160 protein-coding genes, 1 tRNA gene and 6 pseudogenes are annotated in these 176,933 nt (G+C 61.5%); 83 read left to right on the top strand and 84 right to left on the bottom strand.

The genetic code is table 11. The features are described from left to right. Positions 1–60: 60 nt before the first annotated feature. Together EOB80_RS13085 and EOB80_RS13080 are read right to left on the bottom strand one after the other, a co-directional pair. Positions 61–429, bottom strand: a complete 369-nt coding sequence (locus EOB80_RS13085; protein WP_127327958.1) for a four helix bundle protein — start codon at positions 427–429, stop codon at positions 61–63. Positions 430–475: 46 nt separating this feature from the next. Then, positions 476–1,912 carry a glutamine synthetase family protein gene (locus EOB80_RS13080; protein WP_027035719.1) on the bottom strand — a complete coding sequence of 479 codons (1,437 nt, stop codon included), beginning with the start codon at positions 1,910–1,912 and terminating at the stop codon, positions 476–478. Positions 1,913–2,075: 163 nt separating this feature from the next. Here EOB80_RS13080 and EOB80_RS13075 point away from each other — a divergent pair, with 163 nt between their 5' ends. Beyond that, the gene (locus EOB80_RS13075; protein WP_127321902.1) at positions 2,076–2,789 is read left to right on the top strand and encodes an HAD family hydrolase; all 714 of its coding nucleotides are present in this window, start codon (positions 2,076–2,078) and stop codon (positions 2,787–2,789) included. 68 nt (positions 2,790–2,857) lie between these two features. On the opposite strand, the gene EOB80_RS13070 is transcribed toward EOB80_RS13075, so the two are convergent. From EOB80_RS13070 to aceA, 3 genes are all read right to left on the bottom strand, one after another. After that, positions 2,858–3,262: a response regulator gene (locus tag EOB80_RS13070; protein WP_245463682.1), complete on the bottom strand. Its 405-nt coding sequence runs from the start codon at positions 3,260–3,262 to the stop codon at positions 2,858–2,860. Between the two features lie 278 nt (positions 3,263–3,540). Then, complete coding sequence (locus EOB80_RS13065) at positions 3,541–3,783, bottom strand: hypothetical protein (protein WP_112625246.1); 243 nt, start codon at positions 3,781–3,783, stop codon at positions 3,541–3,543. Between the two features lie 56 nt (positions 3,784–3,839). Beyond that, complete coding sequence (aceA, locus tag EOB80_RS13060) at positions 3,840–5,129, bottom strand: isocitrate lyase (protein ID WP_127327956.1); 1,290 nt, start codon at positions 5,127–5,129, stop codon at positions 3,840–3,842. 225 nt (positions 5,130–5,354) lie between these two features. Between aceA and EOB80_RS13055 the strand changes: the two genes are divergently transcribed. From EOB80_RS13055 to EOB80_RS13030, 6 genes are all read left to right on the top strand, one after another. Next, positions 5,355–6,797, top strand: a complete 1,443-nt coding sequence (locus EOB80_RS13055) for an XRE family transcriptional regulator (protein ID WP_127327954.1) — start codon at positions 5,355–5,357, stop codon at positions 6,795–6,797. 151 nt (positions 6,798–6,948) lie between these two features. Continuing rightward, positions 6,949–7,899, top strand: coding sequence for a DMT family transporter (locus EOB80_RS13050; protein WP_127268368.1), 951 nt, complete (start codon positions 6,949–6,951; stop codon positions 7,897–7,899). A gap of 340 nt (positions 7,900–8,239) precedes the next feature. Next, positions 8,240–9,337 (top strand): polyamine ABC transporter substrate-binding protein, encoded by a 1,098-nt coding sequence (locus EOB80_RS13045; protein ID WP_127268369.1) that lies wholly within the window; start codon positions 8,240–8,242, stop codon positions 9,335–9,337. A gap of 84 nt (positions 9,338–9,421) precedes the next feature. Continuing rightward, positions 9,422–10,561: an ABC transporter ATP-binding protein gene (locus tag EOB80_RS13040; protein ID WP_127272201.1), complete on the top strand. Its 1,140-nt coding sequence runs from the start codon at positions 9,422–9,424 to the stop codon at positions 10,559–10,561. A gap of 8 nt (positions 10,562–10,569) precedes the next feature. Continuing rightward, entirely contained in the window at positions 10,570–11,544 is a 975-nt protein-coding gene (locus EOB80_RS13035) for an ABC transporter permease subunit (RefSeq protein WP_127327953.1), read from the top strand. Positions 11,545–11,548: 4 nt separating this feature from the next. Next, positions 11,549–12,367 (top strand): ABC transporter permease subunit, encoded by an 819-nt coding sequence (locus tag EOB80_RS13030; RefSeq protein ID WP_013530251.1) that lies wholly within the window; start codon positions 11,549–11,551, stop codon positions 12,365–12,367. A 23-nt stretch (positions 12,368–12,390) separates the two neighbouring features. On the opposite strand, the gene EOB80_RS13025 is transcribed toward EOB80_RS13030, so the two are convergent. Continuing rightward, positions 12,391–14,241, bottom strand: coding sequence for an AsmA family protein (locus tag EOB80_RS13025; protein WP_127327951.1), 1,851 nt, complete (start codon positions 14,239–14,241; stop codon positions 12,391–12,393). Between the two features lie 271 nt (positions 14,242–14,512). Between EOB80_RS13025 and EOB80_RS13020 the strand changes: the two genes are divergently transcribed. Continuing rightward, entirely contained in the window at positions 14,513–16,471 is a 1,959-nt protein-coding gene (locus EOB80_RS13020) for an acetoacetate--CoA ligase (protein ID WP_127327950.1), read from the top strand. 327 nt (positions 16,472–16,798) lie between these two features. Here EOB80_RS13020 and EOB80_RS13015 read toward each other — a convergent pair whose 3' ends face one another. Beyond that, positions 16,799–20,560 (bottom strand): PAS domain S-box protein, encoded by a 3,762-nt coding sequence (locus tag EOB80_RS13015; protein WP_127327948.1) that lies wholly within the window; start codon positions 20,558–20,560, stop codon positions 16,799–16,801. 246 nt (positions 20,561–20,806) lie between these two features. On the opposite strand from EOB80_RS13015, the gene EOB80_RS13010 reads away from it, so the two are divergent. From EOB80_RS13010 to EOB80_RS34770, 6 genes and pseudogenes are all read left to right on the top strand, one after another. Then, entirely contained in the window at positions 20,807–21,265 is a 459-nt protein-coding gene (locus EOB80_RS13010; RefSeq protein ID WP_127327947.1) for a phasin, read from the top strand. Positions 21,266–21,635: 370 nt separating this feature from the next. Further along, positions 21,636–21,712 (top strand) — tRNA-His (locus EOB80_RS13005). Between the two features lie 242 nt (positions 21,713–21,954). Further along, a complete protein-coding gene (locus tag EOB80_RS13000) occupies positions 21,955–23,202 on the top strand; it encodes an integrase (protein ID WP_245466351.1) in 1,248 nt (415 codons plus the stop codon). Between the two features lie 501 nt (positions 23,203–23,703). After that, positions 23,704–24,042 (top strand): annotated as a pseudogene (dnaE2, locus tag EOB80_RS12995) (error-prone DNA polymerase); the annotation flags it as partial. A 266-nt stretch (positions 24,043–24,308) separates the two neighbouring features. Beyond that, entirely contained in the window at positions 24,309–25,895 is a 1,587-nt protein-coding gene (locus EOB80_RS12990; RefSeq protein WP_127327945.1) for an FAD-dependent oxidoreductase, read from the top strand. 16 nt (positions 25,896–25,911) lie between these two features. Continuing rightward, a complete protein-coding gene (locus EOB80_RS34770) occupies positions 25,912–26,400 on the top strand; it encodes a hypothetical protein (protein WP_206516807.1) in 489 nt (162 codons plus the stop codon). A 163-nt stretch (positions 26,401–26,563) separates the two neighbouring features. Here the strand turns inward: EOB80_RS34770 and EOB80_RS12980 are convergent, their stop codons facing one another. After that, positions 26,564–27,451, bottom strand: a complete 888-nt coding sequence (locus EOB80_RS12980; protein ID WP_127327944.1) for a hypothetical protein — start codon at positions 27,449–27,451, stop codon at positions 26,564–26,566. 366 nt (positions 27,452–27,817) lie between these two features. Between EOB80_RS12980 and xth the strand changes: the two genes are divergently transcribed. Next, on the top strand, positions 27,818–28,609 hold the full coding sequence (gene xth / locus EOB80_RS12975) for an exodeoxyribonuclease III (protein ID WP_127327942.1): 792 nt from the start codon (positions 27,818–27,820) through the stop codon (positions 28,607–28,609). Positions 28,610–29,068: 459 nt separating this feature from the next. Here the strand turns inward: xth and EOB80_RS12970 are convergent, their stop codons facing one another. The 7 genes from EOB80_RS12970 to EOB80_RS12935 all read right to left on the bottom strand — a co-directional run bounded on the left by EOB80_RS12970 (position 29,069) and on the right by EOB80_RS12935 (position 33,516). After that, positions 29,069–29,371, bottom strand: coding sequence for a hypothetical protein (locus EOB80_RS12970; RefSeq protein WP_127327941.1), 303 nt, complete (start codon positions 29,369–29,371; stop codon positions 29,069–29,071). A gap of 103 nt (positions 29,372–29,474) precedes the next feature. Beyond that, positions 29,475–29,789: a DUF982 domain-containing protein gene (locus EOB80_RS12965; protein ID WP_127327939.1), complete on the bottom strand. Its 315-nt coding sequence runs from the start codon at positions 29,787–29,789 to the stop codon at positions 29,475–29,477. Positions 29,790–30,304: 515 nt separating this feature from the next. Then, positions 30,305–30,673: an SPW repeat protein gene (locus tag EOB80_RS12960; RefSeq protein WP_127327938.1), complete on the bottom strand. Its 369-nt coding sequence runs from the start codon at positions 30,671–30,673 to the stop codon at positions 30,305–30,307. Between the two features lie 354 nt (positions 30,674–31,027). Then, positions 31,028–31,795: an NADH dehydrogenase ubiquinone Fe-S protein 4 gene (locus EOB80_RS12950; RefSeq protein WP_127327936.1), complete on the bottom strand. Its 768-nt coding sequence runs from the start codon at positions 31,793–31,795 to the stop codon at positions 31,028–31,030. Positions 31,796–31,866: 71 nt separating this feature from the next. Continuing rightward, entirely contained in the window at positions 31,867–32,376 is a 510-nt protein-coding gene (locus tag EOB80_RS12945) for an Hsp20/alpha crystallin family protein (protein WP_127327935.1), read from the bottom strand. Between the two features lie 73 nt (positions 32,377–32,449). Further along, a complete protein-coding gene (locus EOB80_RS12940) occupies positions 32,450–32,920 on the bottom strand; it encodes an Hsp20 family protein (RefSeq protein WP_127327933.1) in 471 nt (156 codons plus the stop codon). Positions 32,921–33,162: 242 nt separating this feature from the next. Next, complete coding sequence (locus EOB80_RS12935) at positions 33,163–33,516, bottom strand: hypothetical protein (protein ID WP_127327932.1); 354 nt, start codon at positions 33,514–33,516, stop codon at positions 33,163–33,165. Between the two features lie 286 nt (positions 33,517–33,802). Between EOB80_RS12935 and EOB80_RS12930 the strand changes: the two genes are divergently transcribed. Continuing rightward, on the top strand, positions 33,803–35,143 hold the full coding sequence (locus EOB80_RS12930; RefSeq protein WP_245466350.1) for a Do family serine endopeptidase: 1,341 nt from the start codon (positions 33,803–33,805) through the stop codon (positions 35,141–35,143). 575 nt (positions 35,144–35,718) lie between these two features. On the opposite strand, the gene EOB80_RS35275 is transcribed toward EOB80_RS12930, so the two are convergent. The 6 genes and pseudogenes from EOB80_RS35275 to EOB80_RS12895 all read right to left on the bottom strand — a co-directional run bounded on the left by EOB80_RS35275 (position 35,719) and on the right by EOB80_RS12895 (position 40,321). Next, positions 35,719–35,955, bottom strand: a complete 237-nt coding sequence (locus EOB80_RS35275) for a hypothetical protein (protein WP_127327928.1) — start codon at positions 35,953–35,955, stop codon at positions 35,719–35,721. Between the two features lie 469 nt (positions 35,956–36,424). After that, positions 36,425–37,608: pseudogene (locus EOB80_RS12920) on the bottom strand (diguanylate cyclase). A 740-nt stretch (positions 37,609–38,348) separates the two neighbouring features. Continuing rightward, entirely contained in the window at positions 38,349–38,483 is a 135-nt protein-coding gene (locus tag EOB80_RS35865) for a hypothetical protein (RefSeq protein WP_281057994.1), read from the bottom strand. An 8-nt stretch (positions 38,484–38,491) separates the two neighbouring features. Next, positions 38,492–38,809 (bottom strand): KTSC domain-containing protein, encoded by a 318-nt coding sequence (locus EOB80_RS12905; RefSeq protein WP_245466349.1) that lies wholly within the window; start codon positions 38,807–38,809, stop codon positions 38,492–38,494. A 448-nt stretch (positions 38,810–39,257) separates the two neighbouring features. Further along, positions 39,258–39,455, bottom strand: coding sequence for a hypothetical protein (locus EOB80_RS12900; protein ID WP_127266529.1), 198 nt, complete (start codon positions 39,453–39,455; stop codon positions 39,258–39,260). Positions 39,456–39,559: 104 nt separating this feature from the next. Continuing rightward, positions 39,560–40,321 carry a hypothetical protein gene (locus EOB80_RS12895; protein ID WP_127327927.1) on the bottom strand — a complete coding sequence of 254 codons (762 nt, stop codon included), beginning with the start codon at positions 40,319–40,321 and terminating at the stop codon, positions 39,560–39,562. Positions 40,322–40,878: 557 nt separating this feature from the next. Between EOB80_RS12895 and EOB80_RS12890 the strand changes: the two genes are divergently transcribed. From EOB80_RS12890 to EOB80_RS12880, 3 genes are read left to right on the top strand one after another with little or no spacing between them, the layout of a single operon-like run. Continuing rightward, on the top strand, positions 40,879–41,643 hold the full coding sequence (locus EOB80_RS12890; protein ID WP_127327925.1) for an ImuA family protein: 765 nt from the start codon (positions 40,879–40,881) through the stop codon (positions 41,641–41,643). Then, the gene (locus EOB80_RS12885; protein ID WP_127327923.1) at positions 41,555–43,078 is read left to right on the top strand and encodes a DNA polymerase Y family protein; all 1,524 of its coding nucleotides are present in this window, start codon (positions 41,555–41,557) and stop codon (positions 43,076–43,078) included. The genes EOB80_RS12890 and EOB80_RS12885 overlap by 89 nt, the downstream gene beginning before the upstream one ends. Further along, on the top strand, positions 43,075–46,341 hold the full coding sequence (locus EOB80_RS12880) for an error-prone DNA polymerase (RefSeq protein ID WP_127327921.1): 3,267 nt from the start codon (positions 43,075–43,077) through the stop codon (positions 46,339–46,341). The genes EOB80_RS12885 and EOB80_RS12880 overlap by 4 nt, the downstream gene beginning before the upstream one ends. Positions 46,342–46,426: 85 nt before the next feature. Here EOB80_RS12880 and EOB80_RS12875 read toward each other — a convergent pair whose 3' ends face one another. The 4 genes from EOB80_RS12875 to EOB80_RS12860 form a co-directional block, all read right to left on the bottom strand. After that, positions 46,427–47,281: an alpha/beta hydrolase gene (locus EOB80_RS12875; protein WP_127327920.1), complete on the bottom strand. Its 855-nt coding sequence runs from the start codon at positions 47,279–47,281 to the stop codon at positions 46,427–46,429. Between the two features lie 154 nt (positions 47,282–47,435). Continuing rightward, on the bottom strand, positions 47,436–48,146 hold the full coding sequence (locus tag EOB80_RS12870; protein ID WP_206516806.1) for a hypothetical protein: 711 nt from the start codon (positions 48,144–48,146) through the stop codon (positions 47,436–47,438). 5 nt (positions 48,147–48,151) lie between these two features. Next, a complete protein-coding gene (locus EOB80_RS12865) occupies positions 48,152–48,745 on the bottom strand; it encodes an SOS response-associated peptidase family protein (protein ID WP_127327918.1) in 594 nt (197 codons plus the stop codon). A 14-nt stretch (positions 48,746–48,759) separates the two neighbouring features. Further along, entirely contained in the window at positions 48,760–49,065 is a 306-nt protein-coding gene (locus EOB80_RS12860; protein ID WP_127327916.1) for a hypothetical protein, read from the bottom strand. A gap of 165 nt (positions 49,066–49,230) precedes the next feature. On the opposite strand from EOB80_RS12860, the gene EOB80_RS12855 reads away from it, so the two are divergent. From EOB80_RS12855 to EOB80_RS34510, 6 genes are all read left to right on the top strand, one after another. After that, positions 49,231–50,196, top strand: coding sequence for a zincin-like metallopeptidase domain-containing protein (locus EOB80_RS12855; RefSeq protein WP_127327914.1), 966 nt, complete (start codon positions 49,231–49,233; stop codon positions 50,194–50,196). A 138-nt stretch (positions 50,197–50,334) separates the two neighbouring features. Next, positions 50,335–52,449: a ParB/RepB/Spo0J family partition protein gene (locus EOB80_RS12850; RefSeq protein WP_127327912.1), complete on the top strand. Its 2,115-nt coding sequence runs from the start codon at positions 50,335–50,337 to the stop codon at positions 52,447–52,449. A 163-nt stretch (positions 52,450–52,612) separates the two neighbouring features. Next, a complete protein-coding gene (locus EOB80_RS12845; RefSeq protein WP_127327911.1) occupies positions 52,613–56,902 on the top strand; it encodes a strawberry notch family protein in 4,290 nt (1,429 codons plus the stop codon). Further along, positions 56,902–57,963 carry a toprim domain-containing protein gene (locus EOB80_RS12840; RefSeq protein WP_127327979.1) on the top strand — a complete coding sequence of 354 codons (1,062 nt, stop codon included), beginning with the start codon at positions 56,902–56,904 and terminating at the stop codon, positions 57,961–57,963. Before EOB80_RS12845 ends, EOB80_RS12840 begins: the two co-directional genes overlap by 1 nt. A gap of 357 nt (positions 57,964–58,320) precedes the next feature. After that, positions 58,321–59,250, top strand: coding sequence for a DUF2493 domain-containing protein (locus EOB80_RS12835; RefSeq protein ID WP_127327978.1), 930 nt, complete (start codon positions 58,321–58,323; stop codon positions 59,248–59,250). 329 nt (positions 59,251–59,579) lie between these two features. Further along, on the top strand, positions 59,580–59,747 hold the full coding sequence (locus EOB80_RS34510; protein WP_164762600.1) for a hypothetical protein: 168 nt from the start codon (positions 59,580–59,582) through the stop codon (positions 59,745–59,747). A 133-nt stretch (positions 59,748–59,880) separates the two neighbouring features. Here EOB80_RS34510 and EOB80_RS12830 read toward each other — a convergent pair whose 3' ends face one another. Continuing rightward, the gene (locus EOB80_RS12830; RefSeq protein ID WP_127327909.1) at positions 59,881–60,321 is read right to left on the bottom strand and encodes an Lrp/AsnC family transcriptional regulator; all 441 of its coding nucleotides are present in this window, start codon (positions 60,319–60,321) and stop codon (positions 59,881–59,883) included. Between the two features lie 129 nt (positions 60,322–60,450). Here EOB80_RS12830 and rocF point away from each other — a divergent pair, with 129 nt between their 5' ends. From rocF to EOB80_RS12750, 16 genes are all read left to right on the top strand, one after another. Beyond that, on the top strand, positions 60,451–61,386 hold the full coding sequence (gene rocF, locus EOB80_RS12825; RefSeq protein ID WP_127327908.1) for an arginase: 936 nt from the start codon (positions 60,451–60,453) through the stop codon (positions 61,384–61,386). Continuing rightward, complete coding sequence (locus EOB80_RS12820) at positions 61,383–62,441, top strand: ornithine cyclodeaminase (RefSeq protein WP_127327906.1); 1,059 nt, start codon at positions 61,383–61,385, stop codon at positions 62,439–62,441. Before rocF ends, EOB80_RS12820 begins: the two co-directional genes overlap by 4 nt. 629 nt (positions 62,442–63,070) lie before the next feature. Beyond that, positions 63,071–63,397: a DUF736 domain-containing protein gene (locus EOB80_RS12815; protein WP_127327904.1), complete on the top strand. Its 327-nt coding sequence runs from the start codon at positions 63,071–63,073 to the stop codon at positions 63,395–63,397. A 177-nt stretch (positions 63,398–63,574) separates the two neighbouring features. Then, entirely contained in the window at positions 63,575–63,835 is a 261-nt protein-coding gene (locus tag EOB80_RS12810; protein WP_127327903.1) for a DUF2285 domain-containing protein, read from the top strand. A gap of 131 nt (positions 63,836–63,966) precedes the next feature. Next, entirely contained in the window at positions 63,967–64,215 is a 249-nt protein-coding gene (locus tag EOB80_RS12805) for a DUF6499 domain-containing protein (protein WP_127327901.1), read from the top strand. Continuing rightward, on the top strand, positions 64,187–64,732 hold the full coding sequence (locus EOB80_RS12800) for a DUF2285 domain-containing protein (RefSeq protein WP_245466348.1): 546 nt from the start codon (positions 64,187–64,189) through the stop codon (positions 64,730–64,732). The genes EOB80_RS12805 and EOB80_RS12800 overlap by 29 nt, the downstream gene beginning before the upstream one ends. A 141-nt stretch (positions 64,733–64,873) precedes the next feature. Continuing rightward, on the top strand, positions 64,874–65,155 hold the full coding sequence (locus EOB80_RS12795; protein WP_127327897.1) for a helix-turn-helix domain-containing protein: 282 nt from the start codon (positions 64,874–64,876) through the stop codon (positions 65,153–65,155). A gap of 18 nt (positions 65,156–65,173) precedes the next feature. Next, on the top strand, positions 65,174–66,334 hold the full coding sequence (locus EOB80_RS12790) for a replication initiator protein A (protein ID WP_127327896.1): 1,161 nt from the start codon (positions 65,174–65,176) through the stop codon (positions 66,332–66,334). Positions 66,335–66,715: 381 nt separating this feature from the next. Then, positions 66,716–66,847, top strand: a complete 132-nt coding sequence (locus EOB80_RS35860) for a hypothetical protein (RefSeq protein WP_281057992.1) — start codon at positions 66,716–66,718, stop codon at positions 66,845–66,847. Beyond that, positions 66,844–67,365, top strand: a complete 522-nt coding sequence (locus tag EOB80_RS12780; protein ID WP_127327894.1) for a DUF2840 domain-containing protein — start codon at positions 66,844–66,846, stop codon at positions 67,363–67,365. Before EOB80_RS35860 ends, EOB80_RS12780 begins: the two co-directional genes overlap by 4 nt. Next, positions 67,362–67,907, top strand: coding sequence for a S26 family signal peptidase (locus EOB80_RS12775; protein ID WP_127327893.1), 546 nt, complete (start codon positions 67,362–67,364; stop codon positions 67,905–67,907). The genes EOB80_RS12780 and EOB80_RS12775 overlap by 4 nt, the downstream gene beginning before the upstream one ends. Before the next feature lie 67 nt (positions 67,908–67,974). Continuing rightward, a complete protein-coding gene (locus tag EOB80_RS12770) occupies positions 67,975–68,310 on the top strand; it encodes a DUF736 domain-containing protein (protein WP_127327891.1) in 336 nt (111 codons plus the stop codon). Between the two features lie 3 nt (positions 68,311–68,313). Further along, positions 68,314–69,087 carry a lytic transglycosylase domain-containing protein gene (locus EOB80_RS12765; RefSeq protein ID WP_127327890.1) on the top strand — a complete coding sequence of 258 codons (774 nt, stop codon included), beginning with the start codon at positions 68,314–68,316 and terminating at the stop codon, positions 69,085–69,087. Positions 69,088–69,331: 244 nt separating this feature from the next. Continuing rightward, positions 69,332–71,071: a VirD2 family relaxase/mobilization nuclease gene (locus tag EOB80_RS12760; RefSeq protein ID WP_127327888.1), complete on the top strand. Its 1,740-nt coding sequence runs from the start codon at positions 69,332–69,334 to the stop codon at positions 71,069–71,071. A gap of 26 nt (positions 71,072–71,097) precedes the next feature. Then, a complete protein-coding gene (locus tag EOB80_RS12755) occupies positions 71,098–73,089 on the top strand; it encodes a conjugal transfer protein TraG (RefSeq protein ID WP_127327887.1) in 1,992 nt (663 codons plus the stop codon). A gap of 7 nt (positions 73,090–73,096) precedes the next feature. Further along, positions 73,097–73,552, top strand: coding sequence for a CopG family transcriptional regulator (locus EOB80_RS12750; RefSeq protein WP_127327885.1), 456 nt, complete (start codon positions 73,097–73,099; stop codon positions 73,550–73,552). A 59-nt stretch (positions 73,553–73,611) separates the two neighbouring features. Here EOB80_RS12750 and EOB80_RS12745 read toward each other — a convergent pair whose 3' ends face one another. Further along, positions 73,612–74,844, bottom strand: coding sequence for a HipA domain-containing protein (locus EOB80_RS12745; protein WP_127327884.1), 1,233 nt, complete (start codon positions 74,842–74,844; stop codon positions 73,612–73,614). After that, on the bottom strand, positions 74,837–75,421 hold the full coding sequence (locus EOB80_RS12740) for a helix-turn-helix transcriptional regulator (RefSeq protein ID WP_127327882.1): 585 nt from the start codon (positions 75,419–75,421) through the stop codon (positions 74,837–74,839). The genes EOB80_RS12745 and EOB80_RS12740 overlap by 8 nt, the downstream gene beginning before the upstream one ends. Positions 75,422–75,819: 398 nt before the next feature. Here EOB80_RS12740 and trbB point away from each other — a divergent pair, with 398 nt between their 5' ends. From trbB to EOB80_RS12685, 11 genes are read left to right on the top strand one after another with little or no spacing between them, the layout of a single operon-like run. After that, positions 75,820–76,836, top strand: coding sequence for a P-type conjugative transfer ATPase TrbB (gene trbB, locus EOB80_RS12735; protein ID WP_127327880.1), 1,017 nt, complete (start codon positions 75,820–75,822; stop codon positions 76,834–76,836). A 35-nt stretch (positions 76,837–76,871) separates the two neighbouring features. After that, positions 76,872–77,165, top strand: coding sequence for a TrbC/VirB2 family protein (locus tag EOB80_RS12730; RefSeq protein WP_245466354.1), 294 nt, complete (start codon positions 76,872–76,874; stop codon positions 77,163–77,165). 29 nt (positions 77,166–77,194) lie between these two features. Then, on the top strand, positions 77,195–77,461 hold the full coding sequence (locus tag EOB80_RS12725) for a VirB3 family type IV secretion system protein (protein WP_164762598.1): 267 nt from the start codon (positions 77,195–77,197) through the stop codon (positions 77,459–77,461). 14 nt (positions 77,462–77,475) lie between these two features. Next, the gene (gene trbE, locus EOB80_RS12720) at positions 77,476–79,929 is read left to right on the top strand and encodes a conjugal transfer protein TrbE (RefSeq protein WP_127327875.1); all 2,454 of its coding nucleotides are present in this window, start codon (positions 77,476–77,478) and stop codon (positions 79,927–79,929) included. Then, entirely contained in the window at positions 79,926–80,684 is a 759-nt protein-coding gene (gene trbJ / locus EOB80_RS12715; RefSeq protein WP_127327873.1) for a P-type conjugative transfer protein TrbJ, read from the top strand. Before trbE ends, trbJ begins: the two co-directional genes overlap by 4 nt. Continuing rightward, positions 80,671–81,096, top strand: a complete 426-nt coding sequence (trbK-alt, locus tag EOB80_RS12710; protein WP_348629518.1) for a putative entry exclusion protein TrbK-alt — start codon at positions 80,671–80,673, stop codon at positions 81,094–81,096. The genes trbJ and trbK-alt overlap by 14 nt, the downstream gene beginning before the upstream one ends. Position 81,097: 1 nt before the next feature. Next, positions 81,098–82,459, top strand: coding sequence for a P-type conjugative transfer protein TrbL (gene trbL, locus EOB80_RS12705; RefSeq protein WP_127327871.1), 1,362 nt, complete (start codon positions 81,098–81,100; stop codon positions 82,457–82,459). A 2-nt stretch (positions 82,460–82,461) separates the two neighbouring features. Next, positions 82,462–83,145, top strand: coding sequence for a conjugal transfer protein TrbF (gene trbF, locus EOB80_RS12700; RefSeq protein ID WP_127327869.1), 684 nt, complete (start codon positions 82,462–82,464; stop codon positions 83,143–83,145). Continuing rightward, positions 83,142–84,284 (top strand): P-type conjugative transfer protein TrbG, encoded by a 1,143-nt coding sequence (trbG, locus tag EOB80_RS12695; protein ID WP_245466346.1) that lies wholly within the window; start codon positions 83,142–83,144, stop codon positions 84,282–84,284. Before trbF ends, trbG begins: the two co-directional genes overlap by 4 nt. Then, a complete protein-coding gene (locus EOB80_RS12690) occupies positions 84,281–85,525 on the top strand; it encodes a TrbI/VirB10 family protein (protein ID WP_127327867.1) in 1,245 nt (414 codons plus the stop codon). The genes trbG and EOB80_RS12690 overlap by 4 nt, the downstream gene beginning before the upstream one ends. A gap of 1 nt (position 85,526) precedes the next feature. Continuing rightward, positions 85,527–85,751 (top strand): DUF2274 domain-containing protein, encoded by a 225-nt coding sequence (locus tag EOB80_RS12685; RefSeq protein WP_127327865.1) that lies wholly within the window; start codon positions 85,527–85,529, stop codon positions 85,749–85,751. Between the two features lie 99 nt (positions 85,752–85,850). Here the strand turns inward: EOB80_RS12685 and EOB80_RS12680 are convergent, their stop codons facing one another. Both EOB80_RS12680 and EOB80_RS12675 read right to left on the bottom strand, forming a co-directional pair. After that, on the bottom strand, positions 85,851–86,765 hold the full coding sequence (locus tag EOB80_RS12680) for a LysR family transcriptional regulator (protein ID WP_127327864.1): 915 nt from the start codon (positions 86,763–86,765) through the stop codon (positions 85,851–85,853). Between the two features lie 234 nt (positions 86,766–86,999). Continuing rightward, positions 87,000–87,974, bottom strand: a complete 975-nt coding sequence (locus EOB80_RS12675; protein WP_127327862.1) for a class I SAM-dependent methyltransferase — start codon at positions 87,972–87,974, stop codon at positions 87,000–87,002. A gap of 436 nt (positions 87,975–88,410) precedes the next feature. Here EOB80_RS12675 and EOB80_RS12670 point away from each other — a divergent pair, with 436 nt between their 5' ends. The 5 genes from EOB80_RS12670 (at position 88,411) to EOB80_RS12650 (ending at position 93,733) form a co-directional block, all read left to right on the top strand. Continuing rightward, complete coding sequence (locus tag EOB80_RS12670; RefSeq protein WP_245466345.1) at positions 88,411–89,136, top strand: AraC family transcriptional regulator; 726 nt, start codon at positions 88,411–88,413, stop codon at positions 89,134–89,136. A gap of 60 nt (positions 89,137–89,196) precedes the next feature. Beyond that, complete coding sequence (locus EOB80_RS12665; protein WP_127327859.1) at positions 89,197–90,447, top strand: MFS transporter; 1,251 nt, start codon at positions 89,197–89,199, stop codon at positions 90,445–90,447. Then, positions 90,413–91,849 carry a hypothetical protein gene (locus tag EOB80_RS12660; RefSeq protein WP_127327857.1) on the top strand — a complete coding sequence of 479 codons (1,437 nt, stop codon included), beginning with the start codon at positions 90,413–90,415 and terminating at the stop codon, positions 91,847–91,849. The genes EOB80_RS12665 and EOB80_RS12660 overlap by 35 nt, the downstream gene beginning before the upstream one ends. Before the next feature lie 196 nt (positions 91,850–92,045). Next, on the top strand, positions 92,046–92,999 hold the full coding sequence (locus tag EOB80_RS12655; protein ID WP_127327975.1) for a DUF1403 family protein: 954 nt from the start codon (positions 92,046–92,048) through the stop codon (positions 92,997–92,999). Positions 93,000–93,001: 2 nt separating this feature from the next. After that, entirely contained in the window at positions 93,002–93,733 is a 732-nt protein-coding gene (locus tag EOB80_RS12650) for an SMC-Scp complex subunit ScpB (protein WP_127327856.1), read from the top strand. Between the two features lie 38 nt (positions 93,734–93,771). Here the strand turns inward: EOB80_RS12650 and EOB80_RS12645 are convergent, their stop codons facing one another. The 5 genes from EOB80_RS12645 to EOB80_RS12625 all read right to left on the bottom strand — a co-directional run bounded on the left by EOB80_RS12645 (position 93,772) and on the right by EOB80_RS12625 (position 98,133). Further along, a complete protein-coding gene (locus EOB80_RS12645) occupies positions 93,772–94,107 on the bottom strand; it encodes an RES family NAD+ phosphorylase (RefSeq protein WP_245466353.1) in 336 nt (111 codons plus the stop codon). Positions 94,108–94,129: 22 nt separating this feature from the next. Further along, entirely contained in the window at positions 94,130–94,474 is a 345-nt protein-coding gene (locus tag EOB80_RS35270; RefSeq protein ID WP_245466344.1) for a hypothetical protein, read from the bottom strand. A gap of 956 nt (positions 94,475–95,430) precedes the next feature. After that, positions 95,431–96,183, bottom strand: a complete 753-nt coding sequence (locus EOB80_RS12635) for a thermonuclease family protein (RefSeq protein ID WP_127327855.1) — start codon at positions 96,181–96,183, stop codon at positions 95,431–95,433. Positions 96,184–96,261: 78 nt separating this feature from the next. Further along, the gene (locus EOB80_RS12630; RefSeq protein ID WP_127327854.1) at positions 96,262–96,621 is read right to left on the bottom strand and encodes a calcium-binding protein; all 360 of its coding nucleotides are present in this window, start codon (positions 96,619–96,621) and stop codon (positions 96,262–96,264) included. A gap of 453 nt (positions 96,622–97,074) precedes the next feature. Further along, entirely contained in the window at positions 97,075–98,133 is a 1,059-nt protein-coding gene (locus EOB80_RS12625; protein WP_164762597.1) for an acyltransferase, read from the bottom strand. Between the two features lie 141 nt (positions 98,134–98,274). On the opposite strand from EOB80_RS12625, the gene EOB80_RS12620 reads away from it, so the two are divergent. The 3 genes and pseudogenes from EOB80_RS12620 to EOB80_RS12605 all read left to right on the top strand — a co-directional run bounded on the left by EOB80_RS12620 (position 98,275) and on the right by EOB80_RS12605 (position 100,386). Then, the gene (locus EOB80_RS12620; protein WP_127327852.1) at positions 98,275–98,679 is read left to right on the top strand and encodes a hypothetical protein; all 405 of its coding nucleotides are present in this window, start codon (positions 98,275–98,277) and stop codon (positions 98,677–98,679) included. Positions 98,680–98,759: 80 nt separating this feature from the next. Beyond that, positions 98,760–99,047, top strand: a pseudogene (locus EOB80_RS12615) (glycosyl hydrolase 108 family protein); the annotation flags it as partial. Between the two features lie 1,036 nt (positions 99,048–100,083). Then, a complete protein-coding gene (locus tag EOB80_RS12605) occupies positions 100,084–100,386 on the top strand; it encodes a hypothetical protein (protein ID WP_127327850.1) in 303 nt (100 codons plus the stop codon). A gap of 928 nt (positions 100,387–101,314) precedes the next feature. Here the strand turns inward: EOB80_RS12605 and EOB80_RS12595 are convergent. Continuing rightward, positions 101,315–101,503, bottom strand: coding sequence for a DUF3606 domain-containing protein (locus tag EOB80_RS12595; RefSeq protein WP_127327848.1), 189 nt, complete (start codon positions 101,501–101,503; stop codon positions 101,315–101,317). Between the two features lie 171 nt (positions 101,504–101,674). Here EOB80_RS12595 and EOB80_RS12590 point away from each other — a divergent pair, with 171 nt between their 5' ends. Then, the gene (locus EOB80_RS12590; protein WP_127327847.1) at positions 101,675–102,538 is read left to right on the top strand and encodes an RNA ligase family protein; all 864 of its coding nucleotides are present in this window, start codon (positions 101,675–101,677) and stop codon (positions 102,536–102,538) included. 125 nt (positions 102,539–102,663) lie between these two features. Here EOB80_RS12590 and EOB80_RS12580 read toward each other — a convergent pair whose 3' ends face one another. The 3 genes from EOB80_RS12580 to EOB80_RS12570 all read right to left on the bottom strand — a co-directional run bounded on the left by EOB80_RS12580 (position 102,664) and on the right by EOB80_RS12570 (position 104,259). Then, the gene (locus EOB80_RS12580; RefSeq protein WP_348629517.1) at positions 102,664–103,065 is read right to left on the bottom strand and encodes a hypothetical protein; all 402 of its coding nucleotides are present in this window, start codon (positions 103,063–103,065) and stop codon (positions 102,664–102,666) included. A 199-nt stretch (positions 103,066–103,264) separates the two neighbouring features. Continuing rightward, positions 103,265–103,957, bottom strand: coding sequence for an SOS response-associated peptidase (locus EOB80_RS12575; RefSeq protein ID WP_127327971.1), 693 nt, complete (start codon positions 103,955–103,957; stop codon positions 103,265–103,267). 2 nt (positions 103,958–103,959) lie between these two features. Continuing rightward, positions 103,960–104,259 carry a hypothetical protein gene (locus tag EOB80_RS12570; protein WP_127327846.1) on the bottom strand — a complete coding sequence of 100 codons (300 nt, stop codon included), beginning with the start codon at positions 104,257–104,259 and terminating at the stop codon, positions 103,960–103,962. Positions 104,260–104,378: 119 nt separating this feature from the next. Between EOB80_RS12570 and EOB80_RS12565 the strand changes: the two genes are divergently transcribed. Further along, complete coding sequence (locus tag EOB80_RS12565; RefSeq protein ID WP_127327845.1) at positions 104,379–104,588, top strand: hypothetical protein; 210 nt, start codon at positions 104,379–104,381, stop codon at positions 104,586–104,588. Between the two features lie 469 nt (positions 104,589–105,057). Here the strand turns inward: EOB80_RS12565 and EOB80_RS12555 are convergent, their stop codons facing one another. Beyond that, complete coding sequence (locus tag EOB80_RS12555; protein ID WP_127327844.1) at positions 105,058–105,876, bottom strand: plasmid partitioning protein RepB C-terminal domain-containing protein; 819 nt, start codon at positions 105,874–105,876, stop codon at positions 105,058–105,060. Positions 105,877–105,890: 14 nt separating this feature from the next. After that, the gene (locus EOB80_RS12550) at positions 105,891–107,450 is read right to left on the bottom strand and encodes a recombinase family protein (RefSeq protein ID WP_127327843.1); all 1,560 of its coding nucleotides are present in this window, start codon (positions 107,448–107,450) and stop codon (positions 105,891–105,893) included. 220 nt (positions 107,451–107,670) lie between these two features. On the opposite strand from EOB80_RS12550, the gene EOB80_RS12545 reads away from it, so the two are divergent. The 4 genes from EOB80_RS12545 to EOB80_RS35265 all read left to right on the top strand — a co-directional run bounded on the left by EOB80_RS12545 (position 107,671) and on the right by EOB80_RS35265 (position 109,404). Then, positions 107,671–107,985, top strand: coding sequence for a YMGG-like glycine zipper-containing protein (locus EOB80_RS12545; protein WP_127327842.1), 315 nt, complete (start codon positions 107,671–107,673; stop codon positions 107,983–107,985). A 131-nt stretch (positions 107,986–108,116) separates the two neighbouring features. Continuing rightward, entirely contained in the window at positions 108,117–108,728 is a 612-nt protein-coding gene (locus EOB80_RS12540; protein WP_127327841.1) for a methyltransferase domain-containing protein, read from the top strand. A gap of 104 nt (positions 108,729–108,832) precedes the next feature. Continuing rightward, positions 108,833–109,204, top strand: coding sequence for a nuclear transport factor 2 family protein (locus EOB80_RS12535; RefSeq protein ID WP_127327840.1), 372 nt, complete (start codon positions 108,833–108,835; stop codon positions 109,202–109,204). Positions 109,205–109,257: 53 nt separating this feature from the next. Beyond that, the gene (locus EOB80_RS35265; RefSeq protein WP_245466343.1) at positions 109,258–109,404 is read left to right on the top strand and encodes a hypothetical protein; all 147 of its coding nucleotides are present in this window, start codon (positions 109,258–109,260) and stop codon (positions 109,402–109,404) included. Positions 109,405–109,631: 227 nt separating this feature from the next. On the opposite strand, the gene EOB80_RS12530 is transcribed toward EOB80_RS35265, so the two are convergent. Together EOB80_RS12530 and EOB80_RS35855 are read right to left on the bottom strand one after the other, a co-directional pair. Then, a complete protein-coding gene (locus EOB80_RS12530; RefSeq protein WP_127327839.1) occupies positions 109,632–110,297 on the bottom strand; it encodes a hypothetical protein in 666 nt (221 codons plus the stop codon). Next, positions 110,188–112,158, bottom strand: coding sequence for a hypothetical protein (locus EOB80_RS35855; RefSeq protein ID WP_281057990.1), 1,971 nt, complete (start codon positions 112,156–112,158; stop codon positions 110,188–110,190). The genes EOB80_RS12530 and EOB80_RS35855 overlap by 110 nt, the downstream gene beginning before the upstream one ends. Before the next feature lie 296 nt (positions 112,159–112,454). Here EOB80_RS35855 and EOB80_RS12520 point away from each other — a divergent pair, with 296 nt between their 5' ends. Beyond that, complete coding sequence (locus EOB80_RS12520) at positions 112,455–112,952, top strand: MucR family transcriptional regulator (protein WP_127327838.1); 498 nt, start codon at positions 112,455–112,457, stop codon at positions 112,950–112,952. 315 nt (positions 112,953–113,267) lie between these two features. Here the strand turns inward: EOB80_RS12520 and EOB80_RS12515 are convergent, their stop codons facing one another. Continuing rightward, positions 113,268–114,581, bottom strand: coding sequence for a hypothetical protein (locus EOB80_RS12515; RefSeq protein ID WP_127327837.1), 1,314 nt, complete (start codon positions 114,579–114,581; stop codon positions 113,268–113,270). A 114-nt stretch (positions 114,582–114,695) separates the two neighbouring features. Then, positions 114,696–115,220, bottom strand: coding sequence for a hypothetical protein (locus tag EOB80_RS12510; RefSeq protein ID WP_127327836.1), 525 nt, complete (start codon positions 115,218–115,220; stop codon positions 114,696–114,698). A 454-nt stretch (positions 115,221–115,674) separates the two neighbouring features. On the opposite strand from EOB80_RS12510, the gene EOB80_RS12505 reads away from it, so the two are divergent. Next, positions 115,675–116,223, top strand: coding sequence for a heme-degrading domain-containing protein (locus EOB80_RS12505; RefSeq protein WP_245466342.1), 549 nt, complete (start codon positions 115,675–115,677; stop codon positions 116,221–116,223). Here the strand turns inward: EOB80_RS12505 and EOB80_RS12500 are convergent. The 3 genes from EOB80_RS12500 to EOB80_RS12490 are packed head-to-tail and all read right to left on the bottom strand — an operon-like array spanning position 116,220 to position 119,310. Next, positions 116,220–117,134: a glycosyltransferase family 2 protein gene (locus tag EOB80_RS12500; protein ID WP_164762596.1), complete on the bottom strand. Its 915-nt coding sequence runs from the start codon at positions 117,132–117,134 to the stop codon at positions 116,220–116,222. The genes EOB80_RS12505 and EOB80_RS12500 overlap by 4 nt on opposite strands. 14 nt (positions 117,135–117,148) lie before the next feature. Next, positions 117,149–118,360: a glycosyltransferase family 4 protein gene (locus EOB80_RS12495; RefSeq protein ID WP_127327834.1), complete on the bottom strand. Its 1,212-nt coding sequence runs from the start codon at positions 118,358–118,360 to the stop codon at positions 117,149–117,151. Next, complete coding sequence (locus tag EOB80_RS12490; protein WP_127327833.1) at positions 118,357–119,310, bottom strand: NAD-dependent epimerase/dehydratase family protein; 954 nt, start codon at positions 119,308–119,310, stop codon at positions 118,357–118,359. The genes EOB80_RS12495 and EOB80_RS12490 overlap by 4 nt, the downstream gene beginning before the upstream one ends. A 234-nt stretch (positions 119,311–119,544) precedes the next feature. Between EOB80_RS12490 and EOB80_RS12485 the strand changes: the two genes are divergently transcribed. Then, positions 119,545–121,101 (top strand): hypothetical protein, encoded by a 1,557-nt coding sequence (locus EOB80_RS12485; RefSeq protein WP_127327832.1) that lies wholly within the window; start codon positions 119,545–119,547, stop codon positions 121,099–121,101. 121 nt (positions 121,102–121,222) lie between these two features. Here EOB80_RS12485 and wecB read toward each other — a convergent pair whose 3' ends face one another. From wecB to EOB80_RS12455, 6 genes are all read right to left on the bottom strand, one after another. Further along, complete coding sequence (gene wecB, locus EOB80_RS12480) at positions 121,223–122,362, bottom strand: UDP-N-acetylglucosamine 2-epimerase (non-hydrolyzing) (RefSeq protein ID WP_281057989.1); 1,140 nt, start codon at positions 122,360–122,362, stop codon at positions 121,223–121,225. Further along, entirely contained in the window at positions 122,355–123,365 is a 1,011-nt protein-coding gene (locus EOB80_RS12475; protein ID WP_127327831.1) for a polysaccharide biosynthesis protein, read from the bottom strand. Before EOB80_RS12475 ends, wecB begins: the two co-directional genes overlap by 8 nt. Positions 123,366–123,387: 22 nt before the next feature. Next, the gene (locus EOB80_RS12470; protein WP_127327830.1) at positions 123,388–124,257 is read right to left on the bottom strand and encodes an SDR family oxidoreductase; all 870 of its coding nucleotides are present in this window, start codon (positions 124,255–124,257) and stop codon (positions 123,388–123,390) included. Positions 124,258–124,268: 11 nt separating this feature from the next. After that, entirely contained in the window at positions 124,269–125,564 is a 1,296-nt protein-coding gene (locus EOB80_RS12465) for a glycosyltransferase family 4 protein (protein WP_127327829.1), read from the bottom strand. Continuing rightward, positions 125,561–127,444, bottom strand: coding sequence for a nucleoside-diphosphate sugar epimerase/dehydratase (locus EOB80_RS12460; RefSeq protein ID WP_164762595.1), 1,884 nt, complete (start codon positions 127,442–127,444; stop codon positions 125,561–125,563). Before EOB80_RS12460 ends, EOB80_RS12465 begins: the two co-directional genes overlap by 4 nt. Positions 127,445–128,402: 958 nt before the next feature. After that, positions 128,403–129,065, bottom strand: coding sequence for a hypothetical protein (locus EOB80_RS12455; RefSeq protein ID WP_127327827.1), 663 nt, complete (start codon positions 129,063–129,065; stop codon positions 128,403–128,405). On the opposite strand from EOB80_RS12455, the gene EOB80_RS12450 reads away from it, so the two are divergent. Continuing rightward, positions 129,052–129,534, top strand: coding sequence for a hypothetical protein (locus tag EOB80_RS12450; protein WP_245466341.1), 483 nt, complete (start codon positions 129,052–129,054; stop codon positions 129,532–129,534). The two genes, EOB80_RS12455 and EOB80_RS12450, sit on opposite strands and share 14 nt — an antisense overlap. Before the next feature lie 627 nt (positions 129,535–130,161). Here EOB80_RS12450 and EOB80_RS12445 read toward each other — a convergent pair. Then, a complete protein-coding gene (locus tag EOB80_RS12445; protein WP_127327826.1) occupies positions 130,162–131,271 on the bottom strand; it encodes an FAD-binding oxidoreductase in 1,110 nt (369 codons plus the stop codon). Positions 131,272–131,386: 115 nt separating this feature from the next. Here EOB80_RS12445 and EOB80_RS12440 point away from each other — a divergent pair, with 115 nt between their 5' ends. The 5 genes and pseudogenes from EOB80_RS12440 (at position 131,387) to EOB80_RS12420 (ending at position 138,097) form a co-directional block, all read left to right on the top strand. Then, entirely contained in the window at positions 131,387–132,292 is a 906-nt protein-coding gene (locus EOB80_RS12440) for a LysR family transcriptional regulator (RefSeq protein WP_127327825.1), read from the top strand. 89 nt (positions 132,293–132,381) lie between these two features. After that, positions 132,382–134,460, top strand: coding sequence for a hydantoinase/oxoprolinase family protein (locus EOB80_RS12435; RefSeq protein WP_127327824.1), 2,079 nt, complete (start codon positions 132,382–132,384; stop codon positions 134,458–134,460). Between the two features lie 4 nt (positions 134,461–134,464). Then, a pseudogene (locus EOB80_RS35975) lies at positions 134,465–136,434 on the top strand (hydantoinase B/oxoprolinase family protein). Continuing rightward, positions 136,431–136,733, top strand: coding sequence for a (2Fe-2S)-binding protein (locus tag EOB80_RS12425; RefSeq protein ID WP_127327823.1), 303 nt, complete (start codon positions 136,431–136,433; stop codon positions 136,731–136,733). The pseudogene EOB80_RS35975 and the gene EOB80_RS12425 overlap by 4 nt, the downstream one beginning before the upstream one ends. Continuing rightward, the gene (locus EOB80_RS12420) at positions 136,730–138,097 is read left to right on the top strand and encodes an NAD(P)/FAD-dependent oxidoreductase (protein ID WP_127327822.1); all 1,368 of its coding nucleotides are present in this window, start codon (positions 136,730–136,732) and stop codon (positions 138,095–138,097) included. Before EOB80_RS12425 ends, EOB80_RS12420 begins: the two co-directional genes overlap by 4 nt. 36 nt (positions 138,098–138,133) lie before the next feature. Here EOB80_RS12420 and EOB80_RS12415 read toward each other — a convergent pair whose 3' ends face one another. Further along, positions 138,134–139,459 carry an FAD-binding oxidoreductase gene (locus EOB80_RS12415; protein WP_127327821.1) on the bottom strand — a complete coding sequence of 442 codons (1,326 nt, stop codon included), beginning with the start codon at positions 139,457–139,459 and terminating at the stop codon, positions 138,134–138,136. Positions 139,460–139,680: 221 nt separating this feature from the next. Here EOB80_RS12415 and EOB80_RS12410 point away from each other — a divergent pair, with 221 nt between their 5' ends. Continuing rightward, a complete protein-coding gene (locus tag EOB80_RS12410) occupies positions 139,681–140,157 on the top strand; it encodes an Lrp/AsnC family transcriptional regulator (protein WP_127327820.1) in 477 nt (158 codons plus the stop codon). Positions 140,158–140,195: 38 nt separating this feature from the next. Here the strand turns inward: EOB80_RS12410 and EOB80_RS12405 are convergent, their stop codons facing one another. Further along, a complete protein-coding gene (locus EOB80_RS12405) occupies positions 140,196–141,137 on the bottom strand; it encodes a LysR family transcriptional regulator (RefSeq protein ID WP_127327819.1) in 942 nt (313 codons plus the stop codon). A gap of 72 nt (positions 141,138–141,209) precedes the next feature. On the opposite strand from EOB80_RS12405, the pseudogene EOB80_RS12400 reads away from it, so the two are divergent. Both EOB80_RS12400 and EOB80_RS12395 read left to right on the top strand, forming a co-directional pair. Continuing rightward, positions 141,210–143,284, top strand: a pseudogene (locus EOB80_RS12400) (NADH:flavin oxidoreductase). Positions 143,285–143,341: 57 nt separating this feature from the next. Then, a pseudogene (locus EOB80_RS12395) lies at positions 143,342–143,817 on the top strand (Lrp/AsnC family transcriptional regulator). Positions 143,818–143,943: 126 nt separating this feature from the next. Here EOB80_RS12395 and EOB80_RS12390 read toward each other — a convergent pair. The 8 genes from EOB80_RS12390 to EOB80_RS34500 all read right to left on the bottom strand — a co-directional run bounded on the left by EOB80_RS12390 (position 143,944) and on the right by EOB80_RS34500 (position 152,661). Beyond that, positions 143,944–145,599, bottom strand: coding sequence for an ABC transporter ATP-binding protein (locus EOB80_RS12390; RefSeq protein ID WP_127327818.1), 1,656 nt, complete (start codon positions 145,597–145,599; stop codon positions 143,944–143,946). Next, positions 145,596–146,441 (bottom strand): ABC transporter permease, encoded by an 846-nt coding sequence (locus EOB80_RS12385; RefSeq protein WP_127327817.1) that lies wholly within the window; start codon positions 146,439–146,441, stop codon positions 145,596–145,598. Before EOB80_RS12385 ends, EOB80_RS12390 begins: the two co-directional genes overlap by 4 nt. A gap of 2 nt (positions 146,442–146,443) precedes the next feature. Further along, on the bottom strand, positions 146,444–147,394 hold the full coding sequence (locus tag EOB80_RS12380; protein WP_127327816.1) for an ABC transporter permease: 951 nt from the start codon (positions 147,392–147,394) through the stop codon (positions 146,444–146,446). A gap of 85 nt (positions 147,395–147,479) precedes the next feature. Beyond that, on the bottom strand, positions 147,480–149,090 hold the full coding sequence (locus tag EOB80_RS12375) for an ABC transporter substrate-binding protein (RefSeq protein ID WP_127327815.1): 1,611 nt from the start codon (positions 149,088–149,090) through the stop codon (positions 147,480–147,482). A 63-nt stretch (positions 149,091–149,153) separates the two neighbouring features. Further along, positions 149,154–149,876 (bottom strand): HAD-IA family hydrolase, encoded by a 723-nt coding sequence (locus tag EOB80_RS12370; RefSeq protein ID WP_127327814.1) that lies wholly within the window; start codon positions 149,874–149,876, stop codon positions 149,154–149,156. Between the two features lie 235 nt (positions 149,877–150,111). After that, the gene (locus tag EOB80_RS12365) at positions 150,112–151,485 is read right to left on the bottom strand and encodes an aspartate aminotransferase family protein (protein ID WP_127327813.1); all 1,374 of its coding nucleotides are present in this window, start codon (positions 151,483–151,485) and stop codon (positions 150,112–150,114) included. 14 nt (positions 151,486–151,499) lie between these two features. Then, complete coding sequence (locus EOB80_RS12360) at positions 151,500–152,339, bottom strand: GNAT family N-acetyltransferase (protein WP_127327812.1); 840 nt, start codon at positions 152,337–152,339, stop codon at positions 151,500–151,502. 181 nt (positions 152,340–152,520) lie between these two features. Then, complete coding sequence (locus tag EOB80_RS34500) at positions 152,521–152,661, bottom strand: hypothetical protein (RefSeq protein ID WP_164762593.1); 141 nt, start codon at positions 152,659–152,661, stop codon at positions 152,521–152,523. On the opposite strand from EOB80_RS34500, the gene EOB80_RS12355 reads away from it, so the two are divergent. Continuing rightward, complete coding sequence (locus EOB80_RS12355) at positions 152,660–153,328, top strand: haloacid dehalogenase type II (RefSeq protein ID WP_127327811.1); 669 nt, start codon at positions 152,660–152,662, stop codon at positions 153,326–153,328. The genes EOB80_RS34500 and EOB80_RS12355 overlap by 2 nt on opposite strands. A gap of 16 nt (positions 153,329–153,344) precedes the next feature. After that, on the top strand, positions 153,345–154,619 hold the full coding sequence (locus EOB80_RS12350; protein WP_127327810.1) for an FAD-binding oxidoreductase: 1,275 nt from the start codon (positions 153,345–153,347) through the stop codon (positions 154,617–154,619). Positions 154,620–154,644: 25 nt separating this feature from the next. On the opposite strand, the gene EOB80_RS12345 is transcribed toward EOB80_RS12350, so the two are convergent. The 6 genes from EOB80_RS12345 to argE form a co-directional block, all read right to left on the bottom strand. Further along, entirely contained in the window at positions 154,645–156,102 is a 1,458-nt protein-coding gene (locus EOB80_RS12345) for an NAD-dependent succinate-semialdehyde dehydrogenase (protein ID WP_127327809.1), read from the bottom strand. A gap of 17 nt (positions 156,103–156,119) precedes the next feature. Continuing rightward, positions 156,120–157,163 carry a tartrate dehydrogenase gene (locus EOB80_RS12340; protein WP_127327808.1) on the bottom strand — a complete coding sequence of 348 codons (1,044 nt, stop codon included), beginning with the start codon at positions 157,161–157,163 and terminating at the stop codon, positions 156,120–156,122. A gap of 11 nt (positions 157,164–157,174) precedes the next feature. Next, a complete protein-coding gene (locus EOB80_RS12335) occupies positions 157,175–158,638 on the bottom strand; it encodes an aldehyde dehydrogenase family protein (RefSeq protein ID WP_127327807.1) in 1,464 nt (487 codons plus the stop codon). A 148-nt stretch (positions 158,639–158,786) separates the two neighbouring features. Further along, positions 158,787–159,140, bottom strand: coding sequence for a cupin domain-containing protein (locus tag EOB80_RS12330; protein WP_127327965.1), 354 nt, complete (start codon positions 159,138–159,140; stop codon positions 158,787–158,789). 23 nt (positions 159,141–159,163) lie between these two features. Next, positions 159,164–160,087, bottom strand: a complete 924-nt coding sequence (locus EOB80_RS12325; protein WP_127327806.1) for a glyoxylate/hydroxypyruvate reductase A — start codon at positions 160,085–160,087, stop codon at positions 159,164–159,166. Between the two features lie 12 nt (positions 160,088–160,099). Continuing rightward, complete coding sequence (argE, locus tag EOB80_RS12320; RefSeq protein WP_127327805.1) at positions 160,100–161,224, bottom strand: acetylornithine deacetylase; 1,125 nt, start codon at positions 161,222–161,224, stop codon at positions 160,100–160,102. Between the two features lie 239 nt (positions 161,225–161,463). On the opposite strand from argE, the gene EOB80_RS12315 reads away from it, so the two are divergent. Next, complete coding sequence (locus EOB80_RS12315; RefSeq protein ID WP_127327804.1) at positions 161,464–162,360, top strand: GNAT family N-acetyltransferase; 897 nt, start codon at positions 161,464–161,466, stop codon at positions 162,358–162,360. 255 nt (positions 162,361–162,615) lie between these two features. On the opposite strand, the gene EOB80_RS12310 is transcribed toward EOB80_RS12315, so the two are convergent. The 7 genes from EOB80_RS12310 to EOB80_RS12280 form a co-directional block, all read right to left on the bottom strand. Then, positions 162,616–164,310, bottom strand: coding sequence for a GMC family oxidoreductase N-terminal domain-containing protein (locus tag EOB80_RS12310; RefSeq protein WP_127327803.1), 1,695 nt, complete (start codon positions 164,308–164,310; stop codon positions 162,616–162,618). Next, positions 164,307–165,104 (bottom strand): ABC transporter permease, encoded by a 798-nt coding sequence (locus EOB80_RS12305; RefSeq protein WP_127327802.1) that lies wholly within the window; start codon positions 165,102–165,104, stop codon positions 164,307–164,309. The genes EOB80_RS12310 and EOB80_RS12305 overlap by 4 nt, the downstream gene beginning before the upstream one ends. A gap of 3 nt (positions 165,105–165,107) precedes the next feature. Next, the gene (locus EOB80_RS12300; RefSeq protein ID WP_127327801.1) at positions 165,108–165,980 is read right to left on the bottom strand and encodes an ABC transporter permease; all 873 of its coding nucleotides are present in this window, start codon (positions 165,978–165,980) and stop codon (positions 165,108–165,110) included. Positions 165,981–166,061: 81 nt separating this feature from the next. Further along, positions 166,062–167,102, bottom strand: a complete 1,041-nt coding sequence (locus EOB80_RS12295) for an ABC transporter substrate-binding protein (RefSeq protein ID WP_127327800.1) — start codon at positions 167,100–167,102, stop codon at positions 166,062–166,064. Positions 167,103–167,162: 60 nt separating this feature from the next. After that, a complete protein-coding gene (locus EOB80_RS12290) occupies positions 167,163–168,467 on the bottom strand; it encodes an FAD-binding oxidoreductase (RefSeq protein WP_206516804.1) in 1,305 nt (434 codons plus the stop codon). A gap of 3 nt (positions 168,468–168,470) precedes the next feature. Then, positions 168,471–169,202: an HAD-IA family hydrolase gene (locus EOB80_RS12285; protein ID WP_127327798.1), complete on the bottom strand. Its 732-nt coding sequence runs from the start codon at positions 169,200–169,202 to the stop codon at positions 168,471–168,473. A gap of 33 nt (positions 169,203–169,235) precedes the next feature. Next, positions 169,236–170,327: an ABC transporter ATP-binding protein gene (locus EOB80_RS12280; protein ID WP_127327797.1), complete on the bottom strand. Its 1,092-nt coding sequence runs from the start codon at positions 170,325–170,327 to the stop codon at positions 169,236–169,238. A 235-nt stretch (positions 170,328–170,562) separates the two neighbouring features. Between EOB80_RS12280 and EOB80_RS12275 the strand changes: the two genes are divergently transcribed. Continuing rightward, a complete protein-coding gene (locus tag EOB80_RS12275; protein ID WP_127327963.1) occupies positions 170,563–171,528 on the top strand; it encodes a LysR family transcriptional regulator in 966 nt (321 codons plus the stop codon). 324 nt (positions 171,529–171,852) lie between these two features. On the opposite strand, the gene EOB80_RS12270 is transcribed toward EOB80_RS12275, so the two are convergent. Together EOB80_RS12270 and EOB80_RS12265 are read right to left on the bottom strand one after the other, a co-directional pair. After that, positions 171,853–172,092, bottom strand: a complete 240-nt coding sequence (locus tag EOB80_RS12270; protein ID WP_245466340.1) for a helix-turn-helix transcriptional regulator — start codon at positions 172,090–172,092, stop codon at positions 171,853–171,855. A 233-nt stretch (positions 172,093–172,325) separates the two neighbouring features. Next, entirely contained in the window at positions 172,326–172,562 is a 237-nt protein-coding gene (locus EOB80_RS12265) for a helix-turn-helix domain-containing protein (RefSeq protein WP_127327796.1), read from the bottom strand. A 148-nt stretch (positions 172,563–172,710) separates the two neighbouring features. Here EOB80_RS12265 and EOB80_RS35850 point away from each other — a divergent pair, with 148 nt between their 5' ends. Beyond that, positions 172,711–173,241, top strand: coding sequence for a helix-turn-helix transcriptional regulator (locus tag EOB80_RS35850; protein WP_281057988.1), 531 nt, complete (start codon positions 172,711–172,713; stop codon positions 173,239–173,241). A 16-nt stretch (positions 173,242–173,257) separates the two neighbouring features. On the opposite strand, the gene EOB80_RS12255 is transcribed toward EOB80_RS35850, so the two are convergent. From EOB80_RS12255 to EOB80_RS12240, 4 genes are all read right to left on the bottom strand, one after another. Next, positions 173,258–174,508: a CapA family protein gene (locus EOB80_RS12255; RefSeq protein ID WP_127327795.1), complete on the bottom strand. Its 1,251-nt coding sequence runs from the start codon at positions 174,506–174,508 to the stop codon at positions 173,258–173,260. Between the two features lie 76 nt (positions 174,509–174,584). Then, on the bottom strand, positions 174,585–175,433 hold the full coding sequence (locus EOB80_RS12250; protein ID WP_127327794.1) for a transporter substrate-binding domain-containing protein: 849 nt from the start codon (positions 175,431–175,433) through the stop codon (positions 174,585–174,587). A 51-nt stretch (positions 175,434–175,484) separates the two neighbouring features. Next, complete coding sequence (locus EOB80_RS12245; RefSeq protein WP_127327793.1) at positions 175,485–176,234, bottom strand: ABC transporter permease; 750 nt, start codon at positions 176,232–176,234, stop codon at positions 175,485–175,487. Positions 176,235–176,247: 13 nt separating this feature from the next. Continuing rightward, on the bottom strand, positions 176,248–176,907 hold the full coding sequence (locus EOB80_RS12240) for an ABC transporter permease subunit (RefSeq protein ID WP_127327792.1): 660 nt from the start codon (positions 176,905–176,907) through the stop codon (positions 176,248–176,250). Positions 176,908–176,933 lie beyond the last annotated feature (26 nt).

The raw sequence follows: 176,933 nt of genomic DNA, 5'->3' as shown, positions 1-176,933 counted from the left end.
GAGTAGGGGAGTAGGGGAGTAGGGCAGTAGGGCAGTAGGGCAGTAGGGCAGTAGGTGGGGCTATTCCGGTGACAGTTTTCGGATCAGAAGCCGCAAGAGCGTTCCTACACTCTCACTGCGGGTCATCAAGGGTTCGACCGTCTCGTGCGAGGCGATTCCGACGCGTTGCGCGATCAGCAGATGGGTCTCCAGTTCCTTGAGGGATCCCTGGGCAATCCTGAGAAATTGCTGATAGGAAGCTCGGCTTTCTCGCCCGTAACCGTCGGCAATGTTGGCGGGAACGGAGGTGGCTGCACGGCGTACCTGAGTCGTCAGTCCGTAGAGTTCATCCCTTGGCCAAGCTCTGGTTGTTTCGTAGATCGATACCGCCAGATCCATAGCTTGCTGCCAGACAATTAAATCCCTGTACGATTCAATCTTGGCCGCCATCCTTGCCCTACTGCCCTACTGCCCTACTGCCCTACTGCCCTATTCCCTACACATTCAGCAACAAATACTCCCGCTCCCACGGGCTGATCACTTCCATGAAGGTCTCGAACTCCGCCCGCTTGATCGCCGCATAGGTGGCGGCGAAGGACTTGCCCAGATGCGCGCAGAGTTCCTCGTCGCCTTCGAAAAGGTCGACGGCTTCGAGCAGGCCACGCGGCAGGTCGATTTCGTCGGCATTGGCTGTGGTCAGCACGGGAGGCTCGGCCTTGATCTTGTTGGTGATGCCGATCAGCCCGCAGGCAAGCGATGCCGCCAGCGCCAGATAGGGGTTGGCATCGGAGGACGGGATGCGGTTTTCGACGCGCCGTGCCGCCGGATCCGAGCGTGGCACGCGAAACGCCGTGGTGCGGTTGTCATAGCCCCATTTGTTGTTGACCGGCGCCGACGCCGCCTGTGTCAGCCGGCGGTAGGAATTGACGTAGGGCGCGAACATCACCAGCGCGTTCGGCACATGCTTCTGCATGCCGCCGATGAAGTGGAAAAAATCGTCGGTTTCCGAGCCGTCAGCGGCCGAAAAGATGTTCTGTCCGGTCTTCTTGTCGATGATCGACTGGTGGATGTGCATGGCGGAGCCGGGTTGCCCCTGGATCGGCTTGGCCATGAAGGTGGCGTAGATCTCGTGCTTCAGCGCCGCCTCGCGAATGGTGCGCTTGAACATGAACACCTGGTCGGCCAGTTCGATCGGGTCGCCGTGGCGCAGGTTGATCTCCAACTGGCCGGCGCCTTCCTCGTGGATCAGCGTGTCGATCTCCAGGCCCTGGCTTTCAGAGAAATGGTAGATGTCGTCGATCAGTTCGTCGAATTCGTTGACGCCGGCGATCGAATAGCCGGCGCCGCCACCGATCGCGCGTCCCGACCGGCCGACCGGCGGGGTCAGCGGATAGTCCGGATCGGGATTCTTGCGCACCAGGTAGAACTCGATCTCGGGCGCCACCACTGGCTTCAGGCCGAGCTTGTCATAGGCGGCCACCACACGTTTCAACACATTGCGCGGCGTGAACTCGACCGAGCGTCCGTCCTGGTGGACGAGGTCGCAGATGACCGCGGCCGTCGGGTCTTCTTCCCAGGGCACCACCGTCAGCGTCGACAGGTCGGGCATGAGTTTGAGGTCGCCGTCGTCTTCCGGGTAATGGAAGCCGTTGCCATCCTCGGGGTAGCCGCCGGAAATCGTCGTCATGAAGACTGCCGACGGCAGCGCCAGCGAGGTGTTGGAGGTGAATTTCTTCGATGGCATCATTTTGCCACGCGCAACGCCTGCCTGATCGGGCGTGATGCACTCGATATCCTCGATGCCGCGCCACTCCAGCCAGGCGCTGACTTCCTTCCAGTTCTTGACGCCCCGTTGGTTTTTCACGAAGGCAGGCGTGCGGGCGCGTCCTCCGCGGCTCGACGGACGGACTTCCTTTTTTGCAGGCGGCATCATTCACCAGATTGGGTTGCGGATTGTGGAGTATAGCCGTGCCCTCCTATGGAAGGGAAGGGGAGCCGCGTCGGGCATTGGCCGGCGCGGTTGAAAATCACGCCAATCGGCCTAGTTTCGGCCGTCGCAATTCCAATCGAGGCCCAAATCTTAATCGAGAAATTGAATGCGGCCCAACGGCAGACTGACAACGATCGGATTCGATGCCGACGACACGCTGTGGCAGAACGAGCAGTTCTTCCGGCTGACGGAAAAGCGCTTTGCCGCCATGCTCGTCGACCATGGCGAAGCCGAGCATATCTCGGCACGATTGCTGGAGGCCGAAAGGCGCAACCTCGCCGTCTATGGCTTCGGCATCAAGGGATTTACCCTGTCGATGATCGAGACGGCGATCGAGGTCACGCAAGGCCGCGTGCCGGCTTCGGTCATAGCGGAGATTCTCGATGCCGGCCGCGAGATGCTGAGCCATCCGATCGAGGCCTTGCCGCACGCCCGCGAGACGGTCGAAAAGCTTGCCGGTGCATTCCGCCTCGTGCTGATCACCAAGGGCGACCTCTTCGATCAGGAGCGCAAGCTGGCTGGCTCAGGCCTTGGCGATCTGTTCGACGCGGTCGAGATCGTCAGTGACAAGAATGCAGCCACCTATAGCAGGCTCTTCAACCGCCACGGTGATGGTCCGGCGAAAAGCATGATGGTCGGCAACTCGCTGAAGTCGGATGTGGTGCCGGCCATAGAGGCCGGCGGCTGGGGTGTCCATGTGCCGCATGAACTGACATGGGTGCTGGAGCATGTCGAGGCGCCGGTAACCGAATCGAGGTTCCGCCAGATATCCGATCTCGGACAACTGCCCGGACTGATCGAAAGCATCATCGATCCGTGATCGCCGGGCCTTACCTGTTTGCTCAATTCCGGACGGAAAACCGCCTGCGTACTTTTCCCGCAATTGCCTTAGCGGCCGATCAGGCGATCGATCACCGGTTGCAACCGTTCGGGCGTGATCGGCTTGGCGACCACCACGTCGATGATACCAGACAGGCCCAGACTTTCCGTCGTGCCGTTCTTGGTTGACAGCAGGATTACCGGTGGCAGCGATTTGCCCGAGGCGCGGCGCAACGCGTCGATGCTGGACATCAGATTGTCGCAGTCCTTGTTGTCGGCGCCGCCGTCAAGGACAACCACACCGGGAATGAGCGACCGCAAGATCCTTGCCGCCGTGTCGGGAGATTCCGAAATCGGCTTGAGCCCGGATCGCTCGACGATCTTTGAAATCACCACGCGATTGATTGGCGATTTCCCGACGACAAGCACCTGCGACGGATCGCGGATCGCCTCGGTGGTTGAGTCGCGGGTCACCGGATTCGGATGTCTTGGAGTCTCGCCTTCGCGATTCACCGGGCACACAAGTCGGCCAAGAAGCTCGCCCCTATTTCAATGCAGAGTTGAATCCGGAGCGCAATTGGCGTGAGATCGTAGCCTGTGTCAAGTTGAAATAAAAGTGCCCGAAATCATCGCCGGAGCAGTGAATTTCAAGCAACTCTACTGTACTCAACTGTCCACACGTGCGTTTCATAAAAAGAAAATTCACCTGCGCAGGGGCTGCGCAGGTGAAGGGCCGGTTGCATGGATTCCGGTCAGCCGTGGCGCTGCTGCGTGACGATCACCGGGATCAGCAGATCGCCCCAGTTGCCGTCGCCGCCATGATGTCGTGCCGAGCGCACGAGCTCCACCGAGACGCCCGCCTCGACCGCCTTCATCACCGACTGGTTGAGGCGGTGCAGGTCGTTGGCCAGCATGCGGATCGTCGCCTGCTGGTCGACGCTCATCGTCGTCGACTGTTCCTCGGCGCGTTCCTTGACGCGGCTTATCGATGCCATGGTCTTCTCCTGTGTTCCCAGCCCTGTTGGGCGTTTCCTCTGTACTTTGCTGCTCGCTATTCCGCGGCCGGTTTGAACTGCGCGTGCTCGGTCGATTCATGCATGGCGGTGGTCGATGACTGGCCGCCGGTGATCGCCATCGACACGGCGTCGAAATAGCCGGTGCCGACTTCGCGCTGATGTTTGGTCGCGGTGTAGCCATCGGCCTCGGCCGCGAACTCCGCTTCCTGCAACTCGGAATAGGCCGCCATCTGCCGCGCCTTGTAGCCGCGCGCCAGTTCGAACATGCCGTAGTTGAGCTGGTGGAAGCCGGCGAGCGTGATGAACTGGAACTTGTAGCCCATCGCGCCGAGCTCCTTCTGGAACCTGGCGATCGTCGCGTCGTCGAGGTTCTTCTTCCAGTTGAACGACGGCGAGCAATTGTAGGCCAGCAGCTTGTCGGGATGATGCTTGCGCACGCCCTCGGCGAATTTCCTGGCCTGTGCCAGGTCCGGCTTCGAGGTCTCGCACCAGATCAGATCGGCGTGAGGCGCATAGGCGATGGCGCGGGCAATGCAGGGCTCAATGCCGTTCCTGACATGATAGAAACCTTCAACCGTGCGCCCGGCGTCGTAGTCGACGAAAGGCTGGTCGCGCTCGTCGATGTCGGAGGTGAGCAGCTTGGCGGCTTCCGCATCGGTGCGCGCGACGACCAGGGTCGGCGTGCCCATCACGTCCGCCGCCAGGCGCGCGGCGTTGAGGTTGCGGATGTGCGCCGCGGTCGGGATCAGCACCTTGCCGCCGAGATGGCCGCATTTCTTTTCCGACGCCAACTGGTCCTCATAATGGACGCCGGCAGCGCCCGCCTCGATGAAGGCCTTCATGATTTCGAAGGCGTTGAGCGGTCCGCCGAAGCCGGCTTCCGCGTCGGCGACGATAGGCGCGAACCAGGTTTCGACCGAAAGCCCATTGCCTTCGGACGTTTCGATCTGGTCGGCGCGCTGCAGCGTCCGGTTGATGCGCTTGACCAGTTCGGGCGCTGCATTGGCCGGATAGAGCGACTGGTCCGGATACATCGCGCCAGCCGTGTTGGCGTCGGCGGCAACCTGCCAGCCCGACAGGTAGATCGCTTTCAGTCCGGCGCGCACCTGCTGCATCGCCTGATTGCCGGACATGGCACCGAGCGCGTTGACGAAGTCCTCCTCATGGATGAGCTTCCACAGCCGGTTGGCACCCATTTCGGCGAGGCTCTGACGGATCTGCACCGAACCGCGCAGACGCTTCACATCCGCCGCGGAGTAGGGCCGTTCGATACCGTCGAAACGACCTTCCGGGGCCGATGGGACGAGGTTGTAAAAATCAGTCATTGGTCACTCCGAGGAATTGCTGAACTGTCTCAAGGCGTCGAGAATTTGGGTCGTTGGGTATGACTGGATTTACATTTCTGCGCGAAATCAGCCACAAAAATCCGGGGAGCCGACGGAATATAAGAGAAAACCTGTGTTGCGTTTGACAGAGGTGCGTTGTAAATTTGTCATTATTGTAAAGGCCAGACCCAGAAAGTTCGTGTAAATTGCTGTAAAGGACAGTCCGTGGCTGACCAGAAGATCTTCGCCGGGCCGCGCATCCGCCGCATCCGCAATGCCAAGGGCCTGACCCAGACGGCGATGGCCGAGGGCCTCGGCATTTCACCGTCCTATCTCAATCTGATCGAGCGCAACCAGCGGCCGCTGACGGTGCAGCTGATCCTCAGGCTGGCCTCCGTCTACAAGGTCGATCCGCACGAGCTGCAGGGCGAGGCGAGGGGGTCGGTCGCTGCCTTGAAGGAAGTGTTCACCGATCCCCTGCTGGTCGGCGAGTTGCCGGGTGATCAGGAACTGATCGAGCTTGCCGAGGCCGCGCCCAACGCGTCCGCGGCGGTGATAAAACTGTTCCGCGCCTATCGCGAGCAGGCCGAGCGCCTGTCCGACCTCAACGAGCTTTTGGCGCGCGAAGGTCGGGCGACGGCGCTTTCCGGCGCCCGCCTGCCGATCGACGAGGTGCACGAGACTTTCGAGCGCCGGCCGAACCATTTCGCTGCCCTCGAGGGGGAGGCAGCAGCGTTCACCTCGGTGCTCGATCCCGGCGACGATCTGTTCGGCGCGCTGAAGGCCTGGCTGAAGCGCGAATACGGCATCGTGGTCAAGGTGCTGCCGGTCGCCACCATGCCGAACTGGCGCCGCCGTTATGATCGTCATTCGCAGCGCCTGTTCCTGTCCGAACGCCTGTCGCCGTTCGACCAGTTGCGCGAAGTCGCGATGGAGGCCTGCCTGATCCGCATGACGGTCGCGGTCGCCAGCGAGATCCAGGCGCTCAAGCTGAGCACCGACGAGGCGCGCCGCCTGGCCCGCTTCGAACTTGGCCGTTATGCGGCGCATGCGCTGATGATGCCCTATCAGGCCTTTCACGCGGCTGCCGTGCGCGCCCGCTATGACATCGATGTCCTGCGTTCGCGCTTCGGCGTCTCCTTCGAACAGGCAGCCAACCGGCTGACCATGCTGCAGCGGCAGGGTGCCTCGGGGGTGCCGTTCTTCATGCTGGAGGTCGACAATGCAGGCAACCGCTTCCGCAAGGCCGGCAGCCAGGGCTTTCCACAAAGCCGCTTTGGCGGCGGCTGTCCCAAGCTGCCCGTGCATGTTGCCTTCACCCAACCCGGCCAGGTCTTCGTCGAGGCAGTGGAAATGCCCGACGGCGCCGAGTTCCTGTGCATCGCCCGCACGCTGGAAGGGCCGCAAGGCGCATTCTCGGAACGCCCGCGCCGCACCGCGCTGCTGCTCGGCTGCGACATCGGCTTTCGGGACGAAATCGTCTATGGCGCGGCATTACCCGGTGCGGCAATCACCGCAAAGGCCGGCGGCATCGCGGCGACGCCGGTCGGCCCTGCCTGCCGGCTTTGCGAACGCGTCGGCTGCCTGGCGCGCGCCGAGCCGCCGGTGACGCGCCCGCTCGGCCTCGACGAGATGGTGACGGGCCTGAGTGCCTTTGATTTCCAGTAACGCCGTGTTCCTCTGAAATAGGAGCAAGGTGCCACAATTGTCGCCGGCCGCTGGCTCAGTTCCGGCCTGCGCCTTTGCGTTACGCGAACAGAGCATCTTTTTGTCGTCCCTTGCGCATCGTCCCGTCCACAAAAGCCCGACAGTCGCGCTCATGATCGATACCGCATCGCCGATCGTCGCATCGCCAGCCGTCTCGCCGCGCGAGGAGCGCGTCGGCATGCTTTTGGTCTTCCTGTCGGCGCTGATGTGGAGTTTCGGCGGCACCATCGCCCGCTTCATCACTGTCGGTGACAGCTGGACGGTCATTTTCTGGCGATCCGTCTGGGCAGCCGCCTTCCTGGTCTGCTTCATGGTCTGGCGTGACGGCTGGCGTGGCACGTTGAAGCTGTTCCACGACATGGGTCTGCCCGGCCTTGCCGTCGGGATCTGCTTTGCCACCGCATCGACCGCCTTCGTCGTGGCGCTGGCCTACACCACCGTCGCCAACATCCTTTTGATGCAGGCAGGCGTGCCGTTGCTGGCGGCGCTGTTTGCCTGGGCGTTGTTTCGCGAAAGGGTCGGTGTCGCCACCTGGGTGGCAATCGCCGCCGTCATCACCGGCGTCGCCATCATGGTGTCGGAATCGCTGGATGGCGCCGTCTCGCCCATAGGCGATGGGCTGGCGCTGTTGATCGCGGTCATGTTCTCGGTCGCCACCGTCATCACCCGGCGGTTTTCCGGCGTGCGCATGACGCCGGCGACGTGCCTCGGCACCATGCTCGCGGCCGGCTTTGCCGTCTCGCAGGCATCGACCTTCACCGTGTCAGTCAGCGACATGGGCTTTCTGTTTGCCTTCGGCGTGGTCAATCTCGGCCTCGGTCTCGCCTTCTTCGCCACCGGCGCACGGTTGATCCCGGCGGCCATCGCGGCTCTGCTCGGCACGTTCGAGCCGATCCTCGGCCCGATATGGGTCTGGCTCATCCATTCCGAGGTGCCGTCGGGGCGCACCATCATCGGTGGCGCGGTGGTGGTCACGGCGCTGCTCGTCCATATCGGGCTCGAATTCAAGCGGCAGGCACGGCCCGAACGCGCAGGGGTCACCGGGGTGCCTTCGCCTAATTGAGGCGGCCTGCAGCTTTGCCATTGACAACGTCGCTGCAGCACGGGCAGGCTGGGAATACGGCAACAACAAGACAGGCGTATCTTGCCAAGTCTCCCAGCCGGTCCGATCGGGACCGGACCATATCGTCGTATCTCTGCCCGCGCCACGGCGAAAGCCTATGACGGTATTGGCACGCCTCCCAAGCCGCCTCAGGGGCATCCAGCCATCTCATCGAACCGCCTGCATGGTCTCGGCAGTTCGCGCTTGTCGCCCCTTGGAAAGCTCAATAGTCTGAAGAAAATGCCGGTCGCGCTGATATCGCGACGAGCCGGTGAAGGAACACTCATCAAAGGAGAATAGCATGATCCGCAAAGCGCTCTGGCTTTCGGCAACTTCGGCATTCCTGACATTGTTCACCGTCGGCGGTCACGCCGCGGATCGTGTCGTCAACGTCTTCAACTGGTCGGACTACATCGACAGTTCGATCATCGACGATTTCACCAAAGAAACCGGCATCAAGGTCGTCTATGACACCTTCGATTCCAACGAAATCCTTGAGACCAAGCTGCTTGCCGGCGGCAGCGGCTATGACGTCGTCGTGCCCAGCGGCAATTTCCTTGCGCGCCAGATCCAGGCCGGCGTGTTCCAGAAGCTCGACAAGTCGAAACTGCCCAACATTTCCAACATGTGGGACACGGTTACCGAGCGAACCGCCAAATATGACCCCGGCAACGAATACTCGGTCAACTACATGTGGGGCACGGTTGGCATCGGCTACAACATCAAGAAGGTGCAGGCGGCGCTTGGCACTGACAAGATCGACAGCTGGGACGTCTTCTTCAATCCCGATAGCCTGGCCAAATTGAAGGACTGCGGCGTCTACGTGCTGGACTCGCCGGCAGATATCATCCCGGCGGCGTTGAAATATCTCAACCTCGACCCGAACAGCACGTCACCCGATGATATCGCCAAGGCCGAGGAGACCTTGCTCAAGGTCCGGCCTTACATCAGGAAGTTCCATTCCTCCGAATACATCAACGCGCTCGCCAACGGTGATATCTGCCTGGCGGTCGGCTGGTCGGGTGACGTGTTCCAGGCCCGCAACCGCGCGGTCGAGGCCAAGCAGGGCGTCGAAATCGGCTATTCCGTGCCGAAGGAGGGCGCGCAGATGTGGTTCGACCAGATGGCAATCCCTGCCGACGCGCCGCATGTGGCGGAGGCGCTCGAGTTCATCAATTACATGATGAAGCCGGAAGTTATCGCCAAGTCGTCGAACTACGTGCTCTACGCAAACGGCAACAAGGCTTCGCAGCAATTCGTCGACAAGGCATTGTTGGAGGATCCTTCGGTTTATCCCGATGCCGAGACCATAAAGAAGCTCTACACCGTCTCGCCATACGATCCCAAGACCCAGCGCGTCATCACGCGCACCTGGACCAAGATCGTCACTGGCCAGTAAGCAATCCGACACGGTCCCGGCAGCCACCTGCCGGGACCGTTTCTACCTGGGGCAAGAAGCAAGAAAATCAGGACGGAGTGGGACATGAAATCGCTTGGCAGCATCCGCAGGGATTTTGCACCGTGGAACGACCCGAATGCCAAGCCGTACATCCAGTTCGACAACGTCACCAAGAAGTTCGGTGACTTCACCGCCGTCAACAATCTGTCTCTGACCATCTTCGAGCGCGAGTTCTTCGCGCTGCTCGGCGCCTCCGGTTGCGGAAAGTCGACGCTGCTCAGGATGCTCGCCGGCTTCGAGGAGCCGACAGCCGGCCGCATTCTGCTTGACGGCCAGGATCTGCGCGGCATCCCGCCCTACCGGCGGCCTGTCAACATGATGTTCCAGTCCTATGCGCTGTTCCCGCATATGACGGTCGAGAACAACATCGCCTTCGGCCTTAAGCAGGACGGCATGCCGAAGCCCGAAATCGCATCGCGCGTTGCCGAGATGCTGAAGCTGGTCAAACTCGAGCAGTTCGCCAAGCGCAAGCCGCACCAACTGTCCGGCGGCCAGCGCCAGCGCGTCGCGCTCGCCCGCTCGGTCGCCAAGCGGCCGAAGGTGCTGCTGCTCGACGAGCCGCTCGGCGCGTTGGACAAGAAGCTGCGCGAAGAGACGCAGTTCGAACTGATGGATTTGCAGCAGAACCTCGGCCTGACCTTCGTCGTGGTCACCCACGACCAGGAAGAGGCGATGACCATGGCCGATCGCATCGCCATCATCGACAAGGGCGAGGTGATGCAGGTGGCAACGCCGGCCGAAGTCTACGAGGCGCCGGGATCGCGCTTCGTCGCCGGCTTCGTCGGCAATGTGAACATGTTCGAGGGCAAGATCGCGCGTGGCGAGGCCGGCAGCGCCAGCATCGATGCCGGCAACGGACTCACCATCCGCACCGACAATGCCGGCACCGCCGGCGCCGGGACGGCCGTCACCTTCGCCATCAGGCCCGAAAAGATCAAGGTGTCGTCGAAGAAGCCGGCCGAGGCGGTCAACGCCATCGAGGGCGAGGTCTACGACATCGCTTATCTCGGCGACATGACCGTCTATCATGTCAGGCTGGACGACGGCCAGGTGGTGCGCGCGAGCACCATGAACGCGGCCCGCATCACCGAGGATCCGCTGAGCTGGAACGACCGCGCCTGGGTTTCCTTCCGGCCCGATGCCGGCGTCGTGCTGACGCGGTAGGGGCGACCATGTCGAGCGCCGCCGTCACCACCTCATCAGCCTCTCCGGCATCCAATGCCGGCAAATCCCTCCTTGCCAGGCTGGGTGCTGCCTTCGTTGGCCGACTGGTCATCATCATCCCCTATGTCTGGCTGCTGTTCTTCTTCCTCATTCCGTTCGTCATCGTCTTCAAGATCTCGCTGTCGCAGACGGCGATCGCCATTCCGCCCTATACGCCGGCGCTCGATTTCAGCGGCGGCATTTCTGGGTTCCTGGCTCAGTTAAAGCAACTCAGCCTCGACAATTACACTTGGCTGACGCAGGACGCGCTCTACTTCAACGCCTATGTGACCAGCGTCATCATCGCCGCGATCTCGACGGTCCTGACATTGCTCGTCGGCTACCCCATCGCCTATGGCATGGCGCGCGCGCCGGCGACGATCCGCCCGACCTTGCTGATGCTGGTGATCCTGCCGTTCTGGACCTCGTTCCTGATCCGGGTCTACGCCTGGATCGGCATTCTCAAGCCCGAAGGGCTGCTCAATCAGCTGCTGCTCGCCACCGGCGTCATCCACCAGCCGCTGATCATCCTCAACACCTATACGGCGATCTTCATCGGCATCGTCTATTCCTACCTGCCGTTCATGGTGTTGCCGCTCTATTCCGCGCTTGAGAAGATGGACTATTCGCTGATCGAGGCAGCCAAGGATCTCGGCTGTCCGCCGACAAGTGCGTTCTGGAAGATCACCTTCCCGCTGTCGCTGCCCGGCGTCATCGCCGGCTGTCTGCTGGTGTTCATTCCGGCCGTCGGCGAGTTCGTCATTCCCGATCTGCTCGGCGGCTCGCAGACGCTGATGATCGGCAAGACGTTGTGGAACGAGTTCTTCGCCAATCGCGACTGGCCGGTATCGTCGGCCGTTGCCGTCATCCTGCTGTTGCTGCTGATCGTGCCGATCATGCTCTTCCAGCGGGCCCAGGCGCGCGCTCAGGAAATGGACAGGTGACCTCATGAACGCCACCTGGAGCCGCTTCAACATCACTTCGATCGTGCTTGGCTTTGCCTTTCTCTATCTGCCGATCGTGCTGCTCATCGTCTTCTCGTTCAACGAGTCGAAACTGGTTACGGTCTGGGGCGGTTTCTCGACCAAATGGTACGTCTCGCTGTTTCACAATCAGGGCCTCATGGACGCGACCTGGGTGACGGCGCGCGTTGGCCTGATCTCGGCCACGGTAGCGACCGTTCTCGGCACGCTGGCGGCACTCACCTTGACCCGCTACACGCGCTTCAAGGGCAGGGTGCTGTTCTCCGGCATGGTCTTTGCGCCGCTGGTCATGCCGGAAGTGATCACCGGCCTGTCGCTGCTGCTGCTCTTCGTCGCGGTCGGGCTCGACCGTGGCTTTCTTACCGTGACGCTCGCCCATATCACGCTGACCATGTGCTTCGTCGCCGTGGTCGTGCAGTCGCGCCTCATGACCTTCGACCGCTCGCTGGAAGAAGCCGCGATGGATCTTGGCGCAACGCCGGTGAAGACCTTCTTCCAGATCACATTGCCGGTCATCATGCCGGCGATCGTCTCCGGCTGGATGCTGGCTTTCACGCTTTCGCTCGACGATCTGGTCATCGCAAGCTTCACCTCCGGGCCGGGCGCGACGACGCTGCCGATGAAGATCTACAGCCAGGTTCGCCTCGGCGTGACGCCGGAAATCAACGCTGCCTGCACCATCCTGATCGCCGTCGTGGCGATTGGCGTCATCATCGCCTCGCTTGCCAACAAGCGGCGTGAGGTGCAGCGCCAGCTCGACGAGCAGGCGGCGCAGCGCGGGTGAAAGACAGGAGGCGCAGTGGCGGCCTATTCCCCCGAAACGCCGCGGCTGATCGGGGAAATGAACGGCGTGCTCCAGGTTCCGCCGACGAAGAACGATGACTGGTTGGGACCTTGCTGGCCGTTGGCCTGCGTTGCCGCCTGGTCAGGCTGAATGACGCCGCCGGACAAGGCCAGTCCGCGCCCGGCGTAGGACGCGATGCCGGACAGCCAGATCTTGTACTTCGCTGAATTGGCCTCGGCCTTGTCGATCCGCGCCACGCCCTTCGAAATGGTGGCCTTGATCTCGGCTCCGTCGATCGGCAATGTTCCGTCGGAGACGTCGTCGAGCGCGAAGAAGCCGCCCTGTTCGGTATGTTTGAGGAAGGCCGGCAGGTTGAGCTTGCTCAACGCACCCGGCCCGAAGGTCGCCGAGACCGAGCCGTCGGCATTGTCGAAGATGGAATCCCAGGTTCTGCCCGGCCCCTTGAGGATCACCGAGACGGTGCCCGTGCCGACCGGCACCAGCCGCGTCATCCCTGCCGCCGTGCCGAACGCACCGCCGTCGATGTCGGACGCCAGAAGGCGGATTTCGACCTGCGAGCCCTCCGGCTTGCGATCGAAGCGAAGGCTGGTCTGGATGTTGCCGCCGAAGGCCGAGGCATCGGAGATGTCGAATACCGACAGACCATCCTTGACCTGGGCGGTGGCGGCGACATCGGCGAGCTGGATAGGTCCCGCCGTGGCGTGGGCTGCCGACAGCCTCAGATCGAGATTGATCTTGTCGGCGAAACTTGTGTCGATTTCGCCGGGTCCCGCCCCTCCGGTCGGCACCAGCGGGGTGAAGGCCGAAAGAAACGATCTGAGGTCGAGCGTGTCGAAGGCGAGCGTACCGGAGATCACAGGTTGTGCGCCAAGCGAGAGGTCCAGCGCACCCATCCCCGGATTGTTGTCGAGCGCAATCGCCGTGTTGTCGAACTTGACGCGCCCGCCGGTCGCGGTGATCTTGCTCGAAATGCTGACCGAGCCGATCGCCGCACCTGGAGCGATGCCGGCCTGCGACCATTCCAGGACACGCCGCAGCGAGGGTGCCGAGAACTTCGCCTGACCGTCGAAATAGGTATTTTCAGACATGCTGGCCGTGCCGTCGAACGAGAAGGTGGCGGGTGCCGCCTTGAAGGACAGCGTCAGCGGCGCCGTGCCGCCGGCAAACAGCACAAGTGGTCTGGCCGAGGCGACGTCCAGCGCGACGCTTTCGCCCCGCCAGATCCCTGTTGCCGACAGCGTCGCATTGCTGTTCATCGCGGCCCAATTCGCCTGACCGTTTAAACTGCTGAGGATCTCGACGTCCTTGCCGCCGATGGAGGCTACCATTCGGCCGTCGCGAAACTCGACCGTGCCGAAGGTGTCGGTAGGCAGCTTGTCGAGGTCCGGCTTGGCGGGGTCGGCATTGACCACGCCGCGCGCCGTGTCGATGGAACGCGTGATGCGCCCGCCGGTGGGGACAGCGGGCAGGAAAAGGCCGGCAGGCGTGCGCTGGACCCGGATCGTCGGCCGCACCAGCCGCGCCGTCGAAAACACCACGTCGCCGCGCAGCGCCGCCATGGCGGAAAGGTCGACCTCGACCCGTTCTGCCTCGACCACCGGCGGCGCCTCGGTGTCGGTCCATTGTGAAAGCGTCACATCGGTCAGGATTGCCCGGAATGTCGGCCAGACCTCGATGCGCGGCGAACCGTCGATGGCGACCCGGAAGCCGCTCCACGCGCTCATTTCCCAGGCGATGCGGTCGCGCACGATACGGGTGGAGGCAATCAGCGGCAGGGCGGCAACGACCAGCGCGACGACGATCACGGCAGCGCCGATCGCCCATATTCCGCGCCGGATCATAGATGATGGCATATGGCCCCGTATGCTTCCATTCCGACAAATCGCCCGACGGGTGTAACCCCGGTCGTCACCACGACCCCGGTCGTCACCACGACTGCAGTCGTGACCACACTTCCGGCCGCCACCACGACTTCAAGTTGTCACTACGACTTAGGGCTGAGGCATTTCAAGTCTTTATGGCCCGGCGATGGCATTTGCGCACATCTGGTCGCATCAGCCGAACAAAATCTTGCTCTGCTGCGCTGCGATATGCATAAGCGATGGCGACCGTGGAGGAACGATCATGGCTGCCGAACAACCGCTCTGGACCCCGACGCAAGACCAGATTGACGCAGCACCCTTAACCGCCTTCACCAAGGCCGCCGGAGTGAAAGCCGGCGGTGCGTTTTCCTCGTATTCGCAGCTTCATGCCTGGTCGGTCGCGGATCGTGAGGGGTTCTGGAGCCTGGTCTGGGATTTCTGCGGCATCGTCGGCGACAAGGGCGATAACCTGCTCGTCGACGGCGACAAGATGCCCGGCGCTTCTTTCTTTCCCGATGCGACACTGAATTTCGCTGAGAATCTGCTGAAGAAGACCGGCTCAGGCGACGCAATCGTGTTTCGCGGCGAAGACAAGGTCGAGCGCCGGCTGTCCTGGAACGCGTTGCATGCGCTGACCTCGCGGCTGCAGCAGCTTTTCCTGTCGCTCAAGGTGAAGAAGGGCGACCGCATTGCCGCCATGATGCCCAACATGCCGGAGACCGTCGCCGCCATGCTGGCCGCGGCCTCGATCGGTGCCGTCTGGTCGTCCTGCTCTCCCGACTTCGGCGAGCAGGGCGTGCTCGACAGGTTCGGCCAGATCGAGCCCGTCGTCTTCATCGCGCCGGATGGCTATTGGTACAATGGCAAGGCGATCGAGGTCGCCGACAAGATCGCCGCGGTCGCGGCCAAGCTCGGCACTGTCCGCAGGATCCTGGTCGTCGACTATCTCGGCACATCGAGCGATATCGCCGGGACCATCGACAAGGCGGTAGCGCTGGAAGAGGCGCTGTCGCCCTTCGCCGGCAAGCCCGTTGCCTTCGAGCCGCTGCCGTTTTCGCATCCGCTCTACATCCTGTTCTCGTCGGGAACGACCGGCATTCCCAAATGCATCGTCCATTCGGCCGGCGGCACGCTGATCCAGCATGTCAAGGAACACCGGCTGCATGCCGGTCTTACCGATGGCGACCGCTTTTTCTACTTCACCACCTGCGGCTGGATGATGTGGAACTGGCTGGTGTCGGGGCTCGCTTCGGGTGCGACGCTGCTGCTCTATGACGGTTCGCCCTTCTACCCCGACGGCAATGTGCTGTTCGACTTCGCCGATGCCGAGAAGATGACTTTCTTCGGCACCTCGGCCAAGTTCATCGATTCGGTGCGCAAGGCCGGCCTCAAGCCGGTCCGCACGCATGATCTGGCCACTGTGCGGGCAATCTCCTCCACCGGCTCGCCGCTGTCGCCGGAAGATTTCCGCTTCGTTTATGACGGCATCAAGAAGGACGTGCATCTGGCTTCGGTCTCCGGCGGCACCGACATCGTCTCCTGCTTCGTGCTCGGCGTGCCGACGCAGCCTGTCTGGACCGGCGAGATCCAGGGACCCGGCCTTGGCCTTGCGGTCGATGTCTGGGACGATGACGGCAGGCCGGTCCGGCAGGAGAAGGGCGAGTTGGTCTGCACCAAGGCTTTTCCGGCGATGCCGATCGGCTTCTGGAACGACCCCGAGGGCAAGAAGTACCGGGCGGCCTATTTCGAGCGCTTCGACAATGTCTGGTGTCACGGCGATTTCGCCGAATGGACCGCGCATGGCGGCCTGATCATCCATGGCCGCTCCGACGCCACGCTCAACCCGGGCGGCGTGCGCATCGGCACGGCGGAGATCTACAACCAGGTCGAACAGATGCCGGAGATTCTGGAAGCGCTGTGCATCGGCCAGGACTTCGACAACGACGTGCGCGTCGTACTGTTCGTGCGCCTGGCCGCCGGCGCGCAGCTCGACGAAAATCTGGAAAAACGCATACGGGCAAAAATCCGTAGCGGCGCGAGCCCGCGTCACGTGCCGGCAAGGATCGTCGCCGTCACCGACATCCCGCGCACCAAATCGGGCAAGATCACCGAGCTTGCTGTGCGCGACGTGGTGCACGGCCGCGCCATCAAGAACAAGGAAGCGCTCGCCAACCCGGAAGCGCTCGACCTGTTCAAGAACCTGCCGCAGCTGGCCGAGTAGCTGCTACTGCATGTCGCTCAAAAGTGGTCCGGTTTTGAGACAACGACATGCATGAAAAAGGCCTTTCCGGCATGGTTAACGAAATATCTCGCTAGAATTTACCTAGATTTCATGAGTGGTACACATTCGTAAATTTTCCGGCACTCCGGTAAGGAGTTGTTAAGGTCCGGCGTCGATAGTCGCAGGTAACTTGAGGGAGAAATCCCGTTCCTCAGCCCCGAGGATCCGAATTCGCTCAAGCCCCCGTTGTGACAGCAATCCCATCTCTTAAGGCGCCCTTTGGGCGCCTTTTCTTTTTATCGAGACCGAACCGCGGAGAGGGCTGATCTATTCCGCGAGCACACGGGTCGACGGAAAAGCGACCTCGACCAGAGTGCCTTCGCCCGGTGTCGAATTGATGGTGAACCGGGCACGGTTGGCTTCCACCATCGCTTTGGTCAACGGCAGTCCAAGCCCGGTACCGTCACCGCGTCCGCGCTTCAGCGCGTTGATCTGCTTGAACGGCTTTAGCGCCTGCTCGATCTCGGCATGGCTCATGCCGATGCCGGTGTCGCGCACCCGCATGACGACGTCGCCCGACGTCTCATAGGCGGTCGAGACGATCACCTGGCCGCCGGCCTGGGTGTAACGGATGGCATTCGACAGGATGTTGAGCGCAATCTGGCGCACGCTGCGCAGGTCCGCCACCACTTCCGGCAGCCGCGAAGCGAAGCTGGAGCGGATGATGACCCGTTCGCGGTTGGCCTGCGGCTGCATCATCGCCACCGTCTCGGCCAGCGTGTCGTTGAGCGACACCGCTTCATAGGCCATCTCCTGCTGGCCGGCCTCGATCTTGGAGATGTCGAGCAGGTCGTTGACCAGATCGAGCACATGATTGCCCGAGCGGTTGATATCGCGCAGATAGTCGCGGTAGCGATCGTTGGCGACAGGTCCGAACTTCTCGTCGACCATCAATTCCGAAAAACCGATGATGGCATTGAGCGGGGTGCGGATCTCGTGGCTGATGCGGGCCAGGAAATCGGTCTTCTGCGAGGACGCGCGCTCGGCCACCGCACGTGCCTGCGTCAAGTCCTCTTCGGCCCGCTTCCACTGCGTGATGTCGCGAACGACGGCGCAGAAGCCGCTGTCGTTGGGCAGCCGACCGATGGTCATGAACAGCGGAATGAAGCGGCCTTGCGACTCGCGCCCGATCACCTCGCGGCCGTCGTTCATGACACTCGCCACGCCGGGCTCGGACAGTCCGTTGAGATAGTCGCGCGCCGCGCGCTGGCTTTCGATCGCAAACAGCGAGGCGAACGGCTTGCCGGTCACATCGTCGCTGTCGAAGCCGAACAGCGCTTCCGCAGGCCGGCTAATCGATCGGATGGTGCCGTCACGGCCGATCAACACGACGCCGTCGGTGGCGGTGTCGATAATGGTGCGCATCTCGGCGATGCGCGCCTTGAGTTCGGAAATATCCGGCTGCGTCTGCTCGTCGCCAACCACATGCAGGCTCGCCGGCGCATCATCCTCGCCGGAGCGTCGCACGACCAGCATCAGCGCCTTGCCGTCGCGCCAGGGGACCGAGCGCAAAATGGCCTCGATCGGGAATTCCTGTCCGTCACGCGTTTTCAGCCGCAGCGCGCGATCGGTGCCGTCGGAAACGCCGTCGTCGGCATAGGGGTCGGCAAACAACGCGCCGAGGCCGCCGGCATCCGCCAGATCGTCAAGCGCCTCGTAACCCGTCAGGCTGAGGAATTCCTCATTCGCATAGTGCAACCGGTCCCCGGAATGGATGAGCAGCGGCACGGGCAGCTTGCCGAGCAGCGACGTGTCCGGAGCCTTGTGTTCATCTCCGGCGGAAAACGCCGACGGCACGAACCCTTCGGCCTTGAGCGGCGGAACCTGCAGGCGAGGGCGCTCGAGGGGTATTTCCGCAGAGTCGCCTGCGGTTTCCTCGCCAACCGTCTGCTCGTCGGGCGACGCGGCTTCCTCGTCGGGCTGCGCCCAATCCTCATTGTCTTCGGCATCGCGAAAATCCGCCGACGTCATGCTGTCGTCATCGAGGCCATCATGTGTCGCGTCAGTGGCTTCAGGCTCTTCGCCGGGCGAAACGGCAGCTGTGTTCTCTGGTTCCGCCGCCACGGGGCCACGTTCGTCATCTTGGCCGGCATAGTCGAGCAACGAGCCCGTCACATTCACCCCCGAGCGGGCGTCACGAGGGGCTTCGTCCGCGTGACCGTCAAGCCGTGCCAGATCCCGCTCGTCTTCGGCATCGACATCGGATGCCTCGACCGGTTCGTTCTCTGGCCCTGACGCAGGGATGCCGTCGGTGCGCATCGGGTCGTCGGACGCATTGACCGGAGCCTCGGTCTCCGCTGCCGATGCCTCCACAGTCTCGGTCTCTGGCGGCCCGACCGGAGCGCTATCCTTCTTCAGCCGCTCGCCGATTTCGCGGAACGCGCTGCGTTCCAGGGTCGACAGGCCCTTGTCGTTGGCAGGCTGGCGATGTTCGGCGAGCCGGATCACCTTATCGGCAAAGCGCCGCTCCTGTTTCGGCACGATGGTCAGCGCCGGCACCTCGCCCTTGAACGGATCCGATGCCTGCGTGTCCTCGGTCTTGGGCTCTTCGGCGTTCGGCTGTTCGGGCGCGGGTTGGATGACTTGCGGTTCCGGCGTTGCCGGCGCCTGGCTATTGGGCACCAGCGCCATGCCGATGGCCTCCGGATCGACGACCGCGTCGCTGGCGCGGGCGACGCCGAAGCCGCGGAAACCCTCGAAGGCGCGGCTGCGGCCATAGACAGGCAGCGCCGCCAGGTCGACCGGTATCTTCAGATCGGTGCCGACGACCGGCCACAGCACGGAGCGCCCGGACCAGGTATCGCGCCGTTCGAGGAGCCCTGATATCTCGCCGGAGGGGTCGAGGCCGAATGTAGCGGCGACATCCCTGAAGCGGCGGCCGATCACGTCGGCCGCCGGCTTGCCAACGATGTCGGCGAATTCCGGCGACAGCGCGCTGAACTTGCCTTCGGCATCGGTGCGCCAGACGAAGCGCACCGGCGCTGCGGCGCGGTCTATCGCCGAGACGGTCGTCGGCGTGGCCGTGGACTGGACTTCCAGGGCGGCCGGCTCTTGAGGCGCTTCAGGTCCGGACGCGGCAGGTCGCGGCCCCTGTTCCCCTCCGTCCTCGCCGGCGTTGAAGTACCAATGGTCGTGCTGCGCGGGCATGCGCTCTGCTGCCGGCTGATCGCTGTTGGCCGCCGTCGGCGCCTGCCCGATCGCATCGGCGATCTCATGCTGCGATGCGGCGATGTCGCCGGCCGGCTGCGAGGCGCTCGGTTCGTCGGTCGGTGCCTCGCGACCCTGTTCCGGCTGGGAAGCCGCGTCGCCAGCAGGTGCCGTCTCGGCAATGGTTTGCGTAGGATGTTCGCCCGCAGGGGCTGTGTCGTCGAGCTGGTCCTCGTCGATCACCACCAGCAGATGCCGCTCCTCGGTCAATCTTGCCAGCCCTGCCGGGTAGGAGGCCGTGCCGCCGGGGACAAGGCGCTTGACGATGCGGTCGCTCTCGGCTGCGACGTCGGCGACCAGTGCCGCCAGCGTCTCCGGCAGGATGCCCAGTGCCGAAAATCCTTCCGAGGCCGCCTCGACGTTGCCCCCGGCATCGACAAAGGCGATGAAATGACCATCCTCTGTGAGGCCGCTAATGGCGCGCGCGGCGATTTCGCTAGCACTGCGTGACCCGGTCTGAGCCGCTGGCACTGCCAGCATGATCGCCTTTTCGGCGTCGGGCATGGTCACCGCACTGGCCAGGAAGCCGACGGCGCGGCTGGTCATGCCGGTCGCCAGCCGCACCATGATGGCGCGGTCACTGCCAATCTCGGGAAATCCGCTGGTCGCCATGATCTGGCGCCTGGCGATCACGGGCAACTGCGCCGAGGCGCCGATGATCGCCTCGATGTCGGGATAACCGAATATCGCGGCTCCTGGCCCGTTGGCCCAGATCACCTGCTCCAGATCCGCCGACAGGATCGCGATCGCGTCGCCTGCCGCAAAGCGCTGGCGGACCGCGTCGAGCACGGCGACATCGAGGAAGGAATATTCGGACGGCATGCGCTTGGCGGACCTCACGGAGCGGCGATTTTGCAGTTAACGCTTTGTTAATAAAAGCCGGAGGCGCGAAGGTCCACAAGCCAGAACGTGCAAAGGCTGGAATCTGGGCTCTTGGTTAACGGCAAAAGAAATTTATGGTGCACTGCAACAAAGATATTGCAATGCACAAAATTTGCCTTTATATTGCCATCATACAGGAACGAGACGGCTTTCTGTCAAAGCCGCTGCCGCTGAAAAGGATGGAAAATGTCCAGGACCAAGACCGCCGAGACGATCGAAAACGTTGAATTCCCGAGCTTCGACGCTTCCAAGGCCACCGACCAGATGCGCGCCTTCGCCGAAAAGGGCGTTGAGCAGTCGAAAGAGGCCTATGCCAAGCTGAAGACCGGCGCCGAGGAGACCCAGAAGGCTCTGGAGTCGACCTACGAGACCGCCAAGACCGTTTCCAACGACCTGTCGCTCAAGACCATCTCCGCTTTGCGTGCCAATGCCGAGGCCGGCTTTTCCCACCTCGAAGCCCTAATCGGCGCCAAGTCGCTGTCGGAAGTCGTCGAGCTGCAGACCGCCTTCCTGCGCAAGCGCGTCGAATCGACCGTCGAGCAGGCCAAGGACTTCCAGGCCGTTGCCTCCAAGGCGGCCGAGGACGTCTCCAAGCCGATCAAGACCGCCTTCGAGAAGGCGATGAAGGAAATCAAGGTTGCCTAACATTTGCGCATGATCTGAAGATGCAACAAAAGGTCGCATTTTCTTAAAAACGATCAGGTGTATGATAGCAGCCATCAAGGAATACCCGGTGAGTGGAACCTCCTCCCTCTGCTCCGCGGGGTGACCAGCCAGCACCTCCTCCCGCTGGCTCGTAACAGGAAAAGGCCGGCACCTCCTCCCGCCGGCCTTTTTCTTTGTCCAGCGCCCGGTCCTTGCCTGGTCCTTCTTGCCAGGCAAATGCCGCGTCGATGTGGGGAAGTGACCTTTGCTTTCCAAAAGCCTTGAATTAGAATCCATAAGCCCGTAAGGACGCATCGCCGAACGACAGAGCGGGCGGATGAGTTTCTGTTTCGATACGCTCAGGCAACGTGCCGTTGTAGCTCAGATGGTTAGAGCGCCGGATTGTGGATCCGGAGGTCGCTGGTTCGATCCCAGCCAACGGTACCATCGACTTTCCCCATAAAGCATTGAATTTATTATAGAATTTTCGACAGCAAACGATCAGTCTTGCGGCTGTCTCGCATTTTGTGTTACCTATTGTGTTACTTATTGTGATACAAATGGTGTATCAGCAGCATGGGAAGACGACGCGAAGAGCATGATCCTGACCGCTTCCTGCAACTGAGGGGGATCATTTCCACTACTACCGCAGGGTGCCCAGAGAGGTCAGGGATCTCGACGAGCGTGGCGTGTTCGTTCGCCGCGCCCTCGACACCACTGACCGTATAAAGGCGCGCACCGCCAGAGATCTCCACGAGGCTGCTGACAATGCCTTGTGGGCGTCGTTGATGCTGGGCGAAAATCCACAGGGCGCGCGTATCCGATATCACCAAGCCATCAAGCGCGCCGAGTCCTTGGGATTCGTCTATCGACCGCTCGCCGAGATCCTGGTCGCCGAGCCCCTCGATACGATCCTGCAGCGGGTAGAGAGCACGATAGGCGAGCCTGCCAAATCACCATCTGTCGATGCGGTCGGCGGGGCGGTCGCTCGCCCTGACGACAAGATATCGGAAGCGCTGAAGCTATACTTCAACGAGATTGCCCGCGACGAAATCCGCACAAAAAGCCCTGACCAAAAGAAGCGCTGGAAAGCAAAGCGCGAAATGAGCGTCGATGTGTTTATCGGCATGGTCGGCGACAAGCCAATGAGCGAGATAACGCGCGACGACGCGCGAGTGGTACACAAATATTGGCTGGATCGAATTGCGCCTGAGAAAGGGAGAGCAGACCGTTCAGCGTCGACAGGCAACCGAAACATGGGCAATCTTCGGACCCTCTACGCCGACTACTTTCGCCATCTAGGTTTCCCCGAACAGAAGAATCCGTTTGCCGATCTGTCATTCGCCGACAAGTCGAAACGCAGTCGACCGCCCTTCCCGACCGACTGGATTCGCGACAAGATATTTGCGCCCGGCGCACTTGCGACACTCAATGATGAGGCGCGGGGAATCGTGCTTGCCTTCGCTGAGACAGGAGCCCGGCCGAGCGAACTCGCGAACCTGCATACCGGTGTCATCCATGTTGACCACGAGGTGCCGCACATTTCAGTCGAGCCGCGTGACGATCCCGACGATCCACGGGAGATCAAGACCGCCTCGTCGGTGCGCAAGATACCGCTGGTCGGCGTGGCGCTTGAGGTGTTCAAAAAGCATCTCAACGGGTTCCCACGGTACAAGGATCGCGAGGCGTCGCTATCAGCCCTGCTCAACAAGCACTTCAAGAGCTACAATTTGTTCCCGACTGACAATCACACTGTCTATTCATTGCGCCATTCATTTGAAGACCGCATGAAGAACGGTAGGCTGGACGAGGAGCTCCGGCGCATGCTGATGGGCCACACGATCGACCGTCCGAAATACGGCGAGGGCGGCGACATGAAGATGTGGCAAGAGGAACTTATGAAGATCGTGTTGCCGTTCGATCCTGGGATCGTATGACACGCTGGCGCACTGCGGCGAGGCGTTCCTCCTTCGCTCGATGATCCTGCAGGGCGCGTTCAAGATAGTCGTACAGCGGGAGCCATATCTCGCCTTGGTCGCCGCGCGCGACGATTATCTCGGCCACGCGATCGAGCGCTCGCTCAATCCGGTGCACGGTGATTGGTTGAAGCGTGGGCGAATATCGCCTCAATGCTTCGCCTTTCTGCAAGACCAGAAATGTACCATGCCTAATGCGTAGGCGGACTTTCTTGGCGCAGTGAAGGGCCTGCGTTCGGCTCGGGGTGTAGTCGGCGGCTGCGGCGTGCAAATGGGAAAGGCTCTTTGCCCATCGGGGATTGGTAGCGGGAGAGCGCTACCGCCTTTCCCCGCATTCGGAAGACTTGCGGCATCTTCTACGATGTAGGGCGTGATGGACTGTCTTGCTGCTGCAAAACCGAAAAGGCAACGCCGGCCCGAAGCCGAGCAGGTCAGCCGTCTTTTTCCAGTCTACGCGCCGTATTTTTGACCGTGAACTCGATCGTTCGTATCGCCCGCAGCCAGGACATTCTATGCCAGGGCCGCGGCTCGGCCGCCAATTCCGCCGTGTGTTACGTGCTCGGCATCACCTCCATTGATCCCGAACGCAGCAATCTCCTGTTCGAAGGTTGAGCAACGAGCGGCGCGAGATCGTCATGCAATGGGTACCAAGGGTACCATCCGCGATGTGGGAAAGGCGCTCGGATTGCCCGAGACATGACCAGACTTCTGTCCTCGCAGATTTGGGGCCATGTCGAAGCCGTCCACGCGCAGCGAGCCACAGGGCTGAATCTGAATCTCGATGATCGGCGGCTGCGGCTTTCCCGGTGGCTTTGTCCTGAGCCATGATCGGCTCGACGAACCCCCTGGGAGCGAGCGCCCGACATCGTCAGGCTCCTTAAACGACCTCTTGTCGCGGCCAACGAGACGCTTTGTCCTAGCCGATGTCGGCCATCACGATCTGCGACGGTCTACCCCGTTGGTAGTCCCATTTCCGAGCAAGGGAGCAAACAATTTGGATTCGTTTGCACATTTCGGATCAAAATGCAGTTCCGACCGTTAGACGCGCAGCCAGGTTGGAGGCAGCGATGAACGTCAGTGACGAAGCCACGAAATCTTTTTGGATGAAGGACACGGAGTTGCCCTCGGCCCCGCAACTGGAACAGGATGTGCGATGCGATGTGGCGGTGGTGGGGGCGGGCATGGCCGGCGTTTCTATTGCCTACGAACTTGCGCTGGCGGGACAGTCAGTGGTGCTGGTTGACAGGGGGCGGCTGCTCGGTGGGATGACTTGCCGCACGACCGCCCACTTGGCCCCGATCTGCGACGACGGCCTAAGCGAACTCGTCAAAATCCGCGGCGAGGATCTCGCTCGAGGTTTTCAAGAGAGCCAGCAAGCCGCTGTCGACCGGATCGAGGAACACGTCAGCGATCTTGAAATAGACTGCGACTTTCGTCGGCTCGACGGATTTCTTTTTCCCGCAGCCTGGATGGACGAAAATGAAGCCACCAAGCAATGTGATGAAGAGTATGAAGCGGCTGGCAAGGTTGGTGCAATCGCAGACCACGGCCGCGGCGTTCCGTTGAAAGGCCATGAGGCGGCGCCGGTGCTACGCTATCCCGATCAGGCCACGTTTCACCCACTGAAATATCTTCGTGCCCTGCTTGACGATTTCCGGGAGCGCGGAGGCAAGGCTTTTGCCGAAAGTGCCGTCACCGAGATCGAGGAGGGTGAACAGATCCGCCTTCGCGTCGAAGGGGGCGCAACCATCACCGCCGATAACGCCGTGTTTGCCACAAACTCGCCGGTCAATACGGTGGTGGCCATCCACAGCAAGATGGCGCCCTATCGGACCTATGCGATGGCATTCGAGTTGCCCAAAGCAACTCTTCCGGACGCGCTCTATTGGGATATGGACGATCCCTACTACTACGTTCGTCTCCAACCCGGGGAGGGTGACATCGACTATCTAATTGCGGGCGGTCGTGATCATAAATCTGGCGAAGCCGATGACGGCTCGGCGCGTTTCGATGCATTGGACGCTTGGATCCGCGCCCTTGTCCCGGAACTGGGCGAGGAAGCAGCGCGTTGGTCTGGCCAGGTTCTCGACACGATCGATTATTGCGGATTCATCGGCCGCAATCCTGGCAGCAAGAACGTCTTTATCGCTACCGGGGATTCAGGACAAGGAATCACCCACGGAGCGTTGGCTGGCCTGCTCATCCGGGACCTTGTCGTCGGTGGGTCCAGTGTGTGGGAGGAGGTTTATGCCCCCGATCGCAAGCCTCCCTTGGCATTGGTGAACTACGTTAGCGAGAATCTGACGGCGTTGAAGAATTTCGCGGAGTATCTGTTGCCCGGCGAGATCAAATCAGCCGCCGATCTGGAACCCGGTCAGGGCGGTATTCTCCGCGATGGTTTGAGAAAACTCGCCGTGTGCCGTGACCAAAACGGTGGAATGCACATGCATTCCGCCAGTTGCACGCATCTCGGCTGCATCGTCCATTGGAATTCGACCGAGCAGTGCTGGGACTGCCCCTGCCATGGCTCCCAGTTCGCGCCGGATGGAGCCGTTCTCAACGGTCCCGCCATCCGTCCTTTGTCGCCCCGGACCGGAACCGCCTCAGATTGGTCCAAGAGATCACACGCACAATCCCACAGCGGCGCAGACTGAAACTCCCGGTCCGGTCTTGAACACCAACATTTCAACCGGCGGGGCGCTTTCCCACCCGGACACACTTCATCGTTCAAAATATCTCGCTGAACGCGAGGATCGCGAATGCGACGACGGTGTCGCGCTAGACCAATGCCATCGGCATGTAACGGATGATTACCCTGTCTTGCCGGAAACGGCGCTCCAGTTCGGAGCGGCGGGCGCACCAATCGGACAAGTCGGCTTCTTCCGCCATGACCTCGAAGATGACAATTTCGTCGATGGCGGAGTCGGCACCCTTTCGCCACAACCCCTCTGCTGGCGCCTGAAGGTAGGCAGTGACGCCATCGAACCGGGCAGCCAGCTCTTCCTTGACCCGATCGAAAGCTTCCCGCTCAAATGGCCGGCCGTCATTGTCCGCGCGAGGAAGCAGGATTTGGAAGAGGTGCATGGCGACTTCTCGCTGAAAAGCATCCAACGGCTTTCATGGCGCCCCGTTCCTTCGGGAATAGCTCGGCCGGAGTGAAACTGGTGAAGCTGACGCTTGAGCGGGGGGCTGAATTCTCTGCCGAAACTCACGCCCATCATTCAACGCTACGACCTCGTGCTGCCGTAAACGTGCCTGAGGTCCGCTCGACGGAGAGCCCGATTAGCGACCTTCGTGCCAGCCGCACGGCCGGATGCGAGCGTCACATCTGCCGGCTGCGACTTCGCCCAATACGCTCTCGACTGCGGGCTTTTCGACGGGCAACTCTAAGCTCGGCAAGTGTTGGCCACCACCAACCCCTCAGGCGTTCGGTCGGGCCAGCGGCCACCCTTGCGGGCCATGTCCTTACAAGTTCGCCCAGTGTAGCCGAGCGCCATCTGCCCCAAACGAATTCGCCGTTCGAAGCCATTGCGTGAGGATAAAGGGAAGTTGCGTCTGATGGCGCGACCACTTCACCGGAAATGTCGGTGAAGACGACGACCCCGTAGAGCTCGGTTGCGACAGCGCGACCCAGGCAAGGTTGATCGTGAGTTGGCAACGGATAGCGGTGACGCCGGCGTTCAGCAGCCAGTTGGCGCGAGGCTCTGTAGGCTTCAGTATTTCTGGCGTCCACACGTCGCCGTTTTCTTTCCTCCGGCTCGGCATGGCGAGCAGCTTTTTCGATGCTTGGCCACCGGCGCCGGAGCTCGTCATATGAGCGAAATGGAACTCTCCAGGCCCGCAATTCGTCGTCCCAACTCGACCACGGGACGGCACGCAACTCTTCAAGCACTGTCCTCGAGTAGGGCGCACGAATGCGCAGGTCGTCCGCGATCTCCAGATATTGGCTCGATATTGGATCGAAGGCGAAGGCATCTCGTCCCTTGCTGTCGTCGTCGGGCGTCCGTAGCGCTGCCTCTTGCGCTAGCCACCGGTCAATCCGCCGGGCTGCCGTCTTGCCGGGCACGAACCAGCTCTTGCGCTCGTCACTCCATCTCGCGCGCGGAAAAGCTTGCTGAAACCGCTCGACGGCCATTCGATCGAAGGAAAAGCGGGCTTCGGCGCCACTTGCCTCCTGCTTCTGCGGCCCGGGACGTGGGTTGTAATCCATCACAATGCATCGTTCGCGTTTTGTCGCAGGCAACGCAGTGACGGCCCTAAAGGTTCATCTGCCTAGCAAGCCTCCGGACCCCTGAACCCGCGCGAAATGCCAAAGCTGTAGTGAAACTTTCCCCCCGTCCCGCGGTTAAGGAGCTGAGAGGACAACACCGTCTGAATCGAACGAGAGAGCGGCTGCGGGCGAGCCTCCCCAAAGGATCGGTCGCGTGCCAGAAGAGGGGAGGGCGCAGGAGGTAAAATTGGCATCGAGACACATCGGTCGCCAGCCCAGGCGCGAGATTTGCGCCGGTATAGAAAAGGCGCGGCGGTTATTGGCGAGGGTCTGCAAGACTGACAACCCCGCCGCCGGCATAATGCAATGACACGCATCGCGACCTTCAATTTGAATGGCGTGAACGGTCGCCTGCCGGTGCTCATCAGATGGCTAGGTCAGACCAACTATGACATCGTCTGCCTTCAGGAGTTGAAGACCTCGGATGAGAAATTTCCCGCGGAAGCCATCAGGAACGCCGGTTACGGTGCCGTCTGGCATGGGCAGAAGTCTTATAACGGTGTAGCTGTACTCGCCCGAGGGAAAGAGCCGCTGGAGCGTCGACGTGGCCTCCCGGGTGATCCTGACGATACTCACAGCCGGTATATCGAGGCGGAGGTGGATGGGATCGTGATCGGCTGTCTGTACCTGCCCAACGGCAATCCAGCGCCTGGCCCGAAATTCGACTACAAGCTCCGATGGTTCGATCGTCTGATCAGCTACAGCCAGGTACTGCTCAGGGAAGGCTCCCCGAGCGTTCTGTGCGGCGACTATAATGTCGTGCCAACGCCGATCGATGCCGCGGTGCCAGGACGTTGGCTAGGCGATGCGGTCTACTTTCCGGAGAGCCGGCAAGCTTACGCCGAAATGCTTGGTTATGGCTGGATCGATGCTGTCCGCCGTATCCATCCGGAGAAGGGCATCTATACGTATTGGAACTTTTCGTATCGTGGCGGTTTCGACAGGAGTTCCGGCCTGCGCATGGACCATCTCCTCGTCAGCCCGCCACTTTTGTCCAGATTACGTGATGCCGGCGTGGACGCTGATTTGCGCGGCTGGGAAAAACCGAGTGATCATGCGCCAGCCTGGATAGAGCTCAACCTACCCGGCCGTGATTGAAGGGTGCCGTTGTTCGCCAGGATGCCGGGCTTTCGCTATTGCAAAGCTGGTCTCTGCACTTGAGCATGGGATCTACCAATCTCGTGGTGGCAAAAGCTTCGCATTCACTGCTGAACTGGCCGACAAGCGCAGGCAGTTTGCGGGCGCCGAGAAGTCGCTTGCGGCCGAAAGCGATGGCAGGGGGGATGTCCTTTGGCCGCCCGATCCAATTACTTCTCAGGCCGAGCCGCGCCATCACGCGCGACCGGCCATCTCTTTGTCGCTCCCCACTAACTATTCCTGTCGGCAAGCTAAAGGATGATGCAGGAGTGAAGGCAGCCAGCGCCGAGGGTACCCGCTGGAGCTCATGGACTTGGCTTCGGGTGGCACCAGTACGGCAGCGGCCGCGTGGGATCCCTGGTCACGGCCTGTCAGTCAGGCATCTGGCGCATGCCGCGCGGCGGGTGAACTCGCGCGGAGCTAGGTGATCTCATAGTAAAAATCGCAAATCAGATCCGCGACCTTAGTCGCTTCAAAATCAGTCATATGCGCGGCGGTCTCAAGAGCGACAGTCTCCATATCGTCCTGATCGACGGCCAGAAGGTCTAACAATTTCGCAAACTTGAATTTGAGCTCTCGGTCGCCGTCGAATTCATCGATCGTGACGTTCAAAATATTTACGTTGGCGTCTATCAGCCGCGTTTGAATGCTGTCGGAAGAGGCCGCTAACGCGCGAACGGCCGCAAAAAAGTGCTCACGCGCTTTGGTGTATTTTTCGTCCATTTAGAAACCTCGGTGGGTTAAAATGCCTTGGACGTGAGGGCGGAGCCGGGACTTAGGCTTTCGATAGCGCCGAAGTCAACGCATGATTGCCGCCGCAGGGCGTTTAACGGTCACTTTCTATAAGTTCGTCTGCACCGCCAATCTTCGGCCCTGTCATCCAAGGCGGCGCCACGGGAACGTCTTCGATCACACCCACCCTGCGTGCCCAGGTCACAAACGTCTTGTGCGCGGCCTCGACAGACTTGCGACCATCATATGCCGAGTAGCATGTATCACACGCCGCCCCGTGGAGAAGGCCGCGCCTTTCGACCGGCCATTCTTCCAGAAATTCTATGGCATCCATGACGCAACCGATTTTTCTGAGGACGAGACTGTCATCTCGTACAAAAATCGGCTGTTTGAACGTAGCGCTTTCCATCGTGACCTCCCTTCCAGCCTAAAGCGACGCTTGTGCCTCTTCGGGTGACGCAGGATTTTCCTCGGCAAAAGCATGCCGGTCCGCGTGACGCCTTCTCGGCACAGAGAGGATATTGGAAATGCCTCTTTTCAGTTCAAGAGAGAAGTGGCCGGCCGAGCCCAGCAGCCTCTTGGCAATCGTGTCGCCGTGCACCCCATCCCGCTGCCGCGCGTCGGTTCAGTCCGCGAGGGCTTCGAGCCACCAACCTGCACGTCGGCGATCTTGCCCTCGCGTAGCAGGGCGGCCTCGAACCGGCTATGGGAATTCGCGTCAAGATGTCCTGGAGTGCAGCAGCCCCGCGAAGCGCCGATCCAGTACCAGAGGTTGAACTGTGTTTCCTGTTACTCATGTCCATGGCGGCCACTTCCACACAAACGCGGGATAGGTCGCCGAACCGAAACGGCATCAGCATCGATTGTGGTCTCGCGCGTAATAAAGAGCGGGCCCGGAAGATTCGGACCCGCCAGCGGCTATGATCAGGCTGCAGAGAGCGGTCGGTTATTCGCGAGCCAAAGGCTGGCTGCTGCCAGGGCCGCAACCACAACGCCAGCGATGACGTGCGACCACATTGCCGTCGCCAGGCCGGCAAAGCCAAGCACCCAAGGTGCGGCCACAATCCACAGGCCGACGACAAGGTTCGCCCACTCTTCATATTTGTGGAACGCCACCAACGCGCGCGCCGCGATCAGAACGGTGATTACGCCCGCGATGAAGGCGTGCCAGACGGCAACAGCATCGGCAGCATAGCCAAGGAGCCAGGGCGAGAGCGCCAGCGCGATGCCGGCAAGGATATTTACGACATCGAGCGCCGGCCTGCTGCTGTCGGAAGTGAGATTCTTCAACATCGATCATTCTCCTTTCCTGCGTTTCAGTACGTCAATGTACCGCCCTTGAGTCGAGGGCGGGTGCGGCAGCGGGCCTGTTCGGCCCGATGCCGCAAAGCTTCTTGGGTCCCGATTTGAAACGGACGCAGCCCTTCGGCGAGATCGGCTCAGTCAGGAGGAAGGGTTCGATCTCCCGAGGTTCGAACGCATTGCCGGCGATCTCACTCAATGCGAGATGCGGCCGGCTCTTCGGGCTGGCCGCCAACCGGGGCGCTGCGCCGCGCGCCCGGCCCGCTGCCGCGACCGCAAGCGCGAAGGGTTCGGGATCGTCCGTTGGGCGTCGAAGTCGATCAGTGGGTCCATTCTTGCCTCCAGTCATGCGGCTATCCGGGAGCATACCGGGCTGAGCCGAGTCTGGAATCTCTGGGTGCGGCCCTCCAAGGCCAGCAGAGCGAGTTCAACCTCGTCCCGTCGCGTCGGACGTGCATTTTCCGGCATGCCTTCTGCGGTGGCCAGGTCGATCAGGTACTCGTTCCAGGCCCAGTTCTTGAGCACGGCAAGTTTCTCGTCGAGTGCGAGTACCGGGTCATCCACGACCTCCATCGGAGAGGCGTAGAATGTCTCGGGCTCGGAAAGCGCCGTCTGTATGTGCGCTGCCTTTGCACCAGCGCCATAGTTGTGGCTTGCCTGAAGCCATGCCAATTGCAGCCGTTGCCAAACCACGTCGGAAAAGACGTGCCTCTGCTCCGATGCTTGCCTGTTGCTGACCTTGGCCTGGCAGCCAGAAGATGGAGCCTGCACCACGTGGTTGAGGCCTTGGCGCTCCGCATAACGGATCGCCGCCTCAAGCGTCGGAAAATCCAGTTGAACATGGGTCAGGGTGTCCCGGCCGCCCGTATAGCCCATCAGCGGCTCGATGAACGGGGCTGTGCGAGGTTCGAAGATCAATCGCCAGTCCTTGCGGGGCTTTGCTGAGGTCGTGGCCGAGCGGCATGGCTGGTAGATCCGTGCCGTCACGCCATCCGGAAACACTGACCGCCCCATTGACAAAGCCGGCTCGTCGAGACGAGGCCGATTGTCATTGTCCGGCCGGCCGGAGGTCTTGGTTGGGTTTCTGATGTCGCTGCTTTGAACTGTCTCCATTGTCTGTCCCTCCCATAATGAAGGGTGGTATGAGCAGCGGCCGTTACGGCCGCTGCTCATACTGCCGTGCGTCAGCTCTTGCCGTTGATTGCGATCCGCTTGGCCTTCGCCTGCGCCCGCTCGGTCTTGGGCAAGGTCACGGTCAGCACCCCGTTCTTGAAGGCGGCGTTGACCTTGTCTTCCTCGACCTCGTAGCCGAGCGGAATGAGGCGCTCGAAGCGACCGTAGAAGCGCTCGGAGAACTGCCGGTCTTTGTCCTCGGTCTCGGAACGCTTCTCGCCTTTAAGCTTGAGCGCCCCGTTGTCCAGCAGGACTTCTATGTCGCTCTCGTCCAGGCCAGGTATTTCCGCCGTGACGCGGACTTCCTTGTCCGTGTCAGAAATCTCCACGCTGGGCCAAGTGGCGGCAAAAGAGGGACTGAAGGCCGGCAGTCTGGCGCCAAAGCTGCGGAAGGCGTCATCGAACAGCCTGTTTACCTCCCGGTGGAGGGAGACGAAGGGGTCTCGATCTCCATCAGGGAAGAGACTGGGCGCCGAGTTTCCGTTGCCCCGGCCCCATGGGATCAAGTCACGTACGCTCATTGTCTTTCTCCTTTCGTAGGTCTCTGAGCCGGGCCGGACGCCCGGCTCAAGCGATGCCTTCATAGTGGATTGCTCAGGCCGCCAGCTTCTCGGTCTCGACCTTGGGCGCTTCGATCTTCGGCATGCGAGCCCCGCTGGAGATCTCGACCTTGCGCGGTTTCATCTCCTCGGGAACGTCGCGCTTGAGATCGATGCTCAGCAGCCCGTTCTCGAGGCTGGCGCCAGCAACTTTGACATGATCGGCCAGTTCGAACCGACGCTCGAAAGCGCGCCCGTTAATGCCGCGGTAGAGATACTGGCCGTTCTCATCGCCGGATTGCGACCCGCTCACAACCAGCATGTTGGGCTGGTGAGTGATGGTCAGCTGGTCCTGCGAGAAACCGGCGACCGCCATGGTGATGCGATAGTCATCATCATCAACCTTGGCGATATCGTAGGGCGGCCAGTTGTCGAACGAGGCCACACGGCTCGCATTTTCAAGCATGTCGACCATGCGGTCGAAGCCGATGCTGGACCGGTACAGGGGGGTAAAATCGAGGTTCATAACCACATCCTCCTTTGAGCAACATGGATCATAGGAGGCGCCAAGAGCCTTGCCGCCTCCTGGTCTGCCGGCCCCATTGGGCGACCGGCGACTATCAAATTTAGAATCGCGACTTGCACCTTCAAGAGGAAGAATAGGAAAATTTTCAGCGGCAATCCGGGCGAAACGCACCCATGCCACCCCCCTCCGCCGGCGGGGTCACTCGCCGACGGGCCCATGGTGCACGAACAATCAGGTCGCGCTTAAATCCGATCGATGAATGGCACGAACCCGGCCACCGCCGCGCTGTCACTGCCATCAGGACCGGCAAGCTCGTCCGATTGATCCAACTGTTGCAACGCGTCCATGATCGCGTCGAAGCTGACCGGTTCACCCGCCCCCGGCAGCACGCGAAGCGCTGGCACAGATTCTACCGCGCAGGCATCCGACGCCCATGACGAAAGGATGGCGCGCTTCTCCTGAACGTCGAGGGCAACGTCGGCCAAAACGTCGTGGGGATGTTTGAAATGCCGTGCCGGATGCAGCAAGCGGTCCAGAAAAACATCGGGGGCCACGGGTTCAATCGAGGCAAAATGGGTCGAAATGGCTGCGTCCATTGATGGTCCTCCGCTTCAGACAATCTCCTGCATGTTTGAGTTTGGCGGCTCTCGCGATTCCCGCCAGTCGAAATTTTGGAGCGTCTCAAGCAGGTTTCAATGGCCCGGCATGGGTCACATTTCCCGTCGTCAACGTCTTAGAACCATTTTATCGGGCCGGTGAAACAATCGGCGCGAATCTCAGTTCTGACGTCGGGCGAAAATCAAGGACCCGAATCCGGCAGGAGAACCAGTCATGTCTTACCTCTCTAGGAACTTGTGCATTGGCTTGATCACAGGAGCCCTGATGCTCTCGACTGGCGGCCTTGCTCCGGCCACCGCACAGGAAATTCCGAACGACTTCAGCGCAATTGTGCGTCAGAAGCTGCCAGCCGTTGTCGCCATCACGACCAAGCAGATCATCCAGGATCAAACGACGCTCAACGGCTTTCTCAATCCCTTCGACGGGTCAGGGCGTATCCAGCCCCAGGTGCGAGAAGCACTCGGCTCCGGCTTTGTGATCAGTCCCGAAGGCTACATCGTCACCAATAACCATGTCGTCGCCGACGCAACTGAGATTCATGTCGTGTTCTCCGACAAGGAGACGGCGCCCGCGAGGGTGGTGGGCCGCGATCCGGCAACTGACATCGCGGTATTGAAAGTCGATCCTCGGCCCAACATGACGGCGACGGCCTGGGGGGATTCGGACGCGATGCAACCAGGGGCCTGGACCATCGCCATCGGCAGTCCCTTCGGCCTCGGGGGCACGGTCACTGTCGGCGTCCTTTCTGCCCGCTCTCGCGATATCCAGGCCGGTCCTTACGACGATTTCCTGCAGACTGACGCCTCGATCAACAGAGGTAACTCGGGAGGTCCTTTGTTCAACGCGCGCGGCGAAGTCATCGGAGTCAACACGGCAATCGTGTCGCCGTCAGGCGGCAGCATAGGCATTGGGTTCGCGGTGCCCTCGCGTACCGCTCGGACTATCGTCGACCAGCTGATCAGCACTGGCCGCATCGAGCGCGGCTTCATCGGCGTGCGTCTTCAGGAGATCACGCCCTCCATCGCCGAGGCGCTCGGAATGCCGGGCGCCAAGGGAGCGCTGGTTGCCTCGGTCGAGGCTGGCAGCCCGGCGCAGAAAGCGGGAATCCAGGCCGGCGACGTGATAACCCGGTTCAACGGCAAGGACATCCAAGGCGTCCATGACCTTACGCTGGCCGCAGCAAGCCAGAAGCCGGGATCGAAAGTGACCGTAACAATGAACCGGGGCGGCACAAACCAGGAATTGTCGCTGACTGTCGATCAACGCAGGGACCAGGAGGAACAGACCGGTGCCATTCCAAGCCTGGGGACTGAGGACCAGCGCCTTGGTCTATCACTGAGCCCCATTCCGGACGAAGCGCGCCAGCAACTCGGTCTGCAGGCCGACACCACGGGCGTATTCGTCCAGGATGTCGCTCCCAACAGTCTTGCGGCCGAAAGCGAGCTCCGGCCAGGCGACGTTATCGTGTCGGCCAACAACCGAAACATGACCCAGCCGTCCGACGTCCGTGAGGAATGGGCGAAATCCCGTCAGCAGAAAAAACCAATGCTGTTCCGTATCGACCGGCAGGGACAATCGCTTTTCGTTGCTGTGGCAAACTCCTGACTGACAGGCCAGAGGGCGTCGCGATCTGTGCTGCTGGCCTGGCCACCTACCGGGCGCACCAGAGTTGTGAAGCTGATGAGCGGTGTGTTTTAGGTGGCGGTCCGTTTCACCATTCGGGGTGCGGAAACTGTTCTGCGGCTTTGCACGCACGGTCGGCGACTCCGGTCGGCGAGGCGAAAGTCCACCTCACGTTTCGCGCCTCCGGCGACCACAGAGGTGGACAACGACAACGCTGCGATCCGCTCCTGAGCGCGTGTGCTTTTATCGATGCAAGGAACTTCGCGCCAAAGGTTTAGACGAGCGGTCTCTCGTGTGCTTCCGTGGCTCGCGTGTGAACGCAAGAGAAGTCGGCGATCTCCGAAATCCGCTGTGTGATCAATGATGTAGCGTTGTCCAGTGGCCGGCTGAGCCGCACGCGGCCTGTGATGCCTGCTACTCGGCGTACGATGGTCGGAACCACGCGCAAGACCTATGACTGAACTGAAACGGGCCCAAAGGTCGGCTTCATCGAGGAAGTGTCTGCAACGCTGCCGTGGATGACAGGGCCGAATTGCACATTCGATGGGTTTGCTGATCTATTCCAGACGGGTGCCCGGTTCAACCGGGTCGTCCTCGTCAGGCTTAAGCAAGTCAACAAGCGCGGCCCCTCGTGTTCCCGGAAGTGGGCGCCCCTGTCCCATTAACGCTTCGTCAGCAAAAGCCCATGCCCATGCCTCTCTCAATTCCTCGATCGACGCCCCCGTTGCGATGATCTCCGCAACCGTAATATCGTCGGCTGATCCAATGACGGAGAGAACTTCTTGCCGTGTCATCGTTTGACCGCGTTCTGACTACAACCGAACTAGATGGAGATTTCATGGAGCACTTGCAACCGATCTCATGAGGGCTGTCGCAAGATTCCATGCGCAAGATCAGGGGCTGCGTAACGGGCGCCATTCACCTAGCCAAAGGCGCCACCTAGGGCGCAGGGCGCAGAAATCGGCGGATCCCATGCGCTCGGCATTTTGCGAAGACCAGCAGGTCATCCGGATGATCGCCCATCACTGAGGCCACTTGGTGGAACTCCTCCTGGACCAGCCACGCAGCCGGAATCGGCCGTGGGTGTTCTCAACAACCCGGAAACTCTTTCAGGGGATTATTCTCGAAATCGTAGTCTGCCGGGCGCGATGTGGAGATTACAGGGGAACCCTTGGTCGTCTCGGTGGCCCTGAACTAACCTGTTATCATCGACGCACGGGAAACCCCGTGATTCAGAAGAGCAGATCTCGGGCCACGCACGGCCTATGCCCCAAGGCCGCCCGGCCGAATATGTTTGCGCGCGGATAACTCCGGTCTGTGAAGCAGCACCCTGTTGCGGCCCGTCTGCTTGGCCAGATAAAGTGCGGCATCCGCCCGTTGCTGTAACTGCTCCGGCGAGATCGCCTCAGCGGTCTGAACGGCAACTCCAATGCTCAGGGTGACCCAGCGCGACACATGGGATCCAGGGTTGGGCAAACCGGCAGCCTCGACGCTCTTACGCATTCGTTCGGCCACAGCGGCCGCCTCTTCCTCGTTCACTCCGGGCAGGAGCACGAGGAATTCTTCGCCGCCATAACGGGCAACGTGATCGCGATCACGCCTGACGTTTTCCTTCAAGATAGTTGCGACCTTTACCAAACACCGATCTCCCTCCGCATGGCCGAGGTGGTCGTTTAGCTTCTTGAAGGTGTTTCCGTCATCCAGCGACGGTTGGAGATGCCGGTGAGTGGATCGGTTCTCGCCAGGAGTACCAGTCGATCATTGGCTTTCGCCAGTTCGGCGACCCTGCGTCGGTCGCGAAGCTCAAACAGGAAAGTCTTTTGAGCCAGAATTGTCATGATGCGCCGCGCGGCCACCGTTGCAAAGATACCGCTGGCGAAGAACAGCGTGCCAGCCACTGCACTCCCATGCGCGATGGCCGGGTTCTGCAGTTGAAGCATGAGATAAAGTCCGAGCGCCAGCGCAGCGATAGTCATCGTCCAGGCCAGCGGGATCCCGAAGATTATGATGGCTGTGATGGCCACGAACAACATGACGTTCAATTGCCGTTCGTAGAACTCGCCACCAGCGCTTGCTCCGACCAACGCGACTGACAACAAGATAAGGAACATGCCTGCGATCAGCGAGGTTCCTTGGAGCCAAGGCGCCTGCGGTTTACGCCAAACAAGGACCACGGCCAACGCCACGGGCGGGATGATGGCGCCGGGCAGGAGCATGGACTGCGCTACGACCCATGGAAGCAACGCCGCGTTCAGTGCCAACGTCAGCACATCCAAAAATGCCACCCAGATCATCCACGCGCGGATGATTTTGGCCGTTTGCGACCAGACACGTGCTCGAAATAGGCGTTCGATCTCGCCACGCAGGCTGATTTCGCGCGTACGGCGCGCCAGAAGCCGGTCGACCTCAGCGGCTAGGGCAGGATCATCCTGCACATCGGGGGGCATCAGATCTGACAAGTCGATAGGCCTTACGCTGCTTTCTCCTGAACATCTATCCAAGCCATAGCCGGTCGGCGGTGGGCAGCATGTCAACTTACCCTGAAGATTTGATTTATAGCTGTGATTTGCGAACATTCAGTCCCAAATCATCTGATGCTCGATGCGGGTAGCCGAATTACCTTTGTAATTGCGGTGGCGCTGCGGTTATCCACGCGCCGCCGCCGGGCTCGGCGAAATGTCCCGAGAGCTTCTGAAGTTGAGCACGTGAAGGAATGGGGGTGATGCCGATTTTCGTCATCATCGACCTTTCGAGTATCGCCTGCAGACCAACAGGATGGATTTGGCCATGAAGGAAGCCGACCGGGTATTTCGTTGTTGGATTTCGACATACTCTCCCGGGCTCTTACGTCAGCCATCAGGGAGAGCCCGGAATCCGATTCGACGGTCCAGGCGCGCGAGCTTGTGCGCCTATACACCGGCAAAAAGTCAGCCGACCAAAATTTGGTCGCGGCCTTGCTTCATGCCAGTCGCGCCCAGCTGGACTTGGAAGCATCCAAGGCCAATCGGCCCGGCAAGAATTGACTGAGTACCTGCATCAGCTCGACGTCGCGTGTCGACCGGCTCGGGCTCCATGGGCTTGAACTTCAGAGGGATGCGCCGACTCGCATAGTGCGACTCAATTAGCACGCGCTAAAATGATTCCGGAACACTTTAGACGAATTGAATGTTTGATAGCTATGACGAAGCTATCCGACCTTGGAGCGCCGATCCCTGGTAAGGCGCACGACGGTGAGCCGGCCGACGAGCGCGACAATTTCATGACCTGTCCGGTGTGCGGCCAGCAGTTCGACATGCGCGACTTCCGCCAGGTCGCTTGGCACAATCTACCTCAGCATGTGCCGCTGGAACCGGAGCTTGCCACGGGCCGGAACGCGAAATGGTTGCGGATGCGATCGTTGAAATAGCGGCCCTTGGCAAAGGCAGATTTGAAATCGGCGACCATCTCCGGCGGCACGTCCAGAAAGTCGTACTGCCTGCCACTCGCTACAAACCACACTGAGAGAACCCTGGTTTCCGGGTCGTATTCGAACTTGCGTATCGAGGTTGACGGCATGGTGCACCAAGTGTTGCCGGTGAGCGACCCGCGAGATGGCCCGCCCACTGAGCGGGAGCGGGCCGACCACGGCTGTACGTCCATGGCCATCATCGCCTCCACGGAAGGGACGGTGACAGCATTCCAACTCCCATTGGATTGCGGCGTTCCACACATAAACAAAAAGGCCCGCCACCTCTCAGCAGCGGGCAGTGTAGGTCGCTAGGATCACCCAGCGATAACTAAAGTACACCCCGTCTCGCCAAAAGAGAAATGTTAGATATCTCTAATGTACCATTCGGACCCCTGGGGCTGACCGTGGCGTAAATCCGAGGATATCTTGCGGAGGAAGTCGTGATCGATCGCAGCGGTAGTCCGTCAACCGAGCGCCGCGAGTCGTGCGCGAGAGCACTGGCTTCCGAGCGTTTCCTCCAGCCGAGCCAGTCGGCGACTGACAACGGATTTGCGACGCCCCGCCGCCCCGCCGCACGATGCGTGGTCCCTGCGTGATCTCCCGAAGGTCCTGGCTTCGGCTTTTCTGATCTGGCACATCGTCGGACACTCAGCGCGTCTTGCCGGAGCGAAGATGCATCTCGATCTTGTTGATGGCCTTGGTGAGGATATCGACCGCCTGCAGATTCACTGCGAAGTCGAAGTTCCCTTGCGCCGTTTCGAATATCAGAACGCCGACCTTGGTCTCGTCGTCGCTCATCATGCCTGTTCCAATGCCGGTCGGCATATAGGGTGGTTTTTCTGACATGGTTCTCTCCTCGGGTGCGGTGTGGGCTGGTCAGGTTTTTAGCCATCCAGCGTGCGACCTGGAGTGGCCAAGCAAGATCGATCGACGATGGCCGTGTAACCCGTTCACCGCGAATCGAAATGCATCGACTGGCCGCGCATCATCGCCAGGGTCAGTGCGATTGCAGGATTTGCAGGTGGCTTCTCCATAAGCAGGGAGCCGTCGAAATCGCGCCATGCCGCCATCCGCAATTCTTCACCGTCTTCGCTGGCTGCAGGATCGAAAACATGGGCATCGTAGGGGTCCTGGTCAATCTCGATCGTCCAGTCCTTGAGTGCCTTGCGAGCCATTTCTTCCACCTGGGCGAGGTTGCTGGTGAAGAAGGGGATACGGTCGCCATTTTCCGAAAGCGGCTCGACCTGATCCAGCGTCGGCCGCTCGGGCACCCAACCAAGAACGAAGGCAATATCGAAATCGATCTGGCGGTCCGGCCCGGTCGTGGTCTCCAACCGGGTGACAACATCGGGATAGAGCTGTTTGCGCGCCGGCCACGTGTCCGGGAGCGCCTCGGCCTGCAATCTCGTTCGGGGCACGTCGATCAGCTCCATGATCTGATGGCCCGGAACTTTATCCTCCGGCCAGCCCGCACAACATGCAGTCGTCGCAGCCTCGTCGGCTTCCATCCAGACCGAAGCAGCCTGGTCCTCGTCCTCGGTTGGCTGGTCGTCTTCCGGGAAGCCCTTGATATCCCAGCCTTCCAACGCGAACAAACCTTCCGCGCCTTGCAAAGCCGTAATGCCGGCGCGCGAGAAGACTGCTTCGGCTGCCGCGACCCCGCGTGCCAGTTCCTCGGGCGTTGCACCTTCAATGTTCAAGCGAAGTTCCATGGTTCGCCTCCATTATCAAACTCCCAACAGTGAACAAAATAAGAACAAAGGTGTCAATAGACTCCTGATGGCTTGGATAGGGTAGTTTTTCAATAGGAAAGCGTACATCAGGCAATCGGTTGAGGCTTCGTGCTCAATCCCAACGCAACTGCATTCATGGCCGATGCTACACGCGGACCACCGCGGACGGGGACAGTCGGTCCCGCGTCCCGTCCTGCGGCCGGCGCTATGCTGACGCTCCTACGGCTGTCCTGTTAACCGCCCGCGGCGGGGGCGAATTTCCTCCGTCCCGCGCGCGACAATGTCCGCCATTGCGGACGCGCCCGGGACTGCGGTTTATACGCCGTTTTCCTTGTGCGCCGCCAACCCGGCGCGAACATCCCAACAGGACAGGTGGCCTTCGACGCCTCGTCCTGCTGGCAAACGGTTCTTTCGGTGCCACCGGGCGGTCGCGACAAAATTTCTTCCGCAGCGCAAACTCTCCATGGGCATTGACTCTTTATTAGGAAGGGAACAAATGAGGAACATTCCGCCAGCATGTCGCGTTCAGGGGACAGATGAGTGCATCGACGCCAAACGCTGCTATTTCCGATCTGCGAGATCGCATTGCGCGTCTCGAAGGCGGTAATGCGCGCAAAAGAGCGGTGCTCCCATTCGGTATCTCCTCGATCGACAGTCATCTGCCAGGCGGGGGTGTGGCGCTTGGCGCACTTCATGAAGTTGCCGGCGGCGGCAATGGAGCGATCGATGGCGCTGCAGCGTCGCTTTTTGCAGCCGGGATTGCAGCGAGGACGCAAGGCAAGGTGCTGTGGTGCGTGACGCGCCAGGATCTGTTTGCGCCGGCAATCGCACAGGTCGGACTTCATCCCGACCGGGTGATCTATGTCGAAGCCGGTGACGACAAATCCTTGCTCGCCTGCTTCGAGGAAGGTCTGCGGCATGTCGGGCTTGGAGCTGTGGTCGCGGAAGTGGCGCGCCTGTCCATGACTGCCTCGCGCCGGTTGCAACTGGCATCGGAAGGCTCCGGCGCGATGGGCATCGCCATCCGCCGCTGGCGCCGCCAGACCGAAGCCGCCGATTTCGGGCAGCCGACGGCGTCTGTCACCCGCTGGCGGGTTTCCGTGCTGCCGTCGCGACCGCTGCCTGTGCCCGGCGTTGGTCGGGCGCGATGGCAACTTGAACTGATCCGGTCTCGTGGAGGGGAAACACTCGATATCGAAGTGGAGGCTTGTGATGCCAAGGGTCGTCTCGCTCTTCCTTCCAAGCTGGTCGACCGACCGGCTCAGAAGGAAATTGGGCGACGTCTCGCCGCCACCGGATAAGCCTTTGGTGCTGGTCGGGCGGCACGGTAATCGTCGCCTGGTGACTGCGGTGGATCGCGCGGCACTGGAAGCGGGCCTGCGCGTTGGAATGCCGGCAACGAAGGCGCAGGCCCTCGTCCAGGGGCTGGCGGTCATGGATGCCGAACCTGAAGCAGACGCGCAGGCATTGGATCGGTTGGCCCTGTGGGCTTTGCGGCGGTACGCGCCGATTGTCGCAGCAGAACCTCCCGACGGATTGGTGATGGATACCACGGGCGCCGATCATCTTCATGGCGGTGAACGCTTGATGCTGGCCGATATGGTCGAACATCTCGGCAAGGTCGGCTTCTCGGCGCGCGCAGCCATAGCGGATAGCTGGGGTGCTGCTCATGCGGTGGCGCGATACGTGAAGCAGACCGTCAGCGTGGTCGCCGTCAACGCAACGCAGGATGCGATTCTTCCACTGCCCATCGCGGCACTGCGGTTGCCCGACGCAATCGTCAGGGGTTTGCGGGTTCTCGGCTTCGACAGGGTAGGCGAGCTTCTGCAGCAGCCGCGCGCGCCACTGACGTTGCGCTTCGGGCCGGAACTCGGCCGCCGGCTTGACCAGGCTGCTGGACGCCTCGCCGAGCCGATTGAGCCGGTGCGATCAGCGGATGTGGTCGAAGTCCAACGTGCCTTTGGCGAGCCCATCGGTGCGGCCGAGACAATCGCGCGCTATGTCGGCAAGCTTGTTCAAGCGCTGTGTGTCGATCTCGAGACCAAGGGCCTCGGGGCCCGGCGGCTCGACCTGCTGCTCTACCGCGTCGACAACCGCATCGAAGCCGTTCGCGTCGGCATGGCCTTGCCTGTCCGCGATGTGAAGCGGCTGACACGGTTGCTCTGCGACAAGATCGAGATGGTCGATCCGGGTTTCGGCATCGAGTTGATGCGCCTGTCCGCGCCCTTGGCGGAATCACTCGCCCCCAGGCAGACCGTTTCGTCGCTGATCGAGCAACGGGATGCAGACATCTCGGATTTGATCGACACACTCGGCAACCGTGTCGGTGAGGAAAAGCTCTATCGGTTTACCCCGGTTGCCAGCGATGTGCCCGAGCGATCTTTCCGGCGTGTAGCCGCTGCATCCGCTGAGACCGGCGACGCATGGCCAGACCATTGGCCGCGTCCGGCTCGCTTGTTTACCGTGCCGGAGCCGATCGAGGCCATTGCGCTGCTACCGGACCATCCTCCGGCGAGCTTCACCTGGAAAGGCATCCGTCGACGGATCAAGCGCGCCGATGGTCCCGAGCGGGTTTTCGGCGAATGGTGGAAGCGCGACGCCGAGCTAACTGCCGTGCGCGACTATTTCCAGGTCGAGGACGAAGCCGGCGAGCGGTTCTGGATTTATCGCGCAGGCGACGGCGAGGATACCGCGACCGGCTCGCATCGCTGGTTCCTGCACGGCATCTTCGGATGAACGCGTGCTATGTCGAGCTGCAATGCACCTCGCATTTTTCCTTTCTGCGGGGCGCGAGTTCATGTGAGGAACTGTTCGCGCAAGCAGCCAGCATGGGAATGCCCGCCCTTGCCATCTGTGATCGCAACAGTCTGGCCGGCATTGTCCGCGCGCACGAGGCTGCAAAGGCAACCGGCGTCAGGCTGATCGTCGGCTGCCGGCTGGATCTGGTGGAAGAGATTTCCATCCTGGTCTACCCGACCGGTCGCGCGGCCTACTCGCGGCTGTGCCGCTTGCTGTCGCTGGGCAAGAAGCGTGGCGGCAAGGCGAAATGCGTGCTGCATTGGGCTGACGTTGTCGCCTATGGCGAGGGGCTCCTTGCAGTGCTCGTGCCCGACCAGGCAGATGACACATGCTCACTCTGGCTGCGCCGGCTGCGCGACGCATTTAGCGATCGCGCCTATATGGCGCTGACGTTGCGGCGCCGTCCCAACGAGGCGCTGCGGCTGCACGATCTGGCCAATCGTGCCGGACAGGCCCACGTGCCAACGGTTGTCACCAATGATGTCCTGTTCCACGAACCGTCACGGCGCATCCTGCAGGACGTCGTCACCTGCATCCGGCACAATGTGACGATCGATGATGCCGGGTTTCGGCGCGAGCGGCACGCCGACCGATATCTGAAGCGGCCCGATGAAATGGCACGGCTGTTCAGCCGCTACCCCGAAGCGCTCACGCGGACGATCGAGATCGCCGAGCGCTGCCGGTTCTCATTGGACGAGCTTGCCTATCAATATCCCGAGGAGCGGATGCTGCCGGGTCTGACACCGCAGCAAGCCTTGGAGAAACTCACCTGGGAGGGCGCGACGGAGCGCTTTCCCGAGGGCGTGCCGGACAAGGTCGTTGGCACGCTCAGGCACGAGTTGCAGCTCATCGAGAAGCTGCAATACGCGCCGTATTTTCTGACGGTCAACTCGATCGTTCGCTTTGCCCGCAGCCAGGGCATTCTCTGCCAGGGCAGGGGATCAGCAGCCAACAGCGCCGTCTGCTATGTGCTCGGCATCACCTCGATCGATCCCGACCGCAATGACCTGCTGTTCGAACGCTTCGTCTCGGAGGAGCGGCGTGAGCCGCCTGACATCGATGTCGATTTCGAGCATGAGCGTCGGGAAATCGTCATGCAATGGGTGTTCGAAACCTATGGCCGCGAACACGCCGCGCTCTGCTCGACGGTCATCCGCTATCGCTCGAAGGGCGCCTTGCGCGATGTCGGCAAGGCGCTTGGACTGCCCGAAGACCTCATCAAGATGCTGTCCTCGCAAGTGTGGGGCTGGTCGGACGAAGGCGTCCAGCCGAAACATGCCGAGGAGCTGAACCTCAATCTCGGCGACCGTCGCCTGCGTCTGGCGCTGGACTTGGCCAGGCAGCTGATCGGCGCGCCGCGGCATTTGTCGCAACATCCGGGCGGCTTCGTCCTGACCCGCGACAGGCTCGACGATCTGGTGCCGATCGAGCCAGCCGCGATGAAGGATCGTCAGGTTATCGAATGGGACAAGGACGACATCGACGCGTTGAAGTTCATGAAGGTGGACGTGCTGGCGCTCGGCATGCTGTCCTGCATGAAGCGCGGTTTCGATCTGCTGGCCGAGCACAAGGGCATCACTCTCGATCTCGCGACCATCCCTGCCGAGGATCCACGCACCTATGCGATGATCCGCAAGGCCGACACGCTCGGCACCTTCCAGATCGAATCCCGCGCCCAGATGTCGATGCTGCCGCGCATCAAACCGCGTACTTTCTACGATCTTGTCATCGAGGTTGCGATTGTTCGGCCAGGCCCGATCCAGGGCGACATGGTTCACCCCTATCTGCGCCGGCGCGAAGGCAAGGAAGACGTCGTCTATCCCAAGCCTGAGCTCGAAAAGGTGCTTGGAAAGACGCTGGGCGTGCCGCTGTTCCAGGAGCAGGCGATGCGGGTGGCGATTGAATGCGCCGGCTTCACGCTAGGCGAAGCGGATCAACTGCGCCGCGCCATGGCGACCTTCAAGCACACCGGTGGCGTTTCCAGCTTCGGCGCCAAGCTGATCGGCGGCATGGTGAAGAACGGCTACGAGCGCGAGTTCGCCGAAAAGACCTTCAAGCAGCTCGAAGGCTTTGGCAGCTATGGCTTTCCCGAAAGCCATGCCGCCAGCTTCGCCCTGATCGCCTACGCCTCGTCCTGGATGAAATGCCATCACCCCGATGTCTTCTGCGCCGCTCTTCTCAATGCTCAGCCGATGGGCTTCTACGCGCCGGCGCAGATCGTTCGCGATGCACGTGACCATGGCGTCGAAGCGCGCCCTGTCTGCATCAACGCCTCGCGTTGGGATTGCACGCTCGAGCCCACCGCCGATGACGGTCGGTTCGCTGTCCGGCTTGGTCTGCGCATGGTCCGGGGTCTTGCCAACGCCGATGCTGCGACCATCGTCATCGCACGCGCAGACCAGCCCTTTGCGTCGGTGGATGACCTCTGGCACCGCGCCGGTGTTCCTGCTGCCTCTCTGGTTGAACTCGCCCAGGCTGACGCTTTCCAACCATCCCTATTGCTGGCGAGGCGTGAGGCCCTGTGGGCGATCAAGGCACTGCGCGACGAACCGCTGCCACTGTTTGCGGCGGCCTCCGGCCGCGAGCAGCGGACGGTATCGGAGATCCAGGAGCCCCTTGTCGCGCTGCGTGCGATGACCGCCGGCGGCGAAGTGGTAGAGGACTATGGACATGTTGGACTGACCCTGCGCGACCATCCTGTTTCCTTCCTGCGCGCCGACCTGGGGCGCAAGCGCATCGTCTCGTGTCGCGAGGCCATGCAGGCGCGCGACGGGCACTGGCTCGAGGCGGCTGGCCTCGTGCTGGTCCGCCAACGACCTGGCTCGGCCAAGGGCGTCATGTTCATCACAATCGAGGATGAGACGGGCATTGCCAATCTGGTCGTGTGGGTCAAGGTCTTCGAAAAATATCGCAGGGTCGTGCTCGGCGCCGGCATGATTGGCGTTTATGGTCGCATCCAAAGGGAAGGCGAGGTGGTCCATCTTGTCGCTCATCGTTTGAGCGATCTTTCCGCCGATCTGGCCAGCGTTGGCGATCGTGAGTCTGCCTTTCCCCTGCCGCATGGCCGCGGCGACGAATTCCATCATGGCAGCCCGACGCCCGATCCGCGCGGCATGCCGAAGGGGCCGAGGCCGCGGAATATTATCGATCCCTATCTGCACATCGACCAGATCAAGGTGAAGACACGGGATTTCAAATAGGGCGGTGCAAGAACGGGTCTGCCGAACAATGGCTGGGTTCGTCGACACGCATGGGCCATCGCTCAATCGGTGCTTCTGTCATTTTTCAGAGAAAGGCCTTGAACGCTGCTGCGAGAGCGGCGGGATTTTCTTCGGCGACATGGTGCCCGCTCCTGATTCCGTAGCCCCCCACGTCGTCGGCCCAGTGCTTCCAGATGGCAACCGGATCGCCATAAATCTGCTCCAAATCGTCGTCGAGTGACCAAAGACAGAGCATCGGACAGCGCACCTTCCTGCCGGCATCTCGATCTTCGCGGTCGTGGCGATGGTCGATCCTTATGCCAGCGCGGTAGTCTTCGACCATGCCATGGACGATGGCTGGATCGTGGATGAATGAAACCAATTCGTCATAGGCATCGTGTCCCATCTCATCTGGCCGCAAGTCACTATACCATGCCATCGGGTCTGCCAGGATGGCCCGTTCCGGCTTCTCGGGTTGAGCAAAGAAGAACCAGTGGTACCAATCGCGGGCAAAGTTCCAGTCGGCCCGTTCCAGATGCTCGATAACTGGCAACCCATCCACGGCAATCAGCTTTCGCACCAGGTCGGGATGGTCCATCGCCATTCTGAAAGCGACCAGACTTCCACGATCATGCCCGGCGACGAAGAAAGCGTGGTGGCCCAACCTTTCCATCACCTCCACCAGCGCCGAAGCCTTTGCCCGCTTGGACGAGAACCTGCTCTCGGGGTCATCGGCCGGTACGTAGGAGCGACCGAAGCCCGGAAGGTCGGGGCACACGATCCTGAAATCTGCTGACAGCAAGTCCGCGACCTGGCCCCACGTCATATGCGCGCGAGGATGGCCATGGATCAGAAGCAGAGGCGGCCCAGATCCGCCATGCCGAAGCCGTATCGGCCCGCCCTCGGTTTCCATCATTTTAAGCACGAAGTTGTCGAACATTGGCCATCCTCAAAAACGGGCTGTTGTCGGCTTGAAGAACTCCTTCAGCATGGAATGGTTCGGGACCGGCCAATCGCGACTGCAGATCGTTTCGGCTCCCGGTTAGCTTTCGCTCAGGGTCCATTCTGGACGCGCGAGTGGCTACAAGGCGGATCTAACGGAGCAGGCCCTCGTCGTCGAACGCGTCCCAGCCCTTCAACTTAGGCCGGGGAGCGTCATCTCTGGGGTTATTCCCGGCGCCGCGAACCTTCTCGCTACCCTTTCCCGCCCGCGTCAGGGCAGCCTTGCCGGCGCCACGTCGCCTGTTCTCTGTAACTTGCTGCGCGTCTTCTTCGCGCCAAAGGCTTGGCAGATCGCGATCAAGGATGTCCTCGATGTGCTTGGGATCGAACACGTGGAAGGTGACGGCCTTGGATCGACCGCGCATCTTCACGGTGCGGGTGCCAATGCTTTGCAGCCGTCCGTCTTTCAGCCACTTGTGACGCTCACGCGAAGAAATTGCGAGGATGTCCTCCGCCTCGCGCGGCAGGACCGGGAGTACTTCGATGGTTTCCAGGGTCTTGGCGATCTTGTTCGAGGCGGCCTCGAACTCTTCGGCATCGTCTTCGCGCATCCGCAATGTGATGCGACCCGTCTCGGCTTTGATGTACTTCCTCACCGCCCATGGCAGGCGGGCACGTATTTCACGCTCGATACCTTTCGTGCGCACCGACGAGCCAAGCGTGGCTGATGGCGGAAGTGGCCACTCGGCAATCAATGACAACGAGGTGCTGACGCTTTGGCGAGAGCCGCGATCTCGAGGGGCCGCAATTGCCGCAGCGATGCCGCCAAGAATCTTCCGTGTTTGCGCAAAACGCACCGGCATCTGAGCTAGTCGCTTCCTTGTCGCACGGTTTCTACCGCCAGCGACCCGGCCGGCAGGGCCTTCAACAGCTCCACCTCGGGTTTCGTGAGGTAGATCCATGCCGCCCAATCGTCCGGGCGCAGAACCACAATCTGGCGATTGTGGATGGGCGCCACGTCCGGGCCGGGTTCCGTCGTCAGCATAGCGAACGTCGGGGGCTTGTTGCCTTCGCCATCGCGCCACAGGCCGGCGATCGCCATGAACGAGGCGCCGTTGAGCGTGAAGCGATGCTTAGCCTTTGGAGACTTCTTTCCGGTGAATTCGAAGAAAGCCGACGCCGGAATAAGGCAGCGCTTGCTGTTGGAGAAGTTCCGTCCTTCCGAACGGAAGTTGAAGATCGGCCCGCCTTTTGGTCCGGAGGGCGGAAAGGCAAAGGTCATGCGCGTGAGTTCGATCGTGTCGCCGGCGGCGCGCATGATCGGGGCGGGATCACTGATGCGGACGTCATCCGCCTGCGGCAAATCCAGTTCGGTTTGATGGGGGGGAATGTCGAGCGCCAGTAATTGCATCATCCTGCAATATTCGGCCCAGGCGATATGCTGCTCATAGTCGTTGCACATGGCTACCCACGCTTTCAGTCAGTTGATGACTTATAACAAATAACGCGGCTTGGCTGCGGCGCCACCATCGCGAGATTTTCCGCTATGCCCGAAATCTCGCGATCTGCTTGAGCATCGCGCGGTTTGTCGGTGATGACATCGCCGTGGCTCACAATGATGCGCTCAAGGTCAGGCCCACCAGACCATCTGCGGAAAGCCTGGCCCAGCGCCTGGCCGTCCTTGACAAAGAACCTCTTGGCAACACGCGGCATGCTGGGCCGGTCGACGCCAAAGCCAAGCACACGCGCTACAATGTGGGCACAATTTGCGAGGGTCTTCATCCATACGGGCTTCCATCCCTGACGTGAGATCGGCCACGCCGATGCTACTTCCTGCCGCCGCTGGGTACCGAGATGGGTCCATGAGAGTGAGAGTGCAGACCCGGTTTGCCGTGACGGGTTGAAGGTCGGGAGAGAGGCTCCTGGCGCCCGTCGCGGAGAACCGCGATGCCCAGAAATACCGCTAGCGCCCGTTCCGGCAACGACCGGCCAGGCCTCTATACGGAAATCACCGACAAGATCATCGCCGAGTTGGAAGCCGGACGCATTCCATGGGTGCAGCCCTGGGGCACGGCGGCGGCAAAGGCGCCGCTCGCCATGCCGGAAAACGCGTCGACCCACCGTCGCTACTCCGGCATCAACATTCTGATCCTGTGGGGCGCGGTCATCGAGCACGGTTTCACCGGACAGAGCTGGCTGACATTTCGCCAGGCGCTTGGGCTCGGCGGCAACGTCAGGAACGGAGAACATGGCACGACCATCGTCTATGCCGACCGCTTCGTGCCCGACGATGAGCGCAACCGAGCCCGCGAGAGCGGGCACGAAGCACAGCCGGTCCCATTCCTCAAACGCTTCACGGTCTTCAACGCCGATCAATGCGAGAACCTGCCGGAGGACGTCGCCGCCGTCGCGCCACCACCTCTGCCGGGCATGATCGAACCGCAAGCAGAGGCGCTGATCCGGGCCACCGGCGCGGATTTTCGGATCGGAGGCAGCCGCGCTTTCTACAGCCCTGCGAGCGACTTTGTGCAGGTCCCGCCGCCAGCCGCCTATTTCGAACCGATCAACTGGCACCGTACCGCGTTCCATGAACTGGGGCATTGGTCGGGTCATTCCTCCCGCCTCGGCCGTGATATGACCGGTTGCTTCGGCTCGAAATCCTACGCGCGGGAGGAACTGGTGGCTGAGATGGCCGGGGCCTTTGTCTGCGCTTCTCTCGCCATCGTGCCGCCGGTGCGCCATGCCGACTACATCGGCTCGTGGCTGGCGGTCCTGCGCGAGGATAATCGCGCCATTGTCCGTGCCGCCAGCGCCGCCTCGAAGGCCGCCGAATTCATCCTCGGCTTCCAGCCTGGCGTGGATCAGCAAGCCACCGCGGCAGCGGCGAACGACAAACGGGAAGCGGCGTGGTGAGCCACGCAGAACCGGAGTCGGGACAGCGCTTCGCCGGCTTCCCGGTTCGGTGGCCAGGAGAGTGAGAGGGGTGCCGGTATTTCATGACGGGTTTGGGTCGAGAGAGAGGCTCTCGGCCACCGTCGCGGAGAAAACACCATGGCTACTGCCGTTCAAAAGATCACCTTGTCGTCCTCGCGCGACATCCCTTTCAACAAGTTGGTGCTCGCCCAGAGCAACGTCCGGCGCATCAAGGCCGGCGTCTCGATCGAGGATCTGGCGGCTTCGATCGCCCGCCGGGGCCTGATCCAGAGCCTCCATGTTCGTCCCCTGCTCGATGCCGGCGGCGACGAGACAGGCATATTCGAGGTGCCGGCCGGCGGTCGCCGCTACCGCGCTCTCGAAATGCTCGTGAGCCAGAAGCGGCTTGCCAGGACCGCACCCGTTCCTTGTGTCATGGGCCACAACGCTGTCCTGGCGGAGGAAGTTTCGCTGGCCGAGAACATCGATCGCGTCCCACTTCATCCATTGGATGCCTATCGCGCGTTCAAGGACATGCGCGACAAGGGCATGTCGGAGGAGGAGATTGCCGCCGCTTTCTTCATCTCCGTCACCATCGTCAAGCAGCGCCTGAAGCTCACCGCCGTGTCGCCGGCGCTGCTCGATGTCTATGCCGACGCCGGAATGACGATCGCTCAGCTCGAAGCGTTCTCGGTCAGTGACGATCACGCAAGACAGGAGCAAGTGTGGGAGGCGATCAAGAACAGCTGGTCGAAAGAGCCATACCAGATTCGCCGCATGTTGACGGAGAACACTGTCCGCGCTTCCGACAAGCGTTCCGTGTTCGTTGGGCTCGATGCCTATGAGGCAGCTGGCGGCCAGGTGCTGCGTGACCTCTTCCAGTCGGATGACGGCGGATGGCTCCAAGACGCGCTGCTGCTCGACCGTCTTGTCGCCGAAAAGCTCCAGCTCACGGCTGATGAAATTGCCAATGAGGGCTGGAAGTGGATCGAGGTCGCGGTGAGCTTTCCCTACGGCGCCGCGAACGGCTTGCGTGAACTCCACGGCACGCCCGTTGACTTGACCGACGAGGAGCAGGCAACGCTCGGGGCGCTGCGTGACGAGTTCGACAAGCTGCAGGCGGAATACGAAGAGGCGGACGAGTTGCCCGATGAGATCGACCAGCGGTTTGGCGAGCTTGAAGCCGCCATTTGTGCGCTGGAGGCGCGCCCCGTCCACTTCGATCCGGTCGACATTGCAAAAGCGGGTGTCTTTCTCAGCGTTGACGCCGATGGATCGCTTCTCGTCGAGCGTGGCTATGTGAAGCCGGAGGACGAAGCTTCCGTTGCGCCCGATGGCGAGAGTGACTTCGGGGCCGGGGGAACCGACGATGGGGCGACGTCGGTCCAGCGGGCGGTAATTACCATCGGCGGCCAGCCAGCTCAGCCGCAGGATGATGAGGAGGATGGCATCAAGCCCTTGCCGGATCGCCTGATCATGGAACTGACCGCCGAGCGCACGCTGGCGCTACGCGACAAGCTCGCGAACGATCCGGCGATCGCCTACCTTGCCGTGCTCCACAAGTTCGTGCGCGACGTGTTTTCCCGCTACAGATCACAGGGTGTCGCGATGGAAGTCTCTGTCCGCGGCACGGTTTTCTCGGCCCAATCTGCCGAGCTTCGCGACACGCCTTACGCGCACGCGATCGAAGTCCGCCACGCGGCCTGGGAAACCCGTTTGCCTGGGGGGGTCGACGACCTCTGGGATGCGCTTGCGGCGCTTACTGACGACGAGCGAGCCGCGCTTTTTGCCCATTGTGCATCCTTCGGCGTGAACGCCCTTTATGAAAAGGCCGATCGCTATGGGAACGGCGCTATCTCGGCACATGGCGTGCAGGAGCGTCTCACTGAGGCCGATCACCTGGCCCGGGTAGTCGGCCTCGACATGGTCGATGCCGGTTGGCGGCCGACGGTCGGCAACTATCTCGGGCGCGTCACCAAGGCACGTATTATCGAGGCCGTTCGCGAGGGTGAAGGCGAGAGCGCCGCCCAGCTTATCGACCACCTCAAGAAGGACGACATGGCCAAAGAGGCGGAGCGGCTGCTGGCCGACAGTGGCTGGCTGCCCGAACCGCTGCGGCTCATCGACCTCGATGCCGAGGGCGCGTCAAACGCGGACGAGGCAGACAAAGCGCTGCCCGATTTTCTCGCCGGTGACGACGAAGACAGTCGGGGCGACGAGAAGAGTGAGCAGCAACTCGACGCCGCGGAATAGCCTCGGCTTCGCGGATGATCTGGCTGCCCGGCACTCGCAAGAGCGCCGGGCCTTTTTGTGTGCGGTGGTCAGAGTGAGAGGGCGGGCGCGACGGGTTTGAGCCCGTCCGGTCAGAGAGAGCGCCGGAGGGCTTTCCCGTGTCGCTCTCCGAAGGACCTTCCCGATGAACGTTTCGTTCCCGACAGCCACCGCCGACCCAGCCGCGGCAATCCACGCGGCAGCGCTGCTTCTGCTTCCCCATCTCGAACGGGGTCACCGTATCGACATGGCTCTTCTGCGCGGTGCTATGGAAGCGTCGTTTGAAGCGTCCGACGCAAGCGGCGCCTGGGACTGGAAGACCGCCTACGATGCATGCGAGGCAGCAACCGTCCTCTTCCTGCGCAAATACGGAAAATCACTTCTGCGCAAAGCCGGATCTCCGGCTCGCGCCTTGCCGCTTTTTGGCAGGATCGCTGGCCTACTGCCCACGCAGACGCGCCGCTCCGAGGAAAGTCAGGCGTTGCAGCAGTTCTCGACGCCGATCCCGTTGGGCCTCGCGGCTGTCACTGCGGCGGCCATCACCCCCTTCGATCGCGTTCTGGAGCCATCCGCCGGCACCGGTCTGCTCGCCATCCTCGCCGAGATCGCCGGCGGCTCGCTCGTCCTCAACGAACTTGCCGAGGTCCGCGCCGGCCTGCTGTCCAGCCTCTTTCCGGCGGGTGCGGTGACCCGGTTCGACGCCGCACAGATCGATGACCATATCGATCCGGCGATCATGCCGACTGTCGTGCTGATGAATCCGCCATTTTCCGTCCTCGCCAATGTGCAGGGTCGCGTCTCCGACGCAGCCTGTCGCCACATCGTCTCGGCGCTCGCCCGGCTTGCCGACGGTGGTCGCCTGGTCACGATCAGCAGCGCGAATTTCGCACCGGAGGCACCCGCCTGGCGTAACGCTTTCATCCGTCTGCAGGAGCATGGCCGCGTCGTCTTCACGGCGGCTATCGAGGGCTCTGTCTACGCCAGGCACGGCACAACGATCGAGACGCGCCTGACGGTCATCGACAAGCTGCCGGCCAATGATCCTTCTGTCTTTCCGGTCTCTCCCGGTCTTGCCCCGGACGTTGCAACGCTGCTCAGTTGGATAGAAGGACATCTTCCGGCAAGGTTGCCGGTCGCCGACACGGTAAAGGTCGCTCCCCTTGTTGCGATACCGCGCCGCGTGCGCGGCTGTCTCGATCGCTCTATCGCTACGCCTGCTCGGCCGGCGCCTTCCGAGCCGGCCGGCGTTGAACTCTCGTATGAAACGATCGACTGGGCACCCGACGAGAGAGTGCGGCTGACTGACGCGATCTATGAGCATTACGGGTTGCAGACGATCCGTATTCCAGGCTCCCAAGCGCATCCGACCAGACTCGTCCAATCCACCGCGATGGCGTCCGTCGCGCCGCCAAAGCCCAGCTATCGACCAACGCTTCCCGTCGATATCCTGACGTCACTCTCCGATGCTCAGCTTGAAACCCTGATCCTCGCCGGCGACGCCCATTCGGCCTTTCTCGCCGGGTCATGGATGGTCGACGATACGTTCGATATCGTCACAGCCGCACCCGAGGACGCGGAAGGGGCGGTGCGCTTCCGACGCGGGTTTTTCATCGGGGACGGCACGGGCGTCGGCAAGGGCCGAGAGTCCGCCAGTATCGTCCTCGACAACTGGCTGCAAGGCCGCCGCAAGGCCGTATGGATCTCCAAGTCGGACAGGCTGCTTGAGGATGCGCAGCGCGACTGGTCGGCCCTCGGAATGGAGCGCCTGCTGGTCACTCCACTGTCGCGCTTCCCGCAGGGCCGTCCCATCGCTCTGGCGGAAGGCATCCTGTTTACAACCTATGCCACGCTGCGTTCCGACGACCGTGGCGAGAAGGTTTCGCGGGTCAAGCAGATCGTCGAATGGTTGGGCTCCGATTTCGATGGTGTGGTCATTTTCGACGAGGCGCACGCGATGCAGAACGCCGGCGGCGGCAAGGGAGAACGCGGGGATGTCGCGCCCTCGCAGCAGGGCCGCGCCGGCCTGCGTCTGCAGCACGCACTGCCGAGCGCGCGTGTCGTGTATGTCTCCGCGACCGGCGCGACCACGGTCGGCAATCTGGCCTATGCGCAACGGCTCGGCCTTTGGGGTGGCGAAGATTTTCCGTTCTCGACCCGGGCGGAGTTCGTCGAGGCGATAGAGGCGGGTGGCGTGGCAGCCATGGAGGTGCTCGCCCGTGATCTGCGGGCGCTCGGACTTTACACAGCTCGTTCGCTCTCCTTCGACGGCGTCGAGTATGAACTGCTCGAGCACGAACTGACGCCAGAGCAGCGGCGCATCTACGATGCCTATGCTGGCGCCTTTGCCATCATTCACAACCATCTCGATGCTGCCATGCAGGCGGCGAACATCACGGGCGATAGCGGCACGCTGAACCGCCAGGCGAAGTCAGCCGCGCGCTCGGCCTTCGAGAGCGCCAAGCAGCGCTTCTTTGGTCACCTCCTGACATCGATGAAGACGCCAACGCTGATCCGCTCGATCGAGCAGGATCTCGATGCCGGTCATTGCGCGGTCATCCAGATCGTTTCCACAGGCGAAGCGCTGATGGAGCGGCGGTTGGCAGAGATACCGACGCAGGAATGGAACGATATCCGCGTCGACATCACACCGCGCGAATATGTGCTCGACTACCTCGCCCAATCCTTCCCGGTCCAGCTCTATGAGCCCTTCACGGATTCCGAGGGCAACCTGTCATCCAGGCCGGTCTATCGTGACGGGCAACCTGTCGAAAGCCGCGAGGCGGTCGCGCGTCGCACGGCGCTGATCGAAAAGCTTGCCAGCTTGCCGCCGGTCCCCGGCGCGCTTGACCAGATCATCCAGCGCTTCGGTACGGGAATGGTGGCGGAGGTGACGGGGCGGTCGCGGCGCATTGTGCGGAACGGAGACCGATTGATGGTCGAGAGCCGCGCGGCCTCCGCAAATCTCGCCGAGACGCAAGCCTTCATGGATGATGTGAAACGTGTTCTCGTCTTTAGCGATGCCGGCGGGACGGGACGCAGTTACCACGCCGACTTGTTGGCGCGGAACACGCGGTTGCGCGTCCACTATCTGCTCGAGCCCGGTTGGAAGGCCGACACCGCCATTCAGGGTCTTGGTCGCACACACCGGACCAATCAGGCGCAGCCCCCGCTGTTTCGGCCGATCGCGACCAATGTGAAGGCGGAGAAGCGTTTCCTCTCCACCATAGCCCGCCGCCTCGACACCTTGGGCGCGATCACGCGCGGGCAGCGCCAGACCGGCGGGCATGGCCTGTTTCGGCCAGAGGACAATCTGGAATCGCACTATGCGCGCGCTGCCTTGCGCCAGCTCTATCTGCTGGTCGCCCGCGGCAAGGTCGAAGGGTGCTCGTTGCAGGGGTTCGAGGAGATGACTGGCCTGAAGCTGATGGACGATAGCGGCATCAAGGATGAGCTGCCGCCGATCAGCACATTCCTCAATCGCCTGCTCGCACTCACCATCGACCTGCAGGACATCCTGTTCGCGGTCTTCGAGCAGTTGCTTACAGCCAAGGTGGAAGGCGCCATCGCGGCTGGCGTCCATGACGTCGGGCTGGAAACGATGCGGGCCGAGAGCTTCGTGATCACCGGGCGGCGCACGATCTACATCCATCCGGGCACCGGCGCCGAAACGCAGCTCCTCACCATCGCGCAGCGCCAGCGCAATCGACCCATGTCAGTCGAGGAGGCTGTCGCCCATCTCGCCGCGTCACATGTCGTTCTCCTCATCAACGAACGGTCAGGGCGCGCAGCAGTGAAACTGCCGGCACCCTCGTTCATGCTCGATGACGGTGAGATCGAGCGACGGGTCCGCCTGATCCGGCCAATAGAACAACATCATGCCTCACTGCGCATGATGGAGGAGAGCCACTGGGCCAACGCGGATCGCGACGCTTTCGAGGCGGCGTGGAGCGCCGAGGTTGCCGGCATCCCCGCGTTCACCGATTCGACCATCCACATCGTCGCGGGCTTGCTGCTGCCGATCTGGAAACGGCTACCCAACGAATCGAGCCGCGTCTATCGCCTTCAGACCGATGACGGTGAGCACATCATCGGTCGCAGGGTTTCGGCGGCCTGGGTCGCCAGCGCACTCGCAATCGGTGTGAGTCCGTTAACCGCGGCGGACGCCTTCAACGCATTGATGGATGGCGGCACGACTCTCGACCTTGCTGAGGGACTTCACCTGCGCCGCGTCCGCATCATGGGCGCCAATCGAATCGAGCTTTCGGGCTTCACCGACGCTATGCGCGAGCGGCTCTCGGCGGACGGGCTGTTCCACGAGATCATATCGTGGAAATTGCGCATGTTCGTCCCCATCGACGCGACGGGACCTGCGGTACTTGCCACGGTCCTTGAGCGCTATCCTGTGCAGCGCGTCAGTGAGAGGGAGGCAGCATGATGTTCCCTCACAATGCTTCCGAGCTGGCACACCGTCTTGCCCGACAGGCCGAAGCGGTGTGCCGCCGCTATCTCTCCAATGGTCACCGCGAAGGCCGGTACTGGCTGGTTGGCGATGTTCGCAATTCGCCTGGGCGGTCAATGTTTGTCCGCCTTGAGGGTCCGGATTCGGGTAAAGGCGCGGCAGGCAAGTGGACGGATGCCGCCACCGGCGAGCACGGCGATCTGCTCGACGTCATCGGGGAATGTCTTGGCACGGCGGCCTTCAAGGACGTCGCCGATGAGGCGCGCAGCTTTTTGTCCATGCCCCAGCCAACCCCCGATAAGACTGAATGCAGACGACGATCGGCTGCCGCCCCTTGCGGCTCTGCCGAAGCGGCCAGGCGGCTGGTCTCCATGTCGCACGCGATGTCAGGCACGCCCGTCGAGACATACTTGCGCGCACGCGGGATCACAGCCTTGCACGAAACAGCCTCTCTTCGCTTTCATCCGCGCTGCTACTATCGTCCCGACGAATCCGGGCCGACCGAAACCTGGCCCGCAATGATCGCGGCTGTGACCGACCTCAACGGCAAGCTCACCGGCGCCCACCGCACCTGGCTCGATCCGCGCGGCTTCAGCGAAGCCAATCTCGGCCGAGCTTCGATCGACACGCCGAGGCGAGCCATGGGCGAGTTGCTCGGGCACGCGGTCCGCTTCGGCGTCTGTAGTGACGTGATGGCGGCCGGCGAAGGCATCGAGACGATGTTGTCGCAGCGTTCAGCGCTGCCCTCCTTACCAGTCATCGCAGCCCTGTCGGCGGCACATCTGTCAGCCATCCTGTTTCCTGGCACACTGCGGCGGCTTTACATCGCTCGCGACAATGATCCGGCAGGGGATGGGGCAATGGCGACCCTCGTCGAGCGCGCCAGCTCGGTCGGGATCGAAGCGATGGCGCTGACACCGCAGCTCGGCGACTTCAACGAGGATCTGCGCCTGCTTGGTCTGGACGCCGTCAGAGCGTCGTTGCGGGTTCAGCTCGCACCCCAGGACGTCCCACGTTTCATGCCCCTTGCGGCCTGACCGGAAGGAGGGACGTGATGGCGGCAAGTCGCTGTCGGGTGTCATGCGCATATTGCGTTTCTTCGCGTGGACGTGGGCCGGCCCACGGCCTTCCAGAGGGCGATCGGGCAGCAGGCGGCCCGGACCGGCAATGGCCGCGCCCAGCTATTTTCCGGCGGCCCTTTCCACCCCACGCGGCAGGCCGCGCGGGGACCCCGGCCTCAGGCCTTCCATCGCGAAACAAAATAGCCGGTCTCGCCATCCTCCACTGGCGTTTCGGCCCTGCGCTGGCGCTGCGGGTGCAAGTCCGGACCGCCCGCTGCCTTCGTCGCCATGAAGGCCGCGATGGGCGCGGCCGATCCGCCGAAGGAAACAATCATGGGCGACCCGGACGATACCCACTTCGAACCGCAACCCGCATCATCTCCGACCGACCACGTCCTCCAGGAACTCCAGCTCTACGGCTACCGTCGTTTCGAAGACGAACCCGATCCGCGTCCGCTTCCCGAGGCCCAGGTCATCGCAGCCAGCGCCGCCGACATCTTCGATGCCCTCGTCGTGGCGATGGCCGACACGCGCCTCGAACCCGATCTTGAGGAGTTGCTTTGGGGTACGGTCAACCTCTTCCATCGCGCATGCAGCCGAATCGAGCGCGAACTCGACGAAAACGAGGTCTCGCAGCAGCGCCTGCAGCGCGAACAGGACGGGTCAGAGGTCAAGTCCGTTGAACTCGAACGGCTCACCGCCCAAGGTCAGACGCTGCTCGAACGCCGCGGTGCCTTCGAACTGATGCGCGATCAGGCCGCCGAGCACTTCGAGCGTCACACGCATTCGATCTGGCGACCGCGTTCAGGCTCGGTCGTCAACCATCGCAATCTCACCGCGGCAATGATTGACAGCCGCGATTTCCTTGCCGCCAGGAAGTACGCCGATAGCCACGCACTTCTTCCTGCCGGGCCAAAGGTCGCGTTCACCGGCGGGCTCGACTTCAATGACCATCGCCTGATCTGGGCCAAGCTTGACCAGGTCCATGCCAAGCACCCGGACATGGTTCTTCTTCATGGTGGTTCACCGAAGGGAGCCGAGTTGATCGCGGCAAAATGGGCTCACCATCGCAAGGTGCCGCAGATTGCCTTCAAGCCCGACTGGACCAGGCACGCCAAGGCCGCTCCCTTCAAGCGCAACGATGCAATGCTCGAGGCACTGCCGATCGGCGTCATTCACTTTCCTGGCACGGGCATTCAGGACAACCTCGCCGACAAGGCCCGCCAGCTTGGCATCCCGGTCATGAAATTCGGCGCCGCATGACGGCCAATGCCATGCTCGTCGGCGGATGTTCGTCCCAAGCGGCGTCTGACCCAGCGACTCCTGGCGGGTTTGCGATGAAGGCGCAGGCAGGGTGTCAAGCTCGAGGATTCATCGGCTTCTGAAATCGGAAGCACCACCCATCACTGCGTTATCGGCGCAATCCCTTGATCCGGTCCGAGGCCCTGTTGCCATCAACCCATGAAGGGTCGGACAACGCGAAGCGTGCCGCCGTTTCGGCTTCGCCTCAACGGTGATTGCGGCCCTCGGCCGGACACATCGGGCGCCTGTCACGCGGGGATGGTCCCCGCTTCCAAACAGGAGCCGGAAAGATGTCCCTCGCAGAAGCAAACGCTTTCGCCTTCAGCCTCGCCACCAGCATGATGGTCAGCATTGTCATTTTCCGAGCCGGGGACGGAACGGTCGCAGTCGTACCGGCAGATGAGTATGACGGAGACGCTTGCGATATCGTCGCGGAAATGGACCCCTACGCCGAATGAACTGACGCCGGATTTGTCGGCGACCAGCGAGGCGCGTCGAGCTCGGGCGCGCCTCGTACTGATTGTGCTGTGGCGACTGCACCGACGCTCAAGGGTATGGCGTCGCGAGACTGAGCCGGAAATCCCGAACGCGCTATGTCAGTCGTGCCCGGGTCGTGCGCGGCGTCGCCAGGAGAAGGCTGGTTTCGCTGCCGGTTATGCCAGCTATGAGGCGTATCCGGCGCAGCACCGCGTCAAAATCGGTGAGCGAGGCCGTACCGAGTTCGACCACCAGGTCCCAGCGGCCATTGGTGGTGTGAATGGTCGAGACCTCGGCCAGACCGCCGAGCGCCCGGACCACGCGGTCGGCGGCATGGCCTTCGATCTCGATCATCATCACGCCGCGTATTCTCTGGTCGACGGCGTCGGCGCGCAGCACCACGGTGTAACCGATGATCTCGCCGGATTTTTCCAGCTTCTCCATGCGCGCCCTGACCGTCGCGCGCGACACGCCGAGATCGACCGCGAGATCTGAGATGCTGCGCCGGGCGTCGTGCCTGAGCAGCGTGACCAGCCTTTCATCGAGAGCATCCATGATTGTTCCATTTCGATCAAAGTGATTGCTCAATATGGTAGAGTAGTCTTCTCGAAATGCCAATTTTCCCTGTTCAAACCGCCGGAGCATGGTGATTCATTCCTTCGATCAATCGTAAGGGCAAAAGAAATGCGCTGCAGGATCGTTGGCGCGCCGGTGCAGGACGGCGCGGGCAGGATGGGATGCGAGATGGGGCCGAGCGCGCTGCGCACGGCAGGGCTTGTCTCGGTGCTGTCGGAACTCGGCCATGAGGTCGAGGACTGGGGCGCGGTGCAACCGGCTGCGGCGCGCGCTATCGTCCACGGCAATCTTGCGCTGAAGGCGCTGCCGGAAATTTCCGCCTGGACGGCGGCGATCGCCGAGACCGCCTATGCGGCTTCGAAAGACGCCATGCCGATCTTCCTGGGCGGCGACCACGCAATATCGGCCGGCACGGTGTCGGGCATAGCGCGCCGGGCCGCCGAGCGCGGCCGGCCGCTCTTCGTGCTGTGGCTCGACGCCCATCCCGATTTCCACTCGCTCGACACAACCGTCAGCGGCAATCTGCACGGCGTGCCGCTTGCCTATGCCAGCGGTCGGCCGGGTTTCAACGGCTATTTCCCGGACCTGCCCGTCGCCGTCGATCCGGCCCGCATCTGCGTGATGGGCTTGCGCAGCGTAGATCCGGCCGAGCGCCGGGCGCTGAACGAAGCCGGCGTGACCGTGCATGACATGCGCACCATCGACGAGCACGGCATCGCGCCCTTGCTGCGCGCCTTCCTCGCCCTTGTCGAAGAGGCCACCGGCCTGCTGCATGTCAGCCTCGACGTCGATTTCCTCGACCCCTCGATCGCACCAGCCGTCGGCACCACCGTGCCCGGCGGCGCAACCTTCCGCGAGGCGCACCTGGTGATGGAGATGCTGTCCGACAGCGGGCTGGTCTCCAGCCTCGACCTGGTCGAGCTCAACCCGTTCCTCGACGAGCGCGGCCGCACCGCCACGCTGATGGTCGACCTCGCCGCCAGCCTGATGGGCCGGCGCATAATGGACCGCCCCACCCGCAGCGATTCCGGAAGCATTGCATGACCCAGCCATCACGCCTTGCCATCGTTCCCTTCGTCAGCGTCGACCGCATGATGAAGCTGGTGCTGACCATCGGCGTCGAGCGGTTCCTGACCGAACTCGCCGCCTATATCGAGGAGGATTTCCGTCGCTGGGAACTGTTCGACAAGACGCCGCGCATCGCCTCGCACAGCCATGACGGCGTCATCGAGCTGATGCCGACCAGCGACGGCCGCCTCTACGGCTTCAAATACGTCAACGGCCACCCGAAGAACATGCGCGAGGGCCGCCAGACCGTCACCGCTTTCGGCGTGCTCGCCGATGTCGGCTCCGGCTATCCGATGCTGCTCACCGAAATGACGATCCTGACGGCGCTGCGCACCGCGGCCACCTCCGCTGTCGCCGCCAAATACCTGGCGCCCAAGGATTCGCGCTCCATGGCCATTATCGGCAATGGCGCCCAGTCCGAATTCCAGGCCGTCGCCTTCAAGGCGCTGCTCGGCGTCGACCGGCTGCGGCTCTACGACATCGATCGGTCAGCTTCCGAGAAATGCGCCCGCAACCTCGCCGGCAAGGGTTTTGACATCACCATCTGCACGACGGGCCAGGATGCTGTCGAAGGCGTTGACATCATCACCACGGTGACCGCCGACAAGCAGTGCGCCACCATCCTGACCGACAACATGGTCGGCTCCGGCGTGCACATCAACGCGGTCGGCGGCGACTGCCCCGGGAAAACCGAGCTGCACCGCGACATCCTGCTGCGCTCCGATATCTTCGTCGAATTTCCACCGCAGACGCGCATCGAGGGCGAGATCCAGCAGCTCGACGCCGACCATCCGGTGACCGAACTGTGGCAGGTGATGACCGGCCAGGCAGAGGGCCGCAGGACTGCGGAGCAGATCACGCTGTTCGATTCCGTCGGCTTCGCGACGGAAGATTTCTCCGCACTCCGCTATGTTCGCGACCAGCTCCAGGCCACCGGCCTCTATGAGGAGCTCGACCTGCTCGCCGATCCCGACGAGCCGCGCGACCTCTTCGGCATGCTGATCAGGGCAGCACTGCAGCCGGCCGCCTGAGGAAAGGCAGCGTCCTTTAAATGAGAAGGCGCTTAAGCGTGGTCCCATGGCGTCTTTCCAACTCGAGGACACCGCCAGACAGGACACCGATAACCCACGCCATCATCGCCAAGGCGGCAAGGTCGAGCGGTGGTGCGCGATTGAGTTTGATATCAGAGCTCCGGCTTGATTGGAGGCTTGCCTGCCGCCAAGGTCAGCGGAGCACACCTGAAGTCAATCAAACGCATGGCACGTCAATCCATCGCGAGTTCGGGAATGCGACAGTGCGTGCCAGGAGCTGAGCAGGATTTCGTTCGATTGTGAAACATCGTCGGACAAGAAGGGCTGCGGGTTGCCGCGTTCTCCTTCATCCATTCCTGTCGTGACGAGCACACCGAAGCGGTCTCATCGATGGGTGTTTCTGGTCTGAAGGTCGGCTTCGCCTCGATCGCCTGTGACGCAACGGCGCTTCGCGACTTTCTTCCCCTGCCGGCTGCGCCGTCGTTCCTAGCGGCACAACAAAGTCGCTCCAGCGCCATCCTCCGCTTCGCTTCGGCCCATGGGTGCGCCCTCGATCGCCTCCGACCTCTCGACCACCATCGAGACCGCAATGGTGCGGCTCGAAACAATCAGGATCAAGGAGAACTATCATGGCTACCATCGGCACCTTCAAGAAGTCCGGCAACGAAGAATTCACCGGTGAAATCGTCACCCTCAGCGTCCAGGCTAAGAACGTGCGCATCGTCCCAGACACACGCGCCACTGGCGAAAACGCTCCCAGCCATCGGGTGCTGGTCGGCCGCGCCGAGATCGGCGCCGCCTGGTCCAAGCGCTCCAACGAGGGCCGCGACTATCTCGGTCTCAAGCTCGACGATCCGAGCTTCAACGCCCCGATCTACGCCAACCTCTTCGACGACGAGGAAGGAGAGGGCTTCTCGCTCATCTGGTCCCGCCCGAATGCGCGGCGGGGTGACTGAGGACCCGCGAAGGCCCCGGCCAGAAGGCCGGGGCCTTCTTTCGCGGCCGGCCGCTTCACCCACTCAAGCCGAAGCGATGCCGAAACCGCATCGCCTGATGCTGATCAGCCATCCTCCGTCAGTGCTGTTGTTTCTATAGGATGCAGGTTTTCACTCTGGTGAAGAGGAGGGCAAGCGATGATCGAGCCATTTGATGACACCGCGCCGACCGGTGAAGAACTCACCGAGTACGATCGGGAACACGTTAAACTTTATGCTCGCCTGTTGGACGCCGCCGACGACGGCGCCGACTGGCGCGAGGTGGTCGAAATTGTCTTCGGCATTGATCTGACGAGGGAGCCACAACGCGCCCGGCGCATCCATGACAGCCATCTGGCGCGAGCGCGCTGGATGGCGCGAGCTGGCTACCGTCATCTTTTGCGTCAACCCGGCAACTAGCCCCAGCCGCTGTCGTCCCGGGTGATGCCGAAGCGGCATCACCCGATGCCCGGCGAGGGTCTTCCGCCGATCGGTGCAACCCGGAATTGTTTTGAAGCGGGGGCTACGCGTTTCTTGCGAGGAGCTCTTCGATGAGGCCGGATACGTCACATTGGCGAGACAATGCCAGCTATGATTATTTCGATGCATTGCCCATCGAAGGGCTCGCCTGGGAGTGTCTGCGGCGTCACGAACCCTATCAACGGCACTATCAAGCACTTCTGACCGCAAGAGCCGAAAAAGCCCCCTTCCACCCTGAGGCACAGCGGCAGTGGGGGTTGCGATTTCCCAGCGACGCCGGATTTGTCCGCCTTGGCGCAAGACGTTTTCTGGTCGCCTGACGTCGATCCAGCTGTGGTTTCTCTCGTGCCGGCGCCGGAATTCCTGTCTTCCTTGCGATCGGCGCCGTTGACCGGCGTGGGCGCGAGCCGCGACAGCGTTGAAGGACGCCACACCGTCCATAATGCAGGTGTCGCCACTCAACTTCTCCTTCTGCCCGGTAGCGAGCCGCACGGCCCTTTGGCGGCGTTGATTCCCTTGGATGCAGAAACGTTGGGACGGATCGAAGCCCTTACCCGTTTCTGGCGTGCCTGGCAGGGGCGCCCAGCACCTTCGGACACGCGGATGACCCCGCAGCAACGCCGCCGCTTCCGGCTGATGATACAGGCCGCTGACGGCCGCTCGAATAGCGCGAGCTATCGCGACATTGCCGTGGCTCTTTACGGGTATAAGCGCGTCGCCGCTGATCCTTGGAAAACCTCCGCGCTGCGCGACGCGGTGATCGGTCTCGTCGAAGGCGCCACCGGCATGATTGGTGGCGGTTATTTGCAAATCCTGCGTCATCGCCGTCGATCCTAGCGGGTCTGCCTGCGCAAAGAGGGGTGGCGTTTTAGCCCCCCTCAACTTCCCCATCCCCGGCGAAGCCTACTCTCCGCCACCGTGGTCTCCGTTCCCCGCTGAACGCCAGCGGCCGTCCAAAACCCCACGGAGGCCCGATCCATGCGACCCGATATCACCGTCTTGCCGCCACGCTTCCTGCGCACCAAGGAAGCCGCGGATTTCCTCAGCCTGTCCGCCCGCACGCTCGAAAAGCACCGTACCTATGGCACTGGTCCTGGCTACCGAAAGCTCGGCGGCCGTGTCGTCTATGCCGTCGACGATCTTCAGGCCTGGGCCGAACGCGGCGCCGTCACCTCTACATCCGATCCGCGTGGCTCGGTCCTGCCGGCCAAGCGTCACACAACGACGCCGCCGGCGCATGGCGGACGATACGCACGCTGACCGCGCGCGGATTTCCAAATGGTGGCGCGAAACCAATCCCTTTCGGAGCGCGGACAGCTCGACCTTTTCCGGGCGCTGCCTGGCGACTTCGCCCCTCGAGACGCGCAGGATCTCATGGCCTATCCGTTCTTCTCCCTTTCCAAGACGCATCGCACCACCCCGATCGATTTTGCCGCCGGCAACGTCTCGATCCGGGTCGAAGCCGTACCCGATCATGGCATGGCGACCATCTGGGACGCCGACATCCTGATCTGGGCCGCGAGCCAGATCGTCGAGGCGCGCGACAACGGGCTTCGTACCTCGCGCCTGATGGCCGCCACGCCCCATGAGGTTCTCACCTTCGTTGGCCGCGGCAAGAGCCTGCGCGACTATCAACGCCTGAAGGCGGGGCTTGATCGGCTGCAGTCGACCACTGTCTCGACGACTATCCGTCAGCCCGCCGAAGGTCGGCGTCACCGCTTCTCATGGATCAATGAGTGGCAGGAGCGCATCGATCGTCATGGCAGACCCGCGGGGATTGAATTGATCGTCCCCGACTGGTTCTACCAGGCAGTCCTCGATGACGCGCTGGTGCTGACGATCGATCGCGCCTATTTCGACCTGACTGGCGGTCTCGAGCGCTGGCTCTATAGGCTGGTGCGCAAGCATGGTGGGCGCCAGCGCGACGGCTGGCGTTTCGACTTCCGTCACCTTCACCAGAAATCCGGCAGCCTGTCGCCCCACAAGCGCTTTGCCTTCGAGCTGCGCGACATCATCCGCCGCCAGCCGCTGCCCGGCTACACCCTTGCGCTGGAAGTGGAGATTGGCGGCCGGGCGGTGCTCGCCTTCGAGCGGATCGGCTCCTGTGGAAGGCCTGTGGACGGCCTCGTGCCATCAGGGACCGGAACTATCGTGCCATCGGGAACCGCGGGCTCGTGCTATCAGGAACCCAGACAGGCTCTAACCTGCAGAAAGCAAAACCGAAATCACGCGTCTAACTTAGACTCTAACCCAGATTCTAACCTTAAAGCGCGCGCGCGTGGTGTGCAAAAGCTCATCCGACGAGCCAGCGGCACACGCAGCATAGACACCGACAAGACCCCGAATACGCCATCGGTTTCTGATGGCAGCAACACGGCAACCAGCGTCTCCGAAGCCCCGAATCCGGCTCAACATCCGCCCTCCGGAGGCATCCGATGATCGCCATGCTCCTCAATCAGAAGAGCTGTTTCGGCAAGGCGACTTGGACGTTGCATCTCGTCGGCGAATTGGCCTGCAAGGGAAATCGGCTCGCCCTGCTCGCCGCCCTCGTGCTGCTCAAGTGCAACCTTCGCCTTTCATGGATCGGCGTTGGCCGAGCTTCTGGCTCGTCTCCGCGAGGCGCGCATCTGCCAGCCGGAGCGGCGTTTTTCGTCCTGGATGGCAATCGCACGGCAACGCGAAAGAGCGTCGCACCCATGCGCGAGATCGAGGATCGCGCCATGAGCGAGTGGTCCCGAAAGCACTGCCTTGCATCGCGGCCGTCAGGTCCGGATACGCTGATCAGGTCCGCCTCGGACGGTCAATCGGTCTGCCTTCGTCGTGCGCCCGACCACCGAGGTGATGCCGCAGTTGCGCGACAGCATCGCCGCTTTCCAGCGCGATGTCTTCATCGCCGACACGCTGCGCGAGCTGCTCGCGCGAATTCCCGCAACATCAGGAGAACTCTCATGACTGGCATCGCGGCTCCTCGCATGCGTGCCGCGTTCCCGGCCACGCACCACGCTCCCGACGATCTCGTTCATGTCGAACTGACGTGGATCGAGAAGAGACAAGAGAACTGGATACGGTTCGGTACCCACGCTCTGGAACAAATCGTTGATCGTCGCCGACGCATCTTGTCCTATCGCCCCGGCGCGGTTTTCGCGTTCGTTCGCTGGGCCGCGAACGACTTCGGAACGATCATCTCACGCATCGATATCGTGCGTGCTGTCGCACGTGGCGAAGCCTATCAGACACTGCCCTTCGTGCGCCCCGGCGGCGACATCCTTCTGAAGGTCGAGAGCTGGCCCAAGGTCGAACGCGTGCTGCAGGCGATCGACGCCATCCAGCGCCTCGACGTCGAGCCTGAGTTGGTGTCGCACGATCATTGGCGGCACATCCACAACCGGATAACCGCCGGGCACGCGCCGCGCAGCTACACACTCGATCAACACCGCGCCTTCCTGCTGCGCAAGAGGACCGAACCGTGACGCGCGCCGGGATATTTCTCGCTAGCGTTCTCGCAACCATGGGCGTCGGCTATCCCGGCCTCGCTTCGATGCCCACGAAGCTCATCTGGAATGCGTCAGCCAGCGCGCCGATCGGTTTCTACACCATCGAGTTCCACGGACCCTTCGAGGTCACCGATCTTGTGGCCGTCGATGCGCCCGAGCCACTCGCCGCGTTCCTCGCTAATCGCGGCTATCTGCCGGCGGGCGTGCCACTCTTGAAGCACATCCTTGGCGTTTCCGGGCAAATTGTCTGTCGCTCGAACCTCACCATCACCGTCGATGGCGTCAAGGCGGGGGTGGCGCTCGAACGTGATCGGGCCGGCCGTGACCTGCCGGTCTGGCAGGGCTGCCGCCGCATCTCGACGGGGGAAGTCTTCCTGATGAACTGGCAGGTCCGCGACAGCCTCGACGGACGTTACTTCGGCCTCATCTCCACCAGCCGGATCATCGGCCGCGCCGTCCCACTTTGGACGGACGAGGGCGGCAACGGCCGCTTCGAATGGCGCGCGCCAACGCGGTGAGCGCGCGACCGGCGGCGCGTCGTGCCGCCAGCCATCATCACCGCACCACTGATAACAGGAGCCTGACATGCAACAGATCGGGGAATTCACGCGCCAGAAGACTGGCTATAGCGGGCGCATCCACACGCTCAGCCTCAACCTGGATATCGCTATCGTAACGGCAGAGGCGAGCGAAACGGAGAATGCGCCTGACTACCGCGTTCACACCGGAAGCGAGGACGGCCCCGAGATCGGCGCCGGCTGGAAACGCTCCAGCGAAAAGGCCGGCGACTATGTCTCGATCCAGATCGACGACCCGACGTTCGCGCAGCCGATCCGCGCGAACCTCTTTCGCAATGGCGACGACAAGACGTCCTGGTCGCTGCACTGGGCGCGCCCGCGCGACCGCAGCGAGAAGGAGTGAACGATGCGCGCTCGCCGTCCGTCGACGAGCCATCGCGTTGCGCCCGGGCCGCTTCGCGCTGCCCGGCGCATGGCTCTGCTCCTCCTTTGCGGTCTGTCCGTCGGGACCGTCATGCCGGCGGCGACAGTGGCGCAGGACTTGGCCATCGCGCGATCGTCGCAACGCGACCCCTTTGGTGCGCACATCAGCGAAGCCTCGCAGCGCTTCGGCGTTCCGATCGCGTGGATACGCGCCGTCATGCGCAAGGAGAGTGCTGGCGATGCGCGCGCCGTCTCCAGCGCCGGCGCCCGCGGCTTGATGCAGATCATGCCCGGCACATGGGATGATCTGCGCGCCCGCTGGTCGCTTGGCCGCGATCCGTTCGATCCCTGCGATAACATCCTGGCAGGAACGGCGTATCTGCGCGAACTGCACGATCGCTACGGCTCGCCGGGGTTTCTGGCCGCCTACAACGCGGGTCCTGCGCGCTACGAAGCCTACCTCACTGGGCGTCCTTTACCGGCCGAGACCCGCGCCTATGTCGAGACGCTCGCCCCCCTTGTCGGTGGAAGCGAGGGTATGCGCCCTTTCGCAGTCACATCTGTCGAGGCCATTCCCTGGAAGCACGGCGCGCTCTTCGTAGGTCATCAGGATCGCATCCAAGCTGCCGCCTCCGCACCGGCCGAGCGACCGCCAAATGACGCGAGCTCTGCACCCACCGTGCGCGATGTCTCCGCCATCGTGCCGCTGTCCGAAGGCCTCTTCGTGGCGCGAGCGGGCAAAGGGATCCAGCCATGAGCGCGTATGGACGTTTTCGCGCAACCGCGAGTTCCAGCGCACCGTGGCGTGGATGGAGGCGGAAGGTGTGCAGAACAACCGGAAGATGGCGAGATAAAAGGCCGCGAGGTGCGGCGTCGGTCGGTTGTGTTGTTTCAATAGCTTATGCAGGACTTCCGCGAGGTGCTAGCAAGCGGCGCACCGCGTCAGAACATCGATTTTCCCGTGATTTCCGTGGCTTGGCACGATGTGCGGGATCTCTAAGATGACTGGCGAGGACGATCTTCGAATTCGCCCAGGCCGCATCCGCTCGCCCAGTGCCCAGCGCGCCAGGCCCTTCATTGCGCAGGCGCTTGCCGCCGCCCAGAAGGCCGGCGCCCGGATCTCTCGCACCGGCCGGATCAATTCGTGCAATCGCTCGACCTTCGGGCGTGGCCGCACGGCGAGCGTGCGTGCCAATCGCCTCCTCACCGGCCGCTCGCGCACCGTGATCATCAAGACACGGCTGGTGCGCCATCACGCGCGCGCAGCGCCGCTTGCTGCCCATCTCACCTATCTGCGCCGCGAAGGCGTTACCCGTGACGGGGAGAAGACAAGGCTGTTCGGGCCGGAAACCGATGCGATGGATGGCGGTGCTTTTGCCGCGCGTTGTGGCGATGATCGGCACCACTTCCGCTTTATCGTCTCACCCGAAGATGCCGTCGACATGGCCGACCTCAAAGCCTTCGCCCGCGACCTGATGGGCCAGATGGAAAAGGACCTCGGCACGAAGCTCGATTGGACCGGCGTCGATCACTGGAACACCGACAACCCGCACCTTCACATCATCTTGCGCGGCCAAACCGATGACGGCCAGGATCTCGTAATCTCACGCGATTACATCAAGGAGGGGATGCGCGCCCGCGCGGCCGATCTTGTCACCCATGAGCTGGGCCCCCGCACCGATCTCGACATCCGGCGCAATCTTGAGCGCCAGGTCGAAGCCGAAGGCTGGACCCAGCTTGACCGGCAGCTTGTTCGCGACGGCCGCGACACAGGCGTCATCGACCTTGCCGCCGCCGCGAACGCCCAGCCCGACGCGTATCACGTGCTGAAGGTCGGGCGGATGCGCAAGCTCGAAACCCTTGGCCTTGCCGAACAGGTCGGCCCTGGCCAGTGGATGATCGACGACAAGGCCGAGGCGACGCTGCGCGAGCTTGGCGAGCGCGGCGACATCATCAAGCGGATGCACCGCGCGCTGACAGAACAGGGTATCGAGCGCGGCACGGCGAACTATGTGCTGGCGGCGGAGCGCCTCGACACGCCGATCGTCGGCCGGCTGGTCGACCGCGGCCTCGATGATGAGCTGAAGGGCAGCGCCTACGCCGTGGTTGATGGCACCGACGGCCGCACACATCACATCAGGCTGTCCGATCTCGACGCCGCGGGCGACGGCGCTCCCGGTTCGATCGTCGAGTTGCGCAGGTTCCATGATGTGCAGGGGCATGGGCGCGCAGCACTCGCTGTCCGATCCGACCTCGATATTGAGCGGCAGGTTACCGCCGCCGGCGCGACCTGGCTTGACCGCCAGAATATCGCCCGCGAACCGATTGCGCTATCCGAAGGCGGCTTCGGCGCCGAGGTGCGGCTGGCCATGCAGCGCCGCGCCGACCATCTCGTCGAACAGGGCCTCGGCGAGCGGCATGGCCAACGCACAACCTTCACCCGCAACCTGATCGACACGCTGCGTCGCCGCGAGTTGGAGGCGCTCGGTGAAAAGCTCTCCGCCGAAACCGGTCAGCCTTTCAACCGCGCCCGCAGCGGCGAGTACGTCACCGGTTCCTACCGGCAACGATTCACGCTCGCCTCCGGCCGCTTCGCCATGATCGATGACGGCCTCGGGTTCCAACTGGTGCCCTGGACGCCGTCCCTGGAAAAGCACCTTGGCCGCCACGTCTCTGGCGTGGCTCGCGATGAAGGCGGCATCGACTGGAGCTTCGGCCGCAACCGTGGGCTCGGCATCTAACCTCATGTTGAAGAAAGGACGCTTCTATGTCCGCCACCAAGATTCTCTGGGGCCAGGTCTTCGCCGTCCTGGCGATCGTGCTGATCACGACCTGGGGCGCCACGGAATGGGTGGCCTGGCGCCTGGCATTCCAGCCCGAGCTCGGCAGGCCATTGTTCCATGTCCTGGGCTTTCCGATTTACCTTCCGCCGTCCTTCTTCTGGTGGTGGTATGGCTTTGATGCCTACGCGCCGTCGATCTTCGTGGAGGGTGCCTTTATTGCGGCTTCCGGTGGTTTCGCCTGCGTCGCCGTCGCCATAGGCATGTCGGTCTGGCGGGCTCGCGAGGCCAAGAAGGTCGAGACCTACGGCTCCGCCCGCTGGGCCGATAAGCAGGAGGTCAAGGCAACTGGCCTTCTCGGCTCCGATGGCGTGGTGCTTGGTCGATATGACGGCGCCTATCTGCGCCACGACGGACCGGAGCACGTGCTGTGCTTTGCGCCGACGCGTTCGGGCAAGGGTGTCGGCCTCGTCGTCCCGTCGCTGCTGACCTGGCCGAGCTCAGCCGTCGTGCATGACATCAAGGGCGAGAACTGGCAGCTCACCGCGGGCTTCCGCGCCAGGCATGGCCGGGTCCTGCTGTTCGATCCGACCAATCCGAAATCCTCCTCCTACAACCCGCTGCTCGAGGTGCGCCGCGGCGAATGGGAAGTCCGCGACGTGCAAAACATCGCCGACATCCTGGTCGATCCCGAAGGCTCCCTCGAGAGGCGAAACCATTGGGAGAAAACCAGCCATGCCCTTCTGGTCGGCGCGATCCTGCATGTTCTCTACGCCGAGCCGGACAAGACGCTTGCCGGCGTTGCCGGCTTCCTCTCCGATCCAAAGCGTCCGATCGAATGGACGCTGTCGGCGATGATGAAAACGGCGCATCTGGGTGAGGCCGGTGCGCACCCGGTCATCGCCAGCGCCGCGCGAGAGCTCTTGAACAAATCTGATAACGAGCGCTCCGGCGTGCTGTCCACCGCCATGTCTTTCCTTGGCCTCTACCGCGATCCTGTCGTGGCCGAGGTCACGCGCCGCTGCGATTGGCGCATCACGGATCTTGTCGACGACAAGCATCCAACGACGCTCTACCTCGTCGTTCCGCCGTCCGACATCAACCGGACCAAGCCGCTCATTCGCCTGATCCTCAATCAGATCGGCCGCCGCTTGACGGAAGATCTGCAGGTGAGGGCGCAAGGGCACCGGCTGCTGTTGATGCTCGACGAGTTCCCGGCGCTTGGCCGCCTCGACTTTTTCGAGTCGGCGCTCGCCTTCATGGCCGGCTACGGGCTGAAAAGTTTCCTGATCGCTCAATCCCTCAACCAGATCGAGAGGGCGTACGGCGCCAACAACTCAATCCTCGACAACTGTCATGTCCGGGTAAGCTTTGCCACCAACGATGAGCGCACCGCCAAACGCGTGTCCGATGCACTCGGAACAGCGACCGAGATGAGGGCTATGAAGAACTATGCCGGCCACCGGCTGTCGCCGTGGCTCGGCCATCTGATGGTCTCCCGTTCGGAGACGGCTCGCCCGCTGCTCACGCCGGGTGAAGTGATGCAATTGCCGGCCACCGACGAAATTGTCATGGTCTCGGGTGCGCCGCCGATCCGCGCCAAGAAGGCGCGCTATCATGAGGATGCTCGCTTCCGGGAGCGTATCCTGCCGCCGCCGGTGCTGACGGCGGAGGCGGAGGGGAAACCGGACGACTGGACGAAGCTGCCTCTGCCTTTCCGTCCCCAAATTGCCGAAGCGACGTCGATGCCGCCGGAGTCATCCGCCGGGAATGAGGATCCGACGGATTCCGAGCGTCGTCGGCAACCCGAGCTCAGCCGCGTCGAGCTGCTCGTGAAGTCTCCGCCCGAGAACGAGTTCGAGATCGATCACCTCGACGACGTAGATGACAATGTCGCCCGCAACCGTCGACTGACGCGCCTGATGCAAGGCATTGCGCGGCAGGCATCGCTCGACCCCGGTGACGGCGTGGACATGTGAGGCTCCGATGGCAAAGGTTCCGCGCAAACAACGTCTTTCGGTCTATCTCGACCCGAGGGTGATGAGCAGGCTGGCTGAGCATGCGGCGCGCCGTGATTTTTCACGGTCTCTCGTCGCCGAGGCGGCCATCGAATCGTTCCTTTCACCCGATGCCGCCGAGCGCCAGGAGGCGGCGATCACCAAGCGACTCGACCAGCTCGATCGCCGAATGACGCGCCATGAGCGCGATCTCGCAATTGCCGTTGAGACGCTCGCCGTTTTCGTCCGCTTCTGGCTGGCGACAACTCCGGCTTTGCCCGAGCCCGCGGCGCGGGCTGCTCACGCCAAGGCTGGCGAGCGCTACGATGCCTTCGTCACGGCGCTTGGCCGGCGCCTGGCGAAAGGACCGAAGCTGAGGCAAGAAATCAGCGAGGACATCGACGCCGGTTTCGACACACTCAGGACCGGCGTGCCGGGGCAATGATTAGACGGTCGGATCGCCGTCGCCGCAGATCGGCAGCTCGTCGGCGGCGCGGCCGGTGCTCAGGCCTCGGCGATCAGCGCAAGGTTTTGCAGGTGAGTGTCTATCGCGTCGGCGACGGCGCGCGCCGCCGGAAGCGTCTTCTTCGCCTCGGGCCACTCGTTGCGGAAGCGGGTGACGGTTTCGCGCGCCGTGTCGACGACCAGCTTCTCGGGCAGATGCGCCTTCGCCGCCAGGTAACGGAGCTCGTCGAGCGAGAGCTCGCGCATGCGCTTGGTGCGGGCATATTTGATGGCGGCGAACTCGTCCGGCATGTAGGCAATTGTCGATACGAAATCGTAGGCTGGAGCGAGCGCCGCTGTCCGCCGATCGGGATAGATCATCGACCAGTTCTTGAGGTGCATGTCGGCATTGCCGATCAGCGTGTTGAAGACGAGCCGGCGGATGAACTCGGAGGCGCCACTGTCTCCGGCCTCAATGCCAAGCACCGTCGCAATGTTGCGTGCGCTTGCCCGCTTGTATTTGTCGTCCGGCCACACGCCGAACACCTGGGCGAAATCCTCGATATGCACCGGACCGTCGCCGGTGCGGTCGAAGCGCCGGATGGCCAGTGCCTGGCCCTTCATGCTGCGCATGCCCTCGGGAAGGCCGTCGATCGCATCGACGTCGAGGAGTTGGACCTCTGGCACGTCCATGCCGAGCCTGGCCGCGAGACTCATCATCGAGAATTCATTCTCGGGGACGCCCTCATAGAGCTGTGAGGGCAGTTTGACGATCCAAGAACCGCCGACGCCGTCGGCGGGGATCGTAAGCCCGCCGCCCTTTCCGCTGTTCCTCACCGCCGAGAACTTCAACTGCACGCCGGCGAGTGAAAATCGCAGGGCATTGCTCCGACGCGCACGGCGTGCTTCTGCGTCGCCCTCGTCCCTCAGGTCTGGCCAGGCTTCTGCGTCCGCCGGCACGATGGTAAGCGCACCAGGAAGATCGCGGCCGAGAACCCAGAGCAGGAAGAATTCGCGCTTTTCGCTCACGCCCGCGCGCTCGGCAAGGTAGGCCCGCAGTGGCCCTTCCGGCAGGAGGTTCGCAAAGAACGGAGGAACCCTGACATTGAACGGTCGGAATTCGGTCAGGAGCTGCCCGTACTGGTCCTTGAACGACAGGCTAAGCGTGGGCCGCTCGGGATCGTCGATATAGGCCTTGTCGAAGGCAAACAGCGTACGATCGCCCGGAATGAGCGTGAGTGTTGCGATCTTCTCGCCATAGAGGCGAACGTCGAGGACGGAAACGTCAGGCATCCTCGCTCTCATCGTCGAGTTGGTATGCAGGGCGGGGCATGTCGGGGAGCGCGTGGGCGATCCTGTTGCGCAGTGCTCCAAGCTGCTTGGAGGCGCGCTCGACGGCAGCGTTCGCGCCCGCACCGACCGGCAGCTTCATCAGCTTTTCGGTGATGGCGCGCAACGTATCGAGATCGGTCTTGCCCAACCGAAAGTTTGCAAGCTCGCGCAGCGTTTGGTCGAGACGCTTGAATTCGCCAGCGTCGGGATGGTCGCGGTTCAGCCGTGCAAGGGCAGCCTGGGCGCGATTGAACACCACGGAGCGCTGGCGGTCTTCGCCGTCAAGCGTTGTGTAAGCATTGCTGACGACGGCTTCGACCGCTGCCAAGGCCTTGCGCGGAACCAGGACCAGTTCGTGGTCGAGCGCTCGTGCGAACTCAACCAAGCTCGAAAGCCTGAGGTCGGTCCCGCCATTTTCAATCTTTGAAATATGGCTTTGCGGAAGGCCAATGCGAGCGCTGAGGTCGCGCTGGCTCAACCCGCTTTGCTCGCGCGCGTTGCGGAGCGTCTGGAGAATTTCGTCCGTCGAATAGACCATTGATATGCCTCTACATATCGTTTTTCAAAATTTATATGCGTAAATATATCATTTGGCGAGGATTTTGCAAACGAGGATATGTAAAAACATATCGAAGTGCCACGGTGATATGTTATCATAGATAAGTTCTCCCCAGCCTGTCGAGCCTGGCAGGAGAGACTCTGGAGGGGGTCGCGTTGCCAACACGGCACCGACGTTGAGTCGATGCCGCGGCTCCACCGGGACCAAGTCTGGCGCGAATCCGCAATCCGGGCTGCCGGTCCGAACCGCCGACCGCCTGTATTTGCACGCTAGGCTACGACGCCTCGACAAAGTTGTTGAATCCACTCGAGATGCGGCTCTCTTAATCATCCCCGTTCTGGGGCGTTCATCTTGCCCCGGATCGAAACGGGGACAGCATGGCGACTTCGCAGCACAGTTCAGAAGGCCTCGCGCGCGGCGCACGCATGCTGCGCACAGCGCTCGGACCTGCGATCGCAAGTTATCTCGACGACCCAGGCATCGTCGAAGTGATGCTCAATCCCGATGGGCGTTTGTGGATCGACCGCTTGTTGCAGGGGCTCTCCGACACGGGAGAGCGCCTGTCGGCAGCTGATGGCGAGCGCATCGTTCGCCTTGTCGCTCATCATGTCGGTGCCGAGGTCCATGCCGGCGCGCCACGCGTCTCGGCCGAGCTGCCCGAGACGGGGGAGCGGTTCGAGGGGCTTCTTCCTCCCGTCGTCGCGGCGCCCGCCTTCGCGATCCGCAAGCCCGCGGTCGTGGTCTTTACCCTTGACGACTATGTCGCGGCCGGGACCATGTCGGCGCACCAGGCGGACGCGCTGCGCCAGGGAGTTGCCACCCGCGCCAACATTCTCGTTGCAGGCGGCACATCCACGGGCAAGACCACGCTGGTCAACGCGCTGTTGGCCGAAGTGGCTAAAACCGCCGATCGCGTGGTCATCATCGAGGATACGCGCGAGCTGCAATGCGCCGCGCCGAATCTCGTTGCGATGCGAACGAAGGACGGCGTCGCGTCGCTCTCCGATCTCGTTCGTTCGTCGCTGCGCCTGCGCCCCGACCGCATTCCGGTCGGCGAAGTGCGCGGAGCCGAGGCGCTCGAACTGCTCAAGGCCTGGGGCACCGGCCACCCCGGCGGGCTCGGCACGATCCACGCCGGCAGCGCCATTGGCGCGCTGCGACGGATGGAACAGCTTATCCAGGAAGCCGTCGTCACCGTCCCGCGCGCGCTGATCGCCGAGACGATCGACCTGGTTGCCATTCTTTCCGGCCGCGGCACCGCCCGCCGATTGTCCGAACTCATCCGGGTCGATGGCCTGCGCCCAGACGGCGATTACCGGATCGCGCCAGCGGTCCTCGAGGGCGGCGACAGCCCGACCTTGCTCATCCAAAGCCCCAAAGGAGAAAATCCGTGATCCAACGCCTGCGCCTCGCGCGCCATCGTCTTGCCATGACCGTTTCCGTTCCCACCCTCATCCTGGTGATGGCCGCGCCCGCTTATGCCTCCGGCTCGTCGATGCCGTGGGAACAACCGCTGCAACAGATACTCCAGTCGATCGAAGGCCCAGTCGCGAAGATCATGGCGGTGATCATCATCATCGTTACCGGCCTGACGCTCGCCTTCGGCGACACGTCGGGCGGCTTCCGCCGGCTCATCCAGATCGTGTTCGGCCTGTCCATCGCTTTCGCGGCGTCGAGCTTCTTCCTGTCGTTCTTCTCGTTCGGCGGCGGGGCGCTGGTCTGATGGCGGGCGCTGTCGAACAGGGCGGGCCAATGCCCGATTATGCAGTGCCGGGCTATACGGTCCTCGTGCACCGGGCGCTGACCGAGCCGATCCTGCTCGGCGGCGCCCCGCGCGCCATTGCCATCATGAACGGGACGCTCGCCGGCGCCGTGGGGCTTGGGCTGCGTCTGTGGCTCGTCGGCATCGCCATCTGGGCGATCGGCCATGTTGCCGCCGTCTGGGCCGCCAAGCGCGATCCGCTGTTCGCCGACGTCGTTCGCCGGCATCTGCGCATCCCAGCGCACCTCACTGTCTGAGTGAGGTTGCGCCGATGATGAACCTTGCCGAATACCGCAACCGTAGCAGCCGGCTCTCCGACTTCCTGCCCTGGGTGGCCTTGGTCGGCGCCGGCATCGTCCTCAACAAGGACGGCAGCTTCCAGCGGACCGCGCGCTTTCGCGGTCCTGATCTTGACAGCGCCGTTCCGGCCGAACTGGTTGCCGTCACCGGCCGGCTCAACAATGCCTTTCGCCGTCTCGGCTCCGGCTGGGCGATCTTCGTGGAGGCGCAGCGCCATGCCTCGACCCGCTATCCCGTCAGCATCTTTCCGGATGCGGCCTCCGCTCTGGTCGATGCCGAGCGAAAGGCGGGCTTCGAGGAGGCCGGCGCGCATTTCGAGTCCAGCTACTTCCTCACACTCACCTATCTCGCGCCCGCCGAAGACAGCGCGCGAGCGGAAAGCTGGCTCTACGAAGGGCGCGAGAAGAGGGGCCTCGACCCCAATGCGGTGCTGACGGGCTTCGCAGACCGCAGCGACCGCGTCCTGCGCCTTGTCGAAGCCTTCATGCCGGAGTGCCGCTGGCTCGATGACGGCGAGACGCTGAGTTATCTGCATGGCTGCGTCTCGACCAATCGCCAGCGCGTCCGCGTTCCCGAAACGCCGATGTATCTCGATGCCATGCTGGCCGACCAGCCGCTGACCGGCGGGCTCGAGCCGCGGCTAGGCGCGTCGCATCTGCGCATTCTGACCGTCACGGGGTTCCCGACCGCGACCACGCCGGGTCTGCTCGACGAACTGAACCGGCTGGCCTTCCCGTATCGCTGGTCGACACGGGCGATCCTGCTCGACAAGACCGATGCGACCAGACTGCTGACAAAGATCCGGCGTCAATGGTTCGCCAAGCGCAAATCGGTCGCCGCGATCCTCAAGGAAGTGATGACCAACGAGGCGTCGGTCCTCGTGGACACCGACGCCGCAAACAAGGCCGCCGACGCCGACATGGCGCTGCAGGAGCTCGGTGCCGACTATGCCGGCATGGCCTATGTCACCGCGACGGTGACGGTGTGGGACGACGATCCCGGCATCGCCGACGAAAAACTGCGCCGGGTCGAAAAGGTCATCCAGGGCCGCGATTTCACGGCGATCATCGAAACCATCAACGCCGTCGACGCCTGGCTAGGCAGCCTGCCGGGTCATGTTTACGCCAACGTCCGTCAACCTCCCATCTCCACGCTTAATCTCGCCCACATCATCCCGCTTTCCGCGGTGTGGGCGGGCGAGGTGCGGGACGAGCATTTGGCAGCGCCCCCTCTGCTGTTCGGCAAGACCGAAGGCTCGACCCCGTTCCGGCTTTCGCTTCACGTCGGCGATGTCGGCCATACGCTGATCGTCGGCCCGACCGGCGCCGGCAAGTCCGTGCTTTTGGCACTGATGGCGCTGCAGTTCCGCCGCTACGCCGGGTCACAGGTATTCGCCTTCGATTTCGGCGGCTCTATCCGCGCGGCCGCACTCGCCATGGGCGGCGACTGGCACGATCTCGGCGGCGATCTCAGCGATGGGGCGATCGACAGCGTCAGCCTTCAGCCGTTCGCCCGCATCCATGATGTCCCCGAGCGCGCCTGGGCCGCCGATTGGATCGTGGCCATCCTGACGCGCGAGAACGTGACGATCACCCCTGAAGTCAAGGAGCATATCTGGACGTCGTTGAGTTCGCTGGCGTCCGCCCCCGTCGAGGAGCGCACCATCACCGGTCTGGTCGTGCTGCTGCAATCAAATGATCTCAAGCAGGCATTACGCCCCTATTGCGTCGGCGGTCCCTACGGCCGGTTGCTCGATGCCGAGCGCGAACATCTCGGATCGGCGTCGGTCCAGGCATTCGAAACCGAAGGGCTGATCGGAACGGGTGCCGCGCCCGCAGTCCTGTCCTACCTCTTCCATCGCATCGAGGACCGGCTCGATGGCGCGCCAACCCTTCTCATCATCGACGAAGGCTGGCTTGCGCTTGACGATGACGGTTTTGCCGGCCAGCTCCGCGAATGGCTGAAGACGCTGCGCAAGAAGAACGCCAGCGTCATCTTCGCCACGCAGTCGCTCAGCGACATCGATGGTTCGGCAATCGCGCCGGCGATCATCGAGAGCTGCCAGACCCGGCTTCTGCTGCCGAACGAGCGCGCCATCGAGCCGCAGGTCACGGCAATCTATCGCCGCTTCGGCCTCAACGACCGGCAGATCGAGATCATCGCCCGGGCGATGCCGAAGCGCGACTATTACTGCCAGTCCCGTCGTGGCAACCGGCTGTTCGAGCTTGGCTTATCGGATGTGGCACTCGCGCTTTGCGCTGTATCCGCCAAGACCGACCAGGCCGCGATCGCCCGCATCGTCGCTGAGCACGGCAGCGATGGTTTCCTCACTGCCTGGCTCAACCACCGTGGCGTCGGCTGGGCCGCTGAACTCATTCCCGCCCTAACCAGCCCCGTCCTCACCAACAAGGAGAAATCCCCATGAAACTGCGCCGTTCCCTTGGCATGCGGCTCGCGGCCGCGCTGCTTGTCGCTCCCGCCGCGCTCTCGCCGATGCTGGCGACGCCGGCACACGCCTTCATCGTCTTCGATCCCTCGAACTATTCGCAAAACGTCCTGACGGCAGCGCGCTCGCTCGAGCAGATCACCAACCAGATCACCTCGCTTCAGAACCAAGCGCAGATGCTCATCAACCAGGCTCGCAATCTCGCCAGCCTGCCGTTTTCCTCGCAGCAACAGCTCCAGCAGTCCGTGCAACGCACGCAGCAATTGCTCGGCCAGGCGCAGAACGTTGCCTATGACGTCCAGCAGATCGATCAGGCTTTCCAGCAGAAATACGGCAACGTCTCGCTGTCGGCTTCGGATCAGCAACTCGTCGCCGAGGCGCGCTCGCGCTGGGGCAACACGGTTGGTGGCCTTCAGGACGCCATGCGTGTGCAGGCGGGCGTCGTCGACAACATCGACACCAACCGCAGCCAGATGTCGGCGCTGGTCGGGCAGAGCCAGGGTGCGACCGGAGCGCTTCAGGCAACACAGGCCGGCAACCAGCTGCTCGCGCTTCAGGCGCAGCAGCTCGCCGATCTCACCGCGGTCGTCGCCGCGAACGGTCGGGCGCAGGCGTTGCAATCGGCCGAACAGGCCACCGCCGCCGACCAGGGCCGGGAGCAGCGCCGCCGCTTCCTGACGCGGGGCTCGGGCTACCAGCCCGGCGGTGCGCAGATGTTCTATGGCAAGAACTGAGGCCGGCGCGATGGAAGGCAAGATCTTCGCTCGTGCCATTGCAATCGTCTTCATCGCGGTCGCTTTGACGGTGACCGCGATCGAGATGAGCAGCAGGGACGATGGGCCTGACGCCCCGGCGACGCGGGACCGTTCCATCGCGTCACAAGACCCACTCGCGGCGGAATTGCGCCGCTGTTCCGGGATCGGCGAAGCCGGTCCTCGCGATCCCGGATGCCTGAAAGCGTGGGTAGAGAGCCGGCGCCGGTTTCTCGGTCAACGTGACTCGGCAACCGCGCCTGCTGCGGTTGCCCCGACGACGCTATTCCCTGACTTGCCCGCGTCCGCGGACCCAATCCGGAAAGAAGGAGGGCGGGCGGATGTGACCGCTCCCGCGATGCAGGTCGAGCCGCCCCGGCCGGAGGCTCGCTGACATGGGCGGCATGGGCGTTATCGATCATTTCCTTGAAGTCTTCACGCGCTACATCGACGGCGGCTTCGGCCTGCTCGGCGGCGAGGTCGGCTTCATCGCCACGACCCTGATTGTCATAGACGTCACGTTGGCGGCGCTCTTCTGGTCCTGGGGGGCCGACGACGACATCATGGCGCGCCTCGTCAAGAAGACGCTGTTCGTCGGCGTCTTCGCCTATCTCATCTCCAACTGGAACAATCTCGCCCGCATCGTCTTCGAAAGCTTCGCCGGGCTTGGCCTGAAGGCCTCGGGTACGGGTTTTGCCGTGAACGATCTCATGCGCCCGGGCAAGGTGGCGCAGACCGGGCTCGATGCCGGCCGGCCCTTGCTGGACTCGATCTCGAACCTGATGGGCTACTGGTCCTTCTTCGAGAACTTCATCCAGATCGCCTGCATGTTCTTCGCCTGGGCGCTGGTGCTGCTCGCCTTCTTCATCCTGGCAATCCAGCTCTTCGTCACGCTGATCGAGTTCAAGCTGACGACGCTCGCCGGTTTCGTGCTGATTCCCTTCGGTCTGTTCGGCAAATCGGCCTTCATGGCCGAGCGGGTGCTCGGCAACGTCATCTCGTCCGGCATCAAGGTGCTGGTGCTCGCCGTCGTCATCGGCATCGGCTCGACCCTCTTCTCCGAGTTCACCTCGGGATTCGGCGGGACCACGCCGTCGATCGACGACGCCATGGCGATCGTACTGGCCGCCCTGTCGCTGCTCGGCCTTGGCATCTTCGGACCGGGCATTGCCAACGGTCTGGTCTCCGGCGGCCCGCAGCTCGGCGCGGGTGCGGCGGTCGGCACCGGGCTTGCCGCCGGCGGCATGGTCGTGGCGGGCGCCGCGGCCGGCGGCGCCGTGGTGGCCGGTGGCGCGGCTATCAGCGGCGGTGCTGCAGCGGCGGCTCGTGGCGGGGCCGCTACCGCAGGCAGGGCATCCACAGCCTACGGCCTCGGCGCAGCCGGACAGTCAGGCTTTTCCAGCGTTGCACCCGGGCTCGGCGGTGTCATCAGCGCCGGCGCCCAGGGCGCCATCTCACCGCTCAAGCGCGCCGCCAGCCATGCGGCAGGCAGCGTGAAGGACAGCTATCAATCCGGCGCTCGCGCTGCCTTCGAGACGACGGGCGGATCATCCACCGCCGGCACGATCGGCGCGAACACTGGCGAAGCCGGCTCCGCTCCCGTCGCTTCTTCGGCAACCGAAAGTCAGCCCGCCTGGGCGAAGCGCATGAAGCGCTCGCAACAGATGACCCATGGCGTCCAGGCCGCCGCTCACGCCGTTCGCAGCGGTGACAGCCATGGCGGCGGCTCCTCCATCAACCTCTCTGAAAGAGACTGAGCATGTTCAAACGACCGTCCACGCACTACGGCAGATCTCCACAACCCGAGACGCCCTACCAACGCGCTACCCAGGTCTGGGATGAGCGCATCGGTTCCGCCCGCGTGCAGGCGCGCAACTGGCGTTACATGGCCTTCGGTTGCCTGGCACTCGCCGCCGGCTTCTCCGCCGCACTCGTCTGGCAATCCGCCAATGGCTCGGTCGTGCCCTGGGTGGTGCAGGTCGATCGTCTCGGCCAGGCGCAGGCTGTCGCGCCGGCGGTCGGCGACTATCAGCCGAACGATCCGCAGATCGCTTTCTACCTGGCGCACTTCATCGAACAGGTGAGGTCGATCCCCGCCGATCCGATCGTCGTGCGGCAGAACTGGCTGCGCGCCTACGACTTCACGACGCAGGGCGGGGCGCAGGCTCTCAACGACTATGCGCGCGCCAATGACCCGTTCACCAAGGTCGGTAAGCAGCAGGTCGCCGTCGACGTGTCGTCAGTCATCCGCGCATCCCCGGTGAGTTTTCGCATCGCCTGGGTCGAACGCCGCTATCAGGACGGCTCCCTCGCTTCCACGGAGCGCTGGTCCGCCATTCTCACCATTGTCGTGCAGCCCCCGCGCGACGCCGACACGCTGAGAAAGAACCCGCTCGGCATCTACATCAACGCCATCAACTGGTCGAAGGAGCTTGGACAATGAAGCCTGCATTCAAAGCCGCCCCCTGGAGTGCAGGGTGTCCGGCTTTCCTCATCCACGCATTGCCGGCTTTCCGCAAAATCGCCATTCCAGCGCTGCTGCTTTGCACGTCGGCGCTTGCGGGCTGTGCCACCAGGCAGAAGCCGCCGGCGATTTCCTATGACGATCCGATTCCGGCCGTGCAGGCCGTCGATCCGTCCCCGCCGATCAAGGTGGTAGAGATGTCAAAGCCGCTGCCGCTTCCCGGGCAGTTGAAGCCGGTCGGCAAGGAGCCAAAGCCCGAGGCGGAACCGACCGATCCGGCCGCGCGCGTGAACCTGGCCAACGCCGCAGCCCGCGTCCAGCCTGTCCGCAACGGGTTCATCAATTCGATGCAGGTCTATCCCTTCGTCGATGGCGCGCTCTATCAGGTCTATGCCTCGCCGGGGCAGATCAGCGACATCGCACTCCAGCCCGGCGAGCAACTCGTCGGCTCGGGTCCCGTCGCCGCCGGCGACACCGTGCGCTGGATCATCGGCGATACCGAGAGCGGTACGGGCGGGGCAAAGCAAGTCCACATCCTCGTCAAGCCGACCCGGGCCGATCTCATCACCAATCTCGTCATCAATACAGATCGGCGCACCTATCACCTGGAACTGCGATCGACGCCGTCGACCTATATGGCATCGGTTACCTGGCAGTACCCGCAGGACCAGCTCATTGCCTTGCGCCGTCAGAGCCAAGAGGCCGAAGCGGCACAGCCGGTCTCGACGGGCATCGATCTTTCTCGCGTCAATTTCCGCTACGAGGTGACGGGCGATCGCGAACCGTGGCGGCCGTTGCGTGCTTTCGACGATGGCAAACAGGTGTTCATCGAGTTCCCGCGAGGCATCGGCCAGGGCGAGATGCCGCCGCTGTTCGTGGTCGGCCCGGAAGGCGACACGTCGGAGCTGGTGAACTATCGCGTGCGCGGCAACTACATGATCGTAGATCGGCTGTTTGCCGCCGCCGAGTTGCGCTTCGGCGCCGGCAAGAACCAGAAGCGCGTCCGCGTCTCCCGCACCGATGGGGTAAGGAGCAGTCGATTTTCATGGATGCGTGGCCCTGGTGAGACCCCGCCAGCGACGTACCCCCGAACAGACAGGGGAGGGTCGTCATCATGAGCGACAAAATGGGTCCCGGGAAGGAAGAAGGCCCGGGGCCGGCGAATGACGCCTGGCCGGAGGCACCGGTCGAGGATGACGCCCGGCCGTTGACAGGCGAGCCAATCGCGGCCATGCGGCTTCGCGCCGAGCCGCCGCGCGTGACGCGTCTTTCCCGAAAGGCGCTAACCGGCTTGGGGCTCGCCGCAAGCCTCGCTGTCGGCAGTGCGTTGCTCTACGCGCTGCAGAACCGTCAACAAGGCCAAGGGCAGGAGCTGTATTCAACCGACAATCGTTCGACGCCCGATGGGCTCGCCGGCCTGCCAAAGGACTATGCAGGCGTTCCGAAGCTTGGCCCACCGCTTCCCGGTGATCTCGGCCGCCCGATCCTCAACGCGCAAAATGGCGGCCCCACGCCATCGACAAGCCCCGTCGGACCGGACCCCGAGCAGCAGCGCCGGGAACAGGAGCTGGAAGCGGCGAGGACCGCGCGTCTGTTCGCGTCCACGCAAACGCGGCCCGCAAGTGACGCGACGCTCGCTCGAGCCACGACCGAAACCATGCCACGGCCCGATCTCGCCAGCCTTGGCCTCGCGCCGCAGCCAGCGACGCCCTCGGCGCAGGATCGGCAGCTCGCCTTCCTCGATCAGCCGCCTGACAAGCGTACCGTGTCGTCGGATCGTATTGCGGCGCCGGCGTCAAAGAACGTCCTGCAGGCGGGTGCGGTGATCGCAGCCGCCCTCATCACCGGCATTCGTTCCGACCTGCCGGGTCAGATTACCGCGCAGGTGACGGAGAATGTCTATGACAGCCCCACCGGCCACATCCTGCTTATTCCGCAGGGGACGCGCCTCGTCGGCCAGTATGACAATGGTGTCGGCTTCGGCCAGCGTCGCGTGTTGCTGGTCTGGACCAGGCTGATTTTTCCAGACGGCCGCTCCATCGTGCTGGAACGTGAGCCCGGGGCGGATGCCGAGGGCTATGCTGGTCTTGAGGATGGCGTCGACTATCATTGGGGCGAGCTGTTCAAGGCTGCAGCACTTTCCACGGTTCTGAGCATCGGCGCGCAGGCAGGCTCATCAGGCCAGGAGAGCGACATCGTGCGCGCCCTGCGCCAAGGGGCTTCCGACAGCATCAGCCAGGCAGGCCAGCAGATCGTCCAGCGGCAGCTCAACATAGCGCCGACGCTCACCATCCGACCGGGATTCCCGGTACGCGTCATCGTCACGCACGACCTCGTGCTCGAACCTTATGGAGGCTGAAATGACCAAGCTGAAACTGGGGCCAATCGCCGACGACAAACCTGTCAAGGTCATGGTGGAACTCCCGGCGGCATTGCATCGTGACTTGACAGCTTATGCCGAGATCCTCGGCCGCGACGCGGGGCAACGACCCGCCGATGCGCCGCGCCTCATCGTCGCGATGCTGGAGCGGTTCATGGCCACGGATCGGGGCTTCTCCAGGGCAAAGCGTTCTGAGGGTGGTTAAGGCCGGCCGACTGAATTCGAATGGGGTCAAGTCCATTCTTGGAGGGATTTCAGAAATCGCACTGGAGGTTTCCGTTTTTTCGCATTGACTTGGGTGGGCCTAGCTCGTCGCAGTCACCATGTTGCTTGCAGTTCCAACCAGCCTCAGGAGCGCACGCTTCGGATTCGATTCCAGCCACACTGCCTTGATCGAACTGGTGCTGCTCTGTCCACTGATGGGCTTCCACACCGTGGCGTCTATGGCGACTGTCCCGGCAAATCCTTCGCCCGCCAAAGTCACACCTTGACCGAGTTGGACCCTGAGGATGACAGTTGCATCGCTAGCGCGACATACTTGAATGGTGGGGCCACCATCCGAGGCGATCTTTTCGAGCAAAACCGGATCCTGCGGCGATCCGACTGGTATCAGCAGACACGTATCTGCAAGATCCGCCCATGTGACTGCCGGCCTTTCGGCGAGCGGATGGCCAACGGGTAGGAGAACGAACAAGCGCTCGTGCGCAACGATTTCGCTGCGGCATAAGCTGGCGTTCTCAAGCCCGTGCGTGAAGACGATGTCGACGCGCCGGCGGCGTATTGCAGCCAGGCACTGTTCGTGTGGAATGTCCTCAATGGCCACGCTCACGTCCGGATGCAAGCTTCGAAAACGATCTATGAGGCGCACAACGAATGCACGACCCATTTGGGCACAAAATCCTATCCTGACCGTTTTGGCATCCTGGTGGCCTCGACCGCCGCCGGCCAGGGCATCATGCAAGCCTTCGTAATGAGCCCGGACAAGGTCAATCCAGGCCCGGCCCGCTTCGGTCAGCCGAACGCCATGGACGTCGCGGTCAAACAACTGCATGTCCAGCAATTGCTCGAGAGCAACGATGTTGCGGCTGACACAGGATTCTCTCACTCTGAGAACTCTTGCCGCCTGCCTGAGGCTGCCATGGTCGACAGCTGCGAAGACATGGTCCAGACGGCGCAATGTGTTGTTGGCCTGTCTCAAAGGCTTAAGAGCCTCGCGCATGCAGTTCCGTGTGGTGCCGTGCAGCGGGGCCGACGCGAACGCCACGCCGGGCGGTCATGTTCGTCAGCGCCGGAGAGGCCCGTGCCATGGCAAAGCTGCGAAGCACGGATTCCAAATGGATGGCGCCCGGTATCAAGCATGACCGATGCATGGAAACCTCCACATGGGTTCGCGAGTGTCCCGTCACGTCGTCGCCGGGACGGCTGCTCATCACTCTTGGGCGGGCTGCGACGACTAGTCGGCAGGGTTGCGAGACACGCTGGTTTCGTAGACGTATTCGTGCGGAATGGCCGGAGCGGCCATCTGGGAAAGGTAGCGGTTCAGGTTCTCTTCGCTATTGCTCGCCGCAAGGCTGGAGAAATTTCCGCTAATCCACGTCAAGGAGCAGTAGCTGAAATGCGCGCGTATCGCGTCAGCCATCTGCGCCAAAGTCACCTCATTGCCGAACATCGTATTCAGGACGAGGCTTTGCTTCTTCTCGATTTCGTCTGGGGGAAAATAGCGCGCCTTGAAGCCGAAATCCTTCTGGTATTCGCGACGCCTGTAATCCGGCTCCTCGGCTGCCCGGAACTTCTCGACGAAGACGAAAATTCCGTCCTGCTTGAGATGCTGGGTCACGAACTCGATCTGTCTCGCTCTGCTTGGCGAGTACATCTGAAAGGTCGTGTCTTCCAAAATGATATCGAATCCGTGAGCGAAATTTGCCAGTCGCGGATCCGAGCTCAGGACGTCCTTGGTCAACTTGTGGAAGGGGCCAATGAAGAAGTCGGCGTGCGGTGGTTCGCCATAGGCCATGAAGCTTGTGTAATTCTCTGCGTTCGGGCTGCACGACAGTGTGCGTATCCGCCCCTCGGACAGTTCGGACAACGTTCTCGCCATCGTGCCTTCCGCTGTTCCGAGGCTGTATAGCGAAAGGGGAGCGCGACGATCCCGGGAATATTTTAGCACTGCATGGGCCATCCGGCACTCCTCTTCCAATCTATAGGGAATGCTGCCGTGATAGTGCTGGTCAAAAAAGCCTTGGCGGGTCGCGTGCAGCGCAACCAGATCGCGTAGGAGTTCATCGCTCGGCAGTAGGCGGGCGTCCGCCACAGGCTTCCGGATTGGCATCCCGCTCTTGCCAGCGGCGGTCGCCGCGAAAAAGCCGGCGAGTCCGTTGAGGCGTGGGCCATGGTCGCACTCAGCCAGAAAGTCGTCGAGTCCACGCATCGCAGTATGCCTCCGACACCGTTCGATTGGTGAGATGCCGATACGTCGATGGGGGAAAACCCACTAAGTAAGCGGTTTCTAATATTCCACCGAGCTCAAGTATTGGCTGAGCCAACTGGTAGGCCTGCGTGTTGAAGGGGTCTTTCACTTGATTGTCATTTTTTCGCGGAAGTCACATCTTCTACCAATCCAGAGTTATTTTCGTGTTGTTCAGCAACCCATGGTTCTCCACATCACGCAACTGGCTCCTCGCCAGTAAGGAGGCTGTGGATACGTGAATACTCTAGCCCTCGACCCGACCGAGAATCGTCGTTCACGGCACCAATCGCTTGCCCACAAGTATGAGAGTTGGGGGAGCGTGCGGGCGGACGTAATCAAAAGAACTGGGCTTGAGCGTCAGGAGACAAGAATCCTCCAGCCAAACCATGTGTTCTTGATGAACCTGAAGGGCACAGCGTGCCGTGGAGAAGACATTGTGGATGGGCGCCGGATTGCCTTTTTGCCGCGCCGGGCCGGTTCGATCATTTTCATGCCCGCCGGCAGTGATTGGAATGGGTGGGATGAGGGTGACGCGACCGCTTCCTACCTCCTGGTCTCAATTGAAAAAGGGTTCGCCGAAGAGGTGTTTGCGGGCATGGCTCGCCATCGCCCGGCGGTGCTGCCGCCTTCGATCGGATTTCGGGACAGCACTGTAGAGTTGGCGTTGCAGAGGATTGCCTTGGAGCTAAAGCAGCCTGACCCAATCAGCGCAACGATGGTGGAGAGCCAGGCCACGCAATTGCTCGTGCAGATGTTCAGGTTGAACGGCGTCCATCAGGAGCCGGCAAAAGGCGGTTTGTCGTCGTTCGACCTCAAGCGCGCCGTGGGCATGATCGAGGCCATGTCGGACGGCAGACCTACGCTCGCCGATTTGGCAAAAGAGGTTGGGATTAGCCGGTTCCATTTCTGGAGGGCCTTCAAGCAGTCGACAGGCATGACGCCGCACGCATTCATAGCGCAGCGCCGATTGGAGCAATCGGCGGATATGCTGCGATCGACCAATTTGTCGGCCACGGAAATCGCGTTGGAATGCGGTTTCGGCAGTTCGAGCCATTTCGCCACTGCCTTTAAGCGGAGCTTCGGCGCGAGCCCCACGGAATTTCGTCGTAAGAGCAGAATCTAGGTCGACGCTTGTGGGTTATTAGCAAGTATCGGAAAACCCTAACGTCACAGTAAAGCAGGCTTGGCGGAAGAAAGTATCAACGGCGATCAGCCGGATACGCCGCTCATGTCAAACCTGGTTCGTACTCATCATCGCAAAGGACGGGTCTACCGGCCCAATCCCTGCTTCGGATTCCTGGCCAGCACGCTATCGGCGGCCGTTGCCCGAAGCGGCTACTATATCGCATCTGCCTGGATTCTCGTCGAGCGAGGATACGGAACTGCCGGTTTGGCGACGTTCCTTGCGATCGTTAGCATTGTCGAATTTATCGCGAGCCCTCTGGCCGGCGTAGCGGCGGATCGATTTGACAGACGACGCCTGAACGTTGCGGCAGACCTCAGCCGCTTCGTCGTGATGCTGGCCACCGCTTGCGCGCTTCTCTACATGGACGTTTTCCTGGTCATCTGTCTGTCAGCGGTCCTGTGTTCGTTTTGCGACCGTGTCGCGCTGACGAGCTCTCAATCAATGATCCCCGTCATAGCTGACGGCCGCGATCTTGTAGCATCGAATTCCGCCGTCTTCTTCGTCATGCAGTTCGGCAGTCTTGGGGCAGCTCTGCTCGCAGGGCCGTTGCTGCATGAGCAGTCGCCAGCCCTGCCATTCACCGTTCTTGCTGCCTTCTTTCTGTTTTCAGCAGGTTGCCTGGCCTTGATGCAGCTGGAACCGGTTTCGCGCGATGTCCGCATCGCCAAAATCTCGGCAGCACGATTTGATCTGAGCCTGCGTCGTCTCATCGTCGTCTACGCGCTTCTCTATACAAGCGCGGTGCTTGTCAGCGTAATGGGATCTAGCTTCGTCTTCCAGGAGCAGAAGGGTACTGCCGTGGATTTCGGCTACCTTGAGGCTGCATGGTCGGCGGGCTCACTGATCGGCGCGATCTCGCTGTTCGGCATTGAAAGAGCAATGAGTAGCCAAGCGCGGCATCTCATTCTTTTGGGCTCTACGGCGCTGGTACTCATGGCGCTGGCATATCTGCACATGCCCTGGACAGTGATCCTTTTTGCCGCGCTCGGATTTCTATACAATCTTGGACGCGTTAGCGTTGAAGTCACATTGCAGTCGCGTGTACCCGTTTATCTGTTGGGCCGGGCAAAAGGCATTATGCATTGTGTGGCCGTGGTGCTCGGTTTACTCGTCTTCGGCATCGCCGCCGCGGTAGGAGATCGAGTACTTCCTTCGACGATTTTCTTCAGCTTTGGAGTGATGCTGCTCATCAGTATTTGGTGTTTGAGCGTCGATGTCGTTCAGACGCAAGAAAAGGGTGAAACGTGAGGTGGAAGAGCTAACAGCAGGCGCAGACGCGAAACAGGCAGTGCTCGAGTCGCTAGCCGCGCTCTACCCATGGATGCGATCCTATCATCCCCGTCCGATCCGCGACTATGCGTTCCGCTTGTTCGAGGCGCCAGCTTCGAAAACCGTGCCGGAAATTCGCCGTCACGCCCTTACCAAGTTGCTCGACGCGATCAAAAACGCAGGAGAGCGAAACGGATTGCCCATCAATGCCGTTTCACAAATCTGCAGAGAATTCGAAAAGCGCCGTGTGATGCAGACAGGCCCTCACTTGTTTCTCCTCACGGAGCCGGAAGCCTATTACACACACATCTTCAGCCTCCTTGGACTCTCGGCGCATGGCTGTTCGACCTACGTTTCCTATGCGGTTTCGACGGTGAGCCTTGTTGAGAAGGCACGCAAGGGACCAGGCTGGCTCACTGTCGACGGGAAACCGATCAACGTCTTCGGCCTCAGCCGAAGCCGGATGATTGGATATAGCCTGCTAGCCGGACCAGGACCCTATAGGTTCGACTTGTTGCCGACCGAACCAGACACTGAGGGAGAGGCGCTCACGCTGCTTCGTAGCCTGCTGCCAACAACGCACTTCGAGCGGCCCGCGCATGCCATCAAGGCAGCCAATCTCATCCTTTGGCCAAGAATGTTCGGAGGCCGCTTTGCCTTTCTGCAGATCGACGACGAGGATATTGCCGACCTGGTGGCGGACCATCTGGCGGACGAAAATTCCTGGCTACGCATGAGACTTCTGGAAGACCCGAAGTTCGCTGCCAATATCCTTGCCGGCCTCGACGGGCTCGCGTCCGGCCCGTGGAGTGGCTGGCTCGCGCGCGGTACTGATTTCTTCTGGTTCTATGAAAATGGCAAGCGCCGTCCGCTGCGTCTGATCGCCGGCGAACTCATCGATCCTGCGACCGGTACGAAGGTGGCGTGCTTCACAGCCCCCGACATTCTCAAGCGGCTGGCAAACCGCAGCCTTGTCCCGAATCTCCTGCTGATGTTTCTGGTTTTGTCGATCCTGCCCGGCGTGCGCGCGCTTGGAGGCAGCTATCAGCCGATCTACTACCCCCTGATGCGCTATGTCGTCTGTCGGGCGCTCGAGGTCGCAGGCGTGGATGAAGATCTTCGTCAAGCCCTCGCAACGGACGACGTGCCGGGAGCTTGGGGACATCGGGTCATTGAGTGCGATGATGATCCGCTCGAGCTATTCCTAGATGGCAGGAACGCCGCGATGAGTGATCTTATCGACCGTTTGAGCGATATTTCCTTCGCCGAGGCATGTGGAAGCATGAGAGGCTTCGTGTCCGACCCGTCGTGGCAAGAACTTCACAGCCGACTTCGGCAGGGGTTGGTCACACCGGCCGATGAGGAATGGGCCTTTTCCTGAAATGCTTTATGCAATCTAGCAGCTGGCATGTGTAGGTCGGCATGCGAACGGCTGCTCGCGCCTGATGCTACGGCGGAATGGCATGATTAAATGACTGATACTGCAACATTATCATTCGTTCTGTTGGTACGACGGGCTGTGCGTTTTGGCGCGAAAATCATGGCGCAAAGCGCACCGGCACTTTACCCTCCAAATCATGATTCGCCTCGATCCCGCGACTGCCAGCTTCTCTGCGCCGCCCTTCGTTCCGGCTTGGGCGATCACAAGCGCCGGCGCGCCGAGTGACGGCGACGCGGCCTTCCGGGCAGGCGCCGCCCTGGGTGCCCTCGATACGCTCACCCGCGCGCAGCCTGCCGGGGCCGGGGCCTGGCGGCAGCGCCTGGCGCTTAGCTGCGCCGCCGCCAGCATGCGGCTTGTTGGCCGCGCCGAGGACGCGGCCGCCCTGCGCGACGCCTGGTATCTGCGCCAGGTCGGGACCGACCCTGGACCCGCCGGCACCATCTTTGGGGCCTGGCGGCAATTGGCCGAGCAGCCGCCTGTCGCCAGCGCCGCTCGGCTCGAAAAGATCGTCGACCAGCTCGGGCTCCACTGGGATGGTGCCGCGCTCGCCGACCTCTGCACAGAGATCGAAAAACTGGCGGGGTTGCAGCGGCCGGCGCCATTCGCCGCCGCGGCGATTGCCGCTCACGTCGTCGCCGTACGCCCCAGCTGCGAGCTTTTTGCCTGGTGGCTCGCCGACCTGGTGCTGGCGCACAGCCTGCGCTGGCCGCAGTCGCTGCCGCTGCTGATGGCTCAGGCCTTTGGTCCGGCTTTTCGCCCCGACGGCGGCGGCAAGCGCATTCGGCCGGGCGAAAAAGGGTTTGAGCGCGCGGTCTGTGTTGCGCTGGTTCAAGCAGCGGCGGAGTCCTGCCGGCTGGCCGCCGAGTTGTCGCGCCGTGCCGAAAGGCTCATCGCCATCGCACCAAATTTGCGCGCCAAGGGCGCCAGTGAGGTGATTCAAAGACTGCTCGACGAAGACGCCGTTTCGGGCTCGCTGACGACCAAAAACCTGTCTCGCTTTGCCGCGCGGCGCCTGTTCGACCGGCTGCAACAATTGGATGCCGTGCGCGAGCTCTCCGGCCGCACCACCTTTCGGCTTTTTGGGTTGTAGGGATGACCGAAGCCTCTGCCCGCCGCAAGCCGAACGAACAGCCTGTGTTGCTCGACACGGAATTGGACCACCTGCCGCCGGAGCTGCGCTGGCGCGAATGGATGGGCCGCGTCGAAGCAGTCATCTTTGCCGCCAGCGACCCGGTGCCGCGCGAGGTGCTGGCGCGGGTAGTGGGAAGAAACTGCAATCTCGAGCTGATCATCGACGACATTCGCGCCGAGCTCGCCGGCCGCCCCTACGAGCTGGTCGCGGTCGCCGGTGGCTGGCAGCACCGGACCAGAAAGGTTTTTGGCGACGCCATCCGCGCCGCCTTCGGCGCGGCAGCGGGCGAGGGGGCAAAAGAGGCAAAGGAACTATCGCAGGCGGAGGCGCTGGTTTTGATGTGCATTGCCTATTTCCAGCCGATCACCCGTGGCGAGCTGTCGAGCTTTTTCGGCAAGGAGGTGTCGCGCGACCTAATCGGCGTGCTGCGCGCGCAGGACCTGATCGCCTCGGGGCCGCGCAGCCCGCAGCCGGGCGCGCCCTATACCTATGTGACGACCAAAAACTTCCTGTCGCAGTTCGGGCTCGACACGCTGCGCCAGCTGCCGGATTTCGAGGCGCTCGAGGATGCTGGGCTGCTGTCGAAGGAAAAGCTGCTGGCCGGGGATATACCAATCGGGTTTGGCCGGGGGGAGAGCGACGGCGAAGAGCGCGAGCCCACGACGGGCATCGTTGAAGATGAGGCGCTCTGAACTGATCGGAAACCAGGTTGCTTACGACAGCCAGCAACTCAGGGCCAAGATAACTGGTCGTGCGGCAGCCGGTCGTCGGGATCGTGAACCGCAACATGGTCGCCGTCGACAAGATTGGCCGGAAAGATCACCAGATTGGTGCCGCCGGCGTGACGCAGCGACGGGAACAGGATGTCGCGGAGCCCGGCCGTGATGATCAGGTCCGCGAGCTTCCACGAGGGCGGCATTTTTTTGTCGATGCGAGCGATCTGGCGCCAGGCACAATCCCATTCCTGCCAAGCGCTGTCCCAGATCTCCGGGTCGAATCCCTGCGAAAGGTCGGCCACCTCAGCGAGCGTGATCTTGTAGGCGGCAAGCGTTGCCGGCGGGACGATGCTGGCGCCCTGCTTGTATTCGTCAAGAGCCGTCTGGGTCGAACGGCGTCAGATAGAGTGCTTCGACGCCTGGCCGTTTGAAACGACCGCCATCGATCGCTGCGCCTGCACCGCTGGTGGGCAAGAAGGCCCATTTGGGTGTCACATCCCCGGGTTTGTTTTGGCTGGCAAACACAACCGCCCGCTGAAGAGCTTTCTTCGCAAAGAGGCCCTTCCCTACGAAGACCATAGTCTTGCCCGTACCTGGGTGGCGGTGATGGAAGGAAGCGCCGACCTTCTTGGCTTCATCACTATCGTCTCCGGAGAAGTGAGCGTCGTCCGCACCGGGGCCGCAGAGGATGCTGGCACCAAGAAATTTCGGTATCATTTTATCCAGCCATCAAGATAGCGCGCCTTGCAATAGACGATCGTCACGCTGGCAAAAAACTGGGTCTGGCCCTGGTCGAGTTTGCACTCGGTATTGCGAAGACAAACATATGCCCCATGGTCGGGTGCAGGTTCGCGATTGTTGACTCCAAAGAGAAATCGGTCGGGTTCTACGAAAAGTGCGGATTCACGCTTCTAGACACGGCTGACAACCGGGCTTTAGAACACCCTTTCATGTATCTTGATCTGCATCCGAAACCTTCTCCGGATGTAGATGGGGCGGCGCTTCCCGCTGTCGCTGAACCAGCTTGTTCATCTGTTCCTGCGTAAGTGGGCCGACCGGATCTCGACCGGCCGGTCGTCGATACCTCTTGCCTGCCAATGCCACACCAAAATCTCGCCGCGCAACCGTCTACGGATCACAAATTGAGCATGCTCGCATGTCAGCGCGATTGAGTTGGGCGCCCTTTTCGAAAGCAGCTTCTCGGTCAAACGGACCGTGCCAGCGGCCGTTCCTATCTCCCGTTCCAGCCTGCGTTCCTTGACCCTCGTTGCAAAACCCGCAATCAGCTCTATGGATCCGGCCACGATCGTGGGTCCAGTTCTCGTAGATGTAGTAATCCATTTTAGCGCGCCCCTGCCGCTGCTATAGGCCACCCACCGAGTCCATGAAGGTGAACATCTCACCGCAAGCCTTCGGATGGCCTTTGCTCGCCACGTCCTTGTCGAATTGGCGAAATCCGTCAGTCATGTACCGACGGGCTAGAGCCTCCGTCGATGTAGGGCAATCCTTCTTCAGCAAGCTGTGGGTCTTCCTAATCGCATTCGACTCCGGGAAGTTGCAGATCAGCGAAGCCCTCATAAACAGCCCATACATCTTCCAAAGGTTCGGACATTCGCCTTTAGGCGTGCCGGCAAGGCACTGCGTCGAGACTAGACAAAAAGCCAGGACATATTTCAGCATAGGGTTTCGCACGCCTGCCCGTCGCCATCGCGGTCCAACTTACCGCCCCAGGGGCAGTTGCTGAGATACCATTGAGCCTCGTCGCACGAGCTGATCTGCGAGCATTTCCGCCGCGGCTGGCAGGAATAGCTTTGCGCTACCTGTTGGCGATTGATGATGCCGAGCGGTTGGCTTACCGCCGGCCGGACATCGTCCACAGGTCCAGCGCGCCATTCCCACGGCGGCTGGAACTTTCCGACCCACAGCCCGACCTTCGCCGCCTCGGCCGTCGCCTGCTGCGCCGCATAGGCGCCATGGCTGTATTGAGGCCAATCGATCGCCTGGCCGTGCTCGACCATCCAGGCGGCGATGCTGGCGCCATCGGCGCGCCGGCAGTCGCCTACAAAGCGGTTGTAGCGGTCCCATGCGACGAAGGCGCATGTGACCGGCCTCGAGGCGACTAGGAACCGGTCTAGCGCCGCCGCGGCCTTGGCACCGCACCGGTAGCGAACGCCCTTAGCGTCGTCGCATTGTTGGGCTGACTCGGGAGCGTCGATGCCGTTGAAGCGTATCCGCTGCCCGTGGACCTCGATCGTGTCGCCGTCGATGATTGAGGCGACGCCAGCGATCGGCTCGGGGGTACGTCCGATCCAGTTGGAAACGTGAAGGTCAGGGGCGCCTTCGCCGTGCTGCACGGCGAACTGCGCAACGAAGGCGGCTGCCGCAGCAACCGTCACGAAGACCAGCCGCTTTGGGATTTCCGCCATTAGGCGGGCACGCCGACGCTGTGCACCTTGCCGTTTGCGCCATTGGTTTGAGCGATTTTCGTACTGGGATTTGTCCATTTACTCGCAGCCTACGCCGTCGTGATCGCCATCCAGCCGGTTGGTGTCAGCACCAGTGATTTTAACAGGACCGGCTACAACCGGGTTGTTTCCCTTGCCGCCTGCACAGTCCAAGTCGGCACCACCAGCGGGCGCCACGCGCCGATACGCATTGAAGGCGGCCACCGCGCGGGCGCCGTCGCCCTCGATGTGGGTGTTGTTGCTGTTTGGGTTGAAGGGATCGACGGTCTGCAGAAGCAGGTTGGCGTGGTTCGCATCGCCGGCCGCGAGCGTCACCGAATCATAGTTGTTCAAGTAGTCGGATTTGCAATTAGAAAAGAGGAGCAAAGCCCCTAAAGACAACACCCTTTGCCAATACATTTGCCCACTCCCCAGTTTTGAAGAGTTGCACAAGATCCAACTGCTTGCAACTGCCGGGCGAAATGGCCTGATCAGCTAAAGCCATGATTGTCGATAAGATGGCAGGGCGTGCTGATCTGCGCGGCTAGAAATCGAGTAGTAGCCGAATGTAGCCGTATTCGATTGCCCAGGCCCCGGTGACTGCAGAAATCAAACCATAATTTGCCGCGACTAGGATTGCGGCGATGACGTAGTCGCTCCAATTGAATTCCGTGATGAGCCTCAATAGCAGTTTTGATCTTGACGATCTCGGTCCGGACGGTCTCATAGGCTCGCTCTTTGCGGCTGCGCACTGAACATCGATTTCCAATTTCAGGCCTACCAGGACGAGAGTCTTTGCAAGGGAGCCCGCTTTGTTCGGTGTGCGCTCTTAGGCTGGGGCGACGTCAACGCACATACTCTTTAAATCGCCATTCAGCCAGATCGAAGCCGCTGGGGCAATCCAGTTTTCAGGGCTCCATGCAGTTCCCCGCTCTCTAAGCGGCGTTTCGAAAGCACGATAAGCGGTCGCTCGATCAAGCGATAGCTCACTGCGCTTACGACGGCCGTCAGGAAAAGCAACGTAAAAAGATGGACGACGCTCGCCAGGGGGCTACGCGACCAGAACGAGCTCAATACGCCTATCAGGCCCAGGTGCCAGAGATACGTGCTGTAGCTAGCGTTTCCGGCAGCCAGCGCCAGTGATGGCGTCCTCAGCTTGCCATCGCGCTCCAGCATCATCGCCGCGCAAAGAAACAACGCGGCAGGCGGACCGAAGCCGTACCAGCGGAACGCATTGATCTCCATGGTGGGGTATAACCAAATAGAGGCATAGAGAAACCAACCCACGGCGCCCAAGAGCAGCAAGCTCGCCGGCAAGCGGATCCCTGATTGGCATAGCGCCGCGACAGCGATCCCCATCACAAATTCCAACATGATCGGGCTTGTCATCGTTTCGGCTGTCGGCCAAACCTGCGATACCAGCACAAGAAAGACAGCCATAGCGGCAAAACCCAGCTTGCGGTTTCGAAATATCATCACGATGACAGCAACCAGCACATAGAACCTGATCTCGAATACAAGCGTCCAGCCGACTGGCTGGGGCAAAGGGAAATCGATGAGGAAGAGCTGGCGCGTCCAGGCCCACACGTCAGGTGGCGGCGTGCCCCTCCCGGTCCAGAGCGTGAGAATCATGGACAGCCAGAACAAAGGAAGTATGCGCAGTACGCGCCGGAGCGTGAAACGACCAGCGTCCGCTATCCGTCCGGCATCCTGTCTTGGCTGCGTGATCAAATACATTATCGCCCCACTTATGGCGAAAAAGATATCGACACCAAAATGGCATATGACGTCAGTGTATGGGCGAAGGGGCATGAGGGTATTCTGGCCGGACAGTGCGTTTGCCTCTATGACTGCGTGCCCGAGGACGACCATCCAAGCGGCGATCGCCCGTAAACCCTGGATGGATCGATACGATCTTTTCGGAACGATCATTATGCCTCCGGGACCAAGCCGTCCTGCAACTGTCGAAGCTAAACAGCGGCTTGGCCATTGGTAGGCTCTCGGCCTAGCGGCGCGCATTCAGCCGGCCCTGGCGGCCCAGGGGCCGAGTCCCCGCTAGTTGTACCCGAGCAGATGGCGAAGCCCAACTATCGGCAAATAAACGGTCCAAATCATGCCGATGGCTGCGGCAACGCCAAGGCCGATTGCGGGAGCCCAAGCCTTCCAGAGCATCTGGAGCCGCGCCGCTATTTCAGTCAAACTGTCTTCCATGGACGAATTCTCCCCAAGTTGATTCGAGAGGCGAAAATATCAATGAACGCCAAGACTGCCGCGCTTGCAATCACCGCAAGTGTTTGCATCGCTGGTTTCGCTTATTCGAGCGGTCATAAGGCCGGTCGTGTTTCTCAACTGAAAGACACCGTCACATCCTACAACCGCCGGATGGGGATTAATGACACCGCCAACAGCCTCGGCCGCGTCGATCTCTGCCTCGAGCTTGGTGGCCTACTTGATGAGTGCGAGCGGCTAGACCGCTGATCTGCTCGACCGGTTGATTTCAGCCTTCCACCTCCATTGCCAATTCAACAACTGCCCCTCAGGGCGGAAAGGTACTAGCCATGGACCGCAACTTCGCGGGGGCGCTTGCGCTCGTTCTGAAATCTGAAGGCCTCTGGTCGGACAATCCGGCTGATCCCGGCGGCGCCACTATGAAAGGCGTCACGCTCACCAACTTCCGGCGCTATGTGAAAGCCGACGCTACCAAGGCCGATCTGCGCAAGATCACTGATGCCCAGGTTGCGACGGTCTATCGCCGGTTCTATTGGGATGCGACGGCCGGCGCCTAGCTTCCCGGCGGCGTCGACTACGCCGTCTTTGATTTCGCAGTGCACAGCGGCCCAGGTCAATGTTGCGCGGCGTACGAGCCGGAACCTCGACCCTACGACTTCGACTATCTGCACAACGTTTGCCGGTATCTGAAGGCGAACAACAATCTGTCCGTGGATTCGCTGTTCATCCTCTTCAAGTCGCTAATGCTGTAGCCATTCCCCTACGGCTGGGTAGTGCTAGAAGCCCTCGTCTTTCAGCGTATTCCCGCCCCGGCCCTTACGAGCTTCAAGATCGGACCAGTAAAAGCTCAAAGCCAACTGCGCTGGCAGGCCGATGCCGAGGACGAGGACAAATCCTATGGGGCCAAACCAATAGAGGGCCAGAAGCATGGCTGCACTGAGGATTACGGTTCCAACAAAACAACGGAAACAGCGCGTAGGGAGCATGGCTGATTTTGTAGCACAAACCACCGCTGCCTCCACCGGGTCTGGCAAATATGTAATCGCCCTTCTTGTCGAGCGATTGACACGCTGGCCGGTCGAAGGCAAAGAGTGACACATTGCGGATTGGCAAAGGGGAATGTCGATGAAGAAGACCTATCAGAAGCCCGTTTTCACGAAACGTGAGCGGCTGTCGTCGGTAACTGCTTCGCCCAGCTCGTCTACGGTTTCTTCCGGGACCTAATCAAGAGAATTACAGTTTTGGAAAGCCCGCCCCCAAAAGGTGGCGGGCTTTTTTGTGCATTAGTGGAACCTGAAATGTCGAGGCAGGTTGGAAATGCGGCAGCGTCCCCCGCTGCCGGTCGAGGCCCCCAAGCCTGGGCCGGGTCCGCCTCTGCCCGCCAGTAGGGGCGGGCCCACTGCAATTGTGACACCTTCGGGTCTTCGCGTTGGCGCTGCTACAGGCGGTTCACTGACGATGGAACAAAATCGCCTTGTCGAACTTCGGTCGTCGCACTGCTCCCGGTGCTTCCCCCATGAGAACTGCCCGCTGGCCTGACGGCTGGCGGGCTTTTTTGCGCCATGTGCGGGGAGACGCTCAGACCCTATTCGCTGGAACCGCCGCTTCAACACGAAGTTAGGTGCCCGAGGGACATTTAACATGGAGTTGATCATGAAACAGCTACTCTTCGCGTCCGCCATTGTGGCACTGTCAACTGGGCTCGCCTTTGCCCAATCGAGCAACACCACCGGCACTGGCGGGTCATCCACGACGACAACCAAGACCATGCCGAGCACCACGACCGACCAGGGCACGGATTCGACCACCACGAGCGGAACGAACTCAAACTCCGCCAAGGACTGCGCTCCGGGTCAGCAGACTGGCAGCGCCAAGCAGGCCGCGCCAGGTCAACAGGATACCGATGCTAACTCGGCTGCTCCTGGCCAGATGAAAAAGACCACGGAAGGCTGCTGAGCGCTGTCTTTGGAACTTCGGGCTCTGTCCCAGGTTGATACATCGCGGTCGATTCCTAGGATGTAGCCGCACAATATAAGCCCGTCGTGCAAGGCCAGCACGGCGGGTCTTCCAGCAGGACCAAAGGCTTGGATGTGATATCCAAAGGTCCGGTCTGTGCTAATTGGTTCTCGGCTTGTCTGGCGGCCGTTCTCATACATCAGCAATTCATGATATACTTTGGGTGCCGCAACGCTGTATCGTTATGGAGCTGCGGATGCTCTATCGTGACCGTGAAGATATAGCCGGGCATTGCCGTTTCTAGCGCCGCTTCCATGCGACTTCGATAGGTAATGCTCTCGTATCGCGTTTCCTCGGCTGCACTATTAAGAATTGCCTGGCGGCCATTCCTGCCGCCATATGTTCCAACCATTTCATGAACTTCGCTTCCCGCGAAAGCGGGCGATCGGCAACACGGGTTAAGGGGGCGGTGGGTCGCCGAACGCCCAGTCTGGTACGCTTGGAAATGTGTCGGAGGTGGGCCGACAAAATCGACGCTACGCCTGTCCCCCGCGCCCGCAATGGCCATCATTCGCCATGGTGAAGATGCCGTTACTATCCACAGCTAAGCTTTAATGCTGGGCGCGGGCGGGATTCTCACCGAACTCAATGTCAACTTGTCGACGGTCTTGACAATGGCGGTGGCCAAGGCGGCGGCTTCATGCATGAGCTCCGGCCCATAGAGACCGTTTACCGCTTCCTCACTAGGAAGTACGCCAGGCGGACAATGATCCTCGATCGTCCGCCGGATTAGGGTTAGCGCCGCTCTGCACTCTTCTGTGTCAATCGTCGGCATGCACCGAAACATGCCGGACGGCTAAAATGTTCCGTCGGGCGGCGCCGATCCGTTTTGCAGTGCTGCTTGCCGTTCCAAGGTCGGATAGCGTCGTCATCGGCTGCCCAGTGCCTTTGCCTCACGCTCCAGCGTCTCACGGTCGTTCCCGTGCTTCCTGATAAGTTCCCGCACTTCAGGGATGGTAAGCTGGAACTTGCTGGCGAAATAGCCGACCTCATATTCTTCGTCGCCCGACACTCGGTCGCGGTCGCGAAAATCACGCTTGCTTTTGTCGTCTGGCATGATTGTTCCTCCTGAGAGAAGAACAGCGAAAGTGGCGCCGGGTTCCACGTACCTATTCGCGAACATCCACCCTTCGTTTGATCGCGGTAATGACTGAAACATTCAACTTAGCTAAAACGATCCGGAACCGATCGGAGCCGTGAGCCTTGAATCGCAATGTGAGTTCCGTGCATGCGTTTGAAGTTCATCCCGCCGATGCAGCCGGAGTTGGTCGACACCCCGCCCGAGGGTGAGGAGTGGATTCACGAAATCAAGTTCGACGGGTACCGAACGCAGATCATCAAGGATGAAGACGGCATTCGCCTGCTGACCAGGAGAGGGTGCGACTGGACTGCACGGTACAAGGTTCTTGCCGACCAGGCCGCCGCGATTGAAGCCGACGACTTCATCATTGAGGGTGAAGCCATCGTGGTTGATGAGGCTGGACGCTCCGCTTTCCATGCGCTGCAATCGGCCGTCAGCAGCCGCGATCCTTCGCAGGAATACTATCTTGTAGCATTCGACCTGCTCCACATGAATGGCCACGACCTCCGCAACATGCCGCTGGAGGACCGGCGTGACATCCTAGAGGGCACGATTGAAGCCGGCGGCCGGATACAGTTCAGCGAGGCCATGCCCGGCACCGGCGACGCGGTTTACTACCTTGCCGACCAGACTGGACAAGAAGGCATCGTCTCGAAGCGCAGGGACAGTCTCTATCGCAGCGGCCCGACGATGAACTGGCGCAAAATCAAGTGCTACGATGAAAAGGAGATGGACATCATCGGCGTCCAGCGCGACCCCGGTCAGGCGGCGAGGGTTCTGATGGCTGAAAACGGCCGCTATCTCGGCACCGCCAACGTCAATTTCAAATTCGACAAACGCAAGCGCCTGTGGGACCGCGTACAGGGCAAGGTCGGCGGCCCGGTTCCGAAGGGCTTGAAGAAGGACAAGGCGGAATGGCTGAAGCCGGGTCTTGTCGGGCGGGTGAAGTTCCTGAAAGGTGAGGAGCAGCTTCGTCACGCCAAGCTGCTGGATTACCGGGAGGAGGAATAATGGCGGTCCCCAAGAAAGATCAGGAGCGCGTCGGCTATGCCTGGATGTATGGTGCCCAGGCACTAAAGGACGGAGCGCATAGTGCCACCTTATTGGGAGGAACACGCCGAAGCGTGGCTTCAAGGCTATGACGGTGTGCTTCTAACGGGGATAAGCAAGAGCAAAGCTGTTAGCGACGGGATGGAAACCGAGGTGGATGAAGCCGACGTCGAGCGCCCCGAATGAGCGTTCGTGGCCTGAAGTTTTCCGTCCGTCTCGCTTTCTTCGTCGATCACCCGGACTGGCAGATAGGCATTCGTTCCCAGCCACTCACGCAAGACGATCTGAATGAGCTCCGACCGGGCAATGTTCATTTCGGCGGCGATGGAGTTCAGTGCGTCCTCCGTGGCTGGCTCTAGCGGGAAGCCGGCGACGTTCCGGAGCATCAATGCAGCCCGCCGAAGCAGGATTTGAAGATCGGCGCGCGAAACGTCTGCGATGCACTCGGACGCCTGCTGCAATTCATCGGCGAAGGTCGAGCGGGTCATTGGTGCCTTCCTCCCAAGAGATATTGATCGCCGTCGGCGCGATGCCCGCGACAGAACCAATGTGACGGCCCCTTCGGTCGTGCGAAGCCGAACGGCGCGCGGTGGCCGCATCCAACGTGCTCGCACGTGTGGTTCTCAATCCGCTGGCGTTCGCGCGGTGCGGCTATCATGCCATCGGCAAGTCTGGCGGGTTCGTCGCTCATAGCGGATTGATCGGCCCGACTAAGGCGGGATGGTCGTTGGGCTGCTTGTTAATGAGGGTCGAGTTGACGTCGCGGCCAACGCGATTGAACTGCAGTTGTCCGTCGATGTCGTGGCTGAGGATATCCTTCAAGTCCTCCTTGGGCGTCCCCGGATCCAGCCACGCATCATAGTAGGCTTGGTCGAGGATGACCGGCTGCCGATCGTGCAGGTTTTTCATCGGCTCGCCGGCGGGCTCGGTGATGATGGTGCAACTGGTGATGTCGAGGTTGGAGTTGTAGGCCCACAGCCCTGCGAATGAGAACGGCGCGTGGCCGGGCAGATAGATGTGCCAAGGGTCCTTTTTGCCGTCGGCCGGCGAGATGGTCCATTCGTAGAATCCATCGGCGGGGATCAGGCAACGCTTCGACTTGAATGCGTCACGGAAGGCCGGGGCCGTATCGACGCCTTCGATCCTGGCGTTGAACATTGCCGCCTTAGGCATCTCTTTCGCCCAGAACGGTACGAGCCACCAACGGCCCTCGCGTAGCTTGTGATTGCCGTCTTCGCCTGCGGTGACGAAAGGGACTTCCTCGGTCGGCGCGATGTTATAGCGAGGTGCGTCATTGCGACCGATCTCCGCCGGCGCCGTCAGCCGATAGAGCCGGTGGATCTCGGACCAAGTGAGGTATCGGGTGAAGCGGCCGCACATGTTCAATCGACCAGTTCAAGCAGGAGATAATTGTCCGGCACGGCATCAGGAGGCCAATTGGCGCAACATGCAGCTATAGCGGCCTTGTTGGCCGCCATCCAAACACTTGCGGCGTCGTCCTCTTCCGCTGTGGGCTCTTCATCGGCAGCAAAGCTGGCGTCGTCCCAGCCTTCCAAGGCAAACATTCCATCTGCGGCTTGCTGGGCCGAAATGCCAGCCGCAGTGAACACGGCCTTAGCCGCCTCGACGCCGCGCTCCTGCTCCTCCGGCGAAGCGCCTTTGATCTCCAAGCGAAGCTGCATTGTTCGCCTCCTGTGGCTACTACCGCCAGTGAACAAAATGAGAACGATTGAGTCAATCCCCCTTGACCTGACAGGAATATGTTCCTTATTCCTGAATGGTCGTTGCAGGAAAAAGGGCTATGGGAAAGCGCCAAAATGCGCCGGCCGGCGAAGCTATGTCTGAATTGGAGATGCTGGCACAACAGGCCATAGCTGCTGCCGGCGGCGATGTCGTGGTCGCTTTACTGAACATCCTTGCCAGGAACAGCGAGCTCGAGCGGGAACTCGCTCTGTCTCGCGCGGCGGTGTCGAGCGGCTATTCCCGCGGCTGGCACAAGGCACGTCCATAAATGGCGGACACGGCTGGGGACAATTTCCGGATCGAGGTTTGGGATAGAGAGGAGAAGACCCACCTCGAAACAATATCCCGATCACCAGATGCCATGGTCAGCCAGGCGGCTTGGCAGGCCGCGATCCGTCGCCGCCCAGGAATGTTGCTGATCCACTACAACAGCCGACACGTCATGGAGAAGATCATTACGCCGGGTGAGGTCAAGATCCCGCCCCAGACGATTATCGACGGCAGCATTCATGCCGGGCTGGATGTCGCACTTGGTGACTTGCGCTCATGGCACTCGCTGCGGGCCTATTGCACAAAATGCTCGCATCACGCGACGATAAAGCCGGAAGGGCTGACCAGGCGATACGGTGGGGATGCCTTGTTCCGCTCGTCGAGCGGGCGCTTTTCTGCACGAGTTGCGATCGCGGCGGGCCGGTTCGGCTCGAGGTCCACAGCCTGCCGCGAAACTAGAGGAATTATTAAAATGCATGGCCACACGACAACTCGTGAAACTCTTCAAAATTGCCGGGAAAAGTGTGGGCCAGATATCGCACGACCCTTGAATTATCCATCAGCCGGTCAAAAAAGCGGCCGGCTGCCAGCAGTTCTAGGCTCACGGAGCCACGTCGCTCCACGGCGCTCAAAAACGCACTGCTTAGCTCGCCAAGTTCAGGCGTCATCGCGCCCAGTTGGTCTTCAGACACGTTGGCAATCATCGCCGGATCGAAACCCTCGGCCAGCAGCGGGCGCGGCGTAAAAGCGACAAGGATCTTTGCGTACGTGAACGTGACCCGCTCCATAGCAACCATCAGTCGGGCAATTTCCAATTGCCTGGCGGGAATCACATGCCGCAGCAAGCCGAAGATTTTCACCTTCACAGGGTAGTCTTGGAGGAAATCGAGGACGTCCGGGCAAATCCCGCTGACAGAATGACGGCCTGCATTCTTGCCGGGAAAGGGCTTGCTGGCATGCGCTGCTGCACCCGGTTCGTATTTCACGCCTTGCAACCTCTCGGCCAAGAGTTTTGGTATGGTGGCAAGCCCCTCGGACACCAGCAATGAGTGAAACCTTTTGTCACTCATTATCAGACGAAGCGCTTCGACCAGGCTACTCAAGCGCTGTTCTGTTTCCACAGTTTCTCTTATGAAATTGCGCTTGCGTGCGCACTCCGCTTCATAGGTTGCTATGAGCTTGGGAGCGAATAGCTTCTCCCTTGACCCTGGTTGATCGGCAGCAATACTACGGGCGTGTCTCTGGTCGCTGTTTTGCAAAGCATTGTAAGCGGCCTCGCTGGTCATAGGGTGCTTCGGACTCACACTACGTTCTCTGCACCTGTTCGCTCCGCCAGCGTGATAAGCGGGCTGAGCGTGGGAAAAAGGTAGGTGTCCAGTTGTGCGCCATTGTTAGCGCGCAGCTCCGATATGCCGACGATTTCACGTACAGGGGCAATCAGATAGTCCCGGATGACAAGGTCACCCGGACTCATCCTGATCAGGACGAAAATGTCGGGTTGTGACTGGTGCTTGATATTCAGAGACCAGACGGGATATCCGAATACGGAAGCGCCGCAACGTGCGATTTCGATAGCAACAGTGAACTCATCGTTGATCCGGAGAATGCCGTTTCTCAGGTCATAAGTTGCCTGTCCGCTAGTCCTCCCGATTGCCACCAATAGGTCATCTATTGCCTTCAAACGCACCGTCTTCAGCCGCTTTTTCGCGGCGATGATCTGGCAGTTCCGAGGCATCTGGTATCCAATGAATTCGTAGAGTTTCAGAAGGCTTCCGAAGCGATGGAAATAGAGGCTAGCTGCGGGGCACTCGGGTGCAGCGTCAATAATCGCGGTCGATAAGGCGCCACGGCGCGCGAGGACATTCTTCAGCGCTGCCAGCATCTCGTCGTTGTTCATACGCAAATAGAGTGTTTTGTGGATGAGTTGCGCCCGCTTGAATAGCTTGCGGTCAACAATCGGCTCAAATGCACCTTCCGTCCGCACCCACTGTTCGGGGGGATTGTTCACCGCCTTGCTTTTGAGCTTGGTGGAGCGCCGATTCCAGACACTGTTGCCAATGTACGTTTCATTGGTCAGGACGCTGCGTACGCTTTCCCGCTTCCATCGGCGCCCAAGGTCAGTCATCACGCCGCGTTTGTTCAACAGCCTTGCGATTTCAAGCTCTGTCTGGTGCGTTTTAACGAAGTGGCTGAAAATCCATTGTACTGTTGCGATCTCGTCTGGCGGCCCAGGCACTACGATTACTCGGTCGGTGTGCATGCTCTTTTGTTCGCGATTTGAAAGGATGAATTTGGGGCGTCCCAAATCGTCGACCAGCAGGCGTCTTAAGCCGAGGCCCGGCTTACTACCCTGGCGGAATCCCATCCGTATCAACCTTGCCTGACCGATGAACACCTTTTGCGATAGCATGCGACTATGCTCGGCCGCCATGCTGCGCTTTATCGCCTTCAGTACGTCTGATCCGATGCTGCCATCGTTGGTGAACTGCTCTGCACAAAATTCGATTCGCACGCCAGCCATCTGGCATCGGTACTCATAAGCGGCGCTCTCATTAATGTTCTGGAACCGCCCCCAGCGGCTGACATCGTACACCACGACCGTTTCGAAACCGGCTCTCCCGCTCTCGACATCCGCTAGCAACTTCTGAAGGCCGGGACGGCCTCCGAGGTTGAGACCGCTTCGACCAGCGTCCTTGTAGGTGGCGACGATTTCGTAGCCCATGATATCCGCGTAGTCGCGTATGGCATCCCTCTGGTTGTCGATCGAATAGGTCTGGTTGTCCGTCGACATGCGCAGATATTGGGCCGCACGCACTACGCGCCTACCTGAAGGAGCTTTTGTGGTCGTTACCTCGTCCATCACTTGCGCTCCTGCCGATCGGACATGCTAACGATCATCGGCCTGAGGTTTGGTGCAAAATACCTCTCGAGTTTATGTCGAATGCCCGGCTTTTCTGGTTAGACCCTTTCAACTGTCGGTAAACGCTGACTCACTTCGTGAGAGCGCGTGCCCCCGTTCCGCCGCAATGCGACCGCACGGGACGATCGATAGGGATTTCAGACTTTTAAGGGAGACCTCCATGACTTTTCACAAAGCGATAGCCGCAGTGCTAATGACCGCAGCGCTGGCAGGCTGCGCACAGACCGAAGGCCAGCAGCGGGCCGGCACAGGCGCGCTGATCGGCGGCGCCGGCGGCGCACTTGTTGGCCAGGCCATCGGCGGAAACACCGAAAGCACGCTCATCGGCGCCGGCGCCGGCGCCCTGCTGGGCGCGGTTGTCGGCAGCTCCACCACGCCGCAGCGTCGCGGCGAACAGATGTGCCGCTATCAGGACCGCCGCGGCCGCATCTACACTGCCCCCTGCGACGACCGGTATTACAACGGCGATTACTAAGCAGGTATCGCTGGACCCCAGCGTCTTAACTCAGTCAGCGCCGCTCAGGGGAGCGGCGCACACTGATGTCATCTTTTGCCCACTTGCCTGGGCTAGGCTGTTCCTCGCGGTGGGTTTTGGAGGAGGTCGATGTGACGACAAGCCTTGCCGCCCTGAAAAGCCAAAGCAAACGCGCCGTGAAGCGGCTCATCGGTTATGATTCCCGCAACTGGTTGCGCATCCGCCAGATCGAGGCATTCACACTCTTTCTCGAAGCCGGCAACCGCAAGGCCTCCGACGTGATCGAAATCTCGCCCGGCTGGAACCGCTATTGGCGGGCGATGTGCCCCAACTACAGGTCGGTCGATTTCCCAGCCTTCGACATCTGCAAGGACCGCACCGACGAACAATATTCCATCGTCATCGCCGACCAGGTGCTGGAACATGTGCAGCGGCCGCAGGCGGCGGTGGAAAATATCCACGCTATGACCCGGTCCGGCGGCTGGGCGATGGTGGCAACACCCTTCCTGTTTCGCGTCCACGCTAGGCCGCACGACTACAATAGATGGACACCTGCCGGCCTCAAGCAGCTGATGGTTGAGGGCGGCTTCGCGGAAGCCAACGTCAAAGTCCATGGCTGGGGCAACAAGGCCTGCGCCAGGGCCCATATCGGCGGCCCCGTTCGCGCCTACGGCCTGTGGCGCGATCTCAGCAACGACGAGGAATACCCGCTGATGGTCTGGGCGTTCGCCAAGAAGGGGTGAGTGGCGGAGGCCGCGCTCCATCGTGATGAGGCAGGGGGTCTCGCTGGACCACTTGACCGGATGCGCCGCCAGTGACCTACTCGAATTCGAGGAGGCGTTCGCGAATGGACATTCGAGCCACATTGACGGAGCTATGCGAGGCCTTCAACGCGCACGATCTCGATCGCATTATGGCGTTCTTTGCCGACGACTGCGTTCTGGAGATGCCAAGGGGGGCCGAGCCTTGGGGAACGCGCTGCGAGGGTAAGCGCAGCGTACGAGACGCGCTTGCCGCGCGCTTTGAGGGTTTGCCCGATGTGCATTACGGCAATGGGCAGCACTTTGTGGACGAGGCTGCCAACACCGGCATGTCGAAATGGACCCTCACCGGCACCACCCGCGAGGGCGTAAAAAAGGAAGTTCAAGGTTGCGACTTCTACACATTTCGCGACGGAAAGGTAATCCGCAAGGACTCATATTGGAAGATCGTGGAGTAGGGGTTGGCAGTTCCTGTCCGCATCTCGAAACGATATGCCGATCACCCGACGCGATGGTCAGCCAGGCGGCTTGGCAGGCGGCCATCCGGCGCCGGCCGGGCATGCTGCTGATCCACTACAATAGCCGCCACATCATGGAAAAAATCATCACGCCGGGAGAGGTCAGAATACCGCCGCAGACGAACCCACAACATCGCTGATGGCGGTTACGTTCACGAAATCGAGAAGCCGCCCCATGCTGTCGCCTATACTGAACCCGCGCTGCAACGGATGCTTTCCGTGTCCGGGCTGAAGATGGTCGAAGCCCCGCTGTATGGCCTGTAGAGCGGCAAGCACCCTCAAGCGGTTTCGGGCCAGGATACGTCTACCTGGAAAAAGGCGAAACCGTTGCAAAGAGCAGTCTGGCTGGCTCGCGTCACTCGGTCGCTTAGGTGAATTTTGCATAAAGCTGCGACACCGCGAGGTCGAGCGCGCCGCCTGACGTTTGCAGCAGCCTGAAATCAATCGTCTGCCCGCTCGTCGCCGAAAAGTCGATGTCGATTATGTGCATCGCGGTACTATCGAACGCGCTGATAGCCGCCGTCTCCTCGTACATGACAGTCACACCTGCCCTGATGATGCGAACGAAGCGCGTGCCGGACGCATTCGCTGTCCACTTCAAGGTCGCCCTGATCCGCACCCGCGTCGCCCATATCGGAGCGGCGATCATGCCCGATGTGTAAATGCTTTCCGGGTCTCGAACTTCGGTGTAGGCAAACGCCGTTTCGGTGTTGTTCGGAATAGACTGCACAGCGGCGTTCTGAACGACGAGCCACTTCTCGTCCATCCACCAATTGTTGCCAGCCATGTTATAGCGCGTGCTTGCCGTGCCGGAAGGGTTCATGAACACGTCGCCGACAGTAATGATGCCGATCCTTTCGGAGCCGGCCTGCACGTCCACGGCGCGATCAACAAACTGATAGGTGTTCGGCCCGATGACGCAATCAGCCGCGCCGGTCTGAATGACCCAGGGCACGCAGACGGAAGTCGAGTTTGCCGCAATGATCTCTTTGCCAGCGGCACGCAGGCCGACGCCAGAGTAGACAAAGTACACCGGTATTCGCGCCGTTCACGAACGACCGGAAGGTGTTGTCATTTAGGTAGACTTCCGACGCCCCGGTAGACGTGATGTAGCGGAAAAAGGGGGCAGGCGACGACGGGTTTTGGAAAAGATCGTTGTTGGAAAAGAACAACTGGCTGAACTTGTCGCATACTGCGATGCTCACGTGATTGTTGGCGTGGCAATTCACCAGCGACAACAACAAGCCCTGATCGGTCGACCGCGCCAGCAGATAGGCGCAGTGCCCGCAATTCAGGAATGTCCAGCTATCGAAGACGACACCTTCAAGCGTGCTGAACATGCTTCCGACAGCGGCCCAATAGCTCATGACCATGCCGCCAGTGAAGCGGAAATCCGAAGTGGTCCACTCGCCTGTGAAGTACACGCCATAGGCGCACGTCATGTCATTGGTCGAAGTCGCACCAATCAGGTTCGCGCCGAGGCCGTATATCTCGCCATAGAACTTGCCCTGATAGGCCCCATGCAGCCAAATCGCATTCTGGAAACCGTGGCTTCCGGTGTCGCCCTTGATAACAGACCCGGCCTCCATAACAAACATCGGATGCTGCCGGCCAGGAGCGAAGCCGGTGTCAGGCCATGCAAGTTGGAACGCCCGGCCGAGACCCGCCTGCGTCGTCTGAATCTCGACACCGGAGCCCTGAATGATTTGCGAATACGCGGCCAAGCCGGACGCGGTTGCGCGCGTCACCTTGATCTGAACAGCGTCGTTGAGCGCCGCGCCACCACTCAGGAACGTCGCCGTGATGTTGGCCGCGTCGTGCGTAATGTTCTGGTTGAAGTTAGCGCGAAGAACACCTTGCTGATAAACCTCGACATAAGCGCCCGTGTAGGCATCGGCAGCAGTGAAAACGGTCTGCCCAGCGGTAGCGACGAAAGCATACGTCGTAGTCGTAAAGGTTCCGGCCTTGAACAGGCTGCCTGTAGCTTCATAGACGATCTTCCCGCGCCCACGGAGAACCAAGCCGGTTGTCGGTAGCATGATTTCGTTGCCGGTCGGGATGCGGATCGTCAGGCCGCCGATGAAGATGTCGGCTCCTGCCGCCGCCGTTACGCACAATTGAAATGCCGCCGCGTCATTGACTACGCCGTCGCCCACGACGCCGAAGTCTTTCGGCGAGATCATGTCGCGGGCTTTGGCCTGCCAGGTGCGCGTGACGGCACCGGTGCCGGCTTGCAAAAACCCGGCATAGGTCGGATCGGTCCCAGGGCCATTGGTCTGAAGCAGATACCCGGCGGTCGAGGCGGCCAAACGGGCCGGCACGGTCGCATTTCGGAAGATGATGTCGCCGCGCGTTGTCAGCGTGGTTCCGACTGTATCCGGACCCGTGGCTCCGCCCGGGCCGGTAGCGCCGACGACCCCGGTCGGCCCCGTGGCGCCCGTCAAACCGGTCGGGCCTGTCGGGCCTGTCGCGCCCGTGAGCCCCGTCACGCCAGTCGATCCGGTCGCACCGACGCCGCCGGTAACCCCGGTCGGACCGGTCGGCCCCGTCGCGCCCACGGCACCATTCGACCCGTTTGCGCCCGTGGCCCCGCTAGGCCCCCTGGCGCCCAATGCGCCGCTCGGCCCGGTCGCGCCGATGCCAGCCGGTCCAGATGGCCCCGTGGGGCCGGTCGCGCCTTCGCCGGTGATCAGCGCCCGCGTGGCCGGCGCCAGCGCGTCAGGCGTGACGACACCGTTGACCAGCGCCCCGTCGGAGCGCCGCACGTCGGCCAGCGCGTCGATCGTCTCGTCGGCTGCTCGGACTAATTCAGCCAGGTCGTTGTCGAGCTGCGCGCCGTCCGGAAAGGAGTACAGGTAGCTGAAATCGATGACGGGCTTTACGGGAGAAGGCATCTTGCATCACTCGCAACACGGCTCCCGTCGATGCCGCCCGCTTGGGAACGACAATTTCTCAAAAATGATGAGATCGAGGGGAAGCTGGGTTGATGTCAGCCCTGGTTGACCAAGGCGGTGATGCGACTGCCCGAGATTCGCAGTTGTTCCGGCCGTGCAATGATAGCACAGCATGACGAGCTCTGACCACCCTTACTGCAGGATTAGCGCGCCAGTTTTATTGATCTACCTCATGCCAACATTGCGGAAAGCTACAATTTACATTAGGTTCGCACTCCCAATTCAGGAGCGAACAATTGACCGATGAAATTGAACGAAACACAGCTCTGATTGAGCTGACGGCCGATATTGTCGCAGCGTTTGTCCAAAATAACGCCGTGACAGTGGCTGGGCTGCCGGATCTTATTTCTTCGGTCAACGCGGCGCTTTCGAAATTGGGCCCGACGCCGGTTGCGGAGCTACCAACGCTGACGCCGGCCGTGAACCCGAAGAAGTCGATATTTCCGGATTACATCATAAGTTTGGAAGACGGTCGCAAATTCAAGTCGATGAAGCGCCATCTAGGTTTGCTTGGAATGACGCCCGAACAGTACCGCACGAAATGGGGTTTGCCTCGCGACTACCCCATGGTGGCGCCAAGCTATGCCGCCCAGCGATCGAAGTTGGCAAAGTCGATAGGGCTAGGGCTAAAGCCTGCCACGAAGGATCCCGCCAAGAAAGCGCCGGCCAAGAAGCCAGCCCCAAAGGGTATCAAGGCTAAAGGCGCAAAGCGCAATCTCACAAGGAACGCTTAAAGCGAAGCTGGGGCTTCGTATCTCCGTCATGCAACGCCTAGGGGTGTCACCTTACCCACAGGCTGGGCACGGCGAGCAACGCAGTCGCCGGAGAACCGTCTAACCACTACTTACATTAGGAATCTCTTGCAGATCAGCCTTATTTGGGGTATCTAATGGCGGGGGTGGTGTTATATGTACTGGATAATGTTGTTTGCCGGGATGGGTTGCATTATGGCCTTGTTTGGCCTCTTGGCTCTCAGTGGCCTGGTGGGCGACCCGGGTGCTCACAGGTTCAAGTCCCACAAGGACAAGCCGAACTAGTCAGCTTCCGCGCTACTTGTTTTTAATGACCGACAAGATTGTTGGATCGACATCGAATATCTTGCGGGCCCGCGCTGAGAAGAAACTTACCTGAAGCGCATTGCAAAACGCCGCGGCCGACGCGAGTAAAAGCGGCCCCCCCATCAGAACGCCAGCCGTACACAATACGACGGTTGCGAGGCCGGTACCCAAGGTAATGCGAAAAGCAAACTTTTCGTCGCCTAACACCATCAACAAAACTCCCGACGATCCGCCGAGAACATGGCAAACTTGGCCGCAGCCTAAGATCAGTGCTATCCATAAAGAACTTTCGTAGTGTGGGTTCCAAATCTGAACAGCGGCATAGCCAAGAGTCACCAACCCAAAATACATTAGGCAGGTCAGAAGCGTCGAAACACACACCAATGTCCTGAGAGATCGCTGAAGTCCCGCGCGGTCACCCAGCGTCCAATGCTGAACCGCAGAAGGGGCAAAGGCGGAATTTGCGATGCTGAGCGGCATGATCAGTACCGTCGAAATTCTTAAGGCGACACCATATTGCGCAACTTCCGAGAAGCTAGTGAAGAGAGTCAGCAGAACCATGTCGATCTGAGATAGGCCGAACAACATCAGGGTTGTTGCGAGATTCGGCAGAGTGCGAAGGATAATCGCTCTTAGGTTTGTCTCTACGTTTGCTGGCTCAGTCCAGCGGCGCGACATCACAAAAATGCTAAAAGCGCCGAAACCCGCTGCCATCGCGAAGCCGACCAAACTACATAACAGTACTTGATGAAGGGTGACGCTGCTGTGTGTCACGAGAGCAAACGCGAGGAAGAGGGCCACAATGGCACTGGGGAACGCCATGAGGAAAGCCGAACTCCGAATCGAGTGAACCGCTCGAAGCAGTTCGACTTGGACAGACCCCAAAGCTGCGCAGGGAATGGCTACGGCGACTATTGGCAAAATTTCTCCCCATTCGTTGCCTCCGCCGCTTCTTATCCAATGTTCTGCAAGCCAGAATGCCAGCGCTGTGATGAGACCGAAAGAGACAACCAGTCCCTGAATCCTAACTATAAGATCCCGCGCTCGTCCGAAGTCTCCTTTCGCGGTCGCGGCCGAGACAAGCGCCGGCACGGTAAATGTGAGGCCCAATTGAACCAGGATCGCAAATCCTGAGGTGAGTATCTGAGCGATGAAATAGATGCCGACTTTGTCTGGAGGCAAGGCAAGAGGAAGTAGCAAAGAGCTCGCAAGACCCGCAGCCAATATGCCAACGCGGCCGGCGGCAGCGGCGCCACTAGCTCGCCATATCGAGGGCGCGGAAGCGACCGGAAGATCAACGGACATGGGGTCGCTCATTGGGAGGCGCTCGGCTATCCCGGGGACAAAGGGACGAACAGTTGGGAGTAATTGTGGCGTCTGCATGATTGGGCGCCGAATTGCAGTGAATTGGAACCGGGGCTAGTCCAGAAAATGGCGCGCCCACTCGGTCTGGATAAAGTGACCCTTCAGTTCGGCGTAGTTCGAGATAATCTCAGATTGAGCGCCGGTTCTCTGCCTTTTGAAACGGCTTTCGAGAGGTGCATCGCGCAAATTCAGAAATTCCAGGCAGCGCAATACGCCAGAGCCGTCGACCAGCTGTTCATATGTTACATGCAAATTGGGAAATTCACTCGCTATTCTATGCAAAGCGGAGTTGTCGCTTGTCCATTTCTCAAAAGCGGTCAATACTTCGGTTGGATCTGCGTAAAAATCATTTATTTTTGTCGGCCCGTAATCCGATCTCCACGAATTATTTAAGGCCGCAAGTCTGTACGAAATATATTGATCCAACAGGTTGTCGCGTGACAAGCGGACAATCTTGTATCCGAATCTCTTGAATGCTTCAACCGCGTCAGTATGCTCCAGCAGAGACAGGTAGGGCATTTTGAAACCGGTGACCCTGCTACCCTTGTTGTGGAGCATCTTCTCAAGATAGCTAGCCACGTCCTTCTGACGGGAGTTTCTGAAAGATATTGTGCGCCGCCTGACCAAGTCGGCGATTAAGCGAGCCGTCGGTGAGAATAGCTCGCCTTCGCACGTTGCATCTGGGTGAGAGTCAAGCAAAGCCTGGAGATAGCTGGACCCCTGTCTCCCCACAAACAAAATCGCGAAAAATGTATGATCAGTCATTGGAAGATAATTGCTACACCGTTCAAAGGCCCATTCATCCTAGACGTCTAGCACCATCCCGAGTATTTGACAGGGCGTAGGATGATTGAATGGATATTTTGCACATCAAATCAGAAACCCAGTGCCTCTATGGGCAACGGCGGAAGCTATTAGTGAGGAACTCGCCGATAAGGCCGCGGAGCTGCACGTCTTACGCGCTGCCTAGACCCATTAACCGCTTGTATTCCGACTTCTTGGCACCATTGCAAAAGCACGCGGACAGTTCGACATGACGGATAAGACGGGAGAGATGACGCGCAGTTTGGCTTCAGAGGGGGATGCGAGTGATGTCCCGAAAATCGCTCAACAGGAATCCGTGCTCGTCTTCGAATCTTTTGAAGAAACAGCGGCCTTTAAGCTAGGCTGCGCGCTTCGTTCCATCGCAGTGCGCGAACGGGCCGGAATCGTTATCGACATTCGGCTCTGGGATCGTCAATTATTCTACGCCGCGCTTCCGACATCAACGGCGTCGAATGGTGAATGGGCGCGGCGCAAGCTTAACGTAGTCAAGCTCTTTCACAATAGCAGCTATCTCTTAGCCCTACAGCAGCAACGTGAGGATCGCACTTTCCCTCCCGGATACGGTCTGGATCCACAGGATTTCGTTCTAGCCGGCGGGGCTTTTCCAATCCGGGTCAAAGAGGTGGGCGTGATTGGAGCGATTGCGGTGTCTGGCCTCAGCCAACGCAGTGACCATAACCTCGCAGTAGCAGGTCTATGCGAGCACCTTGGAAAGGATGCCACCCTTTTATCCCTCGGTCCCGAGACATGGAACTAGTCCCTGTTGGCTGCATTCCGTCGTTCCCGAATACGCACTGGGGCAAACGCGCACCGGGCTATCAGGAGAGCGTGGCTTACGGCTTTGCGAGATAGCAGTGTCCGCGGGTGCCTGGCTGCTCCCAATAATCGTTGAACGGCAACAGCTACGCGTCCCGAACGCCCATGGATCGCAGCCGACAGTAAATTAGCGTTTGCCCTAGTCTCACGCTCCCATTTGCGCAGTTCATCGGGAAGATCCTTCCGTCGGAAGAACGTCTCAATCATGCGCTGCGGTTCTTCTCCACGTTCAAATGGCACAGCTCGGTAGGTGGTCGACGCGCTGTGCATACGAAATTCCGCGAGAACCTCTGGCACATGGTAAAAATTACCTTCCAATGCCAAGCGCAGGAAAAAGTCGAGGTCAGGAATCTGCCGAAGGTCCTCTCGCCAGTAACCAGCTCGTTCATAAGCCTCACGTCGAAAAAAGGCCCCAGGGCCCGGCAGGCAGTGCAGGTGTGCGTAGAGAGCACGACGCGAAAATTCCGGCGGCTGTAAGGTCGACCTGAGAGTTGAATGCTCGTCGATAATGTCGAAGTCGGGGTAAACCAAAACTACATCAGTGCGAGCCGACAATTCCTCCACGCAGCGCCGAACAGCTGTTGGGCGCAGACGATCGTCTGCGCTTAGATAGCCGAGGATGTCTCCAGTGCTCATTGCCCATCCTGTGGTCATGGCCGCACTCTGGCCAGCGTTCACTTGACGGTGCAATTTGATTTTAGGACCATAATTCGACACGAGATCGCTTGTGCCGTCAGTTGAACCGTCATCTACAACTATGATATCCATATTTGGATAGTCTTGGGCCAAGAGGCTTTCGATTGTTTCCGCGATGTAGTCTTTCGCATTATATGCTGGGACCACGAGCGACACTTGGGGACCTCTTATCAACGGTCCTCTCCGGTGCGCTTGATCGTCGTCGACAGGGCCTCGATCGCCGGTTGATTTTGTGGCGTATCTACGACGACGTTTGCGGGAGCCTCCCTTTTTGCGATTAATTCTTCAAAGCGAGAAATCAGCTTGTCTACAATCGAAGGCCAAGCAAAAGTCTCCACTATGTAAGATCTAAGCGCTCGTCCCTTCGACGGTAGATCCCCACGCTCGGTCAGCATAGAGTGAAGCCCTGCATACAAGCCCTCAACAGTTGACGGTACGACGTATCCACCACCCACCGTCTCGACTTCATCAAACCCACACTGGTCAGTGAGAAGAACAGGCGTGCCAACGATACCAGCTTCCAGCGCCACGAGTGACATCGCCTCAGCTCGGGAAGGCACGACCAGGAAAAGCGCGCGTCTATATGCCTCGCTCCGTGCGCTCTCGCCTAGATGCCCCGTGAAGACAACCCGGTCGGCAAGGTGGTGCGAATTAACAAAGGATTCCAACGATCGGCGCATGCCAAAGTCTGGACCTGCTACTACCAACCCGATATCCGGAAATTCCTGACTCATCTTCTCAAACGCGCTTACAAGAAGATCGGGGCCTTTCACTTCGGCTAGTCGGCCGACGAAAAGGACATACGGCCCATTTGGTCCAGTCTCCATCTCTTCAGCTGCTAAAGGTTGTTCCTCAACCCCGTTTGGAACCACGATGACATTGTCTTCTGGCGATTTGAACCGCTCCAGTATCTGACGGCGCTCCAGGGGGGTGACCGCAATCAGCGTCGCTGCATTCCGAACCATCCGCTTTCCAAAGGCGATGTGGAAGAGATACGGGATCGGCCTAGGGTGATTTAGACCGACGAACTCCCCCGCAGCGCTGAAAGTATAAGGCTTCCCCAGCCATCGCGCGAGAAACGCCGTAGCGACCGACAGGAAGTTCCAGTACCCGAGAATATGAATGACATCTGCGTTTCGAACGCTGCGCATTAGCCTAAGAGGATTGATTGTCGGAATCGAGAAGCGGAGACGCATCGCACCCGTGACATAAACATGCATATTCCTACCGTGCAGTTGCTTGACGAGATCCCCGCCTTGCATAGTGACGATCTCGCAACGATGTCCTCTTTGCGTCAGATGGGTAGCAAGCCGCCTTGTTCGCTCTGCTGTGCCTCCTCCTTTTTGGGAATCGAGTGAAACTGTAGTCAGGAGGATATTCATGCGCCCGACTTCCGAGTCACCCTAGCAAGATCACTGGCGTAATTGTCCAGCCTGCTGGTGAACGCCCCAGAGACTAGCCCTAATTCCGTGGCCCTGTTTGCAGAGAAGCGCCGGTCAATAGCGTGCGCCGGAAGCCCCCTCAGACGTAACAAGAATCTAAGAAAGAATCTTGGTGAGGTTTGTCCAAATTTCGGGAATTCTCGGCCGAATGCCAGGGCGAAGCGATCCTGGACAAACGCGAAATTGTTATTCGGATCGGAATCATCGGTAACTAGGACGATCTGTGAGCCATGGATTTTCCGGTCGAACGCCAGTTTGACAAGTGCCTGTGCAACAGTCTCCACACTCACCAGGTGCATTCGTCTTTCACCGTAAAGAGCACGGCGGAGCGCAATCTTCCATGACGGGGCTTGTTTTATCTCCTCCGCCAAAGTGACGAGATTGCGCCCGCCGCATCCGAAAATAGCTCCCAGCCGCAACACAATCGTCTCGGCGAACGAGCCTGTCAGAATTGCCTCACCTATAAGATGCTCTTGCTCATAAGGCGACAACGCGCATGGCAATGTGGCTTCGTCGATTTGCCGGTCGCGTACCCCTGCGTAAACGTCAATGCTGCTAGCATGAATACAGCGGGAAATACCGGCTTCGCGAAATGTCGACTGCAAGCTCCGCAATACAGTAGGGTACCAACCGGTGCCGTCGGGGCGTAATAAGTTGATCATCACGTCGTAACCGCTCAAGGCGGCCAACATCTCGGCAGAATCTTCCAAATCGGCCTTTTTGACATGCACGCTGGCTTGATTGAGCCATTCTGGTTCCGAACGATGCACAATGAACCGGCTGGGTGGGAAGGCCGGATTGGCCAGCAGCCGCGCTAGGGCCTCACCAACGAACCCGGTTCCCCCGAGCACTACCACGCGCGGACCGGTGTCACATTGCTTGTAGGTCATCCGGGCTGACTTCGAAAAGAAAAGGGCAGCGAATCGAGCCAATTTATGAGACGAGGCACAAGCCAATTCGCAATTCGCAGGGCTATATCATGGGGATTGCTTCTCACACAACGAATTGCGTCGCCGGCTGCGTGTATTATGGGGAAGAACGTCGATTCGTGGCGCAGAGGGTTTTGGTCATGCTTGCCGCATGTCGGTATTTGGTCTCCGCGAGCATTGAAGTATAAGGTTGATATGAGCCAATCTCCAAAGCTTCAGCCATCTCGAGCAAATGTGCCTGGAAACGCGATTCTCCTGGGAGTTGCGCTGCTTGTTGCCTCAATGGGCTTCGCCCTTCTAGCCACCTATCCCGGCCAGTCGAAACTGATTCTCCTCTGGTTCTATGCATCGGGCTGTGCTGCCGTCTTCATTCCGCTCTGGCGTCCGTCCTCCTTTTTCGTGTTTCTGCTGTCGTCATTCCTTTTTGTAGGATTCATTGCAAAAGCGGTCGCTAATTTCGTATTTGGCATCGCGCTCATTGAGCCTACCAGCACATTCACGACTGAGTGGGATCAGGCACTTGCTTTCACAGCTAGTGGCTTTTCAGGGGTGTGCGCGGCTGGAATGGCCGCATCGTTTTATCCCGCGTTCAAAGAAATTCGGAAGGCGGTAGCGCCTCCTTTCGTGTCGAAATTTGTCGTCCTCGCGTTCGCAAGTTTGATTGCCGTTTCTATCGGGCTGTATTGGGCCAATTACTCATTTCACATTATACGGATTGGTTTCCCCTTGGGCATTAACATCAACCCCCGCCTGTATGCCGTCGCGGCCTTCGTGATCGCATGGGGGGCTCTTTTGGGAGGCCTAACATTGGCCCTGTGGCTGGTCGAACTACGCGACTGGTCGTATTCAGTGTTGATCTACGTAGCAGTGTTTCTTGGGCTGCTCGCATCGCTCTCGATGGGAAGCCGCATCCAGTTGCTTCTCTATGTTCTCGCCGCATTCGCGGTCGTTGTCTTACGACGTCGCGATGTGAGGAGTTGGGTTGCGATCGCAGTTGCCATGGGTCTCAGCGGATTTGTTTTTGCAGGCTCGCTTGCAGTAGTTAGCCTTGAACGCACTTTCGATTTCTCGATCAGCACCGCACAGACACAAGGCGTTCCACAGCAGCCGTCAGGCGTTGTTCCACAGCAGCCGACAGGCATCGGAAAAACTCTGGCACCGTCGCCCGACTCCTCTGCGCCTCCGGCTGCGACGATAATAGACAAGGTTGAGGCAGTCAGAGGTGATCGTTTCGCCCTAGCCGGTCTCTACCGTCAACTGCGCAATCTCGCGGTCATGCGCTGGGTTGGACTTGAAGGGACGATGACGGCCGCGGCAAATCTTGACCATCTTGGAGGCGATTTGTTCTTGCATGTGATCAAAGAAGATCCAGCCGCTGGCGCCCAAGCGATCTACCAAAAAATGTCCGGTGACCGGTACGGAAAGGTCCAATATTATACCTTCCTCACGTTGCCAGGCCCCATTGGGGTGGCCAGCCTTTCAGGGTCGATAATCGTCGTCTCGGTATTCATGTTCTTTCTGACAATAGCTGGCCATTCGATCGAATGGTTGGCTGCCTGGGTCACACAAAATGTTGCCTCTGCGGCGGTGACAGGTGTCTCGTTAGCCTACTTACTCGTCCAAATGGGGTTCCCGTGGACTTTGTTCATTTACGCGATCGAATTGGTCCTGTCGGTGCTTTTCGTCGGTGCCGTTTGGTACATGGTTGATTGGCTGGCTACGGGTAGGCGGGCGGTTACCGCGAAAGTGTGAGGAATCTGCCGTATCAGATTTAGTTGGGCTGAGTTCCTGCCTTGCACTAGACTGATGGCGAGCCGGAATGCGGCGGCCGGCTTTCGCTCAGAGCTGCGGGGAGGCGAAAGCACGATTGCGGTCAGACGGCGCCAGGTTCGTGTTTCCTCCAGACCCGCCTGTTGATGAAGTCCGTGTAACTTAGAACGATCCGCAGCACCTTTTCGGATACATTGTCGGAGCTATAGTCAGTCGGCAAACGCAAGGTCCGCATCGCGCCTCGTGACTGAGCCTCCAATATCTTAAGCCCGTCAAAAACGCGCTCTATGTCCAGGCCAACCATCATCACTGAGGTCTCTTCGAAGCCTTCGGGGCGCTCATGTACCTCGCGCAGATTGAGGGCGGGAAAGTTCAGGATAGAGCTTTCCTCAGTTATCGTGCCGCTATCCGAAAGCACGGCTCGAGCCGAACACTGGAGCCTAATATAGTCGAAGAACCCAAACGGTTTTTCAAACCTGACATTTTCATGGCAGCTGGCACCAAGCGCGTCCAAACGTTTTCTCGTGCGAGGATGGGTCGAAACGATGACTGGCTCCTGATATCGCTCGGCAATCCCATTGAGGACATTAAGCAGCTTCCTTAGCCGCTCGGGCGAATCCACATTTTCCTCGCGATGAGCACTGACTACGAAGAAACGTTCTGCCGTCAAGCCGAGATTGCTGACCGCCGCCGAGGCTTCGATTCCGCTTCTGTAGTGCTCGAGCACCTCCCGCATCGGACTGCCGGTAACAATTACCTGGTCGGGTGGGAGGCCTTCTCGCAGTAGGTAGTCACGAGCAATCTGGCTATAGGTCAGATTGACATCCGCGGTATGGTCCACAATTCGGCGGTTAATCTCCTCTGGAACACGGAAATCGAAGCAACGATTTCCGGCCTCCATGTGGAAGATGGGCACCTTCCGCCGTTTGGCCGCAATCGCCGCCAAACAGCTATTCGTGTCACCCAAAATCAGCAGTGCGTCGGGGCGATGACTCTCGATCGCCTGATCAGCCGCGATGATGACTTTCCCAATTGTCTCCGCAGCAGAAGCACCTGCAGCTTCGAGGAAGACGTCGGGCGGCCGAATGCCTAACTGCGAAAAGAAGACTTCATTCAGCTCATAATCATAGTTCTGGCCACTATGTACGAGCACGTGATCGAAATTGGCATCAAACTTTTCAATGACCCTGGACAGCCGAATAATCTCTGGCCGCGTCCCGACAATGGTCATGACCTTAAGCACGTAGCGCCTCTTTAATAATGTCGAGTTGCGAGAGCAGTCCCTTGACCTGGGCGACGTCGAGGCGAGCTGTGTTGTGAGAGGTATAATCCTCCAACTCTGAAACCATTCGCTCGCCTTCAACGAAATATTTGTCGTAGTTCAGATCCCGAGAATCGGCCGGGATTCGGTAATAATTGCCAAGGTCTTCCGCACGCACCATCTCCTCGCGCGACACCAACGATTCAAAAAGTTTCTCCCCATGGCGGGTCCCGATGATTTTCACTGGATTATCGCGTTGGAAAAGTTCCCGCAGCGCCTCAGCTAGAACCCCCACTGTTGAAGCGGGTGCCTTCTGGACAAATATGTCCCCCGACCGCGCGTGCTCAAATGCATAAAGCACTAGGTCGACTGATTCATCGAGCGACATCAAGAAACGTGTCATGTTGGGGTCGGTTACCGTCAGAGGCTTTCCGCGTAGCAACTGGTCCAAGAAAAGCGGAATCACTGAGCCGCGGGACGCCATCACGTTGCCGTAGCGGGTGGCGCAGACGATGGTGCGAACAGAATCGCTAACCCGCGATTTCGCAATCATAACTTTTTCCATCAATGCCTTAGACATGCCCATAGCGTTAACGGGGTATACGGCCTTGTCGGTGCTAAGCACTACGCAACGCTGGACGCGATGACTGATCGCAGCGCGAAGCACGTTTTCAGCGCCGAGAACATTCGTTTTGATCGCCTCCATTGGGTAAAATTCGCAAGACGGCACTTGCTTGAGCGCCGCAGCGTGGAAGATGTAGTCGGCTCCGCGAACTGCATCATCAACAGCGTGATAATCGCGGACATCACCAATATAAAATTTTAAGCGATCGTCCGGCAACGACAGGCGCATATCCTCCTGCTTTTTTTCGTCCCGGCTAAAGATACGGATCTCTGCGAAGTCCGTTTTGAGGAATCGAGCCAGCACAGCGTTGCCAAAAGAGCCGGTGCCCCCAGTAATCAAAAGGGTCTTGTTGGAAAACATTAACGTCTCGCTCGAGGATGTTTTAGCCAAAGTCATACATGGATCGGATTAGAACCGGCCAGTCGGGAGGGCGGTAGCCGGTAGCGTTCTGGAAACGAGATGAATTTAATGAGCGGTCAATCACCAACTGGTCGTCCGGAACGATTTGGGTCTTTTTGCCGTAGACCTCGGCAATGATTCTGAGGAGATCATACTTGCTGATTGGATCTGACGACACATGGTACACGCCGGTGAGCTTGATATTTGGCAGGACGAAATCGCGAATGATCCTGGCGAGTTCCACGGTAGGCAGTCCGGAAAATATGGCTCGGGTGAACCCTTTAACGTCAGCCTGTTGGCTCAAAAACCAGTCGACCAAGCCGTGTGAAGTGTTCAACTCGCGGCCGATTATCGAAGTCCTAAGGGTTATCGCGTTCTCACAAGCTACTTCGCCCAGCAGCTTGCTCCGCCCGTATAAATCATCAGCATTGGGCCGGGAACTTTCGCTGTAGTTCCCGTCCGCACCGTCAAAGACACAATCGGTACTGATATGTACGAGACGAGCCCTTGCGACTGCGCAGAGGCGTGCCAGTCGATGCGGCAAAACTGCATTGATTGGAATAGCGGCGAGAGGGTCATTCACAGAAGACATCTGTTTGACAAGCCCGATGCAATTTATGACGACATCCGGGTTTGCCACCACGAAAATCTTGCTTAGTCCATCAAAATTCTCGACGTCGCCTGTGTCGATCAGCGTCGCCCGACCTTCTGGGAAAGGAGGATGCAAATTATTTGAACGGGCGGAGCCAAAAACTACGTAGCCGTCGCTTTTGGCAAAGAATCTGAAAACTGCATTTCCCAGCATGCCCGAGGCACCGAGGACAAGGATTCTAGGGTGCGTCGGTTTAGCCATGGTATCTCTCGCTATCTCCGTGATGATCGTCGCTCCATTAACGCCCGGCGGAAATGTTCAACTAAATCAAGAGCGAGTGGACCAGGCGCGAAATGCTGATTGAAATACTCACGCCCCGCGGTACCCATCGCCTCCCGCGTTTTTCTTGGGAGGCCCTTCAATCGTATGATTGCCTCTGCCAGGGCTATGCTGTCTTCGGCTGGCACAATTAGGCCCGCCTTGGCCTCGCTTACGATATCGGCCGCCTCGCCATCAAGGCACGCCAAGATGGGGCGCCCAGCTGCTAAGTATGTCGGGATCTTGCTCGGCACCGTCAAACCTAAACCCTTTGCCCGGTTAAGCGTGACTAGGAGAGCAGAGGCCTGCGCAAATACCGCCGGCATCGCCTCTGGCGGAAATCGTCCTACTAGCAGGACATTGGTGAGATGAAGTCGCTCAATTTCGGTCCTGAGCCACTCAGACCGGCTTCCACTTCCAACAAGCACGATGTTAATCTCAGGATCTGATATTCGGCCTGCCGCGTCTAAAACTGTCTCCAGCGCCTGAGCTGACCCGAGATTACCAGCAAACACGACATTGAACCCGCGCGTAAGATCCAGAGGCGAACCCGTGAATTTGCTATCTACCGCCAGATTCAAATCGCCAGGATTGGGGTGGTATGCGATTGGCACCGCATCGCCGGCAACGGCGCGTATCTTTGCGATGAAACCGCGTGACTGGGCTAGAAGAAGGTCGGAACGTTGGTAAATGAAGCGAGTGAGGGCCTCCACAGCGCTCAGCACTCGCTGGTTGCGAACAAACCCTGTTTCTTCCAAATTGTCCGGCCACAGATCCTGGACCCAAATCACATGAGCGGCAGATTTGAACTGTCTGAAAACGGCCCCTACCAATCCTTGCAGAATCGGGGAGTTCGCATACACGAAGACAATATCGTATCGCTTGGATCGCGTTAAAAATAGCCCGATGATGCTCCCCGACACGACGAATGAGAGGTAATTCCACACTCTCCGTAGCCCCCCGCCTTTGCCTCGCGGCACAACAGGCACCCGGTGTATCAGGTACCCGGACGGATGAATTTGCGTGCCTGAGCTAAGCGCTCGGTAACCTTCAAATATTTGGCCATGCGGATAGTTCGGCTGACCAGACAAAACCTCAACGTCGCACCCACACGAGCGAAGCGACTCGACAACCTCGTTGATCCTGAACGTTTCAGGCCAAAAATGCTGACTCACGACCAGCACCCGCATCTTCTCGTTAATTCGGTCTGGTGACGGGCTGCCGCACAAAGCCGCGGTCGCGAAGTTCATGACTTAGCCGAACGCTTTATGCTCATCAGCAGGTGATCTTCCATGCCGGGAGTGAACTCCGGCACAGTCGATTTGAGGAGCTTCACTGCGCCTTGCAGATCCCGGGCGCTGACTACGCATTGCATTTCATCAAAAATACGCACAATTACAGCACGTTTGATCGACCGCGACGATGCCGCCAAGATGCCTGAGGCTCCTGTCTCACTCAAGGTCTCTTTGCTGTCGAACAGCTCCTCGTAGAGTTTCTCTCCGGGCCGCAGCCCCGTGTAGACAATCTGAATATCCTTGTCCGGTCGACGTCCCGAGAGCCGAATAAGATTTCGCGCCAAATCGACGATTTTCACGGGAGACCCCATATCGAGCACGAAAATCCGGCCTCGCTCATGCTGTGGCGCGGGGGTGTATGCCGCCGCCTGGAGAACGAGGAGACAGGCCTCAGGGATCGTCATGAAAAAGCGTTCCATGTCGGCATGAGTGACGGTCACAGGACCACCCGCCTTGATCTGCTGTTCGAAAAGAGGGACGACCGAGCCGGCCGACCCCAAGACATTGCCGAACCGAACTGTGATGAATCGCGTGCCGATGACCTCCGGGTCGAGGTCCAACGCCTGGCAATACATCTCCGCCATTCGCTTGGTTGCCCCCATAACATTGGCGGGATTTACCGCCTTGTCGGTCGACACCATGATCATCCTGGATACATTTGCACTGAGCGCCGCATCGGCGACATTTCGTGTTCCGATTGCATTGGTGAAGATGCCTTCGAGCGGCTGAGCCTCAACCATCGGCACGTGCTTCAGTGCCGCAGCATGGAACAGCACATCAGGTTTGAAGCGTTCAACGATCGTGCGCACTGCCTCTTTTTCCCGCACGTTGCAAAGAGCGGCTTGGATATCGATATTTTGCCATCTCTGAGACAGCTCGGACTTGATTGTGTAGAGCGCGAATTCGCTGGCATCGAGAAGAATTAGGCTTCCGGGCTCCAGGTCAGCAATCTGTCGTGCCAACTCAGATCCAATGGAGCCACCGGCCCCTGTAATCATAATGGTCTTACCCTGAATCATCGACTGGATCTTGGGCACGTCCAGTCGAACGGGGTCTCGTTGCAGAAGGTCTTCCAGCTTGATGGGCCGCAGTTCGATCTTCGCATCGATGCTTTGCATATCGAGCAGATTTGGAAGCCGAAGGATTTCTAGCTTCTGAGTTGCGGCAATTTCGACCAGCGCTTCAATGCTGGCATGACGTTCATAATCATCACGTGATCGCGTGAGGATTATCGCCTCTGGGCGGCGCCCCCGAGCCTCAAATCGGGAGAGAATCTGGGGAAGCCGTTCCAAAGGCCCCATAACTGGAACTCCGCGGATAGATCGGCCTGTTCTTCGTCCTCTCTCGTCAATGATTGCCAGCACCTCAAATGAGGTACGATCCCTTTCCTTTATAGCCCTCAGGAAAGCTTCCGCATTGTCGGTAGCTCCGATCAAGAGCACGTTTCTTCCCCCGGCGGGTTCGGCCTTTCTTCGTCGTTTGCTGTCATGGTGATTGCGGTAAACTCGATACGCAGCGCGAGGTCCGGCCAACAGCACGACAGTGAACGCCCAGGCTATAACAACAGAAGAGCGTGGGATCGCATTCAGCCGAATCAGAAGGAACTCAGCGACAATAAAGAGCGCGATGGCCACGCTAGTCGCGCCAGCGATCGCTACCAAGTCAGGAAGCGACGCATAGCGCCATATTCCGCGGTTTAGTCCCAGCAAGAACCCTGCCGTACTGACCATGACCCCGAAGAGGGTAGCTGCTCCAAGCAACACCGGCCAATTCAGCAGGAAGCCATCAAAATCAAGTCGCAACACAAATGCTAGTAGCATCGCGACAGCACCCATTATGCCATCGTGCGCTAGGGCCATTCCTCGCAGCGTAATTGGCCTAGGGATAGTTAGACCCCTTCTAAACTTTATCCTGACATCAGATAACTTTATCCTGACATCAGAGCTACCTGGAAGGCCGCATCTGGCTTCCGGCACCTGTTTAAGGCTTTCGTTCAACACGGATGGTCACGTTGATCAGGCGGTTCACGGATGTCTCAACCCCAAGACGAGCTGTCTCCTCGGAGCTCGTCCAAGGGATCGAATCCAATTTGAGCCAATTTGTCCAACTGTATAGACCAGCGAAGACGCTTCGAGCACGGATAATAATCTCCCCGGCAGGAAGCCGCGGTCCAATGATAGCTTTCGCTGACGAAGCACGATCACGTAGCGAGCCGTGATCCGGCCGGTGATTCTATTTGCATGATGTATTCAGTCCTCCACTACGCAACAACTACTTGGTGGATTCCATAAGGGCAACGATAATGATCCAGTCGCCCCCACTTTTTGAACTTGGGCTTGATTCAGGCGGCGCCATCTCTGCGGAAGAGTCGGCGATCGCCGACCGATCGGACTGCCGACTTCGGATTTTGCCAGGACAGTACCTTGGTCTATTTGGCGATTGGATAAGTCTTCGTTGCACAGCCAGGCCAGAGTGATGATGTCCTAGGCGTTATCGACTGAGTTTCTTGTGGGCAGAGCCCGCCGCGGCGCTGTTCCTGACGCACGCACAGGGGGCGATCCTTACGCGTCGAAGGCCTGGAAACGATGCTCACTTTCAGGGACCGTAGCTTATTGATGCGGTGCCATGCTATGCAGTCTTTCAGGAGAAGAGGTTGGAAATCATTCTGGCCATTGTTGGCATCCTGATTTGCGTCGGACTAGCGAACGTCGTGTTTTCGCTGTTTGGGGACGCGAGGGAAGATGCGCGAAGCCGCCGACGTCTGAAGCGTATTGAGCAACGGAAGGCGCAACATCAGCGCGCGCCTCGCGGATCCTGAAGCGTCTGCCCGCTTTCGAAGAGCGTGCGCAGTCCCGCTTCGGGATAGCTGACCATCGGCCGCCGATCGCGAGCTGCGCGCGTGCGCTGGACCGCCTCCGGCCCTGTCAGGATATCGCCCAAATGCGCCAGGTTGCCTCGCAATTGCGCCCGCTTCGCCGCATCGCCGGCTTGCGTCAGGAAGCTGGCACCGAGCGACTTGGTGAGGTCGATGACCGTCCCTATGGGCGACCTCGCCCCTAGATCACCGTGTATCAACTGATTGGCGGCTGTGCTGCTGCCCGGAGCATCTCGCCGCATCGTCGCCTGCAGCACGTCGAGCAATTCAGGCATGGCGGCGCCAGCTTGCCCGCCGGGCAGATTTCGCAGCACCGCGTCCAGCACCGCCTGGCGCTGGTCGTTGCCGGCCACGCTGCGATGGAACTTGGCGCCGGCCGATTCTCGACTGCCGCCCTGAGTCTCCGTCTGCGCCGTTGAATACCGATCGGCCAAATTCTGGCGAACGAGCGCGGTCGTCGTTTCGGGATCTTGCCGCACAAGGCGCTGAACGGCGTTTGCGGCTTCAGGGGCCGAGCCAGAGAGTGGGTTCTGCGGCAACAGTGCATTGCCGGCGGCGGCGGTGTCCTTGGCCTCGGCCACCCGATGCGGCCCGACGCGTCCGTTGCTGGTGGACGAATATCAGAACTTCACGCCCACCGTGCTGCGGGAGCTGCTGCATCTTCAGGAGCGCTGCGGCTTCGCTTTACTGCTCGCCGGCAACACTCATCGGTTGGCGGGCACGAGGCGTGATATCCACGCTCTGGATCAGATCGAAAGCCGCATCGGCATGCGTTTCGAGATCGGGCAGCCGACGCGGGAGGACTGCATAAGGATCGGCGCCGAAAACAACGTTGAGGGAGCCGACGCCTACGAAGCGATTGTTATCTACGGTGAGAACACCTCGCTTCGCGCGCTTTGCCACCTCCTCCAGAACTGCGCTGCCGTTACCAATGGCGTTGGCAACATTCGTCTTTCTCGGATCGAGACCACGCTTCGTGTCGTGTCGTGCGGCAGCGATGCGCTCAAGCTTTTACACGAGCGCGGCGACGACATCCGAAGATCGGCTTAATTCCGGACAGCGACAGATAATTTCGGACTGCACACCGTCCAGAAATATTTGTCGTTGGTGAGACTCCAAGTCCAGAATTATCTGTTGTCGGCCTGACTGCTAAGTGGCTCATATTCCCCCGGTTTTCGCCGGAAGAGGTTACCAACGAACTTCGGTCAACCAGGTCACCAGCGTGCCACAACGACAAGTAATTCCGAACTGGCGCTATGAGACTGTCTTCATTAAGCTTATTGCGGCGCTGATTGGTAACCTGAGGCCACCCAACACGCGGTTTGGTAACCCTAAGGAACAAGTTTGATAACCCGTATCGAGTGAATGCCGCTCGCACTTCTCGGCGGATTCTTTTCAGTTCTAAGACCGGCTTAATTCCGGACAATGACAGATAATTCCGGACGGCACACTGGGATTGGTGAGATCGCGAAATTGACGCGCTTAGCTGATCAGCCCTATCCGCCTCATTCCTCATCATTTGAAGCGGTGGGATGCGGTTGCTCCTCTGGCGAGCTCCTTCCGGGTAAAGTTGTTATTGGCATCCTGCCTCTCAAGCGGAGGTTGACCGTCGGAAACGAGTTGCCCAATTGCGGTCATTCGAACAGATGGATTCTAGTTCTGTCCGCGTCCGGTGATCTACCCGAAGCGATCGATCCTGAAATCGTCGAGTGGCGTTTCGCAACGTCCGGTCGTGATCAGTTCGGCCATCGCGTCGCCCACGCCCGGACCGAGCTGGAAGCCATGTCCGCTGAAGCCGAAGGCGTGGAACAGGCCTGGCGTCGTCGCCGAGCGTCCCATGACCGGCAGCATGTCCCGCACATAACCCTCACAGCCGGACCAGGTGCGGATGACCGCGACCTTTGCGATTGCCGGCAGCAGCCGAGTGACCGCGCGCAATTGCAGGGGAAGGCGCATGGGATCGGCGACCGCATGGCCTGGATCGAGGTTCACCGATACCCTTTCGGCGGCGCCGCCGAAAACGATGTTGCCCCGCTCGACCTGACGCAAATAGGCGCCATGGTCCTTGTCGCGCGTCCAGATGCCGACCACCGGCAGAATCCGATGCGGCAGCGGCTCGGTCACGCCCATTTGCGGACCGCGGGCGTCAAGCGGGACCTCTTCGCCAAACTGTGCGGCAATGCGCGCGCCCCAGGCTCCGGCGGTGTTGAGCAGGCAGTCGGCGGCGAATGCACCTTTCGAACTGGCGACAAGGAAACCGGAGCCCGTATGGGTGATCTTCTGGACCTCAGCTCCCTCGATGATTTGCGCCCCCAGTTTGCGGGCCGCCTCGGCAAAGGCGGGTGCGATCAGCCGTGGATTGCCGCTGCCATCTTGCGGAGAGAACGACGCTCCGATCGCGTCAGGGCCGAGGCCGGGAAACCGGGAACGGATCTCACGCGGGCCGAGTTCCTCCAGCTCAAGCCCCCACGGCCGCGCGGCTTGGGCATAGGCCCGCATGTCGGCAAGGCTTCCTTCATCGAAGATCAGCCGGATATGGCCGGTGGCGCGGAACTCGACGTCGCGGCCAAGCATCCTTTCGGCCTCACCCCACAGCCTGAGCGAACGGTGGGCCAGCGGAAGCTGAGACAGATGGCGCCCCGTGCGCCGGATGTTGCCGAAGGAGGCGACGGTCGCTCCGGTGCCGATCCGGTTGCGCTCGACCAGCGTCACGCGCGCGCCGCGCCTGGCGAGGAAATAGGCCGAAGCCGTCCCCATCAGTCCACCGCCCAGCACGATCACGTCCATGGTTATTCCTTGTGCGGAGCGGATACTCCCTGAAGACGCCGATCTTGTCGGCACCGCTTCATTGCGTCAAAGATGAGTTTGGACAACAGCCATAAGCCAAACCTATGGAGTGGCAATGCGGGCCCGTCAGCTCGAAGTGTTCATCGCCGTCATGCGCGCGGGCACCGTGACCGCCGCGGCGCGGATGCTGAACATCTCCCAACCCGCTTTGAGCCAGATCCTGCTCCACACCGAGGACGAACTCGGCTTCATGCTGTTCGAGAGGGTGAAGGGCCGGCTGCGGCCGACCCCGGAGGCGCTCGAGATCTTCGCCGATGCCGAGCGGCTGTCGGCGGGGCTGGAAGGCTTACGCCGCAAGACCACCGACCTGCGGCTTGGCCGGACGGGGTTGGTGCGGGTCGCGGCCTCGCCACCGCCGGCCATGGCCATCTTGCCGCACGCGTTCACCAGCTTCCGGGCGCAGCATCCCGACATTTTGTTGCGGTCGCATATGGCGCCGATCGCCGCGATCATCGACATGCTGCGCGCCGGTGATGCCAGCCTCGGCGTCGCCATGGACGACCGCCTGCCTCTCGATATCGAGGCGGAAGTGATCGGCAGCGTCGGCTTCTCATGCCTGCTGCCCACGGGGCACGCGTTGGCCGGGAAGACCGAGCTGGCGCTCGCCGATCTCGCCGGCGAAGAGTTGATATCCTATCGCGCAAACACCCGTCCCGCCGACGAGTTGGCCCACGCTGCCCGTGCGCAAGGTGTGGCGCTTTCGCCGTCGCTCGAGATCGATGTCTCCATCTCGGCAGTGGGCTTCGTCCAGGCCGGTCTGGGTGTCGCGCTCGTCGACGCATTGCTGCCCTGGCATCAGTTTGCCGGGCTTGCCGTCCGGCCGCTGGCGAATGGGCCGGAGTTTCCAATCGCGCTGCTCACATCGCGTACCCGGGCGCTTTCGCGGGCCGATGAGATGATGCGCGACCAGATCCGCGCGGCCTGTTCCGCCGTGCTGGGCGCTGACAAGGCAAGGGCATAAGCAGGACTTATGGCCCTGCTCGTCATCCATCTTGGACCCTGGCCATCCTGTCGTGTCAGCTTTGGTTGGCAGACAGGAAGGGACGCATCATGGATGGTGCCATCGCGGCGGACGAGACGCGCAACGAAGCCGACTGGAAGGTCGGCGTCGATATCGGTGGCACATTCATCGATTTCTGTGCGCTCGAAGCAAATTCGGGGCGTGTCGCCTCGCTGAAGGTGCTGACGACGCCGGAAGATCCGGGTGCCGAACTGATGACGGGCCTCAGGCTTCTGGCCGAACGCGAAGGCTTTGATCCCAAACGCATGACGCGCTTCGTGCATGGGACTACGGTCGGCATCAACACCATCATCCAGCGAAAGGGCGCGCCGCTTGCGCTGTTCACCAATGCCGGCTTCGAGGACATCATCGAACTGGCGCGGCTTCGCATGCCGGACATGTATTCGCTGTTCTGCTCGCGGCCGGACCCGCTGATCTCGCGCGACATGGTTTTCGGCATTCCGGCCCGCATGCGTGCCGATGGCAGCGAATCCCGGGCGCCTGATATGGCGGCGGTGGAAAGGGCGGTGGCAGCGGCGAAAGCCAACGGGGCGCAAGGCATCATCGTGTCCTTCCTGCATGCCTGGCGCAATGCCGCTCAGGAAGCTTCGGTGAAGGCGACCATCGCGCGTCTTGCGCCCAACCTGTTCGTCTTCTCCTCGGCCGAGGTCTGGCCGGTCATCCGCGAATATGAGCGCAGCTCGACCGCCATCCTCAATGGCTATGTCCATCCGCGCGTCTCGGGCTATCTGACGGCGCTGGAACAGCGGCTGAAGGAGCACGGCGTGCCGGCCCGCCCCATGCTGACGAAGTCGAACGGTGGGCTGATGAACGCTGCCGAAGGCAAGCGCGCCTGCGTCAACATGCTTTTGTCGGGAACGGCCTCCGGCGTCATCGGCGCCTCGTGGCTGGCGCGGCAGGCCGGCGAAGACAAGGTTCTTACCCTCGACATCGGCGGGACCTCGGCCGACTTCGCGCTCATCGTCGGCGGCGAGGCGCAGTTCGGCACCGGCGAACTGATCGGCGAATTTCCGCTCCATATCCCTTCCGTGTCGGTGAGCTCGATCGGTGTAGGCGGCGGCTCGATCGCCAGTGTCGATGCGCAGGGGGTGCTACGGGTCGGGCCGGAATCGGCCGGTTCGACGCCAGGACCGGCCTGCTACGGCCGTGGCGGCGAGCGGCCAACGGTGACGGACGCCATGGTGGTGTGCGGATGGCTGGGCCACAGCGAGATGGCCTACGGCCAGTTGCGGATCGATACCGGACTGGCGCATCGCGCGGTCGGCGAACTTGCCGCGCAGCTCGGTCGCCCAGTCGAGCAGACCGCACAGGCGATCCTCGACATCGCGGTGTCGGAGATGTTCGTCGAGGTCGAGAAACTCGCCTCGCGTGCCGGCGTCGACCTGCGCGATTTCACGCTGATGCCCTTCGGCGGCGGTGGCCCCATGCTCGGCGCCTTTCTTGCCCGCGAACTCGGCATGAAGCGTGTCATGGCGCCCCGCCGTCCCGGCGTGGTGTCGGCGCTGGGCGGGCTGGTGGCGGACCTGCGCGGCGACTTCATCCGCACCATCTTCAGCCCGCTGTCGGGCACATCGCTGCCCACAATCCGCGGGGCCTTCGAGACCCTCGCGCAAGAGGGCCGCGAATGGCTCGCGGCGCAGGGGCACGACGGGGCCGCGCAACTCAATCTCTCCTGCGACATGCGCTACATCGGGCAGAGCTATGAAATCGAGGTCGTGTTGTCGCCGGAATGGCTTGCGGACGGCAACGCGGCCGCCATCGAACAGGCTTTCCACCGCACCCATGAGCGGCTCTACGATTTCCACGACCCGGACGGAGAGATCGAACTTGTGAATGTCCGGCTATCCGCAGTTGGCGCGGGGCCAAAACTCTCCTTCCCGGAGATCGACATGGTCGATGCCCCGGCCATTCCGGCGCGCCGGCTCCCGGTCTATACGGGCGTGAGTGTCGAGACCATCGACCTCCACAACCGGCAGACCCTCGCCCCGGGAAGCACGTTCCACGGGCCTGCCGTGGTCGTTCAGGAAGACACCACCTTTGCCATTCCCGCCGGAACGCAGGCACGGGTCGATCGCCACCTCAACCTTCTTCTGACTTTCGCGGAGTGACGCCTTGTTTGACCGGACAAACCTTCAGGTTCTGGCTAACCATGCCCGCGCGGCGGCCGAGAACATGGCCCACACGCTGCACCGCACCGCGCACTCCGCCTTCGTCAAGGAGACGCAGGACTTCACCGTGATGCTGATGGACCGTTCGGGGGCAACCTTCGCTGTCCCGATGGAACTCGGTGCCACCTGGTATCCCGGGCTTTCGTATCACCGCGCGATTGCGATGGTCGACGACTACCGGCCGGGAGACGTCGCCTTCACCAACGATCCCTATTCCGGCTACGTCGCCACCCACGCGCCCGACACGCATCTGTGGAAGCCGGTCTTCGTCGACGGCGAGATCGTCGCCTGGACCGGAGGGCACATCCACAACACCGACATGGGCGGAGCCGTGCCGGCTTCGCTCAGCCGGGCGCTGACCGAAATCCATCAGGAAGGCATCCGCTTTCCGCCCATGAAGCTGGTGAACGAGGGCGTCTTCGACGAGATGATCCTGCGGATCATGAGCACCAATGTGCGCAAGCCGGACCTCAACATCGGTGACATCAAGGCACTGGTGGGGGCGCTCAACACCGGCGAGCGCAAGATCCAGGCGATGGTGCGGAAGTTCGGCAAGGCCGGCTTCATCGAAGGCGTTGCCGCGCTTCTCGACCAGGCGGAAGCGCAGGCGCGCGACGTGCTGCGCTCCATGCCCGACGGCACGTGGGAATTCGCGGACTATGCCGACGAGGATTCGGTCGAGGCCAATCCCTGCCGGCTGAAGCTGACGCTGACGATCAAGGGCGACGAGGCGGTGCTCGATTTCACCGGCTCCGATCCGCAGCTCGGCTCCTCGCTCAACGTGCCCTCGGGCGGCGACCCGCGACACACCATGCTGCTGGTGGGCGTCTATTACGTGCTCTACACACTCAATCCGAAGATCCTGCTCAATACGGGCCTCACCCGGCCGTTTACCTGCATCGCACCCACGGGTTCGGTGCTGAACCCGGTATTCCCCGCTGCCGTTGGTATGCGCTCGCTCACCTGCGCCCGATTGCGGTCGGTCATCTTCGGCGCCTTTTCGCAAGCGGTGCCGGCGCGCCTGCCCGCGGCGCCGGCCGGCAACAACTGCATCGTCAACGTCATGACCACGGACGAGCGCACCAGTCGCACCGTCATCGCGGCGGTGAATCCCGTGGTGGGCGGCGGCGGCGCGATGCCGCATCGCGATGGGACCAACGGATCGGGCGCCGATGCCGCCTATCTCAAGAACACGCCGATCGAGATCACCGAGACCGAGGTCCCGGTCGAATTCGTGAAATACGGGCTCGCCCGGGTCGCTGGCGCGGCGGGCTGGCGACCGAGATGGCGTTCCGCGTCTTTGCCCCCGATTCCAGGATCACGGCGCGCAACCGCGACCGCAGCTTCTTTCGTCCCTGGGGCGTGCTGGGCGGCAAGGCGGCCGGCCTGTCGGACATGGTCGTCAATCCGGGGACCGGCCACGAACGGCGGCTGGGCAACATCGACACGGCGGTTCTGCAACCTGGCGACGTGCTCGATATCCGCTCCGCCGGAGGCGGCGGGCGCGGCGATCCGCACGAACGCGAGCCCTGGCGGGTCGCGCAGGATGTGCGGCGCGGCTATGTCTCGCCAACGGCTGCCGAGCGCGACTATGGTGTCGTCATTCGCGACGGCGAGGTCGACGAGCAGGCGACGGCAAGGCTGCGCGCGGGGCACAAGCTGTCCGCCGGCCATTTTCATTTCGGTCCGGAGCGCGAAGGCTACGAAGCGCAATGGACTCCGGCGGCCTATGACAGGCTCACCGCCATACTGAGAGACCTGCCGATCCACTGGCGGTTTTTCTCCAAGACGGAAATCTTCCGTCGCATGAAGGGGCACTCTGGGCCGGAGGGCGTCCAGGCGGCGTTCGATGCGGCCTGCGAACGGTTCCCCGGACTGCCTCGTCCTGGCCCGGTGCGAGAGGCTGCGGAATGATCACCGCCGGCCGCATCGTCCGGCTGGCCGAGTACGACCGGGCGCAACTGCATTTCTTTCTCGACGGTGAGATGCGCGACGCGCTTGCGGGGGACAACGTGCTGACCGCCATGCTGGCATCAGGGCAGGCCTTGCGAAAGTCCGAGTTCGGATCCGAACCACGGGCCGGGTTCTGCCTGATGGGGGCCTGCCAGGATTGCTGGGTGTGGCAGGACGAGGGACCGCGCGTGCGGGCGTGCTCGACACTTGTCACCGAAGGCATGCGGTTGCGCACAACGCCATCCGAGAGCTGGCCGTGAGCGAGATCTTATCGCCGCGGATCGTGATCGTGGGCGCCGGTCCAGCCGGCATAAGGGCCGCCGCGACCCTGGTCGAGGCCGGGCTCCATCCGGTAGTGATCGACGAAGGACAGCGCGCTGGCGGGCAAATCTATCGCCGCCCACCTGCCGGGTTCACCCGCACCGCGAAGCAACTTTACGGGTCGGAGGCGGCGAAGGCGGGAGCATTGCATGCGCTCATCGACCGGCTGGCCAAGGAGGCGCGGCTCACCCATTACGCGGCAAGCTCGGTCATCGCAGTGCAAGAAGGTCGGCTGCATGTGCTGGGAGAGGGTGGCGTGCAGCTAGTCAGCTATGACCGCCTGATCCTTGCCACCGGCGCATCCGACCGTGTCGCTCCGGTCCCGGGCTGGCAGAGCGCCGGCGTCTACAGCCTTGGCGCTGCGCAGATCGCGCTCAAGGCGCAGGGCGTGGCGCTGGGGCAGCGGATCGTCCTGATCGGATCGGGGCCTCTGCTGACGCTGGTCGGCGCCCAGCTCGTCAAGGCTGGAGCGGATGTGGTGGCGGTGCTGGATACCTCTTCCCGGCGCCAGCAGATGCGGGGGCTTTGGGACCTTGCCGCCCGGCCGTTGGTCGCGCTGCGCGGTCTGGCCCTGCGGGCGAGGCTCGGCGGCCGCTACCATGCGGGCGTGACGCTTGAAGCGATCGAGGCCGACGGGAAGGGGGTGTCAACGATGCGCTGGCGCGACGCCGGCGGAAGGCAGCGCCTCACTTCATGCGACATGATCGGCATGGGCTGGCACCTGCGGGCGGAGACCCATCTGGCCGACCTCGCGGGATGCGACTTCACCTATGACGAGCAGTGGCGGCAATGGCTGCCAAAGACCGACCGGATGGGTCGCGCCGGCAACGGCGTCTATCTGGCGGGCGATGGAGTTCGTCTGCTGGGAGCGGACGGCGCGGAAATCGCTGGGCGTCTTGCGGCGGCGGCATGCCTTGCCGATCTCGGATTTCCGACGCCCGCCACCAGCACCGATCTGCGTAAGCTGGCGCGGCTCGAGCGCTTTGCCCATGGTCTGGCTTGCGCCTTTCCCTGGCCGGCCGCGATGGTGCGGGCACTTCCCGACGACGCGGTCGTCTGCCGTTGCGAAAGCGTGAATGCCGGAGCCGTACGCGAGGGCGCGGGTTTCGGTGGCGGCGAAGCCAACAGGGTGAAATCGCTGTCGCGCGCCGGTATGGGGCGATGCCAGGGACGCTATTGTCAGTTGGCCGCCGTCGAACTCGTCGCGGCGCAGGCCGGCTGCGCGCCGGATGCTGTCGGCCGGTTTCGCGGACAGGCTCCTGTCCGGCCCGCGCCTATCGGCGCCTTTCTGCGCAACGGCTGATGCAGTTGCGGAGGCCGCGCAGATGAGGATCACATGCTAGAAATCGGCGACCTTCCCCCAGGCAGAAGCGTCGAAGCGCCGGGGATTGTAGGATGTCGCATCGACGATCGGTTCCGACCCGGTCACCAGATCGGCGACGAGGTGCCCGGCGCCGGGTCCAATGCCAAAGCCGTGTCCCGAAAATCCGGCAGCCAGGAAGAAGCCCGGAACGGTGTCAATCTCGCCGATGGCGGGCACGCCGTCAGGCGTGCTGTCGATGTAGCCGGCCCAGGCCGCGCTGATCCTGGTCTGGCGCAGTGCCGGCAGCAGCTCGAGCGCGCGGGCATGGGTCAGGCGGATCGTCGCCTGGTCCGGAGCCGGGTCGAGGATGCGCATCCGCTCCATCGGCGTCGGCCGGTCGAGCCGCCAGCGTTGCAGCGTCTCGTGGCCGGAGCGCACGCCCTGCAGGCCGCCGGGCGCGAGGCTTCGCCACCGCTTCATGAACATGGGCAGGAACTGCGAGGAGAAGCGCAACTGCTGCGGTGTCACGTCCACGCGCCCGCGTCCGCTTATAGCGAGCGTGTAGCCGCCGTCGCCGCGCCGCGTGACCGAGACCCCTGCCGTATGCAGCGCGTCCGGCAGACCCTCGGCGCCTGGCGAAACGGACAGGATGGAGGAGCGGATCGACGCTTGCGGAAAACGGAAACCGAACTGCCGGCAAAAGGAGGAGGCCCAGGCGCCGCCGGCCAGAACCGCCAGCTTGGTCCGGATCGTTCCGTTTTCCGTAACCACGCCGCTCAGGCGCCCGCCCTCGGTCTCGATACCGCGCGCGGCGCAATTCTGGTGCACGGAGCCCCCGAGCTTGAGGATGGCGTGGGCGACCGCGGGCGCGGCCCGCGACGGATCGGCGGTGCCATCCGTCGGCGAGAAGACGCCGCCCTTCCATGTCCGCCCCGTGGCGCGGCCCCGCTCGCTGGCCTCGGCGCCGTCGAGCATATGCGTGGTGACGCCGGCCGTTTTGGCGAAGTCACGCCAGCGCACCCAGCCGGCCAGTTCCGTATCGTCATTGCTGAGATAGAGCAGGCCGCAGCGGCGAAAGCCGGTGTCTTCGCCAGTCTCTGCCCCAAAGCGCTGCCACAGGTCGATGCTTCTTGTCGCCATCGGCAACTCGCGCGCGTCGCGGTTCTGCTGGCGGCACCACCCCCAGTTCCTCGAGGACTGCTCGGCGCCGACGCGGCCCTTTTCGACAAGCGCGACCTTCAGGCCGCGCCTGGCCAGATAGTAGGCCGCGAAGATGCCGACGATACCGCCGCCGATCACCACCGCGTCCGCTGTCTGTGGCAGTTCGCCGGATGTCTCGATTTTCTGCAGTGGTGCGCGCATGGTCTCTCTGCCTTGAAGCGCCAATTTAACGCGTTGCGCAGGCAGCCGCTGCCGCAGTTGCGGCCGAAGCAGAATTTTATTCCGGCAGCCGGGTAAAAATCGGGAGCCGCTGCGTTTCAAAGCGCTGTCCGCTTGGATGGACAGGTCAACGGGCTGTGGTAGTGTCAATGTCTATGAGCAAGGCAGCATTTTGTGCTGCGGCGTGTTCTGCGGAGACGACCGTGAAACTGGATCGGATCGATATCAAGATTCTGTACGAGTTGCAGAAGAACGGCCGCATCACCAACGTGGAACTGGCTGATCTGGTGCACCTGTCGCCAAGCCCGTGCCTGATGCGGGTCAAGAGACTGCAATCGGAGGGCTACATCGAGGGCTATTCCGCGCAGATCAATATCGGCAAGCTCGGCCAGACGCTGACCGTGTTCACCGAAATCACCTTGAAGAACCATCGCCAGGTGGACTTCGCCCGCTTTCTCGCCGTGGTTGAGAAGATCGACCAGGTCATCGAATGCCACCTCGTGTCGGGTGGCTACGACTATCTGATGAAGTTCGTGACCGCCGGCATCGCCGAGTACCAGACGATCATGGAACGGCTGACCGACATGGATATCGGCATCGACAAGTATTTCAGCTTCGTCGTGCTGAAGTCCCCCATCGTTAAAGCGCACATGCCGCTGCCCAGCCTGTTTCCGAGGTAGTCCGCGGCGACCGCGCCGTGCTTGTCGCCTGCAGCCCGCTACAAGGTGTCCGGCCGCAAGATCGGGTGCAGTGCTTTCAATTCGGCTTGCATCTCGGCGATCATCCAGGCGCAGATGTCGGAGACGACAGGTCGTACCGGCCTTGAGCGCGGTGCAATCAGCTGATGGATCCGGCCCGTCTTGATTTGCCTGTCCGAGGCCGGAACAAGGGTTCCCTGAAGCAATGCCCTTGAAACGTTGCTGAGCCAGCCGAGCGCCACGCCTTCCCCGTTCATCGCGGCTTGAAGCACGACCGCGTAGTCCGAGAATTCGAGCCACTTTGCCCGGCTGGTCTTACGGTCCGCCACACTGCCCCAGGCGTCCAGCCACTGCTCCTTGGCGTCGGTCAGGTGAAGCAGGGCATGACCTTCCCCGGTTCCGGCATGGATCAACCGGCCGTGGGTCGACAAATAGGATGGGCTGCACACCGGAACGATGATCTCAGGCGAGAATGCCCAGTGGTGATAGTGGGTATCGTCATCGGCCAGGATTCTCGTGGCGAGGTCGACAGTCTCGGCGGGTCCTCGCAGGACGCCCGCGATCAGTTCGAATCTCAGGTCGACGTTGGGAAACCTGGTGTTGAATGCCCCTAACCTAGGAACGAACCAATAGGTTGCCAGAGAACTCGAAAGGGAAAGGGTCACCACCGGCTTTGCAGCGCTGTTCTGCTTGATTCTCCGGATCGCCTCCGCGATGCCGTCAAATCCCTCCCGCACCGCCGAATAGAGGGCGCGTCCGTCCGGGGTCGGGGTCAACCCCGTTGGGCCTCGTGTGAAAAGGGGAACACCAAAATCGGCCTCGAGCTGGGCAATGCTGCGGCTGATCGATGGTTGGGTGACGTTGAACTCGCGCGCCGCTGCCGTGAAGCTACCCGACCGGACAGCCGCTTCGAAGACAAGCAGTCCGCGCGCGGAGGGAACGAGTTTAGCAAAACCAGCCATACGCCCAGCGTACAGGCACCCCAATAATTTACAAACTTTCTACGACCCCGGAAATGGAGAACTATAACCCTGATGAATGGGGCGGAGCAGGACGTGAAGGCAGCGGGATCTCAAGCAGGCAGCCCATCCAGCGATCCTCTGCTTCAGCCGTTTCGGCTCAAGGGTCTGACGCTGCGCAACCGTGTCGTCAGCACCAGTCATGCTTCGATGCTGGACGATGGCGGCCTGCCGCTCGAGCGCTACCAGCGCTACCACGAGGAGAAAGCGCGCGGCGGCCTGGCGATGACCATGGTGGGCGGCTCGGCGATGACGTCGCCCGACTCGAGTTGGGGCGGCGGTCAGCTGGACCTTTCGACCGATCGCATAGTGCCTCATCTCCAGTCGCTGTCGCAGCGGGTGCATCGCCACGGCGCTGCCGTCATGTGCCAGGTTTCGCACCTTGGCCGGCGCGCCACCGCCTATGCCGGGAACTGGCTGCCGCCGGTGGCGCCGTCACGCGTTCGCGAGACGCGGAACCGGAATTTTCCCAAGGAGATGGACGCCGCGGACATCGACAGGATCATCAAGGATTACGCCAGTGCCGCCAGGCGCTGCCTGGACGGCGGTCTGGATGGCGTCGAAACCGTCACCGGCGGGCATCTGATCGGTCAATTCCTCTCGCCCAGAACCAACAGGCGCACGGATGGCTTCGGCGGCTCGCTGGAAAACCGCGCGCGCTTCGGCCTGATGGTTCACGAGGCAATCCGCCGCGCGGTGGGCGACGACTTCGCCGTCGGCATGCGGTTCGTGATCGACGAGGCGGTCGAGGACGGGTCGGATTTCGAGGAATGCCTTGCCTTCGCCAGGCTGTTCGAGCGGGAAGGCCATGTCGACTTCTTCAACTGCATCTTTGGCCGCATGGACACCGACCTGTCGCTGGCTGAGCAGAACATGCCCGGCATGTTCAGCCAGAGCGCGCCGTTTCTGCCGCTGGTCGGACAGTTCAAACGGGAAACCAGGCTGCCCGTGATCCACGCCGCAGGCATTCGGGACATAGCGACGGCGCGGCATGCCATCCGCGAGAACCTCGTCGACCTGGTCGGCATGACCCGCGCGCATATTGCCGACCCCCATATCGTCAACAAGGTGATGCGCGGCGAAGAAGAACGCATTCGCCCGTGTGTCGGCGCGTCCTACTGCCTGTACAAGAAGGTGCAGTGCATTCACAACCCGGCCAGCGGCCATGAAACGATCATCAGCCATACCATCATGCGGGCCGAGACGCCGAAACGGGTGGTCGTGGTCGGCGGAGGTCCGGGCGGTATGGAAGCGGCAAGGGTCGCCGCCGAGCGCGGCCACCGGGTGAGCCTGTTTGAAGCCGGAGCGCGACTTGGTGGGCAGGTGCTCGTCGCGGCCTCGGCGTCCGACCGCAAGGATCTCATCGGCATAGTCGACTGGCGTACCGACGAACTCGTGCGGCTTGGCGTGGAAGTCCGTCTCAACACCTATGCGGACGCGGAAATCGTCCTTGCCGCAAGACCGGACACTGTCATCGTCGCCACCGGCGGCATTCCGGATATGGAACGGCTGGAGGGCGCTGAACATTGCGACAGCGTCTGGGACGTCCTGACCGGGGTCGTGCCGGCGAAGGACGACGTGCTGATCTACGACGAGACCGGACGCCAGGCCGCAATTTCCTGCGCCCTGCATCTTGCCCGCGACGGGCGCGTGGTCAGCTTGGCGATAGCGGACGACACGCTGGCGATCGAGACGCCCTATCCGGACAGGGTAAGTTTCCGCAAACGCGCCTCGGAACGCGGCATCCGCGTCGTCGGCGATGTACGCCTGGTCAAGGCAGTGCGCCAGGGCAACGGCATCGCCGCCACGTTCCGGCATGAACTCACCGGTGCGGAAACGGAAATGATGGCGGCCCAACTCATTGTCGAGCGCGGCACGGTCCCGATGGAGGATACCTACCAGGAATTGCGGCGCGCTCAGCCAACAACGGCGTCACCGACATAGCACTGATGACGGGAACGGAAACGAAGCGGGACAATGGTCCCCAAGCTGCCGGATCGTTCGTCTTGCACCGCATTGGAGACGCAGTTGCCAGCCGGGACATCTACTCATCGATCTATGAGGCCTACCGGCTCTGCTCGCAATTGTAACAGGGTGAAAGCCGGCTGCGGCAGGCTGATTTGCCCTGACAGGAAGCATCCTAGCCCATGAAACTCGATCGGATCGACATCAAGATTCTGTACGAGCGCAGAAGAACGGCCGCATCACAAATGTGGAGCTGGCGGAACGGGTCAATCTCTCCCCCAGCCCCTGTCTGATGCGGGTAAAGAAGCTGCATGCCGAAGGCTATATCGTGCGTTATTCGGCGCAGATCGACATCGCGAAGCTGGGGCGGACGCTCACCGTCTTCACCGAAATCACGCTCAAGAACCATCGCCAGATCGACTTCGCGCGTTTCCTTGCCGCCGTCGACAAGGTTGATGCGGCCGTCGAATGCCACCGTGTTTCCGCCCGCTACGACTATTTGATGAAATTCGTGGCCGCCGGCATCGGCGAGTACCAGGAGATCATGGAGCGGCTGAGCGACATGGATATCGGCATCGACAAGTATTTCAGCTTCGTGGTGCTGAAGTCTCCCATCGTCAAGGCGCACATGCCGCTGCCCAGCCTGTTTCCGATGTAGTCAGAGCAATTCCAGGAAAAGTGTGAAGCGGATTTCCCGGGAAAAGCGCGTAGCGCTTTCCCTAGGGAATTGCTTTAAAAACAAATAGATAGGCGGTTAGCTGTTTCCATGAAACGGCTAACCGCCCTATCGCTGGCCGAACTGGCTGACGAGTTCGGGGTCGCGGACGAGGCCATCGAGCCATGTCGGATCGAGCTTCGGCACGGAGGAGAACAGAAGCTTGGAATAGGGGTGGGTGGGCGCCTGCAGCCTGTCGGGCGTGATCTGCTCCACCCGCTCGCCATTGTACATGACCATGATCTCGTCGCAGATCGCTTCCACGACGGAGAGGTCGTGGCTGATGAAAATGTAGGAAAGGCCCAGCTCGCGCTGCAGCTCCTTGAGCAGTTCGATTACGGCGGCCGCCACCACCGTGTCGAGCGCCGAGGTGATTTCGTCGCAGATGATCAGCTTGGGTCCGGCCGCCAGGGCGCGCGCGAAGTTCACGCGCTGCTTCTGCCCGCCAGAAAGCTCCGACGGGCGACGGTAGCGCAGCGTCCTGGGCAGGCGAACCATGTCGAGCAGTTCGTCGACGCGCTTCGAGCGCGCCTGCCGGTCGAGCCCGTGATAGAAGGCCAGCGGCCGGGAAATGATGTCCTCCACGGGCTTCGCCGGATTGAGCGCGGTGTCGGCATACTGGAACACGATCTGCATCTCGCGCAGCTGGTCCTGGCTGCGTTTGCCTGCGGCGCGCTGCAATTCCTTGCCGTCGAATATGATGTCGCCGGCCGCCGCCGGATGGATGCCGGCGATGACGCGCGCCAGCGTCGATTTTCCGCAGCCGGATTCGCCGATGACGCCGAGATTGCGCCCCTTCTCGACGACCAGACTGACGGAATTGACAGCGCGGACAAGCGGTAGTCCGTCAGCCCGCACCGCACCATAGCCGGCAGTCACATTGTCGATACGCAGCAGCTCTTTCGTCCCGGCATCCGCGTCCGCATGTGCTTGCCGCGGGTTCGGCTCGAAGGCAGCCAGCAGTTCGCGCGTATAGGGGTGCTGGGCAGCCGAAAGTATCTGAGCCGTGGTGCCGGTCTCCTGCACTTCGCCGCCTTTCAGCACCACGATGCGGTCGGCGATCTGGGCGACGACCGCGAGATCATGGGAAACGTAAACGCCCGCTATCCCGCCAGCCCGCATGACCGACTTGAATGCCTTGAGCACGTCGATCTGCGTCGTCACGTCGAGTGCCGTCGTCGGCTCGTCGAAGATCATCAGCTTGGGATCGCCGATGAGCGCCATGGCCGCCGACAACCGCTGCAATTGCCCGCCCGAAACCTGGTGCGGATAACGCGCGCCGATCCCTTCCGGATCCGGCAGCGACAAGGCCCGGAACAGCTCGACCGCTCGCTTTCGCGCTTGCTCGGGCGGCATCAGGCCGTGGATGCGTGTAACCTCGATCACCTGTTCCATGATGGTGGACGAAGGGTTGAAGGAGGCGGCGGCACTTTGCGGAACATAGGCAATGTCGGTGCCGCGCAACCTTGCGCGTTGCTTTTCGGAAAGTGCCGCCATGTTCTTGCCGTTGACATTGATCTCGCCGCCGGTGATCCGGCAGCCAGGCCGCGCATAGCCCATCAGCGAGAGCGCGATCGTCGTCTTGCCGGAACCGCTCTCGCCGATCAGGGCGACGATCTCGCCATCGGCGATGTCGAGGCTGACGCCCTTGATGATTTCGACGACACGTCCGGCGTCGGTCGTCGCCTCGATCTTCAGGTTCCTGAGCTCGACGAGATTGCTCATAAGTCCCTGTCCCTGATCTTCTGCGGCAGGTTGTCGATCAGCAGGTTGACGCTGATGGTGAGGCTGGCGATCGCCAGCGAGGGAATGATGACGGCGGGGGCCGCGAAGGGCAGGCCGCCGATGTTCTCGCGCACCAGCGCGCCCCAGTCGGCGAGCGGCGGTTGCAGGCCGAGTCCAAGGAAGGACAGGCCGGAGAGTAAGAGCACGATGAAGACGAAACGCAGGCCGAAGTCGGCCAGCACCGGGCGGATGATGTTGGGCAGGATCTCGGACCCGATGAGATAGGCGGTGCTTTCGCCGCGGACGCGGGCGACGGTCATGAAGTCCATGCTGTTGATGTTGACGGCGAGCGCCCGCGCGAAACGGTAGGCGCCCGGTATATAGATGACGGCGAGCGTCAGGATCAGCGCCGGGATCGACGAGCCGACCGCGGCGACGACCACAAGGCCGAACAGCTTGCTGGGGATCGAGTTCATGGCATCGAGGAAACGGCTGAGGCAGCTGTCGAGCCAGCCGCCGGTGACGGCCGCGATCATCCCCAGCACGACGCCGGAGAAGCAAGCGATGGCGACGGCGGCGAGCGATATGCCGACGGTGTAGCGCGCGCCCATCAGCACCCGTGAGAGCATGTCGCGCCCCAGATAGTCCGAGCCGAGCCATAGGCCCTGACGCATCGGGCCGAAATAATCGTCGTCGACGATGTCGCCGATCGAATGGGGAATGATATAGGGCGCGAAGATGGCGATCAGCGTCCACGCCAGGATGACCAGCGCGGCCACGACGCCCACGAGATTGTAGCTGTGACCCAGGAAGGACCGTCGGGAAGTTGCCACGCGCGCCATCGTCACCTGAGCCTCGGGTTGGACATGATGGCGATGATGTCGGCGATCGTGATGAGCAAGAGATAGCCGAGGCAGAAGATCATTGCGCAGCTCTGGATCAGCGGCAGGTCGCGGGTCGCGACCGCATCGACCATCAGCTTGGCGATGCCGGGATAGTTGAAGATCGTCTCCACGATGATGACGCCGCCGACCAGATAGGACAAAGACAGCGCAACCGCGTTGACGATCGGCCCGAGCGCATTGGGAAGTGCGTGCTTGAGCACCATGCGACCGCGTGAGGCGCCTTTGAGAAGCGCCATCTCGACATAGGGCGTGGAGAGCGTTTCGATCACCGCGGCGCGGGTCATGCGGATCATCTGGGCGGAGATGACGAAGGTGAGCGTGATCACCGGCATGGCATAGATGCGCACGAGGTCGGTCAGCGTATGTGCCTCATTGACCGAGGACAGCGCCGGCAGCCATTTGAGATAAACAGCGAAAAGCAGGACCGCCAGCGTCGCGACCATGAACTCCGGCACCGAGATGACGCCGATCGCAAGAATGGTGACGGTGCGGTCGTAGAAGGAGCCGCGCAGCATCGCGGCGGTGATGCCCAGCGTCAGCGCCAGCGGCACCGAAAGCAGCGTGGTGATGCCGGCGAGCTCCATGGTGTTGACGAAGCGCCCGCCGATCAGCGCCGCGACCGGCATCTCATTGGCATAGGAGGTGCCGAGATCGCCGTGGAGCAGGCCGAGAAGCCAGCGCAGGAAGCGCAGGATTGCCGGATCGTTGAGATGCATGGCCTCGCGCAAGCCGGCGACGGCTTCAGGCGTAGCCGCCTGGCCGAGCAGGATCGACGCGGTGTCGCCGGGCAGCATGCTGGTGGCGAAAAACACGGCGAACAGGACGATCAGAAGTGTAACGACCGCGATCGCCAGCCGCTTCAACACGAGGTTTAAAACCCCAGACGTCATGGAAGCGCTCCTGCGGTTGCGTTCGGCCAAGCCATGTTGCGCAATTGTACCGGGGACCGGCTGTCCGGTCCCCGGCAGGCGCCTCTCAGGCTTCGAGCCAGAGATATTCCGCCATTGCGTAGCCCATCATGCCACCGAGCGGGTTCGCCTCCAAACCCTTCGCCTTGCTGGAGAGGGCATCCACGTTGGAAATGTAGGCCGGGATGATGGTGCCGGCCTCCTCGGAGATCATGGTCTGCATCTGGCCATAGATTTCCTTGCGCTTGGCCTGGTCGAGCGAGCCGCGCGCCTCGATCATCAGCTTGTCGAACTTCTCCGACTTGTACTGGCTTTCGTTCCAGGGCGCGTTGGAGGCGTAGAGCAGCGAGAACAAGATGTCCGGCGTCGGGCGTGGATTGATGTTGCCGAAATGGATCGGCGCCTTGAGCCAGTAATTGTCCCAGTAGCCGTCGGACGGGACGCGCTGGACGTCGAGCTTCATGCCGATGTCGGCGCCGGCGGCCTGGATGATCACCGCCATGTCGATCGACGAGGTCGCGGCGTCGGAGGCGATCACCGGGATGGACTGGCCGAGCAAGCCCGATTTCTGGAAGTGGAACTTGGCCTTGTCGGGGTCGAAGGCTTTCGGCTTGAGGTCGGCATTGTGGAAGATGTTCGCCGGCGAGACGGGCTGGTCGTTGCCGACTTCGCCAAGGCCGCGCAATGCCGATTTGACGATCTGCTCGCGGTTGACGAGGTATTTCATGCCGGCCACGAAGTCGGCCTTGTTGCCCGGATCCATGTCGAGCCGGATGTTGAGGTCCGTGTAGTTGCCCGAGGTCGTCTTCGACAATTCGAAGCCCTGCTGGCCGCCAATGAGCTTCATCGCGCGCGGATTGATCGAGGCGGCGAAGTTGATGTCACCGGAAAGCAGCGCGTTGACGCGGGCGCTGTCGTCGCTGATGGCGATGAATTCGAACGAGTCGAGATAGGGCTGGCCTGATTTCCAGTAGTTCTTGTTCTTGGTGACGACCGACCGCACGCCCGGTTCGAACGTCTGCAGCACGAAGGCGCCGGTGCCGTTGCCCTTGGAGAAATCGGTGGTGCCGTCCGCCACGATCATGAAGTGATGCAGCGCCAGGATGGTCGGGAGGTCAGCATTCGGATCGGCGAGCGTGATTTCCACGGTCGACTTGTCGACCGCCTTGAAGCCGGTCATCTGCGCGGCGATCTTGGCGACTTTGGAACCGACCGCCGGATCGAGATGGCGCTTCATCGAGAAGACGACGTCGTCGGCGGTGAGGGCCTTGCCGTCGTGGAAGGTGACGCCCTTGCGCAGCTTTACGGTCCAGGTCTTGGCGTCCTTGCTGTCGAAGCTTTCGGCCAGCTCCATCTGCGTGACGCCATCCTTGTCGAGGAAAGTCAGGCGGTTGTAGAGCGAACAGCAGCGGACATAGTCGGTCGACAGCGACGCCTTTGCCGGATCGAGCGTGTCGGCGGTCGACGACGACCAGCCGGCGGCCTTGAAGCTCCCGCCGGAAACCGGCGTGGCAGCGACGGCATTGGTGGCGCGGCCAAGCACCATGCTGCCCGCGGCAACCGCGGCGCCGCCGGCCAGCAGCATCTTGAGGAGTTCGCGGCGGCTCGCGCCCCGCCGAATGGCATTCTCGACCATGGCATCGTCTGCGCTGGTCCAGTTCGTGATCTTGTCGGTCATATCATTCCCCTTTCGTTTGTTTTTCCGGGTTGCTCGTCTTGCTGCGGCTTTCCGGGCTTGGGCTCAGGTTCGTTGCTTCAGGCTTTCCCGCACGGCGGCGGCAAGGGCCGCCATTGAGGTGAAGTGGTAGTCCGGCGCGGTGAAGCGCTCGGGCTCGATCGTGCCGCCATAGCCCTTCTGGGCGTGCCGGCGCTCGATCCAGCAATTGGTCATGCCAAGCGCCCGGGATATGCCGATGTCGTGGTACTGGCTTTGCGCGACGTGCAGGATGTCGTCCTTGCTGTCGCCCCGGGAGGCCACGAAATCGAAGACCTTCTGGAAGAAGGCCGGGGCCGGTTTCTCCGTGCCTGTATCGTCGGCCGTGAAGGTGGCGAAGAAGGGCGATCCGAGCTGCTTCTCGAAATGATCGAGCGCCCAGCGCCGGGCATTGGTCATGGCAATCAGCCTGTGCGACTTCGCAAGGTCCGCCAATGCCGCCGCGCTGTCGGGGAAGCCTTGCCAGACGCTGGCGGAATCCCGTAGGCGGACGCCGTATCTCTCCTCGGGCGGCAGGCCGAGCCGCGGCGCGATGACTGTGTAGACACGCACGAGATCGTCGGGAAACACGCTTGCATCGGGCATGTAGCGGGCCTGCCGGTAAAGGCTCAGCGCTTCCTCGCCATTGAGCGAAACGCCGGCCTCGGCGGCAATCCCGGCCAGGCAAGTCGTGATGCCGCCTTCGAAGTCGATCAGCGTGCCGACGACATCGAAGGTCATGTATTTGGATTCGCTAAAGCCCCTGGCCAAGACTGGGTCTCCTCTGCGCGCGGCCGAATTGCATGTGTTGAACAGAACAAAATTCCGTGCTGTCCGGGGCGTAGGCCTTTTTCGAAGGCCCGGATATCCGGGCTTCTGGCCTTGTCGTATCAACAGTCTGGCACTTCCCCCGCGCTGGATTCGCCGAAAAGGCGTGAGGGGGCGGCACAAAATTGCGAAATCGTCTGCCCGGCGATATTTCGAGACACGACATATTTCGCCCCCATCATGCCAGAGCCTGGCGGACATCGGGATCGGCCAGCGTCTGGTCGAGCGTCCGGCGCGTGCGTTCGATGATCGCGTCGATGTCGCTGTCGGTGCAGCAGAGCGGCGGTGCGTAGCCGATCACCCCGTTGGCAAAGGCACGGATGATCAGGCCATTGTCCCACGCTCTGTCGAAGACGCGCCGCGTCGGCATGGCCGACGCCGGAAGCGGTGTCTTCTTCTGCTTGTCGACCACCAGTTCGATCGCGGCAAGCATGCCGCGGCCGCGCACGTCGCCGACCAGCGGATGGTTCCTCAGACCCTCCAGGCCAGCCATCAGCCGGGCGCCGGCCTTGATGCCGTTCTCGAGAAGGCCGTCTTCGTAGAGCTTCAAAACTTCGAGCGCGACGGCGGCGCTGACGGGATGGGCGGAATAGGTGTAGCCGTGGCCGACGGCCGAGGCGCCTGCGCCATCGGCGATGACGTCGTAGACATGATCGGCCATGAACACGGCCCCCATGGGAACATAGCCCGAGGTCAGCCCCTTCGCGGTCGTCATGAAATCGGGAACGATGTCCTCATCGGCGCAGGCGAACAAGGGTCCCGTGCGGCCGAAGCCGGTGATGACCTCGTCGGCGATGAACAGGATGCCGTGCTCCCGGCAGAGCTCGCGCATAGCCTTGATCCAGCCTTTCGGTGGCACGATGACGCCGCCCGAGCCCTGGATCGGCTCGGCATAGAAGGCGGCGACCCGTTCCGCCCCGATCTCCTCGATCTTGGCCTTCAGCGCGGCGAGCGATGCGGCGATGATCGCGTTGCCGTCCTCGCCCACCGGGTTGCGATAGGGATAGGGGGAGGGGATCTTGTGCTGCCATTCGAAGGGAATGCCAAAACCGGCGTGAAAGGCGGGCAGTGCGGTCAGGCCCGCGCCGACCACCGACGACCCGTGATAACCCTGCTCGATGGAAATGAACTGGTCGCGCGTTGGCTCGCCCCTGGCATTCCAGTAATAGCGGACGAAACGGATCGTGCTGTCGACCGCGTCCGACCCGCCAAGCGTGAAAAAGACGTGATTGAGGTCACCTGGCGCGCGCTCAGCCAGTTCCGAGGCGAGGCGGATGGCCGGCTCAGAGCCGAGGTCGAAATAGGCGGTGGCGTAGGGAAGCTCGCGCATCTGCCGGGCCGCCGCCTCGACGATGCTGTCATGGCCGTAGCCGGCGTTGACGCACCACAACCCCGCGAAGCCGTCGAGAAGTTGCCGGCCGGACGCATCGGTCACGGTCGCCCCCCTCGCCGATTTCAAGACGCGCACGCCTTGCGCCTCATGACCACGGTATGAAGAGACCGGGTGGATAAGATGGGCGCGATCGAGTTCGATCAGGGAATTGGCGAGCATTGTTGTCCTCCGGACTAGCCCAGCGCCTGGTTGGCGAGGGCGTAAACTTTCGGTCTGGCCTGTTCCATGTTCGTCTTGGGTGGACGGTCCATGGCCACGCCGCCGCCGACATGGGCGAGGCCGATTTCCTCGAGCCAGCCGGCGATGCCGGTCCCGCTGCCGGTATCGACGCGCAGGAAGGCGCCGGGACGCGGCGCGGCGAAGAAGCCGATCAGGGCCTTAGCCTCGTCGGTGCTTCCCGCGATGACCGGACCGATCACCTCGCCGCGTCCGAACGGGCGGATCGCGGCATAGGCCTCGATGGCGCCGTTACGGCGGATGACCGCGAATTGGCCGCGCTCCGCCAGCGCATCGATCAGAGCTTCACGGTCGGCGCCGTAGGCATCGCGGTCCAGCGCCTTGATCTCCGCGAGGTCGGCGGTGCCCGCCGCTTCCACGCCGCCGGGCGCACCAAGCTCGGCAACGCTGCCCTGATGTTGCCGGATCGTACCGGACGGCACGAAGCCGAGTTTTTCATAGAGCGGCATGCCGTCCGCTGTCGCGACGAGCCGCAGCGGACGGTCGCCGGCAAGTGCGAAGGCTTGATCCATCAGCCGGCGCCCAAGCCCCTTGCCCCGCACATTCCTGTCGACGATCACCATGTTGATCATGGCGCAATCCATGCCATAGGGCGTCACCAGGATGGTTCCGGTGACACGGCCCTGATCGTCGAGCGCGACCGCACCGTTCGAGAGCTGCAGCGCCATCTGCCAGTCCTGCGGCCGATGCGGCCAATTCTCCTGGCGCGAAAGCACCACCGCTCCCTCAATATGGTCCGGCCCGAAGGCCTGGAGTTCGATCTCGCCCTGCTGCATGAGGCATCCTTCCGTCTAGTGCCCAAGTCTCGGCCATCGGCGCGCCGCAGATCATCTGAAGGCATTGGCTTCGGCGGTATCTTTCGCCGTAGCGCAAGCGGTGCGCCGCATCTTGTGCTGGCATCGTCCGCGGCGGATGCGTTTCACGCCGATCGCGGCGCCGCGATCGGCACGCCAGATGCTACAGCGTGCCAAACCGGATGGCGGATACGGAACTTTCTGCTTTCGGGAGGGCGATTTCGGTCAGGTGGGTCGCCACCTGCCGTCCTATGATGAAATACATCCCAGCGCGGATGTGCTTCCACCGGAGATCGACGGACATGGCTTCCTTCAGGCCCAAATACATCACCTTCGACTGCTACGGCACGTTGACCTTTTTCCAGATGGCGGAAGCGGCGCGCGACCTCTATGGCAGCCGGCTCGACGAGCCGCGCATGCAGGAATTCATCAAGAACTTCGCGGCGTATCGGCTCGACGAGATCATGGGCGACTGGAAGCCCTATGCCGACGTCGTCCACAATGCGCTCGAGCGCACCTGCAAGCGTAACGGCGTCGCCTTCAGCGCCAACGATGCCCGAATGGTCTACGAGCGCGTCCCGACCTGGGGGCCGCACGCCGACGTTCCGGCCGGCCTGGCGAAGGTCGCCAAGGAAATTCCGCTGGTCATCCTGTCCAACGCCATGAACGCGCAGATCATGTCCAATGTTGAAAAGCTCGGCGCGCCGTTTCATGCCGTCTACACCGCCGAGCAGGCGCAGGCCTACAAGCCCCGCTTCAAGGCCTTCGAATACATGTTCGACAGGCTGGGCTGCGGCCCGGAAGATATTCTTCACTGCTCGTCTTCGTTCCGCTACGACCTGATGTCGGCACACGATCTCGGCATCAAGAACAAGGTCTGGGTCAATCGCGGCCATGAACCGGCCAACCCGTACTACGGCTATGTCGAAATATCAGACATTTCCGGTCTTCCAGGCGTCGTTGGGCTCTGAAACAGGCGGATTGCCGATGAAGTTCGTCTCCTACTGGCACGACACGGCCCCTGTCTTTTCCGGCGGGGCGCAAGGCCCGGTCGAGGGGCACTACGATGCCGCCATCATCGGTGGCGGCTTTACAGGTCTCGCCGCCGCGCGCCAATTGGCGAAGGCTGGAGCCAAGGTGGCCGTGCTGGAGGCGGAACGTGTGGGTTGGGGCGCATCTGGACGCAATGGCGGACACCTAAACAATGGCCTCGCCCACGGCTATCTCTCCGCCAAGGCGGAGCTCGGCAAGGAACGCGCCATCGCGCTCTACCGGGCGCTCGACGACTCCGTCGACACCATCGAGGCGCTGGTCGCGGAGGAAGGCATCGACTGCAATTTCCGCCGCGCCGGCAAGCTGAAGCTCGCCTCCAAGCCGCAGCATTTTGATGCGATCGCCCGCAACTTCGAAGCCCTCCATGCCGAAGTGGATCCCGATACGGCGCTGCTGTCTGCGGCGGATCTCAAGTCCGAGATCGGCTCGCCATTCCACGGCGCGATGCTGTCGAAGAAGAGCGCCATAATGCATATGGGCCGCTATGTGGCGGGTCTCGCCACTTCAGCCGCCCGCTATGGAGCCGTGATCCACGAGAACGCGGCGGTTACCGACCACACGCAGGCCGGCGGCAGGCATGAGCTGACCACCTCGCGTGGCCGGATCAGCGCCGACAATGTGCTGGTGGCGACCGGCGCCTACACCACGCCTGATTTCGGCTATTTCCGCCGCAGGATCATCGCTGTTGGCAGCTTCATCATCGCCACGCGGCCGTTGAGTGACGCTGAGATCACTGCCACCATGCCGGGCAACCGGACATGCGTGACCTCGATGAACATCGGCAATTACTTCCGGCTTTCGCCGGACAGGCGGCTGATCTTCGGCGGCCGCGCGCGCTTTTCGGCGACATCCGACCAGCGCTCCGATGCCAGGAGCGGAGAGATATTGCGGGCAGGCCTCGCGGCGATCTTCCCGCAACTCGCCAAGGTCGAGATCGACTATTGCTGGGGCGGGCTGGTCGACATGACCAAGGACCGCTTTCCGCGCGCCGGTTACCATGACGGTGTCTGGTTCGCGATGGGCTATTCCGGCCACGGCGCGCAGCTCTCCACCCATCTCGGCATCATCCTCGCCGATGCCATGCTCGGCCGCGAAGATCGCAATCCGATGAAGGGGCTCGAATGGCCGTCCATTCCCGGATACTCCGGCAAACCCTGGTTCCTGCCGATGGTCGGCCTCTACTACAAGGCGCTCGACCGTATTCAGTGATCGCCGATCCGGCCCGATCGGGGCTTCAGCCCAGCCCGCCGATGTGGAAGCTCTTCATCTCTAGATACTCCTCGATGCCGGCCTGCGCGCCCTCTCGCCCGAGGCCGGACAGCTTGACGCCGCCGAAGGGGGCGACCTCGATCGAGACCGAGCCGGTGTTCAAGCCCACCATGCCGAACTCCAGCGCCTCACCGACGCGCCAGGCGCGTTTCAAATTCTCGGTGTAGAAGTAGGACGCAAGCCCATAGGGCGTGCCATTGGCCAGCGCGATCGCTTCCTCTTCCGTCTCGAAACGAAAAAGCGGCGCGACCGGGCCGAAGGTTTCCTCGCCGGCGAGCTGCATGTCTTTCGTGGCGCCGGTCAGCACCAGCGGCGCGACATATTGAGGACCGTCCGGCAGAGCCGGCTTCTCGGTGATGATCGCAGCACCCTTGGCGAGCGCGTCCTCGACGTGACGCTTGATCTTTTCGACCGCCGCCATGTTGATCATCGGCCCGATGGCGACGCCCGGCTGCGTGCCCGGCCCCACTGTCATGGCGTTGACGCGTGCGCTGAGCTTCTCGGCGAAGCTTTCGTAGACTCCGGCCTGGACGAGGATGCGGTTGGCGCAGACGCAGGTCTGGCCGCCATTGCGGAACTTGGAGACCAGCGCACCCTCGATGGCGAGATCGAGATCGGCGTCGTCGAAGACGATGAAGGGTGCGTTGCCGCCGAGTTCGAGGCTGAGCCGTTTCACGCTGTCGGCCGCCCCGCGCATCAGCAGCGAACCGACCCGCGTCGAGCCGGTGAAGGAGATCTTGCGGACGGCCTCGTTCGCCATGATCTCGTTGCCGATCTCCGTGGGCATGCCAGTGACGATGTTGATGACGCCGGCGGGGATGCCGGCGCGCTCGGCAAGCACGCCGAGCGCCAGCGCCGAATAGGGCGTGAACTCGGATGGCTTGATCACCACCGTGCAACCGGCAGCCAATGCCGGCGCGACCTTGCGGGTGATCATCGCATTGGGGAAGTTCCACGGCGTGATGATGCCGCACACGCCGACCGGTTCCTTCAGCACGATGATGCGGCGGTCGGAGGTGGGCGAGGGGATGGTGTGGCCATTGATGCGGCGCGCTTCCTCCGCGAACCATTTGACGAAGGACGCGCCGTAGCGGATCTCGCCCTTGGCCTCGTCCAGCGGCTTGCCTTGTTCGGTCGTCAGGATCAGCGCGAGATCGTCCAGATGAGCAAGCATCAGGCCATGCCAGGCCTCCAGCAGGGCAGCGCGCTCGGCGTTGGTTTTCTTTCTCCAATCGCGATAAGCGGACGCCGCGGCCTCTATGGCCGCACGTGTGTCCGGACCGGCCATGTCGGGGACTGTGCCGATCGCCGCCTGGGTTGCCGGATCGATGACGTCGACCGTCCCGCCGGAGCCGGCAGCGACCCACTTGCCGCCAATCAGGCCGGCTTGGCGGAGGAGACTTTTATCTTTCAGGTTTTTCATCGAAAACAACCTTGCAATCAGGTGAGTGCCGCGACGACAGCGGCGGTGATGGCCTCGGTCCGGTCCTTGCCGGCAATGGTGCCTATGCCTCTGGCGGTGGTGGCTTCGACCGTCTTCATAACGCGGTCGGCCGCAGCCTTTTCGCCGAGATGTTCGAGCATCATGGCGCCGGACCAGATGGTGGCGATCGGATTGGCGATGCCCAGATGCGCGATGTCGGGCGCCGAGCCGTGCACCGGCTCGAACATCGACGGCGCCGAGCGGCCGGGATTGATGTTGGCCGAGGCGGCGTAGCCGAGCCCGCCCTGGATCGCCGCGCCGATATCGGTGAGGATATCGCCGAACAGGTTGGAAGCGACGACCACGTCGAGGCTCTCCGGCGCCATGATCATGCGCGCGGCGAGCGCATCGACATGATAGCTTGTCACGGCGACGTCAGAGTACTCCGCGGCCAGCTTTCGCGTGATCTCGTCCCAGAACACCATCGAATATTTCTGCGCATTGGACTTGGTGACGGAGGCCAGCTTGCCCCGACGCGACCGCGCTTGCTCGAAGCCGAAGCGCAGGATGCGCTCGACGCCGGCACGGGTGAAGATCGAGGTCTCGACAGCGACCTCATCCAGCGTGCCTTGATGCACGCGCCCGCCGGCGCCGGAATATTCGCCTTCGGTGTTCTCACGGATGCACAATATGTCGAAACCTTCCGCCCGCAGCGGGCCGGTCACGCCCGGCAGCAAGCGATGCGGCCGGATGTTGGCGTACTGCACGAATGCCTTGCGGATCGGCAGCAGCAGCCCGTGCAGCGAAACGGAATCCGGCACCTCCGCCGGCCAGCCGACGGCGCCGAGGAGGATGGCGTCAAAGCCGCGCAAGGTCTCGATGCCGTCCTCAGGCATCATGCGGCCAGTCTCTTTAAAGAAGCGGCAGGACCAGGGAAACTCGGTTCCTGTCAGCGCAAAGCCGGAGTGTCGGGCCGCCGTTTCCAGCACTGTCCATGCGGCGGCGGTCACATCGCTTCCGATGCCGTCACCGGGGATCAGGGCGATCGAATAGGACTTCATCGGCATCTCTTCTATAGGCTGATCAGGACGCTCTTGGTCCTGCGGTTGGCGAGATAGGCCTCGCGGCCGAGATCCTTGCCGATGCCGGAGCGCTTGTAGCCGCCGGTCGGCAGGATATGGTCGCGTGAGCGGCTGTAGCGGTTGACCCAGACAGTGCCTGCTTCAAGCTTGCGCGCGAAGCGGATCGTGCGGGACAGGTCGGAGGTGAACAGGCCGGAAGCCAGCCCGTAGGTTGGATGGCTGGACAGCGCCAGCGCCTCTTCCTCGGTCTCGAAGGTCTGGATGGTCAGGACCGGGCCGAAGATTTCCTCGACGATCGCCGGATTGGCCTGATCGACATCGGCGATCAGCGTCGGCTGGTAGAAATAGCCGGGGCTGTCCATGACGCCGCCACCGGTCAGGCATTCGCCGCCGGCCGCGATCGCGGCGCGCACGATGCTGTCGACACGCGCCCGCTGCCGCTCCGAGATAACAGGCGAATACTGTGTCGCGTCGTCCCAGGTCGGGCCGGGCAGCACCGCCTTCATCCTCTCCAGGATCGCGGCCGTCAGCCGGTCGGCCACGCTCCGCTCGACGATCAGGCGCGTGCCGGCGACGCAGGCCTGGCCGGCATTGAAGGTGACGCTGCCGGCGATGGCCGTCGCCGCCTTCTCCAGATCGGCATCGGCGAAGACGATTTGCGGGCTCTTGCCGCCGAGTTCCAGCGTCATCGGCTTGACGCCAGTGCGGGCGACGTTCTCCATGATCGCGGATCCGGCGCGGGTCGAGCCGGTGAAGCTGACCTTGGCGATTTCGAGATGGCCGGTCAGCGCCGTGCCGGTCGTCGGACCGTCTCCCAGCACCACGTTTATGAGCCCTGCCGGCAGGCCCGCCTTGACGGCGAGTTGCGCCATATAGACTGCCGAGAAGGGCGTCATTTCCGACGGCTTCAGCACGACCGCATTGCCCGCGGCCAATGCCGGACCAAGCTTCCATCCGGCCATCGAGATCGGAAAATTCCAGGGCGTGATCGCGCCGACCACGCCATAGGGCTCGCTCATGATCATGCCGAGAGTGGCGTCGTCGGTCGGCACGAGCTCGCTGCCTTCCTTGTCGGCGAACTCGGCAAAGAAGCGGATCTGCTCGGCGGTGATGGCGATGTCGCCGGCAACGAGCTGGCCGACGGGCCGGGTCGAGCACAGCGCCTCGATCCTGGCCAGCGTTTCGGCCTCCGCCTCGATCAGGTCGGCCCAGGCCTGGAGCGCCTTCGTTCGTTCGCGCGGCCGAACACCACCCCAGTTGCTGGACTTCAGCGCCGCCTTGGCGCTTTCCACGGCACGGTCGACCATATCGGCGCCGGCCACCGGGCAGGCGGCGTATGGCTCGCCGTCCGACGGTCGGTGCATCTCGATCGCACCCTCGGCCGCGATCAGCTCGCCGCCGATGAAATGGCCGACGGGGAGGGAGACGGTATCCGGGTCGAAGCTCAGGCCCATGGCACCCACTCTGGAATATTCCGCAAGAGCCTAACGCGGGCAGCAGCGCAGCATGCACCGTTCGGCGATCGGTCGCGGATGATTGTTGTGTGCCGGCGATGACAGACGGCAAAATCTGTTGCGGAGGCCGGCGCCTCGAACGCTCCCGTTATCCTACGGTTACGTAGATCTTGCGCACCGTTTCGATGGTCTTCCAAATCCCGGTGAAGCCAGGTTTCATCACGAAGCTGTCGCCGGCGCGATAGGTCACCGGTTTGCCGCCGTCGGGCGTGATTTCGATCACGCCGGAGAGGATGTGGCAGAACTCGAACGTCTCGCCCTTGATCGAGCGCGTTTCGCCAGGCGTCGCCTCCCAGACGCCGGTATGGACGAGGTCGTCCTTGGCGGCGTCCTGCGCCCAGGTCTTGAAGGCGGGGTTGCCGGAAATCAGCCGTTCGGGCAGCGCCCCGGATTCGCGCGGTGGGAAGGCAGGACTGGTATCGACGGTCTTGAGCAGGGACAAGGGATGGCCTTTCATGTTGAGTTTCAATAGCCGCGCGATCGGTCGACGAGCCCGATGGGGTCAAGACCGGCGCGGTATCGCCTGATGTTGTCGACAACGGCCTGTGCGGCGCTGGCGGGCTGGGTGACGCTGGCGACATGCGGGGTCAAAATGACCTTTTGATGCGACCAGAACGGATGGCCCGCCGGCAGGGGTTCGGGATCGGTGACGTCGATCATCGCCGCCGAAAGGTGGCCGCTGTCGAGCGCGGCGACAAGGGCTTCCTGGTCAAGCTGCGGCCCCCGACCGGCGTGGACGAGCGCCGCGCCCTTGGGCAGTTTCGCAAACAGTTCGGCATCGAGAAAATCGCGCGTCTCGTCGGTCAGCGGCAGCAGGCAGATCAAAATGTCGCTGGCCGCGAGCATCTCGTTCAGCCCGAGCTCGCTATGATGACAGGTCACGCCCTCGATCCGCCGCGGCGAGCGGCTCCATCCTGCAAGCGGGAAGCCGAAGGGCTTCAGCCGGTCGAGGACGGCCTGGCCAAGCTGCCCGAGGCCGAGCACGCCGACCCGGCGCGACCCGGCCTGCGGCTGCGCGATATCGGTCCATTCGCCGGCGCGCTGCTGCGCCAGATATCCAGGCAGGTTGCGGTGGAGCGCGAGCACGGCAAGCGTCACATATTCCTGCATCATGCGCACGATGCCGTCCTCGATCATGCGTACGATCTTCACGTTCGCAGGCACCGCATCGAGGCGAAACTGGTCGACGCCGGCGCCGATGGAAAACAGGATTTCCAGGTTCCTGTAGCGGCCGAGATTATCCGGCACGGTCCAGCTGATCAGATAACGCACGGCGTCGGGATCAACCTTTGCGGCATCCATCGTGAAGGGGACGTCCGGCAGCTCTCTCGCGAAGGCATCGGCGAAGACCGCCCCGCGGCGCGCATCGGAGTTGAACAGAAATGTCATTCCGGTTCCTCGTCAAGCCGCGCAGCGGGCGCCCAAGGCCTCGATCAATCGCTGGCAGGCCGTGAGCTCGCTGGCAAGGATGTACTCGTCCGGCTTGTGGGCGCGGTCGATGTCGCCGGGGCCGCAGATGATCGCATCGAGCCCGGCGGCCTGGTAAAGCCCGGCCTCCGTACCGTAGCTGACGGCGGCAAGCGGCACCTCGCCGATCAAGGCATGCAGCAGTCCCGCTAGCGGTGCGTCTGGCGGCAGCGACATCGCCGGATAGGCGCTCATCGGTGTCCACTCGATGCGAAAGCCATCGGCTGCAAGGGCCTCGGCCCGCGCCTTGACCGGCGCCAGCAGGCTGGCCGGGTCGACGCCAAGTATGGCGCGCGCCTCTAGGTCCAGCGTGCAGGTGTCGGGGATGATGTTGACCTGATGTCCACCCGCCACCACACCCGCTTGCAGCGAGGAGTAGGGCGGTTCGAAGGCAGGGTCGAACGGACCGTGCGTCAGCCGTTCGGCCTCGTTCACGGCCGCGCCCAGCGCAGCGGCCATGGCATGGATGGCGTTGAGCCCGAGATCGGGCCGGGAGGAATGGCCGGAGCGCCCGTTGATGATCACGCGGGCGGCCGCCTTGCCCTTGTGGCCGCGCACGGCGCGCATCCCGCTCGGCTCACCAACGATGACGCCGAGCGGCTTTGCGCAAAGTTCGGGAAGGCGGGCGATCAAATGCGGCACGCCACGGCATCCCACTTCCTCGTCATAGGAGAAGGCGAGGTGGATTGGCCTGGCAAGGCGCAGTCGCGCCAGCGCAGGCACCGCCGCGAGCACTGCTGCAAGAAACCCCTTCATGTCTGTGGTGCCACGTCCGTAGAGCCGTTCGCCCTCCTTCCGTAACGCGAAAGGATTCGAACTCCATTGCGGCTCGCTGGCGGGAACAACGTCCATATGGCCGGACAGTATGTAGCCCGGGACGTTGGCGGGGCCGATCGTCGCGAAAAGATTGGAACGATCACCTTCCGGCCCTGGAACCACGGTGACCTGGGTTCCGTGTTCCGCGAGATAGGTCTCGATCCAGCCGGCGATATCGCCGTTCGGCCTGCCGGCGACCGATGGAAAGGCGACGAGACGGTCGAGGATGTCGAAGACGTGCATTCCAGCCCTCAAAGCGTTTCGGGTTCGCCGGAATCGGTGCCGTCGACCATAAGCTGCCAAATTTCCAAAGAGGATGTGCGCGTTCTTTCGCGATTGCGTGCCGAAAGCTGAAATGTTTCAGTTGAATCTTGCGTTGCAGCGCGGCTTTCGAGCAAATCGTACCGGTCGGCTCGTTTAGCGTTGGCGGGCAGAGGGTGGCATCAGTGGGTGGCGCTCTGGTGAGGAAATCTTGCAGGGGCATGGAATTGAAGCCGTCCGGAAGCTTGAAAATCGATACCTTCTCGATGCGCATTGGCGACATCGAAGACGTCGAACTGGACCGTTTGCACGCGCTCTCGCTCTCCGTGGGATGGCCGCATCGCGCCGAGGATTGGCAATTCGTGCGTGAATCGGGGCAGGGGTTGGTGGCGCTCGATGAGATTGGCCGGGTTCTCGGCTCGGCCATGTGGTTCACGCATGGTGCCGATTTCGCCACCGTGGGCATGGTCATCACCTCACCGCGACTCCAGACGTTGGGGGCGGGGCAATGGTTGATGAAGCGGGTCTTCGACAAGGTCGTCGGCCGCGACTTGCGCCTCAACGCAACGCGCGCGGCAAGGCGGCTCTATCTCTCGCTCGACTTCCAGCCGGAGAAGACCGTTTATCAATGCCAGGGCATCGTCCGTGCGCAGACGACAGTTGGGCAGGAAAATACCCGCGGCGAAGTCCGGAGTTTGGTCGAAAATGATATTCCCGCCGTGATCGCGCTCGACGCGGCAGGGTTTGGCGTGAGGCGGGCGGCGCTCATCGAGAAGCTTTTCGCACACTCGGCCGGCTATGGTCTTTTCAAGGGTGACACGTTGAACGCGTTCGCGCTCTGTCGGCCGTTCGGGCGGGGCCATGTCGTGGGTCCGGTCGTGGCGGACAGCGACGCCGACGCCGTGGCGACCGTTCGGCCACACGTCGCCGACCACTCGGGGTCTTTCCTGCGAATCGACACCCACATGAACAATGGCGAGTTCGCCGCCTTTCTGTCGCACGCTGGAATGCCGGTCTTTGACACGGTGCTGACCATGTCGCTGGGCAAGGGCATCGCCGACATTCCGGACGGCAACTCGCTGAGGACCTATGCCTTGGCAAGCCAAACCCTCGGGTAGTTGCCTTCTGTCGCGCCATGGTGCCGGCCTGGTCGGCCCTATGCTCCCGGACCACCATGCGCCTCATCTCGGAGAGTACAATCTTGCTGGTTCCTTGAAAGCAAACATCGTGGCTGTCATGAGCATCAGCAATTCCGGGTCGCATGCCTCTGGTCTGCACTGTGCTTCCTGGCGACGATCCCTATCGGCTCCATTGTCGACTCCGTTGCCTCGCTTCGCAGCCGGCATGCGTTGCCTTGGCCGTGACGGTTCCGTTCAGTTCGCAGCGTGGATCATGTCAGCAACGCGCTCGGCCATCATGATCGTCGGAATATTCGTGTTGGCGCATGGAATCGAGGGCATCAACGATGCATCGCAGACACGCAAACCTTCCGTTTGGTAAACCTTGCCGGAAGGCGACGTTACTGCCATTGGATCATCAGGCGTCCCCATGCGGCAGGTGCCGGAGGGATGCCAGGTTCCGGCGACATGCCGGGAAATGAATTCGGTCAGCGCGGTATCGTCCTTCAGCAATCCGCCCATGGTTGTCCCCATCGTAATCACGGAATGCACAAGACCTGCGCGCAGCGGCCCGGCTATGTCGAGCATTGCCGACAGGGCGCCCCGCTGCAGCGCATTCCAATGACCGGGAACGGCGACTTTCGCGACGCGCGGCGAGTAGCTGGAGGGGAAAACGGTGCCGCGAGCGCCGTCCATGGTCGGATCAAACAAGGTCTGCGCACCGAGCCGCAAAGCGCTCTTCAGCCGCTCAAGGTCGCGCTCGTCGCTGAGCATGCGAAAATCGACCTCCGGTTCCGCATGTGGATCGGCGCTGGAAAGACGCACAACTCCGCGCGAATAGGATTTGTTGACCCAGAAGAACAAGCTGCCCATGCGCAACCCAACGGAATGCCAGCCCGAGCGCGACAGGATGGCCGCATGCATGTCCCCGGCCGGCGTTCCCTCAAGGTTGGAGGAGAAACGCCAGACCGCCTGTTCGTGATGCTCGCCTTTGTCGCGCACCCGCATGTGGGAGGGAAGGAAGGCTGCAACGGCGATCGAGGGGTGCTCCATCAAGTTTCGTCCGACCCCGGATCTCGATGCCACAACAGGAATGCCGAGAGCCGCAAGCTCGTTGCCGGGCCCCACGCCGGATCGCAGCAGGAGTGCTGGCGAATGAATGGCGCCGGACGTCACGATCACCTCGCGGGCCATGATCGTCCCTGCGTGGTGCCCCGATATCTCGGCGCCGATTGCGCGGGCCCCATCGAAGAGGATGCGCGTTGCCATGCTGTCGGTCACGATTTTGAGGTTCGGCCGTTTGCGCACTTCGGGCCTCAGATAGGCGATGGACGTCGGCAGGCGGTCGCCCGCATCGCTGACCGCGATCGCGCCGCGAAAGGCGCCGTCCTGCCAAGGGCCGTTCTGGTCTGACTTGATCGGATGTCCCCGTGCCTCCAGCGTTTTCATCACGCGTGCGACGAAGGGTGAAATCTTTGCATCGCTGATGCGGCGGATGGTCAGCGGGCCATCCATGCCATGCAGCGGTCCTTGAAAATCCCTGTCTGCCTCGAGCTTCCTGAAGTAGGGCAGGCACTCCTCCCAGCCCCAGCCGGTGGCGCCCAGCGACACCCATTCGGCATAGTCGGAGGGCGCGCCGCGATTGGCCATCAGCGCGTTGATGGCCGAGCCGCCGCCGAGAAGTCTGGCCTGCTCATAGCGGCGCGACAGACGCGGCGCGCTGTTGGAGCGGGCGTACCCCATCATCGCGGTCAGGGAAGACCAGATGTTGCTTGTGTCGAGATAGGCGCGGCCGGGGTAGCGGCTGCGCACCGCCTCTGGAATGTCATCGGCGGATATGTTGCGTCCGGCTTCGACCAGCGTCACGGTGCGGTTTGGATCCTCCGACAGCCGTGCGGCAAGGACGCAGCCGGCCGAGCCGCCCCCAAGGATCAGATGATCGACGATCATCCGGCTTTCTCGGTGCGCCGCTTACTGCCGCGCGCGTTGATCGCCACCAGCATCAGCATGATGAAGGAAACGGCAGTCAAAAGCGAGCTGATGGCGGCGATTGTCGGGTCGATCTCGTCGCGCAGCGCCGTGAACATGCGCTTGGTCAGGGTCTGGTATTCACCGCCCGAGATGAACAGCGAAACCACCGTTTCGTCCATCGCGGAGATGAAGGCAAACAGCAGGCCCGAAATGACGCTGGGCCGGATCTGCGGCAAGGTGACGATGAAGAAGGTGCGCAGCCGATTCATGCCGAGGCTGCGCGAGACCATCTCTTGCGTATGGTCGAATTTGCGAAGGCCGACCAGCACCGAGGTGATCACATAGGGAAGTCCGAGCATGGTATTGGCGAGAATAAGGCCCGTCATGCTCGCCAGCAGCCCGATTTGCGCATAGACGAGAAAGACGCCGACGGCGGTGATGACGATGGGCACGACCAGCGGCAAAAGCAGGAGCAGCTGCAAGCTGCGCACCAGTTTCGACGATGTCATGTTGAGCGCATAGGCGGCGGCCGTCCCGAAAATCGTGGCCAGCACGGCGCTACTAACCGCGACGATCAGGCTGACGCGGGTCGCCTGCATCCAGGCGGCGCTGCTGAGGTATGCCTCATACCAGCGCAGCGACCAGGACGGCGGCGGGAAGGTCAGGAACCGGGCGCTTGAAAAGGACATCGGCACAATGATGACGATGGGTATGACCAGCCAGGCCAAAATAAGAGCAACGACGGCGTAAAGCAGGAGACTGGAAACGCGCATGCCTCACCTCGTTCCGATGATGCGTTCGAAGGGAATGAGAAGGCTTGCCAGCTTGAAGACGAGGAAGACGCAGATCATCAGGACGACGCTGATCGAAGAAGCAGCCCCCCATTCGTTGTAGACTTGGATGTTGCGCGATACGAGCATGGAAACCATGTAGGTGCGCCCGCCGCCGAGCAATTCTGGCGTGATGTAGAAGCCAAGCGTCAGCACGAAGACCAGAACCATGCCGGCAATCATGCCTGGCAGCGACAGCGGCAGGAAGACACGCAGAAAGACATGCATCGGGGATCCCCCGAGGCTTGAGCCGGCCATGACCAGCTCCTGCGGGATCTTCTTCATCGTGGCGTAGAGAGGCAGCACCATGAAGGGCAAAAGGATGTGAATGGTGGCAAGCACGGTGCCGAATTCATTGTTAACCAGCAACAGCGGGCTGTCGATCACTCCGGCACTTTTCAGCGCGGAATTGACGATGCCAGTGCGCTGCAAAAGGATCAGCCAGGCATAGGCGCGCACCAGAACGCTTGTCCAGAAGGGCAATAGGACCAGCGCCAGAACCACCATGCTCCAGCGCTGTGGAAGTCCCGCCGCCACATAGGCGACGGGATAGCCGAGCAGAACGGTTACCAGCGTGACGACAAAGGCGATGCGGAAGGTCTCCAGGAACGTCATCCAGTAGACGGAATCGGTTAGAAATCGCTGATAATTGACGATGGTGAAGCCACCATCCTGCCAGACCGACTGCCAGGCCAGCCAGCCGAGGGGCACGATCAGAAGCGCACCGACGACCAGCAGCGCGGGCGCCAGAAGCAGAAGCATCAGCCTCTGCTCGCTGCGCTCGTGATTGTCGGACGGGGTTGCTATCGCTGTCGTCATCAATGACCCTCCCAAGACGTCTTTGCGCTTTCTGATGCAGGTCGCTTCCCGCAGCCGCTGCGCACTTGCGGACGACATGCTTTACTGCTGGATAAAGGACGCCCAGCGCTTTTGCGCGTCTTCGCCAGCCTTCGAGCTCCACCATTCGTCGGACACCAGAACCTGTCTGGCGGCATTTTCGGGGGAACTTGGCATTTCAGCCGCGCGCTCGGGCGTGATCTTACCGGTCTTGTAGGCTTCCGGATTGCCCGGACCGTAATCGATATAGGCCGGGAAGTTCGCTTGAATATCCGGCGTCATCGCCGCGTTGATGAATTTGACCGCCGTGTCGAGGTTTGGCGCACCTTTCAGGATGCACAGCGAGGTATATTGAAGGAAGCCCTGATTGAATGTGTAGCTGACGGGGATGCCTTCCTTGGCGACTGCGGTGACGCGGCCGTTCCACGCCATTTCCATATCGACTTCGCGATCGGCCAGAAGCTGCGCCGACTGCGCGCCCGATGTCCACCAGACGGTGACATAAGGCTTGATTTCCTCGAGTTTCTTGAAGGCCCGATCGACATCCAGCGGATAGAGCTTGTCGGCCGGTACGCCATCCGCCAGCAGGGCCGCTTCGAGCGTTGCGAGCGGATGGTTGCGCAGCGCCCGCGTGCCCGGAAATTTCTTCACGTCCCAGAAATCAGCCCAGCTTTTCGGCGGATTGTCACCGAACTTGTCCTTGTTGTAGGCGAGCACGCTTGAATAGAATTCGTAGGCTACGGAATAAGGGCTCTTGTACTGCGCCGGCATCTTCTGTGCATTGGGGATCTTGGAAAAATCGAGCTTTTCGATCATGTCTTGCTGTCCGCCGCGAATGCAATCCTGCGTCGGCGTGTCGACGACGTCCCACACCGGCTTGCCGGTTGCCGTCTGGGTCTTGATGACGGGCCAGGCATCCGGCGCGCTGTCCTGGTTGATGGTGATGCCTAGCAGTGCGGCCACCGGGTCGAGGATAGCCTTGGTCTGGGCTTCTTGATAGGCGCCGCCTTGCGAGACGAACGTGATCTGTTCGGCCGACGCAAAACTGATGGAAAGACCGATGACTGAAGCGGAAAGCACGAGCGTGGAAAATTTCGGTATCATGTCCGTTCTCCTCTTGTTGGCAGGGTTTCAAACCCTGTTTTGACGCTTGAATGCTGGGTCTTAGCGCCCGATTGCATCGAGGAACTGGTAACATCCGGCGACAAGCCGGACAGCGGGTTCCCGGATGGGATAGAAAGGAACGGGTTTCAGCCGTTCCGAAGTCAAAAGCCCCAGATCCGGGCTTTCGCCGGCTACGATAGCGGCGACGTGTTTTCCCATATTGGAGGCCAGCGCCACGCCGGTGCCGTTGTACCCGACCGCATAGACGATCCGGTCATCAAGCCGGCCGGCATGAGGGATGCTGTCCATCGTCATCGCGACCAGACCGGACCAGCGATGGGTAACAGTTGCCTCGGCAAGCTCCGGGAACTGACGAACCATAGCCTTGTGCAAAGCCGTAAAAGCGCTTTGCGAATCCTTCTTGCCGAAGGCGCCACGCCCGCCATAGAGCAAGCGGTCTCCGGCCTTGCGGAACCAACGCATCATTCGCCGCGTCTCGGTGTAGCTGCGGTCCTTGGCCAGAAGATTGGCCCCGGTTGTGCCTGTCAGCGGTTCCGTGGCGATCATGGCCGAACGAAACGGGATGATCGAGGTACGCACGGCAGCGGTAGCCGGCGTCAGGTCAGAATAGGAATTGGTGGCGACCACCGCCTGTGCGGCGGTCACCGCACCGGAAGGCGTTTCCAACAGAACGCCCATCCCCTCGCGCTTGAGCCCCGTGACGGGCGTGTTATCGAAAATGTCGATGCCGGCCGCTTTAAGCCCGGCCGCGATGCCGAACACGAAATTAAGTGGATGGATGATGCCGCCGTGGGTGTTTAGCATGCCGCCGACGAAATCCCGAGATCCGGTTTCCGTCCCCATCTCCAAGCCTGTCAGAATAGAACAGGCCGGGTCGCCGAGTGCCTCGTGCAGCCACGCAGCTTCCTTTTTCAATCCTTCGAGCGAAACCGCATTGTGCGCGCATCGCAGCGATCCGGTCGAACGATAATCGGCCGACGCAATGTTGTAATCCTCCACCAGTTCGCCGACATGCTCGATCGCCTCGATGCCGAGATCGTGCATTCGTCGGGCGGCCTCCAAGCCGAACCGTTCGGAGATCTGCGAAAATGCGATGCGGAATTTTCCGGAAACCACGCCACCGTTGCGACCGCTGGCGCCCCAGCCGATGCGGTTCGCCTCGAGAACCACCGGTGACAGGCCTCGGCGAGCGAGATACCGGGCCGTTGATAGGCCGGTGTAGCCGCCACCGATAATCGCCACGTCGTAGTGGCGATCTCCTGGCAGTCTGCCGAAAACAGGCCGTGGACCAGCCGTCTCCTGCCAAAGCGAGTGGATATCGGGAAAGGGTGGGTGCGTGGTCATCACTCAGGCCGCGCTGGCGATCCTGTGGCCTGCGGCCAGATCCGCGTCCACGGCGTCCGCCAGTTGCTTTAGCGAGGAGAAATGGAAGTCGGGCCTGGTGAGCATCTTGGGTTCCGGTGTGCCGCCAAATCCTGCCTGGCCCTGACGTCGCTCGATCCAGCAGGTCGTGTAGCCAAGTTCCGTAGCGACGCCGATATCGTGATGCTGGCTCTGGGCCACGTGCAGGATTTCCGATTGCTTGTAGCCGGAGGCGGACTGACGGCCCTTGTTGAAGGCGAAAAACTGTGGATTGGGCTTGGCGCATCCGGCTTCATCACAGGTGACGCTGTCGTGGAAGGGACTGCCCAGGGTCGCCGAATAGGCCGAAAACGCCGTGCGATCGGCATTGGTCATCGCCACCAAGCGGAAGTTGCGACGCAACCGCGCCAAAGCCTCGACGGAATCGGAAAAGGCCGGCCACCGCAGGACCGCAAGTTGGAAGGCTTCCGCCGTTGCCTCCGCTCGGGCGAAGTCCATTTCCGTAGCCAGCGACAGATAGACATCCTTCATGGCGAAGGACGAGCGGCCGTAGAACTTGTCGCGGCCGCGCTTGTAGGATTCGAAAATCGCATCGTCGGAAGCAGCCTTTGCCTTTTCGCCGCCGAGCGCGCGAACGGCATTGAGCACGCCCGTTTCGAAATCGATCAATGTGCCGACGACATCGAAGGTCATGACCTTGAATTCACTGAGTTTCATGATGCGGTTTCCTTTTGGCAAGTCGGGGCGTTCTCAGGGGGCGTCCGGGACGACGATCGTGTCTTCGGGGTGTAGGGCTACCGTGATCGGTTCGCCGGGTTTCTTGAGGTGCAAGCGTCCGGCATGATTGCTGGGAAGCCTGAGGCTCAGCTCTCCGCCGGATGACAATTTCAGAAATACCCGGATGCTTTCGCCCTGGTAGAGCGTTTCGATCACCGTTCCCGAAAGCCTGTTCGACGCATGCGGCGCGTTGTCATCGGCGACCACAAGTTTTTCCGAATGCACCGCGAGAGACAGCGCCTTACCTTGGGGAACGCTGCGCGATGTGCGCAGCACGGCGTCGCCAAGCGTTACTGTATCGTTGCCGGCGCGCGTGACCGGCAAAAGGGTTGCTTCCCCGATGAAGCGCGCGACGAAGGAATCGGCGGGATGGTCGTGCAGCTGTTCGGGTGTGTCGATCTGGACGAAGCGACCTTTGTTCATGATGGCGACGCGATCGCTCATTGTCAGAGCTTCCCGCTGGTCGTGCGTGACATAGACGATCGTCGCGCCGAGCTTGCGGTGCAGCCGTTTCAGCTCGATCTGCATGGATTCGCGCAATTGCTTGTCGAGCGCCGACAGCGGTTCGTCCATCAAGATCAGCCGCGGCTCGAAAATGATGGCGCGGGCAAGTGCAACACGCTGGCGCTGCCCGCCGGACAGTTCGTGGACGCGCCGGTTCTCAAATCCGCCCAGTTCGACCATATCGAGCGCGCCTTGCAGCTTGTTGGCCCAGTTTGACTTCGGCAGGCGACGCGCGCGCAGCGGAAAGGTGATGTTTTCCCCGACGCTCATATGCGGGAAGAGAGCATAGTTCTGGAAGACGATTCCGATATCGCGTTTGTGCGGCGGCTCGAATGTAATATCGCGGGCGCCGAGCCAGATCGACCCGGATGTCGGTTGGACGAAGCCGCCAAGAACGCCCAGAAATGTCGTCTTCCCCGATCCAGACGGACCGAGAATGGAGACGAACTCGCCTGGAGCGACCTCGAGACTGACATTGTCCAGTGCGCGAAAATGTCCATAGCTCTTGCTGGCCGCGCGAATGGAAACGCCTACTCGATCTGCTTTTGTCGCATCAATCATATGATTCCACTACAAAATTCATCAGCAGCCCCTTGGTCTGGCGCATGCTGCATTCTTTGATGAGTAGAAGTCTGAAGGTATATTTCATGCCCGCACCTGCCACGTGCCGCATGGGTACACAGTCCATTTCTCTGAAATTTTCTTGAAGGTCTAACGCCTTCCATCATAGCCAGAAGACCAAAGAAAATGGGGCTTCGCAATTGAAAAAAAGTTCGGGCTTATGTTACATCGTGTAATGGAAAAATTGAGACGCTCCTTGCCATCCATGAATGGCCTCTTTACTTTCGAAGCCGCCGCTCGCTGCGGCAATTTTTCCAGGGCAGCGGAGGAGCTGAACGTGACGCCTGCGGCCGTCAGCCGTATGGTGGCAAGGCTGGAAGAGCATCTCGAGACGACGTTATTTGTGCGTCAACCCGGTGGTGTCCGCCTGACCGAATCTGGGCGGCTGCTGTTCGACGCGATCGCCAGAGGGTTTTCAGGGATCGAAAATGCCTTGCGCGAGATCGAGGATCGCCGCATCGGCATTCAAACGGTGTCCCTATCAGTATCGACCGGTTTCACCACCCACTGGATGATGCCGCGGATGGCCGACTTCAAAAAGGAGTTTCCGGCTGTCGATCTGCGGTTTCAACTGGTTATGGGAGCGCTTGCGGGGCCGGTGAATGATGTGGATCTCGGAATGCGCTTCGTCAATGGCTCGGACGAACGACACGAGGCCGTCTTCATCATGCCGGAAATTCTTATTCCCATCTGTAGCCCATCCTACATAGAAAGCCATGGTTCGGAGGCAACCCATGTGAAGCGGATGCCCGACACTACGATCAATCTCAGTGACGCACAGCCGAACTGGTCCGGTCTATTCTCGCCACTGAACAAGGGGGACGCTGTCAATTCGATGATCTTTTCCGACTATGCCATCGTCGTTCAGGCCGCCTTGCTCGGGCAAGGCGTGGCGCTCGGTTGGCTGAACGTCATTGCCCACTGGCTGCGGACGCGGGCTTTGGTGCCGGCGCGCGAACAGCTCATGATTACGGGCCGCCAGTGCCATCTCGTTCGCCTGCGCGACAAACCCGCGCGCCCGATCGTCGCGCAGGTTAGGGAATGGATGATTGGCGAACTAAATGCCGACATTGTCGCAGTTGATGCGCTTTATCCAACGCTGGGGCTGAAGTCGGCAGGCCTTTCAAAATCCGCTGGGTAATCGGGCCCAATGCATACGTTTCAGCATTCCTTTTGAAAGTTCCTTGATTCCCCGATCTGCTGTCGGATGAGGCGCTCCGACGCGGCGCAAGAGGCGATTGGAAATCAATGGTCACGCGGCTGCAGAGTTCATGGTTGTGCCTCGAAAGTCGCATAAATGGCAGTCTGGAATTGTAGCCCATTGGGTACCGAGCTCGTTCCAATTGAACCTACATAGCGGTTCGACTGCGTTGCTTCATCTCACCTATACGGATGGTCCCGGGCAAAGCGCCCCAAAGTTCGTGTAGGTTGGGCGAATCGCTTCGAAGCGTTGCGTTCTGATCCGCTAGCGCCGTTTGGCCAAGCGCACACCAGCACCGCCGCCATTCTCCGGAATGAATTCTATACCAGCAGCTTCGAGCGCTTCACGAATGGCACCGAGGTTGTTGCGATGTGGGACGCGCAAGCCTCTTTCGAAATCCACGACCGTAGCGCGCGAAACATTTGCTGATTGGGCCAGTTCAGCTTGGCTCCAGCCGAGCATCGCTCTGGCGCCTCTGCATTGCTCCACGGAAATTTGGCTCATCAAGCTAAAATCAGTCTTTTGGTTGACTTTGGTGCGAATGTCAGCTTAAATGACTGACGTTAGACAAATTGCTTGACGGGCTGATGATAGGCATCTGCCCAGGCTGACCACACCCAAGCTTCAGCGAGCTCGGATCATGGCTGATTCCGACAGTACCACGACTTTGCCTGTCGTCACCGCAGGAGATACCTTTGGCAAGTGCAACTGTGCGAGCCCTTCCGCCAACGGGACATTCAAGCACGAGGATCTAAGAGCCGTACACCTTCACCCTTTTGGCCAGCGGACAGGAATTCGACACCCGCTTTTATCAGAGCCGCCTCAATAGCCTGCAACGTGCTGATACGGGAATCGACCTTGCCGTTTTCCAACCGGGTTAGCGCATTCAGCGAGACAATGGCCTTGTCGGCAAGCTCCTGCTGCGACCAACCAAGCAAGGCCCTTGCGGCTCGAATCTGTCGTGGACTGACCATGAGTCCACAATCGGCAGGCGGATTTTCTTTGCCACCTATAGGGTTATTTTGAACCCTATAAGGTATATTAAATGGCGATTCGATCTGCAGGTGACCTCGGAGGAAGAGGCCCGGAGCGCGCGCGACAGACTCTCTATCCGGCTGACTAGTGGAGGATCGAAAGGCCTTGTTGAAACCGCAACGCACCGTCCTCCTTCGGACGGGGCCGAAGCCAAAGATCGACAGTGACCCTCATCCGGCCGATCAGCATGTCGGCAGGCAGATTGCGACGGTTCGCGTCCAATCCGACGTCTCGCAGGCGCAGCTTGCCCGATCCATAGGCATCAGTTTCCAGCAGCTCCAGAAGTACGAAAACGCGCGCAATCGCGTGAGCGCGTCGATGCTCTACGAGATCGCCAGCTCGTTGGGCGTTCCTGTCGGCCGCTTCTTCGCAGGCCTGCCGGGAAACGGTGAGACCCGCGTCGAGGCGCGGACCCTGCCGGTCGATGAGCGCCTGGATTTCATTGCCAGCGCGGAGGGCCGGCGCCTGATCGAGGGGCTTGTGAACCTTCCGCCGCGTGTGCGCGGTCGCGTCTCGTCCCTGATCGCAGCGTTAGGAGAAGAACTGGCCCTGCCAGACATAAAGGCGGATAGCGAGACGGCCGGCGAAGCCGCGCCTGCCGAATGCAAGACCGGCTGACGGCCGGTCGGGGCCGTCAGCCGAATTTTCGTGCGGGCAGGGCGATGCGGACGCAGGTCGAGGATACTTCGATCTCGACGCCGAACGCCCGCGAGCGGGTCGCGAATCCCTCCAGGATGTCTCGCGCTGCGGTTCCCGTGACGGCGACGGGCACCAGTCTGCCCGTTGCTGAGCCAAGGGACTGGGGGTCCGCGCCGATCGCTACGGGCAGGAGGTCTATTCCCGCTAGATTTCCGCTCCCATCATAGCGGCATGCGGCGACAATGCTTTGCCAGACTTCCGGGGGATTCCATTCGGTTTCTTCGGGGTGGACGTGGAAAAGGAAGTTGCCGAGGCCGTAGAAGATCGGCGCGCCATTGTAGATTTCCACGGCCTGCAGCACCGGAGCGCCGTGGCTGACGAAAAGGTTGGCGCCGGCGTCGATGCACATCCGGGCAAAGGTCTGCACCCAGCGCGGCACGTCCTGCCAACCTGGTTCCCAGTGATGGTGGTGCAGATAGGCAATGACGAAATCGCCTTGTGCCGCCGCATGCCGGATGGCGGACAGATGGACACTCGCGCTCCGCTGATCGACTTCGACCAGACGGCCGAAATCGGCGGCTTGCGTGAACACGGTGCCGTAGAAATTGATCTCCTTGTCGGCCGACACCGCCACAGGATCCTCCGGCTGCGCATAGTTGGCCAGTTCAAAAGGGGAGCTTTGCAAATGAGCGCCCAACCTTGCCAGTCTGCGGAAATGTCCGTCCGGCACCCCCATCTTGCGAACGGTGGTCAGACGATTGACGCCGGGCCGAGCCGGCCGGAAGGCCGTGCGGTCTTCGGCATACATGTTGGTCGGGCCAGGGCCTGCATCCATCGCGAGAAGCGCGACCTGGCTCGCGCCCAGGCGGCGGCCGCCCGGTTTCCTCGCGTCTGTCTCGTCGGCTCCGATGCCGGCATGGAGGAAGCCGCGCGCTTCCACTTCCTCCAGCGTCGAGAGGATGCCGTCGGCGCCGAGATCGAAGGCGTGGTTGTTTGCGAGCGCAAGCGCGTTGAAACCGATGGCCTGCAACGCGTCGAGCACTTCAGCCCTGGAATAGCCGAAGTATTTGCCCTTGGTCGGCCAGCCGCCGTGCTTGCCCAGGATCGTCGACTCGAAGTTGGTGAAGACGACGTCGCCTTGGCGCAGGAAGTCCGTAACGGCGATGAAGCGTTCGTCTTTGACGTCACGGATGTCGTGCGTGATCAGGGATTGGCCGGTGACGACCGCGCAGAACTGGTCTTTCATGGAACTCGCCTTGAAGGAGGGGAGGGCGCTGGCGTTCCGCGCCTGCGCCCCGTCAATGTCGAAGTCGGGTGCCCGCCTATTGCGAGAGGGCAGGCGAGATGTCGCTCTTGAACCATTTCAGGCTCAGCGCCTTGATCGTCCCATCCTTGGTGGCGGCGGCGATGGCTGCGTTGAACTTGGCGAGCAACTCGGTATCGTTCTTTCGCATGCCGGCGCCGACGCCAGGCCCCCAGAGCCCGCCCTTCAGTTCCGGCCCGAAAAACACCGCATCCGAACCGGAAGGCGTCTCCAGAAAATCCCGCCAGGTGAAATAGTCGGCGAGGCCGCCGTCGATGCGACCCGCGGCCAGGTCGAGCTTCAAATTGTCCAGGCTGTCGTAGCTGCGGATGGTCACGACATCGCCCAGGATTTCCTTCACGACGGCTTCCGAATTCGACGAGCGCAAGGCCCCGATCGCCTTGCCGGCGAGCGTCGACCTGAGGCGTTCAAGGGTCGCCTTTTCCTTGTCCCCGATGGTCGAAAGGTTGACCTTCTCCTTGGTGTCGCCGGCGTCGAGACCCAGCTCCTTGCGCACCACGAACTGGTTGAAGCCGGCGGCGTAGGGGATCGAGAACGCGATCGACTGCTTGCGTTTCTCCGTAATCGCCATGCCGGACATGATCACGTCGAACTTGCCGACGAGCAGCGCCGGGATGATACCGTCCCAATCCTGCGGGACGAAGGTACATTTGATCTCGATGCGACGGCAAAGCTCCAGTCCGACATCGATATCGTAACCGTAGAGCTGACCGTTCGCGTCGGTACCGTCCCAGGGCGGGGAGGCGCCTTCAGTGGCAATCACTATGACGCTCTTGCTTTGGGCGCTGGCAGGAAATGCCGACATCAGGGATGCGATGGAAACAGCAATAGCCAGGGGTATGCGCATGATGCACCTCTTCGTTGGTTGGATGGAAAGGGCTGCCGAAAGACCCGCGGGTCAGGGCAGGGGCGTCGTGGTCTCAGGGTCAGGCAATGGAGGGCGCAATCGCGGCTTTCGTCGACGCACGCGATGGCCGTCGGTCGACAGTCGCCGTTCCAGGAACTGGATCGCTTTCACCGCGATCGAGGTGAGCGATAGGTAGATCGCTCCGGCGACGATGAAGATCTCGTAAGGCGCGAACGTCGTCGAAACCATCTGTCTCGCCATGCCGGTGATCTCGAGCAGCGTCACGGTGCTCGCCAGGGACGAACCCTTGATCATCCCCACGACCTCGTTGCCGTAGGCCGGAAGCGATATCCTGAAAGCGATCGGGAAGGTGACCAGGCGAGCGATCTGGAAGCGCTTCAAGCCGAGAGACGTGGCCGCCTCGGTGACACCCTTGGGCACCGACTGGAGACCGCGGCACAGGATCTCGGTGGTGTGTGCCGCGCTGTTCAGCGAAAATGTCAGAAGGGCGCACCAGAAAGGATCGCGCAGGATCACCCAGAAGATGCTGGTTCGCACGGCCTCGATCTGACCGAGGCCGTAGTAGAGCAGGAAGAGCTGAACCAGCATCGGCGTGCCGCGGATCACATAGGTGTATGCGAGCACCGCGAGCGAGAGGCCGGGACGTCCGAACGCGCGCATGAAGGCGAGCGGCACGGACAGAACAAATCCGGCCGTCAGCGACGAGACCGTCAGGGTCAAGGTGAGGCCAATGCCCGAAGGCAGGACAACCATGGCGTCAAACATCAAGCCGAGATTCATGCGGCGGTCCCTCCTACCGGTCGGGGGCCGGATAGCGTCGCTCAGCCAGCCGGATCGACAACAGCGTGACGGTGGTCAGCGAGAGATAGAGAGCGGAGGCCGCAAGGTAGAAGGTCAACGGTGCGCGCAAGGACCCGGCCCCCACATACGCCACGCGCATGATATCGGTCAGTCCGACGATCGAAACCAGCGCGGTATCCTTGAAGAGCGAAATCCAGAGATTGCCATAGGCAGGCAGCGCCAGCCGCAGCATCTGCGGTCCGATGACGAACATCCAGCGCTGCCAGGCGTTCAGCCCAAGCGATTTTGCCGCTTCGGTTTGACCCGCTGGCACTGCCGCAATGGCACCGCGGAACACTTCGGTGGCATAACCGCTGAAGACGACCGAGAGCGCGATAACGCCTGCGGTGAATGCATTCACTTCCACATACCGGCCGGCGATCTTGCTGGCGAGCGTGGTTCCGCCGAAGTAGATGAGCAGGATAATGAGAAGTTCTGGTACACCACGGACAACCGTGGTGTAGGCCGTCACGACACGGTTGAGGCGCGGTTGTGCCGTGCCCTTCGAAATCGCCAGAAACAACCCAAATGCCGTACCCAGGCAGCCGCTGACAAGGGCCAGGCCTATGGTCACGGTGAGTGCGATAACAAACTGAGTAGTAAAACCACCCATGGGGCGCTTTCCTCGACTCGCAATAC

The sequence above is a fragment of the Mesorhizobium sp. M7A.F.Ca.MR.245.00.0.0 genome (assembly GCF_003997415.1).
Lineage (GTDB): Bacteria > Pseudomonadota > Alphaproteobacteria > Rhizobiales > Rhizobiaceae > Mesorhizobium.
The sequence above is the reverse complement of the archived record's forward strand: the minus strand, read 5'-3'. Positions and strand labels throughout refer to the sequence as shown.

Bases quoted from the DNA above. Each gene is read 5' to 3' on its own strand.
- EOB80_RS13085 (WP_127327958.1), bottom strand. From the start codon at position 429: ATGGCGGCCAAGATTGAATCGTACAGGGATTTAATTGTCTGGCAGCAA.
- EOB80_RS13080 (WP_027035719.1), bottom strand. From the start codon at position 1,912: ATGATGCCGCCTGCAAAAAAGGAAGTCCGTCCGTCGAGCCGCGGAGGA.
- EOB80_RS13075 (WP_127321902.1), top strand. From the start codon at position 2,076: ATGCGGCCCAACGGCAGACTGACAACGATCGGATTCGATGCCGACGAC.
- EOB80_RS13065 (WP_112625246.1), bottom strand. From the start codon at position 3,783: ATGGCATCGATAAGCCGCGTCAAGGAACGCGCCGAGGAACAGTCGACG.
- aceA (WP_127327956.1), bottom strand. From the start codon at position 5,129: ATGACTGATTTTTACAACCTCGTCCCATCGGCCCCGGAAGGTCGTTTC.
- EOB80_RS13050 (WP_127268368.1), top strand. From the start codon at position 6,949: ATGATCGATACCGCATCGCCGATCGTCGCATCGCCAGCCGTCTCGCCG.
- EOB80_RS13045 (WP_127268369.1), top strand. From the start codon at position 8,240: ATGATCCGCAAAGCGCTCTGGCTTTCGGCAACTTCGGCATTCCTGACA.
- EOB80_RS13040 (WP_127272201.1), top strand. From the start codon at position 9,422: ATGAAATCGCTTGGCAGCATCCGCAGGGATTTTGCACCGTGGAACGAC.
- EOB80_RS13035 (WP_127327953.1), top strand. From the start codon at position 10,570: ATGTCGAGCGCCGCCGTCACCACCTCATCAGCCTCTCCGGCATCCAAT.
- EOB80_RS13030 (WP_013530251.1), top strand. From the start codon at position 11,549: ATGAACGCCACCTGGAGCCGCTTCAACATCACTTCGATCGTGCTTGGC.
- EOB80_RS13025 (WP_127327951.1), bottom strand. From the start codon at position 14,241: ATGCCATCATCTATGATCCGGCGCGGAATATGGGCGATCGGCGCTGCC.
- EOB80_RS13020 (WP_127327950.1), top strand. From the start codon at position 14,513: ATGGCTGCCGAACAACCGCTCTGGACCCCGACGCAAGACCAGATTGAC.
- EOB80_RS13015 (WP_127327948.1), bottom strand. From the start codon at position 20,560: ATGCCGTCCGAATATTCCTTCCTCGATGTCGCCGTGCTCGACGCGGTC.
- EOB80_RS13010 (WP_127327947.1), top strand. From the start codon at position 20,807: ATGTCCAGGACCAAGACCGCCGAGACGATCGAAAACGTTGAATTCCCG.
- EOB80_RS12990 (WP_127327945.1), top strand. From the start codon at position 24,309: ATGAACGTCAGTGACGAAGCCACGAAATCTTTTTGGATGAAGGACACG.
- EOB80_RS12980 (WP_127327944.1), bottom strand. From the start codon at position 27,451: ATGGATTACAACCCACGTCCCGGGCCGCAGAAGCAGGAGGCAAGTGGC.
- xth (WP_127327942.1), top strand. From the start codon at position 27,818: ATGACACGCATCGCGACCTTCAATTTGAATGGCGTGAACGGTCGCCTG.
- EOB80_RS12970 (WP_127327941.1), bottom strand. From the start codon at position 29,371: ATGGACGAAAAATACACCAAAGCGCGTGAGCACTTTTTTGCGGCCGTT.
- EOB80_RS12965 (WP_127327939.1), bottom strand. From the start codon at position 29,789: ATGGAAAGCGCTACGTTCAAACAGCCGATTTTTGTACGAGATGACAGT.
- EOB80_RS12960 (WP_127327938.1), bottom strand. From the start codon at position 30,673: ATGTTGAAGAATCTCACTTCCGACAGCAGCAGGCCGGCGCTCGATGTC.
- EOB80_RS12950 (WP_127327936.1), bottom strand. From the start codon at position 31,795: ATGGAGACAGTTCAAAGCAGCGACATCAGAAACCCAACCAAGACCTCC.
- EOB80_RS12945 (WP_127327935.1), bottom strand. From the start codon at position 32,376: ATGAGCGTACGTGACTTGATCCCATGGGGCCGGGGCAACGGAAACTCG.
- EOB80_RS12940 (WP_127327933.1), bottom strand. From the start codon at position 32,920: ATGAACCTCGATTTTACCCCCCTGTACCGGTCCAGCATCGGCTTCGAC.
- EOB80_RS12935 (WP_127327932.1), bottom strand. From the start codon at position 33,516: ATGGACGCAGCCATTTCGACCCATTTTGCCTCGATTGAACCCGTGGCC.
- EOB80_RS12930 (WP_245466350.1), top strand. From the start codon at position 33,803: ATGCTCTCGACTGGCGGCCTTGCTCCGGCCACCGCACAGGAAATTCCG.
- EOB80_RS35275 (WP_127327928.1), bottom strand. From the start codon at position 35,955: ATGACACGGCAAGAAGTTCTCTCCGTCATTGGATCAGCCGACGATATT.
- EOB80_RS12905 (WP_245466349.1), bottom strand. From the start codon at position 38,809: ATGATGGCCATGGACGTACAGCCGTGGTCGGCCCGCTCCCGCTCAGTG.
- EOB80_RS12900 (WP_127266529.1), bottom strand. From the start codon at position 39,455: ATGTCAGAAAAACCACCCTATATGCCGACCGGCATTGGAACAGGCATG.
- EOB80_RS12895 (WP_127327927.1), bottom strand. From the start codon at position 40,321: ATGGAACTTCGCTTGAACATTGAAGGTGCAACGCCCGAGGAACTGGCA.
- EOB80_RS12890 (WP_127327925.1), top strand. From the start codon at position 40,879: ATGAGTGCATCGACGCCAAACGCTGCTATTTCCGATCTGCGAGATCGC.
- EOB80_RS12885 (WP_127327923.1), top strand. From the start codon at position 41,555: ATGCCAAGGGTCGTCTCGCTCTTCCTTCCAAGCTGGTCGACCGACCGG.
- EOB80_RS12880 (WP_127327921.1), top strand. From the start codon at position 43,075: ATGAACGCGTGCTATGTCGAGCTGCAATGCACCTCGCATTTTTCCTTT.
- EOB80_RS12875 (WP_127327920.1), bottom strand. From the start codon at position 47,281: ATGTTCGACAACTTCGTGCTTAAAATGATGGAAACCGAGGGCGGGCCG.
- EOB80_RS12870 (WP_206516806.1), bottom strand. From the start codon at position 48,146: ATGCCGGTGCGTTTTGCGCAAACACGGAAGATTCTTGGCGGCATCGCT.
- EOB80_RS12865 (WP_127327918.1), bottom strand. From the start codon at position 48,745: ATGTGCAACGACTATGAGCAGCATATCGCCTGGGCCGAATATTGCAGG.
- EOB80_RS12860 (WP_127327916.1), bottom strand. From the start codon at position 49,065: ATGAAGACCCTCGCAAATTGTGCCCACATTGTAGCGCGTGTGCTTGGC.
- EOB80_RS12855 (WP_127327914.1), top strand. From the start codon at position 49,231: ATGCCCAGAAATACCGCTAGCGCCCGTTCCGGCAACGACCGGCCAGGC.
- EOB80_RS12850 (WP_127327912.1), top strand. From the start codon at position 50,335: ATGGCTACTGCCGTTCAAAAGATCACCTTGTCGTCCTCGCGCGACATC.
- EOB80_RS12845 (WP_127327911.1), top strand. From the start codon at position 52,613: ATGAACGTTTCGTTCCCGACAGCCACCGCCGACCCAGCCGCGGCAATC.
- EOB80_RS12840 (WP_127327979.1), top strand. From the start codon at position 56,902: ATGTTCCCTCACAATGCTTCCGAGCTGGCACACCGTCTTGCCCGACAG.
- EOB80_RS12835 (WP_127327978.1), top strand. From the start codon at position 58,321: ATGGGCGACCCGGACGATACCCACTTCGAACCGCAACCCGCATCATCT.
- EOB80_RS34510 (WP_164762600.1), top strand. From the start codon at position 59,580: ATGTCCCTCGCAGAAGCAAACGCTTTCGCCTTCAGCCTCGCCACCAGC.
- EOB80_RS12830 (WP_127327909.1), bottom strand. From the start codon at position 60,321: ATGGATGCTCTCGATGAAAGGCTGGTCACGCTGCTCAGGCACGACGCC.
- rocF (WP_127327908.1), top strand. From the start codon at position 60,451: ATGCGCTGCAGGATCGTTGGCGCGCCGGTGCAGGACGGCGCGGGCAGG.
- EOB80_RS12820 (WP_127327906.1), top strand. From the start codon at position 61,383: ATGACCCAGCCATCACGCCTTGCCATCGTTCCCTTCGTCAGCGTCGAC.
- EOB80_RS12815 (WP_127327904.1), top strand. From the start codon at position 63,071: ATGGCTACCATCGGCACCTTCAAGAAGTCCGGCAACGAAGAATTCACC.
- EOB80_RS12810 (WP_127327903.1), top strand. From the start codon at position 63,575: ATGATCGAGCCATTTGATGACACCGCGCCGACCGGTGAAGAACTCACC.
- EOB80_RS12805 (WP_127327901.1), top strand. From the start codon at position 63,967: ATGAGGCCGGATACGTCACATTGGCGAGACAATGCCAGCTATGATTAT.
- EOB80_RS12795 (WP_127327897.1), top strand. From the start codon at position 64,874: ATGCGACCCGATATCACCGTCTTGCCGCCACGCTTCCTGCGCACCAAG.
- EOB80_RS12790 (WP_127327896.1), top strand. From the start codon at position 65,174: ATGGTGGCGCGAAACCAATCCCTTTCGGAGCGCGGACAGCTCGACCTT.
- EOB80_RS12780 (WP_127327894.1), top strand. From the start codon at position 66,844: ATGACTGGCATCGCGGCTCCTCGCATGCGTGCCGCGTTCCCGGCCACG.
- EOB80_RS12770 (WP_127327891.1), top strand. From the start codon at position 67,975: ATGCAACAGATCGGGGAATTCACGCGCCAGAAGACTGGCTATAGCGGG.
- EOB80_RS12765 (WP_127327890.1), top strand. From the start codon at position 68,314: ATGCGCGCTCGCCGTCCGTCGACGAGCCATCGCGTTGCGCCCGGGCCG.
- EOB80_RS12760 (WP_127327888.1), top strand. From the start codon at position 69,332: ATGACTGGCGAGGACGATCTTCGAATTCGCCCAGGCCGCATCCGCTCG.
- EOB80_RS12755 (WP_127327887.1), top strand. From the start codon at position 71,098: ATGTCCGCCACCAAGATTCTCTGGGGCCAGGTCTTCGCCGTCCTGGCG.
- EOB80_RS12750 (WP_127327885.1), top strand. From the start codon at position 73,097: ATGGCAAAGGTTCCGCGCAAACAACGTCTTTCGGTCTATCTCGACCCG.
- EOB80_RS12745 (WP_127327884.1), bottom strand. From the start codon at position 74,844: ATGCCTGACGTTTCCGTCCTCGACGTTCGCCTCTATGGCGAGAAGATC.
- EOB80_RS12740 (WP_127327882.1), bottom strand. From the start codon at position 75,421: ATGGTCTATTCGACGGACGAAATTCTCCAGACGCTCCGCAACGCGCGC.
- trbB (WP_127327880.1), top strand. From the start codon at position 75,820: ATGGCGACTTCGCAGCACAGTTCAGAAGGCCTCGCGCGCGGCGCACGC.
- EOB80_RS12730 (WP_245466354.1), top strand. From the start codon at position 76,872: ATGACCGTTTCCGTTCCCACCCTCATCCTGGTGATGGCCGCGCCCGCT.
- EOB80_RS12725 (WP_164762598.1), top strand. From the start codon at position 77,195: ATGCCCGATTATGCAGTGCCGGGCTATACGGTCCTCGTGCACCGGGCG.
- trbE (WP_127327875.1), top strand. From the start codon at position 77,476: ATGATGAACCTTGCCGAATACCGCAACCGTAGCAGCCGGCTCTCCGAC.
- trbJ (WP_127327873.1), top strand. From the start codon at position 79,926: ATGAAACTGCGCCGTTCCCTTGGCATGCGGCTCGCGGCCGCGCTGCTT.
- trbK-alt (WP_348629518.1), top strand. From the start codon at position 80,671: ATGGCAAGAACTGAGGCCGGCGCGATGGAAGGCAAGATCTTCGCTCGT.
- trbL (WP_127327871.1), top strand. From the start codon at position 81,098: ATGGGCGGCATGGGCGTTATCGATCATTTCCTTGAAGTCTTCACGCGC.
- trbF (WP_127327869.1), top strand. From the start codon at position 82,462: ATGTTCAAACGACCGTCCACGCACTACGGCAGATCTCCACAACCCGAG.
- trbG (WP_245466346.1), top strand. From the start codon at position 83,142: ATGAAGCCTGCATTCAAAGCCGCCCCCTGGAGTGCAGGGTGTCCGGCT.
- EOB80_RS12690 (WP_127327867.1), top strand. From the start codon at position 84,281: ATGAGCGACAAAATGGGTCCCGGGAAGGAAGAAGGCCCGGGGCCGGCG.
- EOB80_RS12685 (WP_127327865.1), top strand. From the start codon at position 85,527: ATGACCAAGCTGAAACTGGGGCCAATCGCCGACGACAAACCTGTCAAG.
- EOB80_RS12680 (WP_127327864.1), bottom strand. From the start codon at position 86,765: ATGCGCGAGGCTCTTAAGCCTTTGAGACAGGCCAACAACACATTGCGC.
- EOB80_RS12675 (WP_127327862.1), bottom strand. From the start codon at position 87,974: ATGCGTGGACTCGACGACTTTCTGGCTGAGTGCGACCATGGCCCACGC.
- EOB80_RS12670 (WP_245466345.1), top strand. From the start codon at position 88,411: ATGAACCTGAAGGGCACAGCGTGCCGTGGAGAAGACATTGTGGATGGG.
- EOB80_RS12660 (WP_127327857.1), top strand. From the start codon at position 90,413: ATGTCGTTCAGACGCAAGAAAAGGGTGAAACGTGAGGTGGAAGAGCTA.
- EOB80_RS12655 (WP_127327975.1), top strand. From the start codon at position 92,046: ATGATTCGCCTCGATCCCGCGACTGCCAGCTTCTCTGCGCCGCCCTTC.
- EOB80_RS12650 (WP_127327856.1), top strand. From the start codon at position 93,002: ATGACCGAAGCCTCTGCCCGCCGCAAGCCGAACGAACAGCCTGTGTTG.
- EOB80_RS35270 (WP_245466344.1), bottom strand. From the start codon at position 94,474: ATGATACCGAAATTTCTTGGTGCCAGCATCCTCTGCGGCCCCGGTGCG.
- EOB80_RS12635 (WP_127327855.1), bottom strand. From the start codon at position 96,183: ATGGCGGAAATCCCAAAGCGGCTGGTCTTCGTGACGGTTGCTGCGGCA.
- EOB80_RS12630 (WP_127327854.1), bottom strand. From the start codon at position 96,621: ATGTATTGGCAAAGGGTGTTGTCTTTAGGGGCTTTGCTCCTCTTTTCT.
- EOB80_RS12625 (WP_164762597.1), bottom strand. From the start codon at position 98,133: ATGATCGTTCCGAAAAGATCGTATCGATCCATCCAGGGTTTACGGGCG.
- EOB80_RS12620 (WP_127327852.1), top strand. From the start codon at position 98,275: ATGGCGAAGCCCAACTATCGGCAAATAAACGGTCCAAATCATGCCGAT.
- EOB80_RS12605 (WP_127327850.1), top strand. From the start codon at position 100,084: ATGAAACAGCTACTCTTCGCGTCCGCCATTGTGGCACTGTCAACTGGG.
- EOB80_RS12595 (WP_127327848.1), bottom strand. From the start codon at position 101,503: ATGCCAGACGACAAAAGCAAGCGTGATTTTCGCGACCGCGACCGAGTG.
- EOB80_RS12590 (WP_127327847.1), top strand. From the start codon at position 101,675: ATGCGTTTGAAGTTCATCCCGCCGATGCAGCCGGAGTTGGTCGACACC.
- EOB80_RS12580 (WP_348629517.1), bottom strand. From the start codon at position 103,065: ATGACCCGCTCGACCTTCGCCGATGAATTGCAGCAGGCGTCCGAGTGC.
- EOB80_RS12575 (WP_127327971.1), bottom strand. From the start codon at position 103,957: ATGTGCGGCCGCTTCACCCGATACCTCACTTGGTCCGAGATCCACCGG.
- EOB80_RS12570 (WP_127327846.1), bottom strand. From the start codon at position 104,259: ATGCAGCTTCGCTTGGAGATCAAAGGCGCTTCGCCGGAGGAGCAGGAG.
- EOB80_RS12565 (WP_127327845.1), top strand. From the start codon at position 104,379: ATGGGAAAGCGCCAAAATGCGCCGGCCGGCGAAGCTATGTCTGAATTG.
- EOB80_RS12555 (WP_127327844.1), bottom strand. From the start codon at position 105,876: ATGACCAGCGAGGCCGCTTACAATGCTTTGCAAAACAGCGACCAGAGA.
- EOB80_RS12550 (WP_127327843.1), bottom strand. From the start codon at position 107,450: ATGGACGAGGTAACGACCACAAAAGCTCCTTCAGGTAGGCGCGTAGTG.
- EOB80_RS12545 (WP_127327842.1), top strand. From the start codon at position 107,671: ATGACTTTTCACAAAGCGATAGCCGCAGTGCTAATGACCGCAGCGCTG.
- EOB80_RS12535 (WP_127327840.1), top strand. From the start codon at position 108,833: ATGGACATTCGAGCCACATTGACGGAGCTATGCGAGGCCTTCAACGCG.
- EOB80_RS35265 (WP_245466343.1), top strand. From the start codon at position 109,258: ATGGTCAGCCAGGCGGCTTGGCAGGCGGCCATCCGGCGCCGGCCGGGC.
- EOB80_RS35855 (WP_281057990.1), bottom strand. From the start codon at position 112,158: ATGCCTTCTCCCGTAAAGCCCGTCATCGATTTCAGCTACCTGTACTCC.
- EOB80_RS12515 (WP_127327837.1), bottom strand. From the start codon at position 114,581: ATGTCCGTTGATCTTCCGGTCGCTTCCGCGCCCTCGATATGGCGAGCT.
- EOB80_RS12505 (WP_245466342.1), top strand. From the start codon at position 115,675: ATGACGGATAAGACGGGAGAGATGACGCGCAGTTTGGCTTCAGAGGGG.
- EOB80_RS12495 (WP_127327834.1), bottom strand. From the start codon at position 118,360: ATGAATATCCTCCTGACTACAGTTTCACTCGATTCCCAAAAAGGAGGA.
- EOB80_RS12490 (WP_127327833.1), bottom strand. From the start codon at position 119,310: ATGACCTACAAGCAATGTGACACCGGTCCGCGCGTGGTAGTGCTCGGG.
- EOB80_RS12485 (WP_127327832.1), top strand. From the start codon at position 119,545: ATGAGCCAATCTCCAAAGCTTCAGCCATCTCGAGCAAATGTGCCTGGA.
- EOB80_RS12475 (WP_127327831.1), bottom strand. From the start codon at position 123,365: ATGTTTTCCAACAAGACCCTTTTGATTACTGGGGGCACCGGCTCTTTT.
- EOB80_RS12470 (WP_127327830.1), bottom strand. From the start codon at position 124,257: ATGGCTAAACCGACGCACCCTAGAATCCTTGTCCTCGGTGCCTCGGGC.
- EOB80_RS12465 (WP_127327829.1), bottom strand. From the start codon at position 125,564: ATGAACTTCGCGACCGCGGCTTTGTGCGGCAGCCCGTCACCAGACCGA.
- EOB80_RS12460 (WP_164762595.1), bottom strand. From the start codon at position 127,444: ATGGGTGCTGTCGCGATGCTACTAGCATTTGTGTTGCGACTTGATTTT.
- EOB80_RS12445 (WP_127327826.1), bottom strand. From the start codon at position 131,271: ATGGACGTGATCGTGCTGGGCGGTGGACTGATGGGGACGGCTTCGGCC.
- EOB80_RS12440 (WP_127327825.1), top strand. From the start codon at position 131,387: ATGCGGGCCCGTCAGCTCGAAGTGTTCATCGCCGTCATGCGCGCGGGC.
- EOB80_RS12435 (WP_127327824.1), top strand. From the start codon at position 132,382: ATGGATGGTGCCATCGCGGCGGACGAGACGCGCAACGAAGCCGACTGG.
- EOB80_RS12425 (WP_127327823.1), top strand. From the start codon at position 136,431: ATGATCACCGCCGGCCGCATCGTCCGGCTGGCCGAGTACGACCGGGCG.
- EOB80_RS12415 (WP_127327821.1), bottom strand. From the start codon at position 139,459: ATGCGCGCACCACTGCAGAAAATCGAGACATCCGGCGAACTGCCACAG.
- EOB80_RS12405 (WP_127327819.1), bottom strand. From the start codon at position 141,137: ATGGCTGGTTTTGCTAAACTCGTTCCCTCCGCGCGCGGACTGCTTGTC.
- EOB80_RS12390 (WP_127327818.1), bottom strand. From the start codon at position 145,599: ATGAGCAATCTCGTCGAGCTCAGGAACCTGAAGATCGAGGCGACGACC.
- EOB80_RS12385 (WP_127327817.1), bottom strand. From the start codon at position 146,441: ATGGCGCGCGTGGCAACTTCCCGACGGTCCTTCCTGGGTCACAGCTAC.
- EOB80_RS12380 (WP_127327816.1), bottom strand. From the start codon at position 147,394: ATGACGTCTGGGGTTTTAAACCTCGTGTTGAAGCGGCTGGCGATCGCG.
- EOB80_RS12375 (WP_127327815.1), bottom strand. From the start codon at position 149,090: ATGACCGACAAGATCACGAACTGGACCAGCGCAGACGATGCCATGGTC.
- EOB80_RS12365 (WP_127327813.1), bottom strand. From the start codon at position 151,485: ATGCTCGCCAATTCCCTGATCGAACTCGATCGCGCCCATCTTATCCAC.
- EOB80_RS12360 (WP_127327812.1), bottom strand. From the start codon at position 152,339: ATGCAGCAGGGCGAGATCGAACTCCAGGCCTTCGGGCCGGACCATATT.
- EOB80_RS12355 (WP_127327811.1), top strand. From the start codon at position 152,660: ATGGCTTCCTTCAGGCCCAAATACATCACCTTCGACTGCTACGGCACG.
- EOB80_RS34500 (WP_164762593.1), bottom strand. From the start codon at position 152,661: ATGTCCGTCGATCTCCGGTGGAAGCACATCCGCGCTGGGATGTATTTC.
- EOB80_RS12350 (WP_127327810.1), top strand. From the start codon at position 153,345: ATGAAGTTCGTCTCCTACTGGCACGACACGGCCCCTGTCTTTTCCGGC.
- EOB80_RS12345 (WP_127327809.1), bottom strand. From the start codon at position 156,102: ATGAAAAACCTGAAAGATAAAAGTCTCCTCCGCCAAGCCGGCCTGATT.
- EOB80_RS12340 (WP_127327808.1), bottom strand. From the start codon at position 157,163: ATGAAGTCCTATTCGATCGCCCTGATCCCCGGTGACGGCATCGGAAGC.
- EOB80_RS12335 (WP_127327807.1), bottom strand. From the start codon at position 158,638: ATGGGCCTGAGCTTCGACCCGGATACCGTCTCCCTCCCCGTCGGCCAT.
- EOB80_RS12325 (WP_127327806.1), bottom strand. From the start codon at position 160,087: ATGACATTTCTGTTCAACTCCGATGCGCGCCGCGGGGCGGTCTTCGCC.
- argE (WP_127327805.1), bottom strand. From the start codon at position 161,224: ATGCACGTCTTCGACATCCTCGACCGTCTCGTCGCCTTTCCATCGGTC.
- EOB80_RS12315 (WP_127327804.1), top strand. From the start codon at position 161,464: ATGGAATTGAAGCCGTCCGGAAGCTTGAAAATCGATACCTTCTCGATG.
- EOB80_RS12310 (WP_127327803.1), bottom strand. From the start codon at position 164,310: ATGATCGTCGATCATCTGATCCTTGGGGGCGGCTCGGCCGGCTGCGTC.
- EOB80_RS12305 (WP_127327802.1), bottom strand. From the start codon at position 165,104: ATGCGCGTTTCCAGTCTCCTGCTTTACGCCGTCGTTGCTCTTATTTTG.
- EOB80_RS12300 (WP_127327801.1), bottom strand. From the start codon at position 165,980: ATGACGACAGCGATAGCAACCCCGTCCGACAATCACGAGCGCAGCGAG.
- EOB80_RS12295 (WP_127327800.1), bottom strand. From the start codon at position 167,102: ATGATACCGAAATTTTCCACGCTCGTGCTTTCCGCTTCAGTCATCGGT.
- EOB80_RS12290 (WP_206516804.1), bottom strand. From the start codon at position 168,467: ATGACCACGCACCCACCCTTTCCCGATATCCACTCGCTTTGGCAGGAG.
- EOB80_RS12285 (WP_127327798.1), bottom strand. From the start codon at position 169,202: ATGAAACTCAGTGAATTCAAGGTCATGACCTTCGATGTCGTCGGCACA.
- EOB80_RS12280 (WP_127327797.1), bottom strand. From the start codon at position 170,327: ATGATTGATGCGACAAAAGCAGATCGAGTAGGCGTTTCCATTCGCGCG.
- EOB80_RS12275 (WP_127327963.1), top strand. From the start codon at position 170,563: ATGGAAAAATTGAGACGCTCCTTGCCATCCATGAATGGCCTCTTTACT.
- EOB80_RS12270 (WP_245466340.1), bottom strand. From the start codon at position 172,092: ATGAGCCAAATTTCCGTGGAGCAATGCAGAGGCGCCAGAGCGATGCTC.
- EOB80_RS12265 (WP_127327796.1), bottom strand. From the start codon at position 172,562: ATGGTCAGTCCACGACAGATTCGAGCCGCAAGGGCCTTGCTTGGTTGG.
- EOB80_RS12255 (WP_127327795.1), bottom strand. From the start codon at position 174,508: ATGAAAGACCAGTTCTGCGCGGTCGTCACCGGCCAATCCCTGATCACG.
- EOB80_RS12250 (WP_127327794.1), bottom strand. From the start codon at position 175,433: ATGCGCATACCCCTGGCTATTGCTGTTTCCATCGCATCCCTGATGTCG.
- EOB80_RS12245 (WP_127327793.1), bottom strand. From the start codon at position 176,234: ATGAATCTCGGCTTGATGTTTGACGCCATGGTTGTCCTGCCTTCGGGC.
- EOB80_RS12240 (WP_127327792.1), bottom strand. From the start codon at position 176,907: ATGGGTGGTTTTACTACTCAGTTTGTTATCGCACTCACCGTGACCATA.